Below are 197,753 nucleotides of genomic sequence, written 5' to 3'. Positions count from 1 at the left end.
CCAGGTCGTGGCGTTGACCAGCGTGCAGGTCGCATCGCTGACCACGGCCGGCATCGTCGCGCTGACCACGGCGCAGGTCGCGGCGCTGGAGACACGCGACGTGGCGGCACTGACCACCACGCAGGTGCGGGCGCTGGAAACCACCGACCTCGCCGCGCTGACCACCGTGCAGGTGGGAGCACTGAGCACGGCCGGCATCGCCGCGCTGGCGACCACTGGCGTGGTCGCGCTGACCACGGCGCAGGTCGAAGCCCTGACGACGGCGCAGGTCGGAGCACTGACGACGGCCGGCATCGCGGCACTCACGACGGCCCAGGTGGCCGCGCTGGAGACACGCGACGTGGCCGTGTTGCGCACCAACCAGGTGGCGGCCCTGACCACGGCCGGCGTGGCCGCGCTGACGACCACCCAGGTCGCCGCGCTGAGCACGGCGGGCGTGGCTGCGCTGACGACGGCTGGCGTCGCGGCCCTGAGCACGGCCCAGGTGGCGGCGCTGACGTCCACGCAGGTCACGGCGCTGACCACCGCCGGCATCGCGGCACTGACCACCGCCCAGGTGGCGGCGCTCGAAACGGGTGACCTGGCCGCGCTGCGCACCAGCCAGATCGCCGCGCTGACGACAGCCGGCATCGCCGCGCTGACCACGGCGCAGATCGAGGCCCTGACCACTGCGCAGGTCGCTTCGCTGAGCACGCGCAGCATCGCCGCGCTGACGACGGCGCAGGCCGCAGCGCTGGAGACGCGCGACATCGTGGCGCTGACCACCACCCAGGTGCGCGCGCTGGAGACCGCCGATCTTGTGGCGCTCAGCACGGCCCAGGTGAAGGCATTCACCACGACGCAGGCTGAAGCGTTGACAACGACGCAGATCGGCGCATTCACGACCACGCAGATCCAGCACCTGGCCTTGGGCTCGCCCGTGATCCTGGACCTGGACGGCAACGGCGTGCAGACGCAGAGCATCCGGGCCGGCGTCAAGTTCGACCTGTTCGCCGACGGCAACGCCGTGCAGACGGGCTGGGTCTCCAGTGGCGACGGCCTGCTGGTGCTGGACCGCAACGGCGACGGCAGCATCAACGACGGCTCCGAGCTGTTCGGCACCTCCACGCGCCTGGCCAGTGGCGAGACCGCCGCGGATGGCTATGCTGCGCTGCGCGAGCTCGACAGCAACGGCGACGGCGTGCTGAGCGCCGACGACGCGGCCTTCGCCGACCTGCGCCTGTGGGTGGATGCCGACTCGAACGGTGTGAGCCAATCCGGTGAGTTGCGCACCCTGGCCGACTACAACATCACCAGCATCAACCTGAACGCCCGCGCCGAGCTCAGCAAGGACAACGGCAACCTGGTGGGTCTGGTGTCCAGCTACGAGACCGGCGACGGGGCCACGCATGCGGCGGCCGATGTCTGGTTCGTGGCGCAGAAGGCAGCGGCCGACACCGCGCCGGCCGACGACCTGCGTGCGCAGGTCGGCAGCCTGGCCGAGGCCATCGGCAGCTTCGATGGCGACGCCGCCTGGAACAGCGCGCCACAGGCCGCCGCCGATCCGGCGAGCGCCGCGGCGGCGCGCTCGGCCACGCAGGGTGTGGTGGTCGGCATGGCAGACGCGATGCGCCAGTTCGACGCCAATGGCAACCCGGTGGCTGGCACGCCGTCCACCGCGGTGGTCACGGCGCTCGGCAAGTCGATGACGACGCTGGCTGGCCTGCAGGACCCGGCCCAGCAGGGCATCCTGGCCGGCGGCGGCACGCCCAAGGTCTGATGCACGACGGGGCCGTGCGGCCCCGTCGTCGCCTCGGCCTCGGCCTGGCGATGTGCTCAGACCATGTCGAGCACGGGCGAGGGCGGCAACAGCGCCTTCCAGAAGGCGGGCTCGTACTTCCACCAGGCGTGGCCCGCCATGGGCAGGCGGCCGCCATTGACGGCCAGGTAGTACGAGGGCCGCAACTCCAGCGCGAAATGCGAAGCGACGATCTCGTTGGGCAGCACGAAGCCGCCCGACAGCGCGCCCATGAAGGCGAAGAACAGGTCTTCGCTGGAGCCGGTCTGGCAGAACACCTGGATGGCCTGCGGAAACTCGCGCAGCAGCGCGGCGCATCTGTCGATGCGGCGCAGACTGAGTCCGCCGTTGCCCACATGCACCTTCATGCGCTTGCCCAGGCTGCCCTCGAAGCGGTCGAGGTTGACGAACAGCTCGTTGCCCTCGGGCCAGGGTGCGCCCAGGTAGTCGTAGGGCGAGGCGCACCAGGCATCGAGCTCGTCGCGCAGCACCACGGCGTCGGTCTGCAGGATCAGCACATGGCCCTGTGCGGCGAAACGCTCGTAGAAGGCCGGGTCCAGCAGCAGGCGGTTGTAGTCGGCGATGCTGGCGAAGCACTGCGGCGCCATGCCGATGAAGCCCAGTTGCGGGTAGCGCTGCCGGTAGTAGTCCAGCGCCAGGTCGGACGGGCCGATGAAGTCGATGCGCCGGCCCGCCAGGGACTGCACAGAGACATCCAGCGAAAACTCTTCGATCGGCGACAGGCGCGGCTGGTAGATGGGCACCAGAATCGCAGGGTGGTGGGAAGGCATGCCGCCATTTCACTACAAGCCCGGTGCGCGGCGTGCACCGTTCTCACACTGGCACCATGAGCCCACGCACCGTCTACATCGAACTGTCGCAGACGCCGATCTACCGGCGCATCGCCCAGGCGCTCGGCGCCCAGCTGGCCCACAACGGCCTGCAGGTGCTGGCCGTCAAGCCCGAGGGCTTCGACAGCGAGAGCTTCCAGCGCTTCGTCGAGCAGCCCGAACATGCCGATGCGGTCTACATCTCCACGGCGTCCAGCAACGCGGTGCAATCCGTGCGGCCGACCACCGGCCGCCACTACTTCGAGAGTTTCGCGGGCCGGCTGGTGTTCCTGCACCAGGACACCATTCTGGGCGGGCTGGACCTGCTGGGCGCCATCACCAAGCTGCAGGCCTGGCAGCGCGTGGCCGCGCGCGCGGCCCATCTGTGCATCGAGGCCGGCAACATCGCCGACCTGGCGGCCGCGGGCATCGCCCAGGCTCGCCTGGTGCCGCATGCCAGCGAGTTCGCACCGGTCGAGCCGCTGACCGAAGGCTTCGTGCACGACGCGGCCTTCGTCGGCCATGCGGTGCCCAGCCAGGCCAGTCCGCGCCAGGCGTCTGCGCGGCTGCAGCAGCTGCTGGACGCGGCGCTGCAGGCACGGCGCACGGATTTCGCCAGCGCGCTGGAGCCGCAGGTCAAGGCCTTCGCCGATCAGGCGCTGGACGGCCTGGGATCGGACGCCGACCGGGCCGTGCTGCGCGTGGCGCAGGCCCAGTGGCTGCGCAACGCCGTCACCGGCCTCACGCTGCCGCTGCGGGGCTGGGTCTTCGAGGAGGCTGGCCTCGATGCACTCGATGTCTACGGTGGCGACCCGGCCTACCTGCACGGCATCGCGCGTCATCTGCAGGTGGCGCGGCCGGGCCTGCACTACCACCCGGCGGTCTACGAACCGGCCGCGGTGCAGCGCGTGTTCGGCGGCAGCCGCGTCAACATCAACATCTCATCGCTGCAGTTCGACCACGCGGTGGTGAACCGCTTCCACGACGTGGTGCTGTCCGGCGGCCTGTGCCTGACCGATGCCCGCGACGGGCTGGCGGCGCTGACGCCGGCACATGCCGAGGTGTCGTTCCGCACGCTGGACGAACTGCGCGACAAGGTGCGCCACTTCAGCCAGCCGGCCCACGCGCGTGAACGGGCATTGCTGGTCAAGGCGCTGCAGCAGGACGTGCTGCGCCGCTCGGGCTACCCGCTGGTGGTGCGGGCGATCCTGGACGCGCTGGGTGCGCTCTGATCAGGCCGGCAGGCGCTTTTGCATCTGCGTGACGAGGTTGGCGCCCATCCACTCCTGGCGCAGCATGCGGAAGTGGCCGTTGAAGCCGTAGATCTTGGCCCAGCGGTTGGTGTCGTCGAAATAGCAGGGGAAGGTTTCCTCCGTGATGATGTTCACGTGGGTCGGGTCCTGGAACGCCGCGTTGTGCGGGTAGGCCGGTGTGACCGACAGGAAGATGCCGTCCATCTTGAGCACCCGGTAGATCTCGTTCATGAGCTGCACGAAGGGGTTGCGGTGCCTGGGCGCGTAGATCACGCGCGGCACGTGCTCGATGAACTGGAAGGCGGTGACGAACTCGAACATGCCGTCCGCATACGGGATTGGCTCGATGGCCAGGTCGGCGGCCGCGATGTTGTTGCCGATGTCCTCGCGGATGTCGACGCCGAAGATCTCGTCGGCCTTGAAGGGGTTGTTGGGATTGGGGCCGCAGCCCAGGTCCAGGGTCTTGGTCATGTTGGTGCTTCGCTAGGGTTGCAGGCCAGCGCATCGCTGGCACCGCCGAGCTGGGTGCGCCGCCACATCGCGGTGTAGGCGGCCTCTAAGTGGCGGCGAAAGCCATCGGTGTCGCTCAGCGCCTGGCCAGCCTCGCGCTGCAGCAGCCGTGCGCGCAGCGAGGCCCGGCGCTCCGGGTCCTGGGCCAGCTTGAGCGCCAGGGTCTCGTAGGCGGCCAGCGAGTCGGTCGCCAGCTTGGGCAGCCCCGCTGCCTTGACCAGGCTGCCGGCCACGCGCGAGGGGAAGGAGTCGCCCACCAGGGTCACCACGGGCAGGCCGGCCATCAGCGCGTCGGCGGCGGTGGTGTGGGCGTTGTAGGGGTGCGTGTCCAGGAAGATGTCGGCCTGGCGGTAGCGGGCCAGGTGGTCTTCCACGCGGGGCACACGGCCGGCGAAGACCAGCCGCTCGGGTGCGATGCCGCGCAGCGCGGCTTCCTTGCGCAGGTTGCGCTGCGTGGCCTCGCCGCGCGAGACCAGCCACAGCACGCTGCCCGGCACCTGGGCCAGGAGCCGCATCCAGACGTCGAACACCGGCGGCGTGATCTTGTAGTCGTGGCTGAACGAGCAGAACACCACGCCCTCCGCGGGCAGGCCGCATTCGGCGCGCGTGGGCGTGCGCTCGGCGATCTGCACGCTGTCGTCCACAGGCAGGTAGGCGTCGGGCAAGTAGACCACCTGCTCGTCGTAGAAGGGCTTGTGGGCGTCGGGGATGATGTGGCGGTCGGCCAGGATGTAGTCGTAGTAGTCCACGCCCATGGTGCCGGGGTAGCCCAGGTAGTTGACCTGCACCGGGGCTGGCCGCCACGCGAAGATGGCAGTGCGCGTGTCCGAGGTGTAGCCGCCCAGGTCGATGGCGATGTCGATCTCGCGCTCGCGCATCCAGCGTGCGGTGCGCTCGGCCGTCCAGTCGCGCGCGTCGACGAACTCGTCGAAGGCTGCGAGGATGCGCCCGCGCAGCCGGCTGCCGTCGTCCACGCCCAGCGAGATGGCGATGGTCTCGAAACGGCTCTTGTCGTGCCGCTCGAAGATGCCGCACATCAGGTGGCTGACCGGGTGCTCGCGCAGGTCGGGCGAGACGTAGGCGATGCGGATGCGCTGGTGGTGGTAGCGCTCGCCGTTCCACAGCGGCTGCGGCTGGCGTGGATTCTGGTGGGCCGCGAAGATGCGCGCGGCGCGCTGGTGGTCCTGCGCGTCGCTGGACGCCGACATGAACGCCAGCGACTTGCACACGCGCTGGCCGGCGCGCACGCCGGCCACGATGCGCGCGCGCAGCGCGTCGAAATCGGTCCAGTCGCACACGTGCAGGCGTTCGAAGAACAAGAGGCCCGGCGCGTAGTCGGCATCGGGCTTGACCTGCACCAACCGCTCGAACATCGCGATGGCCTGGGCGCTCTGCTTGAACTCGGTGAGCAGGATGCCGCAGTTGCCCAGAGCGGACGGGTGGTCGGGTGCGAAGCGCAGGATCTGGTTGAAGCGCTCCAGCGCGTCGTGGTGGCGGTACATCGCGCGCAGCAACGCGCCGCTGTTGAGCAGCACGTCGATGAAGTCGGGCTGCAGCGCCAGTGCGCGGTCGTAGGCCGCGAGGGCTTCGTCGTTGCGGCCCAGGCCCTGCAGAACGGTGCCGTGCAGATGGTGCAGCGGCGCGAAGCCGGGTGCGGCCGCCACGCCGGTCGCGCAGCGCTGCAGCGCGGTGGCCGGGTCGCCGGCCTGCCAGGCGATCAGGCCCAGCGAGTAGTGGGCCGGGCCGTTGGCGGGGTCGGCAGCGAGCACGGCGCGGAACTGCGCGGCGGCCTCGTTGGTGTGGCCGCTGCCTTGCAGCTGGATGGCGCGCACCAGGGTGTCGGAGATGGACATGCGTGGTTCTGAGAGGTTCAAATGCCGGCACGGGCGCCGCCGCCCAGGGCCTTGTAGAGCTGGGCCGAGGCGTCGAGTTGCGCGCGGCGCAGTTCGATGGCGGTCTGCTGCACGCCGACCAGGTCGCGCTGCGCGTCCAGCACTTCCAGGTAGCCGACCAGGCCGCCGGCGTAGCGGGCCTGGGCGATCTCGAGCCGGCGCTGCTGCGCGCGCTGGTTGGCGGCAATGGCGTGCAGCTGCTGGGCCAGCATGCGCCGGGCCGAGAGCTGGTCGGCCACCTCGCGGAAGGCCTGCTGGATGGTTTTTTCGTATTCGGCGATGGCGACGCGCTTGCGCGCTTCGGCCACGTCGGCCTGGGCCTCCAGGCGGCCGCCGTCGAACAAGGGAAAGCTCAGCGCAGGCTGGAAATTCCAGGCGCCGCCGCTGAACAGCGTGGCCAGCGCGGGGCTGGCAAAGCCCAGCCCGGCGGTCAACACGATCTTGGGAAAGAACGCGGCGCGGGCGGCGCCCACGTTGGCATGCGAGGCGGCCAGACGCTGCTCGGCCGCCAGCACGTCGGGGCGCAGCAGCAGCACCTCGCCGGGCAGTCCGGCGGCGAGCGACTGGCCCAGGGCCTGGGCGGTGAGCGTGTCGCCAGGCGGCAGCGCGGCGGGAGTCTGGCCCACCAGGAACTGCAGGCGGTTGGTGGCCAGCGTCTGCTGGTGCGTGGCTGCGAACAGCGTGCCGCGCGCGCTCTCCAGCGCGCCGGTGGCCTGCTGCACGTCGTAGTCCTGCACGGCGCCGATCTGCTGGCCGCGCGTGAGCAGATCCAGCGATTCCTCGCGCAGTGCCAGATTGGCGCGTGCCAGGGCCAGGGCCTCGTCCTGCTGCAGCAGCGCAAAGTAGGCGCTGGCCACATCCGACACCAGGGAGAGCTGCAGCGCACGCTGCGCCTCCTCGGTGGCCAGGTAGCTCGCGCGCGCGGACTCGGACAGCCGGGCCAGCCGGCCCCAGAAATCGAGCTCGAACGAGACCGTGGAGACGGCCAGGTCGTAGCGGTCGGCGTTGGATTGCGCATCGAGGCCGCTCAGCGCTGGCGGCGAGCGCTGGATCGCAGCCTGCGCACCCAGGTTCACGCCGGGCAGGCGGTCGGCGCGCGTGATGCCGTACTGCGCGCGTGCCTCCTGCACGCGGGCGGCGGCGATGTGCAGGTCGCGGTTGTGCTCGAGCGCAGCGGCGATCAGCGCCTGCAGCCGGGCGTCGGAAAAATAGCTGCGCCAGTGGATGCGGGTGGCGTCCTGCCCGCCCTCGGTCAGCTGGCCCGGCCAGGCCATGGGCACCGGCGCCTCCGGACGCTGCAGCGGTGCCTGCTGCGCGCAACCGGCCAGCAGCAGCGCGGCGCACAGCGCGCCCAGGGTGCGTGGAGTGGCAGGGCGGGGCAGGCATTGGCGCATGGCGCGGGCAGTCTAGTGCCGGGTGGCGCCGTTCTGCGCGCCCGCGTGTGCCTTCTGTCGCTCAGGACTGCGGTTTGAGCAGGACCACGAGCGCGCCGGCCCCGCCTTCGTCCGCGCGGGCCTGCACGAAGGCCAGCACTTCCTGCTTCTGGATCAGCCAGGCCTGGACCTTGGACTTGAGCACGGGCACGCGGCCCGGCGAGCCCAGGCCCTTGCCGTGCACCACGCGCAGGCAGCGCAGCCCCTGGCGGTGGGCATCGCGGATGAAGGCCGACAAGGCCTCGCGCGCGTCCGCGCGGCGCAGGCCGTGCAGGTCGAGTTCGCGCTGCAGGCTCCACTCGCCCTTGCGCAGCCGGCGTGTCACATCGGTGCCGATGCCGGGGCGGCGAAAGCTCATGGCGTCGTCCACGTCCAGCAGAGTGCTGGCGTCGAACTCGTCGCTGAGGCTTTCCAGCAGCACGCGCTGCTCGTCGAGCTGCTGCTGCACCGGGATCGGCGCGGGCTGTTCGGGTGTCAGTCGCACACGCGCCGGCTGGCGCAGCGGCAACACCGGGCCGGCCGTGTCGGCGAACAGGTTGCGCTCGGCGTCGGCGCGGCGCCGGGCTTCGCGGCGCGCGGCCTCGTGTTCGGCCGCCAGGCGCTGCTGTTCGGCGAGATGGCCGCGCATGGCGGCGAGATCCTGCAGCGAGCGGGCCCTCACAGCAGTCCCCGTTCCGCGAGAGACAGTGCCTGGCCGGCCGCGACGATCACGTGGTCGAGCACGCGCACGTCGACCAGCTGGAGCGCGGCCTTGAGCTGCTGCGTGAGCAACTCGTCGGCGCGGGATGGCTCGGCGCAGCCGCTCGGATGGTTGTGGGCCAGCACGACGGCGGCCGCGTGGTGGGCCAGCGCGCGCACCACCACCTCGCGCGGGTAGACACTGGCCTGGATTAGGGTATACTTTCGGCGGAACAGGTCCGCGATCAGTCGCGCCCGTTCGTACAACCCAATCCGATCCCATGAAGCTGCCGGCGATGTGTCTGCAGCGTGGGTTTTTGACGGATGACTGTATGAACGTTGCACCTGCTACCTCTGGTTCTGCTACCGAGGTTATCAGCTTCAAGCTGCTTGTTTCCCCCACCTCTTCTACTTCGCGAGACAGCCTCTCAGCCGTTCGTTGGTGCGAGCGTCACGGCCTTGCTCTCGCCTCGAAATCTCGTCACGCAGAGGTCGGCGCTGGCGTGGATAAGACTGATTGCGTCAGCGTGGCGTCGCTTGCCGCCCTGAAGGAAAAGCGTCTCACTGGAGCTTTTCCTGCTGGCAATTTCCTGCTGCTGGACAGCGTGCCCAGCCGCTCTGATTTCCACCAGGCCGAGTTGATTCTGCAGTTTGTGGAGCTTGCAACTGCAGGCGTGACCATTGTGACGCTGAGCGACTCCGTGCTTCCCTGGGGCAAGTATTTGTCGGCCGACCTGGGCATGCTCATGCTGACCGTCGCTGAGCTGGTTCTGATGCAGTCGGAGCGCGACTTGCGTTCGCAGCGCGCCAAGATGAGTCATCAGCAACGCCGCGAGCGCCTGGCTCAAGCTAGCAAGGTGGCCCAATGACCGTCGTCGAACTGCTCAACAAGTGCGGGTTGGTGAAGCCCCGCGTCATCAGCTACACGCGTTTCAGCTCGCGCAAGCAAGCGAAGGGCCTGAGTGAAATCCGGCAGGTCGAAGCTGCTAAGGAGTGGTGCGACAAGCACTGTCTTGAGCTGTCGGACCATGACCAGTTCAAGGACCTTGGGGTCTCTGCCTACTCGGGCGCGAACTCGACCACCGGCGCACTCGCGGCGTTGCAGGCCAAGGTAGCTGCAGGCGCGATTCCGCGCGGGACCATCTTGATTGTTGAGGCGCTGGACCGACTTACTAGGCAGTCGCTCCCGTCGGCGATTTCGCTGCTGATGGGACTTGCAAACAGCGGTCTTAACGTGGTCACGATGACCGATCCGGACAAAGTCTGGAATTCGGAAACGATGCATGACCTGGGCTCGTTCTTGATGAGCGTCGTGACTCTGTATCGGGGTCACCAGGAAAGCGCCTATAAGTCAGATCGCCTGCGAAAGACGTTCAGGAAGCACAGGCGCGAGGGGTCTCAACAGGCATTCGGGGCTGCACCTGGCTGGCTCGAACGCGAATCGAAGGTGCATCCTTGGACTGTTGTGGAAGAGCGAGCCGAGGTGGTTCGCAAGGTCTTCGAGCTTGCTGTTGCCGGTCTGGGCTCCAAAGCCATCGCCGCGCGCGCGAATACTGAAAAGTGGCCGATACCGACAAGGCTGTCGAAGAACGACAGCATTTGGCATGCGCAGATGCCTGGCCAGCTTCTACGCAACCGCTCCGTGCTGGGCGAGCATCAGCACCGCATCCGGACGCACGAGGCAAATGCCCAGCACTGGCATGGGCTTGCAGAAGGTGAGCCGGTAAAAGGGTACTACCCGCAAATCGTTTCGGATGAGCTATGGGCCGCAGCGCGCGCTTCCGTTCGCGGGCGTTTTGTGCACAAGCGGCGGGACGCAAACTTCTACAACCTCTGGAGCGGCCTGATGTTTTGCGGTCATTGCGGGGCGCCTATCCACCGTAAGACCGAAAAGAAGGGCTACAGCAAAGGGCAGTTGCAGTGTTCTGCGAGGTTGGCAGGGGCGACTAAGTGCCCTTCGATGTCGGCGGTGAACGCCGATTTCGCCCTCTTGCAAGCTGTGTATGGGCACTCCCATCAAGACCTTGCGGATGCGCAGGCTGTCGCAAAAATAGACGGCATCGCCACGCTGGAGGCTGCTCTCGCTGATACAGAAGAGCAGGCTCAGCTTGCCGGAGACTTGGTGTTCAAGACCGGCGGTAAGGTGCCTGTTTTTGTCAACCGGTCGGTGCGGCTCGCCGAGGAGGCAGAAGACTTGCGCCGGCATATCGAAGAGCTTCGTGCGCTTCAGCTGGGAGATGGCGGCACGGGGGCGTTCGATGAGGCTTGGCTCGAGACGACGATGAGCTTCTTGTACGTCGCTGATGATGTTGAGGCCCTTGAGGCTCGGGCCGCGCTGAACCTGCGTCTCGGTCGCATCGTCGAAGCGGTGTGGGTCTACGCCTATGACTGCGCATTCATCAAGTTTCGCGACGAGAAATTGCCTCTGGCGCTGCCGCTTCCCAGCAAGCAGTTGCCCTCACGTGCGAATCCCCAGGCGAAGCACCACAAGCCGCCCCCGGAGCGGGTCGAGAAGTTCAAGCCTATTTGGGCGGCGCACAACGACCCGGCGTTTGAGCTGCCCGAACCCAAGCGGCCGGCTGCTCGGGCTAGGAAGTTCTCTCAACTGATGGTCAACTTGGAGAGGGTCGAAGAGGAGGACGCGGAGGAGGTTGCGGCCGAGCTGTAGTGTCGTGAGAGGCCGGGCACCACCGCCTGGCTTTCTTCATTCAGATGACCCGCAAGTAGTAGTCTTCCGGCGCGGGATCGAGACGCGAGTCGTAGTACTGGTCCATTAGCTCGACATACGCGGCGCGGTAGCGAGGCCACGCAGGTTGAGACGGGGGTCGTAGTTCTGGCCGTACAACTCCATCAGCTCTCGTGTGTAGGGCCCCTGCGCGCCTGCGCGTTTTCCATGGTAGCCATCAAGACTGGCCGGCACCCCAAACATGGACCCTACCCAGTTCTCTTGGCCTCCACTCGCCAGTCCCCTGCAAGGCGCACCTTTTCGGGTCATATTGAACATATCTATTTCCCATCCTGGTCAAGCCTCGCGCCGCTTCGCGTCGAACCGCCGCGCGGCGGCTTCTGTTGGCAACGTATAATAAAAACGTGCAATCTGCCAACATCTGCGCACATTGTAGACTTGGCAGCATGGCCGCTACATCTCGTATCCTCGTACTCGACCTCGAAGGAACACTGATTTCGTCGGCTGTGTCGCAGATTCCTCGCCCCGGCTTGCACGATTTTCTGACCGAGTGCTCGAGGCTCTTTAGTCGCATCGTGCTGATGACCACTGTGCGGGAAGAAGTGGCGCGCAAAATCGTCCAGTTGCTCGCGGCAGAAGGCAGCGCGCCGGCCTGGTTGGCCGACATCGAGTACATCCAATGGGACGGCAAGTTCAAGGACTTGTTCTTCGTGCCTGGCGTGGCCGATGTAAGCCACATCACACTGCTCGACGACATGCAGGAGTACGTAGCCGATGGACAGGAAGAGCGGCACGTCTGGATCAGCAGCTATGACCCTTCGCTGCTAGTCGACGACTACGGTTTCCCAGAGGTCCTGGAAGACCTACGCCGTCGCGTCAGGGGTGAAAGGTTTGGGTAGCGTGCGCATGCATGCCCGTTGATGTTCTCAGCGACCGATTGGAGAGGCTAGAGGCGCCGAGAGCCAAGCGGCGCGTTCTGGGCATGGGCGCGCTGGTACCGCCCCCAGAGGGCAAACAGCTTGTTGGGGAAGTCCGCAGCGCTGCGGCGTCCCACTACGCTCACGAAGGAATCCTGCTCAGCAGTCAACGGCTCAAGGTCTCCGTTCGCCAAGCCGCGCAACCAAGTGCCGTACCGGCGTAGCAGGGCCTGTTCGTCCGACGTGAACTGAGGGCGCAGCCGGTCAACTAGAGTGAACGGCCGTAGCCGGTGTTCCTTGTGCGACAGCTTCATTGAGGCCAGAGCCTCCGTGGTTGCTGTATCGCGCCAACGACGCTGCACAGGCGTTTGAACTGCCACTTCAGCGCGAGTCCTCGGCGGAGGGCACTCGAGGGCAACCGGGGCCGCTGGTGCGATTGGGACAAGACGCGCCATAGTCGTTGTGTCGATGTCTGTCGGGTCATCTTTGGCGCCTGGGCGCTTTGGCGCGAACTGGGGCTTGTTCCTGACGTCGTTCAGCTCAGCCAAGCTGTTTGCCGTGAACAGGGCTTGATGCCCAACCAACGGCATCTCGAAGGGAAGACCGTGATAGGCCGCGGGCTCCACAAGCCCATCTACCCCTAAGTGGTAGCTGACCCCCAGGCTGACGCCCCTGTTTGCTGCTTCCGTCAGCTCCGCCGCGCGCTGATAAAGCAAGTCCCAAACTGGCTCCCGCTCTTCGGGAAGTTTGTCGTGCACCATGCGGACAAGCTCTAGCATCGCGCGCAGCATGCCCTCCAGGGCGGCGCCCGCCAGAATCGAATGTGAGAGCCAGGAGCGGTGAGCGCCGATGCCCACCATCAAGTCGAGGTCGGGCGCCCCGCCATCGCCGTCAGGCCCGCCAGAGACGATGAGCGCAACCAGAACAGTGGTCATCAGCTGCGGAATTGCCTGGCCAGGATTGGTGCGGAGGTCTCGAGCAAGCTCACGAGCAACCCCAGAGGCACTTTTGAGCTTTGCACCAGCCTTGGCGGCACCGGCGCCTGCAAGCGTTCGAGCATGGCCTACCGCTTTAGCCGCACCGTCCCTGCGCGCCACACGAGCAAGGTCTGTCGCAACACTGGATGCGCCGCTACCCACATCGAGCAGCAACGCTCCTACGTTCGCGACCCGGCGGGACGCGGCACTTCCGGTCTCCCGAAGCACAAAACCCGACCAAGCCACCAAGTCCTTGGTGCTCAGCTTGGCCAGCGCCTGCCGGAGCTCGCCCTGCATGGCCGCCAACCCTTGAGCGGCCGCGCGGGCTTGCGCTCCGCTTACGGGCCTGTGATGCAGTCGGGCCACCACGGCGTTCGTCAATTCTGAGGTGGGTGCGCTCACTGACGGTATCGGCGGCTAAAGCCGTGTTCCTTGTTGCTGCTAGTGACCATATCACGGGCATTGCGGGCCTTTGCGTGGTCAAGTTCACACTACGCCAGTGGGCTGCAGGCCATAGCGCTCGGCGAGGTGATCGCCGTCAAGATGGGACAGCCAGACGCTCACGCTGCTTGCGCAGGGTGAAGTCTTAGCAAGCGCCTGGCGCTGAGCATGCTGGAACCTCTCTGCAGTGCGGTTGATGCCCTGGGCGGCGCTGTAGACGAGGTTCTTCTGGGCTTTTTTGCGTCAGATCGACGGGGCCAGGGACGTCGATCTGCGTTGTGATCTTCATCCCCTGAGTAGCCCCGCGCTGGGCGGGGCGCGGAACGGGCTCAGATGTCAGCTGTCTCGACGGAGAACTCTTCCGGGTACGCCCGCGCCATCGTTGCATCCAGGGCGAGGTCTCGGTTGCGCATCGACCAGTCGAGACATTCAGTCGCGCCCTTTGTTCCGAAGTCGTCAAGCAGCCGCGCTGCGCGAGCCTTGAACTGAGCATCGGTGTGTGCGGGGCACTCGTCACGCTCGAGGCCGCGCAAATTCATAAGCATTTTCAAAAGGTCGTTGTAGCCCCATCGGGACACCATAACGGGGTCCAGGTCGTCCTCGCGAACGTCTGCCTCATCGGCGGCAGTAGGTGCACGCGCGGCCGTCACCGGTGCGGGGGCCGGCGGCGGCGCGCTGGCGGGAGCTGGGGCAGGAGTCAGCGCAATGGTGGGCATAGGGGCTTTCACCGGGGCGGCAACGGGTGCGCCCTCGAGCTTCAGCATCTGAGCGTAGCGAGCGTGGAACTCAGCTTTTAGTGGAGACACCGCCGGCACGAGCTTGAATGCTTTGTTGGCCATAACGACCCTGTTGTCGGCCTTCTTCCCTTCTGTCTGCTTCAGCTCGCCGATGCTCCGCTCCGCGCCTTTGATGACCCAGATAAGCCAGTTCTGCCGGTCGAACTTCACGAAGCCAGCAGTCTCGAACTTCTCGATGTAGCCGATGAACTCAGCCTCAGTCATGCACGTTTCGATAGCCGCCAATGCCGTGTTGATGGGGTACAACCCAAGGTAGTTCACTTGCGAACTGCTGAACAAGTAGTCGTAAGCCTGCGGACCTTGGATACCCGCGGTGCGGATGATGCGCGCGGCCGCGTCAGAGTAGCGCGTTGTGGCGAGTTTGGCGAATTGCATAGACATCGAGTGGTTCTCCTGAGGTTGAAGGTGTGGTGTTGCCGGCTGCTCCGCCGGGAAAGGTGCTTCTGAAGCGCCTGGCACAGCTCCTCAAACCTTCCACCTCCGTATAGGGTTTTCGCCTCGTGATGAACCGCATGAGCCACATTGCGAAAACTGCCTGGATTCAGGCGCTGTTCTTTCAGAGATGTGTGTCGAGGGTCACAAGGTCATGACGACGCGTAGGCGCAGTTCGGCTTCGCCGGCGTGGCCGCGGCCCAGCTCGGCGCCGACGCTGAGGCGGTCGAGGAACAGGCCGTCGGCGGGAGGGGGCGATGTACAGGCCGGCTGCTCAGCGTCGGGCGGAGCGGAGATGAAGGTGGGCTCGAGAGGGTCGGGGGAGGGGTCAATGCCGCCGACCTCGGCGTTTTCAGTGAAGTCGATGACGCGGTGGGTGTCGTCTTTGAGCCGGACCAGGGAGAGTTCTATGGCGGCGGCGCCCGGCTCGCGCGGCTTCACGGCAAGGTCGACCTTACGCTCGACTGTCGCGCCGGTTGGACCTTGCCGGGCAGGTCGATAGCTGGTGAGCGCTGGCGAAGCCGGGATGCAATAGTGGCGCCGCCTGCGCTTACGATGCTCTCCCTTTCCCCTCCGCGCACGCACGATGCCGCAGTACCTTCGGACCAGCAGTGTTCGGCTAATTGAAGCTAGCCAAGAGGCGTTTAACCTAGCGTTCGTTGGCCTCGGGATGCCCGCCCGTCATGAGCTCCGAGTTGCAGCTGCGCAGTTCGCGGCGCCCGCAGGCCTGATTGGGGCCGCTGTTGAGCAGGTGCTGTCTGCAATTCTGGTGCACGTGTTGGGGGAGGAGGCCCTCATGTCCGGACCCAACCAGTTCAAGAGCGCCCGAGAGGTGCTCCGAGAGGTACGAGCTCTCCTGCATGCTCCTCCCCCGAGGGCCTCGTTCCTCACGGTCGGGGTAGTAGATGGAGCCGCGCATCGCCGCGCGTTGTATCAAGCGACTGAAGGCTTCGTTCTCATCATTGGAGAACGCGCGGCCGGCCTACACGCGGGATACGGCCCGTCCCGGTCGGTCGCCCTGCTGCAGTCGCAGAAGGTACTGGACTTCTACACCCTTTTGGCAAAGTCGAGCCGCATTCGACCGTACCTTGAGCAGCTGCCACGGCCGCCAGAGACCAACGTGGATCGCGACATGATCGTTGACGAGCTTGCAAGACGTTTCCGTGAGTCCGAAACCCTAGGCGAGCGCAGCGCCGCACTTCGCTCGCTGTTCTTGGTGCTTCCTGAAGTGCCGGACGTCGCTCCTGAGTGGCTGGACGCCTTCGACCGCTCAGTAGTCGCCCCGACCTCCGAAGACATTAATTTGCTCCTACAGACGCTCCAGCAAGCAGCCCCAGTTAGGTTCCATCGGCTGAACGCCGCTGGCCAGGGGTTAGCCGTTGCCGTGCGCCCCCAGGACCCCAATGCTCTGCCGATTGCGCAACACCACCTTCGGCGGGCATTTGGCGACATGCTGGGGCAGTTCGAGGCTTACGTGGGCGCGGCAAATGGCCGTCTGGACGATGGTCATCTGGACGTACCGCCTGAAAGCTTTCTCCTGGACATGTGGAGCCTGGGCCCGGCGCAGCTTGCCCAGGCGTTGAACCGCGAGAGGCTCACCGCCCACGAAGCTTGGCCATTTATCGTGACCGCATTATCTTCACCGCGGACGACGCGCCCGTTCTGGTTCTTGGTTTCGATGGTGGACGACCCAGGGCAGCTTCTTGCCCAGCTTCGCCGGGCCTTTGCTGCGGGACGTGGCGGCCATCTGCGGCAACAGGAGGCGCCCACCCTGGCGGCCGTTGAGTCTTTGCGTGATCGACGTCTTCTTGCGCCGCCGGCCCCCCTTGCGCTGTTTGCGCGCGAAGCGTTCGTGGCGGCGGAGCGCGGAAGAGCTGCGCTCGCTGCGGCCATCGAACGCAATCGTGGGACGAACCGCGAAGCCGCTCAGGAGGCAGAACCTTTTCTCCGCCGCGTTTCTGATGGCGAGCTGGTCGCGGCACAGGCTTTCGCGGCCGTCAACGTCATGGTCAATCTGGAAGCGAGACGGTACTGGACCAGACTGCTGGCTCAAGTTGCAACTGATCTGGAGGACCGTGACATGCTCGTGCAGATTCATCGCGATGGTGATTTGGTTCCGGCGCAGTCTCCGGCCCGGAAGGCGATGAAGCTCATCGACGCGGTAACCTACGGCCCTCAGATCGAGCTCGAATGACCCGAGATGCAGTGCAACATAGCCATGGCATCCCCCACCCGCGTCCTTGACATGTCGATGTGCGGCCTTAAAAGCGAGAAGTCAAAATGGAGTTGATCGCCGGAGCCGTGAACAAGCGCTGGCTGCAGAACCTAGCAGTTCGCCACACTCCCGAGTGCACAGAGGTCATAGCGGCGGTCGCCTACGCAGGTGCGGACAACCTGGAGCTTTTTGAGGTGTGCAAGCGGCACTCAAAGCCTTTAACGTACTACGGTCGCTACGACGAATCTGTTCCTGTGGCTCCGGCTGTCGTGAAGTGGTTCCTTGACCAACGCAACCCGAACTTCACCTGTCGAGTGGTGCCGGACGTTCTTCATGCGAAGGTTATTTGGTGGCTCGGTGTTGGGGTGTACATCGGATCGGCCAACCTCACCAACCGCGCATGGGTTTCTAACATTGAGGCCGGGACATTTGTGACCGAGGAGGAGCTAGCTGGCGGCCCAATGCTGGAGGAGCTGCGTACTTTCTTCGAAGTGACCGACGCAAGGGCTGAAGCGATTGACGATCAGTTCTACCAGCATCTGCTCAGTCTTCAGCGCCAGCGAGTTTCCCTCGACCGAGCAGAGCTCGACTTTAAACGTAGGGTGATACGTCACTTTCCCGAAGGTTCAGGCCTGGTAAGCGTCGACAAAGCCAGAGCGCGGGATCGTGCGTTTGCAGAGTTTCGCCGGCGTTGGCGGGAGTCTCTTCAGGTGCTTAGAGACATCAGCGACAAGGTGGTTCGGGATGAAAACCGCCCCGACTGGATACCCAAAGGCACACCCGCCGGCGCCCAAGCCGACCAGTTCGTTCATGCCTATTACTACCAGTTCGTGGGTGGGCACAAGGGGGGGCACCTCGTCGATGCTGCGCATGCCGAACATCGGCTGAATCCAGCGGCGGCGCTGGATAGAGCGCTGGCTTGGTGGCGTCGTGCCGAGTTCGACAACAAGCAGGAACGTCGGTCTCTGCTTGACTGGGCGCCTCAGTTGAAGGACATGCTGTCTCGAGCCCGAATTCGAGCCCTGAGTAAGGAGGAATTCTGCCACGCGATGTCCATGGTCCACGCGGTCATCGACTACGGGCGCAAGCGCCCAAACTCCGAACTTGGGCTTCCATCTATCCAGCAAGACACCGATACCAAGATTCGCCTCCATGCTGAGCAGCTGTGGGACGCTCGAAGTCCGCAGGGCAAGACCGCCCTTGAGATGCTCGAGCACGTGGTCTGGGGGCAGGGTTCCGTGGAGGAACGAATTTGGGCGGCTGCCCGTACCGACCAATGGCGACTACCGTGGGTCCAGTTCAGCACGCTTGGAGAAATTGTCGGCTGGGCAAGGCCGGATGATTTCCCACCACGAAACGACCGCACGCTGAAAGGACTTCGAGCCTTAGGTTATTCGGTTCGAAGCGTCTGAGTTTGAGGACCGGACCATGCCGACTTTGTGCAATTGGTCTGTGTATGGGGGGCTCTGGCGCTCGTGCGCTGTGACACATGGTGTTGGCGCCGCCGCCGATTTGAGTCACCTACCAAGATTGCTGTTTCCCGCCTTGTTCAGCGAAGTCAAGCCAGAAGCCGCAATCAACCTGACGCACCGGTGCGCCGCCCGAACGGTCTATGGTCGTCGTGCGGCAGTATCCGGCCGAGCTGCTGGTGGCCGTGGTCGCCCCATCCGCCCAAGGCGAAGCGCGCGAGACCAATGGCGTGAGGGCCGTACGGAGATACATCTGCCCAGGTGCGAGGCGATCTTCGGGTAAAAGTGCGAAATTCAAACCATTCCGCATTAGGCGTGTTCTTGACCAATTTCCTGGAGGAGGCGGGCGCCGGCACGACGGAAACTGAAGGTCGCGCCAGCGGTCCTGACGTGGAGACACGGTTATGCGGTGACGACGAAGGAGTTGGTGCGCTGGCGGATGCGGAGCTCAGCGCCGGCGCGCAGCCGTAGACGGATGTCGTCGAAGTGCGGGGTACGCTTGTGCGGTGTGCGGTGTGCGGTGTGCGGTGTGCGGTGTGCGGATGCCGGACTGGGCGGCGTCGGCGCGGACGAACTGTAGAACGGCGACGTGTGCCTGGCCGCCACGGCTGGTCACGCGGAAGCGGGTGGTCGAAGTGCGGCCGGAGCCGGTGTCGAAGTCCAGGGAGAAAAGGATCAAGCCGCGCCGCGATTTAATGCTCAGGCGACCCACGACGTTGCGGGAGCCGGCACGCCAGCCAAACGTCTCACGCACCCGGTAGCCGGCGGAGGCGGCTTGTTCGATGAGTTCGCGCACGCCTGCAGCAGTGGATGCTTTGGCTGCGAAGACATCAACGCTTTCGATGAGCGTTAGCATGGGCGAGTGCGGTATGTTCATACTTTGTATAGCGCAAAACCTCAGCAATGAGCCCTGCCAAAACCAGGCGCAAGAAGGGCGGCGTTCTGGAAGCACAGAACGCCGCAAAACCTTGACTCCAGAACCGCCTCCCGTCGTTCGTCGGACGAGTCGGAGGGACTTCCATCATCGTAAGCGCGGCAGGGATGCGTTGACGGGGGTGATGGGCAACTGTTTTTTTGGGGCTTGTGGGACGGTGACTGGGCTTGCACCGGAGGCGATTTGGTGCCTACGGATATCCTGAAGATGCTTCGGAGGCTGCTACAAAGAGTCTCCTAGAGCCGCTACGGAAGGGACCTGCGCATAGCCCTGAGAAGGGGCTCGAGGTCTCACAGTCCCGGAGACATCCCCATGGCCGGCGCGACAAAACAGCTCGTTAATTGCGACCTGATCTGCAAGCCAGACCGGACGCGGATGGGGCTTGCGGAGGGGCTTTGGTAGCAGTTCGGCAAGCATAGAGATGGAGATGGAAGCATTGATATGCTCCATCGTGAAAACAAATCTTCCCGGGAAGAAATCAAAGACTTATCCGCGAGCCTTGGTTCCTTTGGTTGAGCAACTGCGGAGGGGGGACTGCCTGCGAAGCGACCTGTTGCCAGCGCCAACCAGGGCGGGCAGCAAGCTGCCCGCGCCCAGGCTCGCTGGCCTGGGCTTCGGTGTGGGGCTTGACGAAGTTTTCCATCCCATACTGGAACCACCGCTCGACCTCGCCGCAAGATTTGAGGAAGCCCGCCGTGGCGGGCTTCGTGGAGAGATGCCTACTTATGCCGGCGTTCCTGTGTTGTCTTCACGTCGTACCAGCCGGCCGCATTGCGCAAGCGCAAGCCTGCGAACCCAACCCTGCGTAGTCGAGCTAGATCGTGCAGGCCTAGCGGCCACTAGTTTCTCGAGGTCGTCGCTCAGTATTCGCGCGGCGTGCGGGGGAAACGGCGGTAGCAAGCTCTTAGTCATCGTTGTTCCTCGGTCGCAAGCACATGCTTGCACGCGGTATAGCCCGGCTTCCCCATGCTTGCGACGTCGCGCACCACCTTTCGAAAATCTCCCTGTTAACTTTGCGCTTGCAGAGGCACTGGTTCGTGTCTCCGACTCGTAGATCGACACTGCGACCACCGTCATCCAATTTGATGAAATAGCGATCCGTGAAGTTGCGGTGGTGCCTCTTCAGGATGTAGCGTCGAGCGGCGGTTGGCGGCCCACGACAAGGAGTTTTCTGATGGCGGATAGAAACTTCAATGTGCATGTGACCTCTGACAAGAGCGCAGGACCGCCGAAGTCATGGCTCCAAGAGCACTTCAGTTCCGTGTTGCTCCTGCTGGCTTCCGTCATCGCCGCTGTGTTCGCGATGTCTGAGACAGCCTACAAGTTGTTTGCCAATCAGCCGCCGGTCGCGGCCATCCGCTTAGGGAGCTATGTCTTCGCGGCCGGAGAGTACGCCGACGCCAGGGTTCCTTACTCAGATGACGGTGATGAGGAGGACCTCCACTACACCTGGTGGCTGAAGGACATTCGAGGTGTCACGGAGCTGAAAAGAGGGCTCGGGCCGGACAACGCGATAGTTGTCTTGGGCAAGCTGGCACCTGGGAAGTACGAACTGATCGTCAAGTTGAAGGACAAGAAAAACAGAGGGAAAGTGCACGAGGATCGTGCAACCTTTGAGGTAACAGCGGGGCCCGCGACGCCGGTCGGCACGGTCGCGCCTTCTCCGATGCCATCGGTCAGCGCGCCAGTCGTTAGCGTGGCTCCGAAAGTTCAGGTTTTGAGGCTTAGAGACGATGCCCCAGTTGATTGGAGCGTCCAGCGAGCATCGAAGATTGTGACTAATGGCTACAAACTGACTCTCCGTGCCGAATCCATCGATGAGGATTTGCTCATAGTGTCCTTTGATGGCTCTGCTGTTGCGGGTGAATCGGGAAACCCTGGTCCCCCTGGGCTCAACGGTGGATACATGCAGGCCGGGGGCAGCGGGTTTCCTGGTGTAAATGGCAGGGACGGGACAAACGGGGCTGACGCGAATCCGGTAAGCATTGTGGTGAATGGCGCAATCAACGCGAAGCTCATGATCGATAACAGCGGGCAATCCGGAGGCGCAGGCGGGAGCGGAGGCGACGGAGGGCCAGGAGGTAGTGGCGGTCAGGGGGAACCCTCAAGAAGCGGCTTTCTTGACTGCTCCGCTGGGCCAGGCTACGGCAGCAAAGGTGGAAACGGAGGAAATGGCGGCGTCGGAGGTAATGGCGGCTCAGGCGGAAATGCAGCCAAGGTCGATGTGGCGTCGATGAGCAGAGGGGCGCGCGCTGACGTTGTAGTAATCGGGAAGGGCGGCTCAGGTGGGGCGCCAGGTGCGGGGGGGCGCGGCGGAGCTGCAGGTGCCGGAGGTCCCGAAGGGCAGTCAGGAGGCCGCTGCTCCGCAGCGGGGCGCAACGGAGAGGCTGGCCACGCGGGTATCAATGGCCAGCCCGGACGTCCGGGAAGCTCGGGCGCTTCCACCGCCTTTTAGGGTTCTGGTGCTGGGTGCCGACGCCGATTTGAGCCACCCGCCAAATTGCTGTAGCCGCCTTGCTCAGGCCGAAGTCAAGCCAGAGGCCGCAATCAATTTGGTGCATCGTGGGCGTCTGGCGGCCCCACATTGACGCCGCTCCCGGTACCCGTGCCGCGATAGGCCCGGCGATGCCACGCAGCAGCTACTTGTCGGCTGACGCTCCCGTTGGCCTCAGCGCTGCACAAGTGGCTGCTGGCACAGCGCCAACTCGTGCCGGACGGTTCGGCCACCGCCAAGGCCATCGACTACAGCTTGAAGCGGTGGAAGGCGCTGACGCGCTAGATCGACGATGGCGACGTGCCCATCTCCAACAACTGGGTCGAAAACCAGATCAGGCCAATTGCACTTGGCAGATCGAACTGGTTGTTCGCCGGCAGCCTACGCGCGGGTCAGCGGGCCGCAACGGTCATGGGCTGGTGCACTCGGCCAAGATCAACGGCCACGATCCGTACGCCTATCTCAAGGACGTTCTGGAGCGGCTACAGCCTGCAACCCGGGCAGCCGTGTTCTTGCCAATGCCGCGTGTGGAGAGCCCCGAACCAGCGCCGGACATCCGCATGATTCAGGCAGGGCCCCGAGGCCGTGTCGGTCAACTAGGCGCCTGAGGGCACCGCCGAATGTGCAGGGCTGCAGGAACTGCTGAGCTGATCTGGTTCAACCCAAAGCGGGTGGCGGTGCAGCGTTTGGCGGTGGTTGGGGCCCCTTTTGATAGGTTCGTACTACGTGCGGCAGCCTGGGCTCTGAACAAAGCGACTTGTACGATTGGTCGGCGTCAAAAGCCGCCTAAAGTCATAAAATCTGGCTTGTAAAGCCAGTCTAACTTCGGTAACATGGCTTCAGTAACCAAAGAAGAGGGGTTCACCATGGACATTCGCTACGCTTTCTGGAACAACAAGGGCGGTACGGGCAAAACGAGCCTCGCCTTTCAAGCCATCTCCGGCTATGCCGAGCTGCACCCCACCAAGCGCATCTTGGTGGTAGATATGTGCCCGCAGGCCAATCTGTCTGAGCTCATGTTGGGAGGCTTGAACAACAACGGCAGCACCCGCTTGCTGCAGCAGCAACAAATCGCCCCGCGTCGCACCGTGGGCGGCTATTTCCAAGCACGACTGCCCTCGCCGTACTCCATGCCGCAGATCAATCCGTCGGACTACCTGACCCATCCGATCACGGTGAACCACAGCATGCCGCCCAACATCCACTTGATGTGCGGTGATCCCCTGCTCGAGCTTCAATCCAACGCCGTAAACACGCTCGCCAATAACCAGATTCCTGGCACCGACGCGTGGATAAAGGTTGTCGACTGGCTGAACGATTTCCTTGGGGTAGTCCAGAACAACTACGACACTGTCTTCATCGACTGCAACCCCAGCTTCTCGATGTACACGCAGATCGCCCTGGCAGCGTCTTCGCTGCTGGTTCTGCCTGTCATGGCCGACGACTCATCGCGTCGCGCGCTCCAGAACGCCTTCTCACTCGTTTATGGCCTACAGCTTCCAAGCGCTATTTACGCCGCCTACGCCTTCGGCACGAAGCTAACCAACGCGGGTCGGACGCTGCCAAAGGTGCACCTCATTGCGAAGAATAGGCTGACGCAGTACATGGGCGCTGCTTCCGCCTACAGCGCAGTGTTGGGCGCCATCGACCACGACGTGACGCAGCTGCTGCTTAGCCATCCGCACATCTTCAACTTCGCCATGCCCCAAGACGGATTTGTTGAAGTTCGCGACTTCCAGACTACTGGCGTCGTCGCCTTCGCCAAAGGCCTGCCGTTCTCTCGGCTCGGCACTGGTCGCCAGAGCGTCAACGGGCAGCGCATTGACATCAAACTCGAGTATCTCGAGAACGCCCGCAATGCAATGGCGAGGTTGGTTGCGAAGCTGTAGATCGACGGGCGCCGCTCTGCGTAAAGGGGATTGGTGCGGGGCGTGCTGCTGGTGTTGGTCCGACTGACCTCACGGAGCGCGGCGCGGCGCGGACGCGACGGAAGCGCTCGAAGTACCGGTATTGCGAGGTGGCGGTTCATTGGGCACGGCGTAGCTCTTGAGATGTCGTGAGCAACTGCGCCCGTACCCTCCGCAGTGCTCTGAGGAGCGCATGACAGCAGAACTAAACTGCCGCTCCTACTAGGCCGTTTCCGCAAAGGCTGGAATAAACTACAGTGGTACTCCAGCCCCGACGAAAACGACCCTCTGTGACCGCACTCCACCCGCCCCTCGCGCGCCGCCTTGACTCGATGTCGGCGGTTCTGAGCGCCGTTGCGGCGTACGTGCCTCCGAACTCGGTTTCCAAGCTCGAGCAGGCGGTCTTGAAAGGGGTGAATCCGACCAATGACAAGGCTTTGCTTGCCGCTGTGACGCAAGCCATCCAGGCCGGCCTGGACCCCCTTGGAGACGCCTACTGCGTCATCAACAGCCCTGAGGCTCGCCGAGGTCGCGGGCAGACATTTACGCCCGACTTCGTGGTAGAGGGAATGATGGCGTGGGTGCGCCGGCAACGGCGATCCGTTGCTCGACTGGTGGACCCTGGTGCTGGCTCCGGGCGCTTCACGCTCGCAGCTCTCCGTGCCTTCCCGAAGGCTGAGGCCATCGCGGCGGAAATGGACCCCGTGGTGGCCCTTATCCTCCGAGCAAACCTGGCTGCTGCCGGTTTCTCGCTCCGCGCTGAGGTGCGGGTCGCCGACTTCCGTGACCTCGAACTCGCGCCGATCAAGGGTACGACGCTGTTCCTCGGAAACCCGCCTTACGTCCGGCACCACGACATCGGCGCTGACTGGAAGGCTTGGTACACGAAGACGCTGAGGCATTTCGGCTATGAAGGTAGCCAGTTGGCCGGCCTGCATCTGCACTTCTTCTTGAAGACGTTGGAACTCGGCCGCCCCGGAGACCTGGGGTGCTTCGTGACCGCAGCCGAGTGGCTCGACGTCAAGTACGGCCAAGCGCTGCGTCAGCTGCTCACGAATGGACTTGGTGGCAAGGACATCTTCGTCGTCGACCCCGAGGTTCAGGTGTTTGGCGACGCCATGGTCTCCGCCGCAATCACGGGCTTCTCCCACGCCTCAGATCGCACCGCGCTCCGCTTCGCCGAGGTGGGCAGCGAAGCTCAGCTGCGCAAGCTCACAGCGGGCAAGCCCGTAACGGTGGAAGCAGCAAAGGCCGAGCCCAGGTGGTCATTCTTGGTTAAGGGCGGTCGCGCCGAAAAGCCCGAGGGCTACATCGAGCTAGGCGAGATGTTCAAGGTGTCGCGTGGCACGGTCACTGGACTGAACCGGGTGTGGGTGGCGAGTCCCGGTGCACCAGACCTGCCGAGTCGCTTTCTTGTGCCAGCGATCACCGATTCGACAGACATCACCCAAGCAAAGGCCGGCGTGATCGAAAACGCCAAGGAGCTGCGACGACTGGTGTGCTTGCCGCGCAACCTGCAAGAGCTTGGCAGAGCTGAGCGCACCGCTGTCGAGAGATTCCTTGCTTGGGCTCGAAGCTTGGGCGCGCACGAGACTTACATTGCCAAGCACCGCAACCCGTGGTGGTCACTGAGCGCCAAGGCCGCTGCACCAATCGTGATGACTTACATGGGGCGGAGGCCGCCAGCTTTCGCCCTCAACCAGGCCGGCGCGCAGCTTATCAACGTCGCGCATGGCCTCTACCCGCTTCGCGACTTTAACGAGTCGCAGCTGAGCCGTGTGGTGGCATGGCTCAATGAGAACGTTCAGCAGAGCGATGGGCGGGTGTATGCGGGTGGCCTTACTAAATTCGAACCGGGGGAGGCGATGCGCATTCTTGTGCCCGGCGAGCTTGCCCTCTGACAACAAGAAGATATGCCTGCAAACGACAACGAAGCAGTTATGCCGACAGTATGGGCCGCCGAGCAAATCAAAGAAGACGCAGCTGCCGCTCGAGGTGAATTCCGCTCACGCAGGCTCGATGAACCGCTGCGCGACTACTTGGCGCAGTTCCCAGTAGCGAAGGCCGCAGCTGACGTTGTCGTTTCGAAGCTCAGCGAGGTGCTGACGCCTCCTGTGAACCGGGAGGCCGTCTCCTCGATGGTCGGAAACAAGGCGCAGTTCTCTGCACTGCGCAGTCTGGCTGCCGTGCCTATCAGCGAAGACGACCTGGATACGTTGCTGGACGCCTCGCTCAGCATGACCGCGTTGAAGCGAAGTCAGGAGCTGGCCGACAAGCTTGGGCAGCTGTTGGCCTCCAGCCTCGATCCCAAGCGATTCCCTTGGATAGCAGCTGACCGGACGCCGACCCCGGAGGAGCTCGACTCCGCACAGTTGGCGACGGCCCTTATCACCGCGGTGAGCGCTGTGCAGGCCGGACGACGGGGCGAGGAGAGTAAAGCTCTTGAGGGCAAGGTTGCTGAGATTCTGAACGCAGCGGGCTACACCCAGGTGCCGAAGTTACTAACCGGTATCAAGCGCATCTCGCACTTCCCAGAGACCGGCACGTACATGCGGCAGACCGCGCTTGGCGGTCACAACGCTGACTATGTGGTGCGCCTGTTCGATGGACGCCTCTTGGCTCTAGAGTGCAAGGCATCGAACAGCGCCGTCAACGGCTTCAAAAGGTTGAACAAAGAGGTCGTTGTGGACGCAGGCGACTGGCACCGCGAGTTTGGGCATTCGAGCGTTGTCGCCGCTGCAGCCATCCGCGGCGTGTTCAAGGCGGAGAACGTGGCGGCTGCTCAAGTGCAGAACGTGTATGTCTTTTGGTGGCACAAGATGGAAGCCTTGGCCGAGTTCCTCGCAGCGGCTAGGTAGGTAGCACGAGGCGCCCGTGCGGAATACGATGGAGCCATGACGAACACACGTAACAGGTACCTTGCGAAGCAGCTGCGGGCGGCACTGCGGCGATCCCGCTGGGACGCCGGAACGCTGGCCCGGCGTGCGTACGTGTCAAGGTCTGACATGGCGAGGGCGCTGGTCGGTGATACCAAACTCAGCCTTTACATCTACGAGCTAGTGATGGAGCAGTTCGAGGTAGATTTTGAGGTCACCCGCTGGAGAGCGGCCAGCGACCCGCCTGTCCCGGGAGGGCCGATTGAGACGGTCGTCGATGCTGCGCGGCGTCGCTTGAAGACTCGGCAGTTGACTGAGCTGGCTGGCATCTTGAGGCCTCCGCTCGGCATCGGGCCGGTAAGCGTGGAAGACATGAGGCGGTGATCCGCAGCATCATTTTCACTGATATCGACGACGTCCTTGTCCTGCAGCGGACGGTCGACTTCGACAAACACCAGGCTGCGTCGATCACGCCCAAGACGGCGCAACAGCTGCTGCACAAGCCTGCCGCAGAGGTGCTCGCTGACCTCGTTGGTGACGGCGCCTTGCTCGTCATCACGAGCAACTGGGTGCGCTTCCTCGACCGTGCCGGCTTCCAGCGGATGTTTGAAGGCGCAGGCTACCCGGCTCTCGGCGGTGCGCTGCACGCCACCTGGAGCGCTCCCAGGGCCGCAGCCGGGACACGTCTTGCAGCCATCGACACCTGGCTTGCGGCGCATCATCACGGCGAGCCGTACTTGATACTCGACGACACTGACTCTGGCACCGGGCTGCGCGGCTCTCGGCATGACCTCGACGGACGACTCGTACTCTGCCGTCCCGGCACCGGACTCCACGCTGGTCACCTGCCCGCCATTCGCGCCGCCTTAAAGGTCTTGCCTTGCGGCAAGACTTTCATCCCGCCAGCGCCCTGACTGCCTGCGCCGTGAGGGCCGCTCGCTCACGCGGCCCGGTCTCCCCGCCGTTCACCCTCTTCGTCAGCCCTCGCACATCGCCGTCATCAGCCCTCGCGTTGCATCCGCGCGAGTGCCAAAACCACCCGGCAGAATCCGCCGCGTACGCCGGCTTCACCAGCAGTTCGGGCCACCGCACGACATCCCCCTTGGCCGCCTCGGCGTACGCTAGGTAGTTGCTTCGGCCAGTCAACTGCTTCAGGGCTCGCCCGCGGTACCGCCAGCCGTCGCCGGCAGCTGAGTTGCCAATCCTGCCGCCGTACACGGCCTTGGCGAGCTCCTCGGGGTTCCGGGCGTACGGCTCGGCTGCGCTAAGCGTCTTGAACCGAGATGGCCAGACCTGCAGCAGCCGCTCCGCTGAATAGCTGAGGTTCTCTTCAAGCCGCGAAAGCGCGGCGGATTCGACAGACACTTGGGCTTGGAAGTACGCCGCACGCCGCGAAGTATCAATGCCCCATCACTTCAGAGCATCGTTGATATGATCGGCCCATGATGCTGCGCGGAGCGCCGGGCAGCCCGTGGCTGCGGCTAGCTTGGAGATAGTAAGTTGCATCCCCGGTATAGCCCGTCGCGGAAAAATCTTTCCTCGCGGCAAGGGTTCACCCGCACATCATCCCGGCAAACGCCAGGCGCATGAGAGTCTTGCCGCGAAGCAAGACTTTCTCTTACCGCCTCGGCCGGCGGACGAAGAAAAGCCCCAGCGAGATATGCTGGGGCTTCTGAGTGGGCTTTGCATTGTCCTCAGGCGATAGCTTGCTCGGGGTAACGTTTACGGTATGCCGGCACGTTCGCGCGGTAGTTCCCGGCGACCGACCGGGCGAAGCGTGCTCGTTTTCCAACAAGCAACTCGATCATTTCATGGCGGGTTTGATCCAGCTCGAGCTGTGCTTCGGATACATACGACATCTCTCGGATGGCTTGCTGCTCAACATCCTCCTGGCGTGCGCCCCAGATTTCCATAACTCGTACATACCACAGCGCGTACGGAGTCATTTCCATGCCCTCGGCATGCGCTACGGCGCGCACGTCGGGGAATATGTGGCTAATCCGCCAGCTCGATTCGGTGTCTTTGTAGACGCGCAGGCTCGGTTGATGGCTGGCGAGGCACTCTGCTTGCCGAATCTCGTCTTCAGTTGGCATCGACATCGTTGCCAATTCTGCAGGAGAAGGGTTGCCGAAGCAGATACGCAGGCGGTTCTGGATGTTCCTGATGAATTCCATTTGGTGTGTCCTTGGTTTGTGTTTGCAGCGAGTGCTGCTCACACTCCATATAGCGCCCGGCGCAGCGCATGGACGCTTTGGCGAATCTCGCCCGATCCCGAGCACCTTTCGCTGAGTTACGCACCAGCGGCTTGGACTTGCCGTGCTGAGTAGCCGTGCTGCGGCAAGACTTCCACGTGTAGCAAAAGCCAGGTGGCGTGTAGCAAAAGCCAGAGGCCCGGGCGTTCAGCTCGACGGCGACATCGACCAGCTCGCCGCAGACGAGAAGCTCAAAGGCAAGCTCGCCGACCTGGCCGCCATGGGCATCACAGTGAAGTCGGCGAAGCGCCGGTAGCCGCATGACTCTTCTCTAACGTCGGCGAGCGTGAACACCCTACGCCTCTGCAGCACCCTCGAACCTGCTCAGCCTCCCCCGCGTCGCCGACTTCAGGCCCACCTTCCCCCGATCTTGAAGGTCCACCTTCCCCCGAGCCTCACCGCCCCTCCTGCGCGGCTCCACACCCCTGGAAATCGGACAAGCCATAGGCACCCCTCCGGCTCCGCGCTGGATGGGCCGGGGAGGAGCCACAAGCCCCGCAGGCGCAGCGCAGTGCCCAACCCCCGGGGAGGTGCCTCGCGGGCCCGGCATGGCCATATTGGGGGCTGCTCAGCGCGGTGCTTGGCGCTGCGATAGGGAGGCGCTGTGCTTGGTGCTGGTGTGGAGGCTCAATCGCTCGTCGCCGCGCGCGCGGAACGACTGCCACCCGGTGGCAGTCGTTCCGCTTCGCAGCTCTGCGCCTGCTGATGCAAATTTCCCTGGGGAAATCAGAAAGGGTCTCCGACGCGGTCTGCCCCTGGTTCGGATCAATCCCGGGAAGGCTGTTGCGCTTTTCTCGTCGGCAGGTCTCGTAGCTCGTCGTCGTATAGGCCTGCCTTCACTGATGCATCAACCATCTTTTCCAGGCCCGCGCGCTGACTTGCTTTCAACGCAACTCGCGCACGGTTGACGCTTTCGCTAGAGAAAGTCTGCGCATAGCCGGCAGGCCCTGAGGGCACGCCAAGCTTCCCCTGAATAGCGAGCTTCTGTGCGTACGCCGCCGGGACGTGCAGCAACTCGGCCGCATGTTTCAATGTCACGCGCTCATCCATAACGTCCTCCATAGCTTCGCGCGGAAGCTCTTCATCGGCAGCCGGAAGGCGGCTTTCGATCTTCGCGGTTAGGCTCAGGCTCTGCACTCGGCACCGAAACCGTTCGCCTAGTCGCAGCTTCTTCACCTCCCCAACGGGCATCGACAATTGCACGTTCCGGCCGTACTGATCTTCGCCGATGGCGATGGGGTAGAAGCCTGCGATACGCGTCACGGTGACGTCGATCAGCTCAACTTCATCATCTTTCCGGTCTTTCATTTGACCCGCCGGCGAGGTCGTGTTGGGTGCGGTCATCAGCTGAGTATCCAGGCTAGATGACGGCCTGGCCAGGGCCTGCATAGCGTCCCTTCGGACCCTTCCGCTTGATATGCCATAGCAGCGCGCGGACCCCGAAATCGACCACGGCTGGCCCAGCCCTGGAGGCATTGAGCACCCCTGCCTGCGGCCCGGTTATGGCATGTCCGGATCGGTGATGGGGGCTGAAGGATGGTCATCGGCTGAGTCAATGCTGGCATCAACTACCATGTGCCGGTGGACTTTCTTCCTGCTCACCTGCTACCGGTTGGACTGGACGTGAAATGCGCGAACTGCGGTCGCGTGCATCGCTCGATTTCGCCTGCCACCGCAGCTCGAGACTGCGATCCTGACGCCCTTGGGAGGCTTTCGTACTGTTCGCGATGCGGCGCTCCATCGCGTACTTTCGTGCTTGCGCAGCCTACCGATGCCCCCTCCGGCAGCACGCTCCGGCCGATAGTGATCCGCGCGTAATGTGCGCGGTCTTGCCCTGGGATCGGATGGATCGACTTGGCCTGTAGCGGCGTGGACCACACTCCCAGTAGCAGCCGCCTGCGGCCCCTTTTCGGCATGTCCGAATCGGTGTTGCGGCGCCCAACGAGGCGACGCGTAGGCGCGGGGCTGGGGTGGGGGTGCGGAGGCGCGGAGGGTAGCGACCTGGGGGTGTGGATCGCCTCCGCCCTGGTTAGGACAGGGGACTAAATCTCGCGAGCGGTTGCCCAGGCAGGGTTGAAAAGAGAGCTAAGTGCCTTGTTGAAGACGGTCTCTGAATGAAGCCCAACAGCGGACTCGATCTTCTTCGACTCACCGAAGTCGGCGCTGCTGATCCACACGGTGTCGGGGCCGACGAGGACAGCCTTCGCGTTGAGGTTCGGGTGCAGCGCGATGCGGATGGAGGGGAACTGGGCCTTCAAACTGCGAGCATCCACTTCAGCTTCAGTGCTCGCCAGGATGTAGATGTTGTGAGGCCGCTTGCTCACGATTCGACCGATGTAGTCGAGGTTCGGTAAGAGGCGAGTCATGACCCGCAGAGGGCCCTGCACTCGAGCAAGTTGAGACAGCCGCGTGTTCCAAGTGCTCGCGGCTATCGAAAGCTTTGCATCGTCGCAAGAGAACGCGAACCCGCCGTTGTCGTCTGTGAAAGCCATTGCCAGTCCCTGGGTCAGCATTAAAAAGCGTGCTCAGCACGGCTGTCATTTTCGTCGGTCGTCGTGGCCTCAAACGCCTGAGTTCAGTGGACTTGTTTCGCTCGAAGCAACGCTGACCCGGGCTGAAAGCTGTTCCGCTGATAGACTTCTCTGATCTGTGACAACGATCCGCGGAACAGCTCCTCGAGCGCGATGAGGCGGTGCTGGCTGTCCAGGAACAGCACGGCGAACACCTCGTGTGGGCGGCTGGCCAACTGCAGCTGCAGGTAGTTCTTGACCTGCTGCGGTGCGCTGAACAGCGGTCGTTCCCGCAACTGCTCGGCCAACGCGCGGCGGGCCAGTTCGAGCACGGCCACGAGTTCGGCGCGCTTGGCCGGCCCCAGGCCCTTGATGCGGGCGAGGTCGGCCGCCGTGGCGTTCAGCAGCCCGGCCACGCCGCCGAAGCCCAGCGGCGGCGGTGCGAGCAGCTCGTCGGCCATGCGCAACACGCTCTTGCCCTGGATGCCGGTGCGCAGCAGCAGGGCCAGCAACTCGGCGTCGGCCAGCGCCTGCGGCCCGCGTGCCAGCAGCTTTTCACGCGGCTGGGCATCAATGGGAAGGTCTTTCAGCGCCATGGCGGGGACCCGGCGGGCCGGGTTTTTACAATGGCGCCAGTTTATCGAGGCTCCCCATGACCCCAGACTCTGCCGCCGCGCCCGTGGTGCATCCCGGCTCCTTCCTGACCCTGCACTACCGGCTGGCCGGTCCGGGCGGCGACATCATCAACACCTTCGGCGGCAAGCCAGCCACGCTGTCGCTGGGCGCGGGCGAGCTGTCGCCCGCGGTCGAAGAGCGTCTGCTGGGCCTGGCCGAGGGCACGCATACGCAGTTCGAGCTGCCGGCAGGCAGCGCCTTCGGCGAGCGCAACCCCGAGATGCAGCAGTGGGTCGCGCGCGGCCTGCTGGCCAAGCTGGGCGACCCGGACGAGAAGTACAGCGTGGGCGACGTGGTGCAGTTCCCCACGCCGGACGGCACGGGCAGCTATGCGGGCGCGGTCATCGCGCTCAAGGACACGGCCGTGCAGTTCGACTTCAACCACCCGCTGGCCGGCCAACCCGTGACCTTCGAGGTCCAGCTGATCGGGGTGCTGTGAGATGACAGGCAAGGTCAACGACATCGTGTTGGCGGAGCCGCGCGGCTTCTGCGCTGGCGTGGACCGCGCCATCGAGATCGTCGAGCGTGCGCTGGCCAAGTTCGGCGCGCCGATCTACGTGCGCCACGAGATCGTGCACAACACCTACGTGGTCAACGACCTCAAGTCGCGCGGCGCGATCTTCATCGAGGAGCTGGACGATGTGCCGCCCGGCGCTACGCTGGTGTTCTCTGCCCACGGTGTCAGCAAGGAAGTGCAGCGCGAGGCCGCGCGGCGCGGGTTCCATGTCTTCGACGCGACCTGTCCGCTGGTGACCAAGGTCCATGTGGAGGTGGCCAAGCTCCACAAGGAAGGCTTCGAGTTCATCATGATCGGCCACAAGGGGCATCCCGAGGTCGAGGGCACGATGGGCCAGCTCGACAGCGGCATCCACCTGGTCGAGGACGTGGCCGACGTGGCCCGCGTGCAACCGGGCCAGACCGAACGGCTGGCCGTGGTCACGCAGACCACGCTGTCGGTGGACGACGCGGCGGAGATCGCCGCCGCGGTCAAGGCACGGTTTCCGAACGTGCGCGAGCCCAAGCAGCAGGACATCTGCTACGCCACGCAGAACCGGCAGGACGCCGTCAAGGTGCTGAGCCCGCAGGTCGACATCCTGATCGTGGTGGGCAGCCCCACGAGCTCGAACAGCAACCGGCTGCGGGAGCTCGCCAAGAAGCTCGGCACCGAAAGCTACATGGTCGACAGCGCCGACGAGCTGCGCGCCGAATGGTTCGAAGGCCGGCCGCGCGTCGGCCTCACGGCCGGCGCGTCCGCCCCCGACGTGCTGGTGCAGCAGGTGATCGAACGCCTGCGCGCGCTGGGCGCACAGGCGGTCCGCAAGATGGACGGCGTGCAGGAAACCTTGAAGTTCCCGCTGCCGAAGGGCCTCAAGCTCGAGGCTTGAGCCCGGTCTCTACAGCACTTCGCTGGCGAAGTCCGCGAGCCGCGAACGCTCGCCACGCGCCAGCGTGATGTGGCCGCCGTGCGGCCAGCCCTTGAACTTGTCGACCGCGAACGTCAGGCCCGAGGAGCCTTCGGTCAGGTAGGGCGTGTCGATCTGCTGCAGGTTGCCCATGCAGACGATCTTGGTGCCCGGGCCGGCGCGCGTGATCAGCGTCTTCATCTGCTTGGGCGTCAGGTTCTGTGCCTCGTCGATGATCACGTACTTGTTCAGGAAGGTGCGGCCGCGCATGAAGTTCATGCTCTTGATCTTGATGCGCGAGCGGATCAGCTCGTTGGTGGCCGCGCGGCCCCATTCGCCGGCGCTGGTCTCGGTCTTGGCCAGCACCTCGAGGTTGTCGTCCAGGGCGCCCATCCAGGGGCCCATCTTCTCTTCCTCGGTGCCGGGCAAAAAGCCGATGTCCTCGCCCACGCTGACGGTGGCGCGCGTCATGATGATCTCGGTGTAGCGGCGGTCGTCCAGCACCTGCGTGAGGCCCGAAGCCAGCGCCATCAGCGTCTTGCCGGTGCCGGCATTGCCGGTCAGCGTGACGAAGTCGACCTCGGGGTCGAGCAGCAGGTTCATCGCGAAGTTCTGCTCGCGGTTGCGCGTGGTCACGCCCCAGACGGCGTTCTTCAGGTGGTTGAAGTCGCGCAGTGTCTTGAGCACGGCCGTCTTGGCGCGGATCTCGGTCACACGCGCATACAGGCTGGGCTCGCCGGGGGCCTCGAAGTAGACGAACTGGTTGATGTGCAGGCTGGGCACGACGGGGCCGGCGATGCGGTAGAAGGTGTGCTGGCCCTGCTGCCAGCTCTCCACCGTCTTGCCGTGCTTGGCCCAGAAGTCGGGCGGCAGCGCCAGCGCGCCGGAGTAGAGGAACTCGCCGTCTTCCAGCGTCTTGTCGTTCTGGTAGTCCTCGGCCGCCAGGCCCAGGGCTCTGGCCTTGACGCGCATGTTGATGTCCTTGGACACCAGCACCACCTCGCGCGGCGCATGCTCGCGGCGCAAGGCTTCGACCACGCCCAGGATCTGGTTGTCGGCCTTGCCCTGGGGCAGGCTGGCCGGCAGCTTGTCGTCCAACGCCCGGGTCTGGAAGAACAGCTTGCCGCCGGCTTCGCGGTGGCCGGTGACATCCAGCGGCAATCCGACCGCGATGTCGGCATTCGGCGCGCCGGCCAGTGCGTCCAGCGTGCGGCTGGTCTGGCGCGCGTTGCGCGCCACTTCGCTCATGCCCTTCTTGTGGCCGTCGAGCTCTTCCAGCACGATCATCGGCAGGTAGATGTCGTGCTCTTCGAAGCGGAACAGGCACATCGGGTCGTGCATCAGCACGTTGGTGTCGAGCACGAACAGCTTGGACGGGCCGGCCGACTTGGCCGGTTTGCGCTTGCGGGCAGGTGCCGCGGCGGGGGCATCCGTGGCGGCCTGGCGGCGCGTGCGTGCCGGCGGTGCGTCCACCGCCTCGCGCATCACGGGCACGTCGACGGCCACGCCGGTGTCGCGCAGCGCGGCGACGGGCGCTTCGTCCTGGGCTTCGCGCGGCGTGTGCGCCGGTTCTTCCGAAGCGGCTTCAGTGAAGCGCGCGCGTGCGACCCGCGCCGGTTTGGATGTGGCGCGCGCAGGCGCGTCGAAGGCGTCAGGAGACAGGGTGGCAGCGCGCTTTGCGGGGGGCGGGGGCAGAGGCATGGGGCGTCGTGTTTCCTGGGAAGGACCAAAAACGAAAAAGCCGCCCGGTCGCCAGGGCGGCTTTTTGGTGGGATGCGCGAGGAGCGTCTCCTAGGGGCATGGAACCATTATGCATGACCCCCGTGGCAGCACTTCGCGCGGATGACCGCAGTGCTCAGACGGTCGTGTTGAGTTCCTTGACGGCCGCCAGGACTTCGTCCACGTGGCCAGGGACCTTGAGGCCGCGCCATTCCTGCTGCAGCGTGCCATCGGCGCCGATCAGGAAGGTGCTGCGCTCGATGCCCTTGACCTTCTTGCCGTACATGATCTTGTTCTTGACCACGCCGAACATGTGGCACATCTTCTCTTCGGTGTCGGCGATGAGTTCGAAGGGCAGCTCGAGCTTGGCCTTGAATTCGTCGTGCGACTTCATGTTGTCGCGCGAGACACCGAACACCGTGGCACCGGCCTTCACGAAGTCCTTGTACTTGTCCCGGAACTGCATGGCTTCGGTGGTACAACCGGGCGTGTTGTCCTTGGGATAGAAATACAGCACCAGGACTTGGCCCAAGTGGGAGGTGTTGGAGACTTTCACGCCGCCCGTGGCGTTGGCTTCGAATTCAGGGATGAGTTTGTTGACAACGATCGCCATATGTTTGAATCTCGGGAGTCGGAAAGTGGTCGACAGCCGCGGGTGTATAGGACTGCGCGGCCCACGCGGCAACCCTTGATTTTACCCTGAAAATGCTTTTCGCGTTCCCTTGTTACAGGGGGCGCGGTGCGGGTGTGCATGCGTCACACCACAGGCTCCAGCAGCAAGGCGACCACCACATCGCGGCCTTCCTGGGCCAGGATGTTATAGGTGCGACAGGCGGCGGCCGTGTCCATGGTCTCCACGCCGATGCGCTTGGCGATGAGGGGCCGCAGCCAGGCAGCCTGCGGAAAGCGCAGCCGCTCGCCGCTGCCGAAGATCACGACCTCGCAATCGATCTCGGCCAACTGGGCGAAATGCGCTGCGGTGAGGTCCTCGAAACGCTGGCACGGCCAGGCGTCGCGCTGGCCGCGCGAGCCGATCACCACGCTGTGCGCAATGCGGTCGGCCTGCACGCCGATCCAGCCCGGCCCCAGGGCGGTGATGGTCTGGACGTTGGATTTGTCGGGCTGCAGCTTCATGGGAGGGGGAGGTATGCGGGCCGGGAACTGCCGCGAACTGTGGTCAAATTATAGGTTTTCGCTTCAGCAGGCACGCCGGTGGGGCCATGGCGCAGGCGGCATGAGGCACGAGGGGCACAAGAGGACTCCATGAAAACCGTCCGTAAATCCGCCAAGCTCTCCAACGTCTGCTATGACATCCGCGGCCCCATCATGGACGCGGCGCGCCAGATGGAGGAAGAGGGCCAGAAGATCATCAAGCTCAACATCGGCAACCTGGCCGTGTTCGGCTTCGATTCGCCCGAGGAGATCCAGCAGGACATGATCCGCAACCTGCCGAACTCGGCCGGCTACTCGGACAGCAAAGGCATCTTCGCGGCGCGCAAGGCCGTCATGCACGAGACCCAGAAGCAGGGCATCAAGGGTGTGACGCTGGACGACATCTACCTGGGCAATGGCGCCAGCGAACTGATCGTGATGGCGACCAACGCGCTGCTCAACGACGGCGACGAACTGCTGCTGCCCGCCCCCGACTACCCGCTGTGGACCGCCGCGGTGAGCCTGTCCGGCGGCACGCCCGTGCACTACCGCTGCGACGAGGCCAATGGCTGGATGCCCGACCTCAACGACATCCGCGCCAAGATCACGCCGCAGACCAAGGGCATCGTGGTCATCAACCCGAACAATCCGACCGGCGCGCTGTACTCCGACGAGTTGCTCAAGGCGCTGGTGGCCATCGCGCGCGAGCACGGCCTGGTGCTGTTCGCCGACGAGGTCTACGACAAGGTGCTGTACGACGACGTCAAGCACACCGCCATCGCCAGCCTGTCGGACGACGTGCTGACGCTGACCTTCAACTCGCTGTCCAAGAGCTACCGCAGCTGCGGCTACCGCGCCGGCTGGCTCGTGGTCTCGGGCGACAGGAAGCCCGCGCGCGACTACATCGAGGGCCTGAACATGCTCTCGAACATGCGGCTGTGCGCCAACGTGCCGGGCCAATGGGCGATCCAGACCGCGCTGGGTGGCTACCAGAGCATCAAGGACCTGGTGCGCGAGGGCGGCCGCCTGCGCCGCCAGCGCGATCTGGCCTACGAGCTCATCACGGCCATCCCGGGCGTGAGCTGCGTCAAGCCCAGCGCCGCGCTGTACATGTTCCCGCGGCTCGACCCCAAGATCTATCCGATCCAGGACGACCAGCAGTTCATCCTCGAGATGTTGCAGGAGACCAAGGTCATGCTGGTGCAGGGCACGGGCTTCAACTGGCCTTCGCCCGACCATTTCCGCATCGTGTTCCTGCCGCACGAGGATGACCTGCGCCTGGCCATCGGCCGCATCGCGGCCTTCCTCGAGCAGTACCGCAAGCGCCATTCCGTTTCTTCTTCCTCCACCGCACAAGCGGCTCTCGCATGAAACCCATCCAGGTCGGCCTTCTGGGCATCGGCACCGTCGGCAGCGGTGTCTTCAACGTTCTCGCGCGCAACCAGCAGGAGATCCGGCGCCGCGCCGGCCGTGGCATCGAGATTGCGACCGTGGCCGACCTCAACGTCGAACGTGCGCGTGAAGTCGTCGGCAGCGACGTAAAGGTCGTCGCCGATGCGCGCGCCGTCATCGCCGACCCGTCCATCGACATCGTGGTCGAGCTGATCGGCGGCTACGGCATCGCCAAGCAGCTGGTGCTCGAAGCCATCGCCGCCGGCAAGCACGTGGTCACGGCCAACAAGGCGCTGCTGGCCGTGCACGGCACCGAGATCTTCGCCGCGGCGCAGGCCAAAGGCGTGATCGTGGCGTTCGAGGCCGCGGTGGCCGGTGGCATCCCCATCATCAAGGCGCTGCGCGAGGGTCTCACGGCCAACAACATCCAGTGGATCGCCGGCATCATCAACGGCACCACCAACTTCATCCTGTCGGAGATGCGCAGCAAGGGGCTGGACTTCGACGTGGTGCTCAAGGAGGCCCAGCGCCTGGGCTACGCCGAGGCCGACCCGACCTTCGACATCGAAGGCGTGGACGCCGCGCACAAGGCCACGCTGATGTCGGCGATTGCCTTCGGCATCCCGGTGCAATTCGACAAGGCCTACGTGGAAGGCATCACCAAGCTGTCGGCGCAGGACATCCGCTACGCCGAGCAGCTCGGCTACCGCATCAAGCTCCTGGGCATCACCAAGCGCGTGGAGAAGGGCGTGGAGCTGCGCGTGCACCCCAGCCTGGTGCCGAGCAAGCGCCTGATCGCCAATGTCGAGGGCGCGATGAACGCCGTCGTCGTGCAGGCCGATGCCGTGGGCACCACGCTGTACTACGGCAAGGGCGCCGGCAGCGAGCCCACCGCCAGCGCCGTGATCGCCGACCTGGTCGACATCACCCGCCTGCACACGGCCGACCCCGAGCACCGCGTGCCGCACCTGGCCTTCCAGCACGATGCGCTGAGCGATCTGCAGGTGCTGCCGATGGGCGAGGTGGTCACGAGCTACTACCTGCGCCTGCGCGTGGCCGACCAGGCTGGCGTGCTGGCCAAGGTCACGGGCCTGCTGGCGGACGCCGGCATCAGCATCGACGCCGTGCTGCAGCGCGAGGCCGACGAAGTCGGGGGCGAGGGCTCTACGCAGACCGACCTCATCATCCTCACGCACGACTGCCAGGAAGCGCTGATGGACGCCTCCATCGCCAAGATGCAAGCCCTGCCCACGGTCCTGGCGCCCATCACGCGCATCCGCAAGGAAGAGTTGAACTGATGCGCTACCTTTCGACCCGCGGCCACCCGGACCGCAAGCAGTTCTGCGAGATCCTGCTCGAAGGCCTGGCGCCCGATGGCGGCCTGTACCTGCCCGAGCACTACCCGCAGGTCGACGCGGCCACCCTGGCGCGCTGGCGCCAGCTGCCCTATGCCGAGCTGGCCTTCGAGATCCTGTCGCTCTACATCGACGACATCCCGGCCGCCGACCTCAAGGCGCTCTGCGCCAAGACCTATACGCGCGAGGTGTTCGGCACCGAGGCCATCGTGCCGCTGCGCCCGCTCGAAGGCGGCATGTTCCTCGAAGCCCTGTCCAACGGCCCCACGCTGGCCTTCAAGGACATGGCCATGCAGCTGCTCGGCAACCTGTTCGAGTACGAGCTGGGCCGGCGCGGCGAGCAGCTCAACATCCTGGGCGCCACCAGCGGCGACACGGGCAGCGCGGCCGAGTACGCCATGCGCGGCAAGAAGGGTGTGCGCGTGTTCATGACCTCGCCGCACGGCCGCATGAGCCCGTTCCAGCAGGCCCAGATGTTCAGCCTGCAGGACGCCAACATCCACAACCTGGCGGTCGATGGCGTGTTCGACGACTGCCAGGACATCGTCAAGGCCGTCTCCAACGACCTCGCGTTCAAGCGCCAGTACCGCATCGGCACGGTCAACTCGATCAACTGGGCGCGGCTGCTGGCCCAGGTCGTCTACTACTTCGCGGGCTACTTCCAGGCCACGAAGGCCGAGGGCGAGCAGGTCAGCTTCACCGTGCCCTCGGGCAATTTCGGCAACGTCTGCGCCGGCCATGTCGCGCGCATGATGGGCCTGCCGATCGCCCGACTGGTCGTGGCCACGAACGAGAACGACGTGCTCGACGAGTTCTTCCGCACCGGCGTCTACCGCGTGCGCGGCAGCGCCGACACGCACGAGACCTCCAGCCCCTCGATGGACATCTCCAAGGCGTCCAACTTCGAGCGCTTCGTGTTCGACCTGCTGGGCCGCGACGGCGCGCGCACGGCCGAGCTGTTCGGCGCAGGCCTGGCGCGCACGGGCCGCTTCGACCTGTCGGCCGACCCGCTGTTCGCGCAGGCCGCCACGCGCTTCGGCTTCGCCAGCGGCAAGAGCACGCATGCCGACCGCCTCGCGACCATCCGCGACACCTGGAGCCGCTTCGGCCAGATGATCGACACGCACACGGCCGACGGCCTCAAGGTCGCGCGCGAACAGCGGAGCGCGGACGTGCCCATGGTGGTGCTCGAGACGGCGCTGCCGATCAAGTTCGCCGAGACCATCGTCGAAGCCCTGGGCCGCGCGCCCGAGCGGCCGGCCAGGTTCGAAGGCATCGAAGACCTGCCACGCCGCGTGCAGCGCGTGCCGGCCGACGCGCAAGTCATCAAGCGTTACATCGCCGAACACTGCGCATGAAGGTCGTCGGCTTTGCCGGCTACTCCGGCGCCGGCAAGACCACGCTGATCGAGCGGCTGATCCCGCTGCTCAAGGCGCGCGGCGAGACGGTCTCGGTCGTCAAGCATGCGCACCACGGCTTCGACATCGACACGCCGGGCAAGGACAGCTGGCGCCACCGCGAAGCCGGCGCACAGGAGGTGGTCGTCGCCTCGGACCGCCGCCTGGCGCTGCTGCGCGAGTACGCCGCCGAGCAGGCGCCGACCGCGCGCGGCCTGATTGCCGAACTGCGCCAGGATGTGGACTGGGTGCTCGTCGAAGGCTTCAAGCACGAGGATCTGCCGCGGCTGGAACTGCGCCGTGCCGGCGACCAGCGCCCCGCGCGATACCCCGAGGATCCGCAGGTCCGCGCCGTGCTGACCGACGCGCCGGCCGCGCTCCAGCCCGCGCCCCTGTGCCCGGTGCTGGATCTGGACGACGTGCCGGCACTGGCCCGTTGGCTGGCCGACAATGCCGCGCAGTTCGCCCACCGCACCGACGATTCCCCATGAACAACCCCGCCGCCAAGCCCAAGACCCTGGACGAGGCCCTGGCCCAGCTGCTGGGCTATGCCGAGCCGCTTGGCGCCACCGAGATGGTGTCCACCTTCGACGCCGACCGCCGCGTGCTGGCGGCGGACGTGGTCTCCGGCCTGCAAGTGCCGCCGCTGGACAACAGTGCCATGGACGGCTACGCGCTGCGCTGCGCCGACGTGCCCGCCGCGGGCACGGTGCTGCCGGTGTCGCAGCGCATCCCGGCCGGCGCCACCGGCACGGCGCTGGCCGCCGGCAGCGCCGCGCGCATCTTCACGGGCGCACCCGTGCCCGAGGGCGCTGATGCCGTGGTCATGCAGGAGGAGTGCGAACTGCTGGACGACGGCCGCATCCGCGTGCGCAACCGGCCCGCGCCAGGCCAGTCCATCCGCCGTGCCGGCGAGGACGTTGCGCTGGGCACCACGGTGCTGGCGCGCGGCACGCGGCTCACGCCGGCCGCGCTGGGCATGGCAGCCAGCATCGGCCTGGCGGAGCTGACGGTTGCGCGCCGCCCGCGCGTGGCGCTGTTCTCCACCGGCGACGAACTCGTGATGCCGGGCGAGGTACCACCCGCGCAGATGCGACCCGGCGCGATCTACAACTCCAACCGCTTCTTCCTGCGCGCGCTGCTGCTGCGCCTGGGCTGCGAGGTCAGCGACCTGGGCATCGTGCCGGACCGGCTGGACGCCACCGTCCAGGCTCTGCGCAACGCAGCCCAGGGCCACGACATGGTGCTGACCAGCGGCGGCGTCTCGGTCGGCGAAGAAGACCATGTCAAGCCTGCCGTGCAGGCCCTCGGGCGGCTCGAGCTCTGGCAGATCGCGATCAAGCCGGGCAAGCCGTTCGCCTATGGGTCCATTCCCGGCGCCGGCGGTGCGGCCTGCCACTTCATCGGCCTGCCCGGCAACCCGGTGTCCAGCCTGGTCACCTTCCTCATGCTGGTGCGGCCCTTCCTGCTCAAGCTGCAGGGGGCGGTGCGCACCGCCCCTGCGGCCGCGCAATTGCCAGCCGCCTTCGAATGGAAGCGTGCCGACCGGCGCCGCGAGTTCCTGCGCGCGCGCCGCAATGCCGATGGCGCGCTGGAGCTGTTCCCCAACCAGAGTTCGGGGGTGCTGACCTCCGCCGCCTGGGGTGACGGCCTGGTGGACACACCCGCCGGCCAGCCCATCGCGCGCGGCGACACCGTCCGCTTCCTGCCGTTCGAGGACTTGTGGGGATGAAGCTTTCCATCCGCTATTTCGCCTCCATCCGCGAAGGCCTGGGCCTGGGCCAGGAGGCCGTGCAGACCGAGGCCGCCACCGTCGGCGCGTTGCGCGACGAACTGCTCGCGCGCGGCGGGGCCTACGCCGAACTGCTGGCCCGTGGCCGCGCCGTGCGCGTGGCCGTGGACCAGCAGATGCAGGACGAAACCGCCGCGCTCCACGAAGGCGCCGAAGTCGCCTTCTTCCCACCCGTCACGGGCGGCTGAGCAGGCCGTCCTCCAGTGCACGCAGGCGCTGGCGCAGGGCGGGCGAGGCCGCGGTCAGCGGGGCGCGCAGGCGGTCGCCCATCTCCCCGGCGTCGGCCAGCAAGGCCTTGATCGGGCCGGGATTGGGCTCGGCGAACACCGCTTGTACCCAGGGCAGAAGCGGTTGCCAGAGCGCCCGTGCCTCGGCCAAGGCGCCTGCCCGCAGCAGGTCGATCAGCCGCACAAAGCGTTCGGTGTGACGGTGCGCGCTGGCCGTGATCGCGCCGGCGGCACCCATGGCCAGGTGGCCGAACACCTGCGCATCCTCGCCGGCCAGCACGGCAAGCCGGCCATCGGCGATCAGCGCGGCCGTCTTGCCCGCGTCGCCACCGCAGTCCTTGATGCCCTGGATGCGCGGGTGCGCCGCCAGCGCCAGCAGCGTGTCCAGCCGCAGTTCCACGCCCGTGCGGTAGGGGATGTCGTAGAGCACCAGCGGCACGGGGCTGGTGTCGGCCAGGGTGCGGAACCAGCCCAGCAACCCCTGCTGCGAGGGCCGGATGTAGAACGGCGCCGCCACCAGCACGCCAGCCACGGGCCTGGTGCAGACCGCTTCCAGTTGCGCCAGCACACCGGGCAGCCGGTAGCCGCCCACGCCCATCAGCACGGGCAGGCCCTGGGCCGCGGCCAGCGTGGTGTCCAGCACGGCGAGCTGTTCCTCGGCCGTCAGCGCGGCGGCTTCGCCAGTGCTGCCGCAGGCCACGAAGCCAGCCACACCGAGGCCGGCCAGGCCGCGCACCAGGGCGGCGAGCGCGGCGTGGTCGACGCGGTCATCGGCCGTGAAGGGGGTGACCAGCGGAATCCACAGGCCGCAGAACAGGGGAGAGGCAGAAGACACAAGCATTCCTTTCGATGGGTACAACAAGACCGTCAGGGTCGACCATCGAAGGGGAGCGCGCGCGAAGCTCGTGCAGGAGGGCTGCCAGGGGTTCCGTCGCACATCCGACGACGGAACCGCAGCCCCGGTCAGACGAGCGGCGGTTTGTTCGCTTTTTTCGCGCAGCAGCCAACCACGGGTGTGGCGGTGGGGGCGATGAAAGCGGACATGGGGCGCGAGTGTAGCCTGCGCGAGAATCGCCGCATGTCTCTTCCCCGCGTCAGCATCCAGACCACCGACTTCGACCTCGGTGCGGAGATCGCCGCCCTGCGCGCACAGGACGCGCGCGTGGGCGCCGTCTGCAGCTTCGTCGGCACCGTGCGCGACCGCCACCCGGACGCGCCCGGCCAGGTCACGGCGCTGGAGCTGGAGCACTACCCCGGCATGACCGAGCGCGCCATCGAGGCCATGGTCGACGAGGCCTTCGCACGCTTTCCGCTCTATGGCGCGCGCGTGGTGCACCGCGTGGGCCCGCTCGCGCCGACCGACCAGATCGTGCTGGTGGCCGTGACCTCGGCCCACCGCGGCGCCTCCTTCCAGGCCTGCGAGTTCCTGATGGACTACCTCAAGACCCAGGCCCCGTTCTGGAAGAAGGAGCAGACGCCCGAAGGCGGCCGCTGGGTCGACGCCCGCGTCAGCGACGACGCGGCGCTGGCGCGCTGGGGCATCAGCGTGCAGAACGCCTGATCCAGATCAAGCTGTCGGCGCGCACCGACAGCGCTGCCCTTGAAACGGGCGCATCCTCGCCCCATGTTCGTTGCAATTCGGAGAACTCGAACATGCGAATCGACAAGCTCACCACCAAGTTTCAGGAAGCCCTGGGCGACGCCCAGTCCCTCGCGTTGGCCAATGACAACGCCTACATCACACCCCAGCACGTGCTGGTCGCCATGCTCAAGCAGCAGGACGGCCCGCGCCCGTTGCTCGAACGCGCGGGCGCCAACGTGCAGGGCCTGCTGGCCGCGGCCGAAGGCGCCGTCAAGCGCCTGCCGCAGGTGCAGGGCCAGGAACAGGTCCAGCCCGACCGCGACCTCGTGACATTGCTGCAGGCCTCCGAGAAGGAAGCCTTGAAGCGCGGCGACCAGTTCATCGCAGGCGAACTGTTCCTGCTGGCCTTCGTGGACAGCAAGATCGACGCGGCCAAGCTGCTGCGCGAGAACGGCGTCACGCGCAAGGCGCTGGAATCGGCGATCGACGCCGTGCGCGGCGGCCAGAAGGTCGACAGCGCCGATGCCGAAGGCCAGCGCGAAGCGCTCAAGAAGTACACGCTGGACCTGACCGAGCGCGCCCGCATGGGCAAGCTCGACCCGGTGATCGGCCGCGATGACGAGATCCGCCGCGCCATCCAGGTGCTGCAGCGCCGCACCAAGAACAACCCCGTGCTGATCGGCGAGCCGGGCGTGGGCAAGACTGCCATCGTCGAAGGCCTGGCCCAGCGCATCGTGGCCGGCGAGGTGCCCGATTCGCTCAAGGGCAAGCGCGTGCTGTCGCTCGACATGGCCGCGCTGCTGGCCGGCGCCAAGTACCGCGGCGAATTCGAGGAACGGCTCAAGAGCGTGCTGAACGAGCTGGCCAAGGACGAAGGCCAGACCATCGTCTTCATCGACGAGCTGCACACCATGGTCGGCGCCGGCAAGGCCGAAGGCGCGATGGACGCCGGCAACATGCTCAAGCCCGCCCTGGCGCGTGGCGAGCTGCACTGCGTGGGCGCGACCACGCTGGACGAGTACCGCAAGTACATCGAGAAGGACGCCGCGCTGGAGCGCCGCTTCCAGAAAATCCTGGTCGGCGAGCCCAGCGTGGAGGCGACCATCGCCATCCTGCGCGGCCTGCAGAACAAGTACGAAGCGCACCACGGCGTGCAGATCACCGACCCGGCCATCGTGGCCGCGGCCGAACTGTCCAACCGCTACATCACCGACCGCTTCCTGCCCGACAAGGCCATCGACCTGATCGACGAGGCCGCGGCCAAGATCAAGATCGAGATGGACTCCAAGCCCGAGGTCATGGACCGGCTAGACCGCCGCCTGATCCAGCTGCAGATCGAGCGCGAGGCCGTGCGCCGCGAGAAGGACGAGTCCTCGCAGAAGCGCTTCGGCCTGATCGAGGACGAGATCGCCAAGTTGCAAAAGGAGATCGCCGACCTGGACGAAGTCTGGCAGGCCGAGAAGGCCGAGGCGCTGGGCTCCAAGGAAGTCATGGAAGAGATCGAGAAGTTCCGCTTCCAGGTCGAGGAACTCAAGCGCAAGGGCGACTTCAACAAGGTCGCCGAGATCCAGTACGGCAAGCTGCCCGAGCTCGAGAAGAAGCTCAAGGAAGCGCAGGACAAGGAAGCCGGCAAGGGCACGGGCAACGGCGCGCGCCTGCTGCGCACCCAGGTTGGCACCGAGGAGATTGCCGAGGTCGTGGCGCGCGCCACCGGCATTCCCGTGTCCAAGCTCATGCAGGGCGAGCGCGAAAAGCTGCTGCACATGGAAGACAGGCTGCACCAGCGCGTGGTGGGCCAGGACGAGGCCATCGTCGCGGTTGCCAACGCCATCCGGCGTTCGCGCGCCGGCCTGTCCGACCCGAACCGGCCGACCGGCTCCTTCCTGTTCCTGGGCCCCACGGGCGTGGGCAAGACCGAGCTGTGCAAGGCGCTGGCCGGCTTCCTGTTCGACAGTGAGGACCACCTGATCCGCATCGACATGAGCGAGTTCATGGAGAAGCATTCGGTCGCCCGCCTGATCGGCGCGCCCCCGGGCTACGTGGGCTATGACGAGGGTGGCTACCTGACCGAGGCCGTGCGGCGCAAGCCCTACAGCGTGCTGCTGCTCGACGAGGTCGAGAAGGCGCACCCGGACGTGTTCAACGTGCTGCTGCAGGTGCTGGACGATGGCCGCCTCACGGATGGCCAGGGCCGCACCGTCGACTTCAAGAACACCGTGATCGTGATGACCAGCAACATCGGCTCGCACCTGATCCAGAGCATGGTCGGGCGCGATGCCGAGGACATCAAGGACGCGGTGCAGGGCGAGCTCAAGAACCACTTCCGGCCCGAGTTCCTGAACCGCATCGACGAGACCGTGGTGTTCCACGCGCTGGACGCACAGCACATCGAGGCGATTGCCAACATCCAGATCCGCGCGCTGCGCGAGCGGCTGGCGCACCTGGATCTGACGCTGGATGTTTCCCCTGCCGCGCTTGCGGAGTTGGCCAAGGTCGGCTTCGATCCGGTGTATGGTGCCCGTCCGCTCAAGCGGGCGATCCAGCAGCGCATCGAGAATCCGCTGTCCAAGATGCTGCTCGAAGGGCGTTTCGCGCCCAAGGCGGTGATTCCGGTGGATGTGGACCCGATCCAGTCGCCCGGTGAATTCCGCTTCGACCGGGTGGTGCACTGATGATCGCGGGCACGCAACAAAGGAGTGATGGGGCCGTGGGTGATTTCGTAGCGGGCCTCGTACGCCTGATGTTGCAGGTGGCCTTGCTGGTCGCGGGGCTGGCGGTGGCCGCCGGCCTCGTGCTGGCGGCGGCCGTGCTGGCCGTGGTGTTCGGCCTGCGGCTGCTGTGGGCCAAGCTCACGGGCCGGCCCGTCATCCTCAAGTTCGGCGGCATGGGGGTGGACCCGGCCGCCAGCTGGCGCCGTTACCGCAGCTGGCAGCAGCAGGCCACCAGCCCGCGTGGCCGTGCGGCGCAGGAGGCGGCACCGGGCGAGCCTTCGCCCTTCAGCCCGCCCGGCGCCATCACGCAGGACGTGGAAGACGTTCAGCCCAAGACGCCGCGCAGCTGACCTGATCGCTTGATGCAGGTCAACGCGGCCTGCTCCGCGCCATGGGAGCATGGCGCATGCTCCACCACGAGGCCAACCGTGCCCTGACCGAAAGCCGACGCTACGCCGTGCGCACCGTCGGCGCCGGTGCGCCGCTGCGCTGGCTGGCGCGTGGGTGGGCCGACCTGTGGCATTGCCCGCTGCCGGGCCTGCTGCACGGCCTGGTGCTGGCCGGCTTCGGTGCCGCCCTTGCGCTCGTGGCCCATGCCGAGTTCTGGCTGCTGGCCGGGGCGTTCTCGGGGTTTCTTCTGGTCGCGCCCGTCGCGGCCACGGGCCTGTATGCGGTCAGCCGTGCGCTAGAACGCGGAGAACGGCCCACTCTGGCTACGGCGCTGCGCGTGTGGTGGCCCCGCGATGGCCGGCTCGTGCTGTTCGGCGTCCTGCTGGCCTGCGCGGGCACTGGCTGGGTCGTGACGTCGGCCGCGCTCGTCACGGGTTTCGCGCCGGGGATGGTACGGCGGCCTGAGGATTTCCTGATGCTGGTCGTCGCGGCCGGGCAGGGCTGGCTGTTCGAGGCCTGGCTGGCGCTGGGGGCGTTGCTGGCCGCGCCCGTATTCGCCTCCAGCGTCATCGCCATCCCGCTGCTGCTGGACCGGCGCATCGGCGTGCTGGCAGCCGTGCTGACGAGCTGGCGCGCGGTGCTCGAAAACCCGCTGCCCATGGCGCTGTGGGCCGTGCTGCTGGTCGGCCTCACGCTGCTGTCCCTGCTGCCCGCGCTGCTGGGCCTGGTGCTGGTGGCGCCCTGGCTGGCCCATGCCAGCTGGCACGCCTACCGCGACCTGGTGGCCTGACCCGCATGTTCGGCTACACCGAAGCCCAGATCGCCTGGTTCGGCATGACCTTCGGCCTCGGCGCCTTCATGCTCTACATGCTGTTCATCATCCTGCAGCTGGCGCGCGAGTCGAAGGCCGGGCGCTTCGGCACCTTCGTGCTGCTGCTGGGGCTGGGGCTGGGCATGGTCGGCTTCGCGGCCAAAGGCGTGATCAAGTTTTTCCTGAGCTGAGCGGGCCGCAGGAGCAGGACCTCGTGCGGTGGTCGTACAGGACCAGCGTCCGACAGGGCCAGCCTGGCCCGGCCGCCATGGCGTCGGTGCCGCTGGGCGCGGCACCGGGGCCGGTCGCGTGGGACGCTCAGCGCCCGCGCTGCTGCGGCCCGTACAGCCAGGGCATGTCGAGCAGGCGTTCGCCGAGCAGGCGCAGCGACAGGTTGCGGCCCCAGCGGAGGGGCCCGGTGGCGTGGAAGATGCGGCCGTTGCGCAGCGCGCGGGCCTGCACGCGCGCGTTGCGCTGCCAGCGTTCCAACGCGTAGCGGGCCAGCCGCGCGGGCACCTCGGTGTCGGCCTGGCGCAGCGCGTGGCCCAGGGCCTCGGCATCCTCGATGGCCATGCCGGCGCCCTGGGCGAGGTAGGGGCGCATGGGGTGGGCGGCATCGCCCAGCAGGGCCACCCGACCGCTTGCCTGCTGCGTGGCCGCGTGCAGCGGCGGGCGGTCGGCCAGCACCCAGAGCCGCCAGGCAGGCACGGCGCGCACGAGGTCCTGCAGCGGCGCGCAGCAACTGGCCATGGCGGCCTGCAGGTCGGCCGCGTTGGTGGCGTGGTCCCAGTCGGCCAGCGCATCGGGCGTGGCGCCGCGTTTGCCGCCGGGCGGCAGCCCGTGCACGAAGGCGACCACGTTGAGCGCCTCGCCGCCGCGCACCGGGTAGCTGACCAGGTGCAGGCGCGGGCCCAGCCAGGCCGTAACCTCGGCGCTGCGCAGCGCAGCGGGCAGCGCCGCCTGCGGCAGCAGTGCGCGGTACGCCAGGTGGCCGGTCAGGCGTGGCGGGCCATCGCCCAGCAGTTGCGTGCGCACGCTGCTCCACAGGCCGTCGGCGCCGAGCAGCGCGTCGCCTGCGACCGGCTCCGCGGCACGGCCATCGCCATGGTGGGTCTGCATTCGCACCTGGTGCCCGTCGTCATCGAAGCCCTGTACCCGTCGGTCGAGCGCCAGCGCGATGTCGTCGCGCTGCTGCACGGCCCCGTGCAGCAGCGCCAGCAGGTCGGCGCGGTGGATGGTGGCGTAGGGCGCGCCGTAGCGTGTGGGCATGGCGGCCAGATCCAGCGTGGCCAACTGCCGGCCGCTTGCCGCATCGCGCACGCGCAGCCGCGCAGGGAATGCGGCCACCGCCTGCAGCGCCACATCGAGGCCCCAGGCCTGCAGCACCCGCACCACGTTGGGTCCCAGCTGCACGCCGGCGCCCACCTCGCTGAACGCGGCGGCGCGCTCGAACACGCGCACCTGCCAGCCCTGGCGGGCACAGGCCAGCGCGGCGGCCAGGCCGCCGATGCCGCCGCCGGCGACAAGAAGCTGATGGGGATGTGCCATGGGACAGCGATTGTGCCCAGCGGTACCGCTTGCAGCGCCTTGCAAAGGCCACCGGCGTGGCCGCCAGGTGGCCCACGCTAGCCGCGCGGCGCGATGTCCGGTGGCCCGTTGAGCCATGGCTGCTGTGCGGCAAACAGCTGCTGCAGGTAGCCCATGACGGCGCGGATGCGGCCCGAGTACTGCAGGTCGTGGTGTACGCTGAGCCACAGCGTGCGCGTGACCTTGGCCTCGGCCGCCAGCACCGGCACCAGGCCGGTCTCATGCACCACCGAGAACTTGGGCAGCAGCACCAGGCCCAGGCCGGAAGCAGCGGCGCTCATCTGGGCCAGCATGCTGTTCGATTGCAGGCGCATGCGCGGGCGCTGCACCAGCTCGTCGAGCCAGCGCACCGCGTCGAGCTGCACTAGGTCGTCCACGTAGCCAACGAATGCGTGCTGGGCCAGATCGGCCAGGCTGGCCGGTACGCCATGCGCTGCCAGGTACTGCGGTGCGGCATACAGGTACAGCGCGAAGCTGCCGGCCGGCGCGCACGCCAGGCCCTGGCCTTGGGGCTCGAAGAAGCTCACGAAGATGTCGGCCTCGCGGCGGTTGACGTTGACCACCGTGGCCGAGGTCACCAGCTCGATCTGCAGGCCGCCATGCTGCGCCAGCAACGGGGCCAGATGCCGCGCCACGAACGTGGTGCCGATGCCTTCCATCATGGCGATGCGCACCTTGCCCGCGGGCGCACGTTCACCGCCACCGAGCTTCTCCTGCAACCCGAGCGCGGCGACCTCCATCGCCTCGGCGTGCGTGGCCAGCAGGTGTGCCAGCTCGGTCGGCTTGAGCCCGTCGCGCCGCCGCTCGAACAGCGGCCCGCCCAGGCACAGTTCCAGCTGGCCCAGGCGCCGGCTCACCGTGGAGTGGTCGACGCGTTGCTGCCGCGCGGCCTGCGACAGGCTGCCGCTGCGCTGGATCTGCAGGAACAAGCGCAGGTCGTCCCAGTCCAGGTCGGCCAGCGGCACCTTCTTGGTGGTCATCCCGTCATTGTGCGGGGTGGCACCGGCGTGGTCCGCGCAAACGGCTCACCGGTGCATCAATCGAGCTTGATGTCCAGCCGCTTCACGAGCGCGCCGTAGACCTGGCGCTCGTCGGTCTGCAGCTTGCGCAGGCCGTCGCCCGAGGTCGGTTCGGGCTGCGCACCTTGCAGGCGCACCACTTCGAGAAAGCTCTTGTCCTGCATGGCCTGGTGCACGGCGGCCGTCAGCTTCTCCACCGTCGCTGCGGGCGTGCCGGCCGGCGCGTAGAGGGCCTGCCACAGGCCCATGTACAGGTCGACACCCAGCTCCTTGAGCGTCGGCGACTGCGGCAGCAGCTCCAGCCGGGCCGGCGTGGCGCTGGCTAGGATGCGCACGCGCCCGTCCTTCGACGCGGCATCGGCCGCGCCGGCCGGCACGAACATCATGTCCACCTGGTTCGCAAGCACCGCCTGCACCGCCGGTGCCTGGCCCGAGAACGGCACGTGCAACAGATCGAGACCGAGCGCGGCGGACAAACGCTCCATCGCCAGGTGCACGATGCTGCCGACGCCCCAGCTGGCGTAGCTCAGCGCGCCGGGGCGGGACTTGGCCAGCCGCACGAGATCATCCATGGTGCGCACCTGCGCCAGCGACTGGCCGACCATCAGCACGATCGGAATGCTGGTGACCAGGCTGACCGGGCGCAGGTCTGCGTCCGGGTCATACGGCAGCTTGCGGTAGATGAACTGGATGATGGACTGCGTGTCCACGATGCCCATCAGCAGTGTGTTGCCGTCGGGCTTGGCCCGCGCGACGTAGCCGGCGCCGATGCTGCCGCCGGCGCCCGGCCGGTTCTCGACGATGACGGACTGGTGCAGCAGGTCGCCCAGGGGCTTGGCCATGGCGCGGGCCAGCACGTCGTTCACGCCGCCGGCGTTGAAGGGCGACACGATGCGCAGCGGTGCGCTGGCGTGTACGCGCACCCAGGGTGCCGAGGCCAGGCCCGCGAGCGTGGCGGCCAGGGCGGTCTTGAGGGCAGTTCTTCTGTGGATCGTCATGGTGGATCGCTTTGGAGGGTTCGGATTTCCGACCGGTGGCCGGTGCGAGGGTTTGCGCCTGGTGGCGGCAGCATCGGCACCCCATTTGGTGCACGACGGCCAGCCGGTGCGGCGACACCGGCAACCACGCAGAAAGCGTGCGAACGGCCGCCCGGGAAATTGCACAGGGGCTTGCGCATTTGCCGGTGGCCGATGGCGTGGCCGCCACCTACCGTGGCGCGTCCATTGCAACCACCGAACGGTCCACACCATGAGTTCATTGCCCCGCGTCCGCGTGGCCGCGGTCCACGCCGCACCCGTCCTGCTCGACAAGACCGCCACCACGGAGAAGGCTGTCGATCTCATCGAAGAGGCGGCGCGCCATGGCGCGCACGTGATCGCCTTTCCCGAGACCTACATCCCCGCGTTCCCGGTGTGGGCAGCGCTGTGGGCACCGATCCACAACCACGACCTGTTCGAGACCATGGTCGAGAACAGCGTGGCCGTGCCCGGGCCGGAAGTGGCCCGCATCGCCGCGGCCGCGCGGCGTCTCGGTGTCTGCGTGTCGCTCGGCATCAGCGAACGCAGCACGGTCAGTGCGGGCTGCATCTGGAACAGCAACCTGCTGATCGGTGAGGACGGCACGCTGCTGAACCACCACCGCAAGCTGGTGCCGACCTTCTACGAGAAGCTGGTCTGGGCCAGCGGCGACGGCCAGGGGCTTCGTGTCGCGGACACGCGCTTCGGCCGCATCGGCGGACTGATCTGCGGCGAGAACACCAACCCGCTGGCGCGCTTCGCGCTGATGGCCCAGGGCGAGCAGATCCATGTGTCGAGCTGGCCGCCGATGTGGCCCACGCGCCAGCCGGCCGAAGGTGGCAACTTCGACAATGTGGCAGCCAACCGCATCCGCGCAGCCGCCCATGCCTTCGAGGCCAAGGCCTTCGGCATCGTCTGCGCCAGCTTCATGGACCAGGCCATGCGCGACTTCCTGGTGGACCGCGATCCGAAGGTCGCCGAGATCGTGGACCAAACGCCACGCGGTGTCTCGATGTTCGTCGATCCCACCGGGGCGGCGGTGGGCGACATGCTGCAGGCCCATGAGGGCATCGCCTATGCCGACTTCGACTTGAACCGCTGCATCGAGCCCAAGCAGTTCCACGACGTGGTGGGCTACTACAACCGCTTCGACGTATTTTCGCTGGGCGTGGAACGGCGCCGGCACGAGCCCGTGGCCTGGAGCGGCGCGGAGCAGCCCGCCTTTGCACGCCTGCTGGACGACGAGCAGCCGCCCACGATGCGCAATGGCGCTACATCGCCTTGAACAGGTGCACGTACAGCCGGCTCACGGCGACGCGCTCGCCGGGCCGGCCGCGCAGGCGCAGGTACAGCCGGCCAGCCTCGTCGCGCTGGACCTGCTCGATGGCATCGGCCCGCACCACCACCGCGCGGTGCACCTGCCAGAAGCGTTGCGCGTCCAGCTGCGGCAGCAGCTGCTTGAGCGGTGTGCGGATCAGGTGCTCCTCGCTGGCGGTCAGCACCCGCACGTACTTGTCGGCCGCCTCGAAGTACAGCACCTCGTCGACGGGCACCATGCGCACGTTGGCGCCACCGGCATCGCCCGCGGCGATGAAGCGCAGCGGCGCGGCCGGCGCGCCGGTGCCGGCAGCGCCCAGCAGGCGGCGCCACTGCGCGAACTGCTGCTCCAGCGCCTGGGCCGATGCCGGTTCGGACCTGGCCACGGCCTGCTGCAGGCGTGCCACGGTGCGGCGCAGCCGCTCGGCCTGCACGGGCTTGAGCACGTAGTCGAAGGCTTGGGCCTCGAAAGCGCGCACGGCGTACTCGTCGTAGGCGGTCACGAACACCAGCTGCGGCAGCGGCGCCGCGTCCTCGGGCCAGCGCTCGGCCAGCTCGGCCGCCGCGGCCAGGCCGTCCTGGCCCGGCATGCGGATGTCCAGGAACAGCACCTGGGGCCGGTGCAGCAGCGCGGCCTCCACGGCGCTGTGGCCGTCACCGGCCATGGCGACAATCTGCAGCTGCGGCCAGGCGGCGGCCAGCTCGGCGCGCAGGGCCTGGGCCAGCAGCGGCTCGTCTTCGGCGATCAGGGCGGTGGGGGCGGTCACAGGAAACGCGCGATGTCCGCCACGTCCTCGGGAAACAGCTGGCCGGCCTCGGCCATCGCTACCCTGCCGTCGCGGCCCAGCACCACGGTCACGGGCAGGCCCGGCGGCCGGGGAAGCGCGCGCTCCACTTCTGGCGAGACCCAGGCGCTTGGGAACGCGTAGCCTTTCTGGCGCAGGTAGGCGGCGGCCGGGGCGGCGGTCTTGTCGATGGACAAGCCCAGGAAGGCCAGGCTGCGCGCCGACTGCGTGCGCCAGAGCTGGTCCATGTGCGGCGACTGCAGCGCGCAGAACGGGCACCAGCTGGCCCACCAGTACAGCACCAGCACCTTGCCCTCGGCCTGCGCCGGCACGAAGCGGCTGCCGTCCAGCAGCGTCAGCGCGGGGACGGCCAGGCGGCTGCCCGGCGCGGGCAGCGCGCCCTTGGGCTGCTGCGCGCGCAGCGCGGGCGCACCGAGCGCCAGGGCCAGCGCCCCGGCCTGGGCCAGGGCACGGCGACGGGAATGGGCTTGCGGCATGGAGGGGCCTCCGGTCAGGAAGAGGGCACCTGCGGGGCCGGTGCCGGGGCCGCCATTGTGCGCAGGCCGGCGCCGCCTTGCAGCGGCATGCGGAGCAGGGCCTCGGTGCCGCCACCGGGGGCGCCCTGCAGCGCCACGCTGGCCCGTTCGCCGTGCAGGGCCTGCAGGCGCTCGCGCACCTGCGTCACGCCGAAGCCGCCCGGGCCCGTGGCCGGTGCGCCGTCCGCGGGCAGCCCCACACCCGTGTCCTGCACCTGCAGCACCAGCCGCGCGCCGTCGGCGCCGTCCTCCTGCCATGCGCGCACGGTGATGGCGCCGCCCTCGACCTGGGGTTCCAGCCCGTGGCGGATCGCGTTCTCCACCAGCGGCTGCAGCAGCAAGGGCGGCACCGGCACGGCGCGCAGCGCATCCGGCAGTTCCAGCTGGTAGCGCAGGCGCGGGCCCATGCGCACGGCCATGAGTTCCAGGTAGTCGGCCAGGCGATCGAACTCCTGTGCCAGCGGGTGCAGCGTGGCGCGCGAGCCGCCCAGCGTGGCGCGCAGGTAGCTGTTGAGCCGGTCCAGCATGGCCACGGCGCGCGGCGGGTCCAGCGTGATGAGCACGCGCAGGTTGGCCAGGGTGTTGAACAGCATGTGCGGCTCCAGCTGCGTCTCCAGCAGCTTGAGCTTGGCCTCGGTGGCGTCGCGTTCGGCAGCGGCGATGGCGGCGGCCAGGGCCGCTGCCTTGCCGCGGGTGTGGAAGTAGAACGAGCCGATGGCACCGGCCGCCACCGTGATGTACAGGCCGATCATGCTGTCGCGCGCATCGGCCGTGCGGCTGGGGTTGGCCGGGCCGACCAGCTTGTAGGCCAGCCAGTCGCCCGCGTAGAAGCCGACCAGGATGCCCGCCACCGTCAGCACCAGGCCGCGCCAGCCTCGCGGCCAGCCATGCCCGCCCTCGGCATCGCCATGGCAGTGCGCAGGCGGTACCGCGTAGCGGCCGAACTCCATCGTGCCCCAGCAGAGGGTGCCGATGCAGATGGAATAGGCCAGCTGCGACAGGTAGCTGCGGTTGGGCCACATCAGCGTGGTCAACACGGCCACCACACAGCACAGCGCCAGCACGTGCAGGTAGTGGCGCAGGGCGTTGCGCAGGATGGGGTTCATGGGGTCCGGGTCGGTGCGGTGCCCAGATTCTTGACGAAGAAGGCCGTGATGGCGTCGTAGACCTGGGCCAGCGTGCTGCGGTCGAAGCCGGGCGGGTCGTTCAAGAGCCGGCCCAGCGCGCCGGACAGGCCCGGCACCACCGGCGACAGGATCGAGCCGTGGCCGCCCTGCGCCATGTCGGCCAGCAGCGTGCAGCGTTCGGCGCAGGCGGCGCGCACGGCGTCGCTGTGCCAGCGCGGCGCCAGCCAGGCGTCCTGCCCGGCGCGCACCAGGCCGAGCGGCACGCGCGGCGTGGCCAGCGAAGCCATGTCGAACGGGGCGGCCATCGGCACGGCGGACACCACGGCGGCGATGCGCGGCTCGCTCCAGCTGCGCCATGCCGTGTCGCTGCCGAGCTTGGCGCGGATCACGCGTTGGGCGATGCCGATCTTCGCGCTGTCGAGCACGCCGCCGGTCAACTCGGTGGACAGACCGACGCAGGCCGCGAAGTCCTGCGCGATGTGGGCATCGCAGTGCTGTGCCAGCAGCGCGGGCGACCAGCGGCCCCCGGCCAGCGCCAGCGCGGTGAGTCCGCCGGCCGACATGCCGTAGGCGCCCACGCGCTGCAGATCCAGCTGCAGCGGAGCCAGCCGGCCGCCCGGTGCGGCCAGCGCGGCCACGGCATCGATGGCGCGGGACACCTCCTGCGGCCGGCGCGCCCAGCTCACCGGGCCGACGTCGCTGGTGTCCTCGAAGTTGTCGCCCTGGTGCAGTGGCATGGCGACCGTGAAGCCGGCCGCCACCAGCGCGCTGGCCAGGTCGAACTGCGGCCACACCGAACCGCCCGAGCCATGTGACAGCACCACCAGCCGGCCGTTGCCGCGCGCGGGTGCCGCATCCACCGCTGCCTGCAGGGTGAATGGTCCGCGTTGCAGCGCGGCTGGCGCAGCCTCTGTGGGGTAAAGCAGCGTGACGGGCCCCTGGGTGGCCGTGGCTGGCAGCGCAGCCAGGCCGGTCGCGGCCAGCGCGTCCGTGCCCGTGGCGATGGTGGCGGCGGCCAGCAGGATGCGCGTTGTGCGCGATGCCAGGGGGCGGCCCTCAGTCGGCCAGCGCATAGGGCCCACCACGCTGCAGCGCACGCCGGAACGCCGGCCGCGCGTGGATGCGCTCCAGCCACCCCACGAGGTTCGGGCGGCTGGCATCCAGCCCGGCGCGCTGCCGCGCGGCCTCGACCGGAAAGCTCAGCTGGATGTCGGCCGCCGTGAAGGCATCGCCGACGAACCAGTCGCGCCCGGTCAGTTCGCCTTCGAGGAAATCCAGGTGCCGTTGCAGGTTGGGCGTGATCAGCGCGGCCTTGGCCTTGGCCGCGATGCCGCGCGCGATCGGCTTGGCGAAGAAGGGCATCTTGGCCTTCTCGATGCGGTCGAACACCAGCTTGAGCAGCAGCGGCGGCATGGCCGAGCCCTCGGCATAGTGCATCCAGTAGCGAAAGCGCACGGCCTCGGGCGTGCCCGGCGGCGGTGCCAGGCGGCCCTGGCCATGGCGCTCGACCAGCGTCTCCAGGATGGCGCCCGACTCGGCCAGCACCAGGCCGTCGTCGGTGGTCACCACGGGCGACTTGCCCAGCGGGTGCACGCGGCGCAGCTCGGGCGGGGCCAGCAGGGTCGCCGGGTCGCGCTGGTACTGCACGATCTCGTAGGGCAGTTCCAGTTCTTCCAGCAGCCACAGCACGCGCTGCGAACGGGAGTTGTCGAGGTGGTGGACGGTGATCATGGCCTGCATGGTGCCCGATCAACGCGGCGTGCCGCCGTCCAGCCGCTGGCGTTCGCGCGCGACCATGCGGTCCATCAGCGGGTTGCCCGGTGCCAGCACCCAGACCGCCAGGCCGTGGAACAGGAGGCCCAGGCCCCAGCCCAGCAGCGGGAACAGCGCCCAGTGCCGGCCACCGGCCAGCGACAGCGCGACCAGCACGGCGTTGACGACCAGGTAGACCGTGGCGTGGGCGAACCAGCCCAGCTTGGCCTTGGCGCGGCGACGGGCGGTCCAGTCGAGTTGGGTTTCGCCGGGGATGGGGTGACGGGACATGGTGTGCTCCTTGAAGAAAAGGGGGTCAGGCGGTGACGGCGGCGACATGCTGGCGCCGGGCCAGCTGCCACAGCCGCAGCGCACGGCCGGCGAAGATGCCGCTGAACAGGCCGTACAGCGTGCTGACGCCTGTGGCGAAGCCGCCCTCGTGGGCCACTTCCGGGTGCATGGCCAGCAGCACGCCCACGGCGTACTTGGTGGCGAAGATGCCCATCATGAGCGCCAGCGGCGCCCAGCTGCCAGGTTGGAAGAAGCGGCGGCTGGCGGGCTCGTAGCGCACGGCCGGGTGCAGCGGCAGCCGCACCACGGCGGCCAGCGCCGCGCCTGCGGCCAGGCCCCAGCCGGCCAGCGCCAGCCAGCCGGCATCCGAGCGGCCGAACGCACCCGTCACGCCGTAGATGGCCAGGGCGACCATGGCCACCGGCATGGCGGTCGCGCGGATGAGGTGGGTGCTACCGTCCCGCAGCTGCCTGCCGCCCATCCAGGCGAGCAGCGCGAACAGCGCGAACACCCAGGCGGGCGTGTGGGTCAGGATCTGGATCAGCATGGCGGGCTCCGTGGTGTGTGGTGTGCTGTGTTGGCGCGACTGTGCGCCGGCGCTGCGCCGCTTCCCAGCGCCATGCGACGGGCTGCAGCACGGCGGCGCCAACGGCAGTGCAGCGCGACGAACGGGCCGGTCCGGCCGCTTTACCTGCCGTTGACAGTTGCAAGCACATGCCGGCTACGATCGCCGGCTCCAATCGCACCAACCTCGTGCCTGCCCCCGATTTCGCGCCATGGACCACCCCACGCCCGGCCCTGTTCCGCCCTCCCGTTCCCTGGTGCCGCCGCCTGCGCGGCCGCCCTCGCGCGGGCGCCGCTGGCTCGGGGCGCTGGTCACCGTGCTGGTGCTGGGCGGGCTGGTCGGTGGCAGCTACTACCTCGTCAAGCGGCCGGCCGAGACGCCAGCCGGCTTCGGCATGGGGCCCCGACCCGGTGGCCCTGGCGGCCCGCCGGGTGGGCCGGGCGGCTTCGGCATGGTGACGGTCGGCCATGCCGCGGTGGCGCGCGCGCAGATCCCGATCACGCTGGACGCGCTGGGCACCGTCACGCCCACCGCCACGGTCACGCTCAAGCCCCAGGTCGGCGGCGTGCTGACCGAGGTGCTGTTCACCGAAGGCCAGACCGTGCGCCGAGGCCAACTGCTGGCCCGCATCGATCCGCGGCCCTACGAGCAGGCCCTGATGCAAGCGCGCGGCACGCGCATGCGCGACGAGGCGCAGCTGCAGGCCGCCCGCGTCACGCTGGCGCGCTACCGCACGCTGCTGGGCCAGGACTCCATCGCCCGGCAGGACGTGGACACCCAGGCCGCGCTGGTGCAGCAGCTCGAGGGCACGGTCACGAGCGACAAGGCGGCCGAGGCCGCGGCGGCCGTGAACCTGGAGTTCACGCGCATCACGGCACCGCTCACGGGCCGCATCGGCCTGCGCACCGTGGACCCTGGCAACACCGTGGCGGCAAGCGCGACCACGGGCATCGCCGTGATCACGCAGATGAACCCCATCGACGTGCAGTTCGCCGTGCCGCAGGACCGCATTCCCGAGGTGCAGGATCAGGTGCGCGGCAACAGCAAGCCGACCGTGGCCGCGCTGGACCGCACGCGCAGCGCGGTGCTGGACACCGGCAGCTTCTCCACGCTGGACAACGTGGTCGACACCACCACGGGCACGGTCAAGGCCAAGGCCCGCTTCGCCAACGCCGACGGCAAGCTGTTTCCCAACCAGTTCGTCAATGTGCGCATGACGCTGCGCACGCTGGACGCCCTGGTGGTGCCCGTGACGGCCGTGCGCACCGGGCCGCAGGGCCCTTACGTCTACGTGATCGCCGACGACCGCAGCGTCAGCATGCGCCGCGTGAAACGCGGCGAGGCGACAGTGGACGTGGTGGCCGTGACCGAGGGCCTGCAGGCCGGCGAGCTCGTCGTGACCGAGGGGGGCGACCGCTTGAGCGAAGGCGCGCGCGTGCGGCTGCAGGGCGAGGTGCCGCCGGCCGGCCCGCGCGCTGGTGGCGGGCGCCGCAACGGGCAGGGCGCGGCGGCGCCTGCGGCCGGCGCCGCCACGCCCGCCAACGCCGCGGCCGCCGCGCCCGCGCCGCTGCCGGTGCGCCCGGGCGCCTCCGGCCCGCAGCCACCGGCTGCCACGGCGCCCGCACCCAGCGGCCAGCCGCCAGCCGCCCAGCCCGAATCCACCGGTCTGCCCACGGCCGAACAGCGCCAGCGCATGCTCGAGTCGGTCAAGGACGACCCCGAAAAGCTGGCCCAGCGCAAGCAGTTCCTCGAAGCGCTGGACCGCGGCGACCCGCAGGCGCTGGCGCGCTGGCAGAACCTGCAGCAGCGGCGCCGGCCGGGTTCCTGAGTTCATGAGCCCGTCCAGACCCTTCATCGAGCGCCCGGTAGCCACCGGGCTGCTGATGCTGGCCATCGTGCTGGCCGGCCTGGTCGGCCTGCGCTTCCTGCCGCTGGCCGCGCTGCCGCAGGTGGACTACCCGACCATCCAGGTGCAGACGCTGTACCCGGGCGCCAGCCCCGAGGTCATGAGCCGCACCGTGAGCGCGCCGCTGGAGCGCCAGTTCGGCCAGATGCCGGGTCTGAACCGCATGGCCTCGACCAGCGCGGCCGGCGTCTCCATCGTCACGCTGCAGTTCGACCTGGACCAGACGCTGGACGTGGCCGAGCAGCAGGTGCAGGCCGCCATCAACGCCGGCAACTCGCTGCTGCCGGCCGATCTGCCGGCGCCGCCGGTCTACGCCAAGGTGAACCCGGCCGACGCGCCCATCCTGACGCTGGCCGTCAGCGCCGACAGCATGCCGCTGACCGAAGTGCAGAACCTGGTCAACACGCGCATGGCGCAGAAGATCAGCCAGGTGGCCGGCGTGGGCCTGGTCACGCTGTCGGGCGGACAGCGGCCGGCCGTGCGCATCCAGGCCGACACCCAGGCGCTGGCCTCGGTGGGCCTGGGCATCGACACGCTGCGCACGGTGATCGCCGCAGCCAACGCCAACAGCGCCAAGGGCAGCTTCGACGGCCCGGCGCGCGCCTACAGCATCAACAGCAACGACCAGCTGCTGGCCGCGGCCGACTACCAGAACCTCATCGTGGCCTGGAAGAACGGCGCGCCCGTGCGCATGCGCGACGTGGCGCGCGTGGTGGACGGGGCCGAGAACGCGCAGCTGGGGGCGTGGGCGGCGCTGAAGGAGGGCAGCGGAGCTGACCTGCGCCCGGCCGTGATCCTGAATGTCCAGAGGCAACCGGGCGCCAATGTCATCGCCACCGTGGACGCCATCAAGCAGCAGCTGCCCGAACTGCAGGCGGCACTGCCCGCCGCGCTGCGCGTGGAGGTTCTGTCCGACCGCACCACCGGCATCCGTGCCTCGGTCGAGCACGTGCAGCTGGAGCTGCTGCTGGCCGTGCTGCTCGTGGTGCTGGTGATCTTCGCCTTCCTGCACAACCTGCGCGCCACCGTGATCGCCAGCATCGCCGTGCCGATTTCGCTGGTCGGCACCTGCGGGCTCATGTACCTGCTGGGCTACTCGCTGAACAACCTTTCGCTGATGGCGCTGACCATCGCCACGGGCTTCGTGGTGGACGACGCGATCGTCATGATCGAGAACATCGCGCGCTACCTGGAGGAGGGCGAGAAGCCCTTCGCCGCCGCGCTCAAGGGCGCCACGCAGATCGGCTTCACCATCATCTCGCTGACGGTGTCGCTGATCGCGGTGTTGATCCCGCTGCTGTTCATGGAGGACGTGGTGGGCCGGCTGTTCCGCGAGTTCGCGGTCACGCTGGCCATCACCATCCTGATCTCGGCCGTGGTCTCGCTGACGCTGGTGCCCATGATGTCGGCGCGCTGGCTGAAACCCGAGGCTGAAACGCCCAGCCGCTTCGGCCACGCCGTGCAGCGCTTCTTCGACCGCGTGATCGCGCGCTACGACCGCGGCCTGGTCTGGGTGCTGCGCCACCAGCCGCTGACCCTGCTGGTGGCCCTGGCCACGCTGGTGCTCACGGTGCTGCTGTACATCGCGATCCCCAAGGGCCTGTTCCCCACGCAGGACACCGGGCAGCTCAAGGTGCGCGTGGAGGCCGCGCAGGACGTCTCGTACGCGCGCATGGCCGAGTTGCAGCAGGCGGCCGCCATGGCCATCCTGGCCGACCCGCAGGTGCGCAGCCTGTCGGCCGTGGTCGGTGTGGACGGCGCCAGCAACACCGCGCTCAACACCGGCACCATGCTCGTGAACCTGCGCGCGGACCGTGGCAACCAGCAGGAGACCATGGACAGGCTGCGCCAGCGCGTGCGCGAGACCGTGGCCGGCGTCACGCTGTACCTGCAGCCCACGCAGGACCTGACCATCGACGCCGAGGCCGGGCCGACCGAGTTCCGCCTCTCGCTGGAAGGCGTGGACACCGCACTCGTGAACGAATGGGCGCGCAAGCTGGTCCTGCGCCTGCACGGCACCGACCTGGCCGACCGCGTGCGCAACGCCACCACCGACGCCGGCGCCCAGGGCCTGGCGGCCTATGTGGACATCGACCGCGGCACGGCCGCGCGCCTGTCCGTCACCGCCAGCGCGGTGGACGACGCGCTCTACAGCGCGTTCGGCCAGCGCATCGTCTCCACCATCTTCACCGAGACCAACCAGTACCGCGTGATCCTGGAGGCGCAGCGCGAGGGCCTGGATTCGGTGCAGGGCCTGGGAAATCTGCAGCTCAAGACCGGCAGCGGCGGCACCACGCCGCTGTCGTCCTTCGCCACGGTGCGCGAGCAGCTGGTGCCGCTGCAGGTCACGCGCGTGGCGCAGTACCCGGCCGCTACCGTGGGCTTCGACACCGCGCCCGGCGCGGCGCTGGGCAGGTCGGTGCAGGCCATCCGCGCGGCCGCGGCCGAGATCGGCCTGCCGGCCAGCATCGCCATGAAGTTCCTGGGCGCGGCCGGTGCCTACGAGAAGTCGCTGACCAGCCAGCTCTGGCTGATCCTGGCGGCCGTGGTCTGCGTCTACATCGTTCTGGGCGTGCTGTACGAGAGCTACGTGCACCCGCTCACCATCCTGTCCACGCTGCCCTCGGCCGGCGTCGGCGCGCTGCTGGCATTGATGCTGAGCGGCCAGGACCTGGGCGTGATCGGCATCATCGGCATCATCCTCTTGATCGGCATCGTCAAGAAGAACGCGATCATGATGATCGACTTCGCGATCGACGCCGAACGCCAGCAGGGCAAGTCGCCGCAGGAGGCCATCCACCAGGCCGCGCTGCTGCGCTTTCGGCCCATCCTCATGACCACGCTGGCCGCGCTGTTCGCTGCGCTGCCACTGATGTTCGGCTGGGGCGAGGGCGCCGAACTGCGCCGGCCGCTGGGGCTGGCGATCTTCGGCGGTCTCGTGCTGTCGCAGATCCTCACGCTGTTCACCACGCCGGTGATCTACCTGGCGTTCGACCGCCTGGGCCAGCGGTTCGCGCGGCACCGCGACGAGGCGCCCGCATGAACCTGTCGCGGCCCTTCGTCGAGCGGCCCATCGCCACCGTGCTGCTGACCATCGGCGTGGCGCTGGCCGGCATCCTGGCCTTCTTCGTGCTGCCGGTCTCGCCGTTGCCGCGCGTGGACTTCCCGGTGATCTCGGTCTCCGCCAACCTGGCCGGAGCCAGCCCCTCGACCATGGCCTCCAGCGTGGCCACGCCGCTGGAACGCCGGTTGGGCGTGATCCCGGGCGTCAACGAGCTGACCTCCACGAGTTCCACCGGCTCCACGCGCGTGACGCTGCAGTTCGACCTGAACCGCAACATCGACGCCGCCGCGCGCGAGGTGCAGGCCGCCATCAACGCCGCGCGCGCCGACCTGCCCAGCACGCTGCGCAGCAACCCGACCTACCGCAAGGCCAACCCCACGGCCTCGCCGGTCATCATCCTCGCGCTGACCTCGGAGACGCGCACGCCGGGCCAGATCTACGACGCGGTGTCCAACATCGTGAGCCAGCGCCTGGCGCAGGTCGAGGGCGTGGGCGACGTGGAGATCGGTGGCGGCTCGCTGCCCGCCGTGCGCGTGGAGCTCGACCCCTACCCGCTGAACCAGCTGGGCATCAGCACCGAGGACGTGCGCGCCGCGATCCAGGCCAACAACGCCAACCGGCCCAAGGGCGCGATCGAGGGCGAGGGCCGGCGCCTGCAGGTCTACACACCCGCGCCAGGCCTGCGCGCGGCCGACTACCGCGATCTCGTGATCGCCTGGCGCAACGGCGCGCCGGTGAAGCTGTCGGACGTGGCGAACGTCGCCGACAGCGTGGAGAACACGCGCACCGTGGGCCTGTTCAACGGCAAGCCGGCCGTGATCGTGCTGGTCACGCAGGAACCCGGCGCCAACATCATCGAGACCGTGGACAGCGTGCGCCGCCTGCTGCCCGAACTGCGCGCCCAGTTGCCGCAGGACATCGCCGTGCAGGTCTCCTCGGACCGCACCAACTCCATCCGCGGCTCGCTGCACGAGGTGGAGTTCACGCTGATGCTGTCGGTGGTGCTGGTGGTGTGCGTGGTCGGCGTGTTCCTGCGCCGCGCGCGCGCCACCGTCATCCCGGCCGTGGCCACCGTGGTCTCGCTGCTGGGCACCTTCGGCGTGATGTGGCTGCTGGGCTTCTCGCTCAACAACCTCAGCCTGATGGCGCTGACGGTGGCCACCGGCTTCGTCGTGGACGACGCCATCGTGGTGCTGGAGAACACGCAGCGCCACATCGAGGAGGGCATGGACCGCATGGCCGCGGCCCTGAAGGGCGCGCGCGAGGTCGGCTTCACGGTGCTGTCGATCAGCCTGTCGCTGGTGGCGGTGTTCATCCCGCTGCTGTTCATGGGCGGACAGGTCGGGCGGCTGTTCCAGGAGTTCGCGGTCACGCTGTCCGCCGCGGTGCTGATCTCGCTCGTGATCTCGCTGACCACCACGCCCATGCTGTGCGCCATGCTGCTGCGCAGCGAAGCCTGGTACCGCCAGCGCCCGCCCGGCCGCATCAGCGGCCCCTTTCTGCGCGGCACGGAACGGCTCTGGGCCTGGAGCCTGCGCGTCTACGCCCACAGCCTGGACTGGGCGCTGGCCAGCAAGGGCCTGGTCATGCTCTCGCTGGCCGTGGTGGTGGGCCTGAACGTCTGGCTGTTCATGCACATCCCCAAGGGCTTCTACCCGCAGCAGGACAACGGGCAGCTCAATGCCGGCATCCGCGCCGACCAGAGCATCTCGTCCGTGGCGCTGCAGGCCAAGCTCAAGCAGGCGGTGGACATCATCCGTGCCGACGCGGCGGTGGACACCGTGATCGCCTTCAGCGGCGGCGCGCGCGCGGGCGGCGGCTTCATGTTCGTGAACCTGAAGCCCCTGGGCAATGGCCGCAGCGAGAAGACCCAGGCCGTGATCGACCGGCTGCGCCCGCAGCTGAACCAGCTGACCGGGCTGCGCGTGTTCCTGGGGCCGGTGCAGGACCTGCGCATGGGCGGGCGCCAGAGCAACTCGACCTACCAGTACACGCTCAAGAGCGATTCGTTGGCCGACCTGCGCAACTGGTCGAAGAAGCTGTCCGACCGCATGGCCGAGCTCGAGCAGCTGACCGACGTGGACGGCGAATCCTCCGACAACGGCATGGAGACCTTCGTCTCGGTCGACCGCGACGCCGCGGCGCGCCTGGGCGTCAGCACCTCGGCCGTCAACGCCGCGCTGTACAGCGCCTTCGGCCAGCGCTCTGTGGCCACCATCTACAACGACCTGAACCAGTACTCGGTGATCATGGAGTGGGCGCCGCGCTTCCAGCAGGCGCCGCTGGTGCTCAAGGACCTGTACGTGCCATCCACGGTCAGCACCACCGTCGACCCCACGACCGGGCAGACGAGCACGAGCACGGTGCAGTCGAACGCCAACAGCAGCACGGGCACCTCGACCGTGACCTCGGCCAACCCCGCATCGCGCAACTCCTCGGCTGGCCAGGCACTGGCCACAAGCACGACCACCATGGTGCCGCTCGCAAGCTTCGTGCGCGTGGGCGAGCGGGCCGTGCCCAGCGCCATCAGCCACGACGACACCGAGCTGTCCAGCACCATCTCGTTCGCGCTGGCCGACGGCGTGACATTGGCGCAGGCGCAGCAGCTGGTCAGGCAGGCCGAGAACGACATCGCCATGCCGGTCAATGTGCGCGGCAGCTTTGCCGGTACGGCCCGCGCCGCGCAGGACACGGGCGGGCAGCAGACCCTGCTGATCATCGCGGCCATCGTCGTCATCTACATCGTGCTGGGCGTGCTGTACGAGAGCCTGATCCACCCGATCACGGTGCTCAGCACGCTGCCTTCGGCCGGCGTGGGCGCGGTGCTGGGCCTGCTGCTGTTCCGCATGGAGATGACCATCATCGCGCTGATCGGGCTGTTCCTCCTGATCGGCATCGTCAAGAAGAACGCCATCATGATCATCGACTTTGCGCTGGAGGCGCAGCGCGCGCGCGGCCTGTCGGCGCTGGACGCCGTGCGCGAGGCCTGCCTGCTGCGCTTTCGGCCCATTCTCATGACCACGCTGGCCGCGGCGCTGGGCGCCTTGCCGCTCGCGCTGGGCTTCGGCCAGGGTGCCGAGCTGCGCCAGCCGCTGGGCGTGACCATCGTCGGCGGGCTGATCGCGAGCCAGCTGCTGACCCTGTTGACCGTGCCCGTGGTCTACGTGCTGCTGGACAAGCTGCGCCGCCCGGCCGCCAACGACCGCCTGCTCGCCCGGACCCCATGAAGATGCTGCCTCGCCGTTTCGTTCTCCTGGCCCTGCCGGCGTTGCTGGCCGGCTGTGCCGTCGGCCCGCGCTACGCGCGGCCGGACACCGGCTTTGCCGCCGCCTTCAAGGAAGCCCCGGCCGCCGACGGCTGGGTGCCGGCCCAGCCTGGCGACGCGCTGGACCGCGGCGACTGGTGGACGCGCTTCGGCGACCCAGAGCTGGACGCGTTGGCCGCGCGCGTGCAGGTCTCCAACCAGAACATCGCCGCGGCCGTGGCCAACTACGCCCAGGCCCAGGCCCTGGTGCGCGAGCAGCAGGCGGCCCTGCTGCCTACCTTGTCGCTGGAGGGCAGCGCGCGCCGCAGCGGGCCGGTGCGGGGCGGTGGGGCGTCCAGCCGCTCCTACGCGGCCAGCGTGGCGGCCGACTGGTCGCCCGACCTGTGGGGCCGGCTCGGCGAGGCCGTCGACAGCGCCCAGGCCAACGCCCAGGCCAGCGCGGCCGACCTGGCCTCGGCGCGGCTTTCGTCCATCGGCGCGCTGGCGGCGAACTACCTCGCGCTGCGCGAAGCCGATGCGGAAATCGTGCTGCTCGACGAGACCATCACCGGCTACGAGCGCGCGCTCGCGATCACGCGCAACCGCTACGACGCCGGCATCGCGGCCCAGACCGATGTGCTGCAGGCCCAGACCCAACTGCTCGGCGCCCAAGCCGAGCGCGTGGCGCTGCGGCGCTCGCGCGCGACCTACGAGCACGCCATTGCGGTGCTGGTGGGCGTGACGCCGTCGGAGTTCGCCATCGCGCCCGCAGCCTGGCGCCCCGTGGTACCGGCCGTGCCCACGGGTTTGCCTTCGCTGCTGCTGCAACGCCGGCCCGACATCGCGGGCGCCGAGCGCGCGGTGGCGCGGGCCAATGCGCAGATCGGCATCGCGCGCGCGGCCTATTACCCGAGCATCGGCCTGTCGGCCAGCCTGGGCGGCAGCGCCAGCCGCGTGGGCGATCTGTTCAGCGCCTCCAGCCTGCTGTGGGCACTGGGCGTGTCGGTGGCGCAGACCGTGTTCGACGGCGGCGCACGCGACGCCGCCACCGACGCGGCACGCGCCGCCCATGCGTCCAGCGTCGCGAACTACCGGCAGACCGTGCTCTCGGCTTTCCAGGACGTGGAGGACCAGCTCAGCGCCACGGCCGCGCTGGCCGAGCAGGCAGGCCTGCGCCGCGAGGCCTCGCAGGCGGCCGACCGCACCGAGCAGCAGATGCTGAACCGCTACCGTGCGGGCCAGGTCGGCTACAGCGAGGTGGTCAGCGCCCAGGCCTCGGCGCTCAGCGCGCGGCGCACGCTGGCCCAGGTGCAGCTGGCCCGGCAGACGGCTGCGGTGTCGCTGATCCAGGCCCTGGGCGGCGGCTGGGAAGCCGACTGGCTGCGCCAGCCCTGAGCCGCTAGGGCGTGGCGCAGTTGTAGTTCTGCGCCAGGTTCACATCGCCCGCGCCGCGGTAGCGCGGCCAGGCCGGGTAGTCGCACAGCGGGCGCGTGCGGCCGGGCACGCCGGCCGTGTCGGCCACGGTCTGGGCCGGCGGCACGGTGCCGCGCTCGACCCAGTTCTCCAGCGTGGTGAGCGAGTCCCAGGCGGCGTTGAACACGCTGCTGGCGGCATGGCCGTAGCCCGGGATCTCGTAGTAGCGCATGAAGCTGTCCACCGTGCTTGCGCCCATGGCGTTGCGCAGGCGGGCCCAGTACTGCTGGGTTGCGCGCGTGCTGACCAGCGCGTCGTGCGTGCCGTGCGCCATCAGGATCTTGCCGCCGCGGGCGCGGAAGGCCGACAGGTCGGTCCGGTTCGCGTCCTGGATGCCGGTCAGCGCGACGATGCGGGACTGCCAGGGGCCGGGCGCCTGCGGATCCAGCGTCAGCGAATTGAAGCTGGCGTCGCGCGTGACGAAGTACTTGACCCACTGGTCCCAGAAGGTGCTGCCGTAGGGCGGCATGGTGGCGGCCGTGACGGCCGGCATCGGGTTGGCCGGCTGTTCGGTGCCCAGCGACAGCGTCAGCACCGTGGGCTGCAGCGGGCTGCTGCCGGGGTTGCCGAAGTCCGTGCCCCAGGTGTTGAAGCCGGGGTAGGTGGTCTCGCCGCTGGCCAGCGTGTAGGGCAGCACCAGGGGTGTGTTGAAGGTGTCGAAGGAGGCGATCTGCGCATCCGACAGGCAGCTGTCGCCCAGGTCGGCACCGCCCGCGCAGCGCACGGGCGCGCCGTTCAGCGTCGCGCTGGCCAGGTTGAAGCTGGTGTTGCAGGCGGGCATGTTGCTGATCAGCCCGTCGCTGACGCCGTCCAGCCCGTCGCAGGCGGCCAGCGCGGCGTTGTAGGCCAGCTGGCGCTTGGCGCGGCTCGGGTAGGCGCCGGGCTGGGCCAGCTGGCGCGTGATGCGGCCGAACTGCAGATCCAGCGCGGCGGCGTTCCAGGCCGGGTACAGCACGATGGCGCCGTCGAAGTCCTGTGGCCAGTTGCCCACGGCCAGCAGCGCCTCGCGCCCGCCGGTGGAGCCGCCCGCGAAGTAGGTGCGCCTGGGTGCCTCGGCGTAGTGCTTGCGGATGATGGCCTTGGCCACGTCCAGCGTCTTCTTGAGCGCGTCGCCGGCGAAGTTGGCGAGCGCCTCGTCGTTGGCGCCGAAGCGGCCATCGCGGCTGCCGTCGGCATTGGCCTGGTGGCCCGAGTCGCTGCCGAAGGTGGCGTAGCCGCGACCCAGCGGAACGGGCTGGTCGGCCGGGCCGGCCGGCACGTTGCCCAGGCCGGTGGCGATGCTGCCGTTGTAGCCCCCGCCGCCGAACATCATGGCCTTGCCGTTCCAGCTGGTGGGCAGGTTGAGCTGGAACAGGATCTTGGGGGCGTTGCTGTCCACCGGCTGGATGCTGCCCAGCACCTTGCAGTATTCGCCCACTGCGGTGGCGCCGCTGCCGGCTGCCGGCACGACCGCGGTGCTCGTGACGGTGGCGCCCTGGGTGCGCAGACCGATGGCGCTGGCGGCCACCGCCATGCCGTTGAGATCGGCGCAGGCCACGGGATCGTCGTCAGAGGAGCAGGCGGCGAGGCCGACCAAGAGGAGCAGCGCAAGCAGTCGCCGGCCCCGGCGGGGCCATGTCGTACGTGTCATCGTTTGTCTCCGAGGATGTTGGAAGCAAGCACCCGTGGACCGCGGGCCGCTGCGCGGCCCGGATCGCACAAGCCGTCCGCGGCAAGGCCCGGACCGGGCCCATGCTAGCGCGTGCGGCGCGCCGTGGCTCAGGGCGGCGGGCTGCTGCGCCAGACGGCGGCCAGCGCCAAGCACTTCTGCCAGGCCGTGGCGCGCTCGTCCGAGAGGATGTCCAGGAAGTCCGACAGCTTCTTGGACTTGACCATGGTGTAGACCGTGAGGATGGTCGTCAGCACGAAGGTGACCGCGAAGATCGTGAGCCGGCGCGCCATCGGGGCATCGGCCTCGGCCAGCAGGTTCATGCCCAGGAAGCCCGTGGTCACGGTGCCGATCAGGCCGAAGATGGTGACCACGGTGAGCCGGACCACGGTGTTGGCCTGGCGGCGCAGGTTGTCGCTCTCCAGGTACTGCGCCATGTCGGCGATGCGCTCCTTGACCTCGCAGTAGGTGGCGTCCAGCTTCAGGTGGCCCGCGCACATGCCCCACAGCGCGCGCACCAGCGCCTGCTCGGAGATCTCGTGGAACCAGTAGCGGTGCGTGAAGCGCAGAAAACCTTCGAAGCTGGCGCGGATCAGCCGCTTGAAGCGGCGCACGCTGTCGGCGCTGCCCACGTCCAGGTCGCGCAGCGCCTCCACGAGCTTGTCCGAGTACATGAGCAGCGCGGCCTTCTGGAAATGCGCGATCAGGAACAGCAGGAAGTGCTGGTGCCGGAACTGGGCCAGCACGCCGCGGTCGCGGCAGCCGTAGAGCACCGAATCGGCCCGGCCCACGACGACCAGCGAATGCCCGTTGCACAGGTAGCGCGTGTCGGGCGCGGCGCCGCCTGCGCTCCAGAAGCGGTCGTAGCAGAAGCGCTGCTCGAAGTCGGCCAGATGCTCGTCGGCGAAGGGCAGGGCGCGGTTGTCGCCCGAGCCCGTGACCAGGCCCAGGCGCACGAAATCGGCACGCGAGAGCGCGCGCGGGTCGTTGAGCGCGAGGTAGGCCATGAGCGGCATGCGGTAGTACTCGATCTGGCGGTAGCGCAGCGCGCCGCTCTGGTCGGAGTAGTCGGGCACCAGCGGCTCCAGCATGGCGGCCCAGTGCGTGGCGATGCGCGGCGCGCGGTGCTCGGCCACATGGGCCAGGAAGGCCTCGCGCTGGTGCGCATCGGAGCGGGTCTGCACCTGGCCCTGCGCGTCGAGCCATTCGGCGTCGGCCAGGCAGTGCAGCGGGTGGCCCTTGGCATCCCAGCCCGGCGGATAGCCGCGGCCGAACCGGTACAGCAGTTCCTGCGCCTGCTCCAGCGTGAGGTCGTCGGCAGCGACCTCGAGGTTGAACAGCACCAGGTCCACGTCGAGGAAGAAGTACAGGTCGGCATGGACGATGGAAAGCGTGACCGGCGCGTCGCCGGGCCGGGCCGTCAGGCGCACGGCGGAGATATCGTGGCGGCGGAACACGCGCATCGGCGAGCCGTGCGGCGTGGCGCCGCCCGTGCGCCCATGGCGGCCCTCGCCGTACAGGAAGCGCTGCACATAGGGCAGGAAGGTCACGAACTCGTTGTAGTGCCGTTCGTGGAAGCGGCAGGTGTCGCCCGTGTACTCGTCCACCTCCTCCTGCCAGGGCGAGCCGGCCAGGAGTTCCCACGGTTTGGCGCCGGCTGACGCGGGCAGCGGCATGAGGCGCAGCGGCCACAGCAAGACCTGATGGAAGCGGCGGACCCGGGTCGGGTCGACGGCGGCGCTGGGGCCGGTTTCCGTGGGCGTCATGGGGCGAGCGGCAGGCTGCGAAGGCGGCCAGTGTAGGCCGGGTGCACTGCAATAATCCGCCCGCCTGTCCACTCGCCATGACCAGGAGTCCGCCATGCGTCCGCCCGCCCTGCCTGCCACCGAAGCCCAACGCATCGCCACGCTGCGCGACCTGCTGATCCTCGACACCGAACCGGAGGCGCGTTTCGACCTGATCACCGCCTACGCCGCCTCGCAGTTCAAGGTGCCGATCGCGCTCGTGAGCCTGGTCGACACGGACCGCCAGTGGTTCAAGTCGTGCATCGGCCTGGAGGCCAGCGAGACGCCGCGCGACATCAGCTTCTGCGGCCATGCCATCCTGCAGCCCGAGATCCTGGAGGTTTCCGATGCGATGGTGGATCCGCGCTTCGCCGACAACCCGCTGGTCGTGGGCGATCCGCACATCCGCTTCTACGCGGGCTGTCCGCTGGTGATGGCCAATGGCGAGTCGGTGGGCACGCTGTGCCTGATCGACCGCAAGCCCAAGCGCCTGAGCGCCTGGGAGCGCGGGCATCTGGCGGTGCTGGGAAAGATGGTGGCGGCCGAGTTGCAGGGCGTGTCGGCCGGCGCGGTGGAAGGGCGGCCGAACATCCCGGCCTTCTACGCCTGAGCCCTTTTGGGGGGCTTCAGCCCGCTTCCAGCAGCTCGAGCGGCCCCCGGCAAACGCCTGGGCCAGGCGCTTGTCCAGCGTGAGCAGGCGCATGCCGTGGTGCTGCGCCAGGGCGAGCAGGCGTCCGTGGTCTGGCGCGGCCCCTCGGCAGGCTGAAGTCGCAGGCCACGACGGCGGGGGGGCTCGGCCAGGCAGGCATGCTCGGCGTCGGCGCACAGCGCGGGCGTGAGCGTCAGCGCCACCACCACCGACAGCACCATGGAGGTGACGATGGTGATGGAGAACTGCCGGTAGATCACGCTGGTGGAGCCGCTGAAGAAGGCCATGGGCAGAAACAGGCGAAAGTCCCTGCACGCCCGAGCGGCCGGCGGCGCGCACGACCGAGCCCGACGCACGCCATGCCGAGGACGCGGTGCTGATGCCGGAAATCACGGCCGAGGCCCCGCGCGACCCAGAGATCGCCGCCATCGTGCGCGAGGCCGACAAGCGCAGCCGGCAGCAGGCCACCGCCAAGATGCTGCGGCTCATGCCCGGGCTCTCGCCGGCCGAGGCGGCGGCGCGCTGCGAGATGGTGGGCGTGCGGATCGAGGGCACGGTGTTCCGCCAGCCGACCGAACTGCAGGCCGACCGGGCCGAACTGCAACGGCGCTATGCGCGGCTGCTCGCGGTGCTGCTGGAAGGCCAGGACTTCTGACGCCCACGGCGCTGCCTATGATCGGCGCATGCCCGACACCGCATCCGCCATTCCCGCCGGTTTCCGCCCCATCGTGATGGGCGGCCCCTTCATCGAGGCCAATGGCCCGCTCTATGGCCGCTGGACCGGCGAGAAGCTGCAACTGGGTTTTCGCGTGGAGCATCGCCACACCAACCCGATCGGTACCTGCCATGGCGGCATGCTCGCGAGCTTCTGCGACATGCTGCTGCCGGCCATGACCATGTACCAGGGAACGGACGGCCGGCGCAGCTTCCTGCCCACGATCAACCTGCAGATCGATTACATCGGCGCGGCACCGCTGGGCGCCTGGGTGCAGGGCGAGGGCGACGTGCCGCAACGCACGCGCACCATGGTGTTCGCGCAGGCGCTCGTCGCGGCCGACGGTGTGCCGGCGCTGAGAACGAGCGGCATCTTCCGCTACCGGCCACCGCAGGACGACGCGCCGCTGGACTTCGACCCGCTGCGGCTGCGCGAGAACTGACGCGGCTGTCAACAGGCCCGCTGGTCATGCGGGCTTCACGCGCCTGTCACGGGCGGTTTCGACCATCACGGCCGCAAGCCAGCCTCTGCCAGCGAAATACACCATGCACAAAGCATGGCGGGGAAGCGCCTTGTCCTTTTTCCCACCACAGGACCTCGCCCCGATGCGTTCGATCGATCCAGAAAACATTCCCACCAACACCAGCGCGAACCCGCACTTCAACGAACTCGTCGAGCGTTCGCGCCGCGGCTTTCTCAAGAGCGGCCTGGCCATGGGCGCCGTCGGCTTCTTCGGTGCGGGCCTCACGGCCTGCGGCGGTGGCGGTGACGGCGACGACAGCGGCCCGATGCTCGGCTTCGCGGCCGTGGCGGCCTCGACCGGTGACGACATCGTGGTTCCGGCCGGCTACAGGCACGCCGTGTTCTGCCGCTGGGGCGATCCGCTGTTCGCCAACTCGCCGGCCTGGAAGCCAGACGCCACCAACACGGCGGCCGACCAGGCGCTGCAGTTCGGCGACAACCACGACGGCATGCATTTCTTCCCGCTGTCGGACGACAACAGCACCGAAGGCCTGCTCGTCATGAACCACGAGTACATCAACCCCGAGTTCTTCTACACGGCGGCCGAGCAGTCCGGCGCCACGCCCTGGTCGCTGGAGCAGGTGCGCAAGGCGCAGCATGCCCACGGTGTGTCGGTCGCCCATGTGCGCCTGGTGAACGGCAACTGGCAGGTGGTGATCCCCTCGGCCTACAACCGCCGCATCCACATGAACACGCCGATGCAGCTGACCGGCCCGGTGCGCGGTCACGCGCTGGTGCGGACCAGCGCCGATCCGGCCGGCGAGGTGTCGCTGGGCACGGTCAACAACTGCGGCAACGGCTACACCATGTGGGGCACCTACCTCACCTGCGAAGAGAACTTCAACGGCTACTTCGGCACCGCCAGCACCACCGAGGCGCGCGACGCCAACATGCGCCGCTACGGCCTGTCGACGACGGGATCGGGCTACCGCTGGCACGAGGAGGACGACCGCTTCGACTACGCGCTGGAGCCCAACGAACCCAATCGCCTGGGCTGGATCGTCGAGATCGATCCGTTCGATGCCTCGTCCACGCCCAAGAAGCGCACGGCGCTGGGCCGCATCAAGCACGAGAACGCGGCCCAGACCCTGGCCAAGGACCAGCGCGTGGTGGTCTACATGGGCGACGACCAGGCCAACGACTACGTCTACAAGTTCGTCTCGGACGGCAAGTACGTGGCCGACAACCAGCGCGCCAACGTCAACCTGCTGGAAAGCGGCACGCTGTACGTGGCCAAGTTCGGCGCCGGCGCCACGGTGGGCGACATGATGGGCACGGGCGAGTGGGTGGCCCTGGTGCCGTCCACGCCGATTGCCGGGGGCAGCACGCTGGGCGCCAAGTACGGCGACCTGGGCGGCATCCTGGTGAACACGCGCCTGGCGGCCGACGACGTCGGCGCGACCAAGATGGACCGCCCGGAGTGGGTGACGGTGCACCCGGACTCGGGCGAGGTCTACCTCACGTTGACCAACAACAGCAGCCGCAGCACGGTGGACGAGGCCAACCCACGGACCAACAACATCTACGGCCAGATCATCCGCTGGCGCGAGACCGGCCAGGACGCGGCCGCGCTGACGTTCGAGTGGGACCTGTTCGTGCTGGCCGGCAACCCGGCCCACACGGCCGGCGGCCTGCAGGCCGGATCGAGCAACATCAACGCCGACAACCTGTTCAACAGCCCGGACGGCCTGGCCTTCGATGCCGACGGCCGCCTGTGGATTCAGACCGACGGCAACTTCTCCAACCGCGGCAACTACGCCGGCATGGGCAACAACCAGATGCTGGTGGCCGACCCGCAGACCAAGGAGATCCGCCGGTTCCTGGTCGGCCCCTCGGGCTGCGAGATCACGGGCATCACCTGGACGCCGGACCAGAAGTACGTGTTCATCAACGTGCAGCACCCGGGCGAGTACGGCAGCCATCCGCGCGCGCCGGCGACCGACCCCGCGGTCGATCCGCTGGCCTTCTCGCGCTGGCCCGACAACGGTGCCGGTGGCCGCCCGCGTCCTGCCACGGTCGTGGTCTGGCGGGAAGACGGCGGCAAGGTCGGTACCTGAGCCTTCGTTGATTTGCCGCAGGACGGCCCCGGTGCTGCAAGGCGCCGGGGCCTTCTTGCGTGGAAGGGCCGGTGCAGAATGCGCAGAACCGAGCGGAAGGACGGCGCATGACGCACGAGGTGAGGCGGTTCTTCGCGAGCCGCGCATGGATCCAGGGGACATGGGCGCGCGATGTGGTGTTGACGGTGGCGGCCGACGGCTGCTGGCTCAATGTGCTGCCCAATGCCAGCGCAGAGCAGCAGCGTGGCGCGGTGCGCTTGGGCGGGCCCGTGCTGCCCGGCATGGTCGATGCACACAGCCATGCGTTCCAGCGGGCCATGGCCGGACTGACGGAGCGCCGGCGCGACGGCGCCGCCACCGCGGTCGACGACTTCTGGACCTGGCGCGAGCGCATGTACAGCGTGGCGCGGCGCATCACGCCCGAGCAGATGGAGGCCGTGGCCAGCCTGCTGTACGCCGAACTGTTGCAGGCCGGCTACACCCAGGTCTGCGAATTCCACTACCTGCACGGTGCGCCCGACGGCCAGCCGGAAGGCGCGCCGCTGGACATGGCCCTGGCCCTGGTGCGCGCGGCGCAGCGCGTGGGCATCGGCCTCACCTTGTTGCCCACGCTGTACATGCGGGCGGGCTTCGGCGCGAGCGCGCTGGGCGAGGGGCAGCGCCGCTTCGGCTCCACGCCGGACAGCGTGCTGCGCACGGTGGAAGCCGTGGCGCGCCTGGCCGTGGATGCCGAGACCAACAAGACCAGCCCTGGTGCCCTGCTGGGCGCGGGCGTGGCCGTGCATTCGCTGCGTGCGGTGGACGCCGTGGCCTTGCAGGAGGTGGCCGCGCATGCGCGCAAGGTGTCGCTGCCCTTGCACATCCATGCGGCCGAGCAGACGCAGGAGGTGGACGACTGCGTGGCCCACACCGGCCTGCGCCCGATCGAGTGGCTGCTGCAGAACGCTGCCGTGGATGCGCGCTGGAACCTGGTGCATGCGACACACGCCACCCCGGCGGAACTGCAGGGCGTGCGCAAGGCCGGTGCATCGGTCGTGCTGTGCCCCAGCACCGAGGCCGACTTGGGCGATGGCGTGTTCGACCTGCCGGCCTACATGGCGTTGGGCGGGCGCTGGGCGGTGGGTTCGGACAGCCAGGTCTCGCGCCAGTGGACGACCGAACTGCGCCTGCTGGAGTACACGCAGCGCACCCTGCTGCGCCAGCGCAACGTGGCGGCGCGTGCCGCGGGGCGCGACAGCACCGCTGCGGCTTTGTTCGAGGCGGCGATTGCCGGCGGGCGGGTTGCCACGGGCCAACGCATCGGCGCCATCCAGTCGGGCCACCGGGCCGACTTCGTGGTGCTGGACGACCAGTCGCCGACGCTGCTGGGCATCCCTGCAGAGCATGTGCTGGATGCCATGGTGTTCTCCTCGCCCTCGCCGCGGCTGTGGGACGTGTTCGTCGCCGGGCAGGCGGTCGTGACGCAGGGCAGGGTGGTGGGCAGCACGTCGACCGTGCCGCTGGGGCCGCAACTGGGTGCGGCGTTCAGCGCGGCGATGGCCGCGTTGTGGCGCTGAACTGCGGGTAGATACAACAAAGGCCGCTTGCGCGGCCTCTTTTGCTCATGACAATGACTTGGCTGGTCGGGGTGAGAGGATTCGAACCCGCCACTTTCGACCCGTTTTCCCAGGGAAAGGCGCCATGCGTCAACGTCGAGAACTGCGCCAAATTGACGCACTTGAAGTAGCTTACCACTGCAATGGGCTCGCGGATTGTTCGTCCTTGACAATGTGCGACTACCTAGGAGTCGTGTCGAATGCCAATCCATCCCCGCTCAGCTCTGCGTTCTGGAAACCGGCCAAGAAACGTGCCGTCCCCTACGCACACGGCTGCACAAAGGCTGGAGCATTGGAAATCCGTCGCCTCGATTGCTTCTGCGGTTGCCATTCCAATCGTGCTGGCAATCGCTGGCTACCTGATTCAGCGGCAGCTAGCAGACGAGGGGCTGCGAAAGGACTACGTTTCGATTGCTACCAGCATCTTGAAAGAGGATCCTAAGAGCCAAGAACCCGATCTGCGGAAATGGGCTGTCGACGTTCTTGATCAGAACTCGCCCGTGCCATTTTCCAAAAGCGCAAGGCTTGGACTTGAAAAAGGAATCCCGGTTGTCGTGCCTGGAATCGCCATACACCCTCCACCAGACATGTGCATGGCCCCAACGAAGCCTCGGACGATCAACAGCGCGTTAGAGCGACTCAGTCGAGACGTAAAGAAGATCAATTCGGGGGTGGTGAGCGCTGACGACGCTGCGACGATCATCGAGCATTTCTTGAAGTTTATGGACGAGGTCCTCGATCAAGAGCGCGATGCGGGAGTCGCACGAATCCAGCTTGACTGCATGCAGAGTTGGGCGAAAGCGACAATGGAAGTCGACGACAACTACCGCAGATCGATTGGTGCGCCAGACAGTAAAACGGTCTATGACGAAATAAGGGCTTCGCGCGTCAAAGCAGAGTCGGCTGCGAATCCAGCGCCGTCAGCATCCAGCCAAAGGTAAATCACTGCGGGCAATCTGGATTGGTCGCCCCATACCCAAACGTGCGATACGCTAACCGCGCCGTTGCGCCTTCGCAGTGTCCAGGGCCTCTAGGTAGTGACGGACGCCACGCACGGCGCCACCCTCGCGCCCGTGCAAGGTCTTTCCGACGTCCACGCTATCTGTTAGGTCCTTCAATCCGGCCGGCCATGCACTGAATGCCACGACTACCGCGGCGGACCTCGGCTCGATGTTTTCGGCTGAGAGAGCGCCAGGGCCACTCAAATAGTAAGTGCCCATACGTAGCGCAATGTCGTCCAAGGCCAGATAGAACCTGTGCCGCCAGAACTCCTCATGCTCTGCGTGGACGGTCCTGTAGGTCTGGCTGGTAATCTGCCCGGCGAGTTCAGCGTGGCGCAGCAGGTGCCGGGCGCATGTCAGCCAGTTGAGTCGGTCAGCTTTGGGTGGGATCTGGGCGCCCTCGGCCGTTAAGGCGTCGTAGGCCCATTCCAGTGACAGCCGCGCTTGCGTTACCAGCTCCTTGTCGGCATCGCGAACACGGTCTTCTTGTTGCTTCCTTACGTTGGCGTTGTACGCCTTGATCGCGTAGATCAGCGATCCGACGGTCACCAAGGACACCAGAAGCTTGGCAATTTCGAAAGCGGTGGGGCAGCTCATCGGTTCACGAACAGGACAAAGCTGAGAGTGTCCGTGATGATGCGAGCGGCCCGTCACATCAGTACCGACGGGGGCTTACGGCCCCAGCGCGTCCCCGAGGGTCGCGGCGAGACCCCGAGCCTTCGCTGCGGCCCGGTAGCCGCGTACCAGGTTCTTGGTGTACTCCGGGTTCTTCTGGTAGGCCGCTTTGCGGGCCAAGATGCAACAGGCTTTGCAGCGCACGAACGCGCCGCACGGCCCTTTGTAGTAGTCAGTGAAAGGCTTGAAGGTGCCGCACGTCTTGCAGCGCCGCAGTTGGTCGGTCATGTTTGTTTTAGAGAAAACAGATGCGGACATGCGCACGCATCGAAGTTGAGACTGGTCCGCCGAGGAGCGGCATCAGGCAAAGCACCGGCGCAACCTGTTTGTGTGTGCCGGTCGGGTTGCCGATCTGGTGCCCGGTTCCGGCCTCATGGCTCAGAACTTGTACGTTCTGTGCCGGGTCGAAGTGAGCCTTGGCGCCCATGGATCAAAAGTCGTTGACGGTATCTTCTGGATAGCTCATAACAGAGCCCATACTTTTGATCCATCCGCCCGACCATGACCCAGCTCGCTTACTACCGCGTCAGTACCGCTGATCAATCGATCCAGGCCCAGCGCACGGCAATGGGCGGCCCCTTCGCCAAGGAGTTCAAGGACGAGGGGGTCAGCGGCGGCGTTCCGGCGGCGCAGCGCCCGGGCTTCGCCGAGCTGCTGCAGTACGTTCGCGAGGGCGACACGGTGCACGTTTACGCAGTGGACCGGCTGGGGCGCGATGCGCTGGACGTTCAGACCACTGTGCGGTCGCTGCTTGACAAGGGCGTGGCCGTGGAGGTCCATGGGCTCGGCAGGATCGCCAAGGGCGTGGGCGAACTCATCCTGGCCGTGCTGGCCCAGGTGGCCGACATGGAGCGCCAGCGCATCAGGGAGCGCACGGAAGCCGGCAGGGAGGCGGCCAGGCGGTCCTTAGAGGCCACCGGGCTGACGCACAAGGGTAAGGCCAGCCTGGGCCGCCCAGCCGCGGCAAACGCCCAGGAGGTGGCCGCGTGGCGCATGCAGCACGGCGCGAGCATCGCGGCTACCGCCGAGCACTGGGCGCTGTCCACGGCCACGGTCAAGCGGTACTGCGCGGCGGTCGAGTAGTCAGCCCCACGCCCAAGTTCAGCCGGCCGCGTGCCGGCTTTTTGCTGCCCAGAACGCCCACGCCAGCTCGCTCCTACGGGGCCGCGCCTCCAGGTTCGCCCAAGTCGGCCAGGGGGCCATGGGGGGAAATCCGGCTCGACGCGCGGACGTAGGAGGGGTCACGATCCCAAAGGGAAAAATTTGGACCGGGGGTAGCCGGTGAAATTACTGGCGAGATTTCTGGTGCGCTTGAGGGCGTCAGGACTTCCTGGGTCGCCCGCGTGGTCGCCGTGGTCCCACGAACTCCGGGGGCACCTGGCGTACCGCCTTGGCCTTGCGTGGCCTGTGCTCCCGCACCACTGTGGACAGCGCACGCTCCACCGACCACCCCAGCTCCAGGCGACCGCGCAGGGCCGCATAGGTCATGCGCAGCGGCTCGCGCAGCTCCTCGACCCAGCCGGCCGCAGCCTGGGTCCGGCCGTCGAACGTAAGCGGCGTATCGGGCGTCATCCCGGTGCGCACTCGCGCCGCTGGCTGGTTCTCGAAGCCCAGGGGCTGTGACAACGCACGCTCCAGCGGCCACCCGGCGGCAATGCGACCACGCAGGCCCGTCCGGCTCATACCCAGCTCGTGCGCCCACTCATCCGCATGCTGACGGCGACTAGCGTGCGCGATGGGCGGGCCTTTGACTCCTGGCGCTGGGCCGGGGTGTTCTGTCAACGCCTTCGTGTCGTCCCATCCGGCGGCCTTCCGCTCTGCGACCAGTGCAGGACTGACGTCCATGATGCGTGACCACTGCACCAGCGGCAGCTCGCGGCCGGCGAAGTTCAACACCAACGTGTTCCGCTTGTTCATGTTCTGCTCGGCGGGCGTGGCCCATTGGCAGTTGGCCGGGCTGTACGGCCCATTGACGTCGGCGCGGTCAATGGAGTGAGTTGGCGAGGGCCGGGGGCCCATGTCGGCCACGAAGGTCTCGAAGTCGCTCCAGCGCTCGCAGACCGTGATTCCACGACCACCATAGTTCGGGTCGCTCAGGTCTCGGCAGCGACCATGCATGCCGCTCCAGATGCCGTACAGCGGGTGTCGGCTGATCGGCTGAGGCTTAACCACTGGCGGTCGAGTGCTGGCGGCCTTCAGGCGCTTCACCTTGGCCCGGTCACCTTCGCATGCCTTGCACGCGCTGCGTCGCCTGGCCCTACCGTTGGAGTGGAAGTCAGCGACCGGCTTGGTGATGCCGCACGCGGAGCAACGGCACCCTTGGATGGGCGTCCGGTGCGCCAGGTGAATGTGATCGATGTGAGGGAACATGGGAGGGCGAGGCTGTGTCGACGGCACGGGATGAGGCGGAGGCGATGGGTCAACCGCTGACGCGCGGCGCATCGACCATCTCCAGAAGGGGTACGGCGAAGCCGAATCAAGACGACTTGGGCGGTCTTCGGGATGTTCAGGACTACTCTGGTGTATTTCTTCTAGACCGTAGACCATGGATACGAAGGAATGAACCTCAGGTTCTCCAGGTTCACCAGGACCACGGTGTTTGACCCTTCGTATCCTCTAAAGACACTTGGTGTTTCGCTTTCAGCGAGACCCCCAACGCGCAGCGCGTGCACAGCACGGTGGGCGGGAGTTCGCACGGGCTTCGGTCTGGCCTCAAGGGCCGGCAGTTGGGGAGGTGGGGTCAGGCCTCGTCCAACGGACTTCTACGCATGCGCCCATGTCGGCCATGGGAGCCTCTTCGTTCCGCCGGGTGGCGCCGTGAAGACACGGTGGTGGCAGGATGGAGGAAGGGCCCCTGTCGGGCCTGGAGGTGGTGGGCGTCGATGCGGGTCCCTCGCTATGGGCGGGAATGCATCTGTCGTCATCTTCGTGGGACGCGCTGTACGGTCTTCGACCCCTGGGGGTTTATTTAACTGTCGTCATCTGCTGCCAATTTACTCACGCGCAAGATCGGCGCGTTGCGCTGCCAGGACTTTCTCGGTCAGCTTGGCGCACGCGTGCAGGCCGAACGCTTCAGCGGAATGACCGGCCAACGCGAAGGCGGTCCAGAGATTCACCAGCTCGTCGGTGCACTGCGAGTGGTCAAGTTGAACGCCGGGGTAGTCGTCAGCGATCTGCGCGAGGGCCCAGGCCGCCATGGTGTGCGCCTGCGTGTCGAGAGCAGCGGGGTTGTGTTGTTGGTTCATGTGTGCGTCTGTTGGTGGCACGCCCCTGGGGGAATAGGGCGTTCTACCGAGTGCGGATTTATTCCGAAGGGCACCAGGCGACCCAGGAGCCGTACGCGGCATCCCAGGCCATCATGGGCCCCCCAGAAACGAAGCGAGGCCCGTAGGCCCCATGGCGCCCCTTAGCGGGGCATCGCGTCATCACGCGGTCAGCGTCAGTCGTTCAGACTGTTCTCGATCTCGGCAAACAGGCGCATCTGCTGGTTGAACGGCAGGAGTCGTAGGAACTTCTGACCAGCCTTGTCCAGCTCGCCATTCACGGTGTTTTGAATGCCCGTGTAGATGGCTTGGGCCTGCCCGAAGGCCGGACCCAACGCGGACGCCAGCGCGTTGTTCTGGCTGAACTTGGTACCGGGGTCAAAGAACTTGGTACCGAACATCGCGTTGATGTGCGAGCCCAAGCCGGTCTTGGTCGCCATGTCGAAGTACGGCGAAGCCGCACCCATGATCCCGGAGCGGTCGACAAGCTCACGCGCGAGCGTGGACGGGTTGTCCTGCCAGTCCTGCAGCTTCTCGTCCAGCTTGCCGTTCTCGTAGGCCCGCAGCATGGACATGAGGGTAGCCAGGGATAGCGAGGTCGCCAGGGCCGCCATGCCGCTGTAGTAGTCCCCGGTGACGGCCCCGCGTTGAACGGCGGGCCGGATCAAGAACTGCAGCGTCATGAATGCGTGGCTCTGGAACTGGTGAAGCGCCTTCAGGTAGATGCTGCCATCGTGCAGCGTGGTGGGCACGGCGCCGATGCTCTCGGTGTACGCCGAGCGGTTCTGTGCCTTCACCACGCTGGACTCGAACAGGTCGACCATGTGCACGTCGTCCCACTTGTCGATGCCAGGATCGAACAGCGGGCCGAACTGCTTGCCGTGCTGCTGCATAAGCTTGCCGATGCGCTGGTGTTCCGCCTGGCCGATGTTCATCGACGCAAGCTGCGCACGGCGCGAGGGGCTCAAGGTCTCCCAGGGTTCCCGGGTGAACTTCGCCAGGTCCGCGATGTGCGCGAACGCCGCATTACGCCGCACGAAGTCGCTGATCAGGTTCAGCCCGGTTGCCCATGTCACCTTGTCGCCCAGCGCCTGCATGCCGACCTCCAGGTTGCGGGTCATGCGACGTGTCAGCCCGTCGCCGATTCCGAACTGGTCCAGGGCACTGCCGCGGCCGATGGCCCGCTGAGACACACCAGTGTGCGCGGTGTTCTCCATGGACGCCATCAGGACGCGAAGCTGCCGGAGACCTTCAGCACGACCATCGGCATCGCCTGCAGCTCGCGCATCGATCTCCTTCAGCAGCTTTCGCCACGCGCCGGCCTGGGTCAACGCATGCCGCACAAAGCGCGGGTTCTGGAAGACGGCCGTACCGATGTCCTGGACTGCTGCTTTCCAGATGCCGCCAGCGATGCGCAGGTAAGCACCATTCATCAGTGTCTTCACGGTGAAGCTGGCCAGGTCGGTGGGCTCGACGGACATACGGCCGGCGTTGCGGTCCCACATGTACTTGAAGTCCTCCAGGCCCTTGGCGTGCAGCGCCTCGCGGGCTGCGCGGTCGCCGTGGCCCTGGGGAAGTTCCTCGACCCACTGCCGCAGGCTGCGGTCTGCCTCCTCGGCCAGGCTGGCGTAGCTGCGACCGTCGAAGGCTTCATGGAGGGCCAAGCGGCCGCCCATGTCCCGTGTGTAACGGTCCATCATGTAGCTCAGGTCCGACTCGACAAACCCCGATGCCTGGGCGTCCTTCAGCAGTTCCTCGGTCCACTTGAAGCGCCGCTCACGAAGCCGGCCAATCTCGGGAACCTCGTCCATCAGCATGCCGCCGGGGTACTGCTCCAGGCCACTCAGGTACCGCGCCAGCTTCTCGGCGTATTCGGCCTTCGGCGTTCGCTTGCCCAGCATCTCGACCAGGCGGCCGGTGCGCCGGTATTCGGCTTGCGCCTGGCGAAGCTCCTTGCGGCCGATGCTCAGGCCGCGCCTTGTGTCCTTCCAAAGCTGGAGCGATTCTTGGCGGGCCTTCTCGACGGCGCGGACCTTGGTCTGCAGGTCGTCCAGGCGAACCCGGGTGTTCTCCAGGTCCTCACGGATCCCTGGGCCCATGCGGGCCTCCAGGTCGCTGGCACGGTACTTCTGCACCTCGGCGTCCGTGGCGTCCATCCAGCGCCGCACGTTGCGGTAGCTGCGGCTGGCTTGCTGCACGTCTGCGCGTGCCTGGGCCAGGTAGTCGGCGGCCTCGCTGCGCTCTGCACGGGCTTCGCGCAGGTCTGCATTGAGCCGGTCGATTTCCTCCTGAGCCAGTGCCGCATCGCGCTTGCCCTGCCATGTGCCGCTGGCGGCGCCTGCGTCGCGCGTGGTGGCCTGGGTGGTCTTCTGGTCACCCAGGAAGTTCACCAGGCCCTGCGCTTCGCCGTGTGCGGTGGCGCCATCGGCCAAGCGGCCTGCAGCTTCATCGAGCTGGTTCCCGTTCTCCAGCGCGGTGCGCTTGGCGGCCTCGTCCAGCGCGATCAGGTCATCCGCCTTGGCCTGCAGGCGGGCCAGGTTGGCCTCGGCCTTCTCGACGCGCACCAGTGCGTGACCCAGCTTGCGACCGTGGTACTGCGCTTCAGCCGCGCGCGCGTGGCTCTTGATGGCCGCAACGGACAGCTTGCGTTTGTCGTGCTCGATTAGCTTCAAGCCGCGCATCGTCTCCTCGACCTCGTCGGCCGCGCGGGCTAGCTTGGTTTCGGCGGCGGTCCAGGCGGCTGCAGCGACCTCGCGCAGGTTGCGCTCGGTGTCGCCGTTCCAATCCCGCAGCACCTCGTTGTGCAAGACAGGATCGGCCTGGATCTCAGCCCAGGTACGCGCGGGCGTCGCGGCACGGCCGGTGGCCGTATCGGCCTCGACAGCATCACGCACCCAGCCACTGGAGAGTAGCCAATCGTCCTGCGGCTGGTCGGTCAGCAGACGCATCACGATGTTCTCGAACTGCGAGCGGTTGCGCATGATCGCCCCGCGCACGTACATGATGGGCAAGCCGTAGGACTTCTGCAGGACTTCGGGTTCCACCATGCCCTTGTCGACGGCGCGGCGAATCATCGTGTCCATGTGCAGGGTCGCGGCTTCGCCGGCCTTGCGGACTTGGCGATACAGCGCATCGACCTGCTCGGGCGCGCGGCCAGGTGCGGCCAGGCGCTGGCGGATCTCTGACTCTACGTTGACGTGGTTGGTGACCGCAGAGCGCATCTGCGCGACCACCTCGCCGAAGAACTCCTCGCGCGTGATGCGGTTGGTTTGCACGTTGCCCGCAGTCAGCTCGTCGACGGCGCCGCGCAGGCGCGCGGAGACTGCGGATTCCCCGAGTGCCATCTGGGCCTCGCGCAGGTGCCCCATCAGGTCCTCCTGCAACGCACGGCCCTTCTGGCGCCAGACGTTGTTGATCGCCTCGGCCTCGGGGGCCGCAGCGTCACCCCGGGCCATCGCACGGTTCAGGAAACCGAATTGGTCCAAGCCCTGGGTCAGCAGGCCGCGCAGGTATGCCGGATAGTGCGGCATGCGGTCGAACACGGTACCGGCACCCAGCGAACCAATCTTGTTCGCCAGGCCGGCGCCCGCGTCCGTTACCCGCTGCACCAGGCCGCCCAGGCCGGCCCCCTGCGCCGGCAGCGTGTCGGCCTCCAGGGTCGCCATGCGTGCCCGGGTTGCCGGGGAGACCGCAGCGGCGCCGATGCTCTGCCCCATGGCCGTGCCCTCGTCCGTGGTCTGACCTGGGCGCACGATGTGCACAGGGTCGGCCTTGATGTTGTCCGGGTGCGCTGGGTTCTCGGGGTGACCTGGGATCAGCGGGGATCCGGCATGCAAGTTGCGCTGTAGGGCGCCGATGGTGCCGCCGAGCATGGAGGAAACGCCGATGTCCAGCACCGCATCCTTCCACTCATAGGTGGGGTCGAGCTGCTCCATCGCGGCCACCGTGGGAAGCGCACCTACGCCACCGACCGCCGCGCCCTGTAGAACACGGCCGGTACGCGCGGCGGCACGAACGCCGTTCACGACCAGGCCCAGATTCAACAGGTTCAACGGGTCCAACATGGATCCAGCCATGCCGGCGATCTGGCCGACCACGCCACCGGCCGCAATGTCGCGGTCCAGTAGGTTGTTCTCGCGTATGACCGCGGCGCGGCGGCGGAACCCTGCGGCGCTGCGGATGCTGTCGAAGTGTCCCGCACGCATGTTCTGCTCCAGGTCGCTGAACTCGTCGCGGTGCTCGGCAAAGTAGGCGAACTCATTGAACATCGGGTCCAGCTCGTCCAGCTCGTCGATGGCACCCAGTGCGGCGGCGGCCTTCACGGCCTGGGCGGTCGGGGTGTATCGCAGCCAGCCGTTGGCGAACGATGTGCCGATGCTGGGGGCTTCGACCTGGCCGGCCAGTGGGTCGGCGATGGGCTGGTCAAGCGAAGTCGCGGCGAGAGTCCGCAGGGCGCTGCGGTCTGCGTCAGTGCTGGTCAGTACCGTGGCGACGGTCTGGGTTTCGGGTAGAGGTGTCATGTATCTGCTTGGATGGGTGGGAGGGCAAGGCCGTCAAAGCAGCGACGGGACAGCGATGGGGCGCAAGGTGCGCCGGGCCGCGTGCTGCGGCCGTAGGGTTGTCACCCCCTGTAGGTTTGTTTCTCAGGGATGCTGGGCGACCATGGCGACCATGGCGACCATGGCGACCATGGCGACCATGGCGTCCACGGTGGCCGCGGGCTGCAGAGGGTCGATCTCGGCATACTTGGCCTCCACAGCTTCGGCTTGGGCCAGCGCGAGCCGCAGGGCGCCTGCGGGGGCCGTGGAGACCGCTGGGACGGCCGCAGCGTTCCAAAATTTTTATATGAGAATATATGAGTGCATGGGAATCAATACTGATAGCCTTTGGCGGAAATGCTGCGATGATGGCGGTTGCCGGCATACTTTGTCGTTGGATATTCGAGAACGCTTTGGCGCGAGATGCGAAGCGTTTTGAGAACGAGCTGAAGGCAAAATCGGACGTTGCAATAGAAAATTTAAGGAGTAGTTTGCAACTTCGGACAATCGAGCATCAAGTCAGATTTTCCCGGCTACACGAGCGGCGTGCCGAAGTCATCGCGGAACTCTCAGGGCATCTTGCGGAGACCCTTTGGGAGGCGGACAGTTTCTTGTCTCCTATCGAGTTCGCTGGGGACCGCGACAAGCGAACAAAATACGCCGACGCAATGCGGAAATTGGTGGAGACAGCACGATTTTTCGATAAGAACCGTGTTTATTTTCCCGAAGCCCTCTGCGAGAGGATGGAAAAACTTCTGCATGACATCCGGGCGCCAATGAGTCAATTCGGCGTATGGCTTAATTATTCAGATGAAGAGTTGGATAAAGAAGCCAACCAAAGGAAGTTTGATGCTTGGACTAAAGGATTTGATCGCATAAGGCAGGATATTCCTGCCGCACGCAAGGCTCTTGAGGTTGAATTCAGAGCTTTACTGGGCGAAGTCGCGGCTGTGGGGTAGCTGGAAGGCCCCCAAACAGACACATTCATCCTGTCGAAGCGCCGCCAATTGGACGCCTCGCGGCTGCCGGTCTCCCCGGGGCACTCCTAGCCGTCAGCGCCGGCCTGGGCAACTCCTCGACCGCATAAGGATCTTCGTTGTACCTGGCGCAGTAGAAGTCCGGTAGGTTGTAGAAAGCGAAGCGGTCGGCCAGTTCGCTTTCTGGCATCCGCAACGCCTCGGCCCAGCGTCTCAAGTCATGCATTGGTAGCGCAGTGATCCCGCGTTCTACCTGGGACACCATGTTTGGCTCGATGCCCAAGTGGCTTGCAATGTAACCCTGGGTCATTCCAAGGTCTTGCCTGCGCCCTTTGAGCATGGCCCCGAATCTCATACGGAGCGTTAGGGCGGATGGGGGCAGTCGGTCGCGCATGGGTCCTCCATTGCTGTAGAGAACCATCTAGTCTGAGGCGCGAACTGTGGGAGATTTAATCCGTTTGTCGCGATTCGTCCTCAATTGGGAGAACGCCGCATGCTGTCCTACAGGTTTGGCGCCACGTTCGTCGGTAGAACGCAACGCCAAGGCGGATTAAGCGACGGCGTCCTCCGGTTCGACAGCGGCCGCCAGCACGGTCAGAAAGTTGAGGACTGATTGTTCCCAGTCAGCCCCGATGACCTTGGAATAAAGCATTTGGTTTTGCGCGGTCATGATGAAGACGCGCGAAGACGCAAGGTCAAGGTTGACCGTCAATTCCAACGCGCCGGCCTCCAGGGAGACCCAGGGAGCTTCTGGCGCGTCCGCGGTTTCGTGCTCAAGGACAGCAATGCCTTGGGTTGCTTGCAGACGGGCCAGCAGCGAATGCAGGGACAGGGGAGCGGCGGTGGTCATAGTGCTTTCCTCGGTGGTAGTTGAGGCTCCAATTATGGATATCCTGAATCATGCCGTCGACGATTCCCGACTGAATTGCCAGGTTATGGATATGCAAAACGCTTCACTTCCGCAGAATCCGGGGCATGACACAAGTGCCCCCAAGACCACCAGGCCGCCCGAAATCGATCCAGGGCGATCAGACGAAGATGCTTGTTCGGTTGAGCATGGCTCAGCGGGACAAGGTAGATCGCCTGGGTGGTGCGGCGTGGATCCGGGCAAGGATTGATGAGGCCCCGGAGCCTGAGGAGGGCACAAGGGCGCGAGGGCCGTGGTTGGATAAGGGCCCCGAGGATCAAGGGTCAGCAGGAGCTGCAGATGAATGAGGTCGTCGAAGCGCTGGCTAGCCCGACGCTGTGGGTTGGCGCAATCGCTGGCGCCATCGTGGCCGCGCTGTTGGTGTACCCGCAACGGTGGTTTGACGCGCGGCTTGAGGCCAGAAGGGCCGCGCGGAACTCGCAGCGGATCGAAGCAGTCGCGGCGCTGCAGAGAGAGGCCGCATGGCTGTTCAAGCACCCGGTTCTGATGGCCGCGGTCGCCGACGAAGCGGCGCGTCTGAGATGGTCAGCATTGGGCTGGAGCTTTCTCGGCTGCCTTGCCTTCCTGAACTTGGCCTTTCCTATCGAGCCCACCGCCCCCTGGTTCGTTCGATACCCGGGACTGATGTTCAGCTTCGTGGTCAGTGCAGTCACATTTGGTCGGAGTGTCAGGCTATTCAACCGCGCTCTACAGCGCAGCGGTTTGCTTGCGTATGTGCTCGACATGCACAAGGCAAGCTACCAACGTAGCGAACAAGGGGAGCAGACCTAGCGCTGCCTATTCCTTGTGCATCCCAGCGCGGGCCGCGCCAGGCAACGCTCCCGACAGTTCTTCATGGGGTTGGGCACAGAGTTGTCCACGTGGCGCAGGGACAACCTGGGGCTGTGCATCTCGCCCATCAAGCCAGGAATCAGGCCCGGCCTCTAGACTGCGTCCGCGGCGTTTGCTGCTTTGATCTTGACTGCCTGATCTAGCCCGATCAGCGTGGTCAGGGGCGCAAGTTCTCTGAGCGTCGCTAGTAGGCCCGGGAAGTCGTCGGCGACAAGAACCGCGATGCCTTGGAATTCACCCATCACATCGATGTAGTACTTCGGGAGGCCTGGTTTCGCGGTCTCGTAGATGGTCACCTCTGCGCTGGCGTGGCCCGACGCGGTAGAGCAAACGCGGATGCTGTACCCCGTCGCAACAAGCGCGTCAATGAAGTCGCCCTCGTCTTTGGCCGGGCCGACCTCTACGGGGTCGTCCACGCGCTTAAGTGCACCATCAACGAGCTTGTAGCACTCCATCAGCCTCTCCTGAAAAAGGCCCAGTATGGCAAACGGCCGAGAGGTCTCAGCGCGTTAGGCCGCGCTGCGTGTCGGGTAGACGCGTGGAAGGTCGATCATCGTATAGGCGATGGCCGCAACTGCTGCTCGCTTGGCCGATGGCGCCACGCTCCGCGCGTACACCACGTCCCCCGTGCTTCCGACAGGCGCGTGACCGGTCACTGCATCTGCCAGTCGCGCGTCCTGGCCAGCGTCCCGCATCGATTGCCTGGCGTTGTGCCGGAACGAATGGAAGTCCGGGAAGCGCTCGGTAACACCCAGGGATCGACGGTACTGGCCGAACCATTGGGAGAAGTTGTCTCCCCTGGAGCGCGATGCGGTGCGGGGAATGACGGGCCACAGCTTGACCTGGCCAGCTTCCTGCAGGTCCTTCACGTAATCCAGGAAGCCCAGGCGCACCAGCTCAGAGTGCACGGCCACCATGCGCTCGCTGTTCGTCGTCTTCAACGTGCTGCCCTCGGCCCGTTCGTGGATGCTGAGCCACGCGCCATCGTCGTCAGTCACCACGTCGGCGACCTCAAGTTGACCAATCTCGCCGATGCGGGCACCAGAGTACAGACCGATCAGCGGGATCCAGTACGCGGCGGGGCCGCCAGCTCGCGCCACCTTCGGTAGCTGGTACTGCTGAAACAGTGGAGCCGTGGACAAGGTAACCAACTCGGTGGGTGACCAGGGCGGACGCTCCACGCTGTCTTCCTGGGGTAGTTCCATGCCCTTCCACGGGTTGCGCGGGATCCATTCGAGTTCCACTTCGGCGACGTGGAGCAGGGTGCGGATGCAGTCGAAGTGATTCTTGGCGGTCTTGTCGGTCAGCCCGCGCACATCCTCGGTGAGCCACAGGTGGAAGTCGCGCCCGTGCCGGCGCGTGATCTTCTCCAGGGCGACCCCGTGCCCGCTCTCCCTCAGCAGCTTCAGCGCATAGGTCGTGCGCTGGATCGCGTTTTTCTTAGCGCGGCGGAAGCGGATCCATTCGGGCAGCACGTCTTCCAAAGAGTGAGAACTGCCGCAGGTGGCTGCTGCGTCCTCGTCGTTGGCTGCGGCGGACTCGCCGAACTCGCCAGTGTTCGCGGTTGGTGCCGTAGGGGCGGGCGGGGTCTCGATCAGCTCGCCGGCCGCTTTAGCGGCAACCTCGCGGAAGATCGAAGTGAGGGCGCGTGCGACCTTCGCTAACAGCACAGGCTGGTCGGTCCAATCGACCTCGGGCAACCCCATGTCGCTGGTCGCCATGGCTGCGTAGTTCTTCGCCAGTCTGTGATCTCCCGTCGCGGTGATCTCGGCAAGCGATGCCGCGAACAGTTGCGTCGCTTCCCGCACCTGAGCCTGTCGCTCGAAGCGGTCCGCCGACAGTTCGGTGATGCCCAGGTCTTCCAGATCCAGCGGAATGTGCGCGATGGGGTGCGCGGAGGCGCGGTTGATGTCGTCGTCGTTCAGGATGCTGTGCCGCATCTGCTCGATGATCTTCTCGACCAACTTGGCGTTCGCCAGGATCCGCACCGGGCGCATGGCGGCCCTGCGGCGCTCGAACTCGTCGTGAAGCTCTGCGATCTTGGCGTGACCAAGGCGGATCGCCGTATCGCGGTCGCTGGTCCGCAAGCTACCGCGCCACGCGTCGGCGCCGTAGTGCTTCTGGAGATCCTTGGGTGCGCCTATGCGCAGTTGGTAGACGCCCCCGCGCAGGGTGACGCCAGTAGGAAGCATGGCCAAGTTGTCGCCTTCAGTCATCGGTTGATGATCGCGGCAATTGACACAGTTCTTTGACATGATGACCGACTGATCGGTCTCTGCTCACCAGTGGAATCGCGGTTTCCCTAGGGAAATGGACTCGAAAACTGGTCGGGGTGAGAGGATTCGAACCTCCGGCCTCTACGTCCCGAACGTAGCGCTCTACCAGGCTAAGCTACACCCCGATTTGCGACTCAGGCCCTAGGACCTGCGCTGCAACAGCTGAGCCGCTAATTGTAGCAAAGCTTTTGTGTTGTCATTTGGAGACAGTTGCGAGATGGCCTCGATGGCGCGCTGAGCTTCTGCCGCGGCGGCTTCGCGGGTGATGTCCAAAGCGCCGGTTTCGCGCACGATGGCGATGATTTCGTCGATGTTGTCGACAGCACCGTTCTCGATCGCGACGCGGATGGTGTCGCGCTGGGCTGCGGTGCCGCGCCGCATCGCGGCGATCAGCGGCAGCGTGCACTTGCCTTCGCGCAGGTCATCGCCGAGGTTCTTGCCCATCTCCTCGGGCGCGCCGTCGTAGTCCAGCACGTCGTCGATGACTTGGAACGCCGTGCCCAGCGCCTGGCCGTAGTCGGCGCAGGCACGTTCGATTTCGGGCGGGCTGCCGGCCAGGATCGCGGCGATGCGCGCGCTGGCCTCGAACAGCTTGGCGGTCTTGGAGCGGATCACGCGCAGGTAGCCGTTTTCGTCCAGCGAGGCGTCGTGCATGTTCACGAGTTGCATGACCTCGCCCTCGGCGATCACGTTGGTCGCCTCGGCCAGGGTCTGCATGATGCGCATGTCGCCCACCTCGACCATCATTTGGAAGGCGCGCGAGTACAGGAAGTCGCCCACCAGCACGCTGGCCGGGTTGCCGAAGGCTTCGTTGGCCGTGGCGCGGCCGCGCCGCAGCGTGGAGTCGTCGACCACGTCGTCGTGCAGCAGCGTGGCGGTGTGGATGAATTCCACCACCGCTGCCAGTGTGAAGCGCTGGGGCGAGCGCTGGTCGAGCGCGCCGCACATCAGCAACAGCAGGGCCGGGCGCAGCCGCTTGCCGCCCGCGGAGATGATGTACTGTGCGACCTGGCCGACGAGCGGCACATCGGAAGAGAGGCGCTTGGCGATCAATCGATCGACTTCGCGCATGTCGTCGGCGATCAGCGCAACCGCCTCTGCGGTGCTGGAGTTGTGGACGGACAAAGGTGTGACCCAGGGTAGTTGCGGCGGATTATAGGAAGCCGCTCCTGCTATTGGCCGCGCCAGCGCGCCGGCTGGCCTGTGTCCGGCCCAGGGGTGCTATACTCGCGGGCTTCGCGGAAATTCGTCCGGCGAAGGCTCACCCTCTAGAGCTTAGGTAGAGGGCTCATCAGAGGTTTCACATGTACGCGGTCATAAAAACCGGTGGCAAGCAGTATCGCGTTGCTTCCGGCGAAAAAATTAAAGTAGAACAGATTGCTGCGGATGTAGGCCAAGAGATCGTGATCGACCAGGTTCTCGCCGTTGGCAACGGCAGCGAGATCAAGGTGGGCACGCCCTTGGTGTCCGGCGCAACCGTCACGGCAACCGTCGTGGCGCATGGCAAGCACGACAAGGTGCACATCTTCAAGATGCGCCGTCGCAAGCACTATCAGAAACGTCAAGGCCATCGCCAGCAGTTCACCGAACTGCAAATCGGCGCGATCGCCGGTTAAAGGAATAGGTCATGGCACAGAAAAAAGGCGGCGGCTCTACACGCAACGGGCGCGATTCCAAGCCCAAGATGCTGGGCGTGAAGGCCTTCGGTGGTGAGCTGGTCAGCGCCGGTTCCATCATCGTGCGCCAGCGCGGCACGCGTTTCCATGCCGGCGGCAACGTCGGCGTCGGCAAGGACCACACCTTGTTCGCCCTGGTCGACGGCCACGTGTCGTTCGCTGTCAAGGGTTCGATGAACAAGCACACGGTCTTCATCACGCCGGCAGCCTGAGGACTTCGGTCCTCCGGAACCAAGCCCCGCTTGTCGGGGCTTTGTCGTTTTGGTCTCTTTAACTTGCGAGGTGGAGCATGAAATTTGTCGATGAAGCCACGATCGATGTCGCGTCCGGCGACGGTGGCAACGGCTGCGTTTCGTTCCGCCACGAGAAGTACAAGGAGTTCGGCGGCCCCAACGGTGGCGACGGCGGCCGTGGCGGCCACGTCTATGCGGTGGCCGACCCCAACCTGAACACCCTGGTGGACTACCGCTACACGCGGCGCCACGAGGCCAAGCGCGGCGAGCACGGCATGGGCTCGGACATGTTCGGCGCGGCCGGTGCCGACATCACGCTGCGCATGCCGGTGGGCACCATCATCAGCGACGCCGAAACCGGCGAGCAACTGTTCGAGCTGCTGGTGCCGGGCGAGGTCATCACGATCGCCAAGGGCGGCGACGGCGGCTTCGGCAACATGCGCTTCAAGAGCGCGATCAACCGCGCGCCGCGCCAGAAGACGCCGGGCTGGCCTGGCGAGAAGAAGGCCCTGAAGCTCGAGCTCAAGGTGTTGGCCGACGTCGGCCTGCTGGGCATGCCGAACGCGGGCAAGTCCACGCTGATCACGGCGGTGTCGAATGCGCGGCCGCGCATCGCCGACTACCCGTTCACCACCCTGCACCCGAATCTGGGTGTGGTGCGCGTCGGCCCGGAGCAAAGCTTCGTGGTGGCCGACCTGCCAGGCTTGATCGAAGGTGCATCGGACGGCGCCGGCCTGGGCCACCTGTTCCTGCGCCATCTGCAGCGCACACGCTTGTTGCTGCATGTCATCGACATGGCGCCCTTCGACGAGAGCGTGGACCCGGTCGTGCAGGCGCGCGCCATCGTCAACGAGCTCAAGAAGTACGACGCCACGCTGCACGGCAAGCCGCGCTGGCTGGTGCTCAACAAGCTGGACATGGTGCCGGCCGAGGAGCGCGCCGCCAAGGTCAAGGATTTCGTGCGCCGCTTGCGTTTCAAAGGCCCGGTGTTCGAGATCTCGGCGCTGACGCGCGAGGGCTGCGAGAAGTTGGTGCAGGCCGTGTTCCAGCACATCCATGCCGAGAAGTCGGCTGAGAACCAGCCCGTCGCCATCGATCCGCGTTTTTCCGAATCCTCCGACGCCTGATTCCATGACGCCACTTGCCCACTCGACCCTGCTGCGCGATGCGCGGCGCATCGTCGTCAAGGTCGGCTCCAGCCTGGTGACCAACGAAGGGCGCGGACTGGACGAGGCCGCCATCGGCGAGTGGTCGCGCCAGCTCGCAGCGCTGGTGCGCGGCGATGGCGCGCGTGGCCGTGAGTTGATCATGGTGTCCAGCGGTGCGATTGCCGAGGGCATGAAGCGCCTGGGCTGGAGCACGCGCCCGCGCGAAGTTCACGCGCTGCAGGCCGCGGCCGCCGTCGGGCAGATGGGTCTGGCGCAGATGTACGAGAGCAAGCTGCGCGAGAACGGCCTGGGCAGCGCCCAGGTGCTGCTCACGCATGCCGACCTGGCCGACCGCGAGCGCTACCTGAACGCGCGATCCACCTTGCTGACCTTGCTGCAGCACGGCGTGGTGCCGGTGATCAATGAGAACGACACCGTGGTCAACGACGAAATCAAGTTCGGCGACAACGACACCCTGGGGGCCCTGGTCGCGAACCTGGTCGAAGCCGATGTCCTGGTCATCCTGACCGACCAGCGAGGCCTGTACTCGGCCGACCCGCGCAAGGACCCGGACGCACGCTTCATCGACGAGGCGCAGGCCGGCGATCCGGCGCTCGAGGCCATGGCTGGCGGTGTCGGGTCCAGCATCGGGCGCGGCGGCATGATCACCAAGATCCTCGCCGCCAAGCGTGCGGCCGGCTCGGGCGCGTCGACCGTCATTGCCTGGGGCCGCGAGCCCGATGTGCTGCTGCGCCTGACGCAGGGCGAAGCCATCGGCACGCTGCTGGTCGCGCAGACGCAGAAGATGCAGGCGCGCAAGCAGTGGATGGCCGACCACCTGCAGTTGCGCGGTGCCGTCGTCGTCGACGATGGTGCGGCGCGCAAGCTGCGTGGCGAGGGCAAGAGCCTGCTGCCGATCGGCATGACCGCGGTGGAGGGCGAATTCTCGCGCGGCGACGTGATCGCCATCCGCGACAACCAGGGCCAGACCATCGCCCGCGGGCTGGCGAACTACGCCAGCGCCGAGGCCAGGCTGCTGTGCCGCAAGCCGTCCAGCGAGTTCGAGGCCCTGCTCGGCTACACGGCCGAGCACGAGATGGTCCACCGGGACAACCTCGTGCTGAGCCGCTGAGCTCAGTTCGGGTAGACCGTCTGTGCGGGCGACTTCAGCTGTCGCACGATGTCTTGGACCGACGTGGGGCGCGCTTTGCCGTCGCAGCCGCCCTGGCGCGCGAAGGCCAATGGGTACTTGATGCGCGTGGATTCCCAGAGCGACTTCCATTCGGGCTTGCCGACCGGCGTCCACTTGTCGACGTTGTAGCGCGCGTAGAGCTTGTATTCGCCTGTGTCGCAGCGAATCCCCTCGTACATGGCGGTCATCGCGCCGCTGGTGCTGCGGGCCACCATCACGTAGCGCACCACACCGTCCTTGCCGATCTGCAGCGTTGCCGGATCGATGCCATAGCGCAATGCGCCTTGCGCGTCGACGGTCACGTCCACGAGCCTGCCCATGTCGAATGCCGGCGCGGCAGGCGCCTCGTTTTCGACCCACTCCGGTGCGTCCGGAGCGTTGCTGTTGTATTCCTTGCTGATGGACTGTGCACTGGCGGTTGCCGCACACAGGGCGCCGGCAGCCAGCCAGGCCGCCAGGCGGCCGTTACGAAGAAGCATGGTTGCTGTGCGGAGCGGCGCCCAGCCGCTCGTTGGTTTGGGGATCGGGTTCGAAGCTGCCGCCAGGCGGCAATTCGAACTGCTGCGCCACCTCGTGGCGCAGATCGTGGGGATCATTTTCGCGCGTTCGCATGCTGGAACGCAGGTAGCGGTTGCGGTGGTCGTGGCGCGGCAGGTAGCGCGCCAGCTCGGTCAGCGCCATCTCGTAGACGCCGCGCTTGAATTCCACCACCACGTCCAGCGGGACCCAGTAGTCGTTCCAACGCCAGGCGTCGAACTCCGGATGGTTGGTCGCACGCAGGTTCAGATCCCAGTCGTGGCCTGTCAGCTGCAGCAGATACCAGATCTGCTTCTGGCCCTTGTAGTGGCCCCGTGCGTCACGCCGGATGAAACGGTCCGGCACCTCGTAGCGCAACCAGTCGCGCGTGCGCGCCACCACGCGCACATGCTCCGGAAGCAAACCCACTTCTTCGTGCAGTTCGCGGAACATGGCCTGCTCTGGCGATTCGCCCCGGTCGATGCCCCCTTGCGGGAACTGCCAGGAGTGCGTGCGAATGCGCTTGCCCCAGAACACTTGGTTCTTGTGGTTGAGCAGGACGATGCCGACGTTGGGCCTGAAGCCTTCCCGGTCAAGCATAATCAAACCCCAATTTTTTAACTGAAACCATTATGCACAGCGTGGTCTGTGTATCAAGCGGCGACCAGCCCGCGCCGGTTTCGGGTCTTCCCGCACACATCCTCTTCGCCCATGAAAGCGTCCCAGTTCCTGATCTCCACACTCAAGGAAGCGCCTGCCGATGCCGAGGTCGTCAGCCACCAGTTGATGACGCGCGCCGGCATGGTCAAGAAGCTCGGCGCGGGCATCTACACCTACATGCCCATGGGCCTGCGCGTGATCCGCAAGGTCGAGGCCATCGTGCGCGAGGAAATGAACCGCGCCGGCGCCATCGAGATGACCATGCCCGTGGTGCAGCCGGCCGAACTCTGGCAGGAGACAGGCCGCTTCGACAAGATGGGGCCGGAACTGCTGCGCATCCAGGACCGGCACGAACGCAACTTCGTGGTCCAGCCGACCAGCGAAGAGGTCGTGACCGACATCGCACGCCAGGAGCTGCGCAGTTACAAGCAGCTGCCCAAGAACTTCTACCAGATCCAGACCAAGTTCCGGGACGAGCGCCGGCCCCGCTTCGGCCTCATGCGCGGGCGCGAGTTCATCATGAAGGACGCGTACAGCTTCGACCGCGACCAGGCCTCGGCCAAGGCGAGCTACCAGATCATGGCGCAGGCCTACCGCCGCATCTTCGACCGCTTCGGCCTGCGCTACCGCGCCGTGGCGGCCGACAGCGGTGCCATCGGCGGTGACCTGTCCGAGGAATTCCAGGTCATCGCCGCGACCGGCGAGGACGCCATCGTCTACTGCCCGGACAGCGCGTATGCGGCCAACATGGAAAAGGCCGAGGCGCTGGCGCCGGCGCAGGCGCGTGCTGCCGCGACCCAGGCCATGGCCAAGACGCCCACGCCAGGCAAGGCCACCTGCGCCGACGTGGCCGAGCTGCTGGGCGTGCCGCTCGCCACCACCGTCAAATCGCTGGTGCTGGCCACCGAAACCATCGGTGCCGACGGCGCGACGGTGGTGCGCGTCTGGCTGCTGCTGCTGCGCGGCGACCACGACATGAACGAAGTCAAGGTCGGCAAGCTCGCAGGCATGGAGCAGGGCTTCCGCTTCGCGACGCTGGCCGAGATCGACGCGCACTTCGGCTGCCAGCCCGGCTATCTGGGTCCGGTCGGGCTGCGCCAGCCGGTCACCGTGGTGGCCGACCGCGAAGTGGCCGTGATGCACGACTGGATCTGCGGCGCCAACGCGCCCGACTTCCACATGACCGGCGTGAACTGGGGCCGCGACCTGCCCGAGCCCGACCTCGTGGCCGACCTGCGCAACGTGGTGGCTGGCGACCCCTCGCCGGATGGCAAGGGGGTGCTGGCCATCGAGCGCGGCATCGAGGTGGGTCATGTGTTCTACCTGGGCACCAAGTACAGCCGCGCCATGAACGCGAGCTTCCTGGCCGAAGACGGCAAGCCGCAGTTCCTGGAAATGGGCTGCTACGGCATCGGCATCACCCGCCTGCCGGCCGCGGCCATCGAGCAGAACCACGACGCGCGCGGCATCATCTGGCCCGATGCGATCGCGCCGTTCACGGTGGCCGTCTGCCCGATCAGCCCGGACCGCAGCCCGGCCGTGAAGGAAGCGGCCGAGGCGCTGTACCAGGAATTGCTGGCCGCTGGCGTGGACGTGATCCTGGACGACCGTGGTGAGCGCCCGGGCGCCATGTTCGCCGACTGGGAGCTGATCGGCGTGCCGCACCGCGTGACGATCGGCGACAAGGCACTCAAGGATGGCCAGGTCGAGTACCAGCACCGGCGCGACGCTGCCGCCACGCGCGTGGCAACGGCAGAGATTGGTGCGTTCGTCAAATCACGCCTGGCTTGAGCCCTGCCGCACCACGCCCTACTACAGCAGGCCTGTCCCGCCGCAGGCTGTTGGGGGGCGTCGCCAGTGCGGGTCTGCTCGGCCACACCGCACTGGCCCATGCCGGTGGCCAGGTCGAGGAACCCCTTGCCGATTCGGTCCGCAGCGCGCTGAGCGCCGCCGTGGCCCGGTCGGCGCCGCCGGTGCCCGAATTCCACAGCACCGAAGCCCGCATGGCCTACCTGCGCTGGCTGGGCGCGGCCAGCCCGCTGCTGCTGCGCCGCAAGCCCGAGTGGAGCGAGCGCCGCGAGTTCCTCGACACGGTGTGGTACGAAAGCCGCCGCGCCGGCCTGGACACCGCCCTGGTGCTGGGCCTGATCGAGGTCGAGAGCAACTTCCGTCGCTTCGCCATCAGCGTGGCCGGCGCCCGTGGCTACACCCAGGTCATGCCGTTCTGGACGCGCGTCCTGGCCGATGGCGACCCGAGCCGGCTGTTCCATATGCAGACCAACCTGCGCTTCGGCTGCGTGATCCTGCGCCACTACCTGGACCGCGAGCGGGGCGACCTGTTCCTGGGCCTGGGCCGCTACAACGGCTCGCGTGGTCAAGCGCCGTACCCCAATGCCGTGCTGGCGGCGCGCAAGCGCTGGGACTTCAGCGCGTAGGCGCCGCCGGGGTCGGATCGGTCATGCGCGAGACCATCACCTGGTCGATGCGAAAGCTGTCCACGTCCAGCACTTCGAAGCGAAAGCCGCCCCACGTCACCGTGTCGGTGCGCTTGGGCACGCGGCGCAGCATCACCATCATGAAGCCGGCCAGCGTCTCGTACTCCTCGGCATGCGGCATCTCGTCGAGGAGGAGGGCGCGCTGCACGTCCTGCACCGGCGTGGCACCGTCGATGAGCCAGGAGTTCTCGTCGCGTTTGACGATCTGCTCCTCGTCCAGCGGGTAGGCGATCAGCTCGCCCATCACCGTGCTCATGACGTCGTTGAGCGTCACCACGCCCACCACGAAGCTGTACTCGTTGACGATGACCGCGAAGTCCTCGTGCACGAGCCGGAACTGGTCCAGCACCTCGGCCAGCGTGAGGCGGTCCGGCACCACCAGCACCTTGCGCACGAGCGCATCGTCCAGCAACGAGATCGGCTGGTTGTTGAGCACACGCTGGAACAGGTCCTTGGCGTCCACGTAGCCCACCACGCGGTCGATCTCGCCATCGCAGACCGGGTAGGTCGAGAACGGCTCGGCCGCGATGCGCAGCCGGATCACGGCGTCGGGCTCGTCGCGGCGGAAGAAGGCGATGCGGTCGCGCTGCGTCATGGCCGACGAGACCGTCCGCGTGTCGAGCTCGAACACGTTGGCGATGACCTGCTGTTCGCGCGCCGCCAGTGCGCCCGAGCGCGCGCCGGCCTCGGCCATGGCCAGGATGTCGTCCGAGGTGATGCGGTCGTCGCGCTGCGTCGGCAGGTCGAACAGCTTGAACAGGCCATCGGCCGTGCGGCTGTAGACCCAGACCAGCGGCTTGAACAGCGTCATGCAGGTCTGCATGGGTTTGACCACGCGCATGGCCAGCGCCTCGGGCTGGGTCATGCCCAGGCGCTTGGGGAACAGGTCGGCGAACAGGATGAACAGCGAGGTCGTGACCAGGAACGACACCAGGAAGCCCGCCGTGCGCGCCTGCGCATCGTCCAGGTCCAGCCAGCGCCACAGGTCGGTGAACAGCGGGCTCATGGCGCCCTCGCCGACGATGCCGCCCAGGATGGCGACCGCGTTCTGGCCGATCTGCACCACGGTGAAGTAGTGGCCGGGCTGCTCCTGCACCTTCATGACCAGCGTGGCACGCGCATCGCCCTCGTCGGCCAGCTGGCGCAGGCGCAGGCGCCGCGAGGCGGCCAGCGAAATCTCGGCCACGGAGAAGAACGCGCTGACCACGATCAGCGCGAACACGAGCAGCAGACTGGTCGAGAGGCTCAGTGGACGAACCCTATGCGGCTCTTGGCGGCGGCCGGGCGCGGCAGGTCGTCCACGCGCACGTGGTCGCGGCCGTCGAGCCTGGCGTTGCCAAAGCCGGTCATGAGCGCGCGGCGCATCTCGCGCGGCGCCATCTCGGCCAGCGTGTCCAGCACGTCGGCCTGGGCCTCGGGCTGGAATTGCGGGCCCCAGCCATGTTCGCCGCGGATGCCGGCGTAGAGCTGGCCGGCGATCTGTCGCGCTTGCTCGGGCGTGGGTGCCGGAATGCTGAACACGTTCATGCGGTTCAGGATGGGCTCGGGGATGGCGCGCTCGTCGTTGGCCGTGGTGATCCAGATCACCTGGCTGGCGTCGATGGCCACCTCGGCGAACTCGTCGACGAAGTTCTGCGCCGTGTCGTGTTCCAGCAGGCTGTACAGCGCGCCCAGCGGGTCGTACTGGGCGTCCGTGCCGGCCTTGTCGATCTCGTCCACCACGAGCACCGGGTTGGCGTACTGGCCGTCGACCAGGGCCTCGAAGACCTTGCCGGGCTTGGCGCCCTTCCATTGCGAGGAGGCGCCCGAGAGCAACCAGCCGGCCGTCATCGAGCTCATGGGCACGAGGTTCATGCCGGTGCCCAGCAGCTCGGCCAGCTTGCGCGCGAAGTGGGTCTTGCCGATGCCGGGTGGGCCCAGCAGCAGCATGGGCGTGACCTCCAGGCCATCGGGGCTGTTGTGGCTCAGCGCCACGTGGCGGCGCACGTCGTCCAGCGCTTCGGTGAAGTTCGGCAGCGTCTGGTAGAGCGTGGCCATTTCGGGGATCCCGGAGGGCTTGACCTGGAAGCGCTCGGGGCCGCGTTCCAGCATGCGCTCGTAGGTGCTGCGCAGCTGCTCGTGCTCCTTGGACTGCAGCTTGGCCAGCTTGCGCTCCACGTCCTGCGTCTGGTAGACGCTGCGCATGCTGGCAACAGGCAGGTGGATCGGGGTGGCCGTCAAGGCCGTGCTGCGCGATTCCATCGAAGCTCCCAGTGAGACTGACGAAACCATTTCAGCATAAGCCGTGCCAGCCTGCCAGCGCCTGGCTGCCCCGTTGTCGGGCGCCGGCTGCCGTCAGGCGGCCGTCGTCCCCAGCAGCTGGCGCAGTTCGCCCGACTCGTACATCTCCATCATGATGTCCGAGCCGCCGACGAACTCGCCCTTGACGTACAGCTGGGGGATGGTGGGCCAGTTGCTGTATTCCTTGATGCCCTGGCGGATGCCGTCGTCGTCGAGCACGTTGACGGTCTTGACGTTATTGGGGTCGACGCCGCAGGCCTTGAGCACCTGGATGGCGCGGCCCGAGAAGCCGCACATGGGGAAGCTGGCGCTGCCCTTCATGAACAGCAGGATGTCGTTGGACTTGACCAGATCGTCGATGCGTTGTTGGGTGTCGCTCATGGGGGAACCTCCAGACGGAAATGGCGGCAATTATCCTGCGATCGGCCATTGGCCGCCGGAGCAGCGGGCGATGCCCGCCAGATCCGTGCGGCTGCCGACCTGGACGAAGCCCTGGGCGCGCAGCAGGGCGCAAACAGCCTCGGCCTGGTCGTAGCCATGCTCCAGCAGCAGCCAGCCGCCGGGGGCGAGGTGGGCGGGCGCATCGGCAACGATGGTGCGCAGGTCGTCCAGCCCGTCGGCGCCTGCTGCCAGGGCCGAGATCGGCTCGTGCACGAGGGCCGCCAGGTGCGGGTCGGCGTCGGCGATGTAGGGCGGGTTGGAGACGACCAGGTCGTACGGGCCGTCCACGCCCTGCAGCCAGTCGGCCTGCACGAACTGCACGCGCAGGCCCAGGCGCTGGGCATTGGCGCTGGCCACGGCCAGCGCGTCGGCGCTGCGGTCCACGGCCGCCACCAGCGCGTCGGGCCTTGCATGGGCCAGCGCCAGGGCGATGGCGCCGCTGCCCGTGCCCAGGTCGATGACGCTGCCGCCCCCGGGCAGGTGCTCGAGCGCCCATTCCACCAGCGTCTCGGTGTCCGCCCGCGGCACCAGCACGCGCGCGTCGACCTGCAGCGGCAGGCCGAAGAATTCCTTCTCGCCAAGCAGGTAGGCCACGGGCTCGCCAGCGAGCCGGCGCGCGGCGTGCGCATCGAAGCGCTGCAGCGCCTCGGGTGTGGGGACGTCCTGGTCGTGCGCGAGCAGCCAGGCACGGTCGTTGGCATCGCGGCCCAGCGCGTGCAGCAGCAGCAGCTGGGCGTCCAGCCGGTCCAGGCCGCGTGCGGCCGCGGCTGCCAGGATCTGCGCCAGCGTCACGCGGCGCCGACTTCCAGTTCGGCCAGCTGCTCGGCCTCGCGCGCGGCGCGCAGCGCCTGCACGACTTCCTCCAGGTCGCCTTCCATGATGAAGGACAGCTTGTACAGCGTGAGGTTGATGCGGTGGTCGGTCAGCCGGCCCTGCGGGAAGTTGTAGGTGCGGATGCGGTCGCTGCGGTCGCCACTGCCGATCAGGCCCTTGCGCTCGGCCGCATCCTTGGCGGCGCGTTCGCTGCGCTCCTTTTCCTGGATGCGCGCGAGCAGCACCTGCAGCGCCTTGGCCTTGTTGCGGTGCTGCGAGCGATCGTCCTGGCATTCGGCCACGATGCCCGTCGGCAGGTGGGTGATGCGCACGGCCGAGTCGGTCTTGTTGATGTGCTGGCCGCCGGCGCCGCTGGCGCGGTAGGTGTCGATGCGCAGCTCGGCCGGGTTGATCTGCACGGCCTGGGCCTCGTCGGGCTCGGCCAGCACGGCGATGGTGCAGGCGCTGGTGTGGATGCGGCCCTGGGTCTCGGTGGCGGGCACGCGCTGCACGCGGTGCCCGCCGGACTCGAAGCGCAGGTGGCCGTAGACATCCTCGCCGTCCACGCGCATGACCACTTCCTTGTAGCCGCCCAGCTCGCTCGGCGATTCGCTGATGAGCTCGGTCTTCCAGCCGCGGCGCTCGGCAAAGCGCGTGTACATGCGCAACAGGTCGCCCGCGAACAGGGCCGACTCGTCGCCGCCGGTGCCGGCGCGGATTTCCAGGAAGGCCGCGCGCGCGTCATCCGGGTCCCTGGGCAGCAGCATGCGCTGGAGTTCGTTCTCCAGCTCCGCCAGCTCGGCCTGGGCGCCTTCGATCTCCTCGCGTGCCATCTCGGCCATGTCGGGGTCGGCCAACATCTCCTGTGCCGCGGCCAGATCGGACTGGCGCTGCAGGTGGCGCGCGTAGCGGCCGGCCACCTGGGCCACGTCGGCATGCTCGCGCGACAAAGCCATGAACTGCTTCATGTCCGCCATGATGTCCTGGCGCGACAGCAGGAAGTCGAGCTCGGACAGGCGCAGCGCGTAGCGCTCGAGTTGTTGGCGGAGAAAGGGTTTCAAGGGCGACGGTCCAATGGGGGCGGGGCCGCAGCGTGCAGGCTGCGGTGCGGCGGCAAGGCGCGTCGCTAACGCTCTTTGCGCAGGAACAGCCGCGAGATGGTCTCGACCGCGTGCGCGCGGGCCTGGCCGTCCCCGGCATGCAGCTCGGCCATGGCGCCGTGCAGCATCTTCTGCGTGAGGCCCTTGGCCAGGGCTTCGAGCACGGCGTCCACGTCGTCGCCACGCGCCAGCTGCTTGCGCGCGCGCGCCAGTTCGGCCTGGCGCCAGGTGTCGGCCTGGCTGTTGAGCTGGCGGATCAGCGGTACCACGCCGTTCTGTGGGTCGCGCTGGCCCATCCAGTGCAGGAAGCTCTGCACGCCGGCGTCGATGATGACCTCGGCCTGGGCCACGGCCGCCTGGCGCTGGGCCTGGCCGGTCTGCACCACGCTGGCCAGGTCGTCCACGGTGTAGAGAAACACGTCTTCCAGGCCCTTGACCTCGGGCTCGATGTCGCGCGGCACGGCCAGGTCGACCATGAACATGGGCCGGTGCTTGCGCTGCTTGAGCGCGCGTTCCACGGCACCCAGGCCGATGATGGGCAGCGTGCTGGCGGTGCAACTGACGATGGCGTCGAACTCGTGCAGCCGGGCCGGCAGGTCGGCCAGGCGCATGACCTCGCCACCGAAGCGGCCGGCCAGCTTCTCGCCGCGCTCCAGCGTGCGGTTGGCGATGGCGATGGACTTGGGACTCTTGGCCGCGAAATGGGTGGCGGCCAGCTCGATCATCTCGCCGGCGCCCACGAACAGCACGCGCACCTGGCCCAGGTCCTCGAACAGCTGCGAGGCCAGGCGCACGGCGGCGGCGGCCATGCTGATGGAATGGGCGCCGATCTCGGTGGCGGTGCGCACTTCCTTGGCGACCGAGAAGGAGCGCTGGAACAGCTGGTTCAGCGTGGAACCCAGTGCGCCGGCCTCGTTGGCCACGCGCACGGCGTCCTTCATCTGGCCCAGGATCTGCGCCTCGCCCAGCACCATGGAATCCAGGCCGCTGGCCACGCGGAACACGTGGCGCGCGGCCAGACCGTCGTGCAGCGTGTACGCATGCGAGCGCAGCAGCGCGGGGGCGACGCCGCCGGCATGGGCCATCCAGTCCACCGTGCGGTCGATGGCCTGGGCGTCGGCTGCGCAGTAGATCTCGGTGCGGTTGCAGGTGGAGATGATGGCGGCCTCGGGGCCCGACAACGCCGAGCGCAAACCGGCCAGCGTGGGGGCGATCTGGTCCAGCGCGAACGCAAACCGCCCGCGCAGATCCAGCGGGGCGGTGTGGTGGTTGATGCCGAGTGCCCAGACAGCCATAACGGGCGATTATAAAATCCGGCGCCTCTCCCTGCCGCTTGACCTGGGTCAAGCCCCTCGCTCTCTCCCATGGGTGTTGTCGATCTGCTGCTGCATGGCCTGGCCTTCGTGCTGCCGGCCCTCTGTGTTGCGCTGTGCACCACGCTGGCGGGCCGCGTGGGTCGGGGCGGTGGCATGCGCTGGTGGAGCGAGTGGCTGCTGACCAGCCTGGCCGGCAGCCTGGCACTCTTGGGCGCGCTGTGGGCCATGGGCCGCGACGGCAGCATCGCCGGCTATGCGGCGCTGGTGGCCTGCTGCGGCACCCTCTCCTGGCTGCTGTCGCTGCGCCGGCGCTGAATCAAGCCAGCAGGTCGTGGTGCGTGTGGCCTGATTCCAGCGCGTGCACGCATTCGCGCCAGGGCTGGTCGGTGGCCGTGATCAGGAAACCGTAGGCGCCGTAGTCGTCGTAGCGCCGCCCGCGCATGACGGTGACTTGCAGCACCGATTGCTCGTCCGTGCCCAGGTGCACCACCACGCGGCCCGAGGCCTTGAGCGGCAGTTCCTCGCGCGCATGGGCCTGGAAGCCCTCGTTCGACACGTCGACCACCTGCAATTCCACAAGCCGGCGCTGGCCGCCGATTTCGATCTCGAGCTTGCCCTTGCACTTGAGCGAGAAGCGCGGGTGTCGGCGCAGTGTGTCCATCTGGGCCGGGGGCTGGTCCAGCGGCGGCAGCACGGCCTGGTAGGCGGGCAGGTCGTAGATCTCGTGCAGCATGGCCTTCTTGCGTGCATCGAGTTCGGCGAAGCCCTGGGTGCGCTGGTTGAAGAAGTGGTCCAGCAGCGCCGGCGTCATGACCGGGTCGTTGGTCGTGTAGTAGCGCCGCACCGGCAACTTGATGTTGGGCAGCTCCATCTTGAAGAAGTAGTGGTGCAGGCTCTTGCGCGGTGGCTTGCCGGCGTAGGCGCGCGCGAACAGCGTCTCGGCCTGGCTCAGGTCCAGCGTGGCGCCCACGGCCGGTGCGCCGTTGGCGAAGTCGTAGGCGGCCACCGTCTTCTGCGGCAGCCGGCGGAACGACAGCAGCGATTCGTAGAGTTCGATGTGGTACGGATTGACCGCAATCACCAGGTGCCGCGTGTCGAAGAAGCGCGTGCAGTAGGCGTGCATGAACTTCATGAGCGGGAACAGGATCGCGCCGCCGGTCTTGCGGTGCTTGGGGTGCACGGCCAGCGCCGAGACCTCGGCGATCTGGCCGCGCTCGGCCTCCACGCTGGACAGGTCGAACACCGCCTGCAGCGGAAAGCCGAACGGGCTCTGGCGGATCAGCGAGATCGTGCCCACGACCTCGTCGTCGTACTTGGCGCACAGCGTGGTGGTGGTCGGCAGTGCGTGGTAGATCGTGGCACGCAGGCCCGAAGGCGCGGGCTGCATGAAGCCCACGGCCACGTAGGCATCGTGCAGCAGCGTGAAGCAGGCCTCGAGTTCTTCCTGCGTGTCGGCGATCTTGAGCGTGAGCCGCGGGTCGGGCGCTGGGTCGCAATCGACGAAGGAGCGGGCCACCGCGAAGCGCGCCGACTGGGGCATGAAGCCGATGGCCTGGCGCATGCCCTTGTGCAGCGCGCGCCGCGTGCGCGAGAGCAGGGTCTGGGATTTCGAGCGGGCCATGGGGTGCTCCTCGCGCCAGTATGGGCTCAGTGGCCGGGCAGGTGGGCCTCGATCAGGTGTCCGGCGATGGACAGTCCGCGTGGGGGGATGGACGGCATCGCGTCGCCCGGGCCGACCCAGACGGCCTCGGCGATCTCGTTCTCGTCCAGCCGGATCTCGCCGCCCGCGTACTCGGCCGTGAACGCGATCATGAGCGAGTGCGGGAACGGCCAGGACTGGCTTGCGAAGTAGCGCAGGTCCTTCACCTGCAGCCCGACCTCCTCGAACACCTCACGGTGGATGGCCTCTTCGATGGATTCACCCGCTTCCAGGAAGCCGGCCAGCGCGGTGTAGAAGCGGGTCGGCGAGTTGTTGTGGCGGGCCAGCAGGATCTCGGGGCCGCGCCGCACCAGCACCATCATGGCCGGCGAGATGCGCGGGTAGGCCATGTGGCCGCAGGCCGGGCAGCGCATGCAGCGTTCGCCGGCCACGTGCGTGGTGGGCCCGCCGCAGGCGCCACAGAAGCGGTGCGTGCGCGCCCATTCGGCGATCTGCCAGGCCCGGCCGGCCACGGCCAGCGGGCCTTCTTCCATGGCGCCAAACAGCGCGCGCAGCCGGCGCGGGCGCAGGCCCTCGGGCAGCGGCGTGCCCTTAGGCAGCCAGGCCACGCGGCAGTAGGCGTCATCGAGCAGACCCACGGGCAGGAAGTCCGCAGTGCGGATGCCGAGGGCGGCACACACGAGCGCCCCCGGCAGGGCCAGGTCGGCTTCGCCGACCAGAAGTTCGTCACCGCAGAACACGAAGTTCTGCACCAGATCCTGTTCACGCGCCGCCAGCAGCGGCGTGAACGAAGGAGGAGTTTGCAGCATGGGCGGGCATCCGGGCCGTTGGGAGCCCGCATGCTAACCGCCGATGCGCCTGCGCGTCAGAGGGCCAGCACCAGCGCCGCGCGGGCCTGCAGGCCGTCGCTGCCCGCGGTGTAAGGCAGGGTCACGGCCGCACGTTCGGCGGCGTCCATCCGGCGCCAGAGGAAGTCGCGCGCATTGCCGGGATCGCCCTCGACATAGAGCTGTGTGGTCAGCAGCTCGCGCTGGCCCAGCCGCACCTTCACATGGATGTGCGGCGTGCGGCCGCTGTAGGGCACGGGCCGGATGGTGCGAAAGCGCCAGCGGCCCTCGGCGTCCACGGCGGTGCGGCCAAAGCCCTGGAAGGCCGGGTCCTGGCGGCTGCCGTCGCCGGGGTGGTCGTAGTGGCCGGCCTCGTCGCATTGCCAGATCTCCACCTGGGCGCCGCGCGCGGGGCGGCCCTCCAGGTCGCGCAGTGTGCCGTCCAGCCAGGCCGGCTGGCCGCGCTGATAGCGCAGTGCGCCGTTGCGCAGCAGGTCGTTGTCGGTGTCGGCCGGAAAGGCGACGGGATAGAACGGGCCCTCGGTCTGCGCCGGCGTGGGCCGCGGCTTTGGTGCAGGCTGGGCGCGCGCGGTCAGCACGACCGGGCAGGCGATCAGGGCGGCAGTGAGCGTGCGGCGGGTCGGCATGGCGTTCAGATGCGGCCGGCCGTGCGCAGGTTCCCGGCTACAGGAACAACGCGTCGAAGCCGTCCACGGGCTCGAAGCGCTTGTTGTGCCAGCGCAGGCGCAGCGGGCCGGGCATGGCGCGTTCGCGCACCGGGTGGCAGGCATCGCCGGGATAGCAGACCACGCGCGTGCCACCGTCCTCCAGGCTCTCGGGCTGGATCAGCGGCGGGCGGCGCGTGCGGGCCGCGGCCACGGCTTCCTCGGCACTGGCGTGGCGCGCCAGCTGGGCCAGCGTCATGATCTGCGGCGGCGCCATCTCGATCTCGCCGTCCCAGTAGCGCTGCAGCGCGGCGCGCGGCGCCAGCCAGGTGCTCTCGGTGGTCTCGTAGTCGTCGTGCGTGGCCACCTGTTCGGGCGGCACCACGGCGGCGAAGAAGCGTGTGTCGAAGCGCTTGTTCATGACAGAGGGCACGCGCGGCGTGATCCAGCGCGACCAGGGCGCGAGCCGGCGCGTCTGTACGCGCAGGCCCAGTTCGGCCAGCATGGTGTTGAAGGGCGTGCCGGCCTGGAGCAGCGCAGAGGCGCGGCCCAGGTCGGGCTCGCCGCCGTCCGCCGTCTCGGCCAGCAGCACGCCGGCTTCCTCGAAGGCCTCGCGCACGGCCGCCACATACAAGCCGGCGGCCTGCGCCACGTCGAGTCCGGCGTCGTGCAGGCTGGTCTGCAGCAACGGGGTGGCCTGGTCGAGATGGCGCGCGGCATCGAGCTCGGCATCGGCCGCATCGAGCTTGCCACCCGGGAACACATAGGCGCCGCCCAGCACGTCCGACAGCCCGTGGCGCTTCATGAGCAGCACCTCCAGGCCGGTCGCGCCGTCGCGCAGCATGACCACGGTGGAGGCCGCGCGCGGCGGCGTGTCGATGGCGTGCAGGTTCAGTTCCATGGGGTTCCCTTCGTCTCCAGTACAGTTGCGCGGCTTTTTTATGGTGCGCGCAGCAGGCTACCAGAGGCTGCTGGCCGGGGCTGTCGCGCAGCTTCCACCTTGCAAGGAGACAAACGGATGGGTCTGGATTTCAAGGGCCGTGTGGCCATCGTCACGGGCGCCGGCGGCGGCCTCGGCCGCGAACATGCGCTGGCATTGGCCAAGCGCGGCGCCAAGGTGCTGGTCAACGACCTGGGCGGCGCGCGCGACGGCAGCGGTGGCTCCACCAGCGCGGCGCAGGCCGTGGCCGACGAGATCGTCGCCGCCGGTGGCGAGGCCCTGGCCAACGGCGCCTCGGTCACCGACTACGAGGCCGTAACCGCCATGGTCCGTCAGGCCGTGGACGCCTGGGGCCGCGTCGACATCCTCGTCAACAACGCCGGCATCCTGCGCGACAAGAGCTTCGCCAAGATGGAGCTGGCCGACTTCCGCCTCGTCATGGACGTGCACCTGATGGGCGCCGTGCACTGCTGCAAGGCGGTCTGGCCGTTCATGACCGAGCAGAAGTACGGCCGCATCGTGATGACGAGCTCGTCCTCGGGCCTGTACGGCAACTTCGGCCAGGCCAACTACGGCGCGGCCAAGATGGCGCTGGTCGGCCTCATGCAGACCCTGGCCATCGAAGGCGCCAAGAGCGGCATCCGCGTCAACAGCCTGGCGCCGACGGCCGCCACGCGCATGACCGAGGACCTCATGACGCCCGAGGTGCTGCGCGCGCTCGACCCGGCCGCCGTGGTGCCGGCCATGCTGGTGTTGGCCTCGGAAGACGCGCCCACGCGCGCTGTGCTGTGCGCGGGCGCCGGCTCGTTCGAGGCTGCGCATGTCACGCTGACGCAGGGCCAGTGGATCGGCACCGGCGACCAAGCGCCCGAACGGCTGGCCGCCGCGCTGGACGCCGTGCGCGCACGCGAAGGCGAGACCGTGCCGCAAAGCGGCTCGGAGCAGGGCCGGCTGGAAGTCGGCCGAGCGATGCAACACGCCGGCTAAACCCTCGCCTGCAGGGCTTGCCGGCCTGTGATACCTTCCGGCCCCACACAGATTCGGGGCTTGAAACAACAATGGCCACAACGACCTTGCATGCCAGCACGCCCCTCACGGAGCGCGTGGGCGCCCTCACGGCGGAACGCCTGCGCGGCATCCGCCGCGGCTTGGAGAAAGAAAGCCTGCGCGCCACGCCGGACGCCGGCCTGGCCTTGACGCCGCACCCGGCCGCGCTGGGTTCGGCCCTCACGCACGAGCACATCACGACCGATTTCAGCGAGTCGCAGCTGGAGCTCATCACCGGCGTGCACGCCGACGCGGACAGCTGCCTGGCCGAACTGCGCGAGGTGCACCAGTACGTCTACCAGGTGCTGCGCGAGCAAGGCGACGAGATGCTGTGGGTCTCCAGCATGCCCTGCGGCCTGCCGACCGACGAGACCATCCCGATCGGCCGTTACGGTTCGTCCAACGTGGGCCGCGCCAAGAGCGTCTACCGCATGGGGCTGGGCCACCGCTATGGCCGGCGCATGCAGACCATCTCGGGCATCCACTACAACTGGTCGATGCCGGGCATCGACAGCGCGGCCTACTTCGACCTGATCCGCAACTTTCGCCGCCACGCCTTCCTGCCGCTGGTGCTGTTCGGTGCCTCGCCGGCCGTCTGCGCGAGCTTCGTGCAGGGCCGCGAGCACGCATTGCAGCCACTCGGCGAGCACAGCATGTACCTGCCGCACGCGACCTCGCTGCGCATGGGCCGGCTCGGCTACCAGAGCGATGCGCAGTCCACGCTGGCGGTCAGCTACAACAGCCTGGAAGGCTACGGCGCCTCCCTGCAGGAGGCGCTGACCAAGCCCTATCCGGCCTACGAGGCCGTGGGCATCCGCAACCCGGGCGGCGACTACAACCAGCTGGCCACCAGCCTGCTGCAGATCGAGAACGAGTTCTACGGCACGATCCGGCCCAAGCGCGTGATCCGCTCCGGCGAGCGGCCGCTGCATGCGCTGCGCGAGCGCGGCGTCGAGTACATCGAGGTGCGCCTGATGGACCTGGACCCGTTCGAGCCGCTGGGCATTGCGGCCTCGACCATGCGCTTCCTCGACGTGTTCCTGCTGCACTGCCTGCTCAGCGACAGCCCGCCGGACACGCCCGAGGAGATCGCCGCACTGGCGCGCAACCAGCACCGCGTGGCCGCGCGCGGCCGCGAGCCCGGCCTGCTGCTCGAGCAGGGCGGCCGCGAGCGTGTGCTGACCGAGTGGGCGCTGCAACTCGTCGACGAATGCCTGCCGCTGGCACAGGCCATGGACGCTGCGCTCGGTGGCCAAGGCCATGTGGCGGCAGTGCAGGCCGCGCGCGCCGCGCTGCTGGCGCCCGAGACGTTGCCCTCGGCCCGCGTGCTGGAGCACGCCACGCGCGAATACGGCAGCAGCTTCACGCGCTTCGCGCTGCAGCACTCGCTGCAGACGCGCGAGCAGCTGTTGGCGCTGCCGTTCCCGGATGCACTGCGCGAACGTTTCGTGGCGGCGTCCAGCGCCTCCATCGAGGCGCAAAAGCGCATCGAGGCCAGCGACACCATGCCCTTCGATGTCTACCGCGAGGAGTATCTGCGGCCCGAGCGCCTGGGCCTTCAGCTTAAGCGCCGCGGCAGCGGCGCGGCGGCGCAGGTGCTGCAGGCCGCCGCGCTCTGAAGCTCAAGGCCGGTCGGCGCGCCGGCGCCACAGGAAATGGCCGATGAAGGCCAGGCCCAGCACCAGCGCGAACCAGCCGACGATGGCCGACTGCGCGATCGTGTCGCGCATGCCCGAGGGTGGCATGAACTGCGGGCCCAGCAGCACGGCCAGGCCGATCACGCAGCACAGCCCGCCTTTCCAGGCCAGGTCGGCCTCCTTTTTCGCGTCGCGGCTCACAGCGCGGCTGTGTCGGCTTGATCGGCATCGGGCACGCCGTCCTTGCGGATGGACTCGCGCTCGCGATGGCGGTTGTCGCGGCCCCTGTCCACCGTGTGTTCCACCAGCCGCTTGAGCTTGTCGGCAGCGCCGCGCACGGCCAGGTCCTGGCTGTCGGCGTCATGGTGGACGGCCAGCGGCTGGTGGTGCGCGAGCCGTGCTTCGAGCAGGCAACGCTTGTCGGCGCCTCCTGCCTTGCCGCCGTTCTCGTCCGACAGGTGCACCTCAATGCGCGTGATGTCGTGGCGAAAGCGCGCCAGTTCGTCCTGCAGGTACTGCTCGGCCCAGCGGTCCAGCGATTCCTTGTTGGGCAGTCCGGTCGTGTTCACTTGCACTTGCATGGGTCGGGTCTCTCTCTTGAACCAGTGGGCCGCCCAGTGTGCCTGAGCCCTGCAAGCCCCGGTGTAGGAACGGGGCGATTGTGTCCAGGGGCTCTGGTATCGTTCTTGCGTTTTTTGTGTCCCCCCGTCCTACAGGAACCGATCCCATGTCTCGACCTTCTTCGCCTTGCACGGCCCGCCGCCGGCTCACCCAGGCCCTGGCCGTGGCGGCCTTGCTGGGCACGGGCCTGGCCGCCCAGGCCCAGTCCACGGTGCGCCTGCTGGTCGGCTTTCCAGCCGGTGGCGGCACCGACGTGATCGCGCGCACCTTGGCCGACAAGCTGCAGGGCGAACTCGGCCAGAGCGTGATCGTCGACAACCGCGCCGGTGCGGGCGGCCAGATCGCGGCCAACGCGCTGAAGACTTCCGCGCCAGACGGCAACACCTTCTTCCTGACGCACGACCACACCGTCTCCATCCTGCCACTGGTCACGAAGAACCCGGGCTTCGACCCGGCCAAGGACTTCGTCGCCGTGGCCGGCTTCGCCATCTTCGTGAATGCGCTGGCCGTGTCCGGCGGCACGCCGGCCAAGTCCATGCCCGAGTACCTGAACTGGCTCAAGGGCCAGGGCGGGCGCGGCACCATCGGCATCCCGGCGCCGGCCTCGACGCCCGAGTTCCTGGTCAAGGTGCTGGCAGACAAGTACAAGATGGACCTGCAGGCCGCGCCCTACCGCGGCAGCGCGCCCATGATCGCGGACATGCTGGGCAACCAGATCAGCGCGGGCGTGGGCTCCGTGCCCGACTTCATCGAGAACCACAAGGCCGGCAAGATCCGCGTGGTCGGCGTGCTGGGCACTGCGCGCCAGGCCGCCATGCCCGAGGTGCCGACCTTCGCCGAACTCGGCGTGGCCGGCTTCGAGGACCTGCCCTACTACGGCATCTTCGCGCCGGCCGGCACGCCGCAGGCCGCGATCGACCGCTTCTCGGCCGCCGTGGCCAAGGTCGTCGCCATGCCCGATGTGCGCGACAAGCTCACGGCCATGGGCCTCACGGTGGGCTACATGCCGCAACAGCAGCTGCACAGCCGCGAGCAGGCCTACACCAAGACTTGGGCGAAGATCATCAAGGACAGCGGCTTTACGCCCCAGTGAGTTTCAGGGCAGCCGGCGCAGCAGTTCGCCGGCCTCGGCGCGCGCCGGTTGCAGGCGCACCAGTTCGTTGAGCAGATCCCGCGCGGCCGGCGCATCGATGCGCGCCAGCGCGGCCGCCATCTGCAGCAGCGGATCGTAGGCCGGGCGGAAGTCGGCGCTCGTGCGCAGCACCTCCAGCAGCGGCTGCTGCACCTGGGCAAGCATGCGCCGCATGTCGGCGCTGGGCTGCACATTGCGCCCCGCGGCCAGGAAGCGTGTGCGCGCATCCCAGTAGGCGGCCAGGCGCGCGGCTGCGGCCGGCTCGGCCCTGACCAGCTCCTGCGGCGCGAGCGACAGTTCGGCCATCAGTGCGGCCAGGCGCTCGCGCGGCGGCGCGGCCGGAGCATAGGTCGCGCGCGGTGCGAGGTAGGCCACGATGGGGTGGTCGTCCGTGTTCATGGGCGCACCGGCCGCCAGCCGCTGCAGCGCCTGCGGACCGGCCACGAGCGAACCGAGCACGGCGTAGGCGTCGTCCAGGCCCAGGCCGGCCGGGCTGCGCGGCCATTGGCGCGCCGCCGCCAAGCGGGCCTGCAGTTGTGCGAGGTCGAAGTGGCGGCCGTCGGCACGGCCCACCAGGCCCAGCACCGGCGTCTCCAGGCTGAGCGTCGCGAGCACCGCGCCGCCGTCCGGAAATGCGGTGGCGAAGGCGCGCACGATGCTGCGCAACGTGGGCAGGTCCAGCTGGTGCAGGGGCAGCCACTGGCAGAACAGTCCGCCCGCCGCCAGGCGCCCGCGCACGGCCTGGAAATGCTCGACCGTGTAGAGCGCGGCCGAGCCGCTGCGGGCCGGGTGGAAGTTGTCGGAGACGATGAGGTCGTACTGCGCCCGCGATGCGCGCACGAAACGGCGCGCGTCGGCCGCGACCATGCGCAGCCGCCCGGTGGAGGCCTGCTCCGGCACAGCGAACCAAGAAGTGGCCGCGATCACCTCGGGCAGCAGTTCCACGGCCTCGATCTGCAGGGCAGGGTCCAGCGTGGCCGCGCTCGCGGTCGTGCCTGTTCCCAGGCCCAGGAACAGCGCCTTGTGCGGAGCCGGGTGCAGCAGCAGCGGCAGCAGGGCCTGGCGGGCGTCGGCTGACCAGGCGGCGTTGCTGCCCTCCTGCTGCCGGTTGTTGATGCGCAGCCGGCGCGTGCCATCGGCCTCCTCGACCACGCTGGCGGTGGCCATCGCGCCTTCGCGGTAGCTCAGCACGCGGCCGCCTTCGGGCACGCTGACGAAGGCCAGCGGCGGTGCCGCCAGCGCGAGCACGAGCGCGGCCGCGCCGACGCAGGCTGGCAGCACGATACCGCGAGAACGAGCCAGCGGCCAGGCGAGAAACAGGTAGCTCGCGGCCACCAGCAGCAGCGCGGCCTTGGCCCCCAGGGCCGGCAACAGCAAGAGGCCGAACACCAGCGGCGCCGCCGCCGCGCCCAGCGTGTTGACGCCCAGCGCCAGGCCGAAGCCGATGCCGGCCGCACGCGCTTGCGTCGCCAGGTGGCTGAACAACGCGCCCATCAGCAGCGTGGCCGGCCCGAAGGCCACGGCCGCCAGCACGGCTTCGGCCGCCAGCGCGGCCGGCATGCCGCTGCCCAGCCAGGCCAGCGCCTGCGCCTGGAGCGCCTCGGCGCCCCACAGGCTGGCGCTGCCGGCCAGGCAGGCCAGCGCCAGCCACGCGGGCAGGCGCTCGCCGATCCGCGCCAGGCCGGCGCGGCGCGACAGCCAGCGGCCGTACCAGGCCGCGCCGGCCGCGCTGCCGACCAGGTAGACGGCCAGCAGCAGCGCGAAGGTGTAGACCGTGTTCTCGGCCACCTGGCTCAGCACCCGCACCACGAGCACTTCGTAGCCGATGCCCAGGAAGCCGGTGGCCGCCAGCAGCGGCAGCAGCCCGCGCGCATGGTGCGGCGCACTCTGCGGCGCGGCCGGCGCGCTGCCGCGCAGCAGCCGCAGCGCGGCCACGGCGCACAGCAGGTTCAGCACGGCGCAGACCAGCGCCGTGCGCGCCAGGCCCCAGGCCGGCACCAGCCAGAACGCGCTGGCCAGCACGCCGACCACGGCGCCGAGGGTGTTGCCTGCGTACAGCGCCGCGATGGCGCCGCCACGCCAGTGTTGCGCCAGGGCGCGTTCCATGGCCGGCAACGTGGCGCCCATGGCCGCGGTGGCCGGCAGCAGCAGCAGGAAGCTGCCGCCGAAGGCCACGCTCCATTGCCAGACGGGGGAGGGCTGGGCGCCAATCCATTGCAGCAAGCCCTGGCCGATGGGTGCCATCGCGAACGCCAGCACCAGGCTCCACAGGCCGATCAGCAGCTCGCAGCCGGCATACCAGCGGCCGGGCTGGCGGCTCGCGGCGATGCGCCGGCCCAGCAGCAGTGCCCCAGTCGCCAAGCCGCCGAAGAAGGCTGCCACCACGGCCAGCACGCCGGCCGTCTCGTGGCCCAGCCACAGCGCGCTCTGCTGCGTCCAGACGATCTGGTAGCCCAGGCCGGCGAAGCCCGAGGCCAGCATGAGCGCCATCACCGCGGCGCGGCGCGGCCCCGCAGTCGTGCTCATCCGCTGAAGGAAATCTTGTAGCCCCAGGAATTCAGCTGGGTCGGGATGGCGTTCAGCGCCATGGTGATGCGGCGCGCGCCCGGGTTGGTCGGCACGGCGTGCATGAGGTAGCTGGGGAACAGCACCAGGTCGCCCGGCTCGGGCTGCGGGCTGATCCATTTGTCGGCGCTGTAGGGCGTGGTGCGCACGTCGGCGTGGTCGTTCTTGAACGCGAAGTCGTGCCCGCCCGGCGACTTCATGAACACCGTGCGCGCATCGGGGTGCGTGGGCGTCAGGTAGACCACGCCCGAGATGAAGCTGTTGGCGTGGTTGTGCATGGCCTGGCGCCCGCCGGTGTCCAGCAGGTTGACCCACATCTCCTTGAGCGACCAGCCCAGCTGTTCGCCGAACATCTGCGCGCCGAACGCTGCCAGATGCGGCGTGATGGCGCGCGCGGCCTCGACCAGCAGCGGGCTGTCGCCGGGTTGGAGCATGGCCGTGTGCGAGAGCTGGCCCGAGGCATTGTTGGCAATGCCGGCGGCATGGCCGAAGTGGCCGACCAGGCCGGCGACCAGAGCGGCATCCAGTGCCGCGGGCACGCGCATGAAGGGCGTGGGGAACAGTCCGAAGAGCTCGTGCATCGTGCGCGGTGGGGTGCAGGTGAACGGGGGCGCCAAACGCAGAAAAGGCGGCACCCACCGGGTGCCACCTGTCTGCACGGGCAGAAAGCGCGGTGCTTACATGCGGCGGCGGCGTGCCGCGGCCAGGCCGGCCAGGCCCAGGCCCAACAGCAGCGCGCTGGTCGGCTCGGGCACGGTGTTGAAGGCCAGGTCGTCGTAGGCGATGGTCGAGTCGCCGTTGAAGGTCACCGAGTAGGCGATGCCGGAGAAGCTCGCCGACAGGCTGTCGAAGCTGCACCAGCCGATGTCGGTGCAGTTGGCCGAGTTGCCCAGCAGGTCGAACGAGGCCAGCAGGTTGCCCGTGCCGTTCAGGCCGCTCCAGATGCTCACTGCGCCGGTGGCGGCGGCCGTGGAGGCGTACGAGAAGCTGAACATGCCTGCGAAGCCGGTGGCCACGTTCATCGCCGAATCGGTGTCGACGGCGAACATCACGCCCAGGGGCGACGGTGCATTCGTGAAGTATGTGAAGTCGGCGTCGTTCTGCAGGCCCAGCGCGCCGCCACCGAAGGTCACGCCCTTGCCGGCGTAGGTGTTGCCGACCGCGTCATAGCTCGGGGCGGCTTCGAAATCGACCGTGACCGGTGCGGCCATCACGGGCGCAGCGGCGAACAAGGCCAGGGCGGCCAAGGCAGGAAACTTCATGGTGAACCTCCAGGAATCGTCTTGTGGATGAGGGCGGCGCCCGGGGGCGCGCTTGTCGGCAAGCTGCAGACGCGGCCGGACTGTAGGCAGCGATCAAGTCAGAGCTGTGACGGCGCCGACGTCGTCGCCGCGGCACTGGCTGGGCGTCATCGGGCTTTCATGGGCGCCCCCTACGCTGCCGGCCCACCGCATCCCAGAGGAGCCGCCATGTCCCCCTTCATCCACCGCCGCGCCGCGCTGCGCGCCGGCCTGGCGTTCGGCGCCGCGCTGGCGCTGCCGCAGGCCCGCGCCTGCGAGTACTTCGCCGACAACCTGCGCATCACCCACCCGTGGTGCAAGGCCACGCGGCCGGGCGCGACATCGGTCGTGGTGTCGATGATGTTCGACCAGGTGACGCGGCCCGACCGCCTGGTCGGCGTGCAGACCATGGTCGCCGAGGGCGCCGAGATCGGCGGCCAGCTGGCCCGCAGCACGGTCGACTTCGCGATCCCCGAGGGCGGCGAGACGCACCTGGCCGAACACGGCACCTACCTCCGGCTCACGGGCCTGAAGTTCCCGCTCGAGGTGGCACGCACCTACCCCATGGTGCTCCGCTTCGAACACGGCGGGGTGGTGCAGGCCACGCTCAACGTGGACCTGCAGCGCTTCCTCTGACACACACCCGTCACGGCGGGGTCACGCCCGGTTCCTAGCATCGCCCGCGGTCCTGCCACCGACCCGAACGAGGGAACTGCGCCGCACCGGCGCAGCCAGGCAATTTCCAGAAAGCCCAATAGGAGTCTTATGAAGAACGTGTTCAAGAAGAACCCGGTCGCGCTCGCCGCGGTCACGGTTCTGGCCACCCTGGCCATGGCTCCGGCTGCGCACGCAGCCAAGCCGGCCGGCACCTACGTGACCGGCGACTTCCACAACCACACCACCTGCTCGGACGGCTCGATCTCGATGCAGAAGCTGGTCAAGAAGGTCACCGACAAGACCGACACGCCCTGGGGCCTGGACTGGTTCGTCCAGGCCGGCCATGGCGGCACGGGCAACCGCAACTGCACGCTGGCCGAAGACGCCTCGCTGGCCACGCCCGCCTACCCGCTGGTCTACGCCGCCGACGGCACCACCGTGGTCGGCCCCAACACCACCTGGCAGAACAGCACCCCGCCCGTCGAGCCCCAGGGCACGCCCAGCGGCACGCGCCCGAACCAGAACATGTGGCGCTGGCAGGCCATCCAGCAGTACCAGTACCCCCTCGCGGAGTACCTGAACGCGCTGAAGAACGTGCCGATCTTCGTCGGCATGGAATCGGTCGTCTCCGGCCACGAGCACACCTCGATGACCGTGATCACCGGCCAGGTGCCTGCCGCAATCGACACGCGTGCGCTGCCCACCACCAAGGGCTACACCGCGCTGGGCAACGCCAATGCGCTGTCGCAATGGGCCTACTGCTTCGACCGCGGCAACGACGGTGACGTGACGCGCGGCGGCCCGAACGCCTGGACCTGCAACGTGCCGGGCAGCGCCAACGAAGGCAGCCCGAACTGGAACGCCGGCGCCGCCAAGCTGCTGGGCTCCGGCGAAGCCGGCCACCTCAAGACGGTCGAGGGCATCAAGTGGATGGCCGCCTACCATCCGGACGGCAGCTACTACGTGCCCGCCCACCTGGAGCGCGCCGGCCCGTTCAACCCGAGCGGCAACAACGGCTTCAACGTCGAGCACCTGCGCAACTTCAACAACGCCGGCCCGCGCATCGCGGTCGGCTTCGAGTCGCAGCCTGGCCACGGCGCCTCCGACAACCGCGGCGAGTACTCGCCCAACCGCAACAGCATCGGCGGCGTGCGCGTCGACTCGGTCGGCGGCACGACCTACGGCGGCACCGGCGTCTACGCCGCGCAGATCGGCGGCGTCTGGGATGCGCTGCTGGGCGAAGGCCGCAACTGGTGGTTCTTCGGCAGCTCGGACTGGCACAACCGCGGCCAGTTCGGTCCGGACGACCGCCGCTCCACGCAGGACTTCTACCCCGGCGAGTACCAGCGCGACTTCGTGATGGTGCGCAAGGCCAACGACACCAAGCTGCGTCCGCAGACCATCGTCGACGGCATCCGCAGCGGCAACAGCTTCGTCGCCACCGGCCAGCTGATCGACCGCCTGGCCTTCGTGGCCTGCGCCTCCTACGCCGGCCCGGCCATGCGCACGAACGCAGCGGTGCAGGCCATCGCGGTCAAGGCCGCCCTGGCCAACACCGACACCGACGTGGCCGGCTGCGCCACCATGGGCGAGAAGCTGCAGGTGCGCGCAGGCGCCGAAGTGGTGGTGGCCATCGTCGTGCGCGACCCGGCGGGCACGAACTACTCGCCCTACACCTTCAACAACCCGTCGCTGGCCCAGGTCGGCATCAACCAGCCGCTGAACATGCCGGTGCTGTCGCATGTCGACGTGATCCGCGGCCTCGTGTCCGGCTACCGCCAGCCCGGCAGCGCCGACTACGCCGGCCAGTGGCCCAACGACTGGCTGCTGAACCCCAACATGGCCAACGTGCCGGCCGCCGCCAAGAACACTTCGGCTGCCGTGTTGCGCACCTTCAACGACGCGACCTGGACGCCGGTGGCCGGCAACGCCGAGTACAAGGCCATGACCTTCCGCATCCCGGCCGTGGCCGCCTCGCAGTACCTGCGCCTGCGCGGCTCCAACCTGCCGCCGAGCGTGCCCTACGAGACCGACGCCAACGGCAACCCGCTGGCCGACATCTACACCAACGCCGGTGACACCAGCAAGCTGACCATCCCGTGCCAGGTGGCGGGTGTCAACGTGCCGGCCAACGGCGGCAACTACACCGGCACCACCATCGACGGCTGCCCGAACCACCTGCCCGTGGTGAACGGCCAGAAGTACGTGGCCTACGACGTGGCGGCCTGGGCCGACCTGTCGTTCTACAGCAACCCGATCTTCATCGAGGTGGCCGGTTCCACCGTGGTGGCCGGTGTCAAGTGAAGAGGGCCTGAACCAGTCCCTGTAGTCCGCAGGCGCCGCGCAGCTTCGGCTGCGCGGCGCTTTGCCGTGCCGGGCGGCCAGGGCCGCCCGCATCCGAATTTCCGAGTGATCGCCATGTCTTCCCCCAAACCGAACCGTGCCGCCAAGACCATCCCCGCGGGCGCGGACGCGCCCCGACCGCGCTGGTGGCGCGAGCCCCTGCTGCACTTCGTGCTTCTCGGCGGCCTGCTGTTCGCGGTCGACCATGTCATCGTCGGCCGCGCCGAGGATCCGCGCACCATCGTGCTGACGCAGGACGTCGACGACGAGGCGCGCGAGCTGTTCAAGGCCTCGCGCGGCCGCCCGCCGACCACGGAGGAACTGGCTGCGCTGCGCCGCACGTGGCTGGACAACGAGGTGCTCTACCGCGAGGGCCTGGCGATGCAGGTCGACCGGGGCGACAACGCGATCCGCGAGCGCGTGATCTTCAAGGCGCTCAGCGTGCTGGAGTCCGACAACAAGCTGCCGCCCTACGACGACGCGCTGCTGCGGGCCTGGTTCGAGAAACACCGCGCCAAGTACGACGAGCCGGCGCGCTTCGACTTCCGCGAGGCGGTGATCTCCGGCGACATGACCGAAGCGGCGGCCAGCGAACTGGCCACGCGGCTGAACTCCGGCGTGCCGGGCGAGATCGGCGCCGGCCTGCGCGTGTTCAAGGGCCGGCCGCATGCCAACCTGGTGCAGAGCTATGGCGAGCCCTTCGCCAAGGCGGTGGAGGGTGCCCAGCCCGGCCAGTGGCACGCGCTGCCGGCCAAGGACGGCTGGCGCGTGATCCAGCTGGACGCCGTGTCCGCCGCCAGACCTGCCGACTTCGCGGTGCTGCGCGGCATCGTGCTGCAGGACTGGACCGACCAGGTCATGGCCGAGCAGCGCACCGCCGCCGTGCGCACCCTGGCCGAGAAGTACACCGTGCGCATCGAGGCCGAGGCGGGCAAATGAACGTGGCCATGTTGTTGCGGCGGCTCTTCGCCGCCATGCTGCTGGTGATGGGCGCGGGCGCCGTGTCGGCGCACGAACTGACCATCGCCGAGATGGAGATGCGCGAGACCTCGCGCGGCGAATTCACCTGGCAGTGGACCGCGCGCGAGCGCGCCACCCAGCGCGACCTCAACCCCATCTGGCCGGCCGGCTGCACGGCCGAGCCGCCGCTGCTGCACTGCGGCCCGAACGGCTTGTCGGGCGTGCTGCAGGTCGATGGCGTGGGCAAGGGCTACTCGGTGGCCATCGTCAAGATCCGCTGGCTGGACGGGCAGACGCGCGTCTACACGCTGACCACGGCCCAGCCCTCGGTGCACCTGTTCGGCGCGGCAGACGACCAGCGCGGCGTGGGCGAGATCGCCTCGGCCTACACCGTGCTGGGCATCGAGCACATCCTGACCGGCACCGACCACCTGCTGTTCGTGGTCAGCCTGCTGTTCCTGGTCGGCTTCAACCGCCGGCTGGTGTGGACCATCACGGCCTTCACGGCCGCGCACAGCATCACGCTGGCGCTCTCGGCGTTCGGCCTGCTGGTGCTGCGGCCGCCGCCGGTGGAGGCGACCATCGCGCTGTCCATCATGCTGGTGGCCGGCGAGGCGCTGGGCAAGGAGGCCACGCTGTCGCGGCGCTGGCCGGCGCTGGTGGCCTTCCTGTTCGGCCTCGTGCACGGGCTGGGTTTCGCGGGCGCGCTCCAGCAGATCGGCATGCCCGAGAACCATCTGCCGATCGCGCTGCTGACCTTCAACCTGGGCGTGGAGATCGGCCAGCTGGCCGTGGTGCTGCTGGCCTGGGTGCTGGTCAAGACGCTGGCGCCCTGGCCCAGCTTCGCGAAGGCGCGTGTGCCTGCGCTGTATGGGATCGGGAGCGTTGCGATGTACTGGGCCAGCGGGCGGATCTGGGCGATCCTGACCTGAGCGCCGCAGGTACGGGCGGCGTCCGCGGGCCGGCCGTGCCGCCCGCGCGGCGCTCACACCAGACGGAGGTGGCATAGCTGGCCCGGCCTGCGCGGCCGCGCAGGCCCGCGAGGCGCGCCACAACCAGCCGCTGTGGGACGCGCTGACGGACGGCACGTTGGACATGATCGCCACCGGCCATGCACCGCACACCCCCGAGGAGAAGACGCGCGAAAGCACGCCGGTGGGCTTCGAGAACCACACCAGCCATCCGTCCAAGGGGGACATCCTGTTCCATCCGGGCGGCTACAGCGAGACAGAGATCATCCTCGCCTACGGAGCCTGCAGCTTCTCCAGCCGCATGGGCCAGCTGGCTGGCAACCACTTCCTGACCATCGTGGAGGGGCACGAGCAACTGACGGAGCCGCGCCGGTGCAGCCTAGTCGTGCGTCTGGAACGCGAACAGGTACTCGTAGCTCAGCTGCGTGGTCTTGGGGTTGCCCTGCACCGGCATGCGGATGATCGCCAGCAGCTGGTTGCGGCCTTCTACCGGCGTGACCGTGGCCGTGCCATCGGCCGCGCTCGTGACGGGCGGGCCGTCCTCGCCGATGGACAGGCGCACGCCGGCGATGGGCTTGCCGTCCTTGAGCACCTTCACCTGCATCGGCTTGCCGGCCTGCGGATCCTGCGATTGGGTGCCGACGATCTCGAAGGCCTGGCCCAGCTCCTTGCGCGCGATGAGGCCCCACTGCAGCACCGTCTTGTGGAACTTCATGGCGTGCACGCCGCTCGTGGCGCCGGGGTTCTGGTCCATGGGCTTGTTGACCATGGGCGCGCCTTCGGTCTTGCTGAAGAAGCCGTTGTCGAACTCGGCCGCCAGCATGGCCGGCTCGCGCTCGGGCTTGACGCGCACGCCATCGGTGGCGGCCTGGGTCGCCACGCCGATCTTGCGGCCACGGCGGTCGTAGGCCGTCACGGACCTGAGCTTGCCACTGTCGAACGCCTCGAGCTTGCCTTCGTGGCCGCCGAACTGCACCAGATAGGCGCCCTGGGCGTCGGGCACCAGCCAGACGTTGTGGGCCTGGGCGGCGCCCATGCAGAGGGCCATGGCAGTGATGGCGAAGATGGATCGGATCGGTGTCATGTCGCTTTTTCCTGTGGAGTCAGAACTGCATCTGCACGCCGACCTTGAGCGTGCGCGGCGCGCCAGGCGCGAAGAGCTGCTGGCCGCCGATGAGGGAGGCCGTGCTGGCGTAGACCTTGTCGGTCACGTTGGCCACGGTGGCGTAGACCTGGTAGGGCTGGGCGCGCCAGGTGAGGCCCAGGTCCACGGTGTTGTAGCCGCCGTAGCCGATGCTGTTGTCGGCGTTGACGGCGTAGCTGCCCACGCGGCGCCAGGTCACGGTGCCGGTCCAGTTGGCCAGCGGTGACCAGGCGGCCGAGGCGGTGGTGGTATGGCGCGGCACGGCGGCCACGCGCTTGCCGACCAGCGCGGGGTTGGCGCTGGCCGTCACCTCGGCGTTGGCGCTGCCATAGGTCAGCGACAGGTCCAGGTCGCGGCGCACGGCCCACAGCGCGCTGATTTCAACGCCGGTGCGCCTGGTTTCGCCGTCGTTCTCGTAGACCCCCGGTGCGACGGTGCGGATCTCGTCCGAGGAGGTCAGCCGGTAGGCCGCCACGTCGAGCGAGATGCCGGGCCGCGGCTTCCACTGCATGCCGACCTCGGTCTGGCGGAACACGTTGGGGTCCAGGTCGGCCGCGCCCAGTGCGTACTTGGCGAAGGTGTTGGGCAGCGCGAAGCCCTCGGCCCAGCTGGCCCGCAGCTCCAGTTCGGGGAAGACGTCGGAACGCACGCCGAGCTTGGGGCTGGTGTGCGTGACCTTGTTCAGCGGGCCGCAGGGGTCGCCGCCCGTCTCCGGTCCGTTCCTGCTGCAGTCGCCGCTGAAGCGGTCCCAGCGCAGGCCGAGGGAGGGCTTGAACAGCCGGTGCACGGGCGCCTCGATTTCGGTGAAGGCCGACAGGCTGTTGAGCCTGGAGCGGCGGTCGTTGATGGCGCCTGCCGTGCGCGCGCGCTGGGCCAGGTCGTCGAAGTACTGGTAGTCGGTGCTCTCGCGGAAGGTCTCCACGCCCAGCACCCAGTTCAGCGGCGACCAGGCTGTCTGCGCGCGGCCGTTCAGGCTGGTGCCGGCACCGAACACGTCGCGGTCGTAGTTCTCCTCGCGCTGGCGCCAGGTGGTGGCGTTGGCCGGGCGGCTGAACCAGCGCGTGAAGTCCTGGCGCGTCGCGTAGGCGAAGCTCAGCAGCTTGAGGTCGGGCGCGATCTGGTAGTTGACATCGGCGCGCACGGTGCCGAAGTGCTTCTTGGCGCCATCGTTCATGGCGCGCGGGTCCTTGCCATAGGGGTCGCCCGCGAACTGCGCCGCGGTCACGTAGCCGGGGTTGTCGCCGTCGGCCTGGTGCAGCCGGGCCGACAGCGCGATCTCCAGGTCCGGCGTGACGGCCTTGGTCCAGCGGCCCGCGAGGGTGGTGCGCTCCGATTGCGACTGCGCGCGAAAGCCGTCCGTGCGGTGGTGCTGGGCGGCCAGGTTGAGGTACTCGCCGTCGCGGATGCGTCGGCCCAGCGCGGCCTGCACGTCCACGCTGCCATGCGAGCCGACGCTCAAGTCCAGGTCCTTGTAGGCACCGCGTTTGCGCGTCTCCACGGCCACCAGGCCGGCACGGTTGAAGTTGCCGTACAGCGCGGACACCGGGCCGCGGAACACGCGCAGCCGCTCGATCTCCAGCGGCACGATGACGTTGAAGTCCACGTAGCCATCGGCGTGCGACATGGCTTCGTTGAGTGGAATGCCGTCCAGCACCACGCCCAGGTCGCCGCCATGGCCACCGCCGCCGAAGCCGCGCAGCACGATGGTGTCGGCCACGCCCGAGAGCTGGTAGTTCTGCACGTGCATGCCGGGCACGTGGCGGAACAGGTCCTGCGTCTGGCTCACGTGCTGCTGCTGGATCTCCTCGGCCTCCAGCGTCGTCGTGGAGTACGAAGCCGCGGCGGCCCGCAGCGTCTCGCCCTTGACGTCCACGGCGCGCAACTGGGGCGCCGCGTCGGGCGCGGGCGACTGGGCGGCGGCGTGCTGCGACAGTGCGGCGAGGAGGGCGTAGACAGCCGGGGCGCGGCGTCGGCGGGAAGCAATGGAGCGCATGGCGTGGTGTGAGAAGAATTTGAAAATTTTCCTACACCCGTTTGTAACGCAGGTGTTCGACGGCCTTGTGACAGCGGCCGGGGAATGCGTCAGGCCGGGCGGGCGAACGCCAGCGTCAGCACTAGCAGCGCACTGGCGCTGAGCCAGGACGCCAGCACGCGCACGCCGACCCGCGCCCAGGGCTTGTGCAGCGGGTGCACGGCCCCGGCCAGGCAGGCCGTGCAGAGCGTGGCGCCGACGAAGGTGCCGACCAGCGCCGCGGTGCGTTGCCCAGGCGCCATGCCATCGGGCGCGGAGCCCAGGCCCACGGCCAAGCCGACCAGGGCCGACAGCGGCACCAGAGCCCAGAGGGGCCAGGAGCGGGCCAGCACCACGCTCAGGCCCAGCAGGATGCCCAGGGCCAGCAGCAGCGGGTCGGGCTCGGGCAGTTGCAACCGCAGGCTCAGCCACAGGCCCCCTGCCAACGCGGCCACCAGCGCGCCCATGGCCTGGCGGCTGGCCAGCACGCCGCGCTGGCCGAACAGCAGGCCCAGCGCGACCAGCGCGATCAGGTGGGCCGGACTGATGAAGGGGTGCAGCACGCCGCTGTAGAACGCGCCCACGCCCTTGATCTCGCCATGCGCCCAGGCGGCGCTGGCCGAGCCGGCCGCGGCCGCCACGAAGGCAGGCCGCGCAACACGGCGCCAGCTCACATGGCGCCTTGCAGGAAGAACAGGCCGACCACCGAGATCGCGCCGCCCGCGGCGCGCACGGCGACGCGGCCGGCCGGCGACTGCACGAGCGCGCCGAAGCCGATGCCGGCCAGGTGCAGCATGCCGGTGGCGACGACGAAGCCCAGGCTGTAGACCAGCGGGCTGCTCTCGTGCGGCAGTTCGGTGCCATGTGCATGGCCGTGGAACACCGCGAACACGGCGACCAGCAGGCCGGCCACCCACAGCGGCGGGCGCACCGCGAAGGCGACCATGCCGCCCAGCAGCACGGCCGACAGCGCGATGCCCACCTCCACGCCGGGCAGCGGGATGCCCAGCACGCCCAGCACGCCGCCCATGGCCATCACCAGCGGGAACACCACGGGCAGCACCCACAGCGCCGGCGCGCCCAGGAACGCGCCCCACAGGCCCACGGCCACCATCGCGACCACATGGTCCGGCCCCAGCAGCGGGTGCATGAAGCCAGCGACGAAGCCGCCGCCCATGTGCTCGGTCGAGTGGGCGAAGGCGGGCAGCGCGGCGAACGCGGTCAGCAGGCAGAACAGGGCGCGGGCAATCGAGGGCATGGTCGTCAGCAACAAAAGAACCGGCGGACTCTAGGGCGCGTCCGTGACACGCTGTTGACGCTCGGGCGCTGCCATGGCGTGGTAGCCCCGGCTCGGCAGCCGCCAGGCCTGCAGCCGCTGCGCCGTTTCGCGCCGCGCGCCGGCCAGTTGCCCGGCGATCTGCGCGGCGCAGGCCCAGCCTGGTGCGTCCAGCGTGTCGCGCCAGGCCTGCAGGGCCGGCATCAGGCCGGGCTGCAGCCAGACGTCCCAGCATTGGGCATCGGCCGGCAGGCGCTTCAAGCCCTCGTGCACGGCATCGGCCAGCGTGCGCAGGCGCAGCATGGCGCGCTCGGTCCGGCAGGCCGGGCGGAAGTCGCGCACCAGCCGGTTCTTGCCGTCCGGCCGTTGCGTCTGCAGCGTCAGCAGACGCTGGATCTGCTGCAGCGCGAGCCGGGTCGAGCGGCAGGGCAGCGGTGCGCAGAGTGGCAGCGCGGGCGCGGCCGCGTGGCGCGTGGCGAAGGCCGGGCCCAGCATCAGTGCGGCCAGGCGCAGCCACTCGCGTGGCGCCAGGCCGGCCGTGGCCTGCGGCAGCCCGGCCAGCAGCAGCACCTCGTCGAAGCTGCGCGCGCCCTTGGCGCGGTTGGCGCGCACGCTCATGACGGCCAGGTTGCTGGCGGCGTAGGCGGCGTCGTTGTTGAGCCGGTCGATGGACCAGTCGGTGTCGCGGTGTTCGCCGTGGGTCAGCGGCTCGCGTGTGACCGGGCAGTGCGTGACGTCCAGCGCACACAGCAGCGCGGGCGTGACCTCCTCGTCGACGACGCGGCCGCGCCGCAGCGCGGAAAGGCGCAGCTGCAGCCACTTGCGCGCGAAGCGGTCGGGCGTGGCGCGCGGCAGCCGCGCGTGGGCCGCGGCGTCGAAGCCTTCGCGGACGGCGTCGGGCCAGCCCGTCAGTCGTGGCCAGCGCGTGCTGGTGTGGATGTCGTGGCCGAGCCGGCGCCCGGCCTCGGCGAGGTCGTGATCGGTCGATGCCGTCATGGTGTGGGTCCTCCTTGCCCCGGCCGGCGAACGCGCACGTCCACCGGACGGTGCTGGCTTGTGGGGGCCCGGCGCGCCGCAGCGGACTGCGGCGGCGCGGGGCCGCTGGCAAGGCGATGGCGCGCGCTGCCTCGGCAGGCGTGCGCCATCGGGGCCCGCGCGCAGGCGGGCCGCAGGATCAGGCGCGTGGCGGGCGCTCGGGCAGGGCGGGCACGTGGCTGTGCCAGGGTGATGCCCCGTGGTCCGGCCAGCGCAGTGGCGAGGCCGGTGCAGAGGGAATGGCCAGTGCGGTGGGCAGCGCCAGCGGCAGCAACGTGCTGCCGGCCGTGGCGGCATCGGCGCCGCCATGGCCATCGGTGGCGACGACCGTGGCGTCGTGCGGCGCGTGGTGGTGGCGCGCGAAGCCGCCATGGTGGTGCGGGTGCGCACCCGTGCCATGGGCATGGCCCGATGCGGCGGGCCGCAGCCGGGCCTGCAGGCGCAGGTGATCGATCAGGCGGGAGGTCTCCGGCCCCACCAGGGCCTGCAGCTGGCGTCCGACCAGGTCGGACCAGGAGGGCGCCTCGGCCACCGCCGCGTGCCGGTGGTCCGGCCCCAGCATGCGCAGCAGCGCGCCGCCGAGCCCGTACAGCGGCAGGGCCACCAGCAGCAGGCCGACCACGTACCGGCGCAGGCGCGCGGGCAGCTGCAGGAATGGGCGGGATGGCATGGCGGCGGGGTGTCCTGCGCCGGAGCGCGCGGAACCTGCCATTGTGCGAAGCCGTGTGAAACGCCGATGACAGCGGCGCGCTGCGTTCAGGCCAGTTCGGCGCGGGTGAGCAGTGCGGTGTCCGCCAGCGCCGCGGACAGCGGCCCGTCGTGGGCCAGGCCACCGCCGGCCAGCACCAGCGCACGTGCGCCCAGGCGCGGCGCGCTGGCCAACTGGTGCGTGCTGGTGATCACCGTGGCCGGGCTTTGCGCCAGCCAGTCCAGCAGAAAGCCGGCGGTGCGCGGGTCCAGGTGCGCCAGCGGCTCGTCGAGCAGCAGCAGCCGCGGCTCCATCACCAGCACGCAGGCCAGGGCCAGGCGCTGCTTCTCGCCGCCCGAGAGCAGGAAGGGCGGCTTGTCCAGCAGGTGGGCGATGCGCAGCCGCGCGGCCCAGTCGCCGATGCGCCGCTCGGCGTCGGGCAGGCCCAGCCGGCGCGGCCCGTAGCCGATCTCGTCGCGCACCGTGGGGTTGAACAGCATGGCCTCGGGGTGCTGGAACAGCAGGCCGACCTCGCGCCTGAAGCGCCGCGCCCAGTCCGTGCGGCGCGCACGCGCCGGCGTCACGGCCTCGCCGTCGTAGCGGTACTGGCCGGCCGTGGGGAACACCAGCGCGTCGAGCAACTGCAGCAGCGTGGACTTGCCGCCGCCGTTGGCGCCCAACAGCACCAGCTTCTCGCCCGGCTGCACGCGCAGCGAGACCTCGGACCAGACCGGCGCCGCCTCGGCCCAGCCGAAGGCCGCGCGCTCCAGTTCAATCATCGAGTCCGCCGCGTGCGCGCAGGGCCATGGCCGAGAGCTGGGCGTTGGCCACGGCCTTGTCGAGCAGGTGGCCGGCCACGCTGGCGCCGTGCCGGCTGCGCGCGCGCAGGCCGCCGGCACCGGCCGTGCGGCTGCGGAACGCCAGCCCGTGCTCGCGCACCAGCCGGGCCAGCACCTGGGCCTGGCCCGCGGCCAGCGTCGCCAGGAACTGCAGCGTGGGCGCGCAGGCCAGGGCCTGCAGCAGGTTCACGCGCGCGACGAACCAGAAGCCCAACAGCACCAGCAGCAGCACGCGCAGGTTCATGCGCGCGAGCGGCTCGGCCAGCGGCCGGTCCTGCCAGGCCCATTGCGCGACCAGGCCGGCGCTGACGGCCAGGTTGAAGGCCAGCACGGCCAGCAGGCTGCGGCGCAACAGCCGCCAGCGCGGCGGGCCAGCCAGCGCCAGCACCAGCAGCAGGCCGGCCGCCAACGCGCGCCAGTCGTGCACCAGGCTCGTGCCGACGACGGCGGCCAGGTAGGCCAGCAGCCAGCGCGTGGGCGTCATGCAGACCATTCCCAGCGCCGCATGCGCACGATGCGCCAGACCAGCAGCGTCAGCACGGCTTCGCCCACGCCCAGCAGCGCATGCGGCGCCAGCACGGCGGGCAGCACCACGGGCAGGCCGAACGGGAAGTACAGCGGCGTGCCGTCGGCGCGGTGTGCCAGCCAGGGTTGCAGGCCCAGCACCAGGCCGACCAGCGCGGCCGAGGCCATGACTGCGCACCAGGTGGCCAGCAGCACGGCGGCAGTCTCGTTCCAGCCGCGCAGCGCGCGGAACACGGCCAGTGTGACCAGCGCCCCGGCCCCGCCGATGGCCAGCGCGTTGACCGGCAGCGCCGTGATGCCGCCGGCGCCGAACAGCAGCGACTGCAGCAGCAGCACCAGGCTGTAGCCGAGGAAGGCCAGCCGCGCGTCGAAGCACAGCGCCAGCAACGCCACGCCGACCGCGTGCACCGAGGTGCCGCCGGGCAGCGGCAGCATGACCAGGCCGATGGCGTAGACCAGCGCCGTGAGCGCGGCCAGCCGTGGCACCAGGGTGTCGTCCAGGCGCGCGCGCAGGCCGCGGCCGGTGGCCCACCAGGCCACGGCCGCCGCGGCGTAGGCCGGCAGGTAGGTCTGGGGCGAGAGGAAGCCGTCGGGGATGTGCATCAGCGCGGCCTTGGGCGCAGCAGGCGCCGGGCCAGCGCGCCGAGGCCCAGGATCAGGCACACGCCCAGCGCCATGCGCTCCCAGCCCGGTGTGGCTGCGGCCTGCGTGGGCGCGGCCGGCGCCACGCCGTCGTGCGCAGCGACGTCCAGCGCGGTCTCGATGCCGTGGCCGTCTGCCGCGTAGGCACGGAGCCGCCAGCCCTGGTCCGCGCTGCCGGTGCCGGGCAGCAGCACCAGGCGGCCTGCACCATCGGTGAGGCCGGCCTGTACAGGAGCGGTGCCCGCGCCACGGAACAGTTCGTAGCGCTCGAACGCGAAGGGCTCGCCGTCGGTGTAGCGCAGCACCACGACCACGGCCTCGCCCATGTGGATCTCGTGCCGCAGAGCATGCGCCCAGGCCGCGCCCGTGCCGGCCCAGGCCAGCAGCAGGGCGAACCAGCAGGTGCGTGCGGGCCGCATGGGTCAGCGGGCCTCGAACACGAGTGCGCTGGAGACCGACAGCGTGTCGGCCCGCGCGTCGTTGGCGAGCGGCCGGCGTGCGCTCACGCTGACCATCTGCCGGCCCTTGGCCACCGGCAGGCTGGCGCGGCCCTGGGCATCGGCCCGGGTGTCTTTCTCCTGGCCGCCTGCGTGCCAGGACAGCACGGCGCCGGCCAGCGGCTGGCCGTCCCAGAGCACCTGCACCGGCAACCGACTGCCCGCGGCAGGCGCCTGCGCAGCCAGCGGCACGATCTCGACCGGCAGGCCCTGGGGCCGGCTGGCCTGGGTGTCCCAGGCCAGGATGGTCTTGCCGTACTTGAGTGCATGCGCGGTGGCGATGGCGCCGGGCACCGCGTTCTTCGGCCCGCTCTTGCTGCCGTCGGGCGTGCGCGACCAGAAGCCGTTGTCGTCGTGCGGCAGGAGCAACGAGGGTTGGCCGTCCACGGCCACCTTCAGGCCGTCCAGCCGCAGCGGCAAGGCTTGGCCGGCGGCGCCGACCGCCTGCGCCTCGAGCACCTTGCTGGCCAGCGCCGTCTCCTGCTTGCCGTCGTGGCCGAACACCACCGCGAAGCCGCCGGGGGGGGAATCGATCCAGGCATCGTGCGCCTGTGCCGCGGCGGCACAGAGCACCAGGACGATTGCAGCGGCGTGGCGCAGGGACGACGGGTTCTTCATGGGCTCTTAAGAGGACTTTCCTTTTCCTCTTACGAGTATGGCACCGGAATCTCGGCCCGTGGATGCGCCGGATGGCGTAGAGCCAGACGGCCCGGGAGGGCCTAGGATTTACTTGCCCCAGCTGTCCCGCAGACCCGTGGTGCGGTTGAACACCGGCCGGTCGGGATGGTGGTCGCGCCGGTCGGCCACGAAGTAGCCATGGCGCTCGAACTGGAAGCGGTCGTCCACGCCGGCGCTGGCCAGCGAGGGCTCCAGGTAGGCCTGCACGGTGCGCAGGCTGTCCGGGTTCAGGCTGTCCAGGAAGTTCTTGCCGCCCGCGTCGGGGTGGGCGTCGTTGAACAAACGCTCGTACAGCCGCACCTCGGCCGGCACGGCGTCGTGCACGCCGACCCAGGTGATCACGCCCTTGACCTTGACGGCGTCGGCGCCCGGCGTGCCGCTCTTGGTGTCGGGCACGAGTTCGGCATGCACCTCGGTGATGCGGCCTTCGGCATCGCGCACGGCGCCTGTGCACTGCACCACGTGACCGTACTTCAGGCGCACGCGGTTGCCGGGCTTGGTGCTGCCGTCGGCCGCGGTCTGCGGCGGGTACAGGCGGTGGAAGCCCTTGGGCGGCGTTTCCTCGTAGTCGCTGCGCTCGATCCACAGTTCCTTGCCGAACTGGAAGTGGCGCCGGCCCTGTTCCGGGTCGTGCGGGTTGAGCGGCGCGCTGCAGGCGTCCAGCGTGCCGGCGCCATGCAGCGCGTCCCAGTTCGTGATGACCAGCTTGACCGGGTCCAGCACGGCCATGGCGCGTTTGGCCGTGGCGTCCAGCGTGTCGCGCAGCGCGCCTTCCAGCGTGCTGTAGTCGATCCAGCTGTCGCTCTTGGTCACGCCGATGCGCTCGGCGAACAGCTGGATGGCCTCGGCCGTGTAGCCGCGCCGGCGCAGGCCCACGATGGTGGGCATGCGCGGGTCGTCCCAGCCGCTCACGCGCTGCTCGTTGACCAGTTGCGCCAGCTTGCGCTTGCTGGTGATCACGTAGGTGAGGTTCAGCCGCGCGAACTCGTACTGCCGCGGCGGCGGGGCCGATAGCAGGCCGCCTTCGGCCAGGCGCTCGAGCAGCCAGTCGTAGAACGGGCGCTGGTCTTCGAACTCCAGCGTGCAGATGCTGTGGGTGATCTGCTCCAGCGCGTCCTCGATCGGGTGCGCGTAGGTGTACATCGGGTAGATGCACCAGCGGTCGCCCGTGTTGTGGTGCGTGGCGCGGCGGATGCGGTAGATCGCCGGGTCGCGCATGTTGATGTTGGGGCTGGCCATGTCGATCTTGGCGCGGAGCACGGCGGCGCCATCGGCCAGTTGGCCGTCGCGCATTTCGCGCAAGCGGGCCAGGTTCTCGGCCGGCGTGCGCGTGCGGAAGGGGCTGTCCACGCCGGGCTTGCCGAAGTCGCCGCGGTTGGCGCGCATCTCCTCGGGGCTTTGTTCGTCCACGTAGGCGTGGCCGGCCTCGACCAGGTACTCGGCAGCGCGGTACATGAAGTCGAAGTAGTCGCTGGCCTGGTAGAGGTGCGTGGTACCGGCGGCTTCCCAGTTGAAGCCCAGCCAGCGCACGCTGTCGACGATGCTGGCGACGTACTCCTGGTCTTCCTTCTCGGGATTGGTGTCGTCGAAGCGCAGGTGGCAGACGCCGCCGTAGTCGCGCGCCAGGCCGAAGTTCAGGCAGATGCTTTTGGCGTGGCCCACGTGCAGATAGCCGTTGGGCTCGGGCGGAAAGCGCAGGCGCACGCGGGCGGGGTCGAACGGCCCCTGGGCATGGTGGACGGCATCGCCGGGGCTGCCGCCCCAGTGGCGGCTGGCGTAGGTGCCCTGGGCCAGGTCGTTCTCGATGATCTGGCGCAGGAAGTTGCTTTGTTTGTGGTCGGTCGGCTCGGCCGCAGGGGAATTCATGCGGCCGATTCTAGGAGGGGAGTGCAGATCGCCCAGGATGAGGCCTCGTGCGGCCCCCGCGCAGCATCCGTTACCCGCTGTAACCTGTTTAACCTGCGCTGCGTCATCCATTTGCATCTTCGTGCGTCAATAGCCTCATGGCCGCAGTCTGCGGCGACGCATAAGGAGTACGCACATGGCATCGAAGCAAGCAGGCCGCTGGATCGCCGCTGCGGCCATTGGCATGGCCAGCCTGGCGCTGGCAACGGGCGCGCAGGCGCGCGACGTGGTCTGGTCGGTCGGCGTGGGGGCGCCCGGGGCCCAGGTGATCGTGGGCAATGCGCCGGTCTATGTGGCGCCGCCCGTCTATGTGGCGCCGGCGCCACGCTACTACCATGCCCCGCCCGTGTACTACGTGCCGCCACCGCGGGTCTACTATCAGCCGCAGCCCATCTACTACGGCCCGCCGCCGCACTTCCATGGGCACCGGCATGGGCACAAGCACGGCCACCGGCACCACGACGGCTGGCGGCGTTGAGCGGTCCGGCCTTCAGCGCCCCAGCACCAGCGCCACGGTCCTGAGCCCGGCGAAGGTCAGCACCAGCGAACCCAGCAGATGGGTGGCGGCCGTGGCCAGCGCCAGGCCGTAGCGCTGGGCCTGCAGCATCAGCACCACCTCGGCCGAGAAGCTCGAGAAGGTCGTGAGCCCGCCCAGCAGCCCGGTGACGAGCGCGAGCCGCCAGACCGGGTCGATCTGCGGCAGGGACTGGAACACGGCCACGCAGACACCGACGAAGTAGCCGCCGATCAGGTTGGCGGCCAGCGTTCCGAGCGGCATGGGCCCGCCGGTGTTGAGCCACACCGACAGCCGCCAGCGCAGCAGCGCGCCGATGGCAGCGCCCACCCCGACGGCCAGCGGGGCCAGCATCAGCGCGCCACGCCCATCAGCAGATCGGGCAGGCCGGTCACGATCTGGGGGAAGACGGTGATCAGCACGATGCAGACGACCATGCAGACGAAGAACGGCACAGCCGCCAGTGCGATGGTGTTGCTGTCCTTGCCCGTCATGTTCTGCAGCACGAACAGGTTGAAGCCCACGGGCGGCGTGACCTCGGCGATCTCCACGAGCAGCACGACGAAGATGCCGAACCACACCAGGTCGAAACCGGCCTTCTGGATCATGGGCAGCACCACGGCGCTCGTCAGCACGATCATGGAGATGCCGTCCAGCGCCGTGCCCAGGACGAGGTAGACGAAGGTCAGCACGAAGATCAGCGTGTAGGGCGACAGCTGCATGCTGTCCACCCATTCGGCCAGCTCGCGCGGAATGCCGGTGAAGGCCATGGTCTTGGTCAGAAAGGCCGCGCCGGCCAGGATGAACATGATCATGCAACTCGTGCGCGTGGTGCCCATCAGGCCTTCCCAGAAGTTCTGCCAGGTCAGCGAGCGGCTGGCCGCGGCGATCAGCAGGGAGCCCAGCACGCCCCAGGCCGCGCACTCCGTGGCCGTGGCCCAGCCGGCCACCAGCACCCAGACGATCAGCACGATCAACAGGCCGCAGGGGATCAGGCTGCCGGAGCGGCGCAGCTTTTCTGTGAACGACATGGGCGGCTCGCCCGGCGGCACCTTGTCGGGGTGGCGCAGGCTCCACCAGCCGATGTAGAGCGAGAACAGCAGCATCAGCAGGAAGCCGGGCAGGAAGCCGGCCAGGAAGATGCGGATGATGGACGCGTCCGCCGCCACCGCGTAGACCACCATGGTGATGGACGGCGGGATCAGGATGCCCAGCGTGCCGCCGCAGGCCAGCGCGCCCAGGGCCAGCTTCTCGTCGTAGCCGCGGCGCTGCAACTCGGGCAGGGCCACCTTGCTGATCGTCGCGCAGGTGGCGGCCGAGGAACCCGAGACCGAGCCGAAGATGCCGCAGCCCAGGATGGTGGTGTGCATGAGCCGGCCCGGGATGCGGTTGAGCCAGGGTGCCAGGCCGGAGAACATCTGCTCGGACAGCCGGGTGCGGAACAGGATCTCGCCCATCCAGATGAACAGTGGCAGCGCCGCGAGCTCCCAGGAGACGTTGGATTCCCAGAAGGCCGAGAACAGGTTCTTGCCCGGCAGCGTGCTCGTGAAGAAGGCCTGGCCGACCCAGCCTGCGATGGCCAGCGCCATCGCGATCCAGACGCCGCCCGAGAGCAGCAGCAGCATGACGAGGAGGAGCAGGCCTCCGACCGCGATCAGAGACACGCTAGATATCCTCGGAATAGTCGCCGCGTGCGTGGCGCTCTTCGACCAGGCGCACGTAGGTGGGCTTCTCGCCGCGCAGCACCAGCCAGAGCTCGTCGAGAACGGCCAGCAGCAGCACGATGGCGCCGACGACGAAAGCCATCTGCGGCACCCAGATCGGGATCACGACCATGCCGCCGGCCATGTCGTGGAACGTAAAGCTTTCGTAGGTGAAGCGCGTGGCCCACCAGGTGAGGTAGGACACCGAGACCGCGGCAATCGCCAGCGAAACGATCTCCAGCCCTCGCCGCACGCCGGCGTTGACCTTGTCCAGCACCAGCGTCACGCGCACGAAGTCGCCGTGCTTGAAGGCATGGCCCATGGCCAGGAAGGCCGCGGCCGCGCAGAACCAGGCGACCACATCGTTGACCCAGCCCACGCGCAGGTCCAGCATGCGGCCCACGGAGGCATAGATCATCAGCACGAAGATGGCCAGCACGAACAGGGCGGCGATGCGCCCGGTCCATTCGAACAGGCCGTCGAGCAGGCGGCGCACTTACTTCTTGTACGCGTCGACCACGGCCTGGCCGTCCGGCCCGGCCTTCTTGAGCCAGTCGGCCAGCATCACGTCGCCGACCTTCTTCATGTCGGCCATGAGCTGCGGCGTGGGCTTGACGATGTTCATGCCCTTGCCGGCCAGCTGCTGCAGGTACCAGGCGGTCTTTTCCTCGCTGCTCTTCCAGCCACGAGTTTCGGCCGCGGCCGCGGCCTGCATGAGCGCGTCCTGCGTGGGCTTGTCGAGCGCGTCGAAGGCCTTGGCGTTGACGATGACGGCGTTCTTGGGCAGCCAGGCCTGGGTGTCGTAGAAGTTCTTGATGTGCTCGTAGGTCTTGGAGTCGTAGCCCGTCGAGCCCGAGGACATGTAGGAGTCGATCACGCCCGTGGCCATGGCCTGCGCCAGCTCGGCCTGCTGCACAGTGACGGGCTGGGCACCCACGAGGTCGGCGATCTTGGCCGTGGCCGGGCTGTAGGCGCGCCACTTGAGGCCCTTCATGTCGGCGCCCGAGTTGATCTGCTTGTTGGCGAAGATGCCCTGCGGCGGCCAGGCCACGGCGTAGAGCAGCTTCAGGTTCTGGCTGGCCAGCAGCTTGTCGAGCGCGGGCTTTTGCGCCTTGTAGAGCTTCATGGCGTCGCCGTAGCCCGTGGCCAGGAAGGGCACGCCGTCCAGGCCGAACAGCGGGTTGTCGTTCTCGAAGTTGACCATCAGGATCTCGCCGGCCTGGGCCTGACCGCCCTGCACGGCGCGCTTGATCTCGGGCGCCTTGAACAGCGAGGCGTTGGCATGCACCACGATCTTGAGCTTGCCCGCAGTGGCCTTGTCGACGTCGGCGGCGAACTGGGTCAGGTTCTCGGTGTGCAGGTTGGTCGCCGGGTAGGCGCTGGGCAGGTCCCACTTGGTCTGCGCCATGGCCTGCGCGCTGAAGGCCAGGGCGGCTGCAAGCAATCCGATGCGGTAGTTCATACGGTCCCTTCGGGGCAAAGAGGGTGGAGGGTGAAAACGAGGTGCGCAGGATAAATGCAATTCCCGGGCCACCTTCACCGTGTTTGTCCCCGGGCGGCGGCACGTAGCATGCGTGCAGGAGCATCCATGTCCACACCCATTTCGACCCCATCCCGCTGGCAGTTCTGGATCGACCGCGGCGGCACCTTCACCGACATCGTGGGCAAGAGGCCGGATGGCAGCCTGGTCACGCACAAGCTGCTGTCCGAAAACCCGGAGCGCTACGACGATGCGGCCGTCGCCGGCGTGCGCGCGCTGCTGGGCCTGGCGCCGGGCGAGCCGATCACGGCCGAGCGCGTGGACTGCGTGAAGATGGGCACCACCGTGGCGACCAACGCGCTGCTCGAGCGCAAGGGCGCGCCCACGCTGCTGGTCACCACGCAGGGCTTCCGCGACGCCTTGCGCATCGCCTACCAAAACCGGCCGCGGCTGTTCGACCGCCGCATCGTCTTGCCCGAGCTGCTCTACAGCGCCGTGGTCGAGGCCGACGAGCGCGTGGCTGCCGATGGCACGGTGCTGCAGCCGCTCGACGAGGATGCGCTCCGGGCTCAACTGCAGCAGGCCTTCGACAGCGGCCTGCGCAGCGTGGCCATCGTCTTCCTGCACGGCTGGCGCTTCACGGCGCACGAGCAGGCGGCTGCGCGCATCGCGGGCGAGATCGGCTTCACGCAGGTCAGTGCCTCGCACCGAACCAGCCCGCTCATGAAGCTCGTGAGCCGCGGCGACACCACCGTGGTCGACGCCTACCTCTCGCCCATCCTGCGCCGCTACGTGGACCAGGTCGCGCAGCAGATGCCGGGCGTGCGCCTGCTGTTCATGCAGTCCTCGGGCGGGTTGGCCGACGCCCATGCCTTCCAGGGCAAGGACGCGATCCTCTCCGGCCCGGCTGGCGGCATCGTGGGCATGGCACGGACCGCGCAATTGGGTGGCCATGACCGCGTGATCGGCTTCGACATGGGGGGCACCTCGACCGACGTGTCGCACTACGCGGGCAGCTTCGAACGCGAGTTCGAGACCCAGGTGGCCGGTGTGCGCATGCGCGCGCCGATGCTGGCCATCCACACGGTTGCGGCTGGCGGCGGCTCCATCCTGCAGTTCGACGGCCAGCGCTTTCGCGTGGGGCCGCAGAGCGCGGGCGCCAACCCGGGGCCAGCCAGCTACGGCCGCGGCGGGCCGCTGGCGGTGACCGATGCCAATGTGCTGCTGGGCAAGCTGCAGCCGGCCTGGTTTCCGCAGGTGTTCGGGCCGGGCGGCGACGCGCCGCTGGACCTGGCCGTGGTGCGCCACCACTTCGCCGAACTCGCGGCGCAGGCCGGGCGCAGCGCAGAGCAGGTGGCCGAGGGCTGCATCGCGATCGCCGTGCAGCAGATGGCCAACGCGGTCAAGAAGATCTCGGTGGCGCGCGGCTACGACGTCACGCGCTACACACTGCAGTGCTTCGGCGGCGCCGGGGGCCAGCACGCCTGCCTGGTGGCCGATGCGCTGGGCATGGACCGGGTCTTCGTGCACCCGCTGGCCGGCGTGCTGAGTGCCTACGGCATGGGACTGGCCGACCAGTCCGTGATCCGCGAGCAGGCGCTGGAGCTGCCGCTGCAGCCCGAGCAGCTGCCCGCCATCGCGGCCGCGCTGGAACGCCTGGCCGAGGCCGCCGGCACCGAGCTCGCGCGCCAGGCCATGGGCGAGGGCGCGACGCTGGTGGACCGGCGCGTGCACCTGCGCTACCAGGGCAGCGATGCGGCGCTGGTCGTACCCTTTGGCGGCCTGGAGCAGATGCAGGCCGCGTTCGAGGCGGCCTACCGCCAGCGCTTCTCCTTCCTGATGGCCGGCAGGGCGCTGGTGGTCGAGGCCGTGTCGGTCGAGGCCCAACTGGCCGGCGATGCACCTGCCGAGCCGCTGCTGCCACTGGGCGCGCCACGGCCTGCGCCGGTGCGCGAGACCGTGACCATGTACTGCGAAGGTGCGTGGCACCAGGCCGCGCTGGTGGTGCGCGAAGACCTGCGGCCCGGCGACCGCATCGCCGGCCCGGCCATCGTTGCCGAGCGCAACGCGACCACTGTGCTGGAGCCCGGCTGGGAGGCCCGCCTGACCGCGCGCGACCACCTGGTGCTGGAGCGCCGCCTGCCACGTGCCGTGGCCCATGCGGCCGGCACCACGGTGGACCCGGTGCTGCTGGAGGTCTTCAACAACCTGTTCATGAACATCGCCGAGCAGATGGGCCTGCAGCTGCAGAACACCGCCTACTCGGTCAACATCAAGGAGCGGCTGGACTTCAGCTGCGCGCTGTTCGACAGCGCCGGCCAGCTGGTGGCCAATGCGCCGCACATGCCGGTGCACCTGGGCTCCATGGGCGAGAGCATCCAGGCCGTGATCCGTGCCAACCATGCCAGCATGCGGCCGGGCGACGTGTTCGCGCTGAACGACCCCTACCACGGCGGCACCCACCTGCCCGACGTGACCGTGATCACGCCGGTCTACCTGCACGAGAGCGATGCGCAGCCGCTGTTCTATGTGGGCTCGCGTGGCCACCATGCCGACATCGGTGGCAGCACGCCGGGCTCGATGCCGCCGTTCTCCACGGGCATCGAAGAGGAGGGCGTGCGCATCGTCAACTTCAAATTGGTCGAGCGCGGGCGATTGCGCGAGGCTGAACTGCTGGCGCTGCTCGGCACGGGAGAGTTTCCGGCCAGGAACCCGCAGCAGAATCTCGCCGACCTGAAAGCCCAGATCGCCGCCAACGAGAAGGGCGTGCAGGAACTGCGCCGCATGGTGGCGCAGTACGGCCTGGACGTGGTGCGGGCCTACATGGGCCATGTGCAGGACAACGCCGAGGAGTCGGTGCGCCGCGTCATCACGCGGCTGAAGGATGGCGCCTTCACGCTGCCGCTGGACAACGGCGCGCAGATCCAGGTCGCGGTGCGCGTGGACGCCGCGGCGCGCAGCGCAGTCGTCGACTTCACGGGCACCTCGCCGCAGCAGGCCAACAACTTCAACGCGCCCACGGCGGTTTGCACGGCGGCCGTGCTGTACGTGTTCCGCACGCTGGTGGACGACGACATCCCGCTCAACGCCGGTTGCCTGAAGCCGCTCCAGGTCCTCATCCCGCCGGGCTCGATGCTGAACCCCAACCCACCGGCCTCGGTGGTGGCGGGCAATGTGGAGACCTCGACCTGCATCACCAACGCGCTGTTCGGCGCGCTGGGCGTGATGGCGGCCGGCCAGTGCACGATGAACAACTTCACCTTCGGCAACGCGCAGCACCAGTACTACGAGACCATCGCAGGCGGCTCGGGCGCGGGCCAGGACTTCGACGGCACCAGCGTCGTGCAGACCCACATGACCAACTCGCGGCTGACCGACCCGGAGGTGCTGGAGCACCGCTTTCCGGTGCGGCTGGAGAGCTACGCCATCCGCGCCGGCTCGGGCGGCGCGGGCCGCTGGCGCGGTGGCGACGGCGGCGTACGCCGCGTGCACTTCCTGGAGCCGATGACGGCCGGCATCCTGTCGAACGGGCGCGTGCATCCGGCCTTCGGCATGGCCGGCGGGCAGGCCGGCGCGCCGGGACTGAACCGTGTGCTGCGTGCCGACGGGCGCGTGGAGCAACTGGGCCACATCGGCCAGGCGCAGATGCAGGCCGGCGATGTGTTCGAGATCCACACGCCGGGCGGCGGTGGCTTCGGTCAGCGGGCTGCGGAGGAGGGGGAGGCCGGCCGCTCGTAGGCCTGGCCGTTCACGCGCAGGCCCTGCGCCGAGAAGCGCGCCGCATTGCCCGGCCCGATCCCCCTGATGCGGGCCATGAGGTCGGCCCAGTCGCGGAAGGGCGCTTTGGCGCGCTCCTCCAGCATCGGCGTGGACAGGCCGGGGCCGACGCCGCGCAGGCCGTCGAGTTCGGCGGCACTGGCCTGGTTGACTTCGAGCGCCCAGGACGGCGTCGCCAGGACCAGCAGCGCGAGCAGGGCGCGCATGGTTTCAGGCGCCGGCCAGCGCCAAGGCCTGCATGTAGGCCGTGACGCCCGTGCGCACATCGGCGAAGGCGTGTTCGCAGCCGGCCGCGCGCAGGGCCGTCAGGTCGGCCTGGGTGTGGCACTGGTACTTGCCGCGCAGCGCATCGGGGAAGGCGGTGTAGACGATGGCTTCCTGCTGCACGGCCTGCTCCAGCGTCAGCGCCGTGCCGCGGCGCGCGTTGACCACGGCCAGTGCCACGTCGTTGAAGGGCTGTGCCCGGCCGGTGCCCAGGTTGAACAGGCCAGAGCGTTCCGGGTGGTCGAGGAACCAGAGGTTCACGGCCACCACGTCGTCGATGTAGACGAAGTCGCGCTCCTGCTCGCCGGGTGCGTAGCCGCCGTACTCGCCGAACAGGCGGACCTGGTTCTCGGCATGGAACTGGTGGTACTGGTGGAAGGCCACGCTGGCCATGCGTCCCTTGTGCTGCTCGCGCGGGCCGTAGACGTTGAAGTAGCGAAAGCCCACGGTCTGGTGGCGCGCGCGCTCGAACGCGGCGCCGGTCTCGCGGCGCAGGCGCTGGTCCACCAGCAGCTTGGAGTAGCCGTAGACGTTGAGCGGGGCCTCGTTGGCCGGATCTTCCTTGAACACGGCAGAGCTGCCGTAGGTGGCGGCCGAGGAGGCGTACAGCAGCCGCGTGCGCTGGCGCTGGCAGGCTTCCCACAGGTTCACGGTGAGCGTGTAGTTGTTGGCCATCATGTACTGGCCATTGCTCTCCATGGTGTCGCTGCAGGCGCCTTCGTGGAACACAGCCTCGACGCGACCGTACCGGCCCTGGTCGAAGCGGGTGTAGAAGTCGGCCGCATCCACGTAGTCGGCGATCGAGAGGTCCACCAGGTTGCGGAACTTGTCGCCCTGCGTGAGGTCGTCGACCGCGATGATGTCGGTCTCGCCGCGGGCGTTCAGGCCCTTGATCAGATTGCTGCCGATGAAGCCGGCGGCGCCGGTGACCACGTATCTCGTCATCTCAATGGCCTTCGAACAGTTCTTCGTAGCTGGCGGTGGCTGTGCCGAACTTGCCGACCACGATCGCGCCGGCCTTGTTGGCCATGGGCATGGCGTCGCGCAGGCTGGCGCCGGCAGCGACCAGTGCGGCCATGGTGGCGATCACGGTGTCGCCCGCACCGGTCACGTCGAAGACCTCGCGCGCCTGGGCTGCCACATGGGCCTCGCCGTGCGCGTCGTACAAGGTCATGCCTTCCTCGCTGCGCGTGACCAGCAGGCCTTCGAGCGCCAGTTCGCTGCGCAGGCGCTGGGCCTTGGTGCGCAGCTCGTCCTCGTTGCGCCAGCTGCCCACGACCTGCTGCAGTTCGGCCCGGTTGGGTGTGATCAGCGTGGCGCCGCGGTAGCGCGAGTAGTCGCTGCCCTTGGGGTCGATCAGCACGGCCTTGCCGGCCGCGCGGGCGGCTTCGATCATCTGCGCCACATGGGCCAGGCCGCCCTTGCCGTAGTCGGAGAAGAGCACGGCAGCGTGCAGGGGCATGAGTTCGTCGAACAGCGCGGACTGCGAGGCCAGCGTCTCGGTCTCGGGCACGGTCTCGAAATCGAGCCGCAGCAGCTGCTGCTGGCGGCCGATCACGCGCAGCTTGACCGTGGTACGCATCTGCGGGTCGCGGCCGAAGTGCGGCACGATGCCGGTGGCGGCGACGAGGTCCTCCAGCTTATGGCTGGCCTCGTCCTCGCCGACCACGGTCAGCAGCGAGGCCTGGGCGCCCAGCGTGACGATGTTGTAGGCCACGTTGGCTGCCGCGCCGATGCGCTCTTCCTCGCGCGTGACGCGCACCACGGGCACGGGCGCCTCGGGCGAGATGCGGTCGACGGCGCCGTACCAGTAGCGGTCCAGCATGGCGTCGCCGACGACGAGCACGCGGGCTTCAGCCAGCGCTTCGCGCGTGGGCAGGGGATTGCGCAGCAGTGCGGGTGTGGCCGTCATAGTTCCTCCACGCGGCGCGGCGGGTAGCTGTCCCAGGCCTGGCAGCCCGGGCATTGCCAGAAGTGCTGCTTGGCCTCAAAGCCGCAGGCGGCGCAGCGGTAGCGCGTGAGCGGGCGCGTGGCGTGCTCGATGGCGCGCTGCACCTGCGGATGGAACTGTTCGTGCTCGAGCTTTTCGCCGGCCAGCCAGCGCGCCGTGGCGACCAGCGACTGCTCGCGCTCCAGGTGCTGCAGGTAGCGCTGGCGCGCCTGTTCGCGCCGGTCGCCCTGTGCGCCTTCGAGCGCCACGATCGCGTCCAGCACGTCGAGCGAGGCGAAGCTGTCGTAGCTGGCCTGCAGCGCGGCCAGCGCCTGCTGCGCCTGGCCGGCGGCGGTGCCGGTCTGGGCCAGGGCGCTGGCGATCAGTGGCACGGCTTGCGGCGCGACGGAGGCCAGTTCCAGCAGCGTGTGCAGCGCCTCGGCCGGGCGGTCGGCCTTGAGCTGCATGAGGGCCCGGTCGATGCGCGGGCGCGGGGCCTGCGGCGCGGTGGTGATGGCGCGGGCCAGCAGCTGCGCCGCGCCTTCGGAGTCGCCGGCTGCGTTGCGTGCGGCGGCCTGCTCGCACAGGTAGTGCGCCATGCGGCCGCTGAAGCTGCCCTCGCCATAGTCCTGCAGCTTCTGCGCGATCTCGGTGGCCTGCGGCCAGTCGCGCGAGCGCTCGTAGATGGCCAGCAGCGCGAGCAGGGCCTGGGCTTCGTAGCGCGTGCCTTCGAGCTTGCGCAGCGCGTCCTCGGCGCGGTCGAGCAGGCCGGCCTTGAGGAAGTCCAGCGCCAGGTCGTGCTGGGCGCGGTGGCGGTCGGCAGCGCTGAGGTCTGCGCGCGAGAGCAGATGTTCGTGCACACGCACGGCGCGCTGGTACTCGCCGCGGCGGCGGAACAGGTTGCCGAGCGCGAAGTGCAACTCGGTGGTGTCCGGGTCCTTCTGCACCGCCTCGATGAAGGCGTCGATGGCCTGGTCCTGCTGCTCGTTGAGCAGGTAGTTCAGGCCCTTGAAGTAGGCCTTGGGCGCACGCCGGTTCTCGATGCGCAGCTGGCGCAGGTCCAGCCGCGAGGCCAGCCAGCCCAGCACGAAGGCCACCGGCAGGCCCAGCAGGATCCAGCCGAGATCAAAGTCCATGGCGCGGCACGTTGCCCAGGCTGGTGTCGGTGGCGGCCTCGGCGGGCAACGGCGGGACGGTGGGCGCGGGGGCAGGTGGCTCGACCACCACGCCGCGCGCGGCGTGACGCTGGCTCCACCAGCGCGGCGCCATGGCGACCACGCCGAGCGCCAGGCCCAGCGCGAACGCGGCCAGCACCACGAGAACCATGGGAGCGCGCCATTCGGTGCCGAAGAAAAAGCGCACCGCGCCCTCGTGCTGGTTGTTCAGCGCGAATGCGAACAGCGTAAAAAAAATGGCTGCTTTCAGTATCCACTTGAGCAGCCACACCAGATTCTTCATGAAGCGAATGTCCTCATCCGGGGCATTCTACGGTCGGGCCGCGGGCCCGAATGCGCACACCGCATCAGCGGTCGTAACGCCTTTCGTCGGGATCGACCGGGCCCTTGTCCACGGCCTCGCGCAGCGCCTTGCCAGGCTTGAAATGCGGCACGCGCTTTTCGGGAATGGCCACGGCTTCGCCGCTGCGCGGGTTGCGCCCCATGCGCGGCGGACGCCGGTTGATCGAAAAGCTGCCGAAGCCGCGGATCTCCACACGGTGGCCCTTGACCAGGGCGTCGCCGACGGCGTCCAGGATGGTCTTGACCGCGTGCTCGGCATCGCGGTGGGTCAACTGGCTGAAGCGGGCCGCCAGTTCTTCAACGAGGTCGGATCGGGTCATGGTGGTTCAGGGGTGCATCCAACGGAATCGGGCCAGTCCTGCCACCGCACAGATGCGGCGAAGGTGCTGGCCCGACGAATGTCGCACAGGAACGCGGGTTCCCGTGCGCTTTCCAAGCAACGATCAGTTGTTGCTGTTGTTGTCCAGCTTGGCGCGCAGCAGGGCGCCCAGGCTGGTGGTGCCGGCGTTTTCACGCGCGGACTGCTGGCTGAGCGTTGCCATGGCTTCGTTCTGGTCGGCAGCATCCTTGGCCTTGATGGACAGCTGGATGTTGCGCGTCTTGCGGTCGACGTTGACGACCACGGCCGTGACTTCGTCGCCTTCCTTCAGCACGTTGCGCGCGTCTTCCACGCGGTCGCGGCTGATTTCGGAGGCACGCAGGTAACCGATGACGTCGCCGCCCAGGTCGATCTCGGCGCCGCGCGGGTCGACCGTCTTGACCTTGCCGGTCACGGTCTGGCCCTTGTCGTTGACCGTCACGAAGGTCGTGAACGGGTCGCCGTCGAGTTGCTTGATGCCCAGCGAGATGCGCTCGCGGTCCACGTCCACGGCCAACACGATGGCGTCGACTTCCTGGCCCTTCTTGTAGTTGCGAACCGCGGCTTCGCCGGTTTCGTTCCACGAGAGGTCGGACAGGTGGACCAGGCCGTCGATGCCGGCGGCCAGGCCGACGAACACGCCGAAGTCGGTGATCGACTTGATCGGGCCCTTGACGCGGTCACCGCGCTTGGTGTTTTGCGCGAACTCCTGCCACGGGTTGGCCTTGCACTGCTTCATGCCCAGGCTGATGCGGCGCTTGTCTTCGTCGATTTCCAGGACCATGACTTCGACTTCGTCACCCAGCGAGACCAGCTTGGAGGGGGCGATGTTCTTGTTGGTCCAGTCCATTTCGGAGACGTGCACCAAGCCTTCGATGCCGGGTTCCAGCTCGACGAACGCGCCGTAGTCGGCGATGTTCGTGACCTTGCCGAACAGGCGCGTGCCTTGCGGGTAGCGGCGCGAGACGCCCATCCACGGGTCGTCGCCCATTTGCTTCAGACCCAGGGAGACGCGGTTCTTCTCGGTGTCGAACTTGAGGATCTTGGCGGTGATTTCCTGGCCGGCCTGCACCACTTCGCTCGGGTGGCGCACGCGACGCCAAGCCATGTCGGTGATGTGCAGCAGGCCGTCGATGCCGCCCAGGTCGACGAACGCACCGTATTCGGTGATGTTCTTGACCACGCCTTGGACGATGGCGCCTTCCTTCAGCGTTTCCATCAGCTTGGCGCGCTCTTCGCCCATGGAGGCTTCCACCACGGCGCGGCGCGACAGCACCACGTTGTTGCGCTTGCGGTCGAGCTTGATGACCTTGAATTCCAGGGTCTTGTTTTCGTACGGCGTCAGGTCCTTGACCGGGCGCGTGTCGATCAGCGAGCCGGGCAGGAAGGCGCGGATGCCGTTGACCAGAACGGTCAGGCCGCCCTTGACCTTGCCGCTGGTCGTGCCGGTCACGAACTCGCCGGATTCCAGGGCCTTTTCCAGGGCCATCCAGGAGGCCAGGCGCTTGGCGGTGTCGCGGCTGACGATGGTGTCGCCGTAGCCGTTTTCGATGGCGACGATGGCCACCGAGACGAACTCGCCGATCTGCACTTCGACTTCGCCCTTGTCGCTCTTGAACTCGTCCAGCGGCACATAGGCTTCGGACTTGAGGCCGGCGTTGACGACGACGAAGTTGTGTTCGATGCGAACGACTTCAGCGGTCACGACCTCGCCAACACGGGTTTCCGTGGTTTGCAGCGACTCGGCGAACAGATCGGCAAAAGATTCAGACATGTAGTTCCTTGACCACGGAGCAGGTTTGCCTGCGCGGGATTGCGCCGGCTTCTAAGACTGTCGTGGCGGTAGTTGCGGGAGCGTCCCGCGACGGTTGGGTTGTGAACCACCCGGCCGATGCGCTTGCTGCGCGGGCTGGCCGGATGGGCCTTGTTTTTCGTGCGGCCCTGAGCTGTTGCCTCAGAAGCCCTGCCGTTGATCCCACCAAGCCAGCACCCGATCGACACAGGCTTGCACCGTGAGATCGGAGTTGTCCAGAAGCAGGGCATCGGCTGCGGCGCGAAGCGGAGCGACGGCCCGGGACGAGTCCCGGGCGTCGCGCGCCTCAAGGTCCGCGCGAAGGTCGGCGATTGTAGTTGAAATCCCTTTGGAAATCAATTGCTTATGCCGGCGCTCCGCGCGGCGCTCGGCGCTGGCCGTCAGATACACCTTGAGCGGGGCGGCCGGGAAGATCACGGTGCCCATGTCGCGGCCGTCGGCCACCAGGCCCGGCAGGCGCCGAAAGCTCAGCTGCAGGTCCACCAGCGCGGCGCGCACGGCCGGCAGGGCGGAGACCTTGGAGGCGTTCATGCCGGCGGCTTCGGTGCGGATCGCGTCGGTCACGTCCTCGGTGTCGAGCCAGATGCGGCCGTCGTCGAAGCGCACCGGCAGCGTGGCCGCCATGCGGGCGATGGCGGCTTCGTTCTCGGCCCCGATGGCGTGGCCGGCGCGCAGGGCCGCATAGGCCGTGATGCGGTACATCGCGCCCGAGTCGAGGAAGTGGTAGCCCAGTGCGCGCGCCACGGCGGCGGCCACCGTGCCCTTGCCCGAGGCCGTGGGGCCGTCGATGCACAGCACCGGCACCTGGGCGGTGGGCGTGCGGCATGCCCCCAGCAGCGCCTCGAAGTAGTCCGGGAAGGTCTTGGCCACGCACCTGGGGTCGAGGATGCGCACCGGCGCATGCGACGTGGCCGCGCCCGGGCGCAGCCGGTGGAAGGCGGCCAGCGAGAAGCACATGGCGACGCGGTGGTCGTCGTAGGTGTGGATGGCGGCGCTGGGCCAGGGCTCGGCGACCGGCGGCGGCACGATGCGCAGGTAGTCCTGGCCTTCCTCGACCTCGGCGCCGAACTTGCGCAGCTCGGCCGCCATGGCGGCGATGCGGTCTGTCTCCTTGACGCGCCAGCTGGCGATGTTGTGCAGCCGGCTCGGGCCGTCGGCGTACAGCGCCATGACGGCCAGCGTCATGGCGGCGTCGGGGATGTGGTTGCAATCGAGGTCGATGGCCTTGAGCGGCCAGGCGCCGCGCGCCACCTGCAGCCAGTTCGGGCCGGCTTCGACCGCGGCGCCCATGGCCTGGGCGGCCTCGACAAAGCGGATGTCGCCCTGGATGGACGCCGCACCCACGCCCTCGATGCGCAGCGGCTGGGCGGCGTCGGCCGCGATGGCGCCCAGTGCCACGAAGTAGCTGGCCGAGGAGGCGTCGGCCTCGACATGGATCTCGCCGGGCGACTGGTAGCGGCTGCCGGCCGGGATCGTGAAGCGCTGCCAGCCCTCCCGCGCCACCGCGATGCCGAAGCGCGCCAGCAGGTTCAGCGTGATCTCCACGTAGGGTTTGGAAATCAGCTCGCCGACCACCTCGACCGTGATGTCGCGCCCCGCCGCCGGGCCGCCCCGAGGCGGGGCATCCCCCTCAGGGGGCATGGAGGCCTTCCCTCTTGCCACCAGCGGCAGCGCCAGCAGCAGGGCCGTCAGGAACTGGCTGGAGACATCGCCGCGCACGCGGATCGGCTGGTCCAGCTGCAGCGCGCCGGGCATGCCGATCTGCAGCGGCGGGTAGCCCGGGTTGGCACCGTAGCCGATGGCGCAGCCCAGTTGTACGAGCGCATCGACGAGGTCGCCGATGGGGCGCTCGTACATGCGCGGAACGCCGGTCAACGTGAACTTGCCGCCCAGCAGGGCCAGCACGGCGGTCAGCGGGCGGATGGCGGTGCCGGCGTTGCCCATGAACAGCTCGGCCTCGGCGGCGGCGAGCTTTCCGTCCAGGCCGGTGATGGTGACGCTGTTGCCCTCGCGCGCAATGGTGCAGCCCAGCTGGGCCAGTGCCGCGAGCATCACGCGGGTGTCGTCGGAGTCCAGCAGGTCGCGCACGACGGTCTGGCCGGCCGACAGCGCGGCCAGCAGGAGCACGCGGTTGGAGATGCTCTTGGAGCCCGGCAGCGCCACCGTTCCGGCGGCTCCCTGCAGCGGGGGGAGATCCAGAAAGGCGGTGTCGAACATTCTCAGGTCCCGGGTTTGAATGAATCCATGTGCCAGGCGGCACGGATGCCGCTGGCCTCTTTGATCAGTTGTTCCAGCGCGGCGCCGTCGCCGGCCACGATCTGCTGCTCGAACTGTGCCAGCGCCTGCTGGTGCGCGCGCAGCTGGCCCAGCAATTCCTCGCGGTTGGCCAGGAAGATGTCGCGCCACATGCGCGGGTCGGCTGCGGCAATGCGCGTGAAGTCGCGAAAGCCCGGCCCACCCAGCGCGAGGATGGCCTGGCCGTCGGGCTGCCGCGCGATGCCGTCGATGAAGGCGAAGGCCAGCAGGTGCGGCAGGTGGCTGACCGCCGCGAAGGTGGTGTCGTGCGCGGCCGGTGTCATCTCGACCAGGCGGGCGCCGAGCGCGGTCCAGACGGCCTGGGCCTTGGCCAGTTGGGGCGCGCCCGAAGTGGCCATGGGTGTCAGGATCACATGGCGACCCTGGTACAGCGCGGCATCGGCATGGTCCACGCCAGCGCGCTCCTTGCCCGCGATCGGGTGCGCCGGCACGAAGCAGGGCAGGGCGCTCCCCAACGCGCGTTCGGCCGCGGCGACCACGTCGCTCTTGGTGGAGCCCACGTCCATGAGCAGGGTGTCGGCGCCAAGGGTGGCGTGGATGGTGGCGAAGGTGGTCTCGGTCGCGGCGACGGGTACGGCGACCAGCACCAGGTCGGCTCCGGCCGCGGCCTCAGCGGCCGAAGCGGCCTGCACGTCGATCACGCCGAGCTCGAGCGCGCGCTGCGTGGTGCTGGGCGAGGCGCTGAAGCCAGCGATGTGACGGACCAGGCCGGCCTGGCGCAGTGCGAGCGCGAACGAGCCGCCCATCAGGCCGCAGCCGATCAGGCCCAGGCGTTCGAACACCGCGGCGCCCTCAGGCGCTGACCGGGTAGGTGCCCAGCAGCTTGTAGAAGGCGCAGATGCCGCGCAGTTCTTCCAGGGCCTTGCCGACGTGCGGCTGGGACGGGTGGCCGTCCAGGTCGATGTAGAAGTAATACTCCCACTGGCCGGTGCGGGCCGGGCGCGACTCGAAGCGCGTCATTGAGACGCCGTGGGTCTTGAGCGGCACCAGCAGGTCGTGCAGCGCACCGGGCTTGTTCGGCACGGAGACCACAAGGCTGGTGCAGTCCTTGCCCGAGGCTGGCGGTGCGTCCAGCGTCTCGGGCAGGCAGATGATGGCGAAGCGCGTGCGGTTGTGCGCGTTGTCCTGGATGGCGCGAGCCACCAGGTGCAGGCCGAATTGCGTGGCCGCGCGCTCGCTGGCGAGCCCGGCCCAGGCCGGATTGGTGGCGGCCAGCCGCGCGCCTTCGGCGTTGCTGGACACGGCGCGGCGTTCGGCGTGGGGCAGGTGGGTCGACAGCCAGCCTTGGCACTGCGCCAGGGCCTGGGGATGGGCCAGCACGGCCTCGATGCCGTCCAGCGAATCCGACAGGCGCAGCAGGTTGAACTGCACCGCCAGGCTCACCGAGCCGACCATGTGCGTGGGCGTATTCAGCAGCAGGTCCAGCGAGCGCGTGACGCCGCCTTCGGCCGAACTCTCGATGCCGACCACGCCGAAATGCGCGGCACCCGAGGCCGTGGCGTGGAACACCTCGTCGAAGTTGGCGCAGTACTGCAACTCGACCGCAGCGCCGAAGTACTGCAGCGCGGCCTCTTCGCTGAAGGTGCCGGCCGGGCCCAGCACGGCCACGCGCTGCGGGGCCTCCAGGGCCAGGCAGGCCGACATGATCTCGTTCCAGATGGCGGCCACATGCTCGTCGCGCAGCGGGCCGGTGTTGCGCGACTGGATCTTGGCGATCACCTGGGCCACGCGGTCGGGGCGGTAGAAGGGCGAGCCCTCGCTGCGCTTGACCGCGCCCACCTGCTCGGCCACGTGCGCCCGCTTGTTGAGCAGCGCCAGCAGTTCCTGGTCGAGCGCGTCGATCTGCACGCGCAGCGCCGCGAGGTCAGGGGAAGAAGCGGCGCTGGGCTCTGCGGACATGGCGGGTCTTGTCTCTTTCTGATGGGGGATGTCAGGCTTGTGTCTGCGCAAATTCTCGCATGTAGGTCACAAGCGCCTGGACGCCCGCCAGCGGCATGGCGTTGTAGATGCTGGCACGCATGCCACCCACGGATTTGTGCCCCTTGAGCTGCAGTAGGCCGCGTGCCTTGGCGCCCGTGAGGAAGGCCTCGTTGCGGCTTTCGTCGCGCAGGAAGAAGGGCACGTTCATGCGCGAGCGGCAGTCGCGCGCGACCTTGTTGACGTAGAAGTCCGAGCCGTCGATGTAGCCGTACAGCAGTTCGGCTTTGGCGCGGTTGCGTTGCTCCATGGCAGCGACGCCGACCAGTTCGCCTTCGCGCTGGCGCTTGAGCCACTGGAAGGTCAGGCCGGCGATGTAGATGCCATAGGTCGGCGGCGTGTTGAACATCGAGTCGTGCTCGGCCACGGTCTTGTAGTCGAAGGCGCTGGGGCAGGCCTTGAGCGCATGGCCCAGCAGATCCTCGCGCACGATGACCAGCGTGAGCCCGGCCGGGCCCAGGTTCTTCTGCGCGCCAGCGAAGGCCAGGCCCACGCGCGACCAGTCGATCGGGCGGCTCGCCACATGCGAGGAGCAGTCGATCACGAGCGGCGTGTCCGAGCCCAGGGCCTTGAGGTCGGGCAGGGTCTGGAACTCCACGCCGTGGATGGTCTCGTTGCTGCAGATGTGCAGGTAGCTCGCGCCGGCGCTGAGCTTCCAGCTGGCCGGGTCGGGCAGCGTGGTGTGCTGCGTGTCGGCGTTGCTGGCGGCCAGCTGCGGCTGGCAGTAGCGCGCGGCTTCCTTGATCGACTTCTGGCTCCAGCTGCCCGTGACCACGAAGTCCACCGTGCCGCCGCGCGAGAGGTTCAGCGGCACGATGGCGTTCTCGCCCAGACCGCCGCCTTGCATGAAGAGGATCTTGTAGTGGCTTGGGACGGCCAGCAGTTCGCGCAGGTCGGCCTCGGCGCGCTCGTAGATCGAGATGAATTCCTTGCCGCGGTGGCTCATCTCCATGACGCCCATGCCGCTGCCGTGCCAGTCCAGCATCTCGGAGGCGGCCTCGCGCAGCACCTCTTCGGGGATGGCGGCCGGGCCGGCGGAAAAGTTGTAGGGGCGCTGTTGCATGGGCACTCCGGGAGCAAGGGAAGAAAAAGGCCCCGGCCGCTTGCGCAGGCCGGGGCCGGGGCAGGGCAGGATCAGCTGGCGGGTGTTTCGCCTTCGCCGCCTTCGCTGGCATCGTCGGGCAGTGCGGGGTTGGCATCGTTCTCGACGATGCGCTGCAGGCCGCTGAGCTTGGAGCCTTCGTCCAGTCCGATCAGCGTCACGCCTTGCGTGGCGCGGCCGAGTTCACGGATCTCGCTCACGCGGGTGCGCACCAGCACGCCCTTGTCGGTGATCAGCATGATCTCGTCGTCGGCATGGACCAGCGTGGCGGCCACGACCTTGCCGTTGCGCTCGCTCTGCTGGATCGCGATCATGCCCTTGGTGCCGCGGCCGTGGCGCGTGTACTCGGTGATCGGGGTGCGCTTGCCGTAGCCGTTCTCGGTGGCGGTCAGCACCGACTGCTGCTCGTCCTCGGCCACCAGCATGGCGATCACGCTCTGGCCCGGCTCCAGCGTCATGCCGCGCACGCCGCGTGCCGCACGGCCCAGCGGGCGCACGTCGTCTTCGTCGAAGCGCACGGCCTTGCCGCCGTCGGAGAACAGCATCACGTCGTGCTTGCCGTCGGTGAGGGCAGCGCCGATCAGGTAGTCGCCATCGTCCAGGTTCACGGCGATGATGCCGCCCTTGCGCGGGTTGCTGAACTCGTCCAGCGCGGTCTTCTTGACGGTGCCCATGGAGGTGGCCATGAACACGTAGTGCGTAGACGGGAAGGTCCGGTTCTCACCGGTCAGCGCCAGCACCACGTTGATCTTCTCGCCTTCGGCCAGCGGGAACATGTTGACGATGGGCCGGCCGCGCGAGCCGCGCGAGCCCTGCGGCACTTCCCAGACCTTGAGCCAGTACAACCGGCCGCGGTTGGAGAAGCAGAGGATGTAGTCGTGCGTGTTGGCGATGAAGAGCTGGTCGATCCAGTCGTCTTCCTTGGTCGCCGTGGCCTGCTTGCCGCGGCCGCCGCGCTTTTGCGCGCGGTACTCGGACAGCGGCTGGCTCTTGATGTAGCCCGAGTGCGAGAGCGTCACGACCATGTCGGTCGGCGTGATCAGGTCCTCAGTGCTGAGGTCGTAGGAGCTGTGCTCGACATGGCTGCGGCGCGCGCCGATCTTGGTCTGGCCGAACTCCTGCTTGATGGCGCCCAGCTCGTCCGTGATGATGGCCGTGACGCGCGCGGGCTTGGCCAGGATGTCGAGCAGGTCCTCGATCTCGGCCATGACTTCCTTGTACTCGGCGGTGATCTTGTCCTGCTCCAGACCGGTCAGGCGCTGCAGGCGCATCTGCAGGATTTCCTGAGCCTGCGTGTCCGACAGCCGGTACAGGCCGTCGCTGCCCATGCCGTAGGCGCGTTCCAGGCCCTCGGGGCGGTAGTCGTCTGCGTTGACCACGCCGCCGTCGGCACGCGTGCGCGTGAGCATCTCGCGCACCAGTTGGCTGTCCCAGCTGCGCGCCATCAGCTCGGCCTTGGCCACGGGGGGCGTGGGCGACTCGCGGATGATGCGGATGAACTCGTCGATGTTGGCCAGCGCGACGGCCAGGCCTTCCAGCACATGGCCCCGCTCGCGCGCCTTGCGCAGGTTGAAGATGGTGCGCCGCGTGACGACCTCGCGGCGGTGGTCCAGGAAGACCTGGATCAGGTCCTTCAGGTTGCACAGCTTGGGCTGGCCATTGACCAGCGCCACCATGTTCATGCCGAAGGTGTCCTGCAGCTGGGTCTGCTTGTACAGGTTGTTCAGCACCACCTCGGGCACTTCGCCGCGCTTGAGCTCGATCACCAGGCGCATGCCCGACTTGTCGGACTCGTCCTGGATGTGGCTGATGCCCTCGAGCTTCTTCTCGTGAACCAGCTCGGCCATGCGCTCCTGCAGCGTCTTCTTGTTGACCTGGTAGGGCAGCTCGTCGACGATGATCGCCTGGCGCTGGCCGCGGTCGATGTCCTCGAAGTGGCACTTGGCGCGCATCACGACCTTGCCGCGGCCCGTGCGGTAGCCTTCCTTGACGCCGCTGATGCCGTAAATGATGCCGGCCGTGGGGAAGTCCGGCGCCGGCACGATCTCCATCAGCGCATCGATGTCCGCGTCCGGGTTGCGCAGCAGGAACAGGCAGGCGTCCACCACCTCGTTCAGGTTGTGCGGCGGGATGTTGGTGGCCATGCCCACCGCGATGCCGCCCGAGCCGTTCACGAGCAGGTTGGGCAGCCGCGTCGGCATGACCAGCGGCTCCTTCTCGCTGCCGTCGTAGTTGGGGCCGAAGTCGACGGTTTCCTTGTCCAAGTCGGCCAGCAGTTCGTGCGCGACCTTGGCCAGGCGGATTTCCGTGTACCGCATGGCGGCGGCGTTGTCGCCGTCGACCGAGCCGAAGTTGCCCTGGCCATCCACCAGCATGTGGCGCATGGAGAAGTCCTGCGCCATCCGCACGATGGTGTCGTAGACCGACTGGTCGCCGTGCGGGTGGTATTTGCCGATGACGTCGCCGACGATACGTGCCGACTTCTTGTAGGGCCGGTTCCAGTCATTGTTGAGTTCGTGCATCGCGAACAGCACGCGGCGGTGCACCGGCTTCAATCCATCCCGTGCGTCCGGCAGCGCCCGGCCCACGATCACGCTCATCGCGTAATCGAGATAGCTCCGCCGCATTTCCTCTTCGAGACTGATCGGCAGGGTTTCTTTGGCGAATTGGGTCATGGTGTGAGAAGCAGGGAAGGCCGCGCATTTTAGGCGCGGGCGTCTGTCGCGCCACAGCAACAAACAGCCGGGATTTGGCTTTTGTCCTACGGTTCGCGCGCCAGTCGCTACAAGCCCCTATGGCACAATCAATGCGTACGTGCTCAGTGGTGGTCACTGAAGGCGTTCCGGTTTCGCAGCGCTGCTGCGCCTTTTTCCCCCAGAGGAGAACCATGAAGAAATTGAATAAAGTGGCGATGTTGTTGGCCTCCGCAGCGCTCGCTACCGCCGCAGGTGCCCAATCGGTCGACAACTGGCGTACCGCCGATGGCGCGCTGGTGTGGAAGACCGCTGACCAAGCCCTGTGCTGGCGCAACGCCAACTGGACGCCCGCAACCGCTGCCAAGGGTTGCGATGGCGCCATCGTTGCCCAGGCTGCTGCCGCCCCGGCTCCGGCACCTGCTGCCTCCCCGGCACCCGCCCCGGCACCCGCCGTCGTGGCTCCCCAGCCGCCCGCAGCCACCAAGGTGACCTACGCTGCCGACGCCTTCTTCGACTTCGACAAGTCCGTGCTGAAGCCCGAAGGCCGCGCCAAGCTGGACGACCTGGTCGGCAAGATCAAGGGCATCAACCTGGAAGTCATCATCGCCGTGGGTCACACCGACTCCGTGGGTACCGATGCCTACAACCAGCGTCTGTCGGTCCGTCGCTCGGAAGCCGTGAAGGCGTATCTGGTGTCCAAGGGCATCGAACGCAACCGCGTCTACACCGAAGGCAAGGGCGAGAAGCAACCCGTCGCCGACAACAAGACCGCCGAAGGCCGCGCCAAAAACCGTCGCGTGGAAATCGAAGTGGTTGGCACCCGCGCCAACTGATTCTCGTCAGAGAACACCTGCAGGCCTGGGGCCTGCAGGCATCAAAGCCCGCGAGTCGTATCCGCGGGCTTTTTTCTTTGTGCAGAGGAAACCGATGAATGCTGCTTTGAACGCCGACCCGGCCGAACTCGCCAAGTTCTCCGAACTCGCGCACCGCTGGTGGGACCCCGAAAGCGAGTTCCGCCCCCTGCACCAGATCAACCCCCTGCGGCTGAACTGGATCCTGGAGTCCGCCGCCCTGGCCGGCCGCCAGGTGGTCGACATCGGCTGCGGCGGCGGCATCCTGGCCGACAGCATGGCGCGCCGCGGCGCCAACGTGCTGGGCGTCGACCTGTCCACCAGGGCCCTGAAGGTGGCGCAACTGCACGCGCTCGAAGCCGGCACGCCCAACATCCGCTACCGCGAGGTGGCCGCCGAGGAACTGGCAGCCGAACAGCCCGCAAGCTTTGACGTCGTCACCTGCATGGAGATGCTAGAGCATGTGCCCAATCCTGCGTCCGTGGTGCGGGCCTGCGCGCAACTGGTCAAGCCCGGCGGCTGGGTGTTCTTCTCCACGCTGAACCGCAACGCCAAGTCCTTCCTGTTCGCGATCCTGGGTGCGGAGTACCTGCTGAACCTGTTGCCGCGCGGCACGCACCACTACGACAAGATGATCCGGCCCAGCGAGTTGGGGCGCCACTGCCGCGATGCCGGCCTGGAACTGCAGCACAGCAGCGGCCTCGAATACAACCCGATCACGCGGCGCTACTGGCTCAGCAGCGACACCAGCGTGAACTACATGCTGGCCACGCGCCGGCCGCTGGAGGCGCTCGATGGCGCGTGAACTGAAGGCCGTGCTGTTCGATCTGGACGGTACGCTGGTCGACAGCGCGGGCGATCTGGGCGCTGCGGCGGACCAGTTGCGCACCGACCGCGGCCTGCCCGCCCTGGGCCTGGCGGCCTACCGCGCGATGGCAGGAGCCGGAGCGCGCGGCATGCTGGGCGTGGCTTACGGTATGGCGCCGGACCATCCGAACTTTCCAGTCTTGCGCGAGGAGTTCTTCCGGAACTACGAACGCCGGCTGACCGAACTCACGCGGCCTTTCGACGGCGTCGCTGCCCTGGTCGAAGAACTGCACACGCGCGGCCTGCGCTGGGGTGTCGTCACGAACAAGCCCTCGCGCTTCTCGCGACCGCTGACTGCCGGCATGGCGCTGTTCGCCAGCAGCGGCGTGCTCGTGAGCGGCGACACCACGGCCTACACCAAGCCGCACCCAGAGCCCCTGCTGGAAGCTGCCCGTGTGCTCGGGGTCGACCCGGCAAGCTGCATGTATGTGGGCGACGATGCGCGCGACATCGTGGCGGGCCGCGCGGCCGGCATGCTGACTGTGGCGGCCTGCTACGGCTACCTGGGCCAGGTCGACACCGCGGAGTGGGGCGCAGACGCAGCTATCGAGGCGCCTTTGGACCTGTTGTCCGTGCTGGATCTTGCGCCCGGTCTTGCAATGGCGCCAAGTAGCCTAAAATAGACGTTCTGGGGCTGCATTGGTTTCGACGTGGGTTCGGAATCGCTGTGGTGCATGTCGAGCTGAATGCGCTCGTTAAACAGATTCAAACAAACTAACTGCAAACGACGAACGTTTCGCACTCGCTGCTTAATTGCCAGTGAGCTTTACAACAGCAGGCCGATGGGCTGGGCAAGGGGTTCTTGACGCAAGTTGAGCGCTCCCGGCTGTAAAGATAATTTCATCGGCTGGCTCCGGACCGGGTACCTTGGTCAGGGGCGAGACAATAGGGTACTGGCGTCCTGTGTAGCGTGCGGCTGCGCGGCACAGGAGGCGAGACCTAAAACAGACCGCTAAACATGTAGATCTGCGCGAAGATGGCTTGCGGACGGGGGTTCAAATCCCCCCAGCTCCACCATTCAAGACGATCCTTGCCAATGAAAGCCCGTTGGCACGGATCACCAGAAATGGGCCTTGACCGGCCCCGATTGGCTTTCGTTTCGCACGTCGATTCGCACGTGCGCGGGTCCCGTCAAGGGGCTCACGCATCGCTGCCCCCGACCACCCGGAGAGCCGACGCCCTAGGTGCCTTGTAGTCCTCCGAGATGAACTTCCGATAGGTGCTGAAGAACAGCTGTACGTTCACGTGCCCGAGCTGCGCCGCGACGTACCAGGGGTTGGTGCCGGCCGTCAACACGCTTGAGGCCCGGGTCGGCCGCGCCTGGTAGGGGTTGCGGTAGCGCACCCTCGCGCCCGCTCGTGCAGCGGCACCCGCAGTGTCTTGCGGACCTGCGCGTCTGTGGTCCACGCCGACCCAGTGCGCGGGTTGCTGAAGACGTGCTGGCCAGCTTCGTGCGGGCGCGGCTTCTACGCGATCAGCGCGGCTAGCACGCCCTCGCTCAGGTCGATGTCGCGCAGGCCAGTTGCCGTCTTCGAGCCCTTCTCCGCGCCGGCCACCAAGTTGAGGTCGATCCGCGCTTTGCGGATCGTCCAGTCGATCTTCATCCAGCGCAGCGCCATCAACTTGCCGGGGCGCAGGCCGGTGCCGAACCGGAGGCGCAGCATTGGCGCCTCGTCTGGCCGAGCCGCGGCGATCAGGGCGGCGCGCTCGTCGGCCGTGTACGGGTCGACCTCGTAGTCGCTGGCCTTGCTGCTCTGCTTCAGCAACTGGTCCAGGGCGATCCGCTCGAAGGCATTGAAGTCGATCAGCTCGTCGCTCAGCGTGAACCGCCCCGGCACCCAGCACGGACAGCAGCAGTCGCCCAATCAGCAGAAGTGAGCTCTGCAATGCGTTCAGCGAGCCCTCCCACGCGGAGGGCTTTCGCGTTTCTGGGCGCCTTTCATACGTCGGGTGGAATGACGGCCGCGTCCTACGATGTTGACGGCTGCTGTGACCTCACAATTCGTGTCGACGCTACGGGTTCGGCGGGTTAGCGCCGCCGAAGTCCTGGCCCGACACAGTTGCAAGAACACTGCTCCATGTGAGCTCGTAGCGTCACCTTATTCCCAATTCTCCATTCGCAAGATCGGCGGGCCTTTTCGTTTCCAGCGCGCGTCGCATTGCCAGGTCTTGGGGCCTACGCTTGCACGGTGCTTAGCACTCTGAGGACAACGACAAGGACGATCACCACCGCGATGGCGCCGCAGATGATCAACATGCGCTTGTTGGCGTATCGGTTGCGGCTTGACGAGGTGGGCACTGCGCCGTTTTCGGGCTTGGTTTCGAGCATGGAAGGCTTTCTGTGATGGTGACCTCCATTTCCGCGCGCATTGGAGTTCCCATGCGTGGGGAAGCCTGCCATGAACGCGCAGGACAGAACCCTGAAACAGGCTGGTCGCCGTGCGCTCTCGCCAGGAGCTAAAGATCTCCGAAACCAGTCGAGCTACCGCGTTTCGCGCGTTCGGCCAAGGAGTTCCAGCGGGAGGTAGGCGAGGCATTGCTTTGAAGGTGGCGGCGAACGTCAACATCCTCCGGGCCAACGGCCTTGATCGCTTCTCGGAGTTCAAGTTCGCTGCAAGCAAGCGTGCGCATCCAGTGCCGCACCTCGTAGTGCTTCTCGAGTGTGATCTTGGCCATGTGTGTTCCGTCAGTCTCCCTGTAAAGGTGGTGCGCAGCGTACTTGGCACGCAGTCGCTCTTTCCGTGTCACGCCTGTCACATCTGCCAGTTGGATTTGTAAGTCAACGCCGCTTTCCGCATTCCAGCTCGCGGGCGCGTCGCCGGCCTTCCAAGCCGCGCAGAGCAGGGTTCGATTCCCTCGGGATGCTTCAGATCGAATCCGGGCCGACTCAGCAAAGCCTAACTTCAAAGGCTCCGACTTGACGATGCAACCGCGACCCGACTGGATCAGGCCCTGCATCTTTACAGCCACATACGCAGTCCCCCCAAGTAGGGCTAGCCATCTTCGAAGCCCGCAGCGACTTCGCCAGCGTCGCCCAGGTTCAGGCGCCCGGCGGGAACAAGGCGTTCATCAGAGGATTCCTGAACGACAGCGGCAAAGGGGAGGTCCCGCAGCGCGAGTGGCTGGCGCTGTGCGATGCGTTGCTCGCGCGCGGCATCGAGCTGATCCGCAGTGAGCGCAAGGGCGAGCCGCGGGCCTTCGAAACTGGCCCGGCGCCGTTGTCATGAGGATGTGCCGCTTTCGCCGCCGCCTGCGCGTGGTGCCCATGGTGGGCCTGGTGCTGCTGACCGCTGCTGCATGGGGCGTCACTGCCTACGTGTGCGGCTGGCAGGTCATGCTGATCCCGCCCGAGGCCGGCGCGCAGCTGATGCTCCAGCTGTTGCCCGGGATCTGGTGAGCCTGCCTTGCCCTAGTTGCTACGAATGCCGTCTCGATCCAGTCGCTCGGCAGCCAGTTGGAGCATTCGGTCCGGTGTCCCTTCGAAGACGTACATCACCCAGGACTTGCCGAAGTGCCTGCCGCGCTTCAAGTGATAGAGCACACGGCCACGACCTGCCAGGCGCGGCGGAAAACCAATGACGGGTGCCAGTTCCTGCAGGTCCAGGTGTTCGCCGTGCTTGGGGCCGCCAACGAAGTGTGCCCGGGTCAGGCTCTTGGCCTCCTCTGCGGCGCGCACCGTGGGAGCAACAGCCATTACGGCAGCACATTGCGGGGATTCGCCGAGTTCCGGCAGTGTGGCAACGACCGAACCAGCCATATGCAGTTCGCGGATCTTCTCGATGGTGGAAGGGTCGTCGAAGAGGGCGGGCAACTTGCGGAGTGTGAGATCGCGTACTAGATCTGCGTGCACTGGTTCACCGCTGCACGTTGCTTCTTCGTTGGGTGGTGGACCGGCTTTGTGCGGCCCTGATGGCGTGGTCGAGAACCCAGGCTCTGTTTGAGATGTTGCAGTTCATGAGAAGTGTTCGAATGCTTGCTGACACGACACGCAAGTTTTTTCAGAACACAGCTTCTGCGCGTCATCCCAGCTCGCGAGACTCTGTAGGAAGCATTACCTCGAACGAATCGCGAACATCCCGTGATCATGGGATATGCATCGCTGAACGAATCCAGATAATTTCTTCAGCTAGGGCATGCATCTCCTAAGAAACGGGCATGCCATGGTCAGACGGCCGGGTGTGTTCCATCCGGCCGTCGCCTTGTTAGCCCGATGCGAGCGACCTTGATGGGTGGACGTGCAAGATGATCGGCCGCTTGCGTTCCAACTGCCTTCTGTCCTACCGCTTCGCCCCAGCCAGCTTCTTAGCCTGAAGGTGTTCCAGGCAGCGCTACTCGGCGCAGCGGATCACCTTTGAAGGACATGAAATGAAGAAGCTTCTTTTGGCAACGGGCATCGTGATCGCACAAGCCGCAAGCATGGCTGCATTCGCGCAGAGCAACACGACAGGCACGCCTGCTCCGTCGGCTCAAGCCAATGGAGAAAAGGGCACTGCACCTGCAGGCCCGCGGCCCGACATGGCCGGAAGCAGCGCTTCGGGCAAGAGCGGTGCAGCCCCGTCCGGCGGCATGGCACCTGCCCCCACAACGGAAACGACGGGCGAGAAGGCCCGCGTGCCGGCGGAACGCAAGCCGGCGACCGGGTCGGCTGATACGACGGGCCGCGCATCGACCGGAAACCGCAAGGCTGCTCCCACACCCTCGCCCGAAGCGAATGGCGAAAAGGCCGACAAGAAGGGTGGCGTCGGTGATATGAAGTCCACAGCGCCTGCCAAGTAGTTTGAGCAGCCAGGCTGGTCAGTATCTCTGGGCGTTCCAGCCTGGCCAGCCTAGTCCATCGCGCAGAAGTCTGACGCCGGCCGCAATACGGGGCCAACCCACTGGCACGATGCTCGCACCGCAGCCGTATGCGGTGCGTTCGCCGGCCATGTGCCGCACGCTGCTCGCAGGATCGTCTCCTTGGGGCTGGGGTGCTGCCCCGCAAAGACGATGGAGCGCGCTCAGGCCAGCCTTTGACGCTGCTTCGCCGGTCCTACGCGGCCACGGACTTCCGCGTCTGTTCTTTGTCTCGAGTCTCCACCCAGTGGCTGCCCTCGCCGTGGGCGCTCAATGCCTCGGACAGCCTGATCTTGAGAAGCCATCGGTTCATCAACGACGCTTCCATCCATTCGCAGACGAACTGCTGCCCCTTGCCGGGCGGGCGCTCGACATGGCTCGATATCCTGATCTGCTTCATGGCTCCAAGGGTAAACAGCGACGCCTGTCGGAGCAGTGATCCATGTCACGACATTCGTGTCGGCCAGTGATGACCTGGCTCGTAACTGCGAGAACTGCCAATCTTGACAGCGGCTCAGACTACGGAGAGCGCGGTCTCCGCCACAGTCGTCTCCGGGCGCGAAGTCGCTAGCCCGCTGCGTAGGACCGTGCGTGCAAGGGCCATCCGGATGCGTCTTTGCCCAGGTATCACCGGGAATTTCTGCGTCGGAGCCACCTCGCTTATGCTGAATCAATGCACTCCCTCGCTGCATGTATTGCTGCCCGAAATGGCGGGGCACATGCCGCAAGGCTTGGTCTTTTCTGGGAGGCCAACCCCTTCACCGAACCCGCTGACACACTTTTGCGCATCGAGTGGCATTTGGGCTGGTGGGACTACTGGTTAATTCGGCGAAATTGACATCCGGCTGACCGAAGGCAGCGGCAGCCGACTGCCGGCGCCGGTGCATTCTTTTGATCGCTTAGGACTCGGCAAACTTCCTTTTTTGCACGGAAGTTTGCGGCGATGCACCAGTTCTGCGTTTCCCTTGATGCGGACGAAAACGGCAGCCACATCGTTCACCTTGACGGGTGTCCAGGGTGGCCCGCACTGAAGTTCACCCGACTGCTCGGACTGTATGAATACTGCGACGAGGCGCTGAGAGCCGCGCGCATGTTTTTCGGCCAAGTGGACGGGTGCTCTCAATGCATTCCGCAGTGCCACGCGCAGTTTCAGATCAGCGAGCTTGTCAGCCAGGCGGAGCCATGAAAGGCATGCGTTTGCAGTTCCATGCTCCTGGGGCGACGCCGCAAGAGGCCGAGCGCGGCCTGGCTGCTGCCTTGCTGTTCCTGTCGCGGGCAGGTGTCACTCCTGAAGAAGCGTTCGCTGGCGATCAAGCGCGCGCAACGTGGGGATATAGCGGCCTCGCGCCGTTGCATGAGCCTGCGCCCACGGAGCTTGTAGCCGCCGAGGCGTTGGATGGCGCGCTCGAATCAGCGCTCCTGGCCTGCTACCGCGGCAGGAACGCGCCACTTGATGCGGAATTGCGCTTTGAAGAGCGTTGACATTTTGTCTGCGCGGATGACCTCGTCCCATCGAAGGCTGGCATGCGATGTGCATCAGATGCCACGTCCCATGAATTTGGCCACGTTGGTGCACGGACCAGATCCGCGGCGCCACCAGAATGTCCAGGACCGCTTCCAGGACGTTATGGTGGTGCACGTGTTGCACCAAGACGGCAATGGTTGTCTCCTCGCCGGCTCTGGCTGGTGCCTAACAGGCCCTGTGGCGGAAACGCCTCAGGGCCTTTTTCTCAGAACGCTCGTCCGGTAGGCAGCTGCGCCGCGGGAGCACATCTTTATTTCGTAGGACAACAGGCCAAGCAGGTTGCCTGCCAAAGCGGCATGCTGAATCCCACGTCAACGTGCCGCTGCACTGGTGTACTCTGGGACACAAACATCGCAAAGGCTTCCCGCATGAACGACCGCATCGCAAGCACCCCCGAAGTGGCGCCCTCGCCGGCTACGACTGTTGTGGCAAGGTCATACGTGAACAGCGCGATGAGGCAGACGTATGTGCCGAGCAACACCGCGCCCGCGAGGCCAGGCTCGAACGATCACAAGCGGTATGCGTCCAAGGGCAATCCGACCTGATCACCCGCCTGCTGTTGCGGTCCGAGCCGCTGGTGGCCGTGGCAGCTGGTGCTCCCAGGAGCGCAGCAGCGTCGTCACCCATGGGGCGTCGGTGGCCTAGTCGGCACGCCGTTCTGGCTCTGGGCCAGCTGGAAGGCCAAGAGTGGGGCATCTTCGCGCTGTCGGCGGTCTACGGCCTTGCGTGGCTGCGCGGCCTGTAGGTGCATTGGATCGGGCCGGCCCGGCCTTCAGCTCGAGCGCGGAGCATTCGCACGTGTCTCGCACGCACCGCCGCGAGGCCGCATGGCTGTTGGGCTGAACGGGAGGTCAAATCCCCCAGCTCATTCAAACCTCCTGAAAGGCGTCCACCGGCATCCGGTGGACGCCTTTTCTTTGACGGCCCCAGGCCGGTCACAGCAGATCCTCCGGCACGATGGGCGTCAACAGCCAGCGCTTGAGTCGCAGCCAGGGGTGCAGGCCGGGCTCCGCATCCAGCACCTCCTCGCGGCCATCGTCGTCGCGGTCGATCCATTGCAGCCGGTCGTTCTCGCCCAGGCGCAGGCGGTAGGCGCTGCGGAAGTGCTCGCCGTCCATGAGCCGGCGGAAGTCCCGCACCAGGGCCGGGCTGTCGATCAGCAGGCCCACCTCGGTGTTCACGCTGGCCGAGCGCTCGTCCATGTTCATCGAGCCGATGAACATCTGTGTCTCGTCGACGATGGCCATCTTGGCGTGCAGACGGCCTTGCGAGCGTCCGAAGTTGCCCAGCTTGCGGAGCCGCCGCGCGATGTCCGGGCCCAGCTCGTAGACCTCCACGCCCAGGCGCAGCACCTCGCGGCGGTAGCCCGCGTAGGCGAAGTGCACGAGCGCCTCGTCGGTGGCACCCAGGGCGTTGGTCAGCAGCGTGGTGCGCACCTGGCGCCGCTGCGCGTCGCGCATGATGTCCAGCCCGACCTTGCCGGGGATGAAGTAGGGGCAGATGATCAGCACGCGCCGCTGCGCGCCGCGGACCAGGTCCAGCGTGTGCTCGGTGACGCTGTCGGCGAAGCGCTGCGCGCTCTCGGGCCGGGCGATCTTGTCGGGCAGGTCGGCGACCACGCGCCCCGGCGCCCAGATCAGGTCCAGCGGGCCGGCGGCCAGTTCCTGCGAGAGCCGGGCGCGGCCCAGCGCGTCCTGGGCATGTCCCGGGTCCGGCAGTGCCGCGGGGCCGGCCGGCAGCGGCGCTGCGGGAGCCGTGCGGGCCAGCGCGCCGATCGGGTAGGCGTGCTCGCTGTTCCAGTAGCGGTCGAACGAGGCCGACTGCTCCCGCACCACCGGCCCCAGCGCCAGGATGTCCATGTCGATGAAGTTCGCGTCCGCGTCCTGCATGAAGTACTCGCGGCCGATGTTGCGGCCGCCCGAGACCGACAGGCTGTCGTCGGCGATGAACAGCTTGTTGTGCATGCGGTGGTTGATGCGGCGCAGCTCGGGCAGCGAGCGCACGAGGCGCGACAGCACGCCGCCCCCGCGCGCGGGCAGCGGGTTGAACAGGCGCACCTGCACATTGGGATGGGCCGCAAAGGCGGCAAAGCGGGCGTCGTCGTCGTCCACGTGCAGGTCGTCCACCAGCAGGCGCACGCGCACGCCGCGCTCGGCCGCCTGGGCCAGCGCCTGCAGCACGGCCAGGCCGATGGCATCGCAACGGAACAGGTAGTACTGCAGATCCAGCGTGCGCTCGGCCCGCTGTGCCAGCACCAGCCGGGCGTCGAGCGCGAACGCGCCGTCGGGCAGCAGCCGGAAGCCCGACAGGCCGGCCGCCGGCACCTGCTGGGCGAGCCGGCCCAGTGGGGAGTCCCGGGCGTCCGGCAGCGTGGCCTCGTAGGGCAGCGGCGCGCGCGGCGCCAGGCTGGTGCAGGCCTGCACCAGCAATGCGAACAGCGGTAGCAGCCAACGTGCGAGGGTGCGCATGGCCGGCACCGGTCCGATGCCTGTCACGGCCAGCTCCACGCCGACGCCGGCGAGCGCGCGGATGTGCGCCAGCGCGCCAGCCGGTGGCGCCTCGCGAAACAAGGAAGGGGTACGCCCTTCGGTGCAGATCACGGCTTTCATGGCGGCTCCTCGGCGATGCCACCAGTGTGGGCGGAGCCGCGTGGCAAGGGATGCCGTGGAAGGCCCGGCACCACCCCTGCCAAAAGGGGGAGCCGGGCTCAGTCGCGCAAGGACTGGACCTCGGCCGCGAACAGATAACCCGCGTGCCGCTCGGTCACGATCAGCCGCGGCCGGCGCGGGTCGGCTTCGATCTTGCGCCGCAGCCGGCCGACCTGCACGTCGATGGAGCGGTCGTAGACCTCGGCGTTGTGCAGGCGCGAGAGGTCCAGCAACTGCTCACGCGTGAGCACGCGCTGCGGCGCCGAGAGGAAGGCCAGCAGCAGGTTGAATTCGCTGTTGCGCAGCTCCACGGGCCGGCCGGCCGGGTCGTTGAGCCGGCGCAGGCGCAGGCTCAGCGTCCAGCCTTCGAAGCGGTAGGCACGCACGCTGGCCACGGTCTCGGCCAGCGTGGCGTGCATCTGCGTGCGCCGCAGCAACGCGCGGATGCGCGCCAGCAGCTCGCGCGGCGAGAAGGGCTTGGTCAGGTAGTCGTCGGCGCCCAGTTCCAGGCCCATGACGCGGTCGGCCTCTTCGGTGCGCCCGGTCAGGATGATGATGGGCAGCTTGGAGTGGGCACGCAGGTCGCGCGCGATGGCCAGCCCGTCCTCGCCCTTCAGGCGCAGGTCCAGCAGCACCAGCTGCACCGCCTCGCGCTCCAGCACGGCGCGCATCTCGGCCTCCCGCGCCACGGCGGTCACGCGCAGGTCGTGGTCGCCGAGGTAGGTGCTGATCAGCTCGCGCACCGACGGGTCGTCGTCAACGGCCAGCACATGGGCTGGGGTCGGTGCGCCGGCGTGCGTGGACAGGCTGTGCATGGAGCAGCGGAGTGGTCGCGACGCGGCAGTGTAGACATTTGTGTCGTGCAGTGGGTGGCGCGCGCAGCACAGTGTCGGGATGTCGGTTCCGTGTCGGCCGCAGGCGGCACGCCGGCTTGTGTCAGATGACACATGGCGACCGCCCTCGGACATTGAGGCCGCCATGCGCGCCGCTGTAATGGCGAAGCCGGCCGGCGCGTCGGCCGACCGAAAGGGCCGAGGGACTGCGATTGCCGCCACCGTTCAGGATTGCCGTCGTCGAAGCCGATGACCTCATGCGCCAGCTGCTCCTGCGCTGGCTGGACGATGCGGGCTACCGCGCGACCGAGGCCAGGGCGGCTGGCCTGGCGGGACAGGCCTTCGACCTCGTGGTCGCCGACGTGGCGGGCCCGCAGGCCGTGGCCGCGTTGCTGCGCAGCGTGCGTGCGGCCCATGCGGGCCCGCTGATCCTGCTGTCCGCGCGTTTCGGCCGTGGCGGCACGGCACCGGGGCTGCAGGGCGTCTCTGCGGTGCTGGCCAAGCCGCTCGCGCGCGACGAGTTGCTGCAGGCCGTGCGCGCCGCGCTGCCCTGAAACCTAGGCGGTCCGGCCCGCCGCTGGTGCCAGCACGCGCGCCAGCGCCCGTGCGAGATCCCGCTCGGCGAGTGGTTTGCCCAGAACCGCGCTCGCGCCGACCGCGCGGGCGCGCTGCACGCGTTCGGCGTCGGTGTAGCCGGTCAGCAGCAGGATCGGGATGCCGGGGCGCAGCGCCTGCAGCGCGCGCACGAGCTCGGTGCCCGACATGCCCGGCATGCGCTCGTCGGTCAGCACCGCGTCGAAGCGCTCGGGGTGCGCCGCGAACGCCGCCAGCGCTTCCGCGCCCGAGCGAAAGCCCACTGGCACATAGCCCAGGTCGGCCAGGCGCTGCGTGGCCAGGTGCAGCAGCGCGTCTTCGTCGTCCACCACGAGGATCTGCTCGTGCCGGCCGCGTGGCAGCCGCGCCGGCATGCTGTCCGTCGGCATGGCCGCGTCGCCCGTGCGCGGCAGCCAGACGCTGAAGCAACTGCCGGCGCCGGGCTCGGTGCGCACGTCGACCGCGCCGCCGAACTCGGTCACGATGCCGTGCACGAGCGACAGGCCCAGGCCCGTGCCCGAACCGGCCTCGCGCGTGGTGAAGAAGGGGTCGAAGATGCGCGCCAGGTGTTCGGGCGCGATGCCGGCGCCGGTGTCGGCCACCTCGAGTACCAGGTACTCGCCGGCGACCAGCTGGCCCGTCGTCGCCACGCGTGGCCGGTCCAGCGGTTGCAGCGTGAGCGCCACGCGCAGCGTGCCGCCCTCGGGCATGGCCTGCAGCGCATTGGTGACGAGGTTCATCACCACCTGGTGCCACTGCGTGGCATCGCCCAGGCTTGCGGCACGGCCGGTGGTCAGCTGCTGCGTGAACCTCACCTCGGCCGGGATGGCGGCCGACATCAGCTGCAGCGTCTCCTGCGTCACATGCTCGATGTGCACCGGCACGCGCTCGATCAGCCCGCTGCGGCTGAAGGCCAGGATGCGCTCGACCAGCGCTCGGCCGCGCTCGGCCGCGGTCATGATGAAGTCGATGTCGCGGCGCGCGCGGCTGCCGGCGCGCGTGCCGCGCTGGGCCATTTCGCCGAAGCCGAGCACCGCGCCCAGGATGTTGTTGAAGTCGTGTGCGATGCCGCCGGCCAGTGTGCCCACGGCCTCCAGCCGCTGGGTCTGGCGCAGCGCCGCTTCGGCGCGCTTGTGCGGGTCGATGTCGCTGATGGAGCCCGCCATGCGCGTGGGCCGGCCGCTGGCATCGCGCACGCACAGGCCCTGGATCCGCACCCAGCGGTACAGGCCGTCGGGATGGAGGATGCGGTACTCGCCATCGTAGGCCGGTAGCCGGCCCTCCAGGTAGCCCCAGAGCAAGGCCGTGCGCCGGGCCGCGTCGTCGGGGTGCTGGCGCAGCATCCGGACCCAGTCCTCGCGCTTGCGCACCTCCGGGCCAGGCTCCAGGCCGTACAGGCGCTGGGCGCGCTCGGACAGGTACATGCGGTCGTTCGGGATGTCCCAGTCGAAGATGCCGTCGTTCGAGCCCGCCGCCGCCAGCGCGAAGCGGCTCTCGGAGATGCGTAGCGCAGCCTCGGCTTCCTTGCGCTCGGTGATGTCGGTGGAGATGCCGGTCACGCGGCCGACCTGGTCGTCGGAGATCATCACGCCGCGCTCGTGGATCCAGCGCACGGCGCCGCCGGGCTGGACCACACGGAACTCGGCTGTCCAGGCCCGGTCGGCGCCGCACTCGATCCAGGCGCCGAAGGCGTGCTCCACGGCCTCGCGGTCCTCGTCGTGGATGCTGGCCGTCCACAGCCGCGGGTCGCGGTACAGGTCCTCGGCCTTGCGGCCCCAGACGCGTTCGAAGCTCGGGCTCACGTAGACCACGCGCTCGGGCAGCAGCTCGGTGATCCAGATCACGTCGGGCGTGGCGTCGGCCATGCGGCGAAAGCGCTGCTCGCTCTCGGCCAGCGCCGCCTGCACGCGCGCGCTCTGGCGCTCGGCCTCCTGGCGCTCGCGGATCTCCCGCCGCAGCTCGTCGACCAGGCGGGTGTCCTGCGCCTCGCCGGGGCGCAGGAAAGCGTGGGCCTGCTCCAGTTCGCGCAGTCTGGCGTCGGCACCGCAGCGTGCGTGGGCCGCATGGGCGCGGCGCCAATGCGCCTCGCTGGCCGTGGCCAGGCCCAGCAAGGCCAGGCTCTGCGCCGCCCCCTCGTGCGCCAGCGCCTCGCCGGCCGTCCAGCCTTGCGCGCCGGCCTGCCGTGCCGCCTGTTCGTAGTGCTGCGCAGCTTCCAAATGGCGTTGCGCGTGGCGGGCGCGCTCCGCAGCGGCCAGCGTACCGGCGACCTGCGCCTGCAGGGCCGCGATGTCGAGGGCCGGATCGGGTTGCTGCAAAGTGCGCCTGCCGGAGCGGTGGGAGGGGATGCCCCGCGCCAAGGTCCGGCGCGGGCCGGCGCATCATAGGCGGGGGCCTGGGTGCGCGCCAGAGCCTGCTAGAGCGCGATCAGCCCGCGCTGCACCGCGATCGCCACCGCCCCGGTGCGGCTGGTGGCGCCCAGCTTGTGGAAGATGCGCTTGGTGTGCGACTTGACCGTGCCGTCGCTGATGCCGAAGGCCAGGCCGATGCGCTTGTTGCTGTGGCCGGCCGCCACCTGTTCGAGCACCTGCATCTCGCGCTGGCTCAGTACACCGCCGTGCAAGCGCGCTGCCAGCCGCGCCGCCACGGCCGGCGGCATGTAGCGGCCGCCCGCATGTGCCGTGCGCAGGCCCTGCAGCAGCTGCTCGGCTGGGCTGTCCTTGAACAGGTAGGCGTCGGCGCCGGCGCAGACGGCGCGGTAGATGTCTTCCTCGCCGGCGCGCTGGGTCAGCACCACCACGCGGCTGGCGGTCTCACCGTGGCGCAGCGCGGCCAGGTGCTCGGCCGGCCGCGGGTCCAGCAGCGCGATGTCCAGGCACACCACGTCGGGCCGGTGGTGCGCGCGCAGGGCCTGCAGCTCGTTCAGGCTGGCGGCCTGGGCCACGACGTGCATGTCGGCCTGGGCATCGACCAGCGCGGCCACGCCCAGGCGCATCAGCGGCTGGGCGTCGGCCAGCAGCACCGAGAACGGCGCGGGTTTGAGCAGGTCCAGGTGGTCGTAGGGCATGGGGTCCTCGCGGGTGCTGTGCCGCAGTCTAGGCAGCGTGGTGCGCCACACCACGAACGCAGTGCACGGCCAGATGTCAGATGACATCTGGCGGCCACCGCGGATGCAGTCCGCCGGCGGTCCGCGGGGGAAGATCCGTGCCGCGCGCCGCTGGCTTCGCGCGTACCCCATCGGGGGCAAGCCTTAGCAAGGCTTGCCAAGCCTTAACTGGCTTTGGGCGAAGCGGGCGGCCAAGATGACCTCCATCGGCGCCTCGACGCCGCCCGTTCCCACCCAGGAGTCCACACCATGACCAAACTGCCCGCATCCCGCATCCAGGTTCTCGTCGCCCATCCCGATCCGCTGCTGGCCCTGGGCCTGGCGGCCGCACTGGGCACGCAGCCTGGCATCGAGCTCGTGCCCTCAGGTGCGGCCGACGTGGTGCTGACCGACTACGCCGGCGGCCTGGCATGGGCCGCGGCCCCGGCTGGACGCACGCCGGCACGCATCCTGGTGCTTGCCGTGCAAGACCGCGAGCAGGAGGTGCGCACCGCACTGGAGCGCGGCGTGCACGGCTACCTGCTGGCCGGCAGCCGCGTCGACGACGTGCTCGAGGGCATCCGCGCGCTGGCCCAGGGCCAGCGCTACCTGAGCCTGGCCGCCGCCCAGCGCATGGCCGACAGCATGACGCGCGAGCACCTCACAGGGCGCGAATCCGACGTGCTGAGCCTCCTGGTGCAAGGTTGCTGCAACAAGACCATCGCGCGCCAGCTGCAGATCGCGGTTGGCACGGTCAAGGCGCATGTCAAGGGCATCATGTCCAAGCTGCAGGCCAACAGCCGCACGCAGGTGGTCAGCATCGCGATGGCGCGCGGGTTGGCGGCGCGCAACTGAGGCGGCGGTGCCACGCAAGGCGTGCCCTCGTGCGGCCTGGCGGCGCGCAAGGATCGACCATCGCGCGCCCGGACCGAGGGCACTCACTGCCGGGTCCTGGCCGCCTCGCGGTGCAGCCACGTCAGGAACGCCTGCAGCGGCGCGCGGCGCGCATAGCGCGCCGGGTAGACCGCGAAATGCGCCTTCACCTTCACGGCCTTGCCCATGCCGAAGGGCGCGATCAGCCGGCCTTCGGCCAGGTGGCCGCCAGCGTTGACCGCGCTTTCCAGGGCGACGCCCAGACCCTGCGTGGCCGCGTCCAGCGACATCTGCGCACGGTCGAAGCGCACCGCGAAGCGGTCCGGCGCGCGCGCGTCCGAAAACTCCCGGAACCAGTCTGCCCACTGGATCACGCTCACATTGCTCTGGATCAGGGGCAATTCCAGCAACTGCGCGATGCGCTTGAGACCATGCTCCTTCACGAAGTCCGGGCTGGCCAGCGGCACGATGCGCTCTTCGAACAAGGGCTCCACCTCCAGGTCCGAAGGCCACTGCGGGATGCCGTAGCGGATGTCCACGTCGGCCTGGCCGAGCGCGAAGTCGCTCTGGGTATGGGCCGCGGAGAGGTTCAGCGCGATCTCCGGATGGGCCTGCGCGAACCCGCGCAGGCGTGGCATGAGCCACAGGCTGGCGATGCTGGGAGCGGAATGCACGTACAAGCTGTTGCCCACACCATGCCGCAGATCCTGGGTGGCCGCGACGATCGCCGCCAGTGCACCCGAGACGCGGGCCAGGTAGTTCTCGCCCGCGGCGCTGAGCCAGACCCCGTGCGCATGGCGCTCGAACAGGCGCATGCCCAGATGCGCCTCCAGCTTGGCCACCTGGTGGCTGACTGCCGAAGGCGTCAGGTGCAACTCGGTGGCGGCCAACGCGAAGCTGCTGCGCCGGGCGACGGCGTCGAACGCCAGCAGCTGCGCGGTGGGCGGAAGGGACATCGGGTGAACCCTGGTGTAAGGTGATGAATCGTCATCATAGCTTGACGATTCATCGCTTGTCGTCATCCGGTGGATTGCCGAACATCCGGCCCCGTCACCACCAGGAACCGCACACATGCTGCTCAAAGACAAGGTCGCCGTCATCACCGGCGGCGCCGGCCTCAACGGCCTCGGATTCGCAACGGCCAAGCTCATGGCCAGCCTGGGCGCCCGCGTCGCGCTGCTCGATCTGGAGCGCGCCCGGCCCGCCGCGGCTGCTGCCCAGCTCGGCAACCAACACATCGGCCTGGTGGCCGACGTGACCGACAGGTCCGCGTGCGAGGCCGCGGCACAGGCGGTCGTGGCGCGCTTCGGCCGCATCGACACGCTGGTCAACAACGCCGGCATCACCCAGCCCGTCAAGACGCTGGAGATCACTGGCGCCGACTACGACCGCATCCTGGACGTCAGCCTGCGCGGCACGCTGTACATGTCGCAGGCGGTGCTGCCCACCATGCAGTCGCAGCAGTCGGGCTCCATCGTCTGCATCTCCTCGGTGTCGGCGCAGCGTGGCGGCGGCATCTTCGGCGGCCCGCACTACTCGGCAGCGAAGGCCGGTGTGCTGGGCCTGGCACGGGCGATGGCGCGCGAGTTCGGCGCCCAGGGCATCCGCGTCAACTGCGTCACGCCCGGCCTGATCGAGACCGACATCACGCAGGGCAAGCTGAGCCCGGAGCGCAAGAAGGAGATCGAGGACACGATTCCCCTGGCGCGCCTCGGTCGCGCGGGCGACGTCGCCGGCGCCTGCGTGTTCCTGGCCAGCGACCTGTCGGGCTACTGCACCGGCATCACGCTGGATGTGAACGGCGGCATGCTGATCCATTGAGGCGTCCGCACTGGACCCGACCCTTCCATCAGGAGACACCCACCATGCAACGCAAGACCTTCATTCGCACCACGCTCGCCGTCGTCGCCGCCACGCTGCTGTCGCCCATGCTCGCGCAGGCCCAGGCCGTCAAGCTCACGCTGGGCCACGGCTCCGCGCCGGACAACCCGCGGCACGTCGCGTCCCTCAAGTTCGCGGAGGTGGCGAAGGCCAGGAGCGGCGGCCGCATCGACGTGACGGTCGCCCCGTCGGCGCAGCTGGGCGACGACGCGGCCATGGTCACGGCGCTGCGCACCGGCGCGCTGGACCTGTCGGCCAACTCGCAGGGTGCCGTCTCCTCGGCCGTGCCGGAGTACGCGGCATACGGCATGCCCTTCCTCTTCTCCACGCCCGATCAAGCGTTCCAGCTGCTCGACGGCCCGCTGGGCAAGGAGCTGGCCGACAAGTCCGCGGCCAAAGGCATGGTGGTGCTGGGCTACTGGGACAACGGCATCCGCCACATGACCAACAGCAAGCATGCGATCACCAAGGTGGCCGACATGAAGGGACTGAAGATGCGCACGCCGCCCGATGCGGTGCTGGTCGACATCATGCAGGCGCTGGGTGCCGAGGCCCAGCAGATCAAGTTCGCCGAGCTCTATGTCGCCTTGCAGCAGGGTGTGGTGGATGGCCAGGAGAACCCGCTCGTCAACTTCCACGCCAGCAAGCTCTACGAGGTGCAGAAGCACCTGACGCTGACCAGCCACATGTTCCAGATGACGCCGCTGCTCATCAGCAAGCGCAGCTGGGACCGCCTGAACGACGCCGACCGCAAGGCCCTGACCGAGGCCGCGGCCGAGGCCACGGCGCTGCAGCGCAAGCTCTCCAGCGAAGCCGACGCGCGCCTGCTCGAAGACCTCAAGGCCAAGGGCGTGCAGGTCAGCAACGTCGACAAGGTCGAGTTCACCCGGGCCACCGTGAAGGTGCAGGAGAAGTGGCTGGCCGGCCCGATCGGCCCGTACGTCAAGAAGGTCGTGGACGCCACGCGATGAACTTCGTCGAACGCACCGTGGTGGGCGCCTGCAAGCTCATGCTGTGGGTCAGCACCGCCGTCATCTTCCTGATCCTCGTGGGCAACACCGTGCTGCGCTACGCCAGCGGCAAGAGCCTTCAGTGGGCCAACGAGGTGCCCGAGCTGCTGTTCCCCTGGCTCGTGATGTCCGGGGTGGTGCTGGCCGCCGCGCAGGGCGCCCACATCACCACCACCTTCCTGGTCGAGGCCCTGCCGCCGCGCTGGCAGCGCTGGCTGGCCGTGTTCAGCTGGGGCGTCGTGGTGGCGCTGTACGCCACGCTGGCCTGGTCCACGCTGCAGATGCTGGAGATCGTGCACGACGAGCGCAGCCAGATCCTGCAGGTGCCCGGCTCGATCACCTACGCCTGCGTGATGCTGGGCATGGCGATGCTCGCGGCCCTGGCGTTGCAGTCGATGTGGAACGCGCTGCTGCAAGCCTTGCACCCGGCCGCCCCAATGCCGGCCGGTGGCGCAGATGCTGGCGAGCCGCGTGTCCCTACGGCGCATTGGTGAAGGCAGGAGACACGAGATGTCCGCATTGATCCTTCTGACCTTTCTGGGCGGCGCCGTCATCGCCATGCCCATCGCGCATGCGCTGCTGGTCGGCGCCCTGGCCGCGGCCGCCACCTCCGACCGCATTCCGCTGGACCTGCTGGTGCAGCAGATGGTGGCGCAGGTGCAGAGCTTTCCGCTGATCGCCATTCCGTTCTTCATGCTCACCGGCTCGCTCATGATGGGCGGCAAGCTGGGCGAGGCACTGGTGGGCGTGCTGTCGGCGCTGATCGGCCGCTTCCACGGCGGCCCGGCCCAGGTCGGCGTGCTGTCGTCCACGCTGTTCGGCGGTGTTTCGGGCTCCGCCGTGGCCGATGCCTCGGCCATCGGTTCGCTGATGATTCCCTGGCACAAGCGCCTGGGCTATCCGCCGGCGTTTTCGGCCGCCACACTGGCGTCGGCCGCAACGATCGACATCCTGATTCCGCCGTCGATCCCGATGATCCTGTTCGCGCTGAGTGCGAACGCATCGATCGCCTCGCTGTTCGTGGCTGGCGTGCTGCCGGGCATCCTGATGTGCGGCGGTTTCATGGCCGTGTGCTGGTGGGTGGGCAAGCGGCGCAACTTCCCGCGCGAGACCGGGCGCTTCGATGGGCCAGCCTTTCGCCAGCACCTGTTCTACGCTTCGCCCGCGCTGCTGCTGCCGGTGCTGATCATCGTGTTCCTGCGCTTCGGCATTGCGACCCCGACCGAGGTGGCTGTGCTGTCCACGCTCTACGCAGGCGTGGTGTCGGTCCTGGTGTACCGCGACCTGGGATGGAAACGCCTGCATGAGGCCGTCGTGCACTCTGGGCTGGCGACGGGCGTGGTGCTGCTGGTGATCATGGCCTCCGCCGCCATCGGCTGGCTGCTGACCTTCGACCAGATGCCCACAGGCATCGTCGACTGGGTCAAGGGCAACGTCCAGGCCAAGTGGATGGTCATCCTGCTCATGAACCTGCTGATGCTGTTCATCGGCATGTTCATCGACCTGCCGGCTGCAGTGCTGCTGCTGACGCCCGTGTTCGTGCCGCTGGCCAACAGCATCGGCATGGACATGACCCAGCTGGGCATCATGATGGTCGTGAACCTGGCCATCGGCCTGTACACGCCGCCCGTGGGCACCACGCTCTTCATCACCAGCGCGCTGGCCAAGGTCAAGGTGGGCCAGACCGTGCGCGAACTGGGGCCGTTCTACTTCGTCGCCTTCGGTGTGCTGGCACTCGTCTCCTACGTGCCTGCCTTCATCCTGCGCTGATCCGTCTTTAACTTTGCAAGGAATGCTCCCGTGAACGCATCCACCGACACCCGCGTCCGCCTGGCGCAGGCCGCCTGGCGCATCCGCCGCTACGCGCTGCGCATGGGCGAAGTCCAGGGCCAGGGCTACATCGGCCAGGCCCTGGGCTGGGCCGACGTGCTGGCCGTGGCCTATGGCCACGCGCTGAACCTGCAGCCCGAAGATCCGCAGTGGGAGGGCCGCGACCGCTTCCTGCTGTCGCACGGCCACTACGCCATCGCCCACTACGCCGCGCTGATCGAGGCCGGTGTCATCGCCGAGGACGAGCTCGACAGCTACGGCAGCGACGACAGCCGCCTGCCCATGTCTGGCATGGCCAGCTACACGCCGGGCATGGAGATCTCGGGCGGCTCGCTGGGCCAGGGCCTGGTCATCGGCGTGGGCATGGCGCTCGGCCTCAAGCACAAGAAGAACCCGGCCTTCGTCTACAACTCCATGAGCGACGGCGAGCTGGACGAGGGCTCGACCTGGGAGGCCGCCATGTCGGCCGCCCACCACCGGCTGGACAACCTCATCTGCCTGGTCGACATCAACAACCAGCAGGCCGACGGCCCCTCGGGCAAGGTGCTGGGTTTCGAGCCGCTGGCCGACAAGTGGGCCGCCTTCGGCTGGCATGTGCAGCGCGTGAACGGCAACGACCTGCCGGCCGTGCTGGCCGCGTTCGACGCCGCCCGTGCGCTCAAGGACGCCAAGCCCCGCGTGATCCTGTTCGACACGCTGATGGGCAAGGGCGTGCCCTTCCTGGAGCAGCGCGAGAAGAACCACTTCATCCGCGTCGACCCGCCCGAGTGGCAGCAGGCCCTCGCCATCCTGGACCAGTCGCAACCCGAAGGAGCCGCCGCATGAACACCGCCGTCGCAGAGAAAAAGCCCAAGCTCACCACCTCGGCCATGATTGCCTCGATCGCCAGCGAAGGGCAGCGCGTCAAAGCAGCGCCCTTCGGCAAGGCGTTGTTGGAGTACGCCGCCACGCGGCCTGACGTCGTCGGGCTGACGGCGGACCTGGCCAAGTACACCGACCTGCACCTGTTCGCCCAGGCCTACCCCGAGCGCTTCCACCAGATGGGCATGGCCGAGCAGTTGCTGATGGGTGCCGCCGGCGGCATGGCCAAGGAGGGCCTGGTTCCCTTCGCCACCACCTACGCCGTGTTCGGCACCCGCCGCGCCTACGACTTCATCCACCAGGTCATCGCCGAAGAGAACCTGAACGTGAAGATCTGCTGCGCGCTGCCCGGCCTCACGACCGGCTACGGCCCCAGCCACCAGGCGACCGAGGACATCGCCATGATGCGCGGCATCCCGAACCTCACCATCGTCGACCCTTGCGACGCGCTGGACATCGAGCAGGCCGTGCCGCAGATCGCCGAGCACCCCGGCCCGGTCTACATGCGGCTGCTGCGCGGCAACGTGCCGCTGGTGCTGGACGACTACGACTACCGCTTCGAGCTGGGCAAGGCCAAGATGCTGCGCGAAGGCAACGACGTGCTGGTCATCTCCAGCGGCCTGCTGACCATGCGCGCGCTGGAAGTCGCGCAGGATCTGCAGGCCGACAACGTGGGCGTGGCCGTGCTGCATTGCCCCACGATCAAGCCGTTGGACGAAGCCGCCATCGTGGCCGCCGTGCGGGCTAGGCCGCGCCTGGTGGTGGTGGCCGAGAACCATTCGGTCATCGGCGGCCTGGGCGAGGCGGTGGCCAGCGCCCTGCTGCGCCACGGAGCGCAGCCTGCCGGCTTCCAGCTGGCCGGCCTGCCCGACGCCTTTCTGGATGCGGGCGCCTTGCCCACGCTGCACGACCGCTACGGCATCAGCCGCACGGTGCTGGGTGCCCGCGTGCGTTCCTGGCTCGGCTGACGCCGCAGATCCGGTGCGCGCGCCAGGCGCGCATCCCTGTCCCGTCCTTCTGACACAAGGGCCGTGCCGCGCATGGTCCGGGATCGACGCGCCCTCTTCGCAGGGCAAGCATGTTGCCGGCGTGGCTCACCGGCAACGCCTTTAAGAGCGAGCCGATGGGAGACAACGATGAAACCTTCTCATGCCATGTGCATGGTGGCGCTGGCGGCACTGACCGCGTGCGGCGGTGGCGACGACGACAACAACAGCCCGCGCCTGACCGGCCTGGCGGTGACGACCAGCGCGCACAGCGGTGAACGTCTGGAGCCGGCATTCGACCCCGCGGTACGCAACTACACGCTGCGCGTGCAGAGCGACATCTTCGGCGTGCTGCTGCAGCCCACGGCCGATGGCGCGGCGGCGCAGACCTCGGTGACCGCCGCCATCACGGCCGGGGCGTATAGCACGACCGTCGCGAACACCGATGTCGCCGCACCCGAAGCCGTGCCGCTGGCGCAGACCCTGGGCAACACCGGCTACATGGTCAAGCTGTCGCAGAGCTACGCTGCCTACGACGTCGAGTACGTGCAGACTGCGACGGTCACGGTGGCCGATCCGGCGTCGGGCGACGCCGCCAACTACACGGTCCGCATCGTGCGCGACAACGATGCGGCCGTCCGCGCCAGGTTCGGCGCCGAGAAGGTCTTCACCAGTGCTGCCGGCACCGCCATCAAGTACCACATCTACTACCCGCCGAACTACGCCGCCAGCAGCAAGACCTACCCGGTGGTGCTCGCGCTGCACGGCGTCGGCCAGCGGGCTGCCGGTGGCCAACCGTCGGACATGGTGCTCAAGCGCACCAAGCAGGCCACCATCTGGGCACAGGACTCGGAGGCGAGCGCGGCCAAGGAAGCCATCGTCATCGCGCCGCAAGCCAACACGGCCTGGGCATCGAACGATCCCACCGGCAGCCTGTCGGCCGACGGCCAGGCGGCCTATGAGCTGCTGCAGAGCGTCATGGCGACGGAGAAGGTCGACGCGGCGCGCATCTACCTCACCGGGCTGTCCATGGGCGGCAACGGTGCGCTGCTGATGGCCGAAAGCTACCCCGCCACATTCGCCGCGGTGTTCCTCAATGCCGCCTGGGCCGGGGGCGCCAACAGCACCACCGTGACCGGTGCGGACTACGACTGGGCCGGCATCAAGCGGCACCTGGACGGGCGCATCCGCATCGTCGCCGCCGAGGACGATCCCGATGTCCGGCATCCGGCCTACCTGAACCTCGTCAAGCAGTTGACGGACCATGGCATCAGCTTCCAGAACAAGCTCTACCCCAGCGGCACCTTCTTCGCGCCGACCGCCCACTTCGTGTGGATCGCCGGCTATGCCGATGCCGCTGCGCGCGACTGGGTCTTCGGCCTGAAGCGCTGAGCCTGCCGCCGTGGCGCAGGAAGCTGCCACGGCGGCGGCCGTTCCCATGGACGTGCCATCGTGTCCGGCGCCACAATCGCTGCGCACTTGTGGAGCGCCCATGGAACTGCTGACCCACGGCCGACAGAAATTTCCCCGCGCCGCGCTGGCCGCCTCGTCTGCCGGCCTGGGCTGGCGCGGCATCGCGGCCGAGCTGCGCGCGCACCCGGCCGGCGACCTGCCGCCGTTCCAGTCCGACCAGCTGGAGATCACGCTCGCGCTGGCCGGCGAGCGCGATGCCTTCGTGAGCCGCAAGGGCGCCGGGCTGCGCCAGCAGACGCGGGTCGATGCCGGCACGATCTGGATCTCGCCCGTGGGCGTGGGCGAGGACGACATCCGCATCACGCGGCCGCTGCAGCGCATCCTGCACCTGTACCTGCCGGCCCAGCCCTTCGAGGCGCTGTCGGACACGCTGGGCGGCAGCCGCTTCGGTGCGCAGTCCATCCGCTACCTGGCCGGTGTGCAGGACGGTCTGGTCCGCCAGATCGGCCAGACCCTGCTGGACGAGATGGCCGCGCCCACGGCCGGTGGGCGGCTGCTGGCCGAGAGCCTGGGTGCGGCGCTCACGGCGCGGCTGGTGCAGGCCTACTCCGACCGGACCGACCGCCTGCCGGCGCCCCCGCGCCAGGCGCTGGACGCGCGCCGCGCCGAACGCGTGCTGGCCTACATGCAGGCCCATCTGGCCGAGGACATCGGCCTGCACGACCTGGCGGCCGTGGCTTGCCTGAGCCCGTTCCACTTTGCGCGCATGTTCCGCCAGCGACTGGGCATGCCGCCGCACCGCTACCTGGCGCAACTGCGCATCGAGGCCGCGCGCCGGCTGCTGCGCACGGGCCTGCAGCCGCTGGCCGACATCGCGGTGGCCTGCGGCTTCTCCGGCCCCTCGTCCTTCACGCGCGCATTCCGCCAGGCCACGGGGGTGACGCCGGGCGTGTTCCGGCGTGGCGGCGGGCCGGCCTGAGCGCATTTCGGCAATCGGCGCACAGCAGGCCGCAATCTGGGAACAGCGCAGCGCGCCCGCCTGGGCGACGATGCGTGGCCATGTCCCCGCCCTACGCCATCCAGGTCTGCATCGCCCACCGCAACGCCTTCGTCGCACAGGGCCTGCGGGCCGCGTTGGTGCAGCAGGCCGGCATCGAACTGGTCGACGCGGACAGCGCGCAGATCGTCGTGGCCGACCAGGCCGGGGGCCTGGCCCTGGCCGGCGGCAGTGCTGCCAAGGTCCTCGTCCTTGCCGAGGACGACCAGCCGCAGCAACTGCGCGCAGCACTGGCGGCCGGCATCGATGGCTACCTGCACCTGGACGGCACACCGCACGATCTGCTCACAGGCATCCGGCTGCTGGCCGGTGGCGCGCGCTACCTCGGGCCGACCGCGGTGCAGCGCCTGGCCGACAGCCTGCAGCACGCCCCACTGACGCCGCGCCAGCTGCAGGTGCTGCGCCTGGTGGCGCGCGGGCGCAGCAACAAAAGCGTGGCACAGGCGCTGCGCATCGCGCCGGGGACGGTCAAGTCGCACATGAAGGCGATCCTGGGGCAGCTGGGGGCGCGCTCGCGCACGCATGCCGTGCGGATCGCGCTGGAGCGCGGGCTGCTGGACGCGGCGGCGTGAGATTCAGGCGGCGGCAGCCGTCGCCGCGCTGTCCCCGGGCTGCGGCGGGGCCTCGTGCTGCCGCCGTGCCCGCAATACGCCGTTGACCTCCGCGCCGAAGATCAGCGTGGTGCCGCTGGCGTACAGGAAGACCAGCGTGGCCACCACGCCCGCGAAGCTGCCGTAGACCAGGGCCAGCTTGCCCGCGCTGTGCAGCGTGTACGAGAGCAGGGCGGCCGCGCCCACCCACAGCGCCGCGCCCACCACCGCGCCTGGCAGCACCGTGCCCAGGCGCTGGCGCGTGTCCGGCAGCCAGGCGTAGGCGACGGCGTAGAGCGCGCTCAGTACCACGAAGGCCGATCCGTAACGCACGCTGTTGCGCAGCCAGGGCGTCTCCTGGCCGGCGCCGATCTGCTGCTGCAGCAGCTGCCACAGGTAGGGCATCACGATCACCGAGCTGAACGCGAGCAGGATGCCGCCGCCCACGACCACGGTGAACAGCGTGACCTTGAGCCGCGCTTTCCAGAACGCCGTGCCGCGCTCGATGCCGTAGGCGCGGTTCAGCGCCGTGCGCACGGCCTGCATGCCCGAGGACGCCGTCCACAGCGTGACCACCAGGCCGATGGCCAGCAGCGCCTGGTTGCGCTGGGCCAGCACCTGCTGGACCACGGGCTGCAGGGCGTCGCGCACCAGTTGGGGCGCATAGCCGAGCACGCGGCCGACCAGTGCTGCGGCATCGCCGGGCTGGCCCACGTAGCCGGCGGCGGCGGACAGCAGCAACAGCAGGGGAAACATCGAGAGCACCGACGAGAAGGCCAGGCTGCCCGCCTGGTTCGCGCTTTGGTGCAGCACGTAGTTGCGAATGGCCCGCAGCAGCACGCCCAGCCCCGGGGCGGCCAGCGCGGCATGTTTCAGGCGGCGCCAGATGTCGGCCATGGGTTCCTTTGTGCGGTCGTCCGCGTTGACTCGGAAGCCAGGAGCCTAGGCGCCGTGCGCGCGCACCGCTGCCGGACAAGGGCGACAAGGCCTGTGGGCCGGCAGACCTGGGCGGTCCTGCCCCATTGGGCAGAGGTGGCTTGCTCTTGCAAGGGGGATGCCGGCGCGGCGGCCGCGGTGCATGCTCCACGGCCAGGGAAGCCCGTTGCGTCCCGCACCATTGAAAGGCCCAGCCATGTCCGCCACGACCCTTGCCGATCCGCCTGCAAGCACGATCCCCGGCTACACCTGCGGCACGCCGCAGTCGGCGCGCTCGCCGCTGTCCGAGCAGGACTTCGCCGACCTGCAGGCCACGCTGCTGCTGGGCGAGGCCGACCTGCAGGCCCTGCGCCTGGCGCACCAGATCCTGCAGGACCAGGTGGAGGACGTGCTGGACGTTTGGTATGGATTTGTCGGCAGCAGCCCGCACCTGGTGCGCTACTTCGCCGGCAGCGACGGCGCGCCCGACGCGGCCTACCTCGCGGCCGTGCGCAAACGCTTCGGCGCCTGGATCCTGGACACCACGGCCGCGCGCTACGACCGCGCCTGGCTCGACTACCAGTACGAGATCGGCCTGCGCCACACGCGCCTCAAGAAGAACCGGACCGACGGCGTGCACTCCACGGCGGACGTGGTCCACCTGCGCTACCTGATCGCCTTCATCGTGCCGCTGACGGCCACCATGCGGCCCTTCCTCGCCAGGAAGGGCCATGCGCCCGAGCAGGTGGAGGCCATGCACCAGGCCTGGTTCAAGGCCGTCACCCTGACGGCCACGCTGTGGGCCCAGCCCTACCTGCCGGCCGACGACTTCTGACCGCTCCCGAGGAAACTGCCATGACCCGACTGACCCATGCCGCCGGCGCGCCGGTGGTCGACAACTTCAACATCCAGACGGCAGGCCGGCGCGGTCCGGCCGTGCTGCAGGACGTGTGGCTGCTGGAGAAGCTCGCGCATTTCGACCGCGAGGTGATCCCCGAGCGCCGCATGCACGCCAAGGGCGCCGGCGCCTACGGCCACTTCACGGTCACGCAGGACATCACGGCCTTCACGCGCGCCGCGCTGTTCGCCCAGGTCGGCAAACGCTGCGAGGTGTTCGTGCGCTTTTCCACCGTGGCCGGCGAGCGCGGCGCGGCCGATGCCGAGCGCGACATCCGCGGCTTCGCGATCAAGTTCTACACCGAGGAGGGCAACTGGGACCTGGTGGGCAACAACACGCCGGTGTTCTTCCTGCGCGACCCGCTGCGCTTTCCGGACCTGAACCACGCCGTCAAGCGCGACCCGCGCACGGGCCTGCGCAGCGCCACCAACAACTGGGACTTCTGGACGCTGCTGCCCGAGGCGCTGCACCAGGTCACCTACGTGATGGGCGACCGCGGCCTGCCGCGCAGCTACCGCCACATGCACGGCTTCGGCAGCCACACCTTCAGCCTCTTCAACGCGGCGGGCGAGCGGCACTGGGTCAAGTTCACCTGGAGGACGCAGCAGGGCATCGCCAACCTCACGGACGCGGAGGCCGCCGCAGTGGTTGCCGGCGACCGCGAGAGTTCGCTGCGCGACCTGTACCAGTCCATCGAGGCCGGCGACTTCCCGCGCTGGACGCTGTATGTGCAGACCATGTCCGAGCGCGCTGCGCAGCAGCGTCCGGTCAACCCCTTCGACCTGACCAAGGTCTGGCCGCACCGCGACTTCCCGCTGCGCGAGGTCGGCGTGCTGGAACTGAACCGCAACCCGGAGAACCACTTCGCCGAAGTCGAGCAGGCCGCGTTCTCGCCAGCGCAGACCGTGCCCGGCATCGGCTTCTCGCCCGACCGCATGCTGCAGGCGCGGCTGTTCTCCTACGGCGACGCCCAACGCTACCGGCTCGTCGTGAACCACCACCAGATCCCGGTCAACGCGCCGCGCTGCCCGTTCCACAGCTACCACCGCGACGGTGCCATGCGCGTGGACGGCAATGCCGGCGGGACACTGTCCTATGTGCCCAACAGCGCGGGCGAGTGGGCCGACACCCCCGCAGCCGGCGAGCCTCCCCTGCCGCTGGAAGGCGTGGTGCAGCACTGGGAGCACCGCGAGGACGACGACCACTACGCCCAGCCCGGCGCGCTGTACCGGCTGATGTCGCCGGGCGAGCAGGAGCGCTTGGCGGCGAACACGGCGCGGTCCATGGGCGATGCGCCGCTGCACATCCGACAACGCCATGTGCAGAACTGCAGCCGCGCCGATGCGGGCTATGGCGCGCGCGTGGCCGCCGCGCTCGGCCTGGGCTGACGCGGCCTTGCCCCTTTTGGGAGATGCCTGCTTGCCCCCTGCGGGACTGCGCCGGCCGCGGGCGGTCGCGCAACATGCCAGCACCTACCCACCCACGGAGCCCCCATGTTCGGACTCACCACCCTCGGCTTTCTGCACACCGCGATCAGCTTGGTCGCGCTGTGGACCGGCTACCAGAGCCTGTTGCAGCGCGGCGCCATCGACCCGGGCCGGCGGCTCGGCCAGGTCTACCTGTGGACCACGGTGCTGACCTGCCTCACGGGCTTCGGCATCTTCCAGCGCGGCGGCTTCAACGAGGCCCACATGCTGGGTGTGCTGACGCTGCTGGTGCTCGGCCTGGCGCTGCTGCCGCTGCGCATGCGCTGGTGGCCCTACGCGCAGACCGCGCTGTGGACGCTGACGCTGTTCTTCCACATGGTGCCTGGTCTGACCGAGACCTTCACGCGCGTGCCGCTGGGCGCACCGCTGTTCACCGGCCCGGACGATCCGAAGCTGCAGGCCACCGTCGGCGTGGTGTTCTGCGTGTTCGCCGTGGTCATGCTGCTGCAGATGCTGTACCGGCGCCGGCGTGCCGGGCCTTCCACTCCTGCCGCCGCGCGCACGGCCTGAAGGCCGGGGCCGTCAGCCCTGCAGCCGCGGCGCCCAGTCCTCGGCCTGGCCCTGCTCGCGCCGGCGGCGGAACAGCCGCTCCCACGAGGGCGGCAGCGGCAGGGCCAGCACCTCGTCCAGCACGGCCGGCACGCAGCTGCGCTCGGCGATCAGCCGCAGCAGCCGTGCGATGGACCAGTTGGCATGCGGCCGTGCCAGCAGCAGCACGCTGTCGCCGGCCTGCACCTGGCCCGGCTGCACCACGCGCAGGTACCAGCCGGCGCGGCCGCTGTCCTGCACGCGGCGCGCCATGTCCGGCACTCCGAAACGGTCGTTGAGCTTCCAGCAGGGCTGGCGGCCCTGGCTCACCTCGCACTGCGCGCTGCCGATCTGCCAGCGGTCGCCGATGCACACGCCGTGCTCGTCCAGCCCGTCCAGGCTCAGGTTCTCGCCGAAGGCCCCCGGCGCCTGCAGCCTGCTCGCGGGGGGCAGTTCGGTGCGCCACACGGGGTAGTGCACGCTGGCGTAGCAGTGCACGGCCTTGTCGGGGCCGCCGTGCACGCGCAGGTCGCCTTGCTCGTCGCCGGCCAGCCCCAGCGCACCGACGGCGACCGGCCCGGCCTGCGGCTGCTTGTCGATGGCGCTGCGGCTGCCCGGCCGCGTGTAGGGGCGGGCCGGACCGGTCAGCACGGTGCGCACGCGGGCGATGGCCTGCGTCACAGGCGCTCCAGCCAGGCGCCGACCACGCGCTCCAGCGCGGCGGCCAGGCCGGCACCGTGGCGCGCGGCATCGCCGCGCAGTGCGGGGATGTCCACGCCGGCCTGGGAAAGCTCGGTCGCGTGGCCGACCAGCCATTGCTCGATGCGGCGCGGGTCGGCCTCCAGGTGGAATTGCAGCGCCAGTGCCGCCGGATGCGGCATGAAGGCCTGGTGCGGGCACGGCCCGGTCGCGGCCAGACTCGGTAGGCCGGTCGGCAGTGCGAACTGGTCGCCGTGCCAGTGCAGCACGCTCTGGCCCTGCAGCGCGGCCAGCGGCGAGGTGCGGCCGGCCTCGGTCAGCTGCAGGGGCGCGAAGCCGATCTCCTTGTGGCCATGGGCCATCGGCGCGACCGCCGCGCCCAGCGCGCGTGCCATCAGCTGCGCGCCCAGGCAGATGCCCAGCAGCGGCCGGCCGCTGGCCAGACGCTCGCGCACCAGCCGCACTTCATCGGCGAGCCAGGGGTAGCGCGCATCGTCGTGCGCGCCGATGGGGCCGCCCAGCACCACTAGCAGGTCGACCGCCGCCGGGTCGATGCGGTCGGTGTCGTCCACTCCGGCTTCGTGGTAGTCGATGCGCTGGCAGCCATGTGCGCGCAGCAGCGGATCGAGCAGGCCCAGGTCTTCGAACGCGAGGTGTCGCAGGGCGAGAACGGTGCGGATCTTCATGCGGCGGGAGCAGTGGTGGACGTGGCAACAGGGGGCAAGGGGCAGCCGCGATCATCGCAGCCGTCGGCCGCTGGCAGCGCGTGCGCAGCAGGCAGGGGCTCCCCCACCAACTGCCCCAGCAGCGCGCCCAGCTGCAGATCGTCGATGGGGCCGAAGTGGTGCAGCCGCACGCGGCCCTGCCGGTCCAGCACGACCAGGCTGGGCGTGCCGCGCAGGCGCAGGGCCTGCATGCTCAGCGGCACGCCGTCATGGCCGTCGGGCTGGTCGATGCCGATCGGGAAGCTCAGCCGGTACTCGTGCACGAAGGCCCGCAGCGCGGCCACGCGGCCCATCACGGCATGGTGTTCGAACACCGTGTGCAGGCCCACCACGGCCAGCTGCTCGGGCGGGAACAACTGGTGCAGGCGCTGGGCCTGCGGCAGGCCGTGCGACACACAGCCCGGGCACAACATCTGGAAGGCGTGCAGCACGACGACGCGGCCGCGCAGCGATGCCAGCGTGATGGGCGTCGGCGTGTTGAGCCAGTGCGCGACCTGCAGCGCAGGCGCGGGAAGCGGCGTCGTGCTGGTCATGTCGGTGCCGCCCGACCGCCCGCAGGCACTGACGCGCCCCCACGGGGGCCGCGATACGCGCCGCGATGCGCGTGGGGGGCCATGTTCAGGCGCCTTGGCGGTGCAGGCGCACGGCCGGGAAGTCCACCGGCACGTCGAAGGCCAGGTTCACGTAGTTCGTGAACAGGTTCAGCGCCACATGGGCCACGATCTCGACCGCCTCCTCGTCGCTGAAGCCCGCGTCGCGCAGGGCCTGGACATCGGTGGCATCGACCTGGCCGTGCGCCTCCACCAGCCGCAGCGCGAAGCGCAGCGCCGCGGCCGTCTGCGCATCGGCCGATTCGCCGCGCTGGGCCGCGGCCATCTCCTCGGCCGTGGCGCCGGCCTTGCGGCCCAGCAGGGTGTGGGCGGCCAGGCAGTAGTGGCAGGCGTTGCGTTCGGCCACGGCCACGGCGATCTGCTCGCCCAGCTTCGCCGGAATCACGCCCGCGCCCAGCGCGCCGAAGCTGCCCCACATGCTCTTGAGCGCGGCCGTCGAGTTGGCAACCGCGCGGAACATCGCGGGCGTGGTGCCGAATGCGCCGTGGATCTGGGCCAGCAGCTGCTGGCGCTCGCCGCTGGTGTCGGAGGTGGAGAGCAGGGGGATGCGGGACATGGTGGTTTCCTTTCGGTGGGGATGAGGATGTCAGTGTGCGTGCCCTGCCTGTACCATTGGGTGCGAATCGTCCATGGATCATGCCGAATCGTCCAGAAGCCCCGCCCGACCCCCTGGACCGCCTGTCCGCCCTGCTGGAGCGCTGCCGCGTGCGTGCGCGGCTGTTCCACCAGGGGCCGCTGTGCGGCGTGAGTCCGTTTCCGGCAGTGCCGGGGCGCGGCTTCCTGCACGTGATGCGTGCCGGCCGGCTGGAGCTGCGCCATGCGCCACGCAGCGGCCTGCCGCGCCTGCTGACGGTCACGGAGCCCAGCCTGCTGTTCTATCCGCGGCCCGTGGCCCATGTGTTCCACAACCCGCCCGTCGAGGGCTCGGATTTCGTGTGCGCCGAGCTGGAGTTCGAAGGTGGCGGGGCCAACCCGCTGGTGCGCGCCTTGCCCGCCCTGGTGCTGTTGCCGCTGGCGCGCGTGGAGGGATTGCAGGCCGCGCTGGCGCTGCTGTTCGCCGAGACCGAGCGGCTGCGCTGCGGCCAGCGCCTGCTGGCCGACCGGCTGTTCGAGGTCGTGCTGATCCAGCTGCTGCGCTGGTGCATCGACCATCCGGCCGAGGCCGGCATCCAGAGCGGTCTCCTGACCGGCCTGGCCGACCCGCGGCTGGCGCGCGCACTGGTGGCGGTGCACGAAGCCCCGGGCCATGGCTGGACCCTGGAAGCGATGGCACAGCGCGCCGGCATGTCGCGCAGCACCTTCGCCGCGCAGTTCCACGCCGTGGTCGGGCAGACGCCGGCCGCCTACCTGGCCGATTGGCGGCTCACGCTGGCCCAGGCCGGACTGCGCGCAGGGCGTCCGGTCAAGCAGCTGGCCGACGAGCTCGGCTACGGCGGCGCGTCGGCGCTGTCGCGGCTCTTCAGTCAGCGGCTGGGCCTGTCGCCACGGGAATGGCTGGCGCGGACACGCTGAACGCGACCGCCCGGCGGTGCCATCCGTCCGTACCGGGCCCAGGCGCTGGCGGCGGGCGCTGACCATCGCGGTCGGCACCGCCGGGCTGGCCGCCGCGCGGCGGCCGGCAGCCGCCCGCATGCCGACAGGACGGCCCGCACGCACGGCCTGGTTGCCCCTTCTGGGGGATGGCTGGCAGCGGATTGCCTGCCTAGCATGCCCGCTTGCCCGAAGAACTGGAGGTGGCGGATGCAGCGATGGTGGAAGGCATGCTGGATCGTCCTGGGCCTGGCCCTGGGCCCGGGCCTGGGCGCGCAGGCGCAGGACGGGCGCATCCTGCGCCTGGTCGTGCCCTACCCGAGCGGCGGCATCCTGGACGCGCAGGCGCGCCTGGTCGTGCCCGCGCTCAGACACCACCTGCAGCGGGAGCTCGTCGTCGACAACATCGCCGGCGCGGCGGGCGCCATCGGCCTGCAGCATGCGCTGGCGGCCGCCGATGGCACCGCGCTGGTGGCCGGGACCGACAGCGACGTGGTGCTGGCGCCCTTGTTCAACCCCGAGTTGAAGTACCGGCCCGAGCAGTTCCGCCTGCTGGCGGTGCTGGGCAGTGCGCCCATGGCCCTGTTGGCACGGCCCGGCCTGGACCTGGCCGTGTGGACCAGCCTGGCCGCTGGCGCGGTGCGCGGCGATGCCGAGCTCCGGCTGGCCAGCTATGGTGTCGGTTCCAACGCCCATCTGGTGGCCGACGACTACGCACGCCGGGCGCGTGCCCGCTGGCTGCACGTGCCTTACCGTGGCGCGGGACCCCTGCTGCAGGACCTGATGGGCGGCGTGGTGGATGCCGCCTTCCTGCCGCTGGCGGCCGGCGTGCCCGACCTCGTGCGGGCGGGCCGGCTGCAGCTGCTGGCCGTGGCGGCCACGGAGCGCGTGCCAGGCTTCGCGCAGGTCCCCACATGGGAGGAGTTGGGCCTGGACGGCTTCGTGCACCGCAGCTGGAGCGCGCTGCTGGTGCCGGCCACCGTGCCCGCGCCGGCGCTGGAACGGCTGCGTGCGGCGGCCGTTGCGACGGTGCAGGACGGCGCGGTGCACCAGCAGCTGGCCGCCATGGGCCTGGCGCCGGTGCCGCTGGCCACGGACGCCGAGGCGCAGTCCTTCCTGGCCGCCGAGGTGCGGCGCTACCGTGGCCTGGCGGCGGCGGCCGCCCGGGCGGTGCCGTGAGCTGCGCGCGGCGACTCTTAACAAGCCTTAACTTGCGCCGCCGCAGGCGCTGCGCCGATGCTCGTGCCGAAGGATCCGACATGAGCGTTCTGACACTGCCCACCGCCACCGGCCAGATGGCCGCGGGGCCCGCCTCGCCCCTGTTCATGCCGCTGCGCATCGGCGACATCGCGCTGCGTCACCGCGTGGTGGTCGGCGCCTGGCCGCTGCGCCGCGCGCTGCCACCGCGCGGCGTGCCGACGCCGCACATGGTGTCCTACTACGCGCAGCGCGCCACGCCGGGCGGCATGGTCGTCTGCGAGCCGGTGCTGGTGGCGCCCGGCGATGCGTTCGGCCGCACACCCGGTCTGTACGCGGCCGACCAGGTCAACCTGTGGCGCGACGTCACCGACGCGATCCACGCGCGCGGCGGTTACGCCGTGGCCCACCTGTGCCATCCGGGCGCGCTGCTGAGCGATCGACTGGCGCCGCTGGAGGCCGTGCTGGAAGACTACCGCTGCGCCGCGGAGAACGCCGGCGACGCCGGCTTCGACGCCGTCGAGCTGGACGCGGCGCCAGCCGCGCTGCCGGCCTCGCTGATCGCGGGCTACGCCAGCCTGCCCGGGGTGGCCGGGAGAGCCGACGGCGCGCGCGGCCTGCGCCTGCTGACCGACGTGGTGCAGGCCTTGCTGGGCGTGTGGCCGGCGCCCCGGGTCGGCGTCTGGCTGTCGGCCCGCCGGCCGGCCGTGCCGATGGCCCGGCAGCTGGCGGACATGGGCATCGGCTACCTGCACGCCGCGGCCGCCGAGCCCGCCATCCTGGCGCAGATGCGGCGTGTCTTCGCCGGGCCGCTGGTGCTCGCGGTGCCGGGGCTACCGGCGGCGGCCCTGGGCTGCGACGCCGGCCTGGCCGATGCACTGTCTTTTGGCGAGGCCTTCGTGCTGGAGCCGGACCTGGTCGCGCTGCTGCGCCAGGGCCGCCCGCTGCGACCGCGCAGGCCGGCGCCGCAGCCCGGGCGCCGCGCCGTGCCGCGCTGAGCTGGCTGGCTTGCCACGCACCATGGCCCACCTGCCTTGCCCCCTCGAAGCGGCCCCCGCCGGCCGTGCCGCTGCGGTGCGCCATGGCCCGGATGGGGCGTCGGCGGAATACCGCTTCGGCCCCTTTGTGCTCAGCCCGGCCCGGCGTGCGCTGCTGCAGGCGGGCGAACCGGTGCGGCTGGGCAGCCGCGCCATGGACATCCTGGTGGCGCTGGTCGAGCAGGCCGGCGAGATCGTCGGCAAGGACGCCCTGATGCGCCGCGTCTGGCCCAGCGCTGTGGTGGAAGAGGGTGCGCTGCGCGTGCACATGACGGCCCTGCGCAAGGCCCTGGGCGAGGGGCAGTCGGGGGCGCGCTTCATCACCAACGTGCCCATGCGCGGCTACTGCCTGGTGGTGCCGGTCGTGCGGCTGGCGGCCCGGCCGGAGACCCAGGGGCCGGCGCTGCAGGACGCCGCGCAGGAGCCCAGCGCGCTGCCGGCGCCGCTGACGCGTGTGATCGGCCGCGACGAGGCCATCGCCGCCGTCTGCGGTGCCCTGGCCGAGCGCCGCCTGGTCACGCTGGTCGGCCCGGGCGGCATGGGCAAGACCACGGTGGCGCTGGCGGCGGCCGATCGGCTGCGCGCGCAGCAGGCCGACGGCGTGCGCTTCGTCGACCTCGGCGCGCTGGCCGATGGCAGCCTGATTCCCAGCGCGCTGGCGACCGCGCTGGGCGTGCCGCTGCGCACCGAGGACCCGTTCCGCGACCTGCTGGCCTGGCTGGCCAACCGCCGGCTGCTGGTGGTGCTGGACAACTGCGAGCACCTGGTGGCCGACGCCGCGCGCTTCGTCGAGATGCTGCTGGCCGGTGCGCGCCAGGTGCAGGTGCTGGCCACCAGCCGCGAGCCGCTGCGGGCGCGCGGTGAATGGGTGCAGCGGCTGGGCTCGTTGCAGACCCCGCCGCCGGACGAGGGGCTGGACTATGCGCAATCGCTGGCCTATCCCGCCTTCGAGCTGTTCGTCGAGCGCGCCGCAGCCAGCCTGGACGGCATCAGCTTCGGCGACGCCGACGCGGCCGCCATCACCTCGGCCTGCAGGCGCCTGGACGGCATGCCGCTGGCCATCGAGCTGGTGGCCGCGCAGGTCGGCTTCTTCGGCCTGGCGGGCTTGCTGGAGAAGCTGGACGACCATCTCTCGCTGCCCACGCTGGGTCTGCGCACCGCCTTGCCGCGGCACCAGACGCTGCGCGCCACGCTGGAGTGGAGCCACCAGCTGCTGGCCGCGCCGGAGCAGCGCGTGCTGCGGCGGCTGTCGGTGTTCCGCGACCGCTTCAGCCTGCAGGCGGCCGAGCGCGTGGCGCAGTCGGACGAGCAGAGCGTGGCCCGGGCCGTGATGGGCCTGGTGCACAAGTCCCTGGTGGTGGCGGATGCGTCCGACGATGGCGTGCACTACCGGCTGCTGGAGACCACGCGCAGCTACGCGCGCGAACTGCTGCAGGCCGACAACGACCATGCCGACATCGGTCGGCGCCACTGCCTGTACTGTCTCGCGGCCGTGGCCACCGCGGCCGCCGAACTGGACACGCTGCTGCCGCGGCGCTGGCGCGACCGCCACGGCCGCCTGGTGGACGACATGCGGGCGGCGCTGGCCTGGGCCTTCGGTGCGCACGGCGACGCGCACCTGGGGGCGCGGCTGGTGGCCGAGTCGCCGGCGCTGTGGTTCGGCCTGTGGCTGGTCAAGGAGTACCAGGGCCGGCTGGCGCTGGCGCTGGAGCGGCTACCGCCGCAGGACAGCGGCGGCACGCTGGAGATGCAGCTCTCGCTGGAGTTCGCGCAGGCCACGGTGGCGCTGCGCGGCGGCGCACCCGAGGCCTTGCAGGCGCTGGAGCGCAGCCTGGAGATCGCGCGCGCACTGGCCAGCCCGGGCGACGAGCTGCGCGCGTTGTGGGTGCGCTACGGCACGCGCTTGCTGCGCGGCGAGTACGCCGGCGCGCTGGACGACACCGAGGCTTACGGGCAGGCCGCGCAGCGCGCAGCCGATCCGCAGCTGGCCTACATCCATCACCGCATGCGGGCCGTGTGTCTGCACTTCCTGGGCCAGCAGGTGCCTGCGCAGCAGCATGCGGAGCAGGCGCTGCACCCGTTGGCCGAAGCCGTGCGCTACACGCGCGGCAACGGCTACCAGTTCGAGCACCGGCCGGCTTCGCTCACGCACCTGGCGCGCATCCTGTGGTTGCGCGGCCGGCCCGACGAAGCGATGCGCCTGGCACAGGAAGCGGTGGAGGCTGCCAAGGCCGTGGACCACGCACTGTCGCTGGCCTATGCGCTGGCCTTCGCGGCCTGCCCGGTGGCGCTGTGGTGCGGCAACGCGGTGGCGGCCAGCGCCTATGTGGAAGAGCTGGACGAATGCAGCCGCGAGCACGGCCTGGTGTTCTGGCAATCCTGGCCCAGGGTGTACCGCGCCGCGATGCAGGTGCAGGCCGGTGCGCCGCCGCCCTTCGATCCGGAGCAGGCCGGCCTGCAGGTGGGCCAGATCGACGTGCTGGCGACGCTGCATGTGGATCTGGTCGGTCCCACGGTGCTGCGCCGCGCGGCGCACGACCTGGTGCGCTGGTGCGCGCCGGAGGTGCGGCGCGCCCAGGCCATGCGCGCCCTGGCGGCGGGCGAGCTGTCGCGTGCGCGCGCGGCCGAGATGCTGTCCGCGGCCATCGCGCTGGCGGCCGGCCAGGGCGCCCTGGCCTGGGAGCTGCGGGCGCGCACCACGGTGCTCGAACTGGACCTGTGCCGCGACGCAGCGTGCGTCCGCGCCGAGCTGGCCGAGCTGCTGGGACGGGTGCAGGGCGGCGCCGGCACGGCCGACGTGCGCCGGGCGCGCGCACTGCTCGGCCGCCTTGTGGCGCGTTGACTGGCCTCTGCGGCATCCGCACCAGCGTTTTCGCGCCCGAGGCAGCGTGCTGCATCACGCGCGCGCGAACGCCAGCAGATCCGCGTTGAGCCGCTCCTTGGCGGTGTCGCCCAGGCTGTGGCTGCCGCCCTGGTAGACCTTGAGCTCGGCGCCCTTGACGAGCTTGGCCGACAGCAGGGCCGCGCCCTGGATCGGCACGATCTGGTCGTCGTCGCCGTGGATGATCAGGGTGGGCACGTCGAAGCGCTTCAAGTCCTCGGTGAAGTCGGTCTCGCTGAAGGCCTTGATGCAGTCGTAGGCGTTCTTGTGGCCGGACATCATGCCCTGCGTCCACCAGCTGCGGATCAGGCCCTCGGAGACCTTGGCGCCGGGGCGGTTGAAGTTGAAGAAGGGGCCGGTTGCGACGTCCAGGAAGAACTGCGCGCGGTCGGCCAGGTAGGCGGTGCGGAAGCCGTCGAAGACCTCCATCGGCAGGCCGACCGGGTTGTTGGCCGACTTCAGCATGATGGGCGGCACCGCGCCCATCAGCACGGCCTTGGCCACGCGGCCGCTGCCGTGGCGGCCGATGTAGCGCGCCACCTCGCCGCCGCCCGTGGAGTGGCCCACCATCATGGCGCCGCGGATGTCCAGCTGCGTGAACAAGGCGTGCAGGTCGTCGGCGTAGGTGTCCATCTCGTTGCCGTTCCAGGGCTGGCTGGAGCGGCCGTGGCCGCGGCGGTCGTGCGCGATGCAGCGAAAGCCGTGCGAGGCCAGGTGGTACATCTGCGCCTCCCAGGCGTCGGCGCTGAGCGGCCAGCCGTGGCTGAAGGAGACGACCTTGCCGTCCTTGGGGCCCCAGTCCTTGTAGTAGATCTGGGTGCCGTCCTGGGTGGTGATGGTGCTCATGGCTTGGGTTCCTTGGGTGGGGTGGTGGATGGATCGGGAGCGGGCGGGCAGGGCCAGCGCGGCCGAGGCCGCACCGGCGAGCAGTACCTGGCGCCGGGAGGAAGGCGCGGTGGCGGGGGACAAGGTGGACATCGAAGATCCTTTCGAGGAAAGCGGCGGGAGCGGTGTGCGCCAGTGCATGGCACGCCGCCATGGTCGGCCGGGGTGCGTTGCGCGGCATCCCGCGCCGGAGTGGGGGCGCTGCGGCGCCTTGGGGGGAGGTCGCCGGCGCTGCAAGGGGTGGTGCGCGCCCGGCCCTTTGGAGAGAGCTACCGGCGGCCCGGCAGCCGAAAGCGCGACAGCGACCAGCGCTGCACCTGCTCCTCCCATTCGTCGCCCGTGCGGGCGGTCAGCGGCAGCGCCAGGTTGGTCACGAACATCCAGTCGCCCAGCACGGCCGTGCTGGCCGGAAACAGCAGCCCCTCGGGCGCGCCATCGGCGGCGATGCCCAGGAACTGGCCGGCGCGCCCGCGCACGCGGCCGGCCTCGTCGAGCGCGAGCACGGTGTCGATCTGGTTGGCCACGACCCACAGCCGGCCGTCGTGGAACTGCAGGCCGTCGGCGCCGTAGAGGCCCTCGGCCAGCACCGCCAGCGGCCCGCCGCGCAGGGGCAGGCGCAGCACGCGCCCGTCGCCAGCGTTGTTGATGTAGAGCACGCTCTCGTCCGCGTTCAGCGCCAGGCCGTTGGCGCCGAAGGGCAGGGCGCCGGCCGTGGCCAGCAGCGGATCGCGCAGCAGCGTGCTGACCGTACAGGGCGCGCAGTGCGTGGCCTGCGCGATGCGGTAGACGGCGCCCTGGAACGAGTCGGTGACATAGAGGTTGCCGGCACGGTCGAACACCATGCCGTTGATGGCCGGGAAGCCGGCCGCGCCGAAGACCACGGTGTCGTGGCTGCCGTCCGGGTTGTCGACGCGGCGCGGTGCGGGCGCCGCGGGCACCAGGGCCTCGAAGCGTGCGACGTCCTCGATGGGCGTGACGGCATCGAAGTCCAGCGCGATGCGCTGCAGGCGTCCGGCGCCGAAGTTCAGCACATAGAGCTTGCCGGCCGCGGCTGCCAGGCCCGTCAGCGGCGTCTCGCCGAAGCTGCGCTGCGCCAGCAGCCGGCCGTCCGCCGCATAGCGCAGCAACTGGTTGTTGCGCGCGGAGGCCGGCATGCGCGCGTCGAAGGTGCCGACGTAGAGCTGGCCCGATGCAGCGTCGGCCGCCAGGCCCTCGGGGTGGCGCACGTCGGCGGGCAGCAGGACGAAGCGTTCAACCTCCCAGTGCTCCAGGCGCTGCGACTGGGCCTGCGGGGCGCTGCAGGCCAGCACTGCGACGCAGGCCACGAGGGCGGTCAGGGATCGGAACGGGTGAGGACGCATGGTGGGGCCTTGGCGGAGAGAGGAGGCTCTGGTTGTAGGAGCGCCCGGCGTCGGCGGAATCGCCATTCGGCAGGGCCTGCACCTAGGTCCCTCGGGGGATGGCAGGCGCGTGCGCCGTCCCGAAGATGCCAGCACTTGCCGCCACCGGAGCCTTGCCATGCCGCTTCTTCGCCTTCCGTCCCCCCTGTGCGCCGCCGTCGCCGAGCCGGCGGCGGCCGGGTCCGCTGCGCGGGCAGCGACCCACACCGTCCGCGTGCACGGCGACCTGATCGCCTACCGTGCGCTCGGCCCGGAGCACGGCCTGCCGCTGCTGCTGCTGAACCGCTTCCGCGGCACCATGGACCACTGGGACCCCGCGCTGCTCGCGGTGCTGGCAGCCGAGCGCCGCGTGCTGGTGTTCGACCAGCCGGGCTTCGCGCGCTCGCAGGGCACGCCGCCCGACAGCGTGGCCGCCTTCGCGGCGAATGCCGCCGCCTTCGCGCAGGCACTGGGCATCGCCGAACTCGACCTGCTGGGCTTCTCCATGGGCGGAACCGTCGCGCTGCAGCTGTTGCTGGACCACCCGGCGCTGGTGCGCCGCGCGGTGGTCGCCGGCTCCGGCCCCGGCCATGTGCCCGGCCTGCCGCACGACCCGGACGTCGGCAGCCCCGCGGTATGGCAGGTGGCGACCAGGCCGGTGAATTCCGACGAGGACTTCCTGTTCCTGTTCTTCGAGCCCACCCCCACCAGCCAGCAGGCCGGGCGCGACTACCTGGCGCGGCTGCGGCAGCGGCCCGATGCCTTCGTCCGCCAGGTCGAGACCGCAGCCTGGCAGGCGCAGCTGGCGTCGGCTCTGGCGCTGCAGGACCCGGCGGCCTCGCTGCTGCCGCGGCTGGGCGCGGTGCGCCAGCCGGTGCTGGTCGCCAACGGCCGGCACGACACCATGGTGGCGACCTATGCCTCCTATGCGATGGCGCAGGCCTTGCCCGACGCCACGCTGGTGCTCTACCCGGATGCGGGCCACGGCTTCCTGTTCCAGTACCCCGAGCGCTTCGGCGGGGACGTGCTGCGCTTTCTGCGCTGAGTCCGGCCATGCAGCGCACAGCTCCCGATCCGGCGCGCCGCGGGCTGGTCGCCGGCGCGCTGCTGTGGGGCAGCCTGCCGCGCGGCGTGCGGGCGGCCGGGCCCGATCTGCCGCTGCGGCTGGCGTCCAGCGAGACCGGCGACCTCCAGGGGGCGGTCCAGGCGGTCGTGCCGTTCGCCTACGGCCCGGCCGCGGAGGCGCTGTCCGCGCCGCAGGTCTGGTGCGAGATCCTGATGCTGCACCTCAACAACAAGGCCTGCCGCCTGCAGCAGGGGCCGCAGGGCCCCGCCCTGGCGCTGGCGATCGCGCGCAAGCACGACCAGCCGGCCGACAGGGCGCACGCCCTGGTGCTGCAGTGGCAGCGCCAGGAGCGCTCGGACCAGCGGCTGGGCGTGCGCCTGCATGCGGCGCAGGGACCGTTCGGCACCACCGACTACGCCGTGCTGCTGCAGCTGGCGCCGGCGCCCGGCGGCGGCTGCACGCTGGGCCTGGAATACGCCTGCCGCTTCAGCCCTGCGTCGCGCATGCTGCTGCGCACCTACCTGGCGACGCTGGGGCGCGACAAGGTGGGCTTCTCGGCCCGGCCTGGCGGCGGTCCGCAGGAGCTGGTCGGCGGGCTGCGCGGCGTGGTCGAGCGCACCGTGGTGCGCTACTACCTCGCGGTCGAGGCCTGGCTGCAGACGGCGGCGCTGCCGCCGGCCGGGCGTGCGCTGGCGCGGCTGGAGCACTGGTTCGACGCCACCGAGCGCTACCCGCGCCAGCTGCACGAGCTGGACAAGGCCAGCTACCTCGCGAACAAGCGGCGCGAGCTGGGCCTGGGGCCCTGAGCAAATCGCGCCGCGGCCCTCACTTGGACGGGCCGACCTCGCCCGAGGCCTGCAGTTCGCCGGCCCGGGCCGCGCGCGCGGTCTCGGCCTTGCGCTGCGCGCGGGCTTGCTGGCGCTGTTCGCGCGGGACCTTGGCCTGCGCCGCGGGCGGCGGTGTGCCTTCGCCGGTGATGCTGCCGGCCTTCACGGCGGCGCGGCCTTCCTGCCGGCGCTGGGCCTTGCCCGCGGCCTTGTCCTCGGGCGAGGCCTTCTGGTAGGCCGGTGGCGGCGCCAGGGCAGGGCCCTGCTCCTGCGCCAGGGCGGCCGGGCTCAGGGCCTGCGCGGCCAGGGCGCCCGCGATCAATACGGCGAATCGTTGCATGGTGAACTCCAGTCGAGGGGATGCACTGCAGAGACGTTCTGGCAGTGCAAGCATGCTCGGCGCGGACCGTCGCCACGCCAACCACCGGGTGGATGGGGTGGGCCTAGGCCATTGGCGGGAGGGCG

The 197,753-nt window shown here is 68.5% G+C and carries 184 protein-coding genes, 1 tRNA gene, 1 other RNA gene and 6 pseudogenes; 85 read left to right on the top strand and 107 right to left on the bottom strand.

What is annotated here, in order from left to right; translation table 11 throughout:
• A pseudogene (locus ASF45_RS35795) lies at positions 1–1,759 on the top strand (heme utilization protein); the annotation flags it as partial.
• 56 nt (positions 1,760–1,815) lie between these two features.
• On the opposite strand, the gene ASF45_RS04300 reads toward ASF45_RS35795, so the two are convergent.
• Positions 1,816–2,568, bottom strand: coding sequence for a DUF5672 family protein (locus ASF45_RS04300; RefSeq protein ID WP_056657302.1), 753 nt, complete (start codon positions 2,566–2,568; stop codon positions 1,816–1,818).
• 56 nt (positions 2,569–2,624) lie between these two features.
• On the opposite strand from ASF45_RS04300, the gene ASF45_RS04295 reads away from it, so the two are divergent.
• Positions 2,625–3,839, top strand: coding sequence for a glycosyltransferase (locus ASF45_RS04295; RefSeq protein WP_056657299.1), 1,215 nt, complete (start codon positions 2,625–2,627; stop codon positions 3,837–3,839).
• On the opposite strand, the gene ASF45_RS04290 is transcribed toward ASF45_RS04295, so the two are convergent.
• From ASF45_RS04290 to ASF45_RS04270, 5 genes and pseudogenes are all read right to left on the bottom strand, one after another.
• Complete coding sequence (locus ASF45_RS04290; RefSeq protein ID WP_056657297.1) at positions 3,840–4,331, bottom strand: methyltransferase domain-containing protein; 492 nt, start codon at positions 4,329–4,331, stop codon at positions 3,840–3,842.
• Positions 4,328–6,223, bottom strand: a complete 1,896-nt coding sequence (locus ASF45_RS04285; RefSeq protein ID WP_056657291.1) for a tetratricopeptide repeat protein — start codon at positions 6,221–6,223, stop codon at positions 4,328–4,330. Before ASF45_RS04285 ends, ASF45_RS04290 begins: the two co-directional genes overlap by 4 nt.
• 17 nt (positions 6,224–6,240) lie before the next feature.
• Positions 6,241–7,656, bottom strand: a complete 1,416-nt coding sequence (locus tag ASF45_RS04280) for an efflux transporter outer membrane subunit (protein WP_056657288.1) — start codon at positions 7,654–7,656, stop codon at positions 6,241–6,243.
• Between the two features lie 61 nt (positions 7,657–7,717).
• Positions 7,718–8,323, bottom strand: coding sequence for a Smr/MutS family protein (locus tag ASF45_RS04275; protein WP_056657519.1), 606 nt, complete (start codon positions 8,321–8,323; stop codon positions 7,718–7,720).
• 29 nt (positions 8,324–8,352) lie between these two features.
• Positions 8,353–8,625: pseudogene (locus tag ASF45_RS04270) on the bottom strand (JAB domain-containing protein); the annotation flags it as partial.
• Positions 8,626–8,654: 29 nt separating this feature from the next.
• On the opposite strand from ASF45_RS04270, the gene ASF45_RS35035 reads away from it, so the two are divergent.
• The 3 genes from ASF45_RS35035 (at position 8,655) to ASF45_RS04255 (ending at position 11,958) form a co-directional block, all read left to right on the top strand.
• Positions 8,655–9,242 carry a recombinase family protein gene (locus ASF45_RS35035; RefSeq protein WP_156472833.1) on the top strand — a complete coding sequence of 196 codons (588 nt, stop codon included), beginning with the start codon at positions 8,655–8,657 and terminating at the stop codon, positions 9,240–9,242.
• Positions 9,239–11,041, top strand: a complete 1,803-nt coding sequence (locus tag ASF45_RS04260; protein WP_056657282.1) for a recombinase family protein — start codon at positions 9,239–9,241, stop codon at positions 11,039–11,041. The genes ASF45_RS35035 and ASF45_RS04260 overlap by 4 nt, the downstream gene beginning before the upstream one ends.
• A gap of 422 nt (positions 11,042–11,463) precedes the next feature.
• Positions 11,464–11,958 (top strand): NIF family HAD-type phosphatase, encoded by a 495-nt coding sequence (locus tag ASF45_RS04255; RefSeq protein WP_156472832.1) that lies wholly within the window; start codon positions 11,464–11,466, stop codon positions 11,956–11,958.
• Between the two features lie 47 nt (positions 11,959–12,005).
• On the opposite strand, the gene maoP is transcribed toward ASF45_RS04255, so the two are convergent.
• The 3 genes from maoP to ASF45_RS04240 all read right to left on the bottom strand — a co-directional run bounded on the left by maoP (position 12,006) and on the right by ASF45_RS04240 (position 15,064).
• Entirely contained in the window at positions 12,006–13,250 is a 1,245-nt protein-coding gene (gene maoP / locus ASF45_RS04250; RefSeq protein WP_156472831.1) for a DUF413 domain-containing protein, read from the bottom strand.
• A 473-nt stretch (positions 13,251–13,723) separates the two neighbouring features.
• Entirely contained in the window at positions 13,724–14,572 is an 849-nt protein-coding gene (locus ASF45_RS04245; RefSeq protein ID WP_056657274.1) for a hypothetical protein, read from the bottom strand.
• Between the two features lie 195 nt (positions 14,573–14,767).
• Positions 14,768–15,064 (bottom strand): hypothetical protein, encoded by a 297-nt coding sequence (locus ASF45_RS04240; RefSeq protein WP_056657273.1) that lies wholly within the window; start codon positions 15,062–15,064, stop codon positions 14,768–14,770.
• A gap of 355 nt (positions 15,065–15,419) precedes the next feature.
• Between ASF45_RS04240 and ASF45_RS04235 the strand changes: the two genes are divergently transcribed.
• Both ASF45_RS04235 and ASF45_RS35030 read left to right on the top strand, forming a co-directional pair.
• Positions 15,420–16,817 carry a hypothetical protein gene (locus ASF45_RS04235; RefSeq protein ID WP_200932102.1) on the top strand — a complete coding sequence of 466 codons (1,398 nt, stop codon included), beginning with the start codon at positions 15,420–15,422 and terminating at the stop codon, positions 16,815–16,817.
• Positions 16,818–16,903: 86 nt separating this feature from the next.
• Positions 16,904–18,250: a phospholipase D family protein gene (locus ASF45_RS35030; RefSeq protein ID WP_156472830.1), complete on the top strand. Its 1,347-nt coding sequence runs from the start codon at positions 16,904–16,906 to the stop codon at positions 18,248–18,250.
• A 505-nt stretch (positions 18,251–18,755) separates the two neighbouring features.
• On the opposite strand, the gene ASF45_RS35025 is transcribed toward ASF45_RS35030, so the two are convergent.
• A complete protein-coding gene (locus tag ASF45_RS35025; protein ID WP_156472829.1) occupies positions 18,756–19,163 on the bottom strand; it encodes a hypothetical protein in 408 nt (135 codons plus the stop codon).
• A gap of 1,252 nt (positions 19,164–20,415) precedes the next feature.
• Here ASF45_RS35025 and ASF45_RS35020 point away from each other — a divergent pair.
• The 7 genes and pseudogenes from ASF45_RS35020 to ASF45_RS04200 all read left to right on the top strand — a co-directional run bounded on the left by ASF45_RS35020 (position 20,416) and on the right by ASF45_RS04200 (position 27,432).
• Positions 20,416–21,696, top strand: coding sequence for a hypothetical protein (locus ASF45_RS35020; protein WP_156472828.1), 1,281 nt, complete (start codon positions 20,416–20,418; stop codon positions 21,694–21,696).
• A 216-nt stretch (positions 21,697–21,912) separates the two neighbouring features.
• Positions 21,913–22,343: pseudogene (locus ASF45_RS35955) on the top strand (transposase); the annotation flags it as partial.
• A gap of 258 nt (positions 22,344–22,601) precedes the next feature.
• Positions 22,602–23,624, top strand: a complete 1,023-nt coding sequence (locus tag ASF45_RS04220; RefSeq protein ID WP_056657264.1) for a ParA family protein — start codon at positions 22,602–22,604, stop codon at positions 23,622–23,624.
• A 308-nt stretch (positions 23,625–23,932) separates the two neighbouring features.
• Positions 23,933–25,543 (top strand): class I SAM-dependent methyltransferase, encoded by a 1,611-nt coding sequence (locus tag ASF45_RS04215; protein ID WP_156472826.1) that lies wholly within the window; start codon positions 23,933–23,935, stop codon positions 25,541–25,543.
• Positions 25,544–25,555: 12 nt separating this feature from the next.
• Positions 25,556–26,500, top strand: a complete 945-nt coding sequence (locus ASF45_RS04210; RefSeq protein ID WP_082550787.1) for a XamI family restriction endonuclease — start codon at positions 25,556–25,558, stop codon at positions 26,498–26,500.
• A gap of 36 nt (positions 26,501–26,536) precedes the next feature.
• Entirely contained in the window at positions 26,537–26,902 is a 366-nt protein-coding gene (locus ASF45_RS04205; RefSeq protein ID WP_156472825.1) for a hypothetical protein, read from the top strand.
• On the top strand, positions 26,899–27,432 hold the full coding sequence (locus tag ASF45_RS04200; RefSeq protein WP_056657254.1) for an HAD domain-containing protein: 534 nt from the start codon (positions 26,899–26,901) through the stop codon (positions 27,430–27,432). The genes ASF45_RS04205 and ASF45_RS04200 overlap by 4 nt, the downstream gene beginning before the upstream one ends.
• Here ASF45_RS04200 and ASF45_RS04195 read toward each other — a convergent pair.
• The 5 genes and pseudogenes from ASF45_RS04195 to ASF45_RS04175 all read right to left on the bottom strand — a co-directional run.
• A complete protein-coding gene (locus ASF45_RS04195; protein WP_056657252.1) occupies positions 27,413–27,883 on the bottom strand; it encodes a glycoside hydrolase family 19 protein in 471 nt (156 codons plus the stop codon). The genes ASF45_RS04200 and ASF45_RS04195 overlap by 20 nt on opposite strands.
• Before the next feature lie 329 nt (positions 27,884–28,212).
• Positions 28,213–28,692 (bottom strand): hypothetical protein, encoded by a 480-nt coding sequence (locus ASF45_RS04190; RefSeq protein WP_056657246.1) that lies wholly within the window; start codon positions 28,690–28,692, stop codon positions 28,213–28,215.
• Positions 28,693–29,535: 843 nt separating this feature from the next.
• A complete protein-coding gene (locus ASF45_RS04185) occupies positions 29,536–30,114 on the bottom strand; it encodes a hypothetical protein (RefSeq protein ID WP_156472824.1) in 579 nt (192 codons plus the stop codon).
• 698 nt (positions 30,115–30,812) lie between these two features.
• Complete coding sequence (locus ASF45_RS04180) at positions 30,813–31,262, bottom strand: hypothetical protein (RefSeq protein ID WP_056657516.1); 450 nt, start codon at positions 31,260–31,262, stop codon at positions 30,813–30,815.
• 86 nt (positions 31,263–31,348) lie between these two features.
• A pseudogene (locus tag ASF45_RS04175) lies at positions 31,349–31,876 on the bottom strand (UPF0758 domain-containing protein); the annotation flags it as partial.
• 56 nt (positions 31,877–31,932) lie between these two features.
• Here ASF45_RS04175 and ASF45_RS04170 point away from each other — a divergent pair.
• Complete coding sequence (locus ASF45_RS04170; protein WP_056657240.1) at positions 31,933–32,394, top strand: peptidylprolyl isomerase; 462 nt, start codon at positions 31,933–31,935, stop codon at positions 32,392–32,394.
• A 1-nt stretch (position 32,395) separates the two neighbouring features.
• Positions 32,396–33,340, top strand: coding sequence for a 4-hydroxy-3-methylbut-2-enyl diphosphate reductase (ispH, locus tag ASF45_RS04165; protein WP_056657237.1), 945 nt, complete (start codon positions 32,396–32,398; stop codon positions 33,338–33,340).
• Between the two features lie 9 nt (positions 33,341–33,349).
• On the opposite strand, the gene ASF45_RS04160 is transcribed toward ispH, so the two are convergent.
• The 3 genes from ASF45_RS04160 to ASF45_RS04150 form a co-directional block, all read right to left on the bottom strand.
• Positions 33,350–35,059: a PhoH family protein gene (locus tag ASF45_RS04160; protein ID WP_056657233.1), complete on the bottom strand. Its 1,710-nt coding sequence runs from the start codon at positions 35,057–35,059 to the stop codon at positions 33,350–33,352.
• Positions 35,060–35,213: 154 nt separating this feature from the next.
• A complete protein-coding gene (locus ASF45_RS04155) occupies positions 35,214–35,690 on the bottom strand; it encodes a peroxiredoxin (protein ID WP_056657231.1) in 477 nt (158 codons plus the stop codon).
• Positions 35,691–35,833: 143 nt separating this feature from the next.
• Positions 35,834–36,211: an Mth938-like domain-containing protein gene (locus ASF45_RS04150; protein ID WP_056657229.1), complete on the bottom strand. Its 378-nt coding sequence runs from the start codon at positions 36,209–36,211 to the stop codon at positions 35,834–35,836.
• A gap of 129 nt (positions 36,212–36,340) precedes the next feature.
• Here ASF45_RS04150 and ASF45_RS04145 point away from each other — a divergent pair, with 129 nt between their 5' ends.
• Genes ASF45_RS04145 through moaD form a run of 6 tightly spaced genes read left to right on the top strand, consistent with a single transcriptional unit; the run spans position 36,341 to position 42,353 of the window.
• Positions 36,341–37,600 (top strand): pyridoxal phosphate-dependent aminotransferase, encoded by a 1,260-nt coding sequence (locus ASF45_RS04145; RefSeq protein ID WP_056657227.1) that lies wholly within the window; start codon positions 36,341–36,343, stop codon positions 37,598–37,600.
• Entirely contained in the window at positions 37,597–38,919 is a 1,323-nt protein-coding gene (locus ASF45_RS04140) for a homoserine dehydrogenase (RefSeq protein ID WP_056657224.1), read from the top strand. The genes ASF45_RS04145 and ASF45_RS04140 overlap by 4 nt, the downstream gene beginning before the upstream one ends.
• Positions 38,919–40,334, top strand: a complete 1,416-nt coding sequence (thrC, locus tag ASF45_RS04135) for a threonine synthase (protein ID WP_056657222.1) — start codon at positions 38,919–38,921, stop codon at positions 40,332–40,334. Before ASF45_RS04140 ends, thrC begins: the two co-directional genes overlap by 1 nt.
• Entirely contained in the window at positions 40,331–40,864 is a 534-nt protein-coding gene (mobB, locus tag ASF45_RS04130) for a molybdopterin-guanine dinucleotide biosynthesis protein B (protein ID WP_056657219.1), read from the top strand. The genes thrC and mobB overlap by 4 nt, the downstream gene beginning before the upstream one ends.
• Positions 40,861–42,105 (top strand): gephyrin-like molybdotransferase Glp, encoded by a 1,245-nt coding sequence (gene glp / locus ASF45_RS04125; protein WP_056657217.1) that lies wholly within the window; start codon positions 40,861–40,863, stop codon positions 42,103–42,105. Before mobB ends, glp begins: the two co-directional genes overlap by 4 nt.
• Positions 42,102–42,353, top strand: a complete 252-nt coding sequence (gene moaD / locus ASF45_RS04120) for a molybdopterin converting factor subunit 1 (protein ID WP_056657213.1) — start codon at positions 42,102–42,104, stop codon at positions 42,351–42,353. Before glp ends, moaD begins: the two co-directional genes overlap by 4 nt.
• Here moaD and dapA read toward each other — a convergent pair.
• Positions 42,340–43,233 carry a 4-hydroxy-tetrahydrodipicolinate synthase gene (gene dapA, locus ASF45_RS04115; RefSeq protein WP_156472823.1) on the bottom strand — a complete coding sequence of 298 codons (894 nt, stop codon included), beginning with the start codon at positions 43,231–43,233 and terminating at the stop codon, positions 42,340–42,342. The two genes, moaD and dapA, sit on opposite strands and share 14 nt — an antisense overlap.
• Before the next feature lie 237 nt (positions 43,234–43,470).
• Between dapA and ASF45_RS04110 the strand changes: the two genes are divergently transcribed.
• The 5 genes from ASF45_RS04110 to ASF45_RS04090 all read left to right on the top strand — a co-directional run bounded on the left by ASF45_RS04110 (position 43,471) and on the right by ASF45_RS04090 (position 48,077).
• Positions 43,471–43,953 (top strand): molybdenum cofactor biosynthesis protein MoaE, encoded by a 483-nt coding sequence (locus ASF45_RS04110; RefSeq protein ID WP_056657513.1) that lies wholly within the window; start codon positions 43,471–43,473, stop codon positions 43,951–43,953.
• Between the two features lie 92 nt (positions 43,954–44,045).
• Positions 44,046–46,646, top strand: a complete 2,601-nt coding sequence (gene clpB / locus ASF45_RS04105) for an ATP-dependent chaperone ClpB (RefSeq protein WP_056657205.1) — start codon at positions 44,046–44,048, stop codon at positions 46,644–46,646.
• 35 nt (positions 46,647–46,681) lie between these two features.
• Positions 46,682–47,035 carry a hypothetical protein gene (locus tag ASF45_RS35950; protein WP_056657202.1) on the top strand — a complete coding sequence of 118 codons (354 nt, stop codon included), beginning with the start codon at positions 46,682–46,684 and terminating at the stop codon, positions 47,033–47,035.
• 56 nt (positions 47,036–47,091) lie between these two features.
• Positions 47,092–47,865 (top strand): DUF2189 domain-containing protein, encoded by a 774-nt coding sequence (locus ASF45_RS04095; protein ID WP_056657199.1) that lies wholly within the window; start codon positions 47,092–47,094, stop codon positions 47,863–47,865.
• A gap of 5 nt (positions 47,866–47,870) precedes the next feature.
• Positions 47,871–48,077, top strand: coding sequence for a DUF2788 domain-containing protein (locus tag ASF45_RS04090; protein ID WP_056657197.1), 207 nt, complete (start codon positions 47,871–47,873; stop codon positions 48,075–48,077).
• 127 nt (positions 48,078–48,204) lie between these two features.
• Here the strand turns inward: ASF45_RS04090 and ASF45_RS04085 are convergent, their stop codons facing one another.
• From ASF45_RS04085 to ASF45_RS04075, 3 genes are all read right to left on the bottom strand, one after another.
• The gene (locus ASF45_RS04085) at positions 48,205–49,434 is read right to left on the bottom strand and encodes an FAD-dependent monooxygenase (protein ID WP_056657194.1); all 1,230 of its coding nucleotides are present in this window, start codon (positions 49,432–49,434) and stop codon (positions 48,205–48,207) included.
• Positions 49,435–49,511: 77 nt separating this feature from the next.
• Positions 49,512–50,453, bottom strand: coding sequence for a LysR family transcriptional regulator (locus ASF45_RS04080; protein WP_056657193.1), 942 nt, complete (start codon positions 50,451–50,453; stop codon positions 49,512–49,514).
• A 56-nt stretch (positions 50,454–50,509) separates the two neighbouring features.
• Complete coding sequence (locus ASF45_RS04075; RefSeq protein WP_056657190.1) at positions 50,510–51,490, bottom strand: tripartite tricarboxylate transporter substrate binding protein; 981 nt, start codon at positions 51,488–51,490, stop codon at positions 50,510–50,512.
• Between the two features lie 250 nt (positions 51,491–51,740).
• Between ASF45_RS04075 and ASF45_RS04070 the strand changes: the two genes are divergently transcribed.
• Complete coding sequence (locus ASF45_RS04070; protein ID WP_056657187.1) at positions 51,741–52,793, top strand: carbon-nitrogen hydrolase family protein; 1,053 nt, start codon at positions 51,741–51,743, stop codon at positions 52,791–52,793.
• Here the strand turns inward: ASF45_RS04070 and ASF45_RS04065 are convergent.
• Genes ASF45_RS04065 through ASF45_RS04035 form a run of 7 tightly spaced genes read right to left on the bottom strand, consistent with a single transcriptional unit; the run spans position 52,780 to position 57,863 of the window.
• A complete protein-coding gene (locus ASF45_RS04065) occupies positions 52,780–53,592 on the bottom strand; it encodes a LytTR family DNA-binding domain-containing protein (RefSeq protein ID WP_056657184.1) in 813 nt (270 codons plus the stop codon). The genes ASF45_RS04070 and ASF45_RS04065 overlap by 14 nt on opposite strands.
• Positions 53,589–54,107, bottom strand: coding sequence for a TlpA disulfide reductase family protein (locus ASF45_RS04060; protein ID WP_056657182.1), 519 nt, complete (start codon positions 54,105–54,107; stop codon positions 53,589–53,591). Before ASF45_RS04060 ends, ASF45_RS04065 begins: the two co-directional genes overlap by 4 nt.
• Positions 54,108–54,121: 14 nt before the next feature.
• A complete protein-coding gene (locus ASF45_RS04055; RefSeq protein ID WP_063887564.1) occupies positions 54,122–55,252 on the bottom strand; it encodes a sensor histidine kinase in 1,131 nt (376 codons plus the stop codon).
• Positions 55,249–56,346, bottom strand: a complete 1,098-nt coding sequence (locus tag ASF45_RS04050) for a dienelactone hydrolase (protein WP_235580792.1) — start codon at positions 56,344–56,346, stop codon at positions 55,249–55,251. Before ASF45_RS04050 ends, ASF45_RS04055 begins: the two co-directional genes overlap by 4 nt.
• Entirely contained in the window at positions 56,330–57,004 is a 675-nt protein-coding gene (locus tag ASF45_RS04045) for a glutathione S-transferase (RefSeq protein WP_056657507.1), read from the bottom strand. Before ASF45_RS04045 ends, ASF45_RS04050 begins: the two co-directional genes overlap by 17 nt.
• Positions 57,005–57,022: 18 nt before the next feature.
• Entirely contained in the window at positions 57,023–57,316 is a 294-nt protein-coding gene (locus ASF45_RS04040) for a 2TM domain-containing protein (RefSeq protein WP_056657179.1), read from the bottom strand.
• Between the two features lie 25 nt (positions 57,317–57,341).
• Entirely contained in the window at positions 57,342–57,863 is a 522-nt protein-coding gene (locus ASF45_RS04035) for a DUF6622 family protein (RefSeq protein WP_056657176.1), read from the bottom strand.
• A gap of 229 nt (positions 57,864–58,092) precedes the next feature.
• Between ASF45_RS04035 and ASF45_RS04030 the strand changes: the two genes are divergently transcribed.
• Genes ASF45_RS04030 through ASF45_RS04015 form a run of 4 tightly spaced genes read left to right on the top strand, consistent with a single transcriptional unit; the run spans position 58,093 to position 67,490 of the window.
• The gene (locus ASF45_RS04030; RefSeq protein ID WP_056657173.1) at positions 58,093–59,709 is read left to right on the top strand and encodes an efflux RND transporter periplasmic adaptor subunit; all 1,617 of its coding nucleotides are present in this window, start codon (positions 58,093–58,095) and stop codon (positions 59,707–59,709) included.
• A gap of 4 nt (positions 59,710–59,713) precedes the next feature.
• On the top strand, positions 59,714–62,830 hold the full coding sequence (locus ASF45_RS04025; protein ID WP_056657171.1) for an efflux RND transporter permease subunit: 3,117 nt from the start codon (positions 59,714–59,716) through the stop codon (positions 62,828–62,830).
• Positions 62,827–66,078 carry an efflux RND transporter permease subunit gene (locus ASF45_RS04020; RefSeq protein WP_056657169.1) on the top strand — a complete coding sequence of 1,084 codons (3,252 nt, stop codon included), beginning with the start codon at positions 62,827–62,829 and terminating at the stop codon, positions 66,076–66,078. The genes ASF45_RS04025 and ASF45_RS04020 overlap by 4 nt, the downstream gene beginning before the upstream one ends.
• Positions 66,075–67,490: an efflux transporter outer membrane subunit gene (locus ASF45_RS04015; RefSeq protein WP_056657166.1), complete on the top strand. Its 1,416-nt coding sequence runs from the start codon at positions 66,075–66,077 to the stop codon at positions 67,488–67,490. Before ASF45_RS04020 ends, ASF45_RS04015 begins: the two co-directional genes overlap by 4 nt.
• 4 nt (positions 67,491–67,494) lie before the next feature.
• Here ASF45_RS04015 and ASF45_RS04010 read toward each other — a convergent pair whose 3' ends face one another.
• Both ASF45_RS04010 and ASF45_RS04005 read right to left on the bottom strand, forming a co-directional pair.
• Entirely contained in the window at positions 67,495–69,198 is a 1,704-nt protein-coding gene (locus ASF45_RS04010; RefSeq protein ID WP_056657163.1) for a tannase/feruloyl esterase family alpha/beta hydrolase, read from the bottom strand.
• A gap of 128 nt (positions 69,199–69,326) precedes the next feature.
• On the bottom strand, positions 69,327–70,982 hold the full coding sequence (locus ASF45_RS04005) for a hypothetical protein (protein ID WP_056657160.1): 1,656 nt from the start codon (positions 70,980–70,982) through the stop codon (positions 69,327–69,329).
• Positions 70,983–71,076: 94 nt separating this feature from the next.
• On the opposite strand from ASF45_RS04005, the gene ASF45_RS04000 reads away from it, so the two are divergent.
• Positions 71,077–71,610: a GAF domain-containing protein gene (locus ASF45_RS04000; protein ID WP_056657158.1), complete on the top strand. Its 534-nt coding sequence runs from the start codon at positions 71,077–71,079 to the stop codon at positions 71,608–71,610.
• A 209-nt stretch (positions 71,611–71,819) separates the two neighbouring features.
• On the opposite strand, the pseudogene ASF45_RS37035 reads toward ASF45_RS04000, so the two are convergent.
• Positions 71,820–71,948, bottom strand: a pseudogene (locus tag ASF45_RS37035) (efflux RND transporter permease subunit); the annotation flags it as partial.
• An 80-nt stretch (positions 71,949–72,028) separates the two neighbouring features.
• Here ASF45_RS37035 and ASF45_RS03990 point away from each other — a divergent pair.
• From ASF45_RS03990 to ASF45_RS35010, 5 genes are all read left to right on the top strand, one after another.
• Positions 72,029–72,304 (top strand): hypothetical protein, encoded by a 276-nt coding sequence (locus ASF45_RS03990; protein ID WP_156472822.1) that lies wholly within the window; start codon positions 72,029–72,031, stop codon positions 72,302–72,304.
• 28 nt (positions 72,305–72,332) lie between these two features.
• Positions 72,333–72,806, top strand: coding sequence for a PaaI family thioesterase (locus ASF45_RS03985; protein ID WP_056657150.1), 474 nt, complete (start codon positions 72,333–72,335; stop codon positions 72,804–72,806).
• Positions 72,807–72,969: 163 nt separating this feature from the next.
• Complete coding sequence (locus ASF45_RS03980) at positions 72,970–74,943, top strand: PhoX family phosphatase (RefSeq protein ID WP_056657147.1); 1,974 nt, start codon at positions 72,970–72,972, stop codon at positions 74,941–74,943.
• Positions 74,944–75,050: 107 nt separating this feature from the next.
• Positions 75,051–76,499 carry a formimidoylglutamate deiminase gene (locus tag ASF45_RS03975; RefSeq protein ID WP_056657144.1) on the top strand — a complete coding sequence of 483 codons (1,449 nt, stop codon included), beginning with the start codon at positions 75,051–75,053 and terminating at the stop codon, positions 76,497–76,499.
• 239 nt (positions 76,500–76,738) lie between these two features.
• Positions 76,739–77,479: a hypothetical protein gene (locus ASF45_RS35010; protein WP_156472821.1), complete on the top strand. Its 741-nt coding sequence runs from the start codon at positions 76,739–76,741 to the stop codon at positions 77,477–77,479.
• Between the two features lie 51 nt (positions 77,480–77,530).
• Here the strand turns inward: ASF45_RS35010 and ASF45_RS03970 are convergent, their stop codons facing one another.
• The 3 genes from ASF45_RS03970 to ASF45_RS36235 all read right to left on the bottom strand — a co-directional run bounded on the left by ASF45_RS03970 (position 77,531) and on the right by ASF45_RS36235 (position 78,641).
• Positions 77,531–78,136: a hypothetical protein gene (locus ASF45_RS03970; RefSeq protein ID WP_056657141.1), complete on the bottom strand. Its 606-nt coding sequence runs from the start codon at positions 78,134–78,136 to the stop codon at positions 77,531–77,533.
• Positions 78,137–78,211: 75 nt separating this feature from the next.
• Positions 78,212–78,442 (bottom strand): hypothetical protein, encoded by a 231-nt coding sequence (locus ASF45_RS03965; protein WP_056657138.1) that lies wholly within the window; start codon positions 78,440–78,442, stop codon positions 78,212–78,214.
• Between the two features lie 7 nt (positions 78,443–78,449).
• Entirely contained in the window at positions 78,450–78,641 is a 192-nt protein-coding gene (locus ASF45_RS36235; RefSeq protein WP_235580791.1) for a hypothetical protein, read from the bottom strand.
• A 74-nt stretch (positions 78,642–78,715) separates the two neighbouring features.
• Between ASF45_RS36235 and ASF45_RS03960 the strand changes: the two genes are divergently transcribed.
• Complete coding sequence (locus tag ASF45_RS03960; protein ID WP_056657135.1) at positions 78,716–79,297, top strand: recombinase family protein; 582 nt, start codon at positions 78,716–78,718, stop codon at positions 79,295–79,297.
• 237 nt (positions 79,298–79,534) lie between these two features.
• On the opposite strand, the gene ASF45_RS03955 is transcribed toward ASF45_RS03960, so the two are convergent.
• From ASF45_RS03955 to ASF45_RS03945, 3 genes are all read right to left on the bottom strand, one after another.
• Entirely contained in the window at positions 79,535–80,422 is an 888-nt protein-coding gene (locus ASF45_RS03955; RefSeq protein ID WP_156472820.1) for a hypothetical protein, read from the bottom strand.
• A 785-nt stretch (positions 80,423–81,207) separates the two neighbouring features.
• A complete protein-coding gene (locus ASF45_RS03950) occupies positions 81,208–81,459 on the bottom strand; it encodes a hypothetical protein (RefSeq protein WP_056657129.1) in 252 nt (83 codons plus the stop codon).
• 194 nt (positions 81,460–81,653) lie between these two features.
• Entirely contained in the window at positions 81,654–85,997 is a 4,344-nt protein-coding gene (locus tag ASF45_RS03945; RefSeq protein WP_056657126.1) for a hypothetical protein, read from the bottom strand.
• A 335-nt stretch (positions 85,998–86,332) separates the two neighbouring features.
• Here ASF45_RS03945 and ASF45_RS35005 point away from each other — a divergent pair, with 335 nt between their 5' ends.
• Positions 86,333–86,974, top strand: coding sequence for a hypothetical protein (locus ASF45_RS35005; RefSeq protein WP_156472819.1), 642 nt, complete (start codon positions 86,333–86,335; stop codon positions 86,972–86,974).
• Between the two features lie 25 nt (positions 86,975–86,999).
• On the opposite strand, the gene ASF45_RS37030 is transcribed toward ASF45_RS35005, so the two are convergent.
• Positions 87,000–87,332 carry a helix-turn-helix domain-containing protein gene (locus ASF45_RS37030; protein ID WP_369802097.1) on the bottom strand — a complete coding sequence of 111 codons (333 nt, stop codon included), beginning with the start codon at positions 87,330–87,332 and terminating at the stop codon, positions 87,000–87,002.
• A gap of 210 nt (positions 87,333–87,542) precedes the next feature.
• Positions 87,543–87,842, bottom strand: a complete 300-nt coding sequence (locus ASF45_RS03940; protein WP_056657123.1) for a hypothetical protein — start codon at positions 87,840–87,842, stop codon at positions 87,543–87,545.
• A 357-nt stretch (positions 87,843–88,199) separates the two neighbouring features.
• On the opposite strand from ASF45_RS03940, the gene ASF45_RS03935 reads away from it, so the two are divergent.
• On the top strand, positions 88,200–88,691 hold the full coding sequence (locus ASF45_RS03935; protein WP_056657120.1) for a hypothetical protein: 492 nt from the start codon (positions 88,200–88,202) through the stop codon (positions 88,689–88,691).
• Positions 88,692–88,843: 152 nt separating this feature from the next.
• Here ASF45_RS03935 and ASF45_RS03930 read toward each other — a convergent pair whose 3' ends face one another.
• The 4 genes from ASF45_RS03930 to ASF45_RS03915 all read right to left on the bottom strand — a co-directional run bounded on the left by ASF45_RS03930 (position 88,844) and on the right by ASF45_RS03915 (position 92,152).
• Entirely contained in the window at positions 88,844–89,206 is a 363-nt protein-coding gene (locus ASF45_RS03930; RefSeq protein WP_056657117.1) for a hypothetical protein, read from the bottom strand.
• Between the two features lie 54 nt (positions 89,207–89,260).
• Positions 89,261–90,967: a site-specific integrase gene (locus ASF45_RS03925; protein WP_056657114.1), complete on the bottom strand. Its 1,707-nt coding sequence runs from the start codon at positions 90,965–90,967 to the stop codon at positions 89,261–89,263.
• Positions 90,968–91,075: 108 nt separating this feature from the next.
• Positions 91,076–91,152 (bottom strand) — tRNA-Pro (locus tag ASF45_RS03920).
• A 16-nt stretch (positions 91,153–91,168) separates the two neighbouring features.
• Positions 91,169–92,152, bottom strand: coding sequence for a polyprenyl synthetase family protein (locus tag ASF45_RS03915; protein WP_056657111.1), 984 nt, complete (start codon positions 92,150–92,152; stop codon positions 91,169–91,171).
• Between the two features lie 179 nt (positions 92,153–92,331).
• On the opposite strand from ASF45_RS03915, the gene rplU reads away from it, so the two are divergent.
• From rplU to proB, 4 genes are all read left to right on the top strand, one after another.
• Positions 92,332–92,643 carry a 50S ribosomal protein L21 gene (rplU, locus tag ASF45_RS03910; RefSeq protein WP_056181609.1) on the top strand — a complete coding sequence of 104 codons (312 nt, stop codon included), beginning with the start codon at positions 92,332–92,334 and terminating at the stop codon, positions 92,641–92,643.
• Between the two features lie 11 nt (positions 92,644–92,654).
• Positions 92,655–92,915 carry a 50S ribosomal protein L27 gene (rpmA, locus tag ASF45_RS03905; RefSeq protein ID WP_056657108.1) on the top strand — a complete coding sequence of 87 codons (261 nt, stop codon included), beginning with the start codon at positions 92,655–92,657 and terminating at the stop codon, positions 92,913–92,915.
• 77 nt (positions 92,916–92,992) lie between these two features.
• Positions 92,993–94,063 (top strand): Obg family GTPase CgtA, encoded by a 1,071-nt coding sequence (gene cgtA / locus ASF45_RS03900; RefSeq protein WP_056657105.1) that lies wholly within the window; start codon positions 92,993–92,995, stop codon positions 94,061–94,063.
• Positions 94,064–94,067: 4 nt separating this feature from the next.
• Entirely contained in the window at positions 94,068–95,216 is a 1,149-nt protein-coding gene (proB, locus tag ASF45_RS03895; protein ID WP_056657102.1) for a glutamate 5-kinase, read from the top strand.
• A gap of 2 nt (positions 95,217–95,218) precedes the next feature.
• Here proB and ASF45_RS03890 read toward each other — a convergent pair whose 3' ends face one another.
• Together ASF45_RS03890 and ASF45_RS03885 are read right to left on the bottom strand one after the other, a co-directional pair.
• Positions 95,219–95,755 (bottom strand): CNP1-like family protein, encoded by a 537-nt coding sequence (locus ASF45_RS03890; RefSeq protein WP_056657100.1) that lies wholly within the window; start codon positions 95,753–95,755, stop codon positions 95,219–95,221.
• Positions 95,742–96,392, bottom strand: a complete 651-nt coding sequence (locus ASF45_RS03885; RefSeq protein ID WP_056657097.1) for an RNA pyrophosphohydrolase — start codon at positions 96,390–96,392, stop codon at positions 95,742–95,744. The genes ASF45_RS03890 and ASF45_RS03885 overlap by 14 nt, the downstream gene beginning before the upstream one ends.
• A 111-nt stretch (positions 96,393–96,503) precedes the next feature.
• Between ASF45_RS03885 and ASF45_RS03880 the strand changes: the two genes are divergently transcribed.
• Positions 96,504–98,243 (top strand): proline--tRNA ligase, encoded by a 1,740-nt coding sequence (locus ASF45_RS03880; protein WP_056657094.1) that lies wholly within the window; start codon positions 96,504–96,506, stop codon positions 98,241–98,243.
• A 50-nt stretch (positions 98,244–98,293) separates the two neighbouring features.
• The gene (locus tag ASF45_RS03875; protein ID WP_369802096.1) at positions 98,294–98,887 is read left to right on the top strand and encodes a transglycosylase SLT domain-containing protein; all 594 of its coding nucleotides are present in this window, start codon (positions 98,294–98,296) and stop codon (positions 98,885–98,887) included.
• Here ASF45_RS03875 and ASF45_RS03870 read toward each other — a convergent pair.
• From ASF45_RS03870 to hemA, 6 genes are all read right to left on the bottom strand, one after another.
• Positions 98,877–100,196 (bottom strand): hemolysin family protein, encoded by a 1,320-nt coding sequence (locus tag ASF45_RS03870; protein ID WP_056657504.1) that lies wholly within the window; start codon positions 100,194–100,196, stop codon positions 98,877–98,879. The genes ASF45_RS03875 and ASF45_RS03870 overlap by 11 nt on opposite strands.
• Positions 100,193–101,188 (bottom strand): AAA family ATPase, encoded by a 996-nt coding sequence (locus tag ASF45_RS03865; RefSeq protein ID WP_056657088.1) that lies wholly within the window; start codon positions 101,186–101,188, stop codon positions 100,193–100,195. The genes ASF45_RS03870 and ASF45_RS03865 overlap by 4 nt, the downstream gene beginning before the upstream one ends.
• A gap of 93 nt (positions 101,189–101,281) precedes the next feature.
• On the bottom strand, positions 101,282–101,608 hold the full coding sequence (gene grxD, locus ASF45_RS03860) for a Grx4 family monothiol glutaredoxin (protein WP_056657085.1): 327 nt from the start codon (positions 101,606–101,608) through the stop codon (positions 101,282–101,284).
• A gap of 30 nt (positions 101,609–101,638) precedes the next feature.
• Positions 101,639–102,460: a peptide chain release factor N(5)-glutamine methyltransferase gene (prmC, locus tag ASF45_RS03855; RefSeq protein WP_056657082.1), complete on the bottom strand. Its 822-nt coding sequence runs from the start codon at positions 102,458–102,460 to the stop codon at positions 101,639–101,641.
• Positions 102,457–103,542 carry a peptide chain release factor 1 gene (gene prfA / locus ASF45_RS03850; protein WP_056657079.1) on the bottom strand — a complete coding sequence of 362 codons (1,086 nt, stop codon included), beginning with the start codon at positions 103,540–103,542 and terminating at the stop codon, positions 102,457–102,459. The genes prmC and prfA overlap by 4 nt, the downstream gene beginning before the upstream one ends.
• Positions 103,543–103,607: 65 nt before the next feature.
• Complete coding sequence (gene hemA, locus ASF45_RS03845) at positions 103,608–104,876, bottom strand: glutamyl-tRNA reductase (RefSeq protein WP_056657076.1); 1,269 nt, start codon at positions 104,874–104,876, stop codon at positions 103,608–103,610.
• A 69-nt stretch (positions 104,877–104,945) separates the two neighbouring features.
• On the opposite strand from hemA, the gene ASF45_RS03840 reads away from it, so the two are divergent.
• The gene (locus tag ASF45_RS03840) at positions 104,946–105,212 is read left to right on the top strand and encodes a hypothetical protein (protein WP_056657073.1); all 267 of its coding nucleotides are present in this window, start codon (positions 104,946–104,948) and stop codon (positions 105,210–105,212) included.
• 1 nt (position 105,213) lies between these two features.
• Here the strand turns inward: ASF45_RS03840 and ASF45_RS03835 are convergent, their stop codons facing one another.
• The 4 genes from ASF45_RS03835 to ASF45_RS03820 are packed head-to-tail and all read right to left on the bottom strand — an operon-like array spanning position 105,214 to position 108,950.
• On the bottom strand, positions 105,214–106,518 hold the full coding sequence (locus ASF45_RS03835) for a GNAT family N-acetyltransferase (RefSeq protein ID WP_056657070.1): 1,305 nt from the start codon (positions 106,516–106,518) through the stop codon (positions 105,214–105,216).
• Positions 106,519–106,544: 26 nt separating this feature from the next.
• Positions 106,545–107,366, bottom strand: coding sequence for an NAD(+) diphosphatase (gene nudC / locus ASF45_RS03830; RefSeq protein ID WP_082550781.1), 822 nt, complete (start codon positions 107,364–107,366; stop codon positions 106,545–106,547).
• Positions 107,367–107,422: 56 nt separating this feature from the next.
• Complete coding sequence (locus tag ASF45_RS03825; RefSeq protein ID WP_056657066.1) at positions 107,423–108,031, bottom strand: protocatechuate 3,4-dioxygenase; 609 nt, start codon at positions 108,029–108,031, stop codon at positions 107,423–107,425.
• Between the two features lie 37 nt (positions 108,032–108,068).
• Positions 108,069–108,950 (bottom strand): NUDIX hydrolase, encoded by an 882-nt coding sequence (locus ASF45_RS03820; protein WP_056657063.1) that lies wholly within the window; start codon positions 108,948–108,950, stop codon positions 108,069–108,071.
• A 117-nt stretch (positions 108,951–109,067) separates the two neighbouring features.
• Between ASF45_RS03820 and ASF45_RS03815 the strand changes: the two genes are divergently transcribed.
• Both ASF45_RS03815 and gshA read left to right on the top strand, forming a co-directional pair.
• Entirely contained in the window at positions 109,068–109,976 is a 909-nt protein-coding gene (locus ASF45_RS03815; RefSeq protein ID WP_056657060.1) for an SDR family NAD(P)-dependent oxidoreductase, read from the top strand.
• 71 nt (positions 109,977–110,047) lie between these two features.
• Positions 110,048–111,655: a glutamate--cysteine ligase gene (gene gshA / locus ASF45_RS03810; protein WP_056657057.1), complete on the top strand. Its 1,608-nt coding sequence runs from the start codon at positions 110,048–110,050 to the stop codon at positions 111,653–111,655.
• A gap of 3 nt (positions 111,656–111,658) precedes the next feature.
• Here the strand turns inward: gshA and ASF45_RS03805 are convergent, their stop codons facing one another.
• Both ASF45_RS03805 and ASF45_RS03800 read right to left on the bottom strand, forming a co-directional pair.
• Complete coding sequence (locus tag ASF45_RS03805) at positions 111,659–111,874, bottom strand: hypothetical protein (RefSeq protein ID WP_056657055.1); 216 nt, start codon at positions 111,872–111,874, stop codon at positions 111,659–111,661.
• Complete coding sequence (locus ASF45_RS03800) at positions 111,871–112,254, bottom strand: HPF/RaiA family ribosome-associated protein (protein ID WP_056657052.1); 384 nt, start codon at positions 112,252–112,254, stop codon at positions 111,871–111,873. Before ASF45_RS03800 ends, ASF45_RS03805 begins: the two co-directional genes overlap by 4 nt.
• A 146-nt stretch (positions 112,255–112,400) precedes the next feature.
• On the opposite strand from ASF45_RS03800, the gene ASF45_RS03795 reads away from it, so the two are divergent.
• Positions 112,401–113,387 carry a Bug family tripartite tricarboxylate transporter substrate binding protein gene (locus tag ASF45_RS03795; protein WP_056657049.1) on the top strand — a complete coding sequence of 329 codons (987 nt, stop codon included), beginning with the start codon at positions 112,401–112,403 and terminating at the stop codon, positions 113,385–113,387.
• Between the two features lie 3 nt (positions 113,388–113,390).
• Here ASF45_RS03795 and ASF45_RS03790 read toward each other — a convergent pair whose 3' ends face one another.
• The 3 genes from ASF45_RS03790 to ASF45_RS03780 form a co-directional block, all read right to left on the bottom strand.
• On the bottom strand, positions 113,391–115,952 hold the full coding sequence (locus tag ASF45_RS03790; RefSeq protein ID WP_056657045.1) for a fused MFS/spermidine synthase: 2,562 nt from the start codon (positions 115,950–115,952) through the stop codon (positions 113,391–113,393).
• The gene (locus tag ASF45_RS03785) at positions 115,949–116,572 is read right to left on the bottom strand and encodes a putative 2OG-Fe(II) oxygenase (RefSeq protein WP_056657042.1); all 624 of its coding nucleotides are present in this window, start codon (positions 116,570–116,572) and stop codon (positions 115,949–115,951) included. Before ASF45_RS03785 ends, ASF45_RS03790 begins: the two co-directional genes overlap by 4 nt.
• Before the next feature lie 96 nt (positions 116,573–116,668).
• Positions 116,669–117,253 carry a PEP-CTERM sorting domain-containing protein gene (locus ASF45_RS03780; protein WP_056657039.1) on the bottom strand — a complete coding sequence of 195 codons (585 nt, stop codon included), beginning with the start codon at positions 117,251–117,253 and terminating at the stop codon, positions 116,669–116,671.
• Positions 117,254–117,460: 207 nt separating this feature from the next.
• Here ASF45_RS03780 and ASF45_RS03775 point away from each other — a divergent pair, with 207 nt between their 5' ends.
• The 5 genes and pseudogenes from ASF45_RS03775 to ASF45_RS34230 form a co-directional block, all read left to right on the top strand.
• Positions 117,461–117,907, top strand: coding sequence for a copper chaperone PCu(A)C (locus ASF45_RS03775; RefSeq protein WP_056657036.1), 447 nt, complete (start codon positions 117,461–117,463; stop codon positions 117,905–117,907).
• A 129-nt stretch (positions 117,908–118,036) separates the two neighbouring features.
• Positions 118,037–120,232, top strand: a complete 2,196-nt coding sequence (locus ASF45_RS03770) for a hypothetical protein (protein WP_056657033.1) — start codon at positions 118,037–118,039, stop codon at positions 120,230–120,232.
• Between the two features lie 114 nt (positions 120,233–120,346).
• Positions 120,347–121,210 carry a peptidyl-prolyl cis-trans isomerase gene (locus ASF45_RS03765; protein ID WP_056657498.1) on the top strand — a complete coding sequence of 288 codons (864 nt, stop codon included), beginning with the start codon at positions 120,347–120,349 and terminating at the stop codon, positions 121,208–121,210.
• Complete coding sequence (locus ASF45_RS03760) at positions 121,207–122,163, top strand: HupE/UreJ family protein (RefSeq protein WP_235580790.1); 957 nt, start codon at positions 121,207–121,209, stop codon at positions 122,161–122,163. The genes ASF45_RS03765 and ASF45_RS03760 overlap by 4 nt, the downstream gene beginning before the upstream one ends.
• A 211-nt stretch (positions 122,164–122,374) precedes the next feature.
• Positions 122,375–122,566: pseudogene (locus ASF45_RS34230) on the top strand (DUF3830 family protein); the annotation flags it as partial.
• 15 nt (positions 122,567–122,581) lie between these two features.
• Here the strand turns inward: ASF45_RS34230 and ASF45_RS03755 are convergent.
• The 12 genes from ASF45_RS03755 to ASF45_RS03700 form a co-directional block, all read right to left on the bottom strand.
• A complete protein-coding gene (locus tag ASF45_RS03755) occupies positions 122,582–123,286 on the bottom strand; it encodes a DUF4198 domain-containing protein (RefSeq protein ID WP_056657031.1) in 705 nt (234 codons plus the stop codon).
• Positions 123,287–123,305: 19 nt separating this feature from the next.
• A complete protein-coding gene (locus ASF45_RS03750) occupies positions 123,306–125,339 on the bottom strand; it encodes a TonB-dependent receptor (RefSeq protein WP_056657028.1) in 2,034 nt (677 codons plus the stop codon).
• Between the two features lie 89 nt (positions 125,340–125,428).
• The gene (locus tag ASF45_RS03745) at positions 125,429–126,031 is read right to left on the bottom strand and encodes a HupE/UreJ family protein (protein WP_056657024.1); all 603 of its coding nucleotides are present in this window, start codon (positions 126,029–126,031) and stop codon (positions 125,429–125,431) included.
• A complete protein-coding gene (locus tag ASF45_RS03740) occupies positions 126,028–126,615 on the bottom strand; it encodes a HupE/UreJ family protein (protein ID WP_056657492.1) in 588 nt (195 codons plus the stop codon). Before ASF45_RS03740 ends, ASF45_RS03745 begins: the two co-directional genes overlap by 4 nt.
• A gap of 30 nt (positions 126,616–126,645) precedes the next feature.
• Positions 126,646–127,629: a hypothetical protein gene (locus ASF45_RS03735; RefSeq protein WP_056657021.1), complete on the bottom strand. Its 984-nt coding sequence runs from the start codon at positions 127,627–127,629 to the stop codon at positions 126,646–126,648.
• Between the two features lie 178 nt (positions 127,630–127,807).
• On the bottom strand, positions 127,808–128,338 hold the full coding sequence (locus tag ASF45_RS03730; protein WP_056657018.1) for a hypothetical protein: 531 nt from the start codon (positions 128,336–128,338) through the stop codon (positions 127,808–127,810).
• Between the two features lie 86 nt (positions 128,339–128,424).
• Entirely contained in the window at positions 128,425–129,135 is a 711-nt protein-coding gene (locus tag ASF45_RS03725; RefSeq protein ID WP_063887563.1) for an energy-coupling factor ABC transporter ATP-binding protein, read from the bottom strand.
• Positions 129,128–129,679 (bottom strand): hypothetical protein, encoded by a 552-nt coding sequence (locus ASF45_RS03720; RefSeq protein WP_056657015.1) that lies wholly within the window; start codon positions 129,677–129,679, stop codon positions 129,128–129,130. Before ASF45_RS03720 ends, ASF45_RS03725 begins: the two co-directional genes overlap by 8 nt.
• A complete protein-coding gene (locus tag ASF45_RS03715; RefSeq protein WP_056657012.1) occupies positions 129,676–130,323 on the bottom strand; it encodes an energy-coupling factor ABC transporter permease in 648 nt (215 codons plus the stop codon). Before ASF45_RS03715 ends, ASF45_RS03720 begins: the two co-directional genes overlap by 4 nt.
• A complete protein-coding gene (locus ASF45_RS03710; protein WP_056657009.1) occupies positions 130,323–130,781 on the bottom strand; it encodes a hypothetical protein in 459 nt (152 codons plus the stop codon). Before ASF45_RS03710 ends, ASF45_RS03715 begins: the two co-directional genes overlap by 1 nt.
• 3 nt (positions 130,782–130,784) lie before the next feature.
• Positions 130,785–131,477, bottom strand: a complete 693-nt coding sequence (locus tag ASF45_RS03705; RefSeq protein ID WP_056657006.1) for a DUF4198 domain-containing protein — start codon at positions 131,475–131,477, stop codon at positions 130,785–130,787.
• 108 nt (positions 131,478–131,585) lie between these two features.
• On the bottom strand, positions 131,586–133,403 hold the full coding sequence (locus tag ASF45_RS03700) for a glutamine--tRNA ligase/YqeY domain fusion protein (RefSeq protein ID WP_056657002.1): 1,818 nt from the start codon (positions 133,401–133,403) through the stop codon (positions 131,586–131,588).
• Positions 133,404–133,578: 175 nt separating this feature from the next.
• On the opposite strand from ASF45_RS03700, the gene ASF45_RS03695 reads away from it, so the two are divergent.
• Positions 133,579–133,920: a hypothetical protein gene (locus ASF45_RS03695; RefSeq protein ID WP_056656999.1), complete on the top strand. Its 342-nt coding sequence runs from the start codon at positions 133,579–133,581 to the stop codon at positions 133,918–133,920.
• Between the two features lie 12 nt (positions 133,921–133,932).
• Here the strand turns inward: ASF45_RS03695 and crcB are convergent, their stop codons facing one another.
• Genes crcB through ASF45_RS03675 form a run of 4 tightly spaced genes read right to left on the bottom strand, consistent with a single transcriptional unit; the run spans position 133,933 to position 137,121 of the window.
• Positions 133,933–134,310, bottom strand: a complete 378-nt coding sequence (gene crcB / locus ASF45_RS03690; RefSeq protein ID WP_056656996.1) for a fluoride efflux transporter CrcB — start codon at positions 134,308–134,310, stop codon at positions 133,933–133,935.
• The gene (locus ASF45_RS03685; RefSeq protein WP_056657490.1) at positions 134,310–135,581 is read right to left on the bottom strand and encodes a TRAP transporter large permease; all 1,272 of its coding nucleotides are present in this window, start codon (positions 135,579–135,581) and stop codon (positions 134,310–134,312) included. The genes crcB and ASF45_RS03685 overlap by 1 nt, the downstream gene beginning before the upstream one ends.
• Before the next feature lie 40 nt (positions 135,582–135,621).
• The gene (locus tag ASF45_RS03680) at positions 135,622–136,155 is read right to left on the bottom strand and encodes a TRAP transporter small permease subunit (RefSeq protein WP_056656993.1); all 534 of its coding nucleotides are present in this window, start codon (positions 136,153–136,155) and stop codon (positions 135,622–135,624) included.
• The gene (locus ASF45_RS03675) at positions 136,156–137,121 is read right to left on the bottom strand and encodes a TRAP transporter substrate-binding protein (RefSeq protein WP_056656990.1); all 966 of its coding nucleotides are present in this window, start codon (positions 137,119–137,121) and stop codon (positions 136,156–136,158) included.
• Between the two features lie 126 nt (positions 137,122–137,247).
• Between ASF45_RS03675 and ASF45_RS03670 the strand changes: the two genes are divergently transcribed.
• Complete coding sequence (locus tag ASF45_RS03670) at positions 137,248–140,877, top strand: hydantoinase B/oxoprolinase family protein (RefSeq protein WP_056656987.1); 3,630 nt, start codon at positions 137,248–137,250, stop codon at positions 140,875–140,877.
• Here ASF45_RS03670 and ASF45_RS03665 read toward each other — a convergent pair.
• The 12 genes from ASF45_RS03665 to gyrA form a co-directional block, all read right to left on the bottom strand.
• The gene (locus ASF45_RS03665) at positions 140,838–141,122 is read right to left on the bottom strand and encodes a helix-hairpin-helix domain-containing protein (RefSeq protein WP_056656984.1); all 285 of its coding nucleotides are present in this window, start codon (positions 141,120–141,122) and stop codon (positions 140,838–140,840) included. The two genes, ASF45_RS03670 and ASF45_RS03665, sit on opposite strands and share 40 nt — an antisense overlap.
• A 4-nt stretch (positions 141,123–141,126) precedes the next feature.
• Positions 141,127–142,125, bottom strand: a complete 999-nt coding sequence (rfaD, locus tag ASF45_RS03660; protein ID WP_056656980.1) for an ADP-glyceromanno-heptose 6-epimerase — start codon at positions 142,123–142,125, stop codon at positions 141,127–141,129.
• Between the two features lies 1 nt (position 142,126).
• Positions 142,127–143,092: a D-glycero-beta-D-manno-heptose-7-phosphate kinase gene (gene rfaE1 / locus ASF45_RS03655; protein WP_056656977.1), complete on the bottom strand. Its 966-nt coding sequence runs from the start codon at positions 143,090–143,092 to the stop codon at positions 142,127–142,129.
• Complete coding sequence (gene lapB / locus ASF45_RS03650; protein WP_056656974.1) at positions 143,089–144,246, bottom strand: lipopolysaccharide assembly protein LapB; 1,158 nt, start codon at positions 144,244–144,246, stop codon at positions 143,089–143,091. The genes rfaE1 and lapB overlap by 4 nt, the downstream gene beginning before the upstream one ends.
• Positions 144,236–144,568 (bottom strand): lipopolysaccharide assembly protein LapA domain-containing protein, encoded by a 333-nt coding sequence (locus tag ASF45_RS03645; RefSeq protein ID WP_056656971.1) that lies wholly within the window; start codon positions 144,566–144,568, stop codon positions 144,236–144,238. Before ASF45_RS03645 ends, lapB begins: the two co-directional genes overlap by 11 nt.
• 64 nt (positions 144,569–144,632) lie before the next feature.
• A complete protein-coding gene (locus ASF45_RS03640) occupies positions 144,633–144,947 on the bottom strand; it encodes an integration host factor subunit beta (protein WP_056656968.1) in 315 nt (104 codons plus the stop codon).
• Positions 144,948–145,070: 123 nt separating this feature from the next.
• Positions 145,071–146,759, bottom strand: coding sequence for a 30S ribosomal protein S1 (gene rpsA / locus ASF45_RS03635; RefSeq protein ID WP_056656965.1), 1,689 nt, complete (start codon positions 146,757–146,759; stop codon positions 145,071–145,073).
• Between the two features lie 180 nt (positions 146,760–146,939).
• A complete protein-coding gene (locus tag ASF45_RS03630; RefSeq protein ID WP_056656962.1) occupies positions 146,940–149,015 on the bottom strand; it encodes a bifunctional 3-phosphoshikimate 1-carboxyvinyltransferase/cytidylate kinase in 2,076 nt (691 codons plus the stop codon).
• 2 nt (positions 149,016–149,017) lie between these two features.
• Positions 149,018–149,896, bottom strand: coding sequence for a prephenate dehydrogenase/arogenate dehydrogenase family protein (locus tag ASF45_RS03625; protein ID WP_056656959.1), 879 nt, complete (start codon positions 149,894–149,896; stop codon positions 149,018–149,020).
• 10 nt (positions 149,897–149,906) lie between these two features.
• A complete protein-coding gene (pheA, locus tag ASF45_RS03620; protein ID WP_056656956.1) occupies positions 149,907–151,013 on the bottom strand; it encodes a prephenate dehydratase in 1,107 nt (368 codons plus the stop codon).
• Positions 151,014–151,044: 31 nt separating this feature from the next.
• Complete coding sequence (gene serC, locus ASF45_RS03615; protein WP_056656953.1) at positions 151,045–152,154, bottom strand: 3-phosphoserine/phosphohydroxythreonine transaminase; 1,110 nt, start codon at positions 152,152–152,154, stop codon at positions 151,045–151,047.
• Positions 152,155–152,225: 71 nt separating this feature from the next.
• On the bottom strand, positions 152,226–154,868 hold the full coding sequence (gene gyrA, locus ASF45_RS03610) for a DNA gyrase subunit A (protein ID WP_056656950.1): 2,643 nt from the start codon (positions 154,866–154,868) through the stop codon (positions 152,226–152,228).
• 212 nt (positions 154,869–155,080) lie between these two features.
• Between gyrA and ompA the strand changes: the two genes are divergently transcribed.
• The 4 genes from ompA (at position 155,081) to ssrA (ending at position 157,624) form a co-directional block, all read left to right on the top strand.
• Complete coding sequence (gene ompA / locus ASF45_RS03605; RefSeq protein ID WP_056656947.1) at positions 155,081–155,722, top strand: outer membrane protein OmpA; 642 nt, start codon at positions 155,081–155,083, stop codon at positions 155,720–155,722.
• A gap of 94 nt (positions 155,723–155,816) precedes the next feature.
• Positions 155,817–156,545, top strand: a complete 729-nt coding sequence (gene ubiG / locus ASF45_RS03600; RefSeq protein ID WP_056656944.1) for a bifunctional 2-polyprenyl-6-hydroxyphenol methylase/3-demethylubiquinol 3-O-methyltransferase UbiG — start codon at positions 155,817–155,819, stop codon at positions 156,543–156,545.
• Entirely contained in the window at positions 156,535–157,230 is a 696-nt protein-coding gene (gph, locus tag ASF45_RS03595) for a phosphoglycolate phosphatase (RefSeq protein WP_056656940.1), read from the top strand. Before ubiG ends, gph begins: the two co-directional genes overlap by 11 nt.
• A 7-nt stretch (positions 157,231–157,237) precedes the next feature.
• Positions 157,238–157,624, top strand: a transfer-messenger RNA (tmRNA) gene (ssrA, locus tag ASF45_RS34040).
• 449 nt (positions 157,625–158,073) lie between these two features.
• Here ssrA and ASF45_RS03590 read toward each other — a convergent pair.
• The 3 genes from ASF45_RS03590 to ASF45_RS36230 all read right to left on the bottom strand — a co-directional run bounded on the left by ASF45_RS03590 (position 158,074) and on the right by ASF45_RS36230 (position 159,565).
• The gene (locus ASF45_RS03590) at positions 158,074–158,445 is read right to left on the bottom strand and encodes a hypothetical protein (RefSeq protein ID WP_056656937.1); all 372 of its coding nucleotides are present in this window, start codon (positions 158,443–158,445) and stop codon (positions 158,074–158,076) included.
• Between the two features lie 338 nt (positions 158,446–158,783).
• A complete protein-coding gene (locus tag ASF45_RS35945; protein WP_200932100.1) occupies positions 158,784–158,936 on the bottom strand; it encodes a hypothetical protein in 153 nt (50 codons plus the stop codon).
• A gap of 128 nt (positions 158,937–159,064) precedes the next feature.
• A complete protein-coding gene (locus ASF45_RS36230) occupies positions 159,065–159,565 on the bottom strand; it encodes a DUF3606 domain-containing protein (RefSeq protein WP_082550779.1) in 501 nt (166 codons plus the stop codon).
• Positions 159,566–159,830: 265 nt separating this feature from the next.
• On the opposite strand from ASF45_RS36230, the gene ASF45_RS34995 reads away from it, so the two are divergent.
• Positions 159,831–160,004 (top strand): hypothetical protein, encoded by a 174-nt coding sequence (locus ASF45_RS34995; RefSeq protein ID WP_156472817.1) that lies wholly within the window; start codon positions 159,831–159,833, stop codon positions 160,002–160,004.
• A gap of 12 nt (positions 160,005–160,016) precedes the next feature.
• Here ASF45_RS34995 and ASF45_RS34990 read toward each other — a convergent pair whose 3' ends face one another.
• A complete protein-coding gene (locus tag ASF45_RS34990) occupies positions 160,017–160,418 on the bottom strand; it encodes a hypothetical protein (RefSeq protein WP_156472816.1) in 402 nt (133 codons plus the stop codon).
• Between the two features lie 554 nt (positions 160,419–160,972).
• Here ASF45_RS34990 and ASF45_RS34985 point away from each other — a divergent pair.
• Complete coding sequence (locus ASF45_RS34985; RefSeq protein ID WP_156472815.1) at positions 160,973–161,383, top strand: hypothetical protein; 411 nt, start codon at positions 160,973–160,975, stop codon at positions 161,381–161,383.
• A gap of 253 nt (positions 161,384–161,636) precedes the next feature.
• On the opposite strand, the gene ASF45_RS03580 is transcribed toward ASF45_RS34985, so the two are convergent.
• Complete coding sequence (locus ASF45_RS03580; RefSeq protein WP_056656931.1) at positions 161,637–161,840, bottom strand: hypothetical protein; 204 nt, start codon at positions 161,838–161,840, stop codon at positions 161,637–161,639.
• A 782-nt stretch (positions 161,841–162,622) separates the two neighbouring features.
• Between ASF45_RS03580 and ASF45_RS34980 the strand changes: the two genes are divergently transcribed.
• A complete protein-coding gene (locus ASF45_RS34980; protein WP_156472814.1) occupies positions 162,623–162,922 on the top strand; it encodes a hypothetical protein in 300 nt (99 codons plus the stop codon).
• A gap of 978 nt (positions 162,923–163,900) precedes the next feature.
• Here ASF45_RS34980 and ASF45_RS03570 read toward each other — a convergent pair.
• Together ASF45_RS03570 and ASF45_RS03565 are read right to left on the bottom strand one after the other, a co-directional pair.
• Positions 163,901–165,574 carry a phospholipase D family protein gene (locus tag ASF45_RS03570; RefSeq protein WP_156472813.1) on the bottom strand — a complete coding sequence of 558 codons (1,674 nt, stop codon included), beginning with the start codon at positions 165,572–165,574 and terminating at the stop codon, positions 163,901–163,903.
• A 98-nt stretch (positions 165,575–165,672) separates the two neighbouring features.
• Positions 165,673–166,428 (bottom strand): response regulator, encoded by a 756-nt coding sequence (locus tag ASF45_RS03565; RefSeq protein WP_056656922.1) that lies wholly within the window; start codon positions 166,426–166,428, stop codon positions 165,673–165,675.
• 275 nt (positions 166,429–166,703) lie between these two features.
• Here ASF45_RS03565 and ASF45_RS03560 point away from each other — a divergent pair, with 275 nt between their 5' ends.
• A complete protein-coding gene (locus ASF45_RS03560; protein WP_056656919.1) occupies positions 166,704–167,000 on the top strand; it encodes a response regulator transcription factor in 297 nt (98 codons plus the stop codon).
• Positions 167,001–167,003: 3 nt separating this feature from the next.
• Here ASF45_RS03560 and ASF45_RS03555 read toward each other — a convergent pair whose 3' ends face one another.
• Both ASF45_RS03555 and ASF45_RS03550 read right to left on the bottom strand, forming a co-directional pair.
• Positions 167,004–169,355 (bottom strand): PAS domain-containing sensor histidine kinase, encoded by a 2,352-nt coding sequence (locus ASF45_RS03555; protein WP_056656916.1) that lies wholly within the window; start codon positions 169,353–169,355, stop codon positions 167,004–167,006.
• Positions 169,356–169,453: 98 nt separating this feature from the next.
• On the bottom strand, positions 169,454–170,104 hold the full coding sequence (locus tag ASF45_RS03550; protein WP_056656913.1) for a response regulator transcription factor: 651 nt from the start codon (positions 170,102–170,104) through the stop codon (positions 169,454–169,456).
• Positions 170,105–170,392: 288 nt separating this feature from the next.
• Here ASF45_RS03550 and ASF45_RS03545 point away from each other — a divergent pair, with 288 nt between their 5' ends.
• On the top strand, positions 170,393–170,977 hold the full coding sequence (locus tag ASF45_RS03545; RefSeq protein ID WP_056656910.1) for a response regulator transcription factor: 585 nt from the start codon (positions 170,393–170,395) through the stop codon (positions 170,975–170,977).
• Positions 170,978–171,060: 83 nt separating this feature from the next.
• Here ASF45_RS03545 and ASF45_RS03540 read toward each other — a convergent pair whose 3' ends face one another.
• Positions 171,061–171,951 (bottom strand): LysR substrate-binding domain-containing protein, encoded by an 891-nt coding sequence (locus tag ASF45_RS03540; RefSeq protein WP_056656907.1) that lies wholly within the window; start codon positions 171,949–171,951, stop codon positions 171,061–171,063.
• A gap of 115 nt (positions 171,952–172,066) precedes the next feature.
• Here ASF45_RS03540 and ASF45_RS03535 point away from each other — a divergent pair, with 115 nt between their 5' ends.
• The 9 genes from ASF45_RS03535 (at position 172,067) to ASF45_RS03495 (ending at position 180,605) form a co-directional block, all read left to right on the top strand.
• Entirely contained in the window at positions 172,067–172,816 is a 750-nt protein-coding gene (locus ASF45_RS03535; RefSeq protein WP_056656904.1) for an SDR family NAD(P)-dependent oxidoreductase, read from the top strand.
• A gap of 44 nt (positions 172,817–172,860) precedes the next feature.
• Positions 172,861–173,847, top strand: coding sequence for a TRAP transporter substrate-binding protein (locus ASF45_RS03530; protein WP_056656900.1), 987 nt, complete (start codon positions 172,861–172,863; stop codon positions 173,845–173,847).
• The gene (locus ASF45_RS03525) at positions 173,844–174,380 is read left to right on the top strand and encodes a TRAP transporter small permease (protein WP_082550777.1); all 537 of its coding nucleotides are present in this window, start codon (positions 173,844–173,846) and stop codon (positions 174,378–174,380) included. The genes ASF45_RS03530 and ASF45_RS03525 overlap by 4 nt, the downstream gene beginning before the upstream one ends.
• A 16-nt stretch (positions 174,381–174,396) precedes the next feature.
• Positions 174,397–175,656, top strand: a complete 1,260-nt coding sequence (locus ASF45_RS03520; RefSeq protein WP_056656897.1) for a TRAP transporter large permease — start codon at positions 174,397–174,399, stop codon at positions 175,654–175,656.
• A 30-nt stretch (positions 175,657–175,686) separates the two neighbouring features.
• Positions 175,687–176,541: a transketolase gene (locus ASF45_RS03515; protein ID WP_056656894.1), complete on the top strand. Its 855-nt coding sequence runs from the start codon at positions 175,687–175,689 to the stop codon at positions 176,539–176,541.
• Positions 176,538–177,545 carry a transketolase family protein gene (locus ASF45_RS03510; RefSeq protein WP_056656891.1) on the top strand — a complete coding sequence of 336 codons (1,008 nt, stop codon included), beginning with the start codon at positions 176,538–176,540 and terminating at the stop codon, positions 177,543–177,545. The genes ASF45_RS03515 and ASF45_RS03510 overlap by 4 nt, the downstream gene beginning before the upstream one ends.
• A 168-nt stretch (positions 177,546–177,713) precedes the next feature.
• Positions 177,714–178,955: a PHB depolymerase family esterase gene (locus tag ASF45_RS03505; RefSeq protein WP_162243954.1), complete on the top strand. Its 1,242-nt coding sequence runs from the start codon at positions 177,714–177,716 to the stop codon at positions 178,953–178,955.
• 100 nt (positions 178,956–179,055) lie between these two features.
• Positions 179,056–179,955: a helix-turn-helix domain-containing protein gene (locus ASF45_RS03500; protein ID WP_056656885.1), complete on the top strand. Its 900-nt coding sequence runs from the start codon at positions 179,056–179,058 to the stop codon at positions 179,953–179,955.
• 80 nt (positions 179,956–180,035) lie between these two features.
• On the top strand, positions 180,036–180,605 hold the full coding sequence (locus ASF45_RS03495) for a response regulator transcription factor (protein WP_056656882.1): 570 nt from the start codon (positions 180,036–180,038) through the stop codon (positions 180,603–180,605).
• Between the two features lie 3 nt (positions 180,606–180,608).
• On the opposite strand, the gene ASF45_RS03490 is transcribed toward ASF45_RS03495, so the two are convergent.
• Positions 180,609–181,520: a YihY/virulence factor BrkB family protein gene (locus ASF45_RS03490; RefSeq protein ID WP_056656879.1), complete on the bottom strand. Its 912-nt coding sequence runs from the start codon at positions 181,518–181,520 to the stop codon at positions 180,609–180,611.
• Positions 181,521–181,755: 235 nt separating this feature from the next.
• Between ASF45_RS03490 and ASF45_RS03485 the strand changes: the two genes are divergently transcribed.
• From ASF45_RS03485 to ASF45_RS03475, 3 genes are all read left to right on the top strand, one after another.
• Positions 181,756–182,373, top strand: coding sequence for a protoglobin domain-containing protein (locus ASF45_RS03485; protein ID WP_056656876.1), 618 nt, complete (start codon positions 181,756–181,758; stop codon positions 182,371–182,373).
• Positions 182,374–182,393: 20 nt separating this feature from the next.
• Complete coding sequence (locus ASF45_RS03480; protein ID WP_056656873.1) at positions 182,394–183,824, top strand: catalase; 1,431 nt, start codon at positions 182,394–182,396, stop codon at positions 183,822–183,824.
• Positions 183,825–183,929: 105 nt separating this feature from the next.
• Positions 183,930–184,433 carry a hypothetical protein gene (locus tag ASF45_RS03475; RefSeq protein WP_056656870.1) on the top strand — a complete coding sequence of 168 codons (504 nt, stop codon included), beginning with the start codon at positions 183,930–183,932 and terminating at the stop codon, positions 184,431–184,433.
• A 12-nt stretch (positions 184,434–184,445) separates the two neighbouring features.
• Here ASF45_RS03475 and ASF45_RS03470 read toward each other — a convergent pair whose 3' ends face one another.
• The 4 genes from ASF45_RS03470 to ASF45_RS03455 all read right to left on the bottom strand — a co-directional run bounded on the left by ASF45_RS03470 (position 184,446) and on the right by ASF45_RS03455 (position 187,042).
• On the bottom strand, positions 184,446–185,132 hold the full coding sequence (locus ASF45_RS03470; RefSeq protein WP_200932099.1) for an MOSC domain-containing protein: 687 nt from the start codon (positions 185,130–185,132) through the stop codon (positions 184,446–184,448).
• Positions 185,129–185,830, bottom strand: a complete 702-nt coding sequence (locus ASF45_RS03465; RefSeq protein ID WP_200932108.1) for a glutamine amidotransferase — start codon at positions 185,828–185,830, stop codon at positions 185,129–185,131. Before ASF45_RS03465 ends, ASF45_RS03470 begins: the two co-directional genes overlap by 4 nt.
• Before the next feature lie 2 nt (positions 185,831–185,832).
• Positions 185,833–186,408 (bottom strand): redoxin domain-containing protein, encoded by a 576-nt coding sequence (locus tag ASF45_RS03460; RefSeq protein WP_056656864.1) that lies wholly within the window; start codon positions 186,406–186,408, stop codon positions 185,833–185,835.
• 85 nt (positions 186,409–186,493) lie between these two features.
• Complete coding sequence (locus ASF45_RS03455) at positions 186,494–187,042, bottom strand: carboxymuconolactone decarboxylase family protein (protein WP_056656861.1); 549 nt, start codon at positions 187,040–187,042, stop codon at positions 186,494–186,496.
• Positions 187,043–187,122: 80 nt separating this feature from the next.
• On the opposite strand from ASF45_RS03455, the gene ASF45_RS03450 reads away from it, so the two are divergent.
• The 4 genes from ASF45_RS03450 to ASF45_RS03435 all read left to right on the top strand — a co-directional run bounded on the left by ASF45_RS03450 (position 187,123) and on the right by ASF45_RS03435 (position 193,092).
• Positions 187,123–187,998 (top strand): AraC family transcriptional regulator, encoded by an 876-nt coding sequence (locus ASF45_RS03450; RefSeq protein WP_056656857.1) that lies wholly within the window; start codon positions 187,123–187,125, stop codon positions 187,996–187,998.
• A gap of 228 nt (positions 187,999–188,226) precedes the next feature.
• Positions 188,227–189,195: a tripartite tricarboxylate transporter substrate binding protein gene (locus ASF45_RS03445; RefSeq protein WP_056656854.1), complete on the top strand. Its 969-nt coding sequence runs from the start codon at positions 188,227–188,229 to the stop codon at positions 189,193–189,195.
• Between the two features lie 80 nt (positions 189,196–189,275).
• Complete coding sequence (locus ASF45_RS03440; protein WP_056656851.1) at positions 189,276–190,211, top strand: hypothetical protein; 936 nt, start codon at positions 189,276–189,278, stop codon at positions 190,209–190,211.
• 22 nt (positions 190,212–190,233) lie between these two features.
• Positions 190,234–193,092 carry a winged helix-turn-helix domain-containing protein gene (locus ASF45_RS03435; protein WP_162243953.1) on the top strand — a complete coding sequence of 953 codons (2,859 nt, stop codon included), beginning with the start codon at positions 190,234–190,236 and terminating at the stop codon, positions 193,090–193,092.
• Positions 193,093–193,146: 54 nt separating this feature from the next.
• On the opposite strand, the gene ASF45_RS03430 is transcribed toward ASF45_RS03435, so the two are convergent.
• Both ASF45_RS03430 and ASF45_RS03425 read right to left on the bottom strand, forming a co-directional pair.
• Positions 193,147–194,109, bottom strand: a complete 963-nt coding sequence (locus ASF45_RS03430; protein ID WP_200932098.1) for an alpha/beta fold hydrolase — start codon at positions 194,107–194,109, stop codon at positions 193,147–193,149.
• Positions 194,110–194,285: 176 nt separating this feature from the next.
• Positions 194,286–195,377, bottom strand: coding sequence for an SMP-30/gluconolactonase/LRE family protein (locus tag ASF45_RS03425; RefSeq protein ID WP_156472811.1), 1,092 nt, complete (start codon positions 195,375–195,377; stop codon positions 194,286–194,288).
• A gap of 157 nt (positions 195,378–195,534) precedes the next feature.
• Here ASF45_RS03425 and ASF45_RS03420 point away from each other — a divergent pair, with 157 nt between their 5' ends.
• Both ASF45_RS03420 and ASF45_RS03415 read left to right on the top strand, forming a co-directional pair.
• Entirely contained in the window at positions 195,535–196,440 is a 906-nt protein-coding gene (locus tag ASF45_RS03420; protein ID WP_082550774.1) for an alpha/beta fold hydrolase, read from the top strand.
• 8 nt (positions 196,441–196,448) lie between these two features.
• Positions 196,449–197,267 carry a hypothetical protein gene (locus ASF45_RS03415; protein WP_056656839.1) on the top strand — a complete coding sequence of 273 codons (819 nt, stop codon included), beginning with the start codon at positions 196,449–196,451 and terminating at the stop codon, positions 197,265–197,267.
• A gap of 19 nt (positions 197,268–197,286) precedes the next feature.
• Here ASF45_RS03415 and ASF45_RS03410 read toward each other — a convergent pair whose 3' ends face one another.
• A complete protein-coding gene (locus ASF45_RS03410; RefSeq protein WP_156472810.1) occupies positions 197,287–197,628 on the bottom strand; it encodes a hypothetical protein in 342 nt (113 codons plus the stop codon).
• Positions 197,629–197,753 lie beyond the last annotated feature (125 nt).

Source organism: Pseudorhodoferax sp. Leaf265 (assembly GCF_001422365.1).
Lineage (GTDB): Bacteria > Pseudomonadota > Gammaproteobacteria > Burkholderiales > Burkholderiaceae_C > Pseudorhodoferax.
Note: the sequence above shows the minus strand (reverse complement) of the source record. Positions and strands in the feature narration are given on the sequence as shown.

Excerpts from the sequence above, each read along its gene's own strand:
- ASF45_RS04220 (WP_056657264.1), top strand. The coding sequence starts at position 22,602 with ATGGACATTCGCTACGCTTTCTGGAACAACAAGGGCGGTACGGGCAAA.
- ispH (WP_056657237.1), top strand. The coding sequence starts at position 32,396 with ATGACAGGCAAGGTCAACGACATCGTGTTGGCGGAGCCGCGCGGCTTC.
- ASF45_RS03435 (WP_162243953.1), top strand. The coding sequence starts at position 190,234 with ATGGCCCACCTGCCTTGCCCCCTCGAAGCGGCCCCCGCCGGCCGTGCC.
- ASF45_RS04085 (WP_056657194.1), bottom strand. The coding sequence starts at position 49,434 with ATGGCACATCCCCATCAGCTTCTTGTCGCCGGCGGCGGCATCGGCGGC.
- ASF45_RS03765 (WP_056657498.1), top strand. The coding sequence starts at position 120,347 with ATGTCTTCCCCCAAACCGAACCGTGCCGCCAAGACCATCCCCGCGGGC.
- ASF45_RS04245 (WP_056657274.1), bottom strand. The coding sequence starts at position 14,572 with ATGTCTATGCAATTCGCCAAACTCGCCACAACGCGCTACTCTGACGCG.
- ASF45_RS03440 (WP_056656851.1), top strand. The coding sequence starts at position 189,276 with ATGAGCGTTCTGACACTGCCCACCGCCACCGGCCAGATGGCCGCGGGG.
- ASF45_RS03535 (WP_056656904.1), top strand. The coding sequence starts at position 172,067 with ATGCTGCTCAAAGACAAGGTCGCCGTCATCACCGGCGGCGCCGGCCTC.
- ASF45_RS03430 (WP_200932098.1), bottom strand. The coding sequence starts at position 194,109 with ATGTCCACCTTGTCCCCCGCCACCGCGCCTTCCTCCCGGCGCCAGGTA.
- rpmA (WP_056657108.1), top strand. The coding sequence starts at position 92,655 with ATGGCACAGAAAAAAGGCGGCGGCTCTACACGCAACGGGCGCGATTCC.
- ASF45_RS03455 (WP_056656861.1), bottom strand. The coding sequence starts at position 187,042 with ATGTCCCGCATCCCCCTGCTCTCCACCTCCGACACCAGCGGCGAGCGC.
- ASF45_RS03710 (WP_056657009.1), bottom strand. The coding sequence starts at position 130,781 with ATGCGGCCCGCACGCACCTGCTGGTTCGCCCTGCTGCTGGCCTGGGCC.
- ASF45_RS03695 (WP_056656999.1), top strand. The coding sequence starts at position 133,579 with ATGGCATCGAAGCAAGCAGGCCGCTGGATCGCCGCTGCGGCCATTGGC.
- ASF45_RS04185 (WP_156472824.1), bottom strand. The coding sequence starts at position 30,114 with ATGACCGCACCCAACACGACCTCGCCGGCGGGTCAAATGAAAGACCGG.
- moaD (WP_056657213.1), top strand. The coding sequence starts at position 42,102 with ATGAAGCTTTCCATCCGCTATTTCGCCTCCATCCGCGAAGGCCTGGGC.
- ASF45_RS03425 (WP_156472811.1), bottom strand. The coding sequence starts at position 195,377 with ATGCGTCCTCACCCGTTCCGATCCCTGACCGCCCTCGTGGCCTGCGTC.
- ASF45_RS03780 (WP_056657039.1), bottom strand. The coding sequence starts at position 117,253 with ATGAAGTTTCCTGCCTTGGCCGCCCTGGCCTTGTTCGCCGCTGCGCCC.
- ASF45_RS03935 (WP_056657120.1), top strand. The coding sequence starts at position 88,200 with ATGAATGAGGTCGTCGAAGCGCTGGCTAGCCCGACGCTGTGGGTTGGC.
- ASF45_RS03685 (WP_056657490.1), bottom strand. The coding sequence starts at position 135,581 with ATGCTGCTGCTGCTCTCGGGCGGCGTCTGGATCGCGATGGCGCTGGCC.
- ASF45_RS04050 (WP_235580792.1), bottom strand. The coding sequence starts at position 56,346 with ATGCGCTGGCCGACTGAGGGCCGCCCCCTGGCATCGCGCACAACGCGC.
- ASF45_RS04025 (WP_056657171.1), top strand. The coding sequence starts at position 59,714 with ATGAGCCCGTCCAGACCCTTCATCGAGCGCCCGGTAGCCACCGGGCTG.
- ASF45_RS03885 (WP_056657097.1), bottom strand. The coding sequence starts at position 96,392 with ATGCTTGACCGGGAAGGCTTCAGGCCCAACGTCGGCATCGTCCTGCTC.
- rfaD (WP_056656980.1), bottom strand. The coding sequence starts at position 142,125 with ATGACGAGATACGTGGTCACCGGCGCCGCCGGCTTCATCGGCAGCAAT.
- ASF45_RS04060 (WP_056657182.1), bottom strand. The coding sequence starts at position 54,107 with ATGCCGCAAGCCCATTCCCGTCGCCGTGCCCTGGCCCAGGCCGGGGCG.
- ASF45_RS03645 (WP_056656971.1), bottom strand. The coding sequence starts at position 144,568 with ATGAAGAATCTGGTGTGGCTGCTCAAGTGGATACTGAAAGCAGCCATT.
- ASF45_RS03965 (WP_056657138.1), bottom strand. The coding sequence starts at position 78,442 with ATGACCGACCAACTGCGGCGCTGCAAGACGTGCGGCACCTTCAAGCCT.
- cgtA (WP_056657105.1), top strand. The coding sequence starts at position 92,993 with ATGAAATTTGTCGATGAAGCCACGATCGATGTCGCGTCCGGCGACGGT.
- ASF45_RS03990 (WP_156472822.1), top strand. The coding sequence starts at position 72,029 with ATGCCGGAAATCACGGCCGAGGCCCCGCGCGACCCAGAGATCGCCGCC.
- ASF45_RS03640 (WP_056656968.1), bottom strand. The coding sequence starts at position 144,947 with ATGACCCGATCCGACCTCGTTGAAGAACTGGCGGCCCGCTTCAGCCAG.
- ASF45_RS03890 (WP_056657100.1), bottom strand. The coding sequence starts at position 95,755 with ATGCTTCTTCGTAACGGCCGCCTGGCGGCCTGGCTGGCTGCCGGCGCC.
- ASF45_RS03415 (WP_056656839.1), top strand. The coding sequence starts at position 196,449 with ATGCAGCGCACAGCTCCCGATCCGGCGCGCCGCGGGCTGGTCGCCGGC.
- ASF45_RS03835 (WP_056657070.1), bottom strand. The coding sequence starts at position 106,518 with ATGGCCCGCTCGAAATCCCAGACCCTGCTCTCGCGCACGCGGCGCGCG.
- ASF45_RS03675 (WP_056656990.1), bottom strand. The coding sequence starts at position 137,121 with ATGAACTACCGCATCGGATTGCTTGCAGCCGCCCTGGCCTTCAGCGCG.
- ASF45_RS03670 (WP_056656987.1), top strand. The coding sequence starts at position 137,248 with ATGTCCACACCCATTTCGACCCCATCCCGCTGGCAGTTCTGGATCGAC.
- ASF45_RS03700 (WP_056657002.1), bottom strand. The coding sequence starts at position 133,403 with ATGAATTCCCCTGCGGCCGAGCCGACCGACCACAAACAAAGCAACTTC.
- ASF45_RS03715 (WP_056657012.1), bottom strand. The coding sequence starts at position 130,323 with ATGCACATCCCCGACGGCTTCCTCTCGCCCCAGACCTACCTGCCGGCC.
- ASF45_RS04285 (WP_056657291.1), bottom strand. The coding sequence starts at position 6,223 with ATGTCCATCTCCGACACCCTGGTGCGCGCCATCCAGCTGCAAGGCAGC.
- ASF45_RS03840 (WP_056657073.1), top strand. The coding sequence starts at position 104,946 with ATGGGTGTTGTCGATCTGCTGCTGCATGGCCTGGCCTTCGTGCTGCCG.
- ASF45_RS03720 (WP_056657015.1), bottom strand. The coding sequence starts at position 129,679 with ATGACGCCCACGCGCTGGCTGCTGGCCTACCTGGCCGCCGTCGTCGGC.
- ASF45_RS35005 (WP_156472819.1), top strand. The coding sequence starts at position 86,333 with ATGAGTGCATGGGAATCAATACTGATAGCCTTTGGCGGAAATGCTGCG.
- pheA (WP_056656956.1), bottom strand. The coding sequence starts at position 151,013 with ATGTCCGCAGAGCCCAGCGCCGCTTCTTCCCCTGACCTCGCGGCGCTG.
- ASF45_RS03495 (WP_056656882.1), top strand. The coding sequence starts at position 180,036 with ATGTCCCCGCCCTACGCCATCCAGGTCTGCATCGCCCACCGCAACGCC.
- ASF45_RS03740 (WP_056657492.1), bottom strand. The coding sequence starts at position 126,615 with ATGCCCTCGATTGCCCGCGCCCTGTTCTGCCTGCTGACCGCGTTCGCC.
- clpB (WP_056657205.1), top strand. The coding sequence starts at position 44,046 with ATGCGAATCGACAAGCTCACCACCAAGTTTCAGGAAGCCCTGGGCGAC.
- ASF45_RS03540 (WP_056656907.1), bottom strand. The coding sequence starts at position 171,951 with ATGTCCCTTCCGCCCACCGCGCAGCTGCTGGCGTTCGACGCCGTCGCC.
- ASF45_RS03525 (WP_082550777.1), top strand. The coding sequence starts at position 173,844 with ATGAACTTCGTCGAACGCACCGTGGTGGGCGCCTGCAAGCTCATGCTG.
- ASF45_RS03770 (WP_056657033.1), top strand. The coding sequence starts at position 118,037 with ATGAAGAACGTGTTCAAGAAGAACCCGGTCGCGCTCGCCGCGGTCACG.
- ASF45_RS04190 (WP_056657246.1), bottom strand. The coding sequence starts at position 28,692 with ATGGAATTCATCAGGAACATCCAGAACCGCCTGCGTATCTGCTTCGGC.
- ASF45_RS04005 (WP_056657160.1), bottom strand. The coding sequence starts at position 70,982 with ATGACGCCCACGGAAACCGGCCCCAGCGCCGCCGTCGACCCGACCCGG.
- ASF45_RS03420 (WP_082550774.1), top strand. The coding sequence starts at position 195,535 with ATGCCGCTTCTTCGCCTTCCGTCCCCCCTGTGCGCCGCCGTCGCCGAG.
- ASF45_RS03485 (WP_056656876.1), top strand. The coding sequence starts at position 181,756 with ATGTCCGCCACGACCCTTGCCGATCCGCCTGCAAGCACGATCCCCGGC.
- gyrA (WP_056656950.1), bottom strand. The coding sequence starts at position 154,868 with ATGACCCAATTCGCCAAAGAAACCCTGCCGATCAGTCTCGAAGAGGAA.
- ASF45_RS36235 (WP_235580791.1), bottom strand. The coding sequence starts at position 78,641 with ATGGGCGCCAAGGCTCACTTCGACCCGGCACAGAACGTACAAGTTCTG.
- ASF45_RS03410 (WP_156472810.1), bottom strand. The coding sequence starts at position 197,628 with ATGCAACGATTCGCCGTATTGATCGCGGGCGCCCTGGCCGCGCAGGCC.
- ASF45_RS35010 (WP_156472821.1), top strand. The coding sequence starts at position 76,739 with ATGCCAATCCATCCCCGCTCAGCTCTGCGTTCTGGAAACCGGCCAAGA.
- mobB (WP_056657219.1), top strand. The coding sequence starts at position 40,331 with ATGAAGGTCGTCGGCTTTGCCGGCTACTCCGGCGCCGGCAAGACCACG.
- ASF45_RS03730 (WP_056657018.1), bottom strand. The coding sequence starts at position 128,338 with ATGCCATCCCGCCCATTCCTGCAGCTGCCCGCGCGCCTGCGCCGGTAC.
- ASF45_RS04180 (WP_056657516.1), bottom strand. The coding sequence starts at position 31,262 with ATGGCTTTCACAGACGACAACGGCGGGTTCGCGTTCTCTTGCGACGAT.
- ASF45_RS03825 (WP_056657066.1), bottom strand. The coding sequence starts at position 108,031 with ATGCCGACCCGCCGCACGCTCACTGCCGCCCTGATCGCCTGCCCGGTC.
- ASF45_RS03750 (WP_056657028.1), bottom strand. The coding sequence starts at position 125,339 with ATGCGCTCCATTGCTTCCCGCCGACGCCGCGCCCCGGCTGTCTACGCC.
- ASF45_RS04080 (WP_056657193.1), bottom strand. The coding sequence starts at position 50,453 with ATGACCACCAAGAAGGTGCCGCTGGCCGACCTGGACTGGGACGACCTG.
- ASF45_RS03500 (WP_056656885.1), top strand. The coding sequence starts at position 179,056 with ATGGAACTGCTGACCCACGGCCGACAGAAATTTCCCCGCGCCGCGCTG.
- ASF45_RS04075 (WP_056657190.1), bottom strand. The coding sequence starts at position 51,490 with ATGACGATCCACAGAAGAACTGCCCTCAAGACCGCCCTGGCCGCCACG.
- ubiG (WP_056656944.1), top strand. The coding sequence starts at position 155,817 with ATGAATGCTGCTTTGAACGCCGACCCGGCCGAACTCGCCAAGTTCTCC.
- ASF45_RS03475 (WP_056656870.1), top strand. The coding sequence starts at position 183,930 with ATGTTCGGACTCACCACCCTCGGCTTTCTGCACACCGCGATCAGCTTG.
- hemA (WP_056657076.1), bottom strand. The coding sequence starts at position 104,876 with ATGGCTGTCTGGGCACTCGGCATCAACCACCACACCGCCCCGCTGGAT.
- ASF45_RS03480 (WP_056656873.1), top strand. The coding sequence starts at position 182,394 with ATGACCCGACTGACCCATGCCGCCGGCGCGCCGGTGGTCGACAACTTC.
- ASF45_RS03530 (WP_056656900.1), top strand. The coding sequence starts at position 172,861 with ATGCAACGCAAGACCTTCATTCGCACCACGCTCGCCGTCGTCGCCGCC.
- serC (WP_056656953.1), bottom strand. The coding sequence starts at position 152,154 with ATGCAACAGCGCCCCTACAACTTTTCCGCCGGCCCGGCCGCCATCCCC.
- ompA (WP_056656947.1), top strand. The coding sequence starts at position 155,081 with ATGAAGAAATTGAATAAAGTGGCGATGTTGTTGGCCTCCGCAGCGCTC.
- ASF45_RS03790 (WP_056657045.1), bottom strand. The coding sequence starts at position 115,952 with ATGAGCACGACTGCGGGGCCGCGCCGCGCCGCGGTGATGGCGCTCATG.
- ASF45_RS03725 (WP_063887563.1), bottom strand. The coding sequence starts at position 129,135 with ATGATTGAACTGGAGCGCGCGGCCTTCGGCTGGGCCGAGGCGGCGCCG.
- ASF45_RS04295 (WP_056657299.1), top strand. The coding sequence starts at position 2,625 with ATGAGCCCACGCACCGTCTACATCGAACTGTCGCAGACGCCGATCTAC.
- ASF45_RS03580 (WP_056656931.1), bottom strand. The coding sequence starts at position 161,840 with ATGAAGCAGATCAGGATATCGAGCCATGTCGAGCGCCCGCCCGGCAAG.
- ASF45_RS03940 (WP_056657123.1), bottom strand. The coding sequence starts at position 87,842 with ATGACCACCGCCGCTCCCCTGTCCCTGCATTCGCTGCTGGCCCGTCTG.
- ASF45_RS35020 (WP_156472828.1), top strand. The coding sequence starts at position 20,416 with ATGGCGGATAGAAACTTCAATGTGCATGTGACCTCTGACAAGAGCGCA.
- ASF45_RS04210 (WP_082550787.1), top strand. The coding sequence starts at position 25,556 with ATGCCTGCAAACGACAACGAAGCAGTTATGCCGACAGTATGGGCCGCC.
- ASF45_RS03815 (WP_056657060.1), top strand. The coding sequence starts at position 109,068 with ATGGGTCTGGATTTCAAGGGCCGTGTGGCCATCGTCACGGGCGCCGGC.
- ASF45_RS03775 (WP_056657036.1), top strand. The coding sequence starts at position 117,461 with ATGTCCCCCTTCATCCACCGCCGCGCCGCGCTGCGCGCCGGCCTGGCG.
- ASF45_RS04045 (WP_056657507.1), bottom strand. The coding sequence starts at position 57,004 with ATGATCACCGTCCACCACCTCGACAACTCCCGTTCGCAGCGCGTGCTG.
- ASF45_RS04235 (WP_200932102.1), top strand. The coding sequence starts at position 15,420 with ATGTCCGGACCCAACCAGTTCAAGAGCGCCCGAGAGGTGCTCCGAGAG.
- ASF45_RS03550 (WP_056656913.1), bottom strand. The coding sequence starts at position 170,104 with ATGCCCTACGACCACCTGGACCTGCTCAAACCCGCGCCGTTCTCGGTG.
- ASF45_RS04145 (WP_056657227.1), top strand. The coding sequence starts at position 36,341 with ATGAAAACCGTCCGTAAATCCGCCAAGCTCTCCAACGTCTGCTATGAC.
- ASF45_RS03755 (WP_056657031.1), bottom strand. The coding sequence starts at position 123,286 with ATGACACCGATCCGATCCATCTTCGCCATCACTGCCATGGCCCTCTGC.
- ASF45_RS04155 (WP_056657231.1), bottom strand. The coding sequence starts at position 35,690 with ATGGCGATCGTTGTCAACAAACTCATCCCTGAATTCGAAGCCAACGCC.
- ASF45_RS35945 (WP_200932100.1), bottom strand. The coding sequence starts at position 158,936 with ATGCTCGAAACCAAGCCCGAAAACGGCGCAGTGCCCACCTCGTCAAGC.
- ASF45_RS04170 (WP_056657240.1), top strand. The coding sequence starts at position 31,933 with ATGACCCCAGACTCTGCCGCCGCGCCCGTGGTGCATCCCGGCTCCTTC.
- ASF45_RS03800 (WP_056657052.1), bottom strand. The coding sequence starts at position 112,254 with ATGCAAGTGCAAGTGAACACGACCGGACTGCCCAACAAGGAATCGCTG.
- ASF45_RS03445 (WP_056656854.1), top strand. The coding sequence starts at position 188,227 with ATGCAGCGATGGTGGAAGGCATGCTGGATCGTCCTGGGCCTGGCCCTG.
- ASF45_RS03820 (WP_056657063.1), bottom strand. The coding sequence starts at position 108,950 with ATGGAACTGAACCTGCACGCCATCGACACGCCGCCGCGCGCGGCCTCC.
- thrC (WP_056657222.1), top strand. The coding sequence starts at position 38,919 with ATGCGCTACCTTTCGACCCGCGGCCACCCGGACCGCAAGCAGTTCTGC.
- ASF45_RS03880 (WP_056657094.1), top strand. The coding sequence starts at position 96,504 with ATGAAAGCGTCCCAGTTCCTGATCTCCACACTCAAGGAAGCGCCTGCC.
- ASF45_RS04275 (WP_056657519.1), bottom strand. The coding sequence starts at position 8,323 with ATGCGCGGCCATCTCGCCGAACAGCAGCGCCTGGCGGCCGAACACGAG.
- ASF45_RS04290 (WP_056657297.1), bottom strand. The coding sequence starts at position 4,331 with ATGACCAAGACCCTGGACCTGGGCTGCGGCCCCAATCCCAACAACCCC.
- ASF45_RS04030 (WP_056657173.1), top strand. The coding sequence starts at position 58,093 with ATGGACCACCCCACGCCCGGCCCTGTTCCGCCCTCCCGTTCCCTGGTG.
- ASF45_RS04015 (WP_056657166.1), top strand. The coding sequence starts at position 66,075 with ATGAAGATGCTGCCTCGCCGTTTCGTTCTCCTGGCCCTGCCGGCGTTG.
- ASF45_RS35030 (WP_156472830.1), top strand. The coding sequence starts at position 16,904 with ATGGAGTTGATCGCCGGAGCCGTGAACAAGCGCTGGCTGCAGAACCTA.
- ASF45_RS04205 (WP_156472825.1), top strand. The coding sequence starts at position 26,537 with ATGACGAACACACGTAACAGGTACCTTGCGAAGCAGCTGCGGGCGGCA.
- ASF45_RS03665 (WP_056656984.1), bottom strand. The coding sequence starts at position 141,122 with ATGCGCGCCCTGCTCGCGCTGCTGGTCCTGGCGACGCCGTCCTGGGCG.
- nudC (WP_082550781.1), bottom strand. The coding sequence starts at position 107,366 with ATGCTGCAAACTCCTCCTTCGTTCACGCCGCTGCTGGCGGCGCGTGAA.
- ASF45_RS34980 (WP_156472814.1), top strand. The coding sequence starts at position 162,623 with ATGAAAGGCATGCGTTTGCAGTTCCATGCTCCTGGGGCGACGCCGCAA.
- crcB (WP_056656996.1), bottom strand. The coding sequence starts at position 134,310 with ATGCTGGCCCCGCTGGCCGTCGGGGTGGGCGCTGCCATCGGCGCGCTG.
- ASF45_RS37030 (WP_369802097.1), bottom strand. The coding sequence starts at position 87,332 with ATGCTCAAAGGGCGCAGGCAAGACCTTGGAATGACCCAGGGTTACATT.
- rfaE1 (WP_056656977.1), bottom strand. The coding sequence starts at position 143,092 with ATGACGGCCACACCCGCACTGCTGCGCAATCCCCTGCCCACGCGCGAA.
- gshA (WP_056657057.1), top strand. The coding sequence starts at position 110,048 with ATGGCCACAACGACCTTGCATGCCAGCACGCCCCTCACGGAGCGCGTG.
- rplU (WP_056181609.1), top strand. The coding sequence starts at position 92,332 with ATGTACGCGGTCATAAAAACCGGTGGCAAGCAGTATCGCGTTGCTTCC.
- ASF45_RS03760 (WP_235580790.1), top strand. The coding sequence starts at position 121,207 with ATGAACGTGGCCATGTTGTTGCGGCGGCTCTTCGCCGCCATGCTGCTG.
- maoP (WP_156472831.1), bottom strand. The coding sequence starts at position 13,250 with ATGCAGGGCGAGCTCCGGCAGGCGCTGGCCAAGCTGAGCACCAAGGAC.
- ASF45_RS03460 (WP_056656864.1), bottom strand. The coding sequence starts at position 186,408 with ATGACCAGCACGACGCCGCTTCCCGCGCCTGCGCTGCAGGTCGCGCAC.
- gph (WP_056656940.1), top strand. The coding sequence starts at position 156,535 with ATGGCGCGTGAACTGAAGGCCGTGCTGTTCGATCTGGACGGTACGCTG.
- ASF45_RS04010 (WP_056657163.1), bottom strand. The coding sequence starts at position 69,198 with ATGACACGTACGACATGGCCCCGCCGGGGCCGGCGACTGCTTGCGCTG.
- ASF45_RS04300 (WP_056657302.1), bottom strand. The coding sequence starts at position 2,568 with ATGCCTTCCCACCACCCTGCGATTCTGGTGCCCATCTACCAGCCGCGC.
- ASF45_RS03865 (WP_056657088.1), bottom strand. The coding sequence starts at position 101,188 with ATGGAATCGCGCAGCACGGCCTTGACGGCCACCCCGATCCACCTGCCT.
- ASF45_RS03450 (WP_056656857.1), top strand. The coding sequence starts at position 187,123 with ATGCCGAATCGTCCAGAAGCCCCGCCCGACCCCCTGGACCGCCTGTCC.
- ASF45_RS03490 (WP_056656879.1), bottom strand. The coding sequence starts at position 181,520 with ATGGCCGACATCTGGCGCCGCCTGAAACATGCCGCGCTGGCCGCCCCG.
- ASF45_RS03930 (WP_056657117.1), bottom strand. The coding sequence starts at position 89,206 with ATGGAGTGCTACAAGCTCGTTGATGGTGCACTTAAGCGCGTGGACGAC.
- grxD (WP_056657085.1), bottom strand. The coding sequence starts at position 101,608 with ATGAGCGACACCCAACAACGCATCGACGATCTGGTCAAGTCCAACGAC.
- ASF45_RS04095 (WP_056657199.1), top strand. The coding sequence starts at position 47,092 with ATGCTCCACCACGAGGCCAACCGTGCCCTGACCGAAAGCCGACGCTAC.
- ASF45_RS03785 (WP_056657042.1), bottom strand. The coding sequence starts at position 116,572 with ATGCACGAGCTCTTCGGACTGTTCCCCACGCCCTTCATGCGCGTGCCC.
- ASF45_RS03565 (WP_056656922.1), bottom strand. The coding sequence starts at position 166,428 with ATGCACAGCCTGTCCACGCACGCCGGCGCACCGACCCCAGCCCATGTG.
- ASF45_RS04160 (WP_056657233.1), bottom strand. The coding sequence starts at position 35,059 with ATGCCTCTGCCCCCGCCCCCCGCAAAGCGCGCTGCCACCCTGTCTCCT.
- ASF45_RS03980 (WP_056657147.1), top strand. The coding sequence starts at position 72,970 with ATGCGTTCGATCGATCCAGAAAACATTCCCACCAACACCAGCGCGAAC.
- ASF45_RS36230 (WP_082550779.1), bottom strand. The coding sequence starts at position 159,565 with ATGCAGGGCCTGATCCAGTCGGGTCGCGGTTGCATCGTCAAGTCGGAG.
- ASF45_RS03560 (WP_056656919.1), top strand. The coding sequence starts at position 166,704 with ATGCGCCAGCTGCTCCTGCGCTGGCTGGACGATGCGGGCTACCGCGCG.
- ASF45_RS34995 (WP_156472817.1), top strand. The coding sequence starts at position 159,831 with ATGAGGATGTGCCGCTTTCGCCGCCGCCTGCGCGTGGTGCCCATGGTG.
- ASF45_RS04000 (WP_056657158.1), top strand. The coding sequence starts at position 71,077 with ATGCGTCCGCCCGCCCTGCCTGCCACCGAAGCCCAACGCATCGCCACG.
- ASF45_RS04140 (WP_056657224.1), top strand. The coding sequence starts at position 37,597 with ATGAAACCCATCCAGGTCGGCCTTCTGGGCATCGGCACCGTCGGCAGC.
- ASF45_RS04150 (WP_056657229.1), bottom strand. The coding sequence starts at position 36,211 with ATGAAGCTGCAGCCCGACAAATCCAACGTCCAGACCATCACCGCCCTG.
- ASF45_RS04070 (WP_056657187.1), top strand. The coding sequence starts at position 51,741 with ATGAGTTCATTGCCCCGCGTCCGCGTGGCCGCGGTCCACGCCGCACCC.
- ASF45_RS03510 (WP_056656891.1), top strand. The coding sequence starts at position 176,538 with ATGAACACCGCCGTCGCAGAGAAAAAGCCCAAGCTCACCACCTCGGCC.
- ASF45_RS04020 (WP_056657169.1), top strand. The coding sequence starts at position 62,827 with ATGAACCTGTCGCGGCCCTTCGTCGAGCGGCCCATCGCCACCGTGCTG.
- rpsA (WP_056656965.1), bottom strand. The coding sequence starts at position 146,759 with ATGTCTGAATCTTTTGCCGATCTGTTCGCCGAGTCGCTGCAAACCACG.
- lapB (WP_056656974.1), bottom strand. The coding sequence starts at position 144,246 with ATGGACTTTGATCTCGGCTGGATCCTGCTGGGCCTGCCGGTGGCCTTC.
- ASF45_RS35025 (WP_156472829.1), bottom strand. The coding sequence starts at position 19,163 with ATGCTAACGCTCATCGAAAGCGTTGATGTCTTCGCAGCCAAAGCATCC.
- ASF45_RS03630 (WP_056656962.1), bottom strand. The coding sequence starts at position 149,015 with ATGTTCGACACCGCCTTTCTGGATCTCCCCCCGCTGCAGGGAGCCGCC.
- ASF45_RS03795 (WP_056657049.1), top strand. The coding sequence starts at position 112,401 with ATGTCTCGACCTTCTTCGCCTTGCACGGCCCGCCGCCGGCTCACCCAG.
- ASF45_RS03735 (WP_056657021.1), bottom strand. The coding sequence starts at position 127,629 with ATGACGGCATCGACCGATCACGACCTCGCCGAGGCCGGGCGCCGGCTC.
- ASF45_RS04280 (WP_056657288.1), bottom strand. The coding sequence starts at position 7,656 with ATGCGCCAATGCCTGCCCCGCCCTGCCACTCCACGCACCCTGGGCGCG.
- ASF45_RS03960 (WP_056657135.1), top strand. The coding sequence starts at position 78,716 with ATGACCCAGCTCGCTTACTACCGCGTCAGTACCGCTGATCAATCGATC.
- ASF45_RS03975 (WP_056657144.1), top strand. The coding sequence starts at position 75,051 with ATGACGCACGAGGTGAGGCGGTTCTTCGCGAGCCGCGCATGGATCCAG.
- ASF45_RS34985 (WP_156472815.1), top strand. The coding sequence starts at position 160,973 with ATGAAGAAGCTTCTTTTGGCAACGGGCATCGTGATCGCACAAGCCGCA.
- ASF45_RS03505 (WP_162243954.1), top strand. The coding sequence starts at position 177,714 with ATGAAACCTTCTCATGCCATGTGCATGGTGGCGCTGGCGGCACTGACC.
- ASF45_RS03545 (WP_056656910.1), top strand. The coding sequence starts at position 170,393 with ATGACCAAACTGCCCGCATCCCGCATCCAGGTTCTCGTCGCCCATCCC.
- ASF45_RS03705 (WP_056657006.1), bottom strand. The coding sequence starts at position 131,477 with ATGAAGAACCCGTCGTCCCTGCGCCACGCCGCTGCAATCGTCCTGGTG.
- ASF45_RS03970 (WP_056657141.1), bottom strand. The coding sequence starts at position 78,136 with ATGAGCTGCCCCACCGCTTTCGAAATTGCCAAGCTTCTGGTGTCCTTG.
- dapA (WP_156472823.1), bottom strand. The coding sequence starts at position 43,233 with ATGCTTGTGTCTTCTGCCTCTCCCCTGTTCTGCGGCCTGTGGATTCCG.
- ASF45_RS04055 (WP_063887564.1), bottom strand. The coding sequence starts at position 55,252 with ATGAACCCCATCCTGCGCAACGCCCTGCGCCACTACCTGCACGTGCTG.
- glp (WP_056657217.1), top strand. The coding sequence starts at position 40,861 with ATGAACAACCCCGCCGCCAAGCCCAAGACCCTGGACGAGGCCCTGGCC.
- ASF45_RS03985 (WP_056657150.1), top strand. The coding sequence starts at position 72,333 with ATGCCCGACACCGCATCCGCCATTCCCGCCGGTTTCCGCCCCATCGTG.
- proB (WP_056657102.1), top strand. The coding sequence starts at position 94,068 with ATGACGCCACTTGCCCACTCGACCCTGCTGCGCGATGCGCGGCGCATC.
- ASF45_RS04110 (WP_056657513.1), top strand. The coding sequence starts at position 43,471 with ATGTCTCTTCCCCGCGTCAGCATCCAGACCACCGACTTCGACCTCGGT.
- ASF45_RS03945 (WP_056657126.1), bottom strand. The coding sequence starts at position 85,997 with ATGACACCTCTACCCGAAACCCAGACCGTCGCCACGGTACTGACCAGC.
- ASF45_RS04040 (WP_056657179.1), bottom strand. The coding sequence starts at position 57,316 with ATGTCCCGTCACCCCATCCCCGGCGAAACCCAACTCGACTGGACCGCC.
- ASF45_RS03520 (WP_056656897.1), top strand. The coding sequence starts at position 174,397 with ATGTCCGCATTGATCCTTCTGACCTTTCTGGGCGGCGCCGTCATCGCC.
- ASF45_RS35035 (WP_156472833.1), top strand. The coding sequence starts at position 8,655 with ATGAAGCTGCCGGCGATGTGTCTGCAGCGTGGGTTTTTGACGGATGAC.
- ASF45_RS04035 (WP_056657176.1), bottom strand. The coding sequence starts at position 57,863 with ATGCTGATCCAGATCCTGACCCACACGCCCGCCTGGGTGTTCGCGCTG.
- ASF45_RS03925 (WP_056657114.1), bottom strand. The coding sequence starts at position 90,967 with ATGACTGAAGGCGACAACTTGGCCATGCTTCCTACTGGCGTCACCCTG.
- ASF45_RS04260 (WP_056657282.1), top strand. The coding sequence starts at position 9,239 with ATGACCGTCGTCGAACTGCTCAACAAGTGCGGGTTGGTGAAGCCCCGC.
- ASF45_RS04090 (WP_056657197.1), top strand. The coding sequence starts at position 47,871 with ATGTTCGGCTACACCGAAGCCCAGATCGCCTGGTTCGGCATGACCTTC.
- ASF45_RS03570 (WP_156472813.1), bottom strand. The coding sequence starts at position 165,574 with ATGAAAGCCGTGATCTGCACCGAAGGGCGTACCCCTTCCTTGTTTCGC.
- ASF45_RS03950 (WP_056657129.1), bottom strand. The coding sequence starts at position 81,459 with ATGAACCAACAACACAACCCCGCTGCTCTCGACACGCAGGCGCACACC.